The 230,686-nt window shown below is 43.3% G+C and carries 234 protein-coding genes, 5 tRNA genes, 1 pseudogene and 1 riboswitch (1 of these 241 cut by a window edge); of the genes and pseudogenes, 114 read left to right on the top strand and 126 right to left on the bottom strand.

Features of this window, described 5'->3' with window-relative positions; translation table 11 throughout:
• From ACN0W5_RS05085 to ACN0W5_RS05120, 8 genes are all read right to left on the bottom strand, one after another.
• Positions 1-527: TRAP transporter small permease subunit (locus tag ACN0W5_RS05085; protein ID WP_417453125.1), on the bottom strand; the 527-nt coding region annotated here is incomplete at its 3' end.
• A 196-nt stretch (positions 528-723) separates the two neighbouring features.
• A complete protein-coding gene (locus ACN0W5_RS05090; protein ID WP_417453126.1) occupies positions 724-1,818 on the bottom strand; it encodes a TRAP transporter substrate-binding protein in 1,095 nt (364 codons plus the stop codon).
• 252 nt (positions 1,819-2,070) lie between these two features.
• Positions 2,071-2,796 (bottom strand): arginyltransferase, encoded by a 726-nt coding sequence (locus ACN0W5_RS05095; RefSeq protein ID WP_417453127.1) that lies wholly within the window; start codon positions 2,794-2,796, stop codon positions 2,071-2,073.
• 110 nt (positions 2,797-2,906) lie between these two features.
• The gene (locus tag ACN0W5_RS05100) at positions 2,907-3,689 is read right to left on the bottom strand and encodes a phosphatase PAP2 family protein (protein WP_417453128.1); all 783 of its coding nucleotides are present in this window, start codon (positions 3,687-3,689) and stop codon (positions 2,907-2,909) included.
• Between the two features lie 172 nt (positions 3,690-3,861).
• Positions 3,862-4,368, bottom strand: coding sequence for an RDD family protein (locus ACN0W5_RS05105; protein ID WP_417453129.1), 507 nt, complete (start codon positions 4,366-4,368; stop codon positions 3,862-3,864).
• 46 nt (positions 4,369-4,414) lie between these two features.
• Positions 4,415-5,380, bottom strand: a complete 966-nt coding sequence (gene motB / locus ACN0W5_RS05110) for a flagellar motor protein MotB (protein ID WP_299379784.1) — start codon at positions 5,378-5,380, stop codon at positions 4,415-4,417.
• A 94-nt stretch (positions 5,381-5,474) separates the two neighbouring features.
• Positions 5,475-6,338 carry a flagellar motor stator protein MotA gene (motA, locus tag ACN0W5_RS05115; RefSeq protein WP_299379787.1) on the bottom strand — a complete coding sequence of 288 codons (864 nt, stop codon included), beginning with the start codon at positions 6,336-6,338 and terminating at the stop codon, positions 5,475-5,477.
• A gap of 124 nt (positions 6,339-6,462) precedes the next feature.
• Entirely contained in the window at positions 6,463-7,380 is a 918-nt protein-coding gene (locus ACN0W5_RS05120; protein WP_417453130.1) for a DMT family transporter, read from the bottom strand.
• A 273-nt stretch (positions 7,381-7,653) separates the two neighbouring features.
• On the opposite strand from ACN0W5_RS05120, the gene ACN0W5_RS05125 reads away from it, so the two are divergent.
• Positions 7,654-8,133 carry a flavin reductase family protein gene (locus tag ACN0W5_RS05125; protein ID WP_417453131.1) on the top strand — a complete coding sequence of 160 codons (480 nt, stop codon included), beginning with the start codon at positions 7,654-7,656 and terminating at the stop codon, positions 8,131-8,133.
• A 36-nt stretch (positions 8,134-8,169) separates the two neighbouring features.
• On the opposite strand, the gene ACN0W5_RS05130 is transcribed toward ACN0W5_RS05125, so the two are convergent.
• From ACN0W5_RS05130 to ACN0W5_RS05145, 4 genes are all read right to left on the bottom strand, one after another.
• Positions 8,170-9,342, bottom strand: coding sequence for a trans-sulfuration enzyme family protein (locus tag ACN0W5_RS05130; protein WP_417453132.1), 1,173 nt, complete (start codon positions 9,340-9,342; stop codon positions 8,170-8,172).
• Positions 9,343-9,356: 14 nt separating this feature from the next.
• Positions 9,357-9,656, bottom strand: a complete 300-nt coding sequence (locus ACN0W5_RS05135) for an HdeA/HdeB family chaperone (RefSeq protein WP_417453133.1) — start codon at positions 9,654-9,656, stop codon at positions 9,357-9,359.
• A gap of 104 nt (positions 9,657-9,760) precedes the next feature.
• Positions 9,761-10,981, bottom strand: coding sequence for a threonine ammonia-lyase (locus ACN0W5_RS05140; protein ID WP_417453134.1), 1,221 nt, complete (start codon positions 10,979-10,981; stop codon positions 9,761-9,763).
• 29 nt (positions 10,982-11,010) lie between these two features.
• Positions 11,011-13,290 (bottom strand): penicillin acylase family protein, encoded by a 2,280-nt coding sequence (locus ACN0W5_RS05145; protein ID WP_417453135.1) that lies wholly within the window; start codon positions 13,288-13,290, stop codon positions 11,011-11,013.
• A 282-nt stretch (positions 13,291-13,572) separates the two neighbouring features.
• Between ACN0W5_RS05145 and ACN0W5_RS05150 the strand changes: the two genes are divergently transcribed.
• Positions 13,573-14,508 (top strand): cation diffusion facilitator family transporter, encoded by a 936-nt coding sequence (locus tag ACN0W5_RS05150; protein ID WP_417453136.1) that lies wholly within the window; start codon positions 13,573-13,575, stop codon positions 14,506-14,508.
• Between the two features lie 192 nt (positions 14,509-14,700).
• Positions 14,701-16,167: a malonyl-CoA decarboxylase gene (locus ACN0W5_RS05155; RefSeq protein WP_417453137.1), complete on the top strand. Its 1,467-nt coding sequence runs from the start codon at positions 14,701-14,703 to the stop codon at positions 16,165-16,167.
• 86 nt (positions 16,168-16,253) lie between these two features.
• Here the strand turns inward: ACN0W5_RS05155 and ACN0W5_RS05160 are convergent, their stop codons facing one another.
• Both ACN0W5_RS05160 and ACN0W5_RS05165 read right to left on the bottom strand, forming a co-directional pair.
• Complete coding sequence (locus tag ACN0W5_RS05160) at positions 16,254-16,592, bottom strand: TfoX/Sxy family protein (RefSeq protein WP_417453138.1); 339 nt, start codon at positions 16,590-16,592, stop codon at positions 16,254-16,256.
• Entirely contained in the window at positions 16,592-17,182 is a 591-nt protein-coding gene (locus ACN0W5_RS05165; protein ID WP_417453139.1) for a TetR/AcrR family transcriptional regulator, read from the bottom strand. Before ACN0W5_RS05165 ends, ACN0W5_RS05160 begins: the two co-directional genes overlap by 1 nt.
• A 241-nt stretch (positions 17,183-17,423) precedes the next feature.
• Here ACN0W5_RS05165 and ACN0W5_RS05170 point away from each other — a divergent pair, with 241 nt between their 5' ends.
• Positions 17,424-17,897: a DUF805 domain-containing protein gene (locus ACN0W5_RS05170; protein WP_417453140.1), complete on the top strand. Its 474-nt coding sequence runs from the start codon at positions 17,424-17,426 to the stop codon at positions 17,895-17,897.
• 121 nt (positions 17,898-18,018) lie between these two features.
• On the opposite strand, the gene ACN0W5_RS05175 is transcribed toward ACN0W5_RS05170, so the two are convergent.
• Together ACN0W5_RS05175 and hemB are read right to left on the bottom strand one after the other, a co-directional pair.
• Positions 18,019-18,654: a peroxiredoxin gene (locus tag ACN0W5_RS05175; RefSeq protein WP_417453141.1), complete on the bottom strand. Its 636-nt coding sequence runs from the start codon at positions 18,652-18,654 to the stop codon at positions 18,019-18,021.
• A gap of 248 nt (positions 18,655-18,902) precedes the next feature.
• Complete coding sequence (gene hemB, locus ACN0W5_RS05180) at positions 18,903-19,895, bottom strand: porphobilinogen synthase (RefSeq protein WP_417453142.1); 993 nt, start codon at positions 19,893-19,895, stop codon at positions 18,903-18,905.
• A gap of 233 nt (positions 19,896-20,128) precedes the next feature.
• On the opposite strand from hemB, the gene ACN0W5_RS05185 reads away from it, so the two are divergent.
• Positions 20,129-20,482 carry a 5'-nucleotidase C-terminal domain-containing protein gene (locus tag ACN0W5_RS05185; RefSeq protein ID WP_417453581.1) on the top strand — a complete coding sequence of 118 codons (354 nt, stop codon included), beginning with the start codon at positions 20,129-20,131 and terminating at the stop codon, positions 20,480-20,482.
• A gap of 75 nt (positions 20,483-20,557) precedes the next feature.
• Here ACN0W5_RS05185 and ACN0W5_RS05190 read toward each other — a convergent pair whose 3' ends face one another.
• On the bottom strand, positions 20,558-21,856 hold the full coding sequence (locus ACN0W5_RS05190) for an O-acetylhomoserine aminocarboxypropyltransferase/cysteine synthase family protein (RefSeq protein ID WP_417453143.1): 1,299 nt from the start codon (positions 21,854-21,856) through the stop codon (positions 20,558-20,560).
• Positions 21,857-21,941: 85 nt separating this feature from the next.
• A riboswitch (SAM riboswitch) is annotated at positions 21,942-22,015 on the bottom strand.
• A 201-nt stretch (positions 22,016-22,216) separates the two neighbouring features.
• Between ACN0W5_RS05190 and ACN0W5_RS05195 the strand changes: the two genes are divergently transcribed.
• From ACN0W5_RS05195 to ACN0W5_RS05255, 13 genes are all read left to right on the top strand, one after another.
• Complete coding sequence (locus ACN0W5_RS05195; RefSeq protein ID WP_299377257.1) at positions 22,217-22,681, top strand: MarR family winged helix-turn-helix transcriptional regulator; 465 nt, start codon at positions 22,217-22,219, stop codon at positions 22,679-22,681.
• A gap of 108 nt (positions 22,682-22,789) precedes the next feature.
• On the top strand, positions 22,790-23,032 hold the full coding sequence (locus ACN0W5_RS05200) for a DUF6898 family protein (RefSeq protein ID WP_417453144.1): 243 nt from the start codon (positions 22,790-22,792) through the stop codon (positions 23,030-23,032).
• Between the two features lie 568 nt (positions 23,033-23,600).
• A complete protein-coding gene (rpiB, locus tag ACN0W5_RS05205) occupies positions 23,601-24,035 on the top strand; it encodes a ribose 5-phosphate isomerase B (RefSeq protein WP_417453145.1) in 435 nt (144 codons plus the stop codon).
• Positions 24,036-24,065: 30 nt separating this feature from the next.
• The gene (gene glyA, locus ACN0W5_RS05210; RefSeq protein ID WP_417453146.1) at positions 24,066-25,358 is read left to right on the top strand and encodes a serine hydroxymethyltransferase; all 1,293 of its coding nucleotides are present in this window, start codon (positions 24,066-24,068) and stop codon (positions 25,356-25,358) included.
• A 70-nt stretch (positions 25,359-25,428) separates the two neighbouring features.
• A complete protein-coding gene (nrdR, locus tag ACN0W5_RS05215) occupies positions 25,429-25,914 on the top strand; it encodes a transcriptional regulator NrdR (RefSeq protein WP_417453148.1) in 486 nt (161 codons plus the stop codon).
• Positions 25,915-25,971: 57 nt separating this feature from the next.
• Positions 25,972-27,087, top strand: coding sequence for a bifunctional diaminohydroxyphosphoribosylaminopyrimidine deaminase/5-amino-6-(5-phosphoribosylamino)uracil reductase RibD (ribD, locus tag ACN0W5_RS05220; protein ID WP_417453149.1), 1,116 nt, complete (start codon positions 25,972-25,974; stop codon positions 27,085-27,087).
• A 34-nt stretch (positions 27,088-27,121) separates the two neighbouring features.
• Positions 27,122-27,736 carry a riboflavin synthase gene (locus tag ACN0W5_RS05225; protein WP_417453150.1) on the top strand — a complete coding sequence of 205 codons (615 nt, stop codon included), beginning with the start codon at positions 27,122-27,124 and terminating at the stop codon, positions 27,734-27,736.
• Positions 27,729-28,871 carry a 3,4-dihydroxy-2-butanone-4-phosphate synthase gene (gene ribB / locus ACN0W5_RS05230; RefSeq protein WP_299377271.1) on the top strand — a complete coding sequence of 381 codons (1,143 nt, stop codon included), beginning with the start codon at positions 27,729-27,731 and terminating at the stop codon, positions 28,869-28,871. Before ACN0W5_RS05225 ends, ribB begins: the two co-directional genes overlap by 8 nt.
• A 53-nt stretch (positions 28,872-28,924) precedes the next feature.
• Positions 28,925-29,371, top strand: coding sequence for a 6,7-dimethyl-8-ribityllumazine synthase (gene ribH, locus ACN0W5_RS05235; RefSeq protein ID WP_417453151.1), 447 nt, complete (start codon positions 28,925-28,927; stop codon positions 29,369-29,371).
• A 12-nt stretch (positions 29,372-29,383) separates the two neighbouring features.
• Positions 29,384-29,860, top strand: a complete 477-nt coding sequence (nusB, locus tag ACN0W5_RS05240) for a transcription antitermination factor NusB (protein ID WP_417433757.1) — start codon at positions 29,384-29,386, stop codon at positions 29,858-29,860.
• Positions 29,861-29,884: 24 nt separating this feature from the next.
• Positions 29,885-30,871: a thiamine-phosphate kinase gene (gene thiL, locus ACN0W5_RS05245; RefSeq protein WP_417453152.1), complete on the top strand. Its 987-nt coding sequence runs from the start codon at positions 29,885-29,887 to the stop codon at positions 30,869-30,871.
• Positions 30,872-30,964: 93 nt separating this feature from the next.
• Positions 30,965-31,417, top strand: a complete 453-nt coding sequence (locus ACN0W5_RS05250) for a hypothetical protein (RefSeq protein ID WP_417453153.1) — start codon at positions 30,965-30,967, stop codon at positions 31,415-31,417.
• 93 nt (positions 31,418-31,510) lie between these two features.
• Positions 31,511-32,716, top strand: coding sequence for an MFS transporter (locus ACN0W5_RS05255; RefSeq protein WP_417453154.1), 1,206 nt, complete (start codon positions 31,511-31,513; stop codon positions 32,714-32,716).
• A 5-nt stretch (positions 32,717-32,721) separates the two neighbouring features.
• Here the strand turns inward: ACN0W5_RS05255 and ACN0W5_RS05260 are convergent, their stop codons facing one another.
• Positions 32,722-33,183, bottom strand: a complete 462-nt coding sequence (locus tag ACN0W5_RS05260) for an outer membrane protein assembly factor BamE (RefSeq protein ID WP_417453155.1) — start codon at positions 33,181-33,183, stop codon at positions 32,722-32,724.
• A gap of 157 nt (positions 33,184-33,340) precedes the next feature.
• Here ACN0W5_RS05260 and ACN0W5_RS05265 point away from each other — a divergent pair, with 157 nt between their 5' ends.
• From ACN0W5_RS05265 to ACN0W5_RS05310, 10 genes are all read left to right on the top strand, one after another.
• A complete protein-coding gene (locus ACN0W5_RS05265) occupies positions 33,341-33,865 on the top strand; it encodes a ubiquinol-cytochrome C chaperone family protein (RefSeq protein WP_417453156.1) in 525 nt (174 codons plus the stop codon).
• A gap of 160 nt (positions 33,866-34,025) precedes the next feature.
• Positions 34,026-34,583: a DUF177 domain-containing protein gene (locus tag ACN0W5_RS05270; protein ID WP_417453157.1), complete on the top strand. Its 558-nt coding sequence runs from the start codon at positions 34,026-34,028 to the stop codon at positions 34,581-34,583.
• A 94-nt stretch (positions 34,584-34,677) separates the two neighbouring features.
• Positions 34,678-34,857, top strand: a complete 180-nt coding sequence (gene rpmF, locus ACN0W5_RS05275) for a 50S ribosomal protein L32 (RefSeq protein ID WP_417429641.1) — start codon at positions 34,678-34,680, stop codon at positions 34,855-34,857.
• An 87-nt stretch (positions 34,858-34,944) separates the two neighbouring features.
• Positions 34,945-35,991: a phosphate acyltransferase PlsX gene (plsX, locus tag ACN0W5_RS05280; protein ID WP_299375491.1), complete on the top strand. Its 1,047-nt coding sequence runs from the start codon at positions 34,945-34,947 to the stop codon at positions 35,989-35,991.
• A complete protein-coding gene (locus tag ACN0W5_RS05285; RefSeq protein WP_417453158.1) occupies positions 35,988-36,962 on the top strand; it encodes a beta-ketoacyl-ACP synthase III in 975 nt (324 codons plus the stop codon). The genes plsX and ACN0W5_RS05285 overlap by 4 nt, the downstream gene beginning before the upstream one ends.
• A 154-nt stretch (positions 36,963-37,116) precedes the next feature.
• Positions 37,117-37,413, top strand: coding sequence for an integration host factor subunit alpha (locus ACN0W5_RS05290; RefSeq protein WP_046509138.1), 297 nt, complete (start codon positions 37,117-37,119; stop codon positions 37,411-37,413).
• 75 nt (positions 37,414-37,488) lie between these two features.
• Positions 37,489-37,938: a MerR family transcriptional regulator gene (locus ACN0W5_RS05295; RefSeq protein ID WP_417453159.1), complete on the top strand. Its 450-nt coding sequence runs from the start codon at positions 37,489-37,491 to the stop codon at positions 37,936-37,938.
• 98 nt (positions 37,939-38,036) lie between these two features.
• Positions 38,037-38,113 (top strand) — tRNA-Pro (locus ACN0W5_RS05300).
• An 87-nt stretch (positions 38,114-38,200) separates the two neighbouring features.
• Positions 38,201-39,040, top strand: a complete 840-nt coding sequence (locus tag ACN0W5_RS05305) for an ABC transporter ATP-binding protein (protein ID WP_417453160.1) — start codon at positions 38,201-38,203, stop codon at positions 39,038-39,040.
• Positions 39,040-39,603 (top strand): IMPACT family protein, encoded by a 564-nt coding sequence (locus tag ACN0W5_RS05310; RefSeq protein WP_417453161.1) that lies wholly within the window; start codon positions 39,040-39,042, stop codon positions 39,601-39,603. The genes ACN0W5_RS05305 and ACN0W5_RS05310 overlap by 1 nt, the downstream gene beginning before the upstream one ends.
• On the opposite strand, the gene ACN0W5_RS05315 is transcribed toward ACN0W5_RS05310, so the two are convergent.
• A complete protein-coding gene (locus ACN0W5_RS05315; RefSeq protein WP_417453162.1) occupies positions 39,600-39,860 on the bottom strand; it encodes a hypothetical protein in 261 nt (86 codons plus the stop codon). The two genes, ACN0W5_RS05310 and ACN0W5_RS05315, sit on opposite strands and share 4 nt — an antisense overlap.
• Before the next feature lie 178 nt (positions 39,861-40,038).
• Entirely contained in the window at positions 40,039-40,842 is an 804-nt protein-coding gene (gene phhA, locus ACN0W5_RS05320; protein WP_417453163.1) for a phenylalanine 4-monooxygenase, read from the bottom strand.
• 130 nt (positions 40,843-40,972) lie between these two features.
• Between phhA and ACN0W5_RS05325 the strand changes: the two genes are divergently transcribed.
• Positions 40,973-41,434 (top strand): Lrp/AsnC family transcriptional regulator, encoded by a 462-nt coding sequence (locus ACN0W5_RS05325; protein ID WP_417453164.1) that lies wholly within the window; start codon positions 40,973-40,975, stop codon positions 41,432-41,434.
• 10 nt (positions 41,435-41,444) lie between these two features.
• Entirely contained in the window at positions 41,445-41,948 is a 504-nt protein-coding gene (locus ACN0W5_RS05330) for a GNAT family N-acetyltransferase (protein ID WP_417453165.1), read from the top strand.
• 28 nt (positions 41,949-41,976) lie between these two features.
• Here ACN0W5_RS05330 and ccoS read toward each other — a convergent pair whose 3' ends face one another.
• The 9 genes from ccoS to ACN0W5_RS05375 all read right to left on the bottom strand — a co-directional run bounded on the left by ccoS (position 41,977) and on the right by ACN0W5_RS05375 (position 50,680).
• Complete coding sequence (gene ccoS / locus ACN0W5_RS05335; RefSeq protein WP_417453166.1) at positions 41,977-42,252, bottom strand: cbb3-type cytochrome oxidase assembly protein CcoS; 276 nt, start codon at positions 42,250-42,252, stop codon at positions 41,977-41,979.
• A gap of 1 nt (position 42,253) precedes the next feature.
• Complete coding sequence (locus tag ACN0W5_RS05340) at positions 42,254-44,494, bottom strand: cation-translocating P-type ATPase (protein ID WP_417453167.1); 2,241 nt, start codon at positions 44,492-44,494, stop codon at positions 42,254-42,256.
• A 7-nt stretch (positions 44,495-44,501) separates the two neighbouring features.
• Positions 44,502-45,005, bottom strand: a complete 504-nt coding sequence (locus ACN0W5_RS05345; protein ID WP_417453168.1) for a FixH family protein — start codon at positions 45,003-45,005, stop codon at positions 44,502-44,504.
• A 23-nt stretch (positions 45,006-45,028) separates the two neighbouring features.
• The gene (gene ccoG / locus ACN0W5_RS05350; protein ID WP_417453169.1) at positions 45,029-46,504 is read right to left on the bottom strand and encodes a cytochrome c oxidase accessory protein CcoG; all 1,476 of its coding nucleotides are present in this window, start codon (positions 46,502-46,504) and stop codon (positions 45,029-45,031) included.
• 84 nt (positions 46,505-46,588) lie between these two features.
• On the bottom strand, positions 46,589-47,458 hold the full coding sequence (gene ccoP, locus ACN0W5_RS05355; protein WP_417453170.1) for a cytochrome-c oxidase, cbb3-type subunit III: 870 nt from the start codon (positions 47,456-47,458) through the stop codon (positions 46,589-46,591).
• A 2-nt stretch (positions 47,459-47,460) separates the two neighbouring features.
• Positions 47,461-47,610, bottom strand: a complete 150-nt coding sequence (locus ACN0W5_RS05360; RefSeq protein ID WP_417453171.1) for a cbb3-type cytochrome oxidase subunit 3 — start codon at positions 47,608-47,610, stop codon at positions 47,461-47,463.
• Positions 47,611-47,620: 10 nt separating this feature from the next.
• A complete protein-coding gene (gene ccoO / locus ACN0W5_RS05365; RefSeq protein ID WP_417453172.1) occupies positions 47,621-48,346 on the bottom strand; it encodes a cytochrome-c oxidase, cbb3-type subunit II in 726 nt (241 codons plus the stop codon).
• 15 nt (positions 48,347-48,361) lie between these two features.
• Positions 48,362-50,032 carry a cytochrome-c oxidase, cbb3-type subunit I gene (ccoN, locus tag ACN0W5_RS05370; protein WP_417453173.1) on the bottom strand — a complete coding sequence of 557 codons (1,671 nt, stop codon included), beginning with the start codon at positions 50,030-50,032 and terminating at the stop codon, positions 48,362-48,364.
• Between the two features lie 162 nt (positions 50,033-50,194).
• On the bottom strand, positions 50,195-50,680 hold the full coding sequence (locus ACN0W5_RS05375; protein ID WP_417453174.1) for a hypothetical protein: 486 nt from the start codon (positions 50,678-50,680) through the stop codon (positions 50,195-50,197).
• 183 nt (positions 50,681-50,863) lie between these two features.
• Between ACN0W5_RS05375 and ACN0W5_RS05380 the strand changes: the two genes are divergently transcribed.
• Complete coding sequence (locus ACN0W5_RS05380) at positions 50,864-51,604, top strand: Crp/Fnr family transcriptional regulator (RefSeq protein ID WP_417453176.1); 741 nt, start codon at positions 50,864-50,866, stop codon at positions 51,602-51,604.
• 436 nt (positions 51,605-52,040) lie between these two features.
• Positions 52,041-52,817: an HpcH/HpaI aldolase family protein gene (locus tag ACN0W5_RS05385; RefSeq protein ID WP_417453177.1), complete on the top strand. Its 777-nt coding sequence runs from the start codon at positions 52,041-52,043 to the stop codon at positions 52,815-52,817.
• Positions 52,818-52,839: 22 nt separating this feature from the next.
• Here ACN0W5_RS05385 and ACN0W5_RS05390 read toward each other — a convergent pair whose 3' ends face one another.
• From ACN0W5_RS05390 to ACN0W5_RS05410, 5 genes are all read right to left on the bottom strand, one after another.
• Positions 52,840-53,355 carry an SPOR domain-containing protein gene (locus ACN0W5_RS05390; RefSeq protein WP_417453178.1) on the bottom strand — a complete coding sequence of 172 codons (516 nt, stop codon included), beginning with the start codon at positions 53,353-53,355 and terminating at the stop codon, positions 52,840-52,842.
• Between the two features lie 183 nt (positions 53,356-53,538).
• Positions 53,539-54,765 carry a polyhydroxyalkanoate depolymerase gene (locus ACN0W5_RS05395; protein WP_417453179.1) on the bottom strand — a complete coding sequence of 409 codons (1,227 nt, stop codon included), beginning with the start codon at positions 54,763-54,765 and terminating at the stop codon, positions 53,539-53,541.
• A gap of 289 nt (positions 54,766-55,054) precedes the next feature.
• Positions 55,055-55,336 (bottom strand): hypothetical protein, encoded by a 282-nt coding sequence (locus ACN0W5_RS05400; protein ID WP_417453180.1) that lies wholly within the window; start codon positions 55,334-55,336, stop codon positions 55,055-55,057.
• 54 nt (positions 55,337-55,390) lie between these two features.
• Positions 55,391-55,519, bottom strand: a complete 129-nt coding sequence (locus ACN0W5_RS05405; RefSeq protein WP_299380839.1) for a hypothetical protein — start codon at positions 55,517-55,519, stop codon at positions 55,391-55,393.
• 202 nt (positions 55,520-55,721) lie between these two features.
• A complete protein-coding gene (locus tag ACN0W5_RS05410) occupies positions 55,722-56,945 on the bottom strand; it encodes an NAD(P)/FAD-dependent oxidoreductase (protein ID WP_417453181.1) in 1,224 nt (407 codons plus the stop codon).
• Between the two features lie 274 nt (positions 56,946-57,219).
• On the opposite strand from ACN0W5_RS05410, the gene rplM reads away from it, so the two are divergent.
• Both rplM and rpsI read left to right on the top strand, forming a co-directional pair.
• Complete coding sequence (gene rplM, locus ACN0W5_RS05415) at positions 57,220-57,684, top strand: 50S ribosomal protein L13 (protein ID WP_047765626.1); 465 nt, start codon at positions 57,220-57,222, stop codon at positions 57,682-57,684.
• A gap of 2 nt (positions 57,685-57,686) precedes the next feature.
• Positions 57,687-58,172 carry a 30S ribosomal protein S9 gene (gene rpsI / locus ACN0W5_RS05420; RefSeq protein WP_047765627.1) on the top strand — a complete coding sequence of 162 codons (486 nt, stop codon included), beginning with the start codon at positions 57,687-57,689 and terminating at the stop codon, positions 58,170-58,172.
• An 87-nt stretch (positions 58,173-58,259) separates the two neighbouring features.
• Here rpsI and ACN0W5_RS05425 read toward each other — a convergent pair whose 3' ends face one another.
• The 3 genes from ACN0W5_RS05425 to ACN0W5_RS05435 form a co-directional block, all read right to left on the bottom strand.
• Positions 58,260-59,135 carry a DUF2971 domain-containing protein gene (locus ACN0W5_RS05425; protein WP_417453182.1) on the bottom strand — a complete coding sequence of 292 codons (876 nt, stop codon included), beginning with the start codon at positions 59,133-59,135 and terminating at the stop codon, positions 58,260-58,262.
• 168 nt (positions 59,136-59,303) lie between these two features.
• Positions 59,304-59,888: a LysE family translocator gene (locus ACN0W5_RS05430; protein WP_417453183.1), complete on the bottom strand. Its 585-nt coding sequence runs from the start codon at positions 59,886-59,888 to the stop codon at positions 59,304-59,306.
• 187 nt (positions 59,889-60,075) lie between these two features.
• Complete coding sequence (locus ACN0W5_RS05435) at positions 60,076-60,675, bottom strand: short chain dehydrogenase (protein WP_417453184.1); 600 nt, start codon at positions 60,673-60,675, stop codon at positions 60,076-60,078.
• A 142-nt stretch (positions 60,676-60,817) separates the two neighbouring features.
• Between ACN0W5_RS05435 and ACN0W5_RS05440 the strand changes: the two genes are divergently transcribed.
• On the top strand, positions 60,818-61,702 hold the full coding sequence (locus tag ACN0W5_RS05440) for a LysR family transcriptional regulator (protein WP_417453185.1): 885 nt from the start codon (positions 60,818-60,820) through the stop codon (positions 61,700-61,702).
• Positions 61,703-61,772: 70 nt separating this feature from the next.
• Here ACN0W5_RS05440 and ACN0W5_RS05445 read toward each other — a convergent pair whose 3' ends face one another.
• The gene (locus tag ACN0W5_RS05445) at positions 61,773-62,684 is read right to left on the bottom strand and encodes a DMT family transporter (RefSeq protein ID WP_417453186.1); all 912 of its coding nucleotides are present in this window, start codon (positions 62,682-62,684) and stop codon (positions 61,773-61,775) included.
• A gap of 147 nt (positions 62,685-62,831) precedes the next feature.
• On the opposite strand from ACN0W5_RS05445, the gene ACN0W5_RS05450 reads away from it, so the two are divergent.
• The 3 genes from ACN0W5_RS05450 (at position 62,832) to argC (ending at position 65,532) form a co-directional block, all read left to right on the top strand.
• Complete coding sequence (locus ACN0W5_RS05450) at positions 62,832-63,752, top strand: LysR substrate-binding domain-containing protein (RefSeq protein WP_417453187.1); 921 nt, start codon at positions 62,832-62,834, stop codon at positions 63,750-63,752.
• A gap of 103 nt (positions 63,753-63,855) precedes the next feature.
• A complete protein-coding gene (locus ACN0W5_RS05455) occupies positions 63,856-64,341 on the top strand; it encodes a hypothetical protein (RefSeq protein WP_417453188.1) in 486 nt (161 codons plus the stop codon).
• Between the two features lie 243 nt (positions 64,342-64,584).
• Positions 64,585-65,532 (top strand): N-acetyl-gamma-glutamyl-phosphate reductase, encoded by a 948-nt coding sequence (argC, locus tag ACN0W5_RS05460; protein ID WP_417453189.1) that lies wholly within the window; start codon positions 64,585-64,587, stop codon positions 65,530-65,532.
• Between the two features lie 107 nt (positions 65,533-65,639).
• Here argC and ACN0W5_RS05465 read toward each other — a convergent pair whose 3' ends face one another.
• The gene (locus ACN0W5_RS05465) at positions 65,640-65,987 is read right to left on the bottom strand and encodes a hypothetical protein (RefSeq protein WP_417453190.1); all 348 of its coding nucleotides are present in this window, start codon (positions 65,985-65,987) and stop codon (positions 65,640-65,642) included.
• 170 nt (positions 65,988-66,157) lie between these two features.
• On the opposite strand from ACN0W5_RS05465, the gene ACN0W5_RS05470 reads away from it, so the two are divergent.
• The gene (locus tag ACN0W5_RS05470) at positions 66,158-66,700 is read left to right on the top strand and encodes a gamma carbonic anhydrase family protein (RefSeq protein ID WP_417429571.1); all 543 of its coding nucleotides are present in this window, start codon (positions 66,158-66,160) and stop codon (positions 66,698-66,700) included.
• Between the two features lie 15 nt (positions 66,701-66,715).
• On the opposite strand, the gene ACN0W5_RS05475 is transcribed toward ACN0W5_RS05470, so the two are convergent.
• The 6 genes from ACN0W5_RS05475 to ACN0W5_RS05500 form a co-directional block, all read right to left on the bottom strand.
• A complete protein-coding gene (locus ACN0W5_RS05475) occupies positions 66,716-68,134 on the bottom strand; it encodes a sensor histidine kinase (protein WP_417453191.1) in 1,419 nt (472 codons plus the stop codon).
• Entirely contained in the window at positions 68,131-68,790 is a 660-nt protein-coding gene (locus tag ACN0W5_RS05480) for a response regulator (RefSeq protein WP_417453192.1), read from the bottom strand. The genes ACN0W5_RS05475 and ACN0W5_RS05480 overlap by 4 nt, the downstream gene beginning before the upstream one ends.
• The gene (locus tag ACN0W5_RS05485) at positions 68,787-71,987 is read right to left on the bottom strand and encodes an efflux RND transporter permease subunit (protein ID WP_417453193.1); all 3,201 of its coding nucleotides are present in this window, start codon (positions 71,985-71,987) and stop codon (positions 68,787-68,789) included. The genes ACN0W5_RS05480 and ACN0W5_RS05485 overlap by 4 nt, the downstream gene beginning before the upstream one ends.
• Positions 71,980-73,239 carry an efflux RND transporter periplasmic adaptor subunit gene (locus ACN0W5_RS05490; RefSeq protein ID WP_417453194.1) on the bottom strand — a complete coding sequence of 420 codons (1,260 nt, stop codon included), beginning with the start codon at positions 73,237-73,239 and terminating at the stop codon, positions 71,980-71,982. The genes ACN0W5_RS05485 and ACN0W5_RS05490 overlap by 8 nt, the downstream gene beginning before the upstream one ends.
• Positions 73,239-74,741: an efflux transporter outer membrane subunit gene (locus ACN0W5_RS05495; protein WP_417453195.1), complete on the bottom strand. Its 1,503-nt coding sequence runs from the start codon at positions 74,739-74,741 to the stop codon at positions 73,239-73,241. Before ACN0W5_RS05495 ends, ACN0W5_RS05490 begins: the two co-directional genes overlap by 1 nt.
• Before the next feature lie 110 nt (positions 74,742-74,851).
• Positions 74,852-76,693, bottom strand: a complete 1,842-nt coding sequence (locus ACN0W5_RS05500; RefSeq protein WP_417453196.1) for a PHA/PHB synthase family protein — start codon at positions 76,691-76,693, stop codon at positions 74,852-74,854.
• Positions 76,694-76,901: 208 nt separating this feature from the next.
• Here ACN0W5_RS05500 and ACN0W5_RS05505 point away from each other — a divergent pair, with 208 nt between their 5' ends.
• From ACN0W5_RS05505 to ACN0W5_RS05535, 7 genes are all read left to right on the top strand, one after another.
• On the top strand, positions 76,902-77,927 hold the full coding sequence (locus tag ACN0W5_RS05505) for an OmpA family protein (protein ID WP_417453197.1): 1,026 nt from the start codon (positions 76,902-76,904) through the stop codon (positions 77,925-77,927).
• A 190-nt stretch (positions 77,928-78,117) separates the two neighbouring features.
• On the top strand, positions 78,118-79,329 hold the full coding sequence (locus ACN0W5_RS05510; protein WP_417453198.1) for an LL-diaminopimelate aminotransferase: 1,212 nt from the start codon (positions 78,118-78,120) through the stop codon (positions 79,327-79,329).
• Between the two features lie 3 nt (positions 79,330-79,332).
• Entirely contained in the window at positions 79,333-80,622 is a 1,290-nt protein-coding gene (locus ACN0W5_RS05515; protein ID WP_417453199.1) for a homoserine dehydrogenase, read from the top strand.
• A gap of 63 nt (positions 80,623-80,685) precedes the next feature.
• Positions 80,686-81,654 (top strand): class II fructose-bisphosphatase, encoded by a 969-nt coding sequence (gene glpX, locus ACN0W5_RS05520; RefSeq protein ID WP_299373520.1) that lies wholly within the window; start codon positions 80,686-80,688, stop codon positions 81,652-81,654.
• A gap of 133 nt (positions 81,655-81,787) precedes the next feature.
• Positions 81,788-83,578 (top strand): single-stranded-DNA-specific exonuclease RecJ, encoded by a 1,791-nt coding sequence (gene recJ / locus ACN0W5_RS05525; RefSeq protein WP_417453200.1) that lies wholly within the window; start codon positions 81,788-81,790, stop codon positions 83,576-83,578.
• Between the two features lie 9 nt (positions 83,579-83,587).
• The gene (locus ACN0W5_RS05530) at positions 83,588-84,379 is read left to right on the top strand and encodes a DUF1194 domain-containing protein (protein WP_417453201.1); all 792 of its coding nucleotides are present in this window, start codon (positions 83,588-83,590) and stop codon (positions 84,377-84,379) included.
• Between the two features lie 91 nt (positions 84,380-84,470).
• Positions 84,471-84,546: transfer RNA gene (locus tag ACN0W5_RS05535), tRNA-Glu, on the top strand.
• A gap of 79 nt (positions 84,547-84,625) precedes the next feature.
• On the opposite strand, the gene ACN0W5_RS05540 is transcribed toward ACN0W5_RS05535, so the two are convergent.
• Positions 84,626-85,234, bottom strand: coding sequence for a YceI family protein (locus tag ACN0W5_RS05540; RefSeq protein ID WP_417453202.1), 609 nt, complete (start codon positions 85,232-85,234; stop codon positions 84,626-84,628).
• Positions 85,235-85,255: 21 nt separating this feature from the next.
• A complete protein-coding gene (locus ACN0W5_RS05545; protein WP_417453203.1) occupies positions 85,256-85,771 on the bottom strand; it encodes a YceI family protein in 516 nt (171 codons plus the stop codon).
• A 252-nt stretch (positions 85,772-86,023) separates the two neighbouring features.
• Between ACN0W5_RS05545 and ACN0W5_RS05550 the strand changes: the two genes are divergently transcribed.
• A complete protein-coding gene (locus ACN0W5_RS05550; protein WP_417453204.1) occupies positions 86,024-86,638 on the top strand; it encodes a YceI family protein in 615 nt (204 codons plus the stop codon).
• A 173-nt stretch (positions 86,639-86,811) separates the two neighbouring features.
• Here the strand turns inward: ACN0W5_RS05550 and ACN0W5_RS05555 are convergent, their stop codons facing one another.
• The 4 genes from ACN0W5_RS05555 to ACN0W5_RS05570 all read right to left on the bottom strand — a co-directional run bounded on the left by ACN0W5_RS05555 (position 86,812) and on the right by ACN0W5_RS05570 (position 90,175).
• A complete protein-coding gene (locus tag ACN0W5_RS05555; protein WP_417453205.1) occupies positions 86,812-87,540 on the bottom strand; it encodes a substrate-binding periplasmic protein in 729 nt (242 codons plus the stop codon).
• A gap of 181 nt (positions 87,541-87,721) precedes the next feature.
• Positions 87,722-88,006, bottom strand: a complete 285-nt coding sequence (locus ACN0W5_RS05560) for a hypothetical protein (protein ID WP_417453206.1) — start codon at positions 88,004-88,006, stop codon at positions 87,722-87,724.
• 103 nt (positions 88,007-88,109) lie between these two features.
• A complete protein-coding gene (gene fghA, locus ACN0W5_RS05565) occupies positions 88,110-88,973 on the bottom strand; it encodes an S-formylglutathione hydrolase (protein WP_417453207.1) in 864 nt (287 codons plus the stop codon).
• Between the two features lie 92 nt (positions 88,974-89,065).
• Positions 89,066-90,175, bottom strand: coding sequence for an S-(hydroxymethyl)glutathione dehydrogenase/class III alcohol dehydrogenase (locus ACN0W5_RS05570; RefSeq protein ID WP_299379886.1), 1,110 nt, complete (start codon positions 90,173-90,175; stop codon positions 89,066-89,068).
• A 237-nt stretch (positions 90,176-90,412) separates the two neighbouring features.
• On the opposite strand from ACN0W5_RS05570, the gene ACN0W5_RS05575 reads away from it, so the two are divergent.
• Positions 90,413-91,216 carry an alpha/beta hydrolase gene (locus ACN0W5_RS05575; RefSeq protein ID WP_417453208.1) on the top strand — a complete coding sequence of 268 codons (804 nt, stop codon included), beginning with the start codon at positions 90,413-90,415 and terminating at the stop codon, positions 91,214-91,216.
• A gap of 39 nt (positions 91,217-91,255) precedes the next feature.
• Here ACN0W5_RS05575 and ACN0W5_RS05580 read toward each other — a convergent pair whose 3' ends face one another.
• From ACN0W5_RS05580 to ACN0W5_RS05605, 6 genes are all read right to left on the bottom strand, one after another.
• Entirely contained in the window at positions 91,256-91,705 is a 450-nt protein-coding gene (locus ACN0W5_RS05580; RefSeq protein WP_417453209.1) for a CoxG family protein, read from the bottom strand.
• A 76-nt stretch (positions 91,706-91,781) separates the two neighbouring features.
• Positions 91,782-93,143: a TRAP transporter large permease gene (locus tag ACN0W5_RS05585; RefSeq protein ID WP_417453210.1), complete on the bottom strand. Its 1,362-nt coding sequence runs from the start codon at positions 93,141-93,143 to the stop codon at positions 91,782-91,784.
• Positions 93,143-93,685, bottom strand: a complete 543-nt coding sequence (locus ACN0W5_RS05590) for a TRAP transporter small permease (RefSeq protein ID WP_299379873.1) — start codon at positions 93,683-93,685, stop codon at positions 93,143-93,145. Before ACN0W5_RS05590 ends, ACN0W5_RS05585 begins: the two co-directional genes overlap by 1 nt.
• Before the next feature lie 92 nt (positions 93,686-93,777).
• Positions 93,778-94,758 (bottom strand): TRAP transporter substrate-binding protein, encoded by a 981-nt coding sequence (locus tag ACN0W5_RS05595; RefSeq protein ID WP_417453211.1) that lies wholly within the window; start codon positions 94,756-94,758, stop codon positions 93,778-93,780.
• 245 nt (positions 94,759-95,003) lie between these two features.
• Positions 95,004-96,401, bottom strand: a complete 1,398-nt coding sequence (locus ACN0W5_RS05600) for a sigma-54-dependent transcriptional regulator (protein WP_417453212.1) — start codon at positions 96,399-96,401, stop codon at positions 95,004-95,006.
• Positions 96,402-96,410: 9 nt separating this feature from the next.
• On the bottom strand, positions 96,411-98,141 hold the full coding sequence (locus ACN0W5_RS05605) for a sensor histidine kinase (protein ID WP_417453213.1): 1,731 nt from the start codon (positions 98,139-98,141) through the stop codon (positions 96,411-96,413).
• Positions 98,142-98,400: 259 nt separating this feature from the next.
• Between ACN0W5_RS05605 and ACN0W5_RS05610 the strand changes: the two genes are divergently transcribed.
• Positions 98,401-98,643 carry a hypothetical protein gene (locus ACN0W5_RS05610; RefSeq protein WP_417453214.1) on the top strand — a complete coding sequence of 81 codons (243 nt, stop codon included), beginning with the start codon at positions 98,401-98,403 and terminating at the stop codon, positions 98,641-98,643.
• A 465-nt stretch (positions 98,644-99,108) separates the two neighbouring features.
• Positions 99,109-100,422, top strand: coding sequence for an NAD(P)/FAD-dependent oxidoreductase (locus ACN0W5_RS05615; protein ID WP_417453215.1), 1,314 nt, complete (start codon positions 99,109-99,111; stop codon positions 100,420-100,422).
• A gap of 155 nt (positions 100,423-100,577) precedes the next feature.
• Here ACN0W5_RS05615 and ACN0W5_RS05620 read toward each other — a convergent pair whose 3' ends face one another.
• Complete coding sequence (locus ACN0W5_RS05620; protein WP_417453216.1) at positions 100,578-101,477, bottom strand: LysR family transcriptional regulator; 900 nt, start codon at positions 101,475-101,477, stop codon at positions 100,578-100,580.
• Positions 101,478-101,666: 189 nt separating this feature from the next.
• Here ACN0W5_RS05620 and ACN0W5_RS05625 point away from each other — a divergent pair, with 189 nt between their 5' ends.
• On the top strand, positions 101,667-102,206 hold the full coding sequence (locus ACN0W5_RS05625) for an NADPH-dependent FMN reductase (protein ID WP_417453217.1): 540 nt from the start codon (positions 101,667-101,669) through the stop codon (positions 102,204-102,206).
• 86 nt (positions 102,207-102,292) lie between these two features.
• Here the strand turns inward: ACN0W5_RS05625 and ACN0W5_RS05630 are convergent, their stop codons facing one another.
• Together ACN0W5_RS05630 and ACN0W5_RS05635 are read right to left on the bottom strand one after the other, a co-directional pair.
• Positions 102,293-102,889, bottom strand: coding sequence for a GNAT family N-acetyltransferase (locus ACN0W5_RS05630; RefSeq protein WP_417453218.1), 597 nt, complete (start codon positions 102,887-102,889; stop codon positions 102,293-102,295).
• A 200-nt stretch (positions 102,890-103,089) separates the two neighbouring features.
• Positions 103,090-104,484, bottom strand: coding sequence for a hypothetical protein (locus ACN0W5_RS05635; RefSeq protein WP_417453219.1), 1,395 nt, complete (start codon positions 104,482-104,484; stop codon positions 103,090-103,092).
• Positions 104,485-104,729: 245 nt separating this feature from the next.
• Here ACN0W5_RS05635 and ACN0W5_RS05640 point away from each other — a divergent pair, with 245 nt between their 5' ends.
• Entirely contained in the window at positions 104,730-105,746 is a 1,017-nt protein-coding gene (locus tag ACN0W5_RS05640; protein WP_417453220.1) for a GlxA family transcriptional regulator, read from the top strand.
• Between the two features lie 163 nt (positions 105,747-105,909).
• Here the strand turns inward: ACN0W5_RS05640 and ACN0W5_RS05645 are convergent.
• The 3 genes from ACN0W5_RS05645 to ACN0W5_RS05655 all read right to left on the bottom strand — a co-directional run bounded on the left by ACN0W5_RS05645 (position 105,910) and on the right by ACN0W5_RS05655 (position 106,925).
• A tRNA-Ser gene (locus ACN0W5_RS05645) sits at positions 105,910-105,999 on the bottom strand.
• Positions 106,000-106,186: 187 nt separating this feature from the next.
• Positions 106,187-106,531 carry a FliM/FliN family flagellar motor switch protein gene (locus ACN0W5_RS05650; RefSeq protein WP_417453221.1) on the bottom strand — a complete coding sequence of 115 codons (345 nt, stop codon included), beginning with the start codon at positions 106,529-106,531 and terminating at the stop codon, positions 106,187-106,189.
• A 55-nt stretch (positions 106,532-106,586) separates the two neighbouring features.
• Complete coding sequence (locus tag ACN0W5_RS05655) at positions 106,587-106,925, bottom strand: hypothetical protein (RefSeq protein WP_417453222.1); 339 nt, start codon at positions 106,923-106,925, stop codon at positions 106,587-106,589.
• A gap of 141 nt (positions 106,926-107,066) precedes the next feature.
• Here ACN0W5_RS05655 and ACN0W5_RS05660 point away from each other — a divergent pair, with 141 nt between their 5' ends.
• From ACN0W5_RS05660 to ACN0W5_RS05700, 9 genes are all read left to right on the top strand, one after another.
• Positions 107,067-107,507, top strand: a complete 441-nt coding sequence (locus ACN0W5_RS05660) for a hypothetical protein (RefSeq protein ID WP_417453223.1) — start codon at positions 107,067-107,069, stop codon at positions 107,505-107,507.
• Between the two features lie 140 nt (positions 107,508-107,647).
• Entirely contained in the window at positions 107,648-108,937 is a 1,290-nt protein-coding gene (locus tag ACN0W5_RS05665; RefSeq protein ID WP_417453224.1) for a lytic murein transglycosylase, read from the top strand.
• Positions 108,938-109,061: 124 nt separating this feature from the next.
• Positions 109,062-110,018 carry a septal ring lytic transglycosylase RlpA family protein gene (locus tag ACN0W5_RS05670; RefSeq protein WP_417453225.1) on the top strand — a complete coding sequence of 319 codons (957 nt, stop codon included), beginning with the start codon at positions 109,062-109,064 and terminating at the stop codon, positions 110,016-110,018.
• Between the two features lie 128 nt (positions 110,019-110,146).
• Complete coding sequence (locus tag ACN0W5_RS05675; RefSeq protein WP_417453226.1) at positions 110,147-111,292, top strand: D-alanyl-D-alanine carboxypeptidase family protein; 1,146 nt, start codon at positions 110,147-110,149, stop codon at positions 111,290-111,292.
• Between the two features lie 5 nt (positions 111,293-111,297).
• Positions 111,298-111,939, top strand: a complete 642-nt coding sequence (tmk, locus tag ACN0W5_RS05680) for a dTMP kinase (protein WP_417453227.1) — start codon at positions 111,298-111,300, stop codon at positions 111,937-111,939.
• A complete protein-coding gene (locus tag ACN0W5_RS05685; RefSeq protein ID WP_417453228.1) occupies positions 111,932-113,050 on the top strand; it encodes a DNA polymerase III subunit delta' in 1,119 nt (372 codons plus the stop codon). The genes tmk and ACN0W5_RS05685 overlap by 8 nt, the downstream gene beginning before the upstream one ends.
• A gap of 46 nt (positions 113,051-113,096) precedes the next feature.
• Positions 113,097-114,650 carry a methionine--tRNA ligase gene (metG, locus tag ACN0W5_RS05690; protein ID WP_417453229.1) on the top strand — a complete coding sequence of 518 codons (1,554 nt, stop codon included), beginning with the start codon at positions 113,097-113,099 and terminating at the stop codon, positions 114,648-114,650.
• Positions 114,650-115,438 carry a TatD family hydrolase gene (locus ACN0W5_RS05695; RefSeq protein WP_417453230.1) on the top strand — a complete coding sequence of 263 codons (789 nt, stop codon included), beginning with the start codon at positions 114,650-114,652 and terminating at the stop codon, positions 115,436-115,438. Before metG ends, ACN0W5_RS05695 begins: the two co-directional genes overlap by 1 nt.
• A gap of 2 nt (positions 115,439-115,440) precedes the next feature.
• Positions 115,441-116,220, top strand: coding sequence for an MBL fold metallo-hydrolase (locus ACN0W5_RS05700; RefSeq protein WP_417453231.1), 780 nt, complete (start codon positions 115,441-115,443; stop codon positions 116,218-116,220).
• 56 nt (positions 116,221-116,276) lie between these two features.
• On the opposite strand, the gene ACN0W5_RS05705 is transcribed toward ACN0W5_RS05700, so the two are convergent.
• Positions 116,277-118,232, bottom strand: a complete 1,956-nt coding sequence (locus ACN0W5_RS05705; RefSeq protein ID WP_417453232.1) for an ABC transporter substrate-binding protein — start codon at positions 118,230-118,232, stop codon at positions 116,277-116,279.
• A gap of 52 nt (positions 118,233-118,284) precedes the next feature.
• Positions 118,285-119,418, bottom strand: coding sequence for a M14-type cytosolic carboxypeptidase (locus tag ACN0W5_RS05710; protein ID WP_417453233.1), 1,134 nt, complete (start codon positions 119,416-119,418; stop codon positions 118,285-118,287).
• A 379-nt stretch (positions 119,419-119,797) separates the two neighbouring features.
• Here ACN0W5_RS05710 and ACN0W5_RS05715 point away from each other — a divergent pair, with 379 nt between their 5' ends.
• From ACN0W5_RS05715 to ACN0W5_RS05730, 4 genes are all read left to right on the top strand, one after another.
• The gene (locus ACN0W5_RS05715) at positions 119,798-120,067 is read left to right on the top strand and encodes a hypothetical protein (protein ID WP_299372771.1); all 270 of its coding nucleotides are present in this window, start codon (positions 119,798-119,800) and stop codon (positions 120,065-120,067) included.
• Positions 120,068-120,359: 292 nt separating this feature from the next.
• Positions 120,360-121,316: a TAXI family TRAP transporter solute-binding subunit gene (locus ACN0W5_RS05720; protein ID WP_417453234.1), complete on the top strand. Its 957-nt coding sequence runs from the start codon at positions 120,360-120,362 to the stop codon at positions 121,314-121,316.
• Between the two features lie 96 nt (positions 121,317-121,412).
• Positions 121,413-123,197: a TRAP transporter permease gene (locus ACN0W5_RS05725; protein ID WP_417453235.1), complete on the top strand. Its 1,785-nt coding sequence runs from the start codon at positions 121,413-121,415 to the stop codon at positions 123,195-123,197.
• Positions 123,198-123,966: 769 nt separating this feature from the next.
• Complete coding sequence (locus ACN0W5_RS05730; protein ID WP_417453236.1) at positions 123,967-125,175, top strand: PLP-dependent aminotransferase family protein; 1,209 nt, start codon at positions 123,967-123,969, stop codon at positions 125,173-125,175.
• Between the two features lie 133 nt (positions 125,176-125,308).
• On the opposite strand, the gene ACN0W5_RS05735 is transcribed toward ACN0W5_RS05730, so the two are convergent.
• Positions 125,309-125,707, bottom strand: coding sequence for a GFA family protein (locus tag ACN0W5_RS05735; RefSeq protein WP_299372756.1), 399 nt, complete (start codon positions 125,705-125,707; stop codon positions 125,309-125,311).
• 199 nt (positions 125,708-125,906) lie between these two features.
• On the opposite strand from ACN0W5_RS05735, the gene ACN0W5_RS05740 reads away from it, so the two are divergent.
• The 3 genes from ACN0W5_RS05740 (at position 125,907) to ACN0W5_RS05750 (ending at position 128,561) form a co-directional block, all read left to right on the top strand.
• Positions 125,907-127,352 carry a TrkH family potassium uptake protein gene (locus ACN0W5_RS05740; RefSeq protein ID WP_417453237.1) on the top strand — a complete coding sequence of 482 codons (1,446 nt, stop codon included), beginning with the start codon at positions 125,907-125,909 and terminating at the stop codon, positions 127,350-127,352.
• A 186-nt stretch (positions 127,353-127,538) separates the two neighbouring features.
• Positions 127,539-127,844 (top strand): hypothetical protein, encoded by a 306-nt coding sequence (locus ACN0W5_RS05745; protein ID WP_417453238.1) that lies wholly within the window; start codon positions 127,539-127,541, stop codon positions 127,842-127,844.
• A 141-nt stretch (positions 127,845-127,985) separates the two neighbouring features.
• Positions 127,986-128,561, top strand: coding sequence for a DUF2493 domain-containing protein (locus tag ACN0W5_RS05750; protein WP_417453239.1), 576 nt, complete (start codon positions 127,986-127,988; stop codon positions 128,559-128,561).
• A gap of 25 nt (positions 128,562-128,586) precedes the next feature.
• Here ACN0W5_RS05750 and ACN0W5_RS05755 read toward each other — a convergent pair whose 3' ends face one another.
• From ACN0W5_RS05755 to ACN0W5_RS05790, 8 genes are all read right to left on the bottom strand, one after another.
• Positions 128,587-129,360: a retropepsin-like aspartic protease family protein gene (locus ACN0W5_RS05755; RefSeq protein WP_417453240.1), complete on the bottom strand. Its 774-nt coding sequence runs from the start codon at positions 129,358-129,360 to the stop codon at positions 128,587-128,589.
• Between the two features lie 84 nt (positions 129,361-129,444).
• The gene (locus ACN0W5_RS05760) at positions 129,445-130,080 is read right to left on the bottom strand and encodes a LysE family translocator (protein WP_417453241.1); all 636 of its coding nucleotides are present in this window, start codon (positions 130,078-130,080) and stop codon (positions 129,445-129,447) included.
• A 162-nt stretch (positions 130,081-130,242) separates the two neighbouring features.
• Positions 130,243-130,986: an ABC transporter ATP-binding protein gene (locus tag ACN0W5_RS05765; protein WP_299372738.1), complete on the bottom strand. Its 744-nt coding sequence runs from the start codon at positions 130,984-130,986 to the stop codon at positions 130,243-130,245.
• Positions 130,983-131,738 carry an ABC transporter ATP-binding protein gene (locus ACN0W5_RS05770; protein WP_417429443.1) on the bottom strand — a complete coding sequence of 252 codons (756 nt, stop codon included), beginning with the start codon at positions 131,736-131,738 and terminating at the stop codon, positions 130,983-130,985. The genes ACN0W5_RS05765 and ACN0W5_RS05770 overlap by 4 nt, the downstream gene beginning before the upstream one ends.
• Positions 131,739-131,750: 12 nt before the next feature.
• Entirely contained in the window at positions 131,751-132,911 is a 1,161-nt protein-coding gene (locus ACN0W5_RS05775) for a branched-chain amino acid ABC transporter permease (protein WP_417453242.1), read from the bottom strand.
• A 4-nt stretch (positions 132,912-132,915) separates the two neighbouring features.
• Complete coding sequence (locus ACN0W5_RS05780; protein WP_417453243.1) at positions 132,916-133,932, bottom strand: branched-chain amino acid ABC transporter permease; 1,017 nt, start codon at positions 133,930-133,932, stop codon at positions 132,916-132,918.
• 141 nt (positions 133,933-134,073) lie between these two features.
• A complete protein-coding gene (locus tag ACN0W5_RS05785; RefSeq protein WP_417453244.1) occupies positions 134,074-135,438 on the bottom strand; it encodes a substrate-binding protein in 1,365 nt (454 codons plus the stop codon).
• A 285-nt stretch (positions 135,439-135,723) separates the two neighbouring features.
• Positions 135,724-137,703: a methyl-accepting chemotaxis protein gene (locus ACN0W5_RS05790; protein WP_417453245.1), complete on the bottom strand. Its 1,980-nt coding sequence runs from the start codon at positions 137,701-137,703 to the stop codon at positions 135,724-135,726.
• Positions 137,704-138,102: 399 nt separating this feature from the next.
• On the opposite strand from ACN0W5_RS05790, the gene mazG reads away from it, so the two are divergent.
• Positions 138,103-138,921, top strand: a complete 819-nt coding sequence (gene mazG / locus ACN0W5_RS05795) for a nucleoside triphosphate pyrophosphohydrolase (protein ID WP_417453246.1) — start codon at positions 138,103-138,105, stop codon at positions 138,919-138,921.
• Between the two features lie 35 nt (positions 138,922-138,956).
• On the opposite strand, the gene ACN0W5_RS05800 is transcribed toward mazG, so the two are convergent.
• The 6 genes from ACN0W5_RS05800 to ACN0W5_RS05825 form a co-directional block, all read right to left on the bottom strand.
• A complete protein-coding gene (locus ACN0W5_RS05800) occupies positions 138,957-139,517 on the bottom strand; it encodes a PAS domain-containing protein (RefSeq protein ID WP_417453247.1) in 561 nt (186 codons plus the stop codon).
• Entirely contained in the window at positions 139,510-140,391 is an 882-nt protein-coding gene (locus tag ACN0W5_RS05805; protein WP_417453248.1) for an AEC family transporter, read from the bottom strand. The genes ACN0W5_RS05800 and ACN0W5_RS05805 overlap by 8 nt, the downstream gene beginning before the upstream one ends.
• Positions 140,392-140,496: 105 nt before the next feature.
• Positions 140,497-140,841 (bottom strand): antibiotic biosynthesis monooxygenase family protein, encoded by a 345-nt coding sequence (locus tag ACN0W5_RS05810; RefSeq protein ID WP_417453249.1) that lies wholly within the window; start codon positions 140,839-140,841, stop codon positions 140,497-140,499.
• The gene (locus ACN0W5_RS05815) at positions 140,838-141,167 is read right to left on the bottom strand and encodes an NIPSNAP family protein (RefSeq protein ID WP_417453250.1); all 330 of its coding nucleotides are present in this window, start codon (positions 141,165-141,167) and stop codon (positions 140,838-140,840) included. The genes ACN0W5_RS05810 and ACN0W5_RS05815 overlap by 4 nt, the downstream gene beginning before the upstream one ends.
• Before the next feature lie 103 nt (positions 141,168-141,270).
• Positions 141,271-142,080: an inositol monophosphatase family protein gene (locus ACN0W5_RS05820; protein WP_417453251.1), complete on the bottom strand. Its 810-nt coding sequence runs from the start codon at positions 142,078-142,080 to the stop codon at positions 141,271-141,273.
• 42 nt (positions 142,081-142,122) lie between these two features.
• Positions 142,123-143,142: an adenosine deaminase gene (locus tag ACN0W5_RS05825; protein ID WP_417453252.1), complete on the bottom strand. Its 1,020-nt coding sequence runs from the start codon at positions 143,140-143,142 to the stop codon at positions 142,123-142,125.
• Between the two features lie 136 nt (positions 143,143-143,278).
• Here ACN0W5_RS05825 and ACN0W5_RS05830 point away from each other — a divergent pair, with 136 nt between their 5' ends.
• A complete protein-coding gene (locus ACN0W5_RS05830) occupies positions 143,279-143,572 on the top strand; it encodes a dATP/dGTP pyrophosphohydrolase domain-containing protein (protein WP_417453253.1) in 294 nt (97 codons plus the stop codon).
• A 122-nt stretch (positions 143,573-143,694) separates the two neighbouring features.
• Here ACN0W5_RS05830 and groL read toward each other — a convergent pair whose 3' ends face one another.
• From groL to ccsA, 12 genes are all read right to left on the bottom strand, one after another.
• Complete coding sequence (groL, locus tag ACN0W5_RS05835; RefSeq protein ID WP_417453254.1) at positions 143,695-145,344, bottom strand: chaperonin GroEL; 1,650 nt, start codon at positions 145,342-145,344, stop codon at positions 143,695-143,697.
• 59 nt (positions 145,345-145,403) lie between these two features.
• The gene (gene groES, locus ACN0W5_RS05840; protein WP_046509756.1) at positions 145,404-145,691 is read right to left on the bottom strand and encodes a co-chaperone GroES; all 288 of its coding nucleotides are present in this window, start codon (positions 145,689-145,691) and stop codon (positions 145,404-145,406) included.
• 162 nt (positions 145,692-145,853) lie between these two features.
• Positions 145,854-147,191 (bottom strand): GTPase HflX, encoded by a 1,338-nt coding sequence (gene hflX / locus ACN0W5_RS05845; RefSeq protein WP_417453255.1) that lies wholly within the window; start codon positions 147,189-147,191, stop codon positions 145,854-145,856.
• A gap of 24 nt (positions 147,192-147,215) precedes the next feature.
• Positions 147,216-147,476 carry an RNA chaperone Hfq gene (gene hfq, locus ACN0W5_RS05850; protein WP_417453256.1) on the bottom strand — a complete coding sequence of 87 codons (261 nt, stop codon included), beginning with the start codon at positions 147,474-147,476 and terminating at the stop codon, positions 147,216-147,218.
• Between the two features lie 160 nt (positions 147,477-147,636).
• A complete protein-coding gene (locus ACN0W5_RS05855) occupies positions 147,637-148,284 on the bottom strand; it encodes an HAD family hydrolase (RefSeq protein WP_417453257.1) in 648 nt (215 codons plus the stop codon).
• A gap of 67 nt (positions 148,285-148,351) precedes the next feature.
• Positions 148,352-149,728, bottom strand: a complete 1,377-nt coding sequence (trkA, locus tag ACN0W5_RS05860) for a Trk system potassium transporter TrkA (RefSeq protein WP_417453258.1) — start codon at positions 149,726-149,728, stop codon at positions 148,352-148,354.
• Positions 149,729-149,754: 26 nt separating this feature from the next.
• Positions 149,755-151,146 (bottom strand): sigma-54-dependent transcriptional regulator, encoded by a 1,392-nt coding sequence (locus ACN0W5_RS05865; RefSeq protein ID WP_417453259.1) that lies wholly within the window; start codon positions 151,144-151,146, stop codon positions 149,755-149,757.
• A gap of 32 nt (positions 151,147-151,178) precedes the next feature.
• Positions 151,179-153,446 (bottom strand): ATP-binding protein, encoded by a 2,268-nt coding sequence (locus tag ACN0W5_RS05870; protein WP_417453260.1) that lies wholly within the window; start codon positions 153,444-153,446, stop codon positions 151,179-151,181.
• On the bottom strand, positions 153,446-154,909 hold the full coding sequence (gene ntrC / locus ACN0W5_RS05875; protein WP_417453261.1) for a nitrogen regulation protein NR(I): 1,464 nt from the start codon (positions 154,907-154,909) through the stop codon (positions 153,446-153,448). Before ntrC ends, ACN0W5_RS05870 begins: the two co-directional genes overlap by 1 nt.
• Positions 154,906-156,105 carry a two-component system sensor histidine kinase NtrB gene (locus tag ACN0W5_RS05880; protein WP_417453262.1) on the bottom strand — a complete coding sequence of 400 codons (1,200 nt, stop codon included), beginning with the start codon at positions 156,103-156,105 and terminating at the stop codon, positions 154,906-154,908. The genes ntrC and ACN0W5_RS05880 overlap by 4 nt, the downstream gene beginning before the upstream one ends.
• The gene (gene dusB / locus ACN0W5_RS05885) at positions 156,102-157,085 is read right to left on the bottom strand and encodes a tRNA dihydrouridine synthase DusB (protein WP_417453263.1); all 984 of its coding nucleotides are present in this window, start codon (positions 157,083-157,085) and stop codon (positions 156,102-156,104) included. Before dusB ends, ACN0W5_RS05880 begins: the two co-directional genes overlap by 4 nt.
• Positions 157,086-157,205: 120 nt before the next feature.
• Positions 157,206-158,006 (bottom strand): cytochrome c biogenesis protein CcsA, encoded by an 801-nt coding sequence (gene ccsA / locus ACN0W5_RS05890; RefSeq protein WP_417453264.1) that lies wholly within the window; start codon positions 158,004-158,006, stop codon positions 157,206-157,208.
• Between the two features lie 107 nt (positions 158,007-158,113).
• On the opposite strand from ccsA, the gene ACN0W5_RS05895 reads away from it, so the two are divergent.
• Genes ACN0W5_RS05895 through ACN0W5_RS05910 form a run of 4 tightly spaced genes read left to right on the top strand, consistent with a single transcriptional unit; the run spans position 158,114 to position 161,098 of the window.
• Positions 158,114-159,295 (top strand): bifunctional 2-C-methyl-D-erythritol 4-phosphate cytidylyltransferase/2-C-methyl-D-erythritol 2,4-cyclodiphosphate synthase, encoded by a 1,182-nt coding sequence (locus ACN0W5_RS05895; RefSeq protein ID WP_417453265.1) that lies wholly within the window; start codon positions 158,114-158,116, stop codon positions 159,293-159,295.
• 37 nt (positions 159,296-159,332) lie between these two features.
• Positions 159,333-159,836: a phosphatidylglycerophosphatase A gene (locus ACN0W5_RS05900; RefSeq protein WP_417453266.1), complete on the top strand. Its 504-nt coding sequence runs from the start codon at positions 159,333-159,335 to the stop codon at positions 159,834-159,836.
• A 9-nt stretch (positions 159,837-159,845) separates the two neighbouring features.
• Positions 159,846-160,337, top strand: a complete 492-nt coding sequence (locus tag ACN0W5_RS05905; RefSeq protein WP_417453267.1) for a CinA family protein — start codon at positions 159,846-159,848, stop codon at positions 160,335-160,337.
• Positions 160,334-161,098 carry a CPBP family intramembrane glutamic endopeptidase gene (locus tag ACN0W5_RS05910; RefSeq protein ID WP_417453268.1) on the top strand — a complete coding sequence of 255 codons (765 nt, stop codon included), beginning with the start codon at positions 160,334-160,336 and terminating at the stop codon, positions 161,096-161,098. The genes ACN0W5_RS05905 and ACN0W5_RS05910 overlap by 4 nt, the downstream gene beginning before the upstream one ends.
• A gap of 70 nt (positions 161,099-161,168) precedes the next feature.
• On the opposite strand, the gene ACN0W5_RS05915 is transcribed toward ACN0W5_RS05910, so the two are convergent.
• The 7 genes from ACN0W5_RS05915 to ACN0W5_RS05945 form a co-directional block, all read right to left on the bottom strand.
• On the bottom strand, positions 161,169-161,630 hold the full coding sequence (locus tag ACN0W5_RS05915) for a type II toxin-antitoxin system RatA family toxin (RefSeq protein ID WP_417453269.1): 462 nt from the start codon (positions 161,628-161,630) through the stop codon (positions 161,169-161,171).
• Between the two features lie 15 nt (positions 161,631-161,645).
• Positions 161,646-162,665 carry a lipoyl synthase gene (gene lipA / locus ACN0W5_RS05920; RefSeq protein ID WP_417453270.1) on the bottom strand — a complete coding sequence of 340 codons (1,020 nt, stop codon included), beginning with the start codon at positions 162,663-162,665 and terminating at the stop codon, positions 161,646-161,648.
• Positions 162,666-162,825: 160 nt separating this feature from the next.
• Entirely contained in the window at positions 162,826-164,223 is a 1,398-nt protein-coding gene (gene lpdA / locus ACN0W5_RS05925; protein ID WP_417453271.1) for a dihydrolipoyl dehydrogenase, read from the bottom strand.
• 12 nt (positions 164,224-164,235) lie between these two features.
• Positions 164,236-165,564: a pyruvate dehydrogenase complex dihydrolipoamide acetyltransferase gene (locus ACN0W5_RS05930; protein WP_417453272.1), complete on the bottom strand. Its 1,329-nt coding sequence runs from the start codon at positions 165,562-165,564 to the stop codon at positions 164,236-164,238.
• A 21-nt stretch (positions 165,565-165,585) separates the two neighbouring features.
• The gene (locus ACN0W5_RS05935) at positions 165,586-166,968 is read right to left on the bottom strand and encodes a pyruvate dehydrogenase complex E1 component subunit beta (RefSeq protein WP_417453273.1); all 1,383 of its coding nucleotides are present in this window, start codon (positions 166,966-166,968) and stop codon (positions 165,586-165,588) included.
• Positions 166,969-166,995: 27 nt separating this feature from the next.
• The gene (gene pdhA / locus ACN0W5_RS05940; protein ID WP_047763434.1) at positions 166,996-168,033 is read right to left on the bottom strand and encodes a pyruvate dehydrogenase (acetyl-transferring) E1 component subunit alpha; all 1,038 of its coding nucleotides are present in this window, start codon (positions 168,031-168,033) and stop codon (positions 166,996-166,998) included.
• A gap of 186 nt (positions 168,034-168,219) precedes the next feature.
• Complete coding sequence (locus ACN0W5_RS05945) at positions 168,220-168,534, bottom strand: FtsB family cell division protein (RefSeq protein WP_417453274.1); 315 nt, start codon at positions 168,532-168,534, stop codon at positions 168,220-168,222.
• 168 nt (positions 168,535-168,702) lie between these two features.
• On the opposite strand from ACN0W5_RS05945, the gene ACN0W5_RS05950 reads away from it, so the two are divergent.
• Positions 168,703-169,902 carry a GTP-binding protein gene (locus ACN0W5_RS05950; RefSeq protein ID WP_417453275.1) on the top strand — a complete coding sequence of 400 codons (1,200 nt, stop codon included), beginning with the start codon at positions 168,703-168,705 and terminating at the stop codon, positions 169,900-169,902.
• 36 nt (positions 169,903-169,938) lie between these two features.
• Positions 169,939-170,655, top strand: a complete 717-nt coding sequence (locus ACN0W5_RS05955) for a DUF4198 domain-containing protein (RefSeq protein WP_417453276.1) — start codon at positions 169,939-169,941, stop codon at positions 170,653-170,655.
• Positions 170,656-170,798: 143 nt separating this feature from the next.
• Here the strand turns inward: ACN0W5_RS05955 and eno are convergent, their stop codons facing one another.
• From eno to tpiA, 5 genes are all read right to left on the bottom strand, one after another.
• Positions 170,799-172,076, bottom strand: a complete 1,278-nt coding sequence (gene eno, locus ACN0W5_RS05960; RefSeq protein ID WP_299371966.1) for a phosphopyruvate hydratase — start codon at positions 172,074-172,076, stop codon at positions 170,799-170,801.
• A 60-nt stretch (positions 172,077-172,136) separates the two neighbouring features.
• Positions 172,137-173,000 (bottom strand): 3-deoxy-8-phosphooctulonate synthase, encoded by an 864-nt coding sequence (gene kdsA, locus ACN0W5_RS05965; RefSeq protein ID WP_299371969.1) that lies wholly within the window; start codon positions 172,998-173,000, stop codon positions 172,137-172,139.
• Positions 173,001-173,074: 74 nt separating this feature from the next.
• Positions 173,075-174,703 carry a CTP synthase gene (locus ACN0W5_RS05970; RefSeq protein WP_417453277.1) on the bottom strand — a complete coding sequence of 543 codons (1,629 nt, stop codon included), beginning with the start codon at positions 174,701-174,703 and terminating at the stop codon, positions 173,075-173,077.
• Positions 174,704-174,793: 90 nt separating this feature from the next.
• Positions 174,794-175,129 (bottom strand): preprotein translocase subunit SecG, encoded by a 336-nt coding sequence (gene secG, locus ACN0W5_RS05975; protein WP_299371975.1) that lies wholly within the window; start codon positions 175,127-175,129, stop codon positions 174,794-174,796.
• Positions 175,130-175,277: 148 nt separating this feature from the next.
• On the bottom strand, positions 175,278-176,024 hold the full coding sequence (tpiA, locus tag ACN0W5_RS05980) for a triose-phosphate isomerase (RefSeq protein WP_417453278.1): 747 nt from the start codon (positions 176,022-176,024) through the stop codon (positions 175,278-175,280).
• Positions 176,025-176,279: 255 nt separating this feature from the next.
• Here tpiA and ACN0W5_RS05985 point away from each other — a divergent pair, with 255 nt between their 5' ends.
• Positions 176,280-178,172, top strand: coding sequence for a SurA N-terminal domain-containing protein (locus tag ACN0W5_RS05985; RefSeq protein WP_417453279.1), 1,893 nt, complete (start codon positions 176,280-176,282; stop codon positions 178,170-178,172).
• 8 nt (positions 178,173-178,180) lie between these two features.
• Positions 178,181-179,698, top strand: a complete 1,518-nt coding sequence (gene trpE, locus ACN0W5_RS05990) for an anthranilate synthase component I (protein ID WP_417453280.1) — start codon at positions 178,181-178,183, stop codon at positions 179,696-179,698.
• A 38-nt stretch (positions 179,699-179,736) separates the two neighbouring features.
• Here trpE and ACN0W5_RS05995 read toward each other — a convergent pair whose 3' ends face one another.
• The 3 genes from ACN0W5_RS05995 to ACN0W5_RS06005 form a co-directional block, all read right to left on the bottom strand.
• The gene (locus ACN0W5_RS05995; protein WP_417453281.1) at positions 179,737-180,993 is read right to left on the bottom strand and encodes a divergent polysaccharide deacetylase family protein; all 1,257 of its coding nucleotides are present in this window, start codon (positions 180,991-180,993) and stop codon (positions 179,737-179,739) included.
• Positions 180,994-181,100: 107 nt separating this feature from the next.
• Entirely contained in the window at positions 181,101-181,496 is a 396-nt protein-coding gene (cueR, locus tag ACN0W5_RS06000) for a Cu(I)-responsive transcriptional regulator (protein ID WP_417453582.1), read from the bottom strand.
• A gap of 2 nt (positions 181,497-181,498) precedes the next feature.
• Entirely contained in the window at positions 181,499-183,721 is a 2,223-nt protein-coding gene (locus tag ACN0W5_RS06005; protein ID WP_417453282.1) for a heavy metal translocating P-type ATPase, read from the bottom strand.
• Between the two features lie 200 nt (positions 183,722-183,921).
• Here ACN0W5_RS06005 and ACN0W5_RS06010 point away from each other — a divergent pair, with 200 nt between their 5' ends.
• The 6 genes from ACN0W5_RS06010 (at position 183,922) to lexA (ending at position 188,967) form a co-directional block, all read left to right on the top strand.
• Positions 183,922-184,485, top strand: coding sequence for an anthranilate synthase component II (locus tag ACN0W5_RS06010; RefSeq protein WP_299372003.1), 564 nt, complete (start codon positions 183,922-183,924; stop codon positions 184,483-184,485).
• Between the two features lie 68 nt (positions 184,486-184,553).
• Positions 184,554-185,588, top strand: coding sequence for an anthranilate phosphoribosyltransferase (trpD, locus tag ACN0W5_RS06015; protein ID WP_417453283.1), 1,035 nt, complete (start codon positions 184,554-184,556; stop codon positions 185,586-185,588).
• Positions 185,588-186,382 carry an indole-3-glycerol phosphate synthase TrpC gene (gene trpC / locus ACN0W5_RS06020; protein ID WP_417453284.1) on the top strand — a complete coding sequence of 265 codons (795 nt, stop codon included), beginning with the start codon at positions 185,588-185,590 and terminating at the stop codon, positions 186,380-186,382. Before trpD ends, trpC begins: the two co-directional genes overlap by 1 nt.
• A 91-nt stretch (positions 186,383-186,473) precedes the next feature.
• Positions 186,474-186,959, top strand: a complete 486-nt coding sequence (gene moaC, locus ACN0W5_RS06025; protein WP_417453285.1) for a cyclic pyranopterin monophosphate synthase MoaC — start codon at positions 186,474-186,476, stop codon at positions 186,957-186,959.
• Positions 186,959-188,152, top strand: a complete 1,194-nt coding sequence (gene glp, locus ACN0W5_RS06030; protein WP_417453286.1) for a gephyrin-like molybdotransferase Glp — start codon at positions 186,959-186,961, stop codon at positions 188,150-188,152. The genes moaC and glp overlap by 1 nt, the downstream gene beginning before the upstream one ends.
• A gap of 113 nt (positions 188,153-188,265) precedes the next feature.
• Complete coding sequence (gene lexA, locus ACN0W5_RS06035; protein WP_417453287.1) at positions 188,266-188,967, top strand: transcriptional repressor LexA; 702 nt, start codon at positions 188,266-188,268, stop codon at positions 188,965-188,967.
• 40 nt (positions 188,968-189,007) lie between these two features.
• On the opposite strand, the gene ACN0W5_RS06040 is transcribed toward lexA, so the two are convergent.
• Positions 189,008-191,119: a ComEC/Rec2 family competence protein gene (locus ACN0W5_RS06040; RefSeq protein WP_417453288.1), complete on the bottom strand. Its 2,112-nt coding sequence runs from the start codon at positions 191,117-191,119 to the stop codon at positions 189,008-189,010.
• A gap of 293 nt (positions 191,120-191,412) precedes the next feature.
• Here ACN0W5_RS06040 and gltX point away from each other — a divergent pair, with 293 nt between their 5' ends.
• On the top strand, positions 191,413-192,828 hold the full coding sequence (gene gltX / locus ACN0W5_RS06045) for a glutamate--tRNA ligase (protein WP_417453289.1): 1,416 nt from the start codon (positions 191,413-191,415) through the stop codon (positions 192,826-192,828).
• A 110-nt stretch (positions 192,829-192,938) separates the two neighbouring features.
• The gene (locus tag ACN0W5_RS06050) at positions 192,939-194,243 is read left to right on the top strand and encodes a citrate synthase (RefSeq protein WP_299372027.1); all 1,305 of its coding nucleotides are present in this window, start codon (positions 192,939-192,941) and stop codon (positions 194,241-194,243) included.
• A 262-nt stretch (positions 194,244-194,505) separates the two neighbouring features.
• Here the strand turns inward: ACN0W5_RS06050 and ACN0W5_RS06055 are convergent, their stop codons facing one another.
• The 4 genes from ACN0W5_RS06055 to ACN0W5_RS06070 all read right to left on the bottom strand — a co-directional run bounded on the left by ACN0W5_RS06055 (position 194,506) and on the right by ACN0W5_RS06070 (position 198,728).
• Positions 194,506-195,279 carry an amino acid ABC transporter ATP-binding protein gene (locus tag ACN0W5_RS06055; protein WP_299372030.1) on the bottom strand — a complete coding sequence of 258 codons (774 nt, stop codon included), beginning with the start codon at positions 195,277-195,279 and terminating at the stop codon, positions 194,506-194,508.
• 15 nt (positions 195,280-195,294) lie between these two features.
• Positions 195,295-196,404, bottom strand: a complete 1,110-nt coding sequence (locus ACN0W5_RS06060; protein WP_417453290.1) for an amino acid ABC transporter permease — start codon at positions 196,402-196,404, stop codon at positions 195,295-195,297.
• A 9-nt stretch (positions 196,405-196,413) separates the two neighbouring features.
• A complete protein-coding gene (locus ACN0W5_RS06065) occupies positions 196,414-197,610 on the bottom strand; it encodes an amino acid ABC transporter permease (protein WP_417453291.1) in 1,197 nt (398 codons plus the stop codon).
• Positions 197,611-197,720: 110 nt separating this feature from the next.
• On the bottom strand, positions 197,721-198,728 hold the full coding sequence (locus ACN0W5_RS06070; protein WP_417453292.1) for an amino acid ABC transporter substrate-binding protein: 1,008 nt from the start codon (positions 198,726-198,728) through the stop codon (positions 197,721-197,723).
• A 488-nt stretch (positions 198,729-199,216) separates the two neighbouring features.
• Here ACN0W5_RS06070 and metC point away from each other — a divergent pair, with 488 nt between their 5' ends.
• The 5 genes from metC to ACN0W5_RS06095 all read left to right on the top strand — a co-directional run bounded on the left by metC (position 199,217) and on the right by ACN0W5_RS06095 (position 202,596).
• On the top strand, positions 199,217-200,398 hold the full coding sequence (gene metC, locus ACN0W5_RS06075) for a cystathionine beta-lyase (protein WP_417453293.1): 1,182 nt from the start codon (positions 199,217-199,219) through the stop codon (positions 200,396-200,398).
• 11 nt (positions 200,399-200,409) lie between these two features.
• On the top strand, positions 200,410-200,820 hold the full coding sequence (gene hisI / locus ACN0W5_RS06080; protein WP_417453294.1) for a phosphoribosyl-AMP cyclohydrolase: 411 nt from the start codon (positions 200,410-200,412) through the stop codon (positions 200,818-200,820).
• Positions 200,821-201,016: 196 nt separating this feature from the next.
• Complete coding sequence (locus ACN0W5_RS06085; RefSeq protein WP_299372048.1) at positions 201,017-201,796, top strand: response regulator; 780 nt, start codon at positions 201,017-201,019, stop codon at positions 201,794-201,796.
• Between the two features lie 113 nt (positions 201,797-201,909).
• On the top strand, positions 201,910-202,230 hold the full coding sequence (locus ACN0W5_RS06090) for a peptidylprolyl isomerase (protein ID WP_417453295.1): 321 nt from the start codon (positions 201,910-201,912) through the stop codon (positions 202,228-202,230).
• Between the two features lie 69 nt (positions 202,231-202,299).
• The gene (locus ACN0W5_RS06095; protein ID WP_417453296.1) at positions 202,300-202,596 is read left to right on the top strand and encodes a PilZ domain-containing protein; all 297 of its coding nucleotides are present in this window, start codon (positions 202,300-202,302) and stop codon (positions 202,594-202,596) included.
• Between the two features lie 60 nt (positions 202,597-202,656).
• Here ACN0W5_RS06095 and ACN0W5_RS06100 read toward each other — a convergent pair whose 3' ends face one another.
• A complete protein-coding gene (locus ACN0W5_RS06100) occupies positions 202,657-203,385 on the bottom strand; it encodes a protein phosphatase CheZ (protein WP_417453297.1) in 729 nt (242 codons plus the stop codon).
• A gap of 254 nt (positions 203,386-203,639) precedes the next feature.
• Between ACN0W5_RS06100 and ACN0W5_RS06105 the strand changes: the two genes are divergently transcribed.
• The 12 genes from ACN0W5_RS06105 to ACN0W5_RS06160 all read left to right on the top strand — a co-directional run bounded on the left by ACN0W5_RS06105 (position 203,640) and on the right by ACN0W5_RS06160 (position 214,882).
• Positions 203,640-204,641 (top strand): BMP family lipoprotein, encoded by a 1,002-nt coding sequence (locus tag ACN0W5_RS06105; RefSeq protein WP_417453298.1) that lies wholly within the window; start codon positions 203,640-203,642, stop codon positions 204,639-204,641.
• Between the two features lie 50 nt (positions 204,642-204,691).
• Positions 204,692-206,341 (top strand): ABC transporter ATP-binding protein, encoded by a 1,650-nt coding sequence (locus ACN0W5_RS06110; protein WP_417453299.1) that lies wholly within the window; start codon positions 204,692-204,694, stop codon positions 206,339-206,341.
• The gene (locus tag ACN0W5_RS06115; RefSeq protein WP_417453300.1) at positions 206,338-207,471 is read left to right on the top strand and encodes an ABC transporter permease; all 1,134 of its coding nucleotides are present in this window, start codon (positions 206,338-206,340) and stop codon (positions 207,469-207,471) included. The genes ACN0W5_RS06110 and ACN0W5_RS06115 overlap by 4 nt, the downstream gene beginning before the upstream one ends.
• Positions 207,464-208,438: an ABC transporter permease gene (locus tag ACN0W5_RS06120; RefSeq protein ID WP_417453301.1), complete on the top strand. Its 975-nt coding sequence runs from the start codon at positions 207,464-207,466 to the stop codon at positions 208,436-208,438. The genes ACN0W5_RS06115 and ACN0W5_RS06120 overlap by 8 nt, the downstream gene beginning before the upstream one ends.
• A gap of 1 nt (position 208,439) precedes the next feature.
• On the top strand, positions 208,440-208,838 hold the full coding sequence (cdd, locus tag ACN0W5_RS06125; protein WP_417453302.1) for a cytidine deaminase: 399 nt from the start codon (positions 208,440-208,442) through the stop codon (positions 208,836-208,838).
• Positions 208,835-209,653, top strand: a complete 819-nt coding sequence (locus ACN0W5_RS06130) for a purine-nucleoside phosphorylase (protein ID WP_417453303.1) — start codon at positions 208,835-208,837, stop codon at positions 209,651-209,653. Before cdd ends, ACN0W5_RS06130 begins: the two co-directional genes overlap by 4 nt.
• A 4-nt stretch (positions 209,654-209,657) precedes the next feature.
• Positions 209,658-210,413, top strand: a complete 756-nt coding sequence (deoC, locus tag ACN0W5_RS06135) for a deoxyribose-phosphate aldolase (protein WP_417453304.1) — start codon at positions 209,658-209,660, stop codon at positions 210,411-210,413.
• A complete protein-coding gene (gene deoA, locus ACN0W5_RS06140; protein WP_417453305.1) occupies positions 210,413-211,735 on the top strand; it encodes a thymidine phosphorylase in 1,323 nt (440 codons plus the stop codon). The genes deoC and deoA overlap by 1 nt, the downstream gene beginning before the upstream one ends.
• A gap of 1 nt (position 211,736) precedes the next feature.
• Positions 211,737-212,957 (top strand): phosphopentomutase, encoded by a 1,221-nt coding sequence (locus ACN0W5_RS06145; RefSeq protein ID WP_417453306.1) that lies wholly within the window; start codon positions 211,737-211,739, stop codon positions 212,955-212,957.
• An 81-nt stretch (positions 212,958-213,038) separates the two neighbouring features.
• Entirely contained in the window at positions 213,039-214,004 is a 966-nt protein-coding gene (locus ACN0W5_RS06150) for an adenosine deaminase (RefSeq protein ID WP_417453307.1), read from the top strand.
• 39 nt (positions 214,005-214,043) lie between these two features.
• Positions 214,044-214,640 carry a thymidine kinase gene (locus ACN0W5_RS06155; protein WP_417429312.1) on the top strand — a complete coding sequence of 199 codons (597 nt, stop codon included), beginning with the start codon at positions 214,044-214,046 and terminating at the stop codon, positions 214,638-214,640.
• 110 nt (positions 214,641-214,750) lie between these two features.
• Positions 214,751-214,882, top strand: a complete 132-nt coding sequence (locus tag ACN0W5_RS06160) for an ATP-binding protein (RefSeq protein WP_417453308.1) — start codon at positions 214,751-214,753, stop codon at positions 214,880-214,882.
• 43 nt (positions 214,883-214,925) lie between these two features.
• Here ACN0W5_RS06160 and ACN0W5_RS06165 read toward each other — a convergent pair whose 3' ends face one another.
• Entirely contained in the window at positions 214,926-215,426 is a 501-nt protein-coding gene (locus ACN0W5_RS06165) for a GNAT family N-acetyltransferase (protein WP_417453309.1), read from the bottom strand.
• Between the two features lie 237 nt (positions 215,427-215,663).
• Between ACN0W5_RS06165 and ACN0W5_RS06170 the strand changes: the two genes are divergently transcribed.
• The 4 genes and pseudogenes from ACN0W5_RS06170 to ACN0W5_RS06185 all read left to right on the top strand — a co-directional run bounded on the left by ACN0W5_RS06170 (position 215,664) and on the right by ACN0W5_RS06185 (position 217,036).
• A complete protein-coding gene (locus ACN0W5_RS06170) occupies positions 215,664-216,113 on the top strand; it encodes a VOC family protein (protein ID WP_417453310.1) in 450 nt (149 codons plus the stop codon).
• A gap of 136 nt (positions 216,114-216,249) precedes the next feature.
• On the top strand, positions 216,250-216,654 hold the full coding sequence (locus ACN0W5_RS06175; RefSeq protein WP_417453311.1) for a DUF2059 domain-containing protein: 405 nt from the start codon (positions 216,250-216,252) through the stop codon (positions 216,652-216,654).
• Positions 216,644-216,727: pseudogene (locus ACN0W5_RS06180) on the top strand (NINE protein); the annotation flags it as partial. The gene ACN0W5_RS06175 and the pseudogene ACN0W5_RS06180, both read left to right, overlap by 11 nt.
• Before the next feature lie 18 nt (positions 216,728-216,745).
• Positions 216,746-217,036, top strand: a complete 291-nt coding sequence (locus tag ACN0W5_RS06185) for a hypothetical protein (RefSeq protein ID WP_417453589.1) — start codon at positions 216,746-216,748, stop codon at positions 217,034-217,036.
• A gap of 239 nt (positions 217,037-217,275) precedes the next feature.
• Here the strand turns inward: ACN0W5_RS06185 and ACN0W5_RS06190 are convergent.
• The 3 genes from ACN0W5_RS06190 to ACN0W5_RS06200 form a co-directional block, all read right to left on the bottom strand.
• Positions 217,276-217,352 (bottom strand) — tRNA-Arg (locus ACN0W5_RS06190).
• A gap of 22 nt (positions 217,353-217,374) precedes the next feature.
• Positions 217,375-217,680, bottom strand: coding sequence for an ETC complex I subunit (locus ACN0W5_RS06195; protein WP_085902768.1), 306 nt, complete (start codon positions 217,678-217,680; stop codon positions 217,375-217,377).
• A gap of 65 nt (positions 217,681-217,745) precedes the next feature.
• A tRNA-Pro gene (locus tag ACN0W5_RS06200) sits at positions 217,746-217,822 on the bottom strand.
• A 221-nt stretch (positions 217,823-218,043) separates the two neighbouring features.
• On the opposite strand from ACN0W5_RS06200, the gene ACN0W5_RS06205 reads away from it, so the two are divergent.
• On the top strand, positions 218,044-218,382 hold the full coding sequence (locus ACN0W5_RS06205) for a DUF1491 family protein (protein ID WP_417453312.1): 339 nt from the start codon (positions 218,044-218,046) through the stop codon (positions 218,380-218,382).
• A 113-nt stretch (positions 218,383-218,495) separates the two neighbouring features.
• On the opposite strand, the gene ACN0W5_RS06210 is transcribed toward ACN0W5_RS06205, so the two are convergent.
• Together ACN0W5_RS06210 and ACN0W5_RS06215 are read right to left on the bottom strand one after the other, a co-directional pair.
• Complete coding sequence (locus ACN0W5_RS06210; protein ID WP_417429298.1) at positions 218,496-220,073, bottom strand: peptide chain release factor 3; 1,578 nt, start codon at positions 220,071-220,073, stop codon at positions 218,496-218,498.
• Between the two features lie 153 nt (positions 220,074-220,226).
• Positions 220,227-220,550, bottom strand: coding sequence for an ArsR/SmtB family transcription factor (locus tag ACN0W5_RS06215; RefSeq protein ID WP_299380952.1), 324 nt, complete (start codon positions 220,548-220,550; stop codon positions 220,227-220,229).
• A gap of 86 nt (positions 220,551-220,636) precedes the next feature.
• On the opposite strand from ACN0W5_RS06215, the gene ACN0W5_RS06220 reads away from it, so the two are divergent.
• Both ACN0W5_RS06220 and ACN0W5_RS06225 read left to right on the top strand, forming a co-directional pair.
• Positions 220,637-220,990, top strand: a complete 354-nt coding sequence (locus tag ACN0W5_RS06220; protein ID WP_417453313.1) for a putative quinol monooxygenase — start codon at positions 220,637-220,639, stop codon at positions 220,988-220,990.
• Positions 220,991-221,234: 244 nt separating this feature from the next.
• Positions 221,235-221,537, top strand: a complete 303-nt coding sequence (locus ACN0W5_RS06225) for a hypothetical protein (RefSeq protein WP_299380950.1) — start codon at positions 221,235-221,237, stop codon at positions 221,535-221,537.
• Between the two features lie 37 nt (positions 221,538-221,574).
• Here the strand turns inward: ACN0W5_RS06225 and ACN0W5_RS06230 are convergent, their stop codons facing one another.
• Positions 221,575-222,048, bottom strand: coding sequence for a DUF192 domain-containing protein (locus tag ACN0W5_RS06230; protein ID WP_417453314.1), 474 nt, complete (start codon positions 222,046-222,048; stop codon positions 221,575-221,577).
• Between the two features lie 307 nt (positions 222,049-222,355).
• On the opposite strand from ACN0W5_RS06230, the gene ACN0W5_RS06235 reads away from it, so the two are divergent.
• Complete coding sequence (locus ACN0W5_RS06235) at positions 222,356-223,186, top strand: universal stress protein (RefSeq protein ID WP_417453315.1); 831 nt, start codon at positions 222,356-222,358, stop codon at positions 223,184-223,186.
• Between the two features lie 75 nt (positions 223,187-223,261).
• Here the strand turns inward: ACN0W5_RS06235 and ACN0W5_RS06240 are convergent, their stop codons facing one another.
• The 3 genes from ACN0W5_RS06240 to ACN0W5_RS06250 all read right to left on the bottom strand — a co-directional run bounded on the left by ACN0W5_RS06240 (position 223,262) and on the right by ACN0W5_RS06250 (position 226,315).
• The gene (locus ACN0W5_RS06240; protein WP_417453316.1) at positions 223,262-224,305 is read right to left on the bottom strand and encodes an alpha/beta hydrolase family protein; all 1,044 of its coding nucleotides are present in this window, start codon (positions 224,303-224,305) and stop codon (positions 223,262-223,264) included.
• Between the two features lie 47 nt (positions 224,306-224,352).
• Complete coding sequence (locus tag ACN0W5_RS06245; RefSeq protein WP_417453317.1) at positions 224,353-224,676, bottom strand: antibiotic biosynthesis monooxygenase family protein; 324 nt, start codon at positions 224,674-224,676, stop codon at positions 224,353-224,355.
• 181 nt (positions 224,677-224,857) lie between these two features.
• Positions 224,858-226,315, bottom strand: coding sequence for a sodium:proton antiporter (locus tag ACN0W5_RS06250; protein WP_417453318.1), 1,458 nt, complete (start codon positions 226,313-226,315; stop codon positions 224,858-224,860).
• Between the two features lie 357 nt (positions 226,316-226,672).
• Here ACN0W5_RS06250 and ACN0W5_RS06255 point away from each other — a divergent pair, with 357 nt between their 5' ends.
• The 3 genes from ACN0W5_RS06255 (at position 226,673) to ACN0W5_RS06265 (ending at position 229,851) form a co-directional block, all read left to right on the top strand.
• Positions 226,673-226,912, top strand: a complete 240-nt coding sequence (locus tag ACN0W5_RS06255) for a hypothetical protein (protein WP_417453319.1) — start codon at positions 226,673-226,675, stop codon at positions 226,910-226,912.
• A gap of 293 nt (positions 226,913-227,205) precedes the next feature.
• Positions 227,206-227,676 (top strand): helix-turn-helix domain-containing protein, encoded by a 471-nt coding sequence (locus ACN0W5_RS06260; RefSeq protein ID WP_417453320.1) that lies wholly within the window; start codon positions 227,206-227,208, stop codon positions 227,674-227,676.
• Between the two features lie 186 nt (positions 227,677-227,862).
• On the top strand, positions 227,863-229,851 hold the full coding sequence (locus tag ACN0W5_RS06265; RefSeq protein WP_417453321.1) for an MHYT domain-containing protein: 1,989 nt from the start codon (positions 227,863-227,865) through the stop codon (positions 229,849-229,851).
• Positions 229,852-229,987: 136 nt separating this feature from the next.
• Here ACN0W5_RS06265 and ACN0W5_RS06270 read toward each other — a convergent pair whose 3' ends face one another.
• From ACN0W5_RS06270 to ACN0W5_RS06280, 3 genes are all read right to left on the bottom strand, one after another.
• Complete coding sequence (locus ACN0W5_RS06270; protein WP_281174818.1) at positions 229,988-230,113, bottom strand: hypothetical protein; 126 nt, start codon at positions 230,111-230,113, stop codon at positions 229,988-229,990.
• 167 nt (positions 230,114-230,280) lie between these two features.
• Positions 230,281-230,604, bottom strand: coding sequence for a hypothetical protein (locus ACN0W5_RS06275; RefSeq protein ID WP_417453322.1), 324 nt, complete (start codon positions 230,602-230,604; stop codon positions 230,281-230,283).
• Positions 230,597-230,686, bottom strand: partial view of a phosphotransferase family protein gene (locus tag ACN0W5_RS06280; protein WP_417453323.1) — the 3' portion only. 963 nt of this gene lie beyond the right edge of the window; the window shows 90 of its 1,053 coding nt (coding positions 964-1,053); its start codon lies off the right edge, out of view; its stop codon occupies positions 230,597-230,599. Before ACN0W5_RS06280 ends, ACN0W5_RS06275 begins: the two co-directional genes overlap by 8 nt.

Here is a 230,686-nt window from a genome sequence, read left to right on the forward strand (position 1 = left end):
CCGTCTTCGGCAGCTTTGTGTTCAACGCCTTTTATAATGGCGAGGGAATGAATAGCCATGGAAATACCTTGTAGAGCCATCAGAATGCAAAAGGCAATGATGGAGCTTTTGAGAACATAGACAGCGGGGATACCACTTGTTTCTTTGGATGATTCAAGAATAGACCATGAATCAGCCACATAGGGCCAAGCGTAAATCATGATCAAGGTCAGCACGGGTAGCAAGAAGCCAATTACGCCGAAGAAATCTACAAAAGCTTGTTTGCGTTCGCTTGCAGCCCCGTAGAAGATATCGACCCGAACGTGCCCGCCATGTAATAGCGTATAGCCTGCACCGAGCATAAAGAGGAAGCCGTGCATATAGATAATTGATTCTTGCATGAAAATAGAACCAATCCCGAAAACATATCGCAGCAGAACCACGGCGAATTGAACGAGAACCATAATAAGTGCCAGCCAGGAAACCGTCCGGCCAATATTGTCGTTCAACTTATCAATGGTCTTAGCGAGGGAAAGAAGCCCTGCCACAGTAGTCTCCCTATCAATCTTTTGTATCGTCTTTTATGGCTTATGACTGCTCTTTTTATTTATTCTACTCAGATATGCGAAAAGCGGTGTCATCGTAGGAAGAAAGAGTTCAGCAAGCAGACGATATTCATTTATCTAAAAAGAGGCCAGCAGGGGCCGGCCTCTTTCATTTCGATTATCACTGATCAAACAATGATTAGATTTTCAGTGCTGCGCCACGTGCTGCTGTGTAGTCGGACTCAGATAGTGTCGTCCAACGGGCAACCTTGCGACGGAAATCAATGTAGCTGTCGTAGATTTCTTTGGAAATGTCATCGGTTTGACCGACTTCTTTAACAACTTCCTCAGATTTCGCGCCCAGTTCATCCATGATTTCTTGAGAGAACGAACGGAGCTCTACGTTATGTTTGTTCAACAGAACATCTAGTGAGTCACCATTTTTGGCGTTGTACTCGGCAAGCATAACGTTGTTTTCAGCCGCACATGCAGACTGGATCAAGGCTTGCTCATCCGGTGCAAAGCTTTCCCAGACGTCTTTGTTCATACCACAGGCAAGGCCTGAGCCTGGCTCGTGGAAACCTGGCTGGTAGTAGTATTTGGTTACTTTGTAGAAACCAAAGGCCAAATCGTTCCAAGGACCAACCCACTCAGTCGCATCAATGGCACCTGATTCTAGGGATGGGAAGATCTCACCACCTGGCAGGGTCACAGCCGCAGCACCAACACGACGCAGTACTTCGCCGCCGAGACCAGGCATACGGATTTTCAGACCCTTGAAATCTTCCAGTGTGTTGATTTCTTTGTTGAACCAACCACCCATCTGTACACCAGTGTTACCGGCCATAAAAGATTTCAGGTTGTACTGTGCGGATAGCTTGTCCCACAATTCCTGACCGCCGCCATAGTGAACCCAAGCGTCGAGTTCGTTGGCGGTAAAACCAAACGGAACAGCTGTGAAGAAGTTAAAAGCTTTGTGTTTGCCCTGCCAATAATACTCGGCACCGTGGTACATATCCGCTGTACCGTTTGAAACTGCATCAAAGGATTCAAACGGGGGAACCAGCTCACCTGCCGCATATAGCTTAACGTTCAGCTTTCCGCCGGATGCCGCTGTGATACGGTCTGCAACACGTTGCGCACCAGTACCCAGACCCGGGAAGTTCTTTGGCCATGTTGTGACCATCTTTAGATCACGCTTGCCTTGTGCAATCGCGGGGGCACTAAGTGTTGCTGCTGCTGCACCTGCTGCTACACCCGTAGCTGCGCCCGTTAGAAACTTTCTACGATTCATTAAAATTGTCTCCCTGCTGAGATGTTTCCATTTTTGGAATATTATAAATTAGTAACGAAGAAGTGTGGCACAGAATAAGCAAGTTAGTTCGCGAGTGCAATAAATCCTGACATTTTTAAGGAATATATTATTGCATAATGGTCCTTTAAATTATGCATAATCGTTTTATACCAATAAGATAACATGGTGTTTTAAAAGTGTTACATGAAAACTATTAGATGAGTATAATGTTATTATTCTTGTTATTGGGTGTTAGGCAGCTTCAAATAAAGACAATTCGGACCAAACACCGCCCTGAAAAGCTTCAAGAGGTGTGAATTTAGATTTATATGACATCTTCTGTGATTCTTTAATCCAAAAGCCGAGATAAAGGTACCGCAGTTTTCTACGTTGTGATTCCGCGATTAGCCATAAAATCATATAGCTTCCCAGGCCTTTATTCGAATACTCAATGTCAAAAAAGCTATAAACAGCAGAGACACCTCCGTGAACCCAGTCAACCAGACATGCCGAAAGCAGACGGTTGTCAGGCGCTCTGAATTCTATAATTTCTGTATCAATGGGGCTGGTTTCTATCATTTCTTTATAATCAGCCCATGACATATCGCTCATATCACCATCGCCATGACGTTGTTCGACATACGAACGGAAAAGTTCAAACTGTTCCTCTGTTGCCTTTGCCCGAAAAGCTTTGGTTTGAAGAGTTTGATTTTTGTTCCAAACCCGACGTTGCGATTTGGTCATGTTAAAATCATTGGTGCGAACACGAACTGAAAGACAATAATCAGAATTATTATAAAGGGGACGATAAAGGTAATTATGGCTGCGCCGGAAACCAGACTTTATAAGTAAGTCATATTGTTGAATGGGTTCATGATTTGAAAATTCGGTTACGAGTTTCCGTTCTTCTTCCCCTTCTTTGTAGGGGCAAGGTGAGGGAGGTGTTGTGAAGAACAATTGAGGTTTTGTGAACGTCATGCACCAAATACTTTGTTTTGTAACTTTGTTGCCCAAGAATAAACAGGGCCGTTGCACATGGTCAACGGCCCTGTTCTATTTGATACTACTGTATCTGTTACTTAAAAAACTTATGCCAGTTTATCTGCCAACTTCACAAATGGACGGGTTAGGACTTCTGGCAGGTTTAAGACCAAAACATCAGCTATAGTATTTAGCAGACTTTCGGCCCAACGAATTGCCGGAATCGTGAAGGATAAGGCCATAATAGGGAGAATATGAATTGCTCCGCCAACCACAAGGTCAGACAGCCAGTGAGCACCGGCAACAGCACGGGCAGTTCCTCCAAGTATAGCAATTGGAAGGGCGAGCCAGAAATATTTACGGCCAATTGCAAAATAAAAGAAGACACCATAAATTCCGGCAACGACAGCATGGTTGCCTGGGAAACTATCATCGGCACTTACTTTTGCTTCTAGCCACGGAACAAGTTCATTCAGGTTATTAAACGTATCACTGAAAATCAAAGATGGGCTAAGAGATTCATAGGATCGGAAAGCATGTTTGGCGAAATAAACACCTACAATAATACCAATCCCCATAACCAGCATATGCCCTAAGCGTAAGCTAAGGGGACGGCTTCGATCACCTATAACGTACCAAAGACAAGGAATTGCCATGATAAGGCCATTCATTTTGTCAAACACAGGGGTATTTGTTGCTGCCCAAAAGACTTGCCATGGCTCGCCCCAAGTCAGGGAACCGTTAACGGCCCAGAAAAAATCAACACTCGCTGCGTGCCAAAACTCACTTGTTGGTTCCCAGATATATGAAAGTCCGAAAAGAACGGCGATGGTAATTAAAATGGTGAAATTCTTTATTCGCCACTCGGTTCCAAGTAGTTCACGCTGCATTTTTATTTTTCTCAATAATAATCTGATAGGAATTATAGGTCTTTATTACCGAGAAAAAATCGATAAGACCAGACCAAAAGATGACAGATTTATTATGCTCGAATGCGGCTAAATTATGAAAGCCCGCGATTTTTCAAATTTTATAAGAGGAAACGGGTAAAAAAACTCGTCATCAATTTAAAATTTCATCAATCGTTGCGTTTGGGATTTCATCATTCACAACAACAGTATGGGTTAAGAGATCATGTAACGTTCTTTTTTCATCATTAAAAAAGGTAACAAGCAAAATCAGAAAGCTTGTAGCTGGTACAGTCAGGTAAAAAATAACTGTTGTTAGAAATGCATGAACCAAAGTAACCGGTTTGCCGTCCATCGTTATCATTTTAACACCCATGGCATTCATACCCGGCGTAGCACCTTGTTGAGACAAGAAATAACTATGATAGAGCAAAGGGATGAATGATAGAAGTGCCAATAACGGCGAGAGAATACCGAAAGAAAGTATCGTTAATACAAAGGCAATTAAACCTGCGATCAGGCCTAATACAGCCAATATAATAAAATCAATTATATACGCAAAACTTCGATCGAAAAGAACACCTCTTGTATCAGAAGGGCTAATCCCAAACCTTAATTTTTGCGCTACTTTATTAAATCCAACAGCTTGTGTATCAGTCATTTCAATCAGATAAGATCATAACGAGGGAATTTCAAGTACAGTGTTTTTATGTGGGATCCGATGTAATCGTATCTACATCGATTGACTTCCCTTGATCCATCTTCTTCTTCAAGACTTCATCGTCATCTTTGAGAAGAATAATTGAAATCCGTCGATTTATTTCAGCAGTTGGGTTTTCTTTGTCAAAAGGCTCTGTCGCTGCCAGACCTTCTACTGATGAAACCCGGTTATTGGCTAACCCAGCATCTATAAGGGCACGCCTGCTTGCGTTAGCCCTTTCAGAAGAAAGTTCCCAGTTTGTGTATCCGTTCTCTGTTTTATAGGGCGTCGCATCCGTGTGCCCTTTGATCGCTATCTGCTGATCAATATCTTTAATAGCGTCGGCAACAAGGCCCAAAAGTTCTTTGGTGTGATCAAGCATATTAGACGCACCACTTGGAAACATCGAGGTTCCATTCTGATCCACGAGTTGAATTCGAAGTCCGTCAGGTGTTCTGTCAATCAGCAAGTTTTCCTCTAAACCGGCAAGTGCTGGGTTATCAGCAATTGCAGTCTTTAGTGCAACAGCAGTTTCTTCGAATTGCTTTTGTTCTTGTTCTCGCCGAAACTCTTCCAATTGTTCTTCGTCTGCTTTGCCGTCACCTTTTAAGGGATCTTTTTCGGCATTTTGATCGATTTCTTCACTTTCCTCCTCCGGTGGCAATTGCATTTGAACGCCGATACTAGAGAATTGTGAAACGAGGGCACCGTCTTTGGAAATAGACTGCCCCCCGAGCAATCCATCAGAACCACTTGTTGCTTTGGAAATATTGGAAGAGGGCGCAAAATAGTCTGCAATACCCAACTTTTGTTCTTCTGTTGTTGCATTAAGCAACCAAAGCAAAAGGAAAAAGGCCATCATCGCAGTCACAAAGTCAGCATAAGCAACTTTCCAGGCCCCGCCGTGATGGCCGCCGTGGCCACCTTTCTTGACCTTCTTTATTATGACTACGCCTTGAGCTTCCTCAGCCATTCTTTTTTTCCGACTTAACTAACATCAATAGGATATCTAGAGATCTGGGTGAAATTATGTACACATACTAAATTATCAACAATACTGGGTAAGATTAACCCGGCGCAGGAAGCTCATTTGCAGCTTCTTCGACCTCATAAAAGCTTGGCCGAACATGAGACATAAGAGTTTTGCGTGCGTATTCGACCGAGACAGTAGGTGCATTGCCAGCCATATGTGCCAGCAAACCGGCCTTTAGGCATTCATAATATCTGGAATCTTCTTCAGCGACTTTTGTAAAGGCAGATGCCATTGGGGACACAAAGCCGTAAGCAGCAAGAATACCTGAGAACGTTCCAACAAGTGCAGCACCAATAAGTTTACCAAGAACTTCAGGTGGCTCACTAATAGAGCCCATGGTGTGAATAACACCGAGAACAGCAGCCACAATACCAAGAGCAGGAAGACCGTCTCCCAACCCGGCGAGGGCGCCACCAACGTTGGCATCTTCCAAATGATGCACTTCTAGTTCCTGATCCATTAAGCCTTCTATTTCATGAGGATTATCAGCACCTAAACTCATTAAACGGAGATAGTCACAAACAAAAGCAACTGCATGGTGGTCGCCATGGAATTTTGGAAATTGCGAAAAAAGAGCAGACTCTTCTGGGTTTTCAACATGTTGTTCAAGAGCCAGCATTCCTTTGGTCTTGGCCAGCTTGTAAACCTGATACTGCAAACAAAGCAGCTCTAAAAAGTCTTCTTTCTTGTATGCGGGGCCTTTAACCATACGACCAAAGGCAGAGCCGATGCCTTTTAGTGTTGCTTTGGAGTTGGCGCAAATTGTCGCTCCGACACCTGCGCCAAGAATAATAACAAATTCAAATGGTTGCCAAAGAACACCCATGTGTCCGCCACCGGCCATATATCCACCGACAACACATGCACATACAATAATGATACCTAAAATAACTGTCATGACAGAAGTTCGATTCCTGTTTAAAAGCCTCTATTTCGCATCATCACGGAATAAGGTTAACAAGTCGTAATTATCTGTAAAAACGAGTTAAATAATCTTCAAATTTTATATGAATATTTTGATCTTAGCTAAAACGTCTTCGTTTGCGGATTAGCTTGGGTAATAGCTCTACCATTAAAATGGCACTTAAAATTAAAGCACAGCCTATTATACCATTCGTTTCCAACCTTTCACCGAGAATAAGTGCCCCGGCAATAGCAGCAAAAACTGTTTCCATACTTAGAATTAAGGCAGCATCGGCAGGTTGGGTATGGGCTTGCCCCACAACTTGGAGGGTAAAGGCGATGCCAACAGATAAAATACCCGCATAAGCGATGAACCAAAATGCAGATTTGAGTATTTCCAGCGTTATAGTTTCCAAGGCAAGGGCAAAGAACGTTGCGATTATTGCCGAGACTGCAAATTGAACAGCAGCAAGTGTTAGTGGCATAGACGTACGAGAGGCAACCAGACCAACCAAAAGAACATGTAGGCCCCAAAAAATGGTCGATGTTAAGATAAGTGCATCCCCGTATCCCAGTTGCAGACTTGAATCAACGCCACTGATAAGGGTTGTTCCCGAAAAGGAGCAGGCGATAGCGACCCAGGTTATCCAGTGTGGTTTTTTGCGGAAAATTATAAGGCCAAGAAGGGGAACCATCGGTACATAAAGAGCCGTCAAAAAGCCGGCATTGGTAACCGTTGTATGAATGATACCATATTGTTGAATAATTGTTGCTGTGAAGAGTATGACCCCAATGATCCCCATGAGAACTAAATCTTTTGTTGTGATCGCAAGAAAAGGTTTTTCTTTGGTCAAAGCTTTTTTCTTTTTCCATTCTCTCAAGGCAAGAGGAAGGACAACGAGAAAACCAAGAAAAAAACGAGCCGCGGTAAAACTCATCGGACCAATAACATCCATAGACACATGCTGGACAACAAAAGTTGATCCCCAGATAGCTGCGGCCACTAACAGTATAAGGTTAGCTTGGATACGAGACATGACCTTTGAACTCACAACAATACATACAAAGACGTTCACATATCTGCTTTTATATACTGTTACAAGTGCGACATTCTCCATTGTATAATTTTGGCGAGAATTGGGAAAATGCTATGGTAAAAGAGGTCGCTTTCAGAATACTTTAGCGTTTTCGTGGGTAATATAACGTGATGCGTAAAAATTCAGTTGTTTTCTGTGTTACTTTATTTGTAGGGTGCCGTTGCGTCCATAAGGGCAAAGAATACAGACTTATTTGGAATAGAGTACTGGGGTATGGCATTTAACTCTAATGAATTTCGCAAGGTTTTGGGAAATTTTGCTACAGGTGTGACTGTTGTCACAACTCGTGACCAATCAGGCATTCCCCATGGTCTAACAGCGAATTCCTTTTCTTCTGTCTCTCTTGAACCACCTTTGGTTTTATTCTGTATTGATAAGCGATCAAACTGTCTGTCCGCATTCAATGAAGCAGATGCATTTGCCATCAATGTTTTAACCGATGAGCAAAAAGATATTTCCGACCGTTTTGCTTTTTCAGAAGAAAGATGGGAAGGGGTTAAAACCCGTACTCTGCAAACTGGTGTCCCAATTTTGGAAGATTGTCTGGCTAATCTGGACTGTTCAATGCACGCACAATACGATGCGGGCGATCATGTTATTGTCGTTGGTAAAGTAGAAGAGACACTAATCCAAAACGAAGGTGATCCTCTTTTATATTTCCGAGGAAAATATCGTGGCGTTCATATTGAGTGAATAGTTCAAAATGTACCTATAAAATATTGATTTTAATTATTTAAGTGCAAACTTTAAGTCACTAATTAAATCATTACTATCTTCAACTCCAACAGATAATCTTATCAAATTATCTGTTATACCAATTGCTTGTCTATGCTCTGGTGACACGGCTGCATGGGTCATGGATGCGGGGTGTTCAACCAGACTTTCTACGCCACCCAGGCTTACCGCGAGAGCAAAAAGGTCAACTCGCTCAAGGAAGCGTCTGCTTTCTTCTAATCCACCTTTGAGGGTGAACGTGACAATACCGCCGCCTGATTTCATTTGCTGCTTACACAGTTCATGTTGTGGGTGGCTCGGCAGTCCGGGGTACCAGACCCTTTCAACTTGATCTTGGTTTTCCAGAAACTGTGCGATTTCCAGTGCATTATGGCAATGACGTTCCATACGCAATGCCAACGTTTTTAATCCTCGAAGAGCTAGGAAAGAATCAAATGGCCCCTGAATTGCCCCCAAAGCATTTTGTAAATATTTAATTTTATCACATAGTTCAGGGTTTTCACCGACAACCAAGACACCCCCAATCATATCAGAGTGGCCATTTAGATATTTAGTTGCCGAATGCATAACCATATCAATCCCCAATTCTAGCGGGCGCTGAACCCACGGAGAACAAAAGGTATTATCACAAACCGTTATTATGCCGTGTTGTTTGGCAATAGAAGCTATAGCCTGTAGATCGACAAGTTGAAGAAGAGGGTTGGTTGGTGTCTCTATCCAGATCATTTTTGTTTCTGGTTTCAGAGCATCTTTCAAGGCATCAATTGAAGTTAAATCAACAAAATCGATATCTAAACCTGCCGAACGAGGACGTACATCACGGAACAGGCGATGTGTTCCCCCGTAAAGATCATGCATGGCAATGACATGGGAACCGCAATCCAACAAGTCTAATGCAGTACTGATCGCTGCAAGGCCCGAGGCAAAAGCTAACCCTAGCTTACCGCTCTCTAAATCAGCTATACAACGCTCATAAGCTTGGCGGGTCGGATTTTCTGTACGGCTATACATATAGCCTTTATTCACACCCAATCCGTCCTGTACATAAGTAGAGGTCGCATAAATTGGTTGCATGATAGCCCCTGTACTTGGGTCAGGACTTTGTCCTGCGTGAATTGTGCGAGTTGCAAAAGAAAGCCTGTTTGTTTTATGGGAGCTATCAGTCATTAAACTACTTTAAGTTAAGGTGATTTTAGGTCATGAATTATTTGAAACACTGCCTTTTTCGGATTGTTTTGGCAAGCGGCAAGCGTTTTTTCCAGAATAAACTCAATACCCTTTTCGTTTATGACTTGTTTCTTTAGGGCTCCAGAAAAATAGCCATCTAACCAAAAGGCAAAAGACATCAGTTCGTCAGTATTATCAAATGCAGAGCATGTAATATTTTTAAAATAAACCTCTTCTGCTACAAGTGGCGAGGTAAACGTAAATAGTGATGTAATGAACGAGAAAACGATAAGAATTTTATAACGGGACTTCATTGTTGTTATCCTTTCAAAAAATGAAAAGATAGTGCCCGCAACCTGACGACACGCTGATTAAAAGGGGCAAAAGCCCCTTTTAATAGAAAGACATCAAGGTAGAATTAATCTGTTGATCTAGAAGATAAAATTCGTGTTGAAATACCCATTTTTGATAAGCATTCTACAATTTCGTCAACATGCTCGCTATCCCGGGTCTCAATGATAAAATCTATTTCGACCATTTTCGCAGGCACATCATAAAAATGTCTTTGATGCATAACGTCGATAATATTGCCGCGGGCTTTCCCGATTTCACTCGATATTTTTGCTAACAAACCGGGTTGATCGACCATTTCGGTCCTAATGCGAACCAAACGACCGTCTCGCATCAGGCCGCGCATTAATAGGCCAGACAGCATTCGTGCATCGATATTACCGCCACAGATAACCGTCGCAATTTTTTTGCCTTTAAACTTTTCCGGATTGTTTAAAATAGCGGCAACGCCTGTTGCTCCTGCACCTTCTGAAACAACCTTCTGTTCTTCGACAAGGGTCAGGATAGCTGTTTCAATTTGACTTTCATCGACAAGAAAAATTTCTTCTACCAGTTGGTCAATGATCTCGCGGGTAATAATACCGGGTTCTTTTACGGCGATACCATCAGCCATTGTTGAGCCGCCGGAAGTCGCGGGCTGATGTTTTATCGCCTGTGACATAGAAGGAAATAGGTTCGCTTCGACGCCATAGAGCTTGATATCTGGATTGATTGCAGTTGCCGCCAGCGAAATACCAGACAAAATACCGCCGCCACCGATAGGAACGATAATTGCGTCCAGATCGGGTTGTTCTTCCAACATTTCCAAGCCAATTGTTCCTTGGCCAGCAATCACATGCTCGTCATCATAAGGATGAACAAAAGTCAGGCCGTCTTTTGCAACGATTTCATCAACAACCTTGCGAGAATCATCTAAAGTTTCACCTGACAGAATAACCTTGGCACCAAGAGAACGGGTTCGTTCAATCTTACTGAACGGGGCCGTTTCAGGCATAACAATTGTGGCCGGTATGCCCATACGATTAGCGTGCAGAGCAACGCCTTGTGCATGGTTACCCGCAGACATAGCTATTACACCTTTTTCTTTTTGCGCGTCTGTCAGGTTTTTAATGCGATAAAGAGCTCCACGGTCCTTAAATGATCCGCTAAATTGCTGGCTTTCCAATTTAAGGTAAAGCTCGCATCCAAGTATTTTAGAGAGCCGCTTAGCATGCACAAAGGGTGTTCTAACCACATCACCGCGTATTTCATCCGCCGCTTGTCGGATATCGTCTATTGTTACTGTCACCCTATCAATCCTAATTTTTAGTTTAGTTCTTATTTATTATTCAGCATTAAACGCTGATTTTGACCGCTTGTGTTTTTCCCATCCAGTTTCACATAATTCCCATCGCGCCAACGTAATAGGAAATTACCGTAAAACTTTGACAGTGGGTTCCCCGATTGTCCTGCTGCGATTAAGAACCTTGAATTATCAAGGTTATCCAGATCATAAACTGCCCGATAAGAGGGGCCGTGAACATTCGAAAAACGCCATAAATCACCACTTTTCATTGATGGGCTTGCACGATTAACCGTGTCATGCCCGCCCGGCGTGGCGATCTTTAGTTTTAATAGCTCACCTAAAATCGGAATTCTATCAAAAATTTGATGTTGAAACGTTGTTGAATGTAACTCTCCCCAAGTATTGTCTTTTTCCAGTTGAGTGTAATTAGAGGCAACTCTGCGCAGGCTTTCTGTCATCTGGGCGACACAGTTATCTTCATTGACGAGTTTTTCCCCATATACACACCAGGAATCAGGACTTTCAATTAACCGCCTTTGTAAACGTAAAATATTTGGTGTTTGAAAAGAACTTGCATCTGAAGGAAGGTTTCCAAAAGCGGCTCGGTTTAACCAATATATCCAGTGATAAAAAATGGCTGGTTCAGTTGCATTTAGAGTTAACTGCCCATCCCAACGTGAAAGTTTTTGTTTTATGGCTTCACTTTTCAGATCAGCCGCAGGTGTATCGGATAAAATGTCTAACATTTCCAATGCGGCAATAGATAGCGTGTCCATTTGAATAGCCAAATTATCATCTACGGACAGTTTAGCTTTTTTATCAAGCAGTTGATGTATTCGCCTTGCGCGATAGGAATTGGGCCAATCTTTTGCAATCAAGTAAGGATAATCATTGCCGATAAGCTTATTGTTTGCAGTAACGAGCTTCTGATCGCGGGGGTTTAAGCTTTGTGGCAGATCCTTGAACGGAACGATCCCGATCCAATCATTTGTGCCCGTCCAACCAACAACAGGGTAGCGGCCATCACCTTGATGTCGAACAGGAACTCGCCCCGGCGCCATTAATTGAATATTGCCCTGACGATCTGCCATGACCAATGTTTGCTGTGGAGAATGAAAATTTTTTACGGCTTGTGCAAAATCTTTGGCATCTGTTGCAAAGTTGATGTCATACAGTGCTTGAGCTGTCAGATCGTCTTCGCGCAATGCAGTCCACGCGAGCGAAAGAAGATGTCCATCTGACTTATTGTTTGGATTATTTAGAACAGGTGAGAGTATGGGGCCATGACGTGATTTACGTATAGAAAATTGCAGAGAGGGTTGATCCTTGATTAAAATAGTATTTGTCGTTTCCTCAAAATTTCGATAGCCCTCTGGTGTTAAATATTGGGCGGGATTATCTGGATTAACCTGTTCAATAAACAAATCCTGTGTATCACTGTGCGTCGTGGTAAAACCCCAAGCAATGTGACTGTTGTGTCCCAATACAAGAAACGGAACGCCTGGGGAGGTTGCCCCAGCCCAGGTGTAATCTGGCGTTTCTATTCGAACCAGATACCAAGGCCCCGGCGCATCCAATGCAAGGTGTGGGTCGTTGGCAAGAATTGGTTTTCCCGTTGCTGTTTTATCGCCAGAAACGACCCATGCGTTTGACGCATCTTTCGGGGCCATGGACCACGGCAAGAGATGCTCTCCGGCAGGGATATCGTGTTGCTGAGCTTTAGACAGATCAAACTGGGGAATAATTCCAGGGTCACCGCTATCTTGAGGCCAAAAACTATCAACTTCAGCTGCGGACAGGTGTTTTAAAAGCCTCTGACGCAAGAGTTCGCGGTTAAAATTATCGGAAAGTTGGAGAGCCATAAGTCGCCCCCATAAAAGGGAATCTGTTGGCTTCCATTCTTCTGGTTGATAGTTTAACAGTTGGAATTCTGGTGAGAGTGTTGATGAATGGTTGTCAATATACTCATTAACACCTGCGCTATAGGCAACGAATGCGTCCCGTGCATTAGGTGATAGCATTTCATAGTTTGCTTCCACGAGATCTTGAAAGCCCAAGGTCAGCATAAACTTGTCGATATTCAGCGTTGATTCACCAACGACTTCTGACAGTCTTCCCGAACCAGCTCTACGCATGAAATCCATTTGCCAAAGCCGATCCTGTGCGTGGACAAAGCCAAGTGCCTTGTATGCATCGCTTGCGTTTTGAGCCTTGATGGTTACCAGCCCGTCCGTATCGCGAATAACCTCGACCTTCTTTTGTAAGCTCTCCATTTGGATACTGCCTGTAAGCTGCGGCAGAGATTCACGCATCCAAAAGAATATTCCTGTCATAAACAGAAAGAAACAGAGGAATATTCCAGCAAGGCTCAAAAAGAGAATTTTAAGTTTACGAGGCATCATTAATCCGTACGGCATACAAATAAAATCAGAGAGTAAAAATTAGAATGTCTAAGAAGGTGATTGAACCTTGTCACATGTTCCTTATTATGTCGCTTCTTATTTGATTTCTATTTCAAGACACGAACCAAATCAGATCAATGGGCCGATTGTAATAACGGACTTTGAACTTGTTCGTGATAAAGGGGAACAGGCATGGCCGGAAATTCATCCAAAATGGTCATCTTCGCAGCAATGGCCGGAAACGGCTTGATTGCAATAACAAAGGCAATTGCGGCTGCGTACACAGGCAGCTCTGCTATGTTCAGCGAAGCTATCCATTCAGCGGTAGATACTGGGAACCAAGGGTTGTTGCTTTACGGTTTGCATCGTGCAAAACGCTCTCCGGATCAAAGACACCCCTATGGGTATGGTCGCGAATTATATTTCTGGGCTTTTGTTGTTGCCTTATTGGTTTTTGCGATTGGTTCAGGTGTTTCCATATACGAAGGTATCCATAAAATTATGGATCCAGAACCTATTCAAAACCCTATGGTTAACTTTGTTGTGCTCGGCGCCGCGCTCGTTTTTGAGGGTGCTGCCTGGTATATTGCCTTCAAAGAATTTAAAAACTCCGTAAAGGGAAGTAATTATTTTGCGGCTGTTGCAGCAAGTAAAGATCCGTCAATTTTTGCGGTCTTGTTAGAAGATTCTGCTGCTATGCTAGGGTTGATGGTAGCATTGATTGGACTTGGCCTAGGCTTGTGGTTGGATATTCCTGAACTCGATGGTGTTGCGTCAGTCGTTATTGGTATTTTACTTGCTACCATCGCGTGGGTTTTGGCCTACGAGACAAAAGGACTTTTAATCGGTGAAGGTGCTGACCCGGAAATTGAAAGATCAATCCGACGCATTATCGCCCATCATCCAGAAGTGCTTAGAACCAACGAAATCCTTTCACTACAAAATGGTCCCATGGATATTCTGGTTACTCTGTCGCTTGACTTTAAGGATGATATTTCATCGCAGGAAGTAGAAGCCGTTATTTCCAAAATGGAACGGCAAATCAGAACCACACATGCCGATGTCAGAAAGGTCTTCATCGAAGCACAGAGCTGGCGGGCACACAATCGAGCTGCGAACAGCAACTAACACAATAAAAAAGTTCCCGTTCCATACTTTCTTCGAGCTAATTTAAGGCAATCATAGTTTTGCTGCTATTAAGTTGTATTGCTCTAACAATGGGCTTTAAAAGTTGGTAGAAAGCTTTTGTATTGATCTTGAATATATCAGGATCATCATCAAGTGTGATTTAGCACATTCTGATCTTTAAGGGTATTAATGATGGCGAACGAAAATCTGGCAACTGTAAGTACTTTATCACAGCTATCCGGCGCATGGCGGGATATCGCCCAGACGGCCGCGCGCAGCGTTGGACTTTCTAGTTCTGATTCGTCCGTTAAGACAAAAAACATCAAAAAAATGATGGATGAATGCCTGAACGGACCAGGAGGCGATGTATCGGCCAGAATGCGAACAGCGGATCTTGGACGAACTTATCTGGACCTTGATCTTGATGGAAAACGTGTCTTTCTGAAAACGCTTGCTGAGGATTTTTGTGCCAATGATGATCTGATTAAATCAACCATTAATGAGTATCAAACAGCAAAAAACGAAGCTGAACGTATTATCGCAGCCTATCATCTAAGACAGGCTTCTGCCCCTGATCGATTAAAGCTATTAATGCAATTCAATGCCTTACCAAATGGCGTGAAGTTTCTGGTTGATATCCGTGATGATCTTTTAAAGATAAAAGGTAAAGACCCTTATCTCAACGCTTTGGATCGTGATCTACAACAACTTTTGAATTCTTGGTTCGATACAGGCTTTCTCGATCTGGTTGAAATGAACTGGCATACATCTGCCGCTCTTTTAGAGAAACTGATCGCGTATGAAGCAGTACATGAAATAGATTCCTGGGAAGACCTTCGAAATCGTCTGGATTCAGACCGTCGTTGTTACGCGCTTTTTCATCCCCGTATGCCCGATGAACCACTTGCTTTTGTCGAGGTTGCGTTGGTCAAGGGCTTGGCAAAAAATGTTCAAGCGCTATTAGACGTTGAAGCGCCACTTGGGAACCCACGAAATGCAGACACGGCTATTTTCTATTCCATAACCAATACACAAACGGGATTACGTGGTATATCCTTTGGTGAGCATCTGATCAAACAGGTTGTGCAGCACCTATCTCATGAAATGCCGTGGATAAAAACCTACGCGACCTTGTCTCCTGTTCCAGGGTTCAGGGCTTGGCTTGCCGATCTGGATGCAAGTTTCTACGAAGACGCCGTCACAAGCGATGAAATGGAGCGTTTAAAGGCAAAGACAGGGGCAGATGTAGCCAAGACCGCTGTTTTTCTCTGTTTTCAAGACCAAAACTGGTATGAAGATAAAGAACTCAGCGAGCTATTACGCGGTCCGCTCAGCCGTTTGTGCGTCGCTTATTTCCATGAAAAAGATCATAAAGGCCGCGCACTGGATCCTGTGGCACGATTCCACCTTAAAAACGGTGCGCAGCTAAACCAGATCAACTGGTTGGGTGATACATCTGAAAAAGGAATATCGCAAGCAAGCGGTATTATGGTCAACTACCGATATGATCTGGCTGATATCGAGAAGAACCACGAAAGGTTTATGAACGACGGCTCTGTTGTTATGAGCTCACAAGTACGGAGCTATCTAAAGCAACTCGGTGGTGAGTTAGGTACAGAAAGTACTTTTGCAAAGTTAAAGCGTACGATTGCCGGATAAAGTACGAGATCTAAATTTTAAGAAAAGGTGAGGGGCCGCTATTTAAAACCTGGCCCTTTAGAACCTAACGTCTTAATCGTAGCTCCTTATAACGTAGCTTTGATGGCGCATTTTGCCCACGTCCTTAATGCGTCAATATCATCCAGAATGTCGGCAGGGACTTCGTAATATTTTTTGACCTGTACCCGACCATTTTTTCTTAAATAGCTAAAAGGCTCTGATCTATAATTCAGGTATTCAGAAAGGCTGTCCGGACTGCCCCTGAAATACAGCCTGTTTTTTATGATCATACAGAACGGCTTGTTTTGGTATTTGATTGACTTGCCAACAAAGAACCGCGCTATTTTCAAGTTACCTAACGGTTCAAGTTGTTCCAGAATATACCGAGAGAAGTTATTCTTATGATCATCAGGCTCTTGCAGCATTAAGACGCTCTCCCCAAAATCATATCCACTTCATCATTGATGATCTGCTCTATTTCTTTGCGCCGTAGTCCCGCCCGAACCAAAACGAGAATACCCTGGTAAAAAATGAGCAGACGTGTAGCTGCTTGTTGAGGGGAAGGGTGTTTTGATATTTTCCCTTTTTCGGTACAACGAATAATCTGTCTTTTGAACGCAGCTTCTAAAAGGGAAAATCCAGTATCTAGTTCTTGCGTTATATGTCTGCGTCTGTTGTTAAATTCGACTGCCGTGTTGGTTAATAAACATCCATTTTCCTGACCACCAAGCTCATTAAGCAATGAATGGAAAAGATCTTTTAAACCCGCAAGCGGATCATCCGCCTGATCCAAAAATCTGCTGATCCTATTTCGCACAACGTTATTGTTGTAATAACCAATCGCTATGTCAAAAAGAGCTTCCTTGCCGCCAAAAGAATTATAAAGGCTTCCCGATGTTAAACCCGTTGCCTTTTCAAGGTCTTTAACCGTGGTTGCTTCATACCCTTTTTCACGAAAGATATTTGCCACTTTCGCAAGGGTCTCTTTTTCATTAAATGATAAATTTCGGCCCATTTAATTTCCATAAAATTTTAGATTGGTTGTTTTAAAATGAATATTCTAAAATAATAAGAATTTCAAGTTAAATATATTTTCTAATGATAACAGTGTACTAACTAAAATATGTCGCGTGACTTAAAAAATATTATGTAAAAAATAGACGCACCAAAAGGATACAATTTTAACTATTATTTGTTGATAATTAATCCCTGTTTAGTAGAGTTGTCGTAGGTGCCAACTAAATTGAGCTATGTTAATGCTAGGAATTTTTGCCATTATTTCCGTAATCATTTTACCGCCGACAATTCTTTATGTCAGCAGTGATGAAAAGGTTCTTGGACGAGTTACCTATATTTTTAGAATGCTATTTCTATCCCTTTTTCTTTGGGCATTCCTGATTATGAGTTTTACAAATATCATCCCCCTTGAAGATATTATTTCAGCACTTCAAGATCCTATCGAGGACATAGAAATTCAGGGTGGCTGGACTATTCTTTCGGTTATCCTTACCACTTTTTGTGCGCAAATGTGCTGGATGGCACATCGTTTAAATCATATTGGCTGGTCCAAATGGCTGGCATTATTAATTGCCGTACCCGGCGTGAATATCATCTTGGGTTTGTTGCTCGTGGCAATGCCGGGAAAAACAATACACAGTAAAATACAGGCCGACAGTTATTCCGACCTCATAGATAGATCAACAGAATCAGATTATGCTTCCCGCCTTTGAGGTAAAGGAACTATCAATATTCAAAAGAAAATTGTTACGTGTTTTTTATTAATTTGAAAAATCATAAAAAAGCCCGGCAAGATTACCGGGCTTTCTCATTATACATATAAAGCTATTATGCTTATTTATTTGGTTGTGGTGTTACACGCAGATAAGGTTTGTGTGCCACCCAACCTTTCGGGAAACGTTCTTTCGCATCTTCGTCGCTCAGGGCTGGAACGATGATCACATCATCACCGTCTTTCCAGTTAACTGGCGTTGCTACTTTGTAACCATCGGTCAACTGCAATGAGTCGATAACACGCAGGATTTCATCAAAGTTACGTCCGGTGCTAGCCGGGTAGGTAATGATCAAACGTACTTTTTTTGACGGATCAATGACGAAAACAGAACGAACAGTCAGCGTATCGTTCGCATTTGGGTGGATCATGTCGTAAAGATTAGACACTTTGCGATCCGCATCAGCCAAAAGCGGGAAGTTAAACTGATGACCCTGAGTTTCTTCGATATCGCCAACCCATTGTGTGTGATCAGAAAGCGGGTCAACACTCAGGCCAAGAACCTTTACGTTACGCTTGTCAAATTCTGGCTTGAGCTTTCCGACATAGCCAAGTTCTGTTGTACAAACAGGCGTAAAATCTTTTGGGTGAGAGAAAAGAACAGCCCAGCTATCGCCAACAAAGTCATAAAAATCAATTGTACCTTCGGTAGAATCTTGTGAGAAATCAGGTGCTGTATCGCCGAGACGTAAAGTCATTGCAGCCTCCATTGAGGTGTCATAAGGAACGGAAAGAAATCCGCTTTCGAGAAAAGTATGAAAACTTGAAAAAGTTCTCAGAAAAGAAAAGTGATCTTACCCTGAAAATATAGTGATTGGTAGTAAATATCCAACCCATTAAAAATCAATATTTTTATGTAATATTTCCATAAGAAACGTGCAGCACGTCAAAAGAAAAAGACCTGATCCAAAAATCAGGCCTTTGATCAAATTTATCGTGTACCCTGTTATTTAAGTAGCCGAGCGGCATCCAGTGCGAAATATGTCAGGACCGCATCGGTTCCGGCCCGTTTAAAGGCCATCAGGCTTTCCATCATAACTGCATCATGATCAAGCCAGCCGTTGGCAGATGCAGCCTTAATCATCGCATATTCGCCGCTGACCTGATAGGCCATGGTTGGCACACCAAAGGTATCTTTAATCCGCTGAATAATATCCAGATAGGCAATACCAGGCTTAACCATAACCATATCTGCCCCTTGTTGAAGGTCGTTTTCAACAAGTCGTAAGGCTTCTTCGCTGTTGGCCGGGTCCATTTGATAGGTCTTTTTATCGCCTTTTAAAGCACCCTTTGCGCCGACGGCATCCCGGAAGGGGCCATAAAAACCACTGGCATACTTGGCGCTGTAAGACATGATCTTTGTATAGGTATAGCCTGCGTCGTCCAATGTATCACGGATTGCCCCGATACGACCGTCCATCATATCTGACGGCCCAACATAGTCACATCCGGCTTCGGCCTGAACCAAAGCCTGGCGACACAGAATTTCAACGGACTCGTCATTTAGAATAACACCGTCCTTAACAATACCATCATGCCCCAATGAGTTATAGGGATCCAAGGCAACATCACCGATCAGAGCGATTTCCTGGTAATGCTTTCTGATTGATCTTGTTGCCTGACAGATCAGATTGTCCGGGTTATATGCCTCGCGACAATCTTCTGTTTTTGTCGCAGGGTTATTATAGGGGAAAAGCGCAATTGCTGGAATGCCCAGCTCGACAGCATCGGCAATGGCATCAATCAAACAATCAGGGCCGTATCTTTTAACGCCCGGCATTGATGGTACATCCGTGGTGCCGTTGTCTTCTTGAAGAAACACAGGCCAAATAAAGTCATCAACAGACAGGCGGTTTTCAGCAACCATACGGCGCGTCCAGTCATCCGTACGAATACGGCGCGGTCTAACGACAAGATCCTGCCTAAAGGTCTTATTCAATTGTTTTCTCCTGATGAGATTCGTTTTTTGCTACCTTCTACCGAAGCTCTCGAAATTGCAAGTATTCGGCTTGAAGATCGATAGGGCAGATCGTCGCAAACCCTTAAAAATCAAGAAACTAATTCTTAAAGATAAATCAAAATCCCCCTTAGCATTACCCTCGAAGACTCTTTGGTGCTGTAAATTTTGTTTCATCCAGCTGTCACTTTTATGTCCTTGGAAAAACCAATCGCATCATTGATATGACTTATCAGGGTAAACCATTGGATATGGATGCTCAGTTTGTTGTGGTAACCAATAACTATCGTGCTCATGGGGGCGGGTACTTCCCGGCACTGGATGGTTCAACAGTCATTATTCAAGCACCTGATGAGAATAGAACAGTTCTGGCAAACTACATATTTGACCAAAAGAAAATTGATCCGAGCGCTGATAAAAACTGGGGTTTTGCACCAATCAAAGAGGCGGTAAATGTCGTCTTTGAAACAACGCCTGCTGCAAAAGGTATTTTGAGTAGCAAAGACATCATCAGCTACGTCGGTGAAGGCAAAGATGGTTTTGGTAAATATCAGATTTCTTTTAAATAAAGACTGATATAGAAACAAAAAAAGGGAGCGTCTGTACTAGATGCTCCCTTTTTATAACGTAAAAATCTTAGCAAACTAGTTGCCAGAAGCCTCTAGCGCTTGGCTAAGGTCTGCGAGGATATCATCGATATGCTCAATCCCAATAGACAAGCGCACATAGCTTTCAGAAATACCGGTAAGGGCCTGTTCTTCGGCTGTGAGCTGTGAATGTGTTGTCGTCGCCGGATGGATCGCAAGGCTGCGGGCATCCCCAATATTAGCAACGTGGTAAAACATTTTCAGGCTATCAATAAACTTGCGGCCAGCTTCTTTACCGCCTTTAAGCTCGAAACCGAGGAGGGCACCATGACCGCCTTTCAGGTATTTATCTGCCCGATCACGTTCTGTACCGCTCGCCTGACTAGGATGAATAACCGTCTCAACAGATGAATGTTTGCTTAGGAATTCAGCAACAGCCCTTGCGTTTTTACAGTGTTCGCGCATACGCAGCGGAAGTGTTTCCATTCCTTGGATAAACTGGAAAGCGTTCATTGGTGACATAGCTGAACCAAGATCGCGAAGCAGAACAACACGAGCACGAATGATGTAGGCAATTGGACCGAGTGGTTTAACGGCTTCTGTCCAGACAGCCCCATGATAGCTGGGATCAGGTTGGGTCAAAAGCGGGAACCGATCTGCATTGGCTTCCCAATCGAAATTACCACCGTCAACAATCATGCCGCCAATAGACGTTCCGTGGCCACCAATGTATTTGGTCGTGGAGTAAACAACAACATGAGCACCATGTTCAATCGGGCGACAAAGAATTGGTGCTGCTGTATTATCCATAATCAGAGGCACACCAACCTCATTACCTATGTCAGCGACTTCTTTTATCGGGAAGACCCGTAGGCGAGGGTTGGGAAGTGTCTCTGCGTAATAGGCTTTGGTGTTTTCATCCGTTGCGCGGCGGAAATTTTCAGGATCAGTCGGATCAACAAACCGAACTTCAATGCCCATATTCGGTAGTGTATTTGCAAAAAGGTTATATGTGCCGCCATAGAGTTCAGTAGAGCTGACAATGTTATCGCCAGCTTTTGCAACGTTTTGAATAGCCAACGTACTTGCGGCCTGACCAGAACTGACGGCAAGTGATGCTGCACCACCTTCCAAGGCTGTAATACGTTCTTCTAGAACAGCAGTTGTCGGGTTCATAATCCGTGTATAGATGTTCCCAAACTCTTTCAGAGCAAAAAGATTGGCGGCATGTTCAGCGCTATCAAACTGATAGGATGTTGTTTGATAGATAGGCACGGCAACAGCACCTGTTTGCGGGTCACTTCTGTAACCCGAATGAAGAACCAGAGTTTCAGGATTTTTTGTGTCAATTGTCATAGCTTCACCCGTTTATAATTTTCCCATCAAGGGACTTTCGATTTGGAGGTACAATAAGCGGGTAAATGCGGTATCTTAAATTCTAACGGGTTTCCCCTCGATTTAGCTGCATTTTTTAAGCGCCCGCAAGCTGAGCTCCAAATCAGCGCTAATTAATGCTATGTATCCTACGTTTACAAGACAACCAGAGCAAGAAAGAATTACTCTTAATTACATAGTAAAAATGGAAAATACTCTTTTGGATCAATGATTTTATATCTATTTTCTTTATAAATTAGATTCCGGTTAATCCGCCGTTAACGCCTGTTGCATAAAATACCATCAAATTTCATTAAAGTTTATGGTTATTGTGAGGACATCGTGAAGGCTGCTTATCTGCAAACAATATCTTTGGTTGAACGCTTGCACCGCCAGTGTTTGGAGGTGGTGAAGGCTGAATTAGATCGCCGCGGCATTCGGGACCTGAATAATATTCAAGCTCTGATCCTCTATAACATAGGGGCAGAAGAACTTTCTGTCGGGGAACTGACCCATCGTGGATATTATTTAGGATCGAACGTTTCTTATAATGTAAAAAAAATGGTCGAAAACGGTTACCTCATTCAAGAGCGCTCGCCACATGACCGTAGATCATTTCATGTCAGGGCATCAGACACTGGGCTAGAGATTTTCAATTCTATTTCCACTCTTTTTGATGCCCATGCTGAACAAATAAGTGGCGGTGTCGTTACTGATGAAGATTTAAAAGTGACGACGGCCACTCTTCATCGTCTTCAGCTTTTCTGGTCTTCACCTATGCCAATGGGTGGCGGTGTTAATCCATAGGCATAATCGAATGACAAGTTACAAGTAGTATCTTTGAAAAGGATATTATTTCTGTTACTTTTAGGTCTCTGTATTAACAGAGACCTTTTTTATTGTTGGTTTGATTTGATGAGTACAGCTGATCAGGGAATTATAGTAGAGTTTTCAAGAATGGGTTCTTACGTAAAGGTAAGTGCCTTTCACGAAGCAACCATGACCGAAGTATCAATTGTTGGTGACCCCAAAGAAACAGAGCAAAAGCTAAAACAAATCGTCATAAAAAAGCTAAGCTATGTTTTGAATAAAAAAAAGACAGATAAATCTGTTCAGCAAAAAACGGTAAAAGACCATAGAGGTGGAATTATCGTTTAAAATTGAGAAACTAAGCTCTCTAAATCAAATTTTCATCGCACAACAAACAAGCAAAAATGAAATCAGAAGTATTCTGAGCTTTTGGTACCCCGCATTATTCTTCTTTTTGCCTGCGACATAATAGCGCATAATTTTTATCAGGTTTTAAAAGAATGAGACAATTCAAACACTTATTTTCTCTCAATATATTTTATACACATCTTGTATTCTGGTATAAGAGAGTAAATTCAAAGAGATAGCAGCCTAAGAACAAAAGCAAATCGCTTAATATCTTATGCCAATAAGTTGTCTTGGTACAATAATGCCGCAGATGTTCTATAAAATGTACGTAAATTGTCTAGCATGAGACAAAAGAATCACATTATAACCTTTAACCTGTTTAAAGGCCTGATAAAGCGAAAAAGATAAGCCTCAAATTCTGGGAACATATAAGAACTCATTACATAATGATTAAACAAAAAAATCAGTTCTGGATGAGGTCTTTAACCTGTCGTTGTCTTTCGAGAACACAACAGGTGTGCTATGTGATCAATTCGCTTTATCGGGAAAACAAAAAAAGTACGGACAAATGAGCAAAACTACCATTGCCTTGGCTGCTGACCATGCAGGTTATGAACTAAAGGACTTGTTAAAAAAGGACGTCGAAGCCCTGGGCTTTGACGTGCTTGATCTGGGCACAAACGGCCCGGATCGTGTTGACTATCCGGACTTTGGTTCTGCATTGGCACAAGCGATTATAAATGGTGAGGCACAAACAGGTATTCTTGTCTGCGGTTCAGGTATCGGCATTTCCATTGCCGCTAATCGACATGCAGGTATTCGTGCAGCTCTTTGTCACGACGAAACATTGGCTCGTCTATCGCGTGAGCATAACGATGCCAACGTTCTGGTTCTAGGGGCCAGAACAACCGGTATTGAGGTCGCAAAAGCTTGCCTTAAAACCTTTTTGAACACTGAGTTTGCCGGTGGGCGCCATCAAGGTCGCATCGAAAAACTTGGATAATAATCACCTTTACCAGAGAGTGAAGTTGTCATGAGCTTAGATACAACCACCTTCTTTAATGCACCTTTGGCGCAAACTGATCCTGAAATTGCTTCTGCAATTAACAAAGAATTGGCCCGCCAACAAAATCAGATCGAACTTATCGCATCTGAAAATATCGTTTCCCTGTCTACGATGCAGGCACTGGGAACTGTTCTAACAAACAAATATGCCGAAGGTTATCCAAATCGTCGTTATTACGGTGGTTGTGAATACGTTGACATTGTCGAAGAATTAGCAATCAACCGTGCCAAAGAACTTTTCGATTGTGCATATGTTAACGTACAGCCTCACTCTGGCGCACAGGCAAACCAGTGCGTAACTCTCGCGTTGATTAAGCCTGGCGATACAATCATGGGGCTGGATCTGGCTTCTGGTGGTCACCTGACCCACGGATCACGCCCGAACCTTTCCGGTAAATGGTTCAATGCTGTTAGTTACGGTGTGGATAAAGAAACACACCAGCTAAATTATGATGAAATTCGTGATCTGGCTGTTGAACACAAACCAAAGCTGATTATTGCTGGTGGCTCCGCATATCCGCGCGTACTTGATTTTGCAAAGTTCCGTGCAATTGCAGACGAAGTAGGGGCTTACCTACACGTTGATATGGCACACTTTGCAGGTTTGGTTGCCGCAGGCATTCACCCAAGTCCTATGGAACACGCACATGTTGTGACGACAACAACACATAAGACACTACGTGCTGGTCGTGGCGGTATGGTTCTTTCCAACGATCTAGATATCGGAAAGAAAATCAATTCCGCCGCATTCCCTGGTCTTCAGGGTGGCCCGTTGATGCATTGTATTGCCTCCAAAGCTGTTGCATTGAAAGAAGCGCTGGATCCTGATTTCAAAATTTATGCGAAACAGGTTGTCAGCAATGCAAAAACACTTGCAGCAACACTTGTTGAAAACGGTTTTGCAATTACAACGGGCGGTACAGATACCCACCTGATGCTGGTTGATCTACGACCAAAAGGCCTGACAGGTAACATTGCAGAAGAAAGCCTAGACCGTGCCGGTTTGACCTGTAATAAAAATGGCATTCCGTTCGATCCAGAAAAGCCAATGGTAACTTCCGGTATCCGTTTGGGGACGCCGGCAGGTACAACACGTGGCTTTAAAGACGCTGAATTCAAGAAAATTGGTGAACTTATCACTAAAGTTCTTGATGGACTTGCTGCAAACCGCGAAGATAACTCCAAAATCGAAGCGGAAGTTCGCAGCGAAGTCGAAGCACTTTGCCGTGAATTCCCAATCTACCAAGATTTGGAAATCTAAGGTTTTATCCGGGTTATGATTTCCAAATCGTCATAACTCGGATCCCCTTAGGGGGAAACTGTGAGGGAATATGCGCTGCCCGTTTTGCAGTAGTGAAGATACTCAAGTCAAAGACTCGAGACCAACAGAAGATCACACAGCGATCCGCAGGCGCCGTCAGTGTGCAAGCTGTGGCGCTCGGTTTACAACATTTGAACGTGTTCAGTTACGTGAGCTGATTGTTGTAAAAGGGAATGGACAGCGCGAACCCTTTGATCGGGAAAAAATCGCTCGGTCAATGAATATTGCACTCCAAAAACGTGATGTTGACAGAGACCGTGTTGAACGCGTTGTCAGTGGCATCGTCCGTCGTCTGGAATCCTCTGGTGAAAGCGAGATTGCGACAGATCTAATTGGCGAACTCGTCATGGATGCGTTGGCAACACTTGATCAAGTTGGTTATGTCAGATTTGCGTCTGTTTACAGAGATTTCAAAGAAGTAAGAGATTTTGAAGAGTTCGTTGGTAAACTAGGCGACGACCTCGATATTTTAGGCCGAGACCCGTCCGATCAATAGTTTTTTCATTTTATCTGAATTACAAAATATCGTCTCAAACAGTTATAGAAACGTGTGATGTCCGCAGAACAGCATGATGTTGACCTCCAACATATGGATGCCGCCTTGTCTTTGGCCGCGCGGGGATTAGGTACGACCAGTCCCAATCCATCCGTCGGGTGTGTCATTGTCAAGGATGGACGGGTTATTGGCAGAGGGCGAACACAACCCGGTGGGCGCCCGCACGCTGAACCCGTTGCTTTAGCCGAAGCGGGAACATCATCTCAAGGGGCAACAGCCTATGTGACCCTTGAACCTTGCTCTCATCACGGAAAAACACCACCTTGCTGTGATGCTTTAATCGCCGCGGGAATAAGCCGTTGTGTTGTTGCTATGGAAGATAACGATGCACGCGTTCAAGGCCGAGGCTTACAAGCTTTAAAAGATGCCGGGATTAAGGTTGACGTCGGCGTACGACAACACGAGGCAGAGGAATTAAACGCTGGATTTTTCACAAGAATTCGACACGGACGCCCGCTTGTTACTCTTAAGGTTGCAACCACATTGGATGGTCGTATCGCGACAAAGTCCGGGCAAAGTAAATGGGTTACTGGCGAAGCTGCTCGCCGAGCAGGACATATGCTCAGAGTAAGAAACGATGCCATTCTTGTCGGCAGTGGAACTGCGGTTATAGATAACCCTCGGCTGGATGTTAGGATACCAGGCCTGACACATCAGTCTCCTAAACGTGTTGTTATGGATGGCAGGCTCAGGTTGCCTTTGACGCATGATCTTGTCGCAAGGGCAAAAGAGCATGAAACGATACTGATGACTTTTCGGGAAAACGATACATCGCGTTTGAGTGCGTATAGAGATGCTGGTGTAAAAGTTTGCCTCATTGATAAAGATAAAGATGGATACATCAGCCCGATCGCAGTTTTGAAAGAGCTTGGAGCACAAGGCATTACAAGACTTCTGGTCGAAGGTGGAAGCCATATAATCGGATCACTTTTCAAAGCGGATCTTATTGATCGTATCATCTGGTTTCGCGCCTCAAAGATAATTGGGGGCGATGGTTTGGGGGTAACAACTGGTTTTGGGCTAGAGGAACTATCCTTGGCACCAAAGTTCACATTATCCAATGTTGCCAAGCTGGGTGATGATATGGTCGAAAGCTATCGACGTGATTTTTAATTTTGTTATCAAATGCATAAGAAAAGGCATTTAGATGTTTACGGGTATCATCACAGATCTTGGGTCTGTTCAATCAATTTTAAATAACGGCGACAAACGCTTCGTATTTAATACTGCCTTTGATATGGACACGGTCGATATCGGTGCTTCGATTGCTTGCTCGGGCGTTTGCCTGACCGTTGTTGAGAAGGGGCAGGGGTGGTTTAGCGCTGATGTTTCGGCTGAAACACTGTCAAAAACTACTTTAGGGATATGGACAAAGGGGACACCAGTTAACTTTGAACGGGCATTGCGTATGGGCGATGAGCTTGGTGGTCATTTGGTTTCTGGGCATGTTGATGGCGTTGCATCTGTTGTCAGCATTGTACCGGACGGAGATTCCAAACGGTTTACTTTTGAAGCGCCAGAAGAACTTGCTAAATTTATTGCGCCCAAAGGCTCAATCGTTCTGGATGGTGTATCCCTTACCGTCAACGAAGTTAACGGAAATCAGTTCGGCGTGAATATCATTCCACATACCGCAGAGATGACAACCCTTGGTCAATGGCAGGTCGGAAGTTTTAAAGTCGGGGGTTGTAAGGTTAATCTAGAGATTGATCTACTCGCCCGCTACGTTGGACAGCTACTGGAAAGGCAAAACAATGGCTAATTCGTCTTCTAATGGCGCAAAATCTTTTAGTGATATCCTGTCCCCACCAGAGGAGATCATCGAAGAAGCAAGAAATGGCCATATGTTTATTCTGGTTGATGATGAAAATCGCGAAAATGAGGGCGATCTGGTTATTCCTGCTCAGATGGCGACCCCCGAAGCCATTAATTTTATGGCAAAATATGGCAGAGGCCTTATATGTCTGGCGCTTTGTAAGGAACGTGTAGAAGAGCTTGGCCTGACGCTTATGGCGCAAAAAAACGGCACTAGGCATGAAACTGCTTTTACCGTGTCTATCGAAGCCAAAGAAGGCGTAACAACAGGTATTTCGGCCCCCGATAGAGCCCGGACGATTTCTGTTGCTACTGATCCGTCCGCTTCCCCTGATGACATTGTAACGCCAGGGCACGTTTTTCCCCTTGTTGCCAGGGATGGTGGCGTTCTCGTTAGAACGGGACATACCGAGGCTGCTGTTGATATTTCTCGTTTGGCCGGTTTAAACCCTTCTGGCGTAATTTGTGAAATTATGAACGACGACGGCACAATGGCACGTCGTGATGACCTCATAGAATTTGCACAAACACACAAGCTCAAAATCGCAACTATTGCAGATTTGATCGCATATCGACGGAAAAATGATCACTTAATAGAAAAAACACTCGAAGATAAATTGCATTCAAAAATTGCTGGCGAATTCAATTTGGCTGTCTATGTCAACAACACAACTTATGCCGAGCACATCGCCTTATGGAAAGGTGATATTTCAACAGATGCGCCCTTGCTTGTCAGAATGCATGCTTTAAATATACTTGATGATGTTCTAATAGATACCCAAAGCGGGAAAGCAGACGATCTTCATAATTCGATGAAGATGATCGATCAAGAAGGACGCGGCGTTATTGTCCTTATCAGAGAACCATCCCCAAGAAGTCTTTCTGACGCAATTAAAACAAGACTTGGAGAGCCCGTCGAAATCAACCATGATCTAAGAGATTATGGTGTCGGAGCTCAAATTTTACTTGATTTGGGTGTTCAAAAGATGATTCTTCTCACAAATGCAGAGAAAAACATCGTTGGGCTTGACGGATACGGGCTTTCTGTAGTTGAACAGCGTCCAATAGTTGAGACGACCTAATCTATCGAATTGGATTAGGCGCCAGACAGTATGGATTTATTAGGTAGCAAAGAATGACTGACAAACCCCACGTTCTGATTGTTGAAGCACGTTTCTATAGCGCTATTGCTGATGAGATGAAAAGTGCGGCTATTGCTGAACTTGAAAAAGACGGCTGCAGTTACGAAGTTGTTGCCGTTGCAGGTGCTTTTGAACTGCCTGCTGCAATTAAATTTGCATCTCAGCGCAAAGATGGTCGTCAATTTGACGGTTATGTAGCACTTGGTTGTGTTATCCGCGGTGAAACAAGCCATTACGATTATGTTTGTGTGGAAAGTGCAAGAAAGCTTCAGGATCTGGCCGTTGATAGCAATATGGCGATTGGCTATGGTGTATTGACAGTTGAAAACGAAGCACAGGCTTGGGCACGAGCAAGAGCTACTGAAAAAAACAAAGGTGGCGCAGTAACACGGGCTTGCCTTGATATGATCGCATTAAAACGCCAGTACGGTGTTGCATAAGGAATTATGACCGTGACTGAGGACAATTCTAAAGCGCCAACTGCAAGCCTGAAAAAAAGTATGGCTCGCCTTGCCTTGATACAAGCGCTTTTCCAGATAGAGTTCAACCAAGGTAGTTCCAAGACTGTATTGGATGAGTTCCTGAACATGCGTAGAGATGAAGAAGTCGACGGACTGAACATTGCTGCCATGGACCAGAAGTTATTTATTGAGCTATACAAAGGTATCTGTCAGGAACGGGAACTTCTTGATGATATGCTGGTCTCTGTTCTTGATAAGTCGTGGCCCATCCACAGGCTGGACCCATTGTTAAGATTGGTGATGGTTGCTGGCGCTTATGAAATTCAACAACGTGCAGAAACACCCGCAAAAGTGATTATTTCTGAATATGTTGATGTCGCTCATGCGTTTCTTGGTGATAAAGAAACAGCGATGGTAAATGGTGTCCTTGACCGTCTGGCTCATAGCTTGCGCAAAGACGAGTTTTAATACAATTCAGACAGGATTTTCTAAGTGGACAAAACAGAATTTGATCTAATCAAAAGCTATTTTGCGCCGCTTACTGCGGGTTATCCTGAAGCCTATAACCTTACAAATGATGCTGCACTGATTAGCGAAGATCCTGATCGATCTTCAGTTGTTACGATGGATACTCTTGTCGAGAGTGTTCATTTTTTATCAACTGACCCTGCTGAAGGTATCGCGCGCAAAGCGCTACGGGTAAACCTTTCTGACTTAGCTGCCATGGGCGCCAAACCAAAAGGTTACACACTTTCAATCTCTTACAGTGCATCACTTGCAAGTGATTGGGTGAGCTCGTTCACTCAGGGCCTGGCAGACGATCAGAAAAATTTTGGATGCCACCTGATTGGCGGCGACACGGTTTCAACGCCAGGGCCATTGACGATTTCTCTTACTTGTTTTGGTTCTGTCCCGCGCGGTAAATGCTTACACCGAACGACTGCTGAAGAGGGGGATGATATCTGGGTAAGTGGCACTATTGGAGATTCTGCTGCTGGTTTGAAGCTCCTTAAAGGGGAGATTAATACAAAAAACTCTGCGGCAAAATCTTTTTTAATAGACAGATATAGAGTTCCTCAACCAAGAATCCCTTTGGGCATTGCCTTGTTAGAACAAGACATCAGTAAAACTGCCCTTGATGTATCCGATGGACTTCTTGCCGATGTCAAACACATTGCAGATGGTTCACATCTTCAAGCTAGCATAACCGCCTCAAAAATACCTTTGTCTAATCCCTTTAGAGATATGTACCAAGGTATCACAGATCCTGAAATTCATCTGGCGGCTTCAGGCGGTGATGATTACGAACTATTGTTCACAGCATCACATAGCAACAAAGGAAAAGTTATTGAATTATCAGAAAATTTAAATATTCCAGTTACACGAATAGGCGTTTTGACTAAAGGACGAGGTGTCTTGTTATTAGATAGAGATAATAAGAGCATGCCTGTCAGCGAATATGGCTGGAAACATTTTTAGTATTTAATTCATTTGATTGAATATTCTTTGTTTAATTTAAACTAAACCTTATTATTACTATTACATCTGAAGACATTTCACTATGGTGGTTAAATGAAAAAAATTATCATACTCATTGCAATAATCTTGCTGCTTGGGGGCGGTGGGTTTGCCGGGTGGTGGTTTTTTTTGAAAGCACCAGATAGTGAAGAAGAAGTTGTCGAAGAAATTCCTGAAATCCCATCTGCTTTTCTCGAATTTTCGCCAACCGTAATTCACCTTATCAAAGAAGGTGTTGTGACGCATCATGTTACAGTAAAAATCACGTTAGAAGTCGCAGAAGGTCCTGACCTTATTAATGCTGAACGCTGGCAAATTCGGCTACAAAACGATTTTATGACAGAACTTCATTCCCTTTATTATTACAGATACTTCACTCAAGATGGGTATGTGAACGATAAAATTACCAAACGTCTGATCAATGTTGCCGATAAAGTTTTGGGCGAGGGAGCTGTACGTAATGTTGAGCTTCTCATCGAAGGTATCACAAAACCTTCAAACAGTTAGAGTTAACAATTCATTATGACAAAACTAATTCCCCTTGGAATTAGATACCAGTCCTGTGTATGGTTGCTTACAATCAAGTAGAGATACCCATACATGCCGAACGACCCCACTAAATCCAACGTCATTTTTCTTGCCATTTGCCAAGCTCTGGGAATGAGCTGTAGTTCTATGCTTATTTCCATGAGTGCTCTTGTTGGAACGACGCTTGCCGACGATAAGTCTTATGGCACACTGCCTTTATCACTCCAGTTTTTAAGCATGATGATATGTGCATTACCCATTTCATATTTTATGAAACATTACGGACGTCGGGCAGGCTTTAGTCTTGGGGCTATTTGTGGTGCTCTATCAGGTTTTTTCTCTGCTCAGGCCGTTCTGGAAAATAATTTTGAGCTTTTTTGTTTAAGCTCATTTCTTTTTGGGGCTTTCACATCAACGGTCGCTTATTATCGCTTCGCAGCTGCAGATACCGCTACAGAAGTTTTTAAAAACAAAGCTATTTCCCTCGTTATGGCAGGCGGTGTTATATCCGCATTTGCAGGTCCTGAATTGGCAAAGTGGTCAAAAGACCTAGAGTATTTTGGCCCAATATTATTTGTAGGAAGCTTTTATGCGATCACCGCCCTTTGTTTCGTAACATTATTGATCGTACAGTTTTTGAATATCCCCAAACTCGCAGTACATGAGCTAAAATCAAGTGGTAGGTCTATTTTAGAAATAGCTCGACAACCCGTTTTTTTTGTCGCGGTACTTAGCGGTATTGTTAGCTATGCATGTATGAATCTTATAATGAGCATAACACCGGCAGCGATGATTGCCTGTGCCCACCCCTTTGATGCAGCCGCCTTTGTTATCCAATGGCACGTATTTGGTATGTATGCGCCATCCTTCTTTACAGGGTCTATTATTAACCGGTTTGGTTTAGTCAAGGTCCAGATAGCAGGGGTTACTCTAATTGCGATGGCCGCAGCTATCAATTTGACTGGTGTAGAGGTTGAAAATTTCTGGTTTGGACTGGTTACGTTAGGTCTTGGTTGGAATTTTCTTTATGTCGGGGGCAGTGCCATGCTAACTGAATCATACAGGCCAGAGGAAAAAGCCAAAGTTCAAGCCTTTAACGAGCTTTTAGTTTTCGGGGTTGTCGCAACAACAGCCTTCAGCTCTGGTTTTGTTTTTGATAAATTCGGCTGGACAGCAGTTAACACGCTGGCATTCATTCCAGTGGGTATTTTTATTGCTGTCCATTTGATATATCGACACCCGTTAAGGCGCAGATTTTCTTCTCCGAAGGCTATCTAGCTAAATTAGTTATCGCCGCCACCTGGTGTGAATTTACCAAGGTTACCAAGAAGCTGCTGAATAATTGTCAAATCCTGTCCCTCTGTTGGTGTTATCCGTGTGACAGGGTCAATGATACGTCCGTCTTCCAGTGCAAACTGTTGTGATTCTTCTAATTTTCCATCCTCAGAAAATTTAACGACAAGTATGCTACGCTCAAGAACAACAGGGTCATAAAAGGCTGTTTTTTCAACTCTTTCGCCAACGTAGTACCAAACCTGATCTTTAAATGTCGAGAGGGTAGATGGTGAGCCTAATAATTCAGCAACATCACGACGACTGGATACACCGGTTTCAAGTTTGCTGACCTCTTCCGGGTCGGGATAGTTTCCTCTTACATTAACACGGCTTTCACAAGCACTTAGTGCAAAAGGGATAAGCATTGCAGCCAAAAGCATTTTGGCTTTAGAGGAAACTTTATGAGACATAATCGTATTCTGACCTTATTGATCTAAATATGAGCGAATGGCTATTTAACATAAAAGATGTTTTTGCTAAACCATACGCGTTACACAGGCACTATACTCGTCTATATACTTTTTTCGAGTCATAAATCCAAGCTGATTATATCAAGGGGTTCAGTTGTTGTTCAGGAAGCTTTTTCGTCGCGATCACGAATCTGATGCGGTGCATGATCTATATGCAAACCTCATGTCACAAGCGCGTAAGAAAGAATTTTACGAAAGCTATTCTGTACCGGATAGCCTAGATGGGCGCTTTGATATGATTACGTTACATATGTTTCTGGTGCTGCACCGATTAAAGGATGACAAAGAGGTAACAGAAACCTTTTCGCAAAAGCTTTTTGATTTAATGTTCTATGATATGGACCTCAGCCTGAGAGAAATGGGTGTTGGGGATGTCGGCGTTGGAAAGCGTGTAAAGGCTATGTTACAGGGATTTTACGGCCGTCTGGCAGCCTACGAAGAAGCATTACCTCTCGGGGAGGAAGTCCTGGAAAATGCGCTTGAACGTAACCTTTACGGCACGACAGATGCCGACAAAGAATCGCTGCAATACATTCGAAAGTATGTGATCCAACAAATCGAACATCTAAAAGGGCAAGAAATCGCAAAGTTGATGTCAGGCAAGATTACCTTTTGTCCCTAAAGTCTAGTATAGCAGCGTTGCAATAAAATAATTTGACCGATAATTTTACGGCCCTTATTGTGCGCAATCTTGAATTTAAGTGTAATATTAGCTTGTTATCTGCTTAAGAAAACACTTAATCATAGATAATATCGTTTGAAATATAATCAGGAGTTCAGCAATGGAAACGCCGTGCGAAAGTGAATTTTCGCGTCGCTATCCCGTTGATAAAGTTCAAGCACGCTCACAGGTTTTAAATATAAAAGCGAAACCAGAAGAGTGTGAGGCTGTGGCAAAGAGATTTGATTTAATTGAATTAAAATCACTTTCCGCAATACTCGAACTCAATCCCAAAGGGAAGGGATCATTGCTTGAGGTAAAAGGCCAATTGAAAGCGAACGTCACACAATCCTGCATTTTGTCTGCAGAACCTGTGATGGCGAAGATCAATGAACCTTTTGAGATTCTCTATAGTTTTGAAACTAACCGAGAGACAGCAGACGAAATTCTGATTGATATTGATGCGGAAGATCCGCCTGAAATGGCCGATCCAAAAGGAATTGATTTTGGAGAGGCTATTGTTCAGCAACTGGCTGTTATGTTAGACCCTTATCCGAAAGTACCTAATTCTACTTGGGATGGCGATTCTGTGGACGAAGCGCCAGATGAAGAAGAAATGCAGGAAGCAGCTAAAACGAGCCCGTTTTCTGTACTGAAAAACCTGCAAATTAAAAAGTAGGGTATATTTACCTTAGTTAGGGCTTGCCGTAAGCGAAGTTATTCGTTAATAAGCGGCGAGTTTTTTATTAAAGCTGAATGCGAGAGTTAGAGCAATGGCTGTTCCAAAGAGTAAGATTAGTAATTCCCGTCGTGGTCAACGTCGGTCACATGATGCGCTTCCTTCAAGCGTTTCACAAGAATGCCCAAACTGTGGTGAGCTAAAACGCCCACACCATGTTTGTGCTTCATGCGGCACTTATGATGGCCGTGATGTAGCAGAAGCTGAAGCCTAAGGCTTGTCAAAATAGTCTTTTGTGATAGGCCGATCATTATGATGGTCGGCCTTTCTTTTATGGATCAATTTGACAAGCGGGAAACCAGTGAGCGGTAGCATAACCATAGCCTTAGATGCAATGGGAGGTGATGACGCACCGGATATCGTAGTACATGGAGCTGAAATAGCTTCACAAAGATATCCTAACGTTAGATTTCTCATGTTCGGTCGAGAGCAAGAGGTTATGCCTCTGCTCGACAAAACGACCAAATTAAAAGACGTCGTTGAGTTTATTCATACAGAGGACAAAGTTCTCAGTGATGATAAACCTGCTGTGGCCTTACGCTCTGGGCGTAAGTCATCAATGCGTCTTGCCATAAATGCAGTACAGGATGGCCGTGCGGATGGTGTTGTTTCCGCCGGGAATACTGGCGCTCTAATGGCTATGTCAAAGTTTGTCCTCAAAACCCTTCCTGGTGTCGATCGTCCTGCGATTGCCTCTTTCTTTCCAACATTGCGCGGGGAATCCCTGATGTTGGATCTAGGGGCTAACCTTAGCTGTGATGCTGATAATCTTGTCGATTTTGCTGTTATGGGAAATGCCTTTGCCCGCTGTGTCCTGGGTGTACAGGAACCTTCGGTTGGTATTCTGAATGTCGGATCCGAAGATGTGAAAGGGCACGAATACCTGCAAGTTGCGAGCTCAATGCTTCGAAAAGCAGACCTGCCTGGTGATTTCATTGGCTTTGTAGAAGGCGATGATATCGGCAAAGGAACCGTGGATGTTATTGTCACAGATGGTTTCACCGGAAACGTTGCCTTGAAGACTGCTGAAGGCACCGCAAAACTTATCTCTGAATTCTTTAGACAGACCTTCAAAAGTAGTATGCTAGCCAGCCTAGGATATCTTTTGGCAAGTTCTGCGCTTACTAAATTAAAAAAACGTGTTGACCCTCGCCTGTATAATGGGGCTATCTTTCTTGGTCTTAACGGTATCGCCGTTAAAAGCCATGGTGGAACAGATGCTATCGGGTTTGCAAATGCAATAGGCGTTGCTGTTGATATGCGTGATCAGGATATTGTCACCAAAATTCGTGAAGATTTCGATTCGCTGACACGCGAACCGATAAATGAGCAGGCTGGGTTTGAATGATAGTACGTGCAAAGATCAAAGGCTGTGGCTCTTATTTACCAGAACGTATTCTGACAAATGATCAGTTAGCCGAACGTGTTGATACATCAGACGAATGGATTCAACAGCGCACAGGCATCAAACATAGGTATATTGCCGGAGAAAACGAATTAACTTCTGATTTGGCAACAAAGGCTGCTCTTGCAGCTTTAGAGCATGCAAATATTGATGTTTCAGAAGTTGACCTTATCGTTTGTGCGACCGCAACTCCAGATGAGACCTTCCCAGCTACAGCAACAGTTGTTCAAAAGAACCTAGGGATAACCAGAGGCGCTGCCTTTGATTTACAAGCCGTTTGCAGCGGTTTTGTCTATGGCCTATCGGTTGTTGATAGTTTAATCCAAACTGGACAAGCAAAGACAGCATTGCTAATTGGCGCAGAAACCTTTTCCCGTATTCTCGACTGGGAAGATCGTTCTACATGTGTTCTTTTTGGCGATGGGGCAGGTGCAATTGTGCTTCAGGCCGAAGAAGGTAATGGAGATACGAACGACAGTGGCATATTAAGTTCGCACATTTATGCTGATGGGCGTTGTCATGATGCTCTTTATGTAGATGGTGGACCATCTTCAACCGGAACAGCGGGCTTCCTTCGTATGGAGGGAAAAGAGGTGTTCCGACAAGCTGTCACAAGAATGCCAGAAGCAATTGATGCCGCGCTTAAAAAGTCAAATTTAGGTCCGGAAGATATTGATTGGCTCGTTCCACATCAAGCAAATATCCGTATTATTGAAGCCATGGGAAAAAAATTAAAACTTCCCAAGGAGCGAGTTGTCATAACTGTTGATAAACATGCAAACACCTCGGCTGCTTCTATTCCTTTGGCATTGACCGAAGCCGTTTATGACGGTCGAATTAAACGCGGTGATATGATCATGATGGCAGCAATGGGCGGTGGTTTTACGTGGGGATCTGCGCTGATACGTTGGTAACGTAAACGTATCTGAAAAGATGTCATGCAACACCGTTATGAGATAAAACTTGTAATTTCCTGAAAAGTTTAGCAAAATCGCTTTGTGTATCATCTGAATTACTGGTTTTTCCGGTAAATTCACATAACGATAACAAGGGGAGTGGAACTTCATTATGAGCACTACAGTCACTCGTGCTGATCTCAGTGAAGCCGTATATCAAGAAGTTGGCCTGTCCAGAAATGAGTCTGCAGATTTGGTAGAATCTGTTTTGAATGAAATTTCTGACACCTTAATCAAAGGTGATTCGGTTAAAATATCGTCTTTTGGTAGTTTCGCCGTTCGTGAGAAAGGTGAACGTATTGGACGTAACCCAAAAACCGGGGAAGAAGTTCCAATTTTACCACGCAGAGTTCTAGTATTTCGAGCTTCTCATGTTTTGAAAAATAAAATAAATACGTCTCTTTCTTAAAGTATCGTATTATTTTATCGGAACGTATCAGTAACAAACTGATAAAATCTAAAAAAGCAGGAGTTTAATCTGCAAATGTCTGCTGCGGAAACCTCTAATAAATCTGCGGCTGCGTTCCGGACGATTAGCGAAGTATCTGGTGACTTGAATGTACCACAGCATGTGCTGAGGTTCTGGGAAACAAAGTTCCCTCAGGTCAAACCTTTGAAACGCGCGGGACGCAGACGTTATTATCGCCCGGAAGACCTAAAAATACTTCGTCAGATAAGAGACCTTCTCTACAAAGACGGGTATACCATTAAGGGTGTTCAAAAACTTTTTAAAGAGGGTGCATTTAAACCCCAAAAAACGGTTGATGAACAAAAATCTGATCCAAAAAAAGAAATTACAGCAAAAGATTCCTCCCAAAACGTACAAAGCAAAGAAGAGCAAAAAAGCATAACAGAGCAGTTTGTTGGTCTCTCTCTGGATCATCAAAAAGAAATTCTGGATGAGCTAAAATCTATTCGGGCTTTGCTTGACTAAAATGTCACTTTTTTCTCTCAACAGCATTGCTTTGCACTTATAGCGAATGTATATAGTGCCCAGAAATATTTAAGTACGACACTTAAACTTTTTTCTATCGGAGTATAGCGCAGTCTGGTAGCGCACTTGGCTGGGGGCCAAGGGGTCGCAGGTTCGAATCCTGCTACTCCGACCAACCGAAACCTCTGCCCCTTTTAAGGGCCAGAGGTTTTTTAATTTGTATATCAGCATATAAATTCAACTACTTATCAGGCTGGTATTATTGTTCGCCTATGATAATCTTGGCGCAAGTAATCTGACGCTTGGGGGATTAGTCGGTATGAGTACCGAAGTCAACGAAACAAAAACAGCTCTTGAAGCAAAAGGCCTCAACAAAAGCTTTAATGGCCTTAAAGCGCTTGATGACCTAAGTTTTAAAATACAATTAGGGGAAACCCTTGTCATAATTGGTCCATCAGGCAGCGGAAAAACACTGCTACTTAAAACTTTGCTTGGTATTAGCCCTCAAGATACAGGGGAGATCTTTATTCAGGGCGCTCCAAAAGAAGAAGTTCAGGAGAATTCTCCAAACTTCCTTGACCGCTTTGGTATGCTTTTCCAACAATCAGCGCTATTTGATTCAATGACAGTTTGGGAGAACATTGGTTTTAAAGAGCTAAAAAAGCCAAATGCGAATAAAGTGATAATAAAAAACGATGTAATAAAGCTGTTAGATAGAGTTGGGTTAAGGCCTGAAGTTGCTGATCTATATCCAGCAGAGCTATCTGGCGGTATGCAGAAACGAGTCGGACTTGCCCGGGCCTTTGCAGGCGATCCTGAATTTTTATTATTGGATGAGCCAACAGCCGGTCTTGATCCAATTATGAGTAATTCAATTAGCCAACTTATAAAACAACAAACAAAAGAACATAATACAACATCAATTGTTATTAGCAGTGATCTAGATTCCGCTCGAAAAATATCCACTAACATAATGATGCTGCATCAAGGAAAAGTAGTTTGGTTTGGGCCGACTCATGAATTGGACAAGACAGATAATCCCTATGTCAAACAGTTCATTCATAAATCGGCAAAAGGTCCCATCGCAGTTCTCACTGAATAATGTTTTACGTTAATTGTGAAAATTTTACGGAAATTGACGAAAAGAAATCTCGTTTTATTTCGTACTTAATGCCAGTTTCTTTTTTTGATAAACGCCTAGCCGAATTACGTGACGAGTTTAAAAAAGCAAATCACTATGTTTGGGCGTACAGAAGGCTCAACCAATACGATCAAATAGAAGAGGGGTCTAGCGATGATGGTGAGCCTGCAGGAACATCGGGTCCCCCAACCCTCAAAGTCTTACAGGGGAATTCTCTGATTAATACGGCGGTTATTACAGTTCGTTTTTTTGGCGGTACAAAGCTTGGGACCGGCGGTTTGGTCCGGGCTTATAGCGAAAGTACGAAACAGGCTATTCAAAATGCAAACCTGTTGGCCTACGTTAAATTACACCAACAAGAATTATCTTTACCATTCAAATCCATATCGCACGCTGAATACCTCTGCGACCAGATTGGTGTTAAAGTTATCCAAAAAGATTTTGGCGCAACCGGGGCAATTTTTATTGTAGAGGGAATAGAAGAACAATTATCCGAGATACAAGATCAGCTTAATCTTCATTAACGGGTATTTTGAACGGCAGAGATGGCCTTTAATGACTTAGCTAACGCAAGAAGTTCATTACGTGCCAACATCAGAGCTTCTTTGTCCTGGGTAGAGAGATTATGTTGTGTTAAGCGATAATGATAAATGCGGTGAGCTTGTTTTGTAAGAATAGCCCATTTACTGTTTGGATCATGGACCAACGACAAATGATTGGGCTGATCACATTTAAGTGCCGCCTCAATATCTGTTGAGTTTTTTATAGCCCCCTGATGCATTAAACTCGCCCCCGTACCCGAAACTTTCTCACCCACTTAAATTTGGTTAACAGTCTATTACTACAATTTAACTAAAATTGCTACTATAAAGCCTTCTTGCCAGAATCTTGGATTATATTTACCCGTAAAATGGAAAACCTCCTCTAATAAGAGGAGGTTACCAAAGATATAAGCTATCTTAGTGTGGTTTCTGATCAGGGGCTAATGGTGCAGGATTAATATTTCCAAGCTGTTTTGCATGATCAATAACAGGAAGCAAATCTGACATTATAGTATCAAAAAGTTGTTCAAAGCTATTAATCACATAATAGATCGGCTGATAGATATCTATTCGATAGTTTGTTCTGAATATGCTTAACGGATCAAATTCCATAATTGTAGGTTCTCTGCTGTCCATACAATAAACAGCTTCGCCCGATGAAGATGCCAGACCAGCACCGTATATCCGGTTTCCCATATCCGTTTTGATCAGGCCAAATTCTACGGTAAACCAGAAAAGTCTTTGTAAAGGCCACATATATTGCTTTTCAACAGAGAGAGCGAGTTTACCGTACTCCTGCACATAATCGGCAAAAGATTGGTTAGTCAGCATTGGGCAATGACCATATATCTCATGAAAGATATCAGGCTCTTTTATATAATCAAAATCTTCCCGTAACCGGATAAAGGTTGCTGCAGGAAAGCGTCTGTTTGCCAGAATGGCGAAAAATTCTTTCGGGGGGATTACAGCGGGAACAGATTCAACACCAAACCCAGTCGCATCGAACAAACGATTGCTAATTTCCTTTAACTGAGGAACCCGATTACTATTTAATCCCAATATTTCTCTGCCTTGGATGAACTCATCACAGACCCGACCTTCAAGTATGTCATTTTGGCGGTTAATTAAATCCCCCCAAATCTCGTTCTCAGATCGGCTATAGTGATATAAACCATTTGAATCCGGTATTTTAGATTCATAGATAGACCCTTGGTATCCCATTTTTTACCTCATTATTTTACCCCTGCTTTATTTGTTTATTTTATCTTAAAATATGGGATATTATATTCTTATAAACCACACAAAATAGATTTAATAACAAATTCAATTCAACAAATAGCTATAAATTGAAATGATTGACCTTGACGTTCTAGATGTAAAAATACTTAGCCTGTTGCAAAAAGATGCCTCTCTTTCAACGGCAGAGATAGCTACGGCTGTTGGGCTTTCTCAATCACCTTGCTGGCGGCGGATAAAACGTTTTCGAGACGAGGGACTAATCCGCAAAGAAGTATGTTTACTGGATCCTAAAATTGCAGGTCTGAGCGTAACAGTCTTTACAACAGTCACATTGGTGCAACATAGCGAAGAACAGGTTCGACAGTTCGAAGATATCGTCAATCGACGCCCAGAAATTATGGAATGCTACACAATTACAGGTAACAGGGATTATCTGTTACGCATTATCGCAAAAGACATTGAATCTTATGATCGTATGCTGACAGAACAATTTTTGCATTTACCGATAATTAACTCAGTAAATTCACGCTTTGCCCTACGAAACGTAAAATACTCAACAGAACTACCGATTTAGAGGACCGGACATGAAAATTCGGAAAGAAGAGATCAAAGATCGTGCACAGGTTTTACAGGTTATTCACGATGCTTTTGGTCAGTGGGATGAATGCGATCTCGTCAAACAACTACACCTGGACGATGATGTACTTTTTGGACTTGTTGCTGAAGAAGAGGGGGAAATTATAGGACACATTCTTTTCAGCGCCATGGAAATTACATCCCCACACCTACACATTCAAACCGCAAGCCTCGCACCGCTATCTGTAATGCCTGCTTATCAAGGTCAAGGTATTGGAAGCCGACTTGTCGAGCTGGGAATTCAAGCTTGTAGAGATATCGAAGACTTATCCGGCATTATTGTCCTTGGCGATCCGGCTTATTATTCCAGATTTGGTTTTGCAAGCTCTTTAACAGAGCATCTGGATGCCCCTTTTAAAGGGGACGCATTTATGGGATTGGAATTCAGAAAAAACATCTTCCCTGAAAATGGGAAAGTTATCTATTCCCAAGCATTTGGATTGCAAACTTAACGCCAAAAACAAAAGATAGTTATTATGCTTAACAACATTTCGGGAATGACTTATTCAAGCCGTCTAGTCCCTTTTCTTTTGCATCGTAATCGACCTCATTAAGTACGGTATACGCTTTTTCTTCGCTGTCAGATTTGTGCTTGCTAAAGTCTTCATCTTCAATGGGATCATCATCAAATACAGCTCTGTAAGCCGCACCTTCCAGATCATCATACTGTCCAGTGCGCAAAGACCATAAAAAAGCAGCAAGCCCAAGCAAACCAAGTAAAAGAGCGATAGGAATAAGAAATGTAAGAGCGGTCATTTTATGCTCCTTTTTCTGAAAGTCTGAGCCGCAAGGCATTAAGAGTAACCACAATGGATGATCCTGACATCGCAAGTGATGCAATTAACGGCGTTACATATCCACTCATAGCCAGTGGTACAGCAATCATATTATAGACAATTGCCAACCCAAAATTCTGGAAGATTAAATGCTGTGCTTTTTTTGCAATCGTTATTGCCTCTACGATTGGTTTGAGTTTATTTCCTTGAAAAATAAAATCGGCCGTCGTCTGGCTAATATCTGAAGCTGTCGCCGGGGAAGCAGATACAAAGGCACTGGCCAATGCTGGGGCATCATTTAATCCATCCCCCACCATCAAAACCTTATGGTTTTGATCTGCTAATGAATCTAGATATGAAATTTTATCTTTTGGATTAGCCCCCGCAATCCACTTTTTAATAGACAACAATTCGGCAGCTTTTTTTACAGCTTTCTCCCTATCACCCGAAAGGATTTCAACAGATTTCAGATGCTTTTGTGCATAGTCAACAGCCGCAGATGCATCATCTTTCAATTGATCTTCAAAAGTAAACCGAACCTTTTTACCCGTACTATCTGAGAGCCATAGCTCACTAACCTCGTCATCAAGTGATTGATCGTCATCAACGATACCACACCAACTTCGATTACCAATACGAACTCTGTTATCATTCAAATAACATTCCAAACCTTGTCCCGGTTCTTCATGTACTTGATCTCGCTTGATAACGGGCACATTAGCCGCGGCGATCAATGCCTTTGAAAGAGGGTGTTTGCTTGAAAGTGCCAGTGAAGCCGCTAAAGATAAATCGCTTGGAGAAACGGTATCTTTATTGGTTAAAACAGGTCGCCCCTTGGTCAAGGTTCCCGTTTTATCGAAAACCACAACGTCTGCATCAGCCAACCGTTCTAAACCATCAGCTGCTTTCACCAGGATCCCCCTACGTAGTAGCAAGCCACTAGCAACAACCTGCACTGTCGGTACAGCAAGTCCCAAAGCGCAGGGGCACGTTATAATCAAAACGGCAATTGCGTTCATTAATGCGAAATGCCACCCGACATCACCTAGGACCCACCATCCAATAAAGGTAAGCGCCGAAAGTATATGAACAACAGGCGCATAAATTTGAGCGGCTCGATCAGCAAGACGTACATATTTTGCTCGCCCTTGTTCCGCTGTTTCCATCAATTTAACAATTTCAGAAAGCAGTGTTTGATCGTCTTGCGCTGTGACTTCGACCTCAATAGGTGTAGAAACGTTAAGTGTGCCAGCAAAGACGGCATCGCCGACCAATACCTTTTGTGGTAAAGATTCCCCTGTGATCAAAGAGCTATCAATTTCGCTGTTCCCGCTTATGACAGTACCGTCCACAGGAATTTTTTCTCCGACAGCAATGGCAACTTTCATACCCGGTTCAACAGCCTCTACAGGCAACGAAGCGTGCGTTCCATCATCTTTAATAATAGTCGCGGCGATGGCCCGAAGCGATAATAAGTTCTGTGCCGCAGACTGCGCCTTACTGCGCATCCGTCGATCAAGATATCGGCCAATCAGAAGAAAGAACAAAAGCATAACGGATGCATCAAAATAAGCATGCTGCGCGCTTTGAAGGGTTTCAGCAACACTCATCCCCACAGCGAGAAGAACAGCAAGCGATATCGGTACATCCATATTCAAGCTGCGCGCTTTCAGAGCTGCAATTGCTGATCGAAAAAAGGGCTGTCCTGAATAGGCAACGGTAGGCAAGGCAATAAGGCCAGACACCCAGTGCAATAAATCACGCGTTGCAGGACCCATATCGTCAACACCAGACCAAACTGCTACAGATAACAACATTACATTTGCAGAAGCAAAACCGGCGACGCCCATTGCCTTTAAAAGCGCTTTATCTTCTTTCTCACTCGCAGAGCTCATAAGAGCAGGGTTATAAGGGGTCGGAGGAAAATCCAGATCGTCAAGTTTACGTACAATTGCATTGGCTGATGTTTTTGTCTCGTCCCAAAGAACATACAACCGTTTTGTCGACAGGTTTACACGTGCTGTTTCAATCCCGTCCATTTTGTTGAGGTTGCCCTCAATAAGACGAATGCAGGATGGACAGTGAATGGTATCTACAATTAAGTGTAATTGCGAAAGCCCGGTCTCATTCTTATACACGTAAGCCGCTGGATCGATACTGGCAGGTATCTCTGGCTGAGTTTCAACGTTAGGGTTATTGAGATCAGAACAACACTTTGACATTATAAAGCTACTTCACGAAAAAACGTTTTTCCAACTGGAAGGGTGTCCCGTTCGGAGATGTTGCAGAGAGACTGGCATGCCATTGGCCCTTTAATGGAAGATCAATAACAGCCTCGTATTGTCCACGGCTGCTTTCCGCAAGTACAAGTGTTTGATCGTACCCTTGAAGAGTAGGGCGACCAATTTTTACGGTAACGTCAAACCCAGACAAATTAAGATTATTTTGATCCAGCAATGTAAAGGAAATCATTTTCTGTGACCCTTGCGAAACGAGTTCCAGAGAGCTTTGCCAATTCATTTCCTTTTGTTGCTTTGCAGCCTCAATCGTTTGATTATAATTCAGCCCATCGATATAAGCATTTTCCCTTGATAATCCCGTCCATGTATTTGTTGCAAAGTAAACAAACACGATATTCATACCAATGATGACACCAAAAAAAGATAAAATAGAAATCAGGAAATGCTTCCCGGTAAATTTCTTTTCTTTTTGTGGGGCAGGGGTTTTATTCATTAGAGATACGCTTTCTACAGTACTCATTTGTTTGGACCTATAAATACACTATCATTAGAAACGCTGTATCCGGTTTCTTTATTTGTGACAGTAATGGTAATCGGTTCAGATGATGTCTCTAGCTCTTGAGCTCCAACCGATAGGAACAGGTGGACACTTCGCAAATTGTCTGACTTGACGTCAACAATTGGTGTAGGTCCAACATTTTCAATATCGTTAATTTTGATTTCTTTAAAATCAAGCCCCGTTACGGTCACTAAGAATTGTTGAGGTGCTCGTTCTTTGTTCAGGATCTTCACAGTATACCCGTTGCGAATACTGCCGTCAGACAGCTTAACAAATAACGGATTACGATCTCTTAACACATTAAGATCCAAGGGTGATCTACTGGCAAGCAAATAGACCATAAAGGCGCAAACAGCAAAGATGGCGACGGCATAAAATACCGTCCTCATACGTAAAAGGCTGAACTTTTGCGGAACGCCCTTTAATCGTCGGGCCATATTGGCGTCGGTGTCATACCCAATCAATCCACGGGCCGTTCCCATTTTATCCATAATGCCGTCACAAGCATCAATACAAAGGGCACAGTTGATACATTCCAATTGAGCACCATCGCGAATATCAATGCCCATCGGGCAGACAACAACACACTGCTTACAATCGATACAATCGCCAAAGACCTTATCATCCTGTGTTTTCTTTGCGCGTCCTCTGGGTTCGCCACGATCTTTACGATAGGTAACTTGCAATGAATCTTCGTCCATCATTGCGGCCTGAATTCTGGGCCACGGACACATATAGATACAAACTTGCTCTCGGGACAATCCCCCAAGTGTATAGGTTGTAAAGGTCAATAGCGCGACAAAAGTATACGCCATCATGTCGGCTTGTAATGTGAAAAGTTCGACCAGAAGTGTCGGTGCATCAGCAAAATAAAAAACCCATGCCCCCCCCGTTGCCATACCAATTATCAACCAAACTGTATGTTTTAGCGTGTACTTCCAGATTTTTTCAAAATCCCATTTGTGACGATGTAATTTGATCCGGGCATTCCGGTCACCTTCGATCCAACGCTCTACGGCGATAAAGAGATCGGTCCAGACTGTTTGCGGGCAAGTATATCCGCACCACACACGGCCAAATAAGCTCGTGAAAAAGAAAAGAGCAAGTCCGGCAACAATAAGAATACCCGTAATGTAGTATACTTCCTGTGGCCAGAGTTCGATAAAGAAGAAATAAAAACGATTACCCGGAAAATCAATAAGAACGGCTTGATCCGGAGCACCGGGACCACGATCCCAGCGGATAAAAGGGACTAAATAATATATTGCGAGCGTAACGATCATAATCAGCCACTTTAAGCGACGGAACTGACCTTCTGCTCGTTTTGGGAAAATAGGCTCACGTTTTTTATAGAGAGGTCGGTTCTCTTTTTTGTTAACGGCCTCCACCTCAACAGTGGCTTCCTTAACGATCTGTTCCAGCTTGGTGCTCATTTCTACAGACGTTCTTTTCTGACGTTAAGTTATTTTTTTTATAGTACGGGAGAGGCAGAGCTCTCCCGTACATAGGCCTTTGTATTATTCGCCACCACCGAGGGAGTGGACATAAATGCTCAAGGCTTTAACTGTCACGGGATCCAAACGGGCTTCCCATGTTGGCATAACGCCTTTACGACCATAAGAAATGGACTGAACAACGGTTTCCTTATCACCGCCGAAGAGCCAAAGCTTATCGGACAGATTTGGAGCCCCCATCTCACGATTACCCAAACCACCCGTTTCATGACAGGCAGCACAGTTATCTTCGAAAATAGGTAAACCGCGTTGAGCAGCATCACTGTCGTTTGATGTACCAGACAGAGACAACACATATTCCGCAACGTCAGAAATTTCCCGTTTTTCCAAAATCTCATTAGTCAGGAACGCGGTCATATCGTTAAATCTGGTTTCATCATGCGTAGAACGAATACCATAATTAATGGTGTAGTGGATGTCTTCGAGAGATCCGCCCCATAACCAGTGGTCATCATTCAGGTTCGGGTAGCCTTTAGCCCCTTGAGCACCACTACCGTGGCACCCGGCACAGTTATCGCCAAAAGCCGCCTGGCCAGCAGCAAGCGCGTACTGGTTAAGATTCGGATCTTTTGCGATATCTTCTAAGCTGGATGCCACGATCTTTGCTTCAATCTCAGCACGTCCGGCTTTTACTTCTGCCAGTTCGTTCATAACCGTTTGGCGTTGGGAATACCCCAACATGCCTTTGGTATAGTCACTGATACCTGGCCAGGCCGGCATCGCGATCCAGTACCCGATGGACCAGATTACAGATGCGTACAGTACCCATAACCACCAACGGGGAAGAGGGTTGTTCAGTTCTTCAATGCCATCCCACTCATGACCGGTGGTGTCGACACCAGAGATATCGTCTTTTCTTGGATTTCCTGCCATGACTAGTCATCCTCTAATGGAATTTGAGCGGCGTGATCAAACTTGCTTTTGTTCTTAGGCCACAGCGCATAAATAACGCCGCCCAAGAACATCACAACCAGATACACAAGCCCCCAAGTTTGCGAAAAAGTAGAAATGTCGTTGTAATCCATAACAGTCTCCTTATCGCAGTTCCGGACCTTCAGCCTTATAGGCTGAAAAATCCACGAGGGTGCCAAGCATTTGCAGATAGGCAATCAAAGCATCCATCTCTGTAATTACTTTGGCGTTATCATCAAAGTTACGAACCTGTGCTTTCGGATAACGGGCAAGTAGCCCATCTGTATCACCGTCTGGATCAACCTGAGCACGCAAGTCCGCTTCGGCCAATTCAATCATCTCGTCACTATAGGGAACACCGACCATACGGTTTGCTTCCAAGTGCTGTTTGATATCATTGAAACGTAGTGGTGCATCCAAAAGAAAAGGATAGCCCGGCATCACAGATTCAGGAACAATTCCGCGTGGGTTAATCAAGTGTTCCTTATGCCATTCATCAGAATACTTGCCACCGACACGAGCTAAATCTGGTCCTGTACGTTTTGATCCCCATTGAAAGGGATGATCGTACATTGATTCAGCTGCAAGAGAGTAAGGTCCATAACGCTCTACTTCATCACGCAAAGAACGGATCATTTGCGAATGACAGTTATAACAGCCTTCACGAATGTAGATGTTACGACCAGCCAATTCCAATGGCGAATAAGGACGCATCCCCTTTACTTTCTCGATTGTACTTTCAAGAAAGAAGAGCGGCGCAATTTCGATCAGTCCACCAATTGAAACCACAATCAGAATACCGATCAGTAGAACGATTGAGTTTTTCTCAAAAACGTCATGCTTAATCATGATCTTATAGCCTCCTTATTCAGCAGCTATGGGGCTAGGAACAGCTTCGGGAGCGAGTGAACGGCTTTCCGTTCTCACATCTCCGCGGGCAGTCCGCCATAGGTTGTAAGCCATGATCAGAGAACCGACCACAAAGAAGGCACCACCGATTGCACGGATCCAATAGAAAGGATTCATTGCTTCGACAGTTTCCACGAAAGAGTATTCCAAGAAGCCAAGGTCATCATACGCACGCCACATCAGACCCTGTAGAATACCGGATACCCACATGGACGTGATGTATAGAAGGATACCGAACGTGGAGATCCAGAAGTGATAGCTCACCAACTTCAAGGAATAGAGCTGCGTTCTGTTCCAAAGCCATGGAACAAGACAATACAAGGCACCAAAGCTGACATAAGCAACCCAACCCAACGCACCTGAATGAACGTGTCCAACAGTCCAGTCTGTATAATGGCTAAGTGAATTTACAGCCTTGATAGACATAACAGGACCTTCGAAGGTACTCATGCCGTAGAAAGCGATTGACACAACCAGCATACGTAATACCGGATCAGTACGAAGCTTGTCCCATGCACCGGACAACGTCATAAGGCCGTTAATCATACCACCCCATGATGGCATCCAGAGCATAATAGAGAAGGTCATCCCCAATGTCTGTGCCCAATCAGGAAGCGCTGTATAGTGCAAATGGTGAGGTCCGGCCCAGATATACATAAAGATCAGGGACCAGAAGTGAACGATTGAAAGACGATAGGAATAAACCGGACGGTTTGCTCTTTTAGGGACGAAATAATACATAATCGCCAAAAAGCCAGCTGTCAGGAAGAAGCCAACAGCATTATGCCCATACCACCATTGCGTTAGGGCATCCTGTACCCCGGCAAAAAGAATATAGCTCTTAGAACTGGTCCAGGAAACCGGAACAGTCAGGTTGTTGACAATATGCAAGAGGGCAATCGTGACGATGAAAGCCAGATAGAACCAGTTAGCCACATATATATGCGGTTCACGTCGTTTCCAAAGTGTACCGAGGAAAACAAATAGATAAACAACCCAGACAATCGTCAGCCAAATATCCGTATACCACTCTGGTTCCGCATATTCTTTGCCTTGTGTTGCGCCCATTAAATAACCGGTTGCAGCAACAACAATAAAAAGTTGATATCCCCAAAATACAAACCATGAGGAGAAAACACCGGGTAGGCGGGCTTTACAGGTTCTTTGTACGACGTAAAAAGATGTCGCCAAAAGAACATTACCACCAAAAGCAAAAATTACCGCTGATGTATGAAGAGGGCGCAATCGACCAAAATTGAAATAAGAAGTATCAAAGTTTAAGTCTGGATACGCCAATTGAAAGGCAATTGTATCACCAGCTACAAAACCAGCAATTCCCCAGAAAACAGAGGCGATCACCCCAGCCTTAATGACCTTAAGATCATATTCAATTGGAGCATCTGCTGATTGGTTTGCAAGGCTTTCTGATTTGTCAAAATAAGCCTTAATTATACCAAAAATTCCAAGTAAGAATGCACCTGCAAAGATATATGCATGTACAGACATTACCGGATCTTCGGTTCGCGCGGCTGTTAGCGTGGCGTAAAACGTGCCAATCACCAATGCCGCAGCTATTACCCATCCGTCGAGGGGCATTTTCGCTTTTGCGGTAGTTTCCCGAGTCATTCCTGAAGTCGCCTTTTATCATAAAAAACGTGATAACACCGTGAGATAGAACATCCCACAGTACCCCGTAATCTACCAATCAAGTACAAAAGAGCATTGATCTAAGTCAATGATACGGGATGACGCACCCTCAAAGAATAATCATAAATTTTTCTTTGCCGACTAGTGTTGAGTGATTAAATTTTCATTTATTTTTTTACAAAGCCTGACTGCGTCACAAACATACCCTTTGTTGATTAATTGGTTCGGTATGGACTTAGTATAACCACTTTCTGGAATAATTTCATTCCTAATATCAATTGTTAGATGTATTGCCTGACATCCGCGTTCAGATGCTTGATCTTCCAACCATTCCAAAAGAGTTTCAGATATATCGTTGCGGCCAAGCATATCTGCAGTAACGTAGTTAGTAACATCCATAACGATTTGATGCGTAACGTCTTCGACTATTTTGTAGCAAAGAATCCCCATATAATATCCAGCGGTATTTTTCACCGTGATAATACCACATTCCCGGCTATCTCTACCGATAAAGCTATTTACATAATCCATCCATTGATCTGTTGTAATGTCACTTTTTAATGTTTGAATTAAGGGCAACACCTGAGCAGTGTTGGATTGACTCAATGGTTTAATGGCAAATTGCACGGCTTTACTACCCACATATGACTTTGTTAAGGTTATTGAAGTCACGATAGAAAAATAAGTCTTTGATGTAGGTCAATATGACGCACAGAAATAATCTACTGAATTAATTTGTTTCGTGTTTCTTTAGTACTCTTGTCGTAGTATCAATGTACTATAAAAAAATTAGTCAGGAATGATAAACGAATGAGAAGTGGTTCACACTTTGCCCAAACGGCCTCATCCAACCCTTTGGTGAACTCTCCATGTGAAAAATGCAACGTTGCTGGAATGAGCCTCTGCCATGCACTCTCCTGCGACGATCTCAAAAAACTATCATCCATTTCAACAGCAGTAGAAGTTGGAAAAGGTGTCACAATCATCAATGAAATGGACCCTGCTGATTTTTTGTTTAATGTAACGGGTGGTTCGATCAAGCTATATAAACTTCTTCCTGATGGTCGCCGTCAAATGACAGGATTCCTTTTTCCAGGCGACTTCCTTGGTATTGCGATGAACGATTGTTATGCCTATTCAGCTGAAGCGCTAGAAGATTGCAAACTCTGTAGATTTCCACGCGCTAAGCTTGAAGAGTTACTAAAACAAGTTCCTGATTTGGAAAATCGTCTGCTCAATATGGTGTCAAATGAGTTGGTTCTTGCTCAAGACCAAATGTTATTGCTCGGACGTAAAACAGCCATTGAAAAAGTCTCTAGCTTCCTTTTATCGCTTTCAAAGCGGACCAAAAGTAAAACAGGTACAGGCAATGTAGTATCCCTGCCAATGGGGCGCTCTGATATTGGTGATTATTTGGGCCTGACAACCGAAACAGTTAGTAGAACCCTGACCAATTTAAAGAAAAAAGGAATTATTTCTATTCCGACAAACGGTCAGCTCGAAATCAATGATATAGAAGAACTAACTGATCTGGCCGAAGGTATGGATTGAGTAGATTTTTACAATACTGATTAATGACATTTGTTAATGCTATTGGTGCGATAATAAATCTGGCATTCCCTATATCTATTACAGCCAACTTCCTGTATTACTCCGGTTGGCGTCAGTAATATTATCAAACTGGCTTTGGGAAAAGGAGTCTGTACGCTGCCTCGAGGCTTGATCTCGGGGCGCGATTGGACGCACTTCCCAAAGCGAGCCGCTTATCACGCAACATGTAAGTCGTGATCTGGAACCTTGAAAGAGTGTTCTAGGAGGATGCATTTCACTATGCATCCTCGGCTGGCTTGCTCGTTCTCTTTGCGGCCCTTCGTTCAATTAGACTTTTCATCTGTAACCACTTCGCTTAACGTATATTTATCAAACAGTCGATTTGATAAGCCCTCGGTTATACGCGCGAATTTTCTTCAAACAATGGATATACAAAATGGCAAGTCCACAGCTTAAAAATAAACTTGGCAATCATCACCCCGTTTTTGGATGCTGGATTGATATGTTTAGTCCAATTGCAACCGAGATTATTGCGCAGGCTGGGAACGACTGTTTAATGATCGATCTAGAGCATGGCCCCGGCTCAGTAATGGATGCTATTACCCAAATGCAAGCGGCCAAAGCTTATGGTCCTAAAGCTTATGTCAGGGTTTCAAGTAATTCCAGTGCGAAGATAAAACGTGTTCTTGATGCTGGGGCAGATGGTGTTATGGTGCCGTCTGTTTCAAATAAAGAAGAAGCTGAATACGCCGTCGCGGCAGCCCATTATGCCCCTCAAGGTAAACGAGGCGTTGCCTCAACAATCATCAGAGGAGCTGATTACGGGGTTAATTCTCAAAGTTATTTAAAAAATTTCAATGATCATATGCTCTTGATTTGCCAAATAGAAAGCGCAGAAGGCGTTGAAAATGCAGCAGAGATTGCGAATACAGACGGTGTCGATATGATCTTCATCGGCCCTTCCGATCTCTCTGCAGATTTAGGCTATCCAGGTGAAACAGATCACCCCGCAGTTCTGGAAGCAATCTATAAGGTCGAGCAAATTGTAAAAGACGCCGGAAAATTACTTGGCGCACTTCCAACCCCGAATAGAAATGCCGAAGCACTTTTTAAATCCGGATACGATATGGTACTGGATGGGAGTGATATTGGTTTTGTTGTCAAAGGAGCCAGAGAAAAAGTTGCACAACTTAAAGCAACCCTTGGCATTTAAGAAGTCTTAGACGACAAACTACCTATAACTTAATGGGCACGCAGTACTGTTTTTTACGCTTAAAAGCTTCACAAGCTTTATTCGCATCGGCCCGATCGCCGAAAGCGGCACCTAACACACGATAAAATGTGCCTTTTCCTGTGATTTTAATAGGCTTCAGCTGCAAGCTTAATCCGTTAGTTTCTTTGGGGAAGGCATTTTTCAATTCCGCCCATTCTTTTTCAGCGCTGGTTTTACTTTTATTCGAAGATAAATGAACGGCAAATTTGCCCGTAGCTTTGATAACGGGTGGCTGCGCTATTTTTTCTGCGTTTTTTAAAGGAGCAGGGGTAATTACCAGCCCCTTTTGATCTATTTCTTCGACATCATTCGTATCAAGAGCAGACGTTTCAATTTTGTCTTCTTTAACGGCCACTGCGCTGTCATCATCTTCAGAAAGAGAATCAAGGGCTTCTTTTGTTGAGTTCGCAGCTTGTTTAGAACCCTTCTTTATATCGTCCCACAGATCAACGCCCCAACCTTTGGTGTCATCATACACACTTTCACACCCACTCAGGATCAAAGAAGAGCATAGAACAAGAATAAGCAAATATGAATGACGTAAAAATGGCATGGGCGAGCACCAAGAAAGGTTAGATGTAAGTTACATTTAATCCTAAATAGTACATATTTATAAAAAGATAATTAATTCTATGACTTATTAACGATATTGTTATGTCATTTATGACTTGGAATGGTGCTTTTCAATAAAGTCATTAATCACGACAGAAACGCTTTCGCGCCATTTACGCCCATTAAAGATACCATAATGGCCAACTCCGGGTTCTATATGATTTTTATGTTTGCTTTTAGCGAGGGCCGAACACATATCGTGCGCAGCCTCGGTTTGTCCGGGCGCAGAAATATCGTCTAGTTCGCCTTCGACAGTAAGAAGTGCGGTCTTTTTTACTTTTGATGGGTCAACTGGCTGACCTTTCCAGGTCATAGTGCCCTTGGGAAGGCTTCTTTCCTGAAAGATATGTTGAATTGTATCCAGATAAAATTCAGCGGTAACATCCATCACAGAAAGGTATTCATCATAAAACTTATTGTGGCTTTCCGCGGAATCTCCGTCACCTTTGATAAGGTTGTTAAAATGCTGCATGTGCGCATCAACATGGCGCATGGAATTCATAGATATAAAAGCAGCTAACTGAAGGAAACCAGGGTAAACACGACGGCCAGATCCTTCGTATTGAAGCGGAACTGTTGCGGTCAGGTTATCCCTAAACCAAGAGAGAGACTTACTATCCGCAAGCTTCGTCACTTCGGTCTCAGCAGCACCCGGATCAACTGGCCCCCCCATTAGGGTCATGGTGCGAGGTTGTGCCGGATCATCATTTGCCGCCAAAATTGAAACAGCGGCAAGAACAAGCGGAGCTGGCTGACATACAGCAATGACATGTAGATCCGGGCCCAGAAGCCTAATGTAATCAACCAGATATTCGATATATTCATCAAGTCCAAACTCACCATCAGATGCAGGTACCTTACTGGCATCCGTCCAGTCCGTGACATAAACTTCATGGTGCTCAACAAGGGTCTTTACAGTTCCACGCAACAGGGTTGCAAAGTGTCCTGACATCGGCGAAACGAGCAATACTTTTTTCGGAGATTTTGCAAGATCACACTTAAACCGGATAAGATCCCCAAAAGGTCTGTGGTCAATTCTTGCAAGATCAATCGGATGAATGCCGTCTTCGCGATGAATGGCTTGAAATCCCCATTCCGGTTTCCCGCGATGGCGAATGACACCTTCGATCACATCGGCACCGGCGGCCATTATTTTCCCCATATAAGTTTGGGAAAGAGGGAACAGAGGGTTATTGAAGTAGGTTTTTGTGAGCTGCGTCATAGCGCGCATTGGACCCAAAGCAGCACTTTGCATATCGAAGTATGTATATAACACGTCATCTACCCCTAATTAATAAAGTAGCTTTATCAGTTGAAAAAACTACATAAAACCTTCTATTCACACGAAAATAAGGCCAAAAGATAAACCAGAAAGAATAACGATTTCCTTACCGTAATATCGTCCATCAAATCTAATTTACCCAAAAACATTTTATTGTGCACCGCACAATGAGCCTAAAACCTAAGCATCTTTGTCTAAACAGTCAATGATTGTCTGACTTTTCACAGAGGTTTAATGAAAGCGTCAACTAAGGAAATCAACGCAAAGAGAGGCTTAAAAAAGCTTATGTTCTTGTAGATGAAGGGGAGGATGAACGAGAGTCTGAGTGGCAAAAATCTCTACCTTTTGTCGTCAGCTTACAGACAATCCAGTCCGGTTTCAGGGCGTTCGAAAACCATGGTTCTGCCCACCCATGATCTATACAGGCCTGTATCATCCTGACATCATAGTGCTGACCATGCTCATCAAAAAGGGGAAGCTTGCCACCAGCTTGATCAAGGCCGCGTTTAAGCCATTTGAGTTGTTTGGAATTTGGTTTTGGAGATTGTTTTTTGTTCTTTGGCATAGTGGAAATTTTACCACAAACAAATAAAATTACCAAAGGTCTTACGAGTGGGGATTAAGCGCCTAATGAGATTGATGAATTGCCTTGTGGTTGTAAAAGCCGCTTGACGATTTCTCTGTACTCGACGTCCCAAACCAAACGATCGACATCAATATCTTCATTCATATCTTTATGTGATGACATAGACATTTTAGCCCGCATATCTGTGCGATTTATTCTTTTAAAGTTTCCCATGACTTCAATATAAGGAATAAAACAAAGCCGTGTTGGGGCAAAAAAGTGGTAAGAATGTGAACATAAGGGGTGAGAAAGTATTCCCACGGCAAGAAATTGTCACATAATTAAATAATAACAATATCTTACCATGGTTAATTAACGTTAATATCTATATCACATTCAGCTCTTTAACTGGGGTTTTATTGATAATTCTATCCATGCCAAAGATGGACAAATCCAGACTCCGGTATTTTCCGTAAATAATCAATTCTGACAACGCCCGCCCAACCGCGGGTGCCTGTTGCAAGCCATGCCCGCTAAAGCCGTTGGCAAAATAAAGATTGCCCACATCAGGGTGCGTTCCCAGCACGACGTTTTGATCCAACAGGTTGTATGCATAGTGTCCCGCCCATGCATTTATCTGTTTGATTGATTCAAAAGCCGTGACCCGATTGGCAAGTGTGGGCCAGATATGTTCATCAAAAAGACTGTAATCGACATGATAGTCAAAACACTCGGGATCATGGCCATCCAGCGGAGAGGTCCCACAGATAAAATGTTCGCCCTCTGGCCTGAAATATACCCCGTTGGTATCAACCACAAGCGGGCTGTTAGCTATTTCTTCGCGACAGTTAAAGACAAAGACACAGCGTTTACGGCTTTCAATGGGAATACTAATGCCAGCCATAGCGGCAATCTGTGATGCCATAGGCCCCGCAGCGTTAATAAAATGCTCGCCAAAGATTTTTTCACCCGAAACACTTTCGGGGGTTTTTAATTCAGCTGCAATAATTTTGCTACCACCATTTTCTCCGCCAGATTTCACAAACCCGGTAACTTCGCCGTCTTTATATATAACGCCCAGCTCTTTGTTTTTTGCCCTGAACAATTGCAACAGGCTATAGGCATCAAACCAGCCTTCACCAGACAGCCCCAAAGACCCTAGGGCAATATCATCACAGTTCATCCAGGGAAACAGCTCTTTTAAGAGGGCAGGGCTAAGAAGCGAGATATCAGCCCCGAGTTCATTTTGTATCTGATTGTTATAATGAAGTGTTTCCTGCCCCTTATCACTAGCAAGAAGTAAATACCCTTTTTCCTGTAGGCCGATATCCATTGCATTCGTTGGCTGTTGTTCACTTTCCAATGTCAGATGTTCTGAAAGATTACGCAGGAAATCTATACCAAAAAGGGATATATTGACGTTCTCAGGTGTAGAAAATTGCTGTCTAATAGACGCAGCGGACAAGGTTGTTGACGATCCTTGATAACTACTGTCCTTTTCTATGACGGTAATTTTCCCATTAAATGTCGTATCACTTGCCAGAAAGAAAGCTGCGGCACTTCCGATAATGCCTCCACCGACAATAACGACATCTGATGTCTTGGTCATACATACTCCACATTTAATATTATATACGAAACTGCATCTTTACGTGCAGTTCTCTCACAGACAATAGATTTGTTACTTCTGGGGATAAAAAAAGCTTAAACTTACGAGGTATTATATTACCGTAATTTTAACGTATTGTTTTTATTGATAAAATAAATTTGTAGCGGAATATTTTTGTTTGACAGCTGTTCTACACTGTATTAGAACCCACCAACGCAAGAGCACTAAGGTGTGTCTTGCCCCTTATGACAACAGTATGCAATGGCTCTGTTAAATGAAAACTTATTCTGCTAAACCCGCAGATATCGAGAAAAAGTGGTTCGTGATCGATGCTGAAGGCATCGTTCTCGGTCGCTTGGCTGTCGAAGTCGCAAATATCCTGCGCGGTAAAAACAAAGTAACATTCACACCACACATGGATTGTGGTGATAATGTTATCATCATCAATGCCGAGAAAGTCGCCCTTACAGGTAACAAATTGGCTGACAAAAAGTACTACTGGCATACTGGCCACCCTGGCGGTATCAAAGAACGTACAGCTGGTCAGATCCTGGACGGTCGCTTCCCTGAGCGTGTTGTTCAAAAAGCTATCGAACGTATGGTTCCTAAAGGTCCTCTCGGTCGTCAGCAAATGCGCAACCTTCGCGTTGTTGTTGGTCCTGACCACAATCATGAAGCTCAGCAGCCAGAAGTTCTGGATTTTGCTTCTAAAAACACCAAGAACAAGAGGAGCCAGTAACAATGGCTGAAGAAACCCTCAACTCTTTGAGTGATCTTGGCGGTGCAGCACCTGCAGTCGAAGATACAACCGCAGTTGTCGCCGAGCCAAAACTAGACGCACAAGGTCGTGCTTATGCTACTGGTAAGCGTAAAGACGCCATTGCTCGTGTATGGATCAAGCCAGGTACTGGTAAAATCACCGTAAATGGTCGCGAACAGGAAGTTTACTTCGCGCGTCCAGTTCTACGTATGATGATCGCACAGCCTTTCGAAACTGTTGAGCGCGCTGGTCAGTTCGACGTCGTTTGCACAGTTAAAGGCGGTGGTCTTTCTGGTCAAGCTGGTGCTGTTCGTCACGGTATCTCAAAAGCTCTTACTTACTTCGAGCCAGGCCTTCGTCCTGCGCTTAAAGCACGCGGCTTCCTTACACGTGATGCCCGTGTTGTTGAACGTAAGAAATACGGTAAGGCGAAAGCCCGTCGTAGCTTCCAGTTCTCCAAGCGTTAAGCTTCGAAGAACAGAAGTTCAAAAATTCGAAAAGGGCTGTCATTTTGGCAGCCCTTTTTGTTGGATTATTCTGTTTCGTTAAATAGATTAAAGTAAACGATAAGGGCAGGTCGAATATCTAATTGCCGAACATTTTATGTGATACTTACTTAAAAGATAAGAAAAACCATCCGATAATAATTTACTATTTGGATGAGGGCCTATAACAACATGCTCTATTGGCAATATAATATCTCCTCTATTATCCTTACCAAATATATCTAACTTCATTTTGTAGTAGGGGATCAACATCGTTTGTGTTGAACGAATATCCACGTTTTTGTGATTATTTGAAGTTGGTGCAGATATCATCCGCCATTCTTTTTCTTCCCTAAAAGCTTTGTGTTTAAAGAGTGCGGCCCACTTATAAAACTCCTCGTAAAACCCCGGAGAGAGATCATCCAAAATATCTGGGTTTGATACAAAAATTTCCCTATAGATATTTAGTATACGCCTTATTATTTGAATTTTTTCTGCATCATCATAAATGCATTTTCCAATTATAAATCCGTTCTCTGTAGCTACATCTTTCAGCTTGTCAAATTCAAAACCTAAAACGAACCCATGAGGTAGGCTATAAGCACGCCATTGGCTTAATAAATCATCTTCTTCTGAAAACGACAAAATATGGATATTTAAACCTTCTATATCTCTAGTCATTGTTTTTATTTTATCAAAAAGCTCTTTTGCGTCTGGATGAGCTCTTGCCTGTTCATTACATAGGCGATCTACAATCTCTATTGCATGTATAAACTCTTTATAGTCGTTCATGTATTGTATTTTTGAAGCCCAAAGCTCTTTGCCAGTAAGGATATTTTTGGTGTTATCTATCCCTGTATAATGAAATAAAAATCGTCGCGTTGCTGTATCGCCAAAATACAATTCAGGCCTTTTATCTAAATGCATTTCTAAAGGTGTGGACAATTTAAGCCTCAAAAAATTACAGTTAAATGGAAGTTTAAAAAAATGTAAATTCGCTATACTGTAAATGATTTAACCGTAATTGTGGTAAAATATTGAAAGGCGAATCAATAATTTCTGCATCATGCCAAAGCTGACTGTATTTTTTATAACCTTAGGGCTTTTTATTAACTACACAAAAAGTAAATAGAGGGCGACCGCTGCCAAGCCAGTTCCCATAAAGATATTAAACAGACGCAGATGTTTTTCTGTTTGAACCAGAACTTTGGCTTGTCTTCCAACAACGGCCCAGGTGCCAACGCCAATAAAGCAAATCACAAAATAAAGACCACAAAAAAGGAAAAGGCTCGAAGGATCACCTTTTGTCGTAAAAGCCGTGACCCCCGAGATAGAAGCAATCCAGGCTTTAGGATTTAAAATGTTGAGCAGCATGCCCTGATAAAACCTCGGCTCCTTGCTTTCCTCAAGAGAGACAGTACCTTTTGCAAACGCGATTTTATAGGCCATATAGAGCATAAATGCGGCACCGACATAGCCAATCGCCTTCATGAACTGGGGAAACAAGTTTGTTAGCTCTGCCGCGCCCAAACCAATGGCAAAAAGCAGCAGGGTAAAGCCAATTGTCGCCCCGGCAACGAACGGAACGGTTCGATAGACACCGTGGTTCAGCCCGGATGTCATGGTAATAACGTTCACCGGCCCCGGTGAAATGGACATTGTCAGGGCGTAGGTACACATAGCAATAATTATAGACATGATCTCAAAGTACTCCTTAATCAAGGTACTATAACCCTATTAACAACAGCACACTATGTGACGCAGTTGGATTTAACTGTTCGATATTTTTATGTAATGTGAAGCAGAAAATCTTTGCACAATCAAAGCCGCATTCATAAAAAAATGCTACACCCGACAATTAAGTTTCATCGATAAGAGACTAATTTCAATCAACAATATAGGTTTGACCTGTTTGCATGCCTTCGACAGACTTACTATAGGCAAGCGCAGCTTTGTCCGCATCAACAGGAACGTAGCCCCGGAAGTAAGGACCGTAGCTGTTCATCGCTTCTGTAATGACTGTTGGACTCACGGAATTAATGCGAACCTTGTTGGGCATTTCCATGGCGGCAGCTTTTACAAAGCTATCAATCGCACCGTTGACCATTGCCGCCGAACTTCCCAAACGTATGGGATCTCGGTTCAGTATACCGGTACTCAAGGTAAAAGATCCGTCCGGTGTAATGTAATCACGCCCGATCAAAACAAGATTGACTTGGCCCATCAATTTGTTTCTGATCCCGACCATATAGTCTTCTTCGTTCATTTCCATAAACTCACCAAAATGAACGGAACCTGTTGTAGAAACCAGCGCATCAAAGCTTCCGATAGAGGCAAAAGCGGTTTTGATGGTTTCTCTGTCTGTGATATCAATCTGTAGATCACCCGTGGAACGGCCAGCCGTTATAACTTCGTGACGAACAGACAGTTCTTTGTGTACGGCTTTACCAATTGTACCGCTGGCTCCGACGAGAACGATTTTCATAGTAGTTTCCTCATTTGATAATCATTTTAAGAAATAGATCACTCACTGCTGGTAAATATATTGTTTTTATTTAAGATGATAATACCAACAATTATGAACAAATTGTTTTTATATGAATACTAATTATCATCATTTAGAGGCTATGGCAGTTTTTGCCATTGTCGTGGAAGAGGGGAGCTTCACCCGCGCTGCTACGCGCCTTGGCTATTCGAAAGCCCATGTCAGCCAACTTGTTTCCCGGCTGGAAAAACACTTCAACGCGCAATTACTTTTCAGAACAACCCGTAAACTGGACCTGACCGAAGCCGGAAGCGTCTTTTACGATCACTGTAAAGAAATCTCAGGAAGCGTGAGGAAGGCCCAAAAGGATCTTGAAGCTATAAAGGGAACAGTCTCTGGCTCTATTCGTTTGTCTGCACCCATTTCATTCGGGGAAGCTTTTTTAAGCGACATTACGCTTGGGTTTAATGCGCTTTATCCTGATGTAAAGTTTGAACTGGAACTCGATAACAAAATCAGGGATTTGCAATCAGAAAACATCGACATTGCCTTTCGTGCAACAACAACGATGGAAGATAATCTGGTGCCGGTTAAACTGGGTAACTGGACAGAATATATCTGTGCATCACCTCAGTATCTGGAACACAAGCCCGCTATCACAAAACCGCAGGATTTGTTGGCACACCAGTTGTTGTTAAATGCGAAAAAGCTAGAACCAACATTATGGCATTTTCAAAATGAAACAGAATCTCATCGTGTTTCCATAGAAGCAAAGCTGTGTGTTCATCACTTTCCCATGCTCAAGAAAGCCATTTTATCCGGTGGTGGGATTGGTAAGTTACCATCTTATCTGGCAGAAGAAGAAATCGCCCAAGGAAACCTGATCCGGCTTTTGCCATCTTATGGAACCAAGCTTTATCCAATTTTTATTGTCTATCCTTATCAAACACATCTGCCAATCAAGGTCAGAAAGTTTATAGATTTTGTGAAAGACTGGTTTTCTGAACAGGACCACTTTTTGAAATAGCCCCGATAAACAAAAAAAGAAAGCAACAAGAGATGGGGATAACCACATCTCTTGTTACTGAATTCCTTGATCAGCTTTCTTTTACTTTTACCCGTGACGGAAAGACTTTCCAGCCCAGGTTCACCGCAGCGGCACTGAAAAGAATAAACACAATACCCGTGAACTGAAGGGTACTCAGTTTTTGGTCATAAAAGACATAATCAACGCCTAGAGCAACCACCGGATAGATAAAGGATAAAACAGCAATTACCGGTGTCTGAAGTTTCTGGAAAGCCGAATACAGAATGATGTACATGAAACAGGTATTAATCAGACCAAGAGCGAGCAGATAGCCCCAAACTTTGGTATCAGTTAGTGTGGGGGCCGTTGAGAAATCAACCAAAGGGCTCAACATCACAATACCCAGGGTGACCTGAATAAAAGCAATCAGGTGTGGGCGCATGCCAGTTAACCGCTTGGTGATGATTGTTGTAATTGTATAAAGAATGGCCGCACCCAAGGCAAAACCTGCGCCTTCGATCATTGAGGTGTCGCCCTGAAAACTATTGGCATCAAGTTCAATAACAAAAATCAAGCCGAGGAAAGCGAGAATAAGCCATACAAACTTGTGAAGGCTGAACGCTTCGCCCAGAAACAGCGCGCCAAAAAGAACAAGAAAGAAAGGCTGCGTATGATAAATAGCTGTATTAATAGAGATCGGAGACAGCTTGAAAGATGTAAAAAGCAGGATCCAGTTACAAACCAGTGCAAAACCGCTTAAAAGCGCAAGGGTAATATTCTTTTTGTTCAGGGCATCTGCGGTAAAGTAACCTTTCCACCAGCAAAACAAACCAAGTCCGATTGCCCCGAAGACACATCTGAAAAACACAACATTAAAAGGGGTCTGTCCGGATTCAAAAACGAACAAGCCGATAAAGCCGGAAAGGAACATCGCCAAAGACATTTGGGCGACGCCAATATTCAAACGAAAAGCCGAGGCCATTTTCTTAACTTTCATAAACGATAAATTAGAATTTTTCCCGCTTTAGCTCGCTATATCATAAAGAGCAGTTTGCGGCGTTGTTTTCAATATGGGTTGCTATATAATTTCTGTAAAACAAGAAGATATTAGGCTGAATAAGTTTTTCTAATGCTAAAGCAACGTAAATTACCGCCGTTAAATGCAGTCAAATCTTTCGAGGCCGCAGCCAGAACAGGAAGTGTCTCCCTTGCTGCCGTTGAACTGTCCGTTTCTGCGTCCGCTGTAAGTCAGCAAATCAAAGGATTAGAACAGTGGTTAGGCATCAAACTTCTTGATCGTGGCCCCAACAGCTTTGCCCTGACAGAAAAGGGGGAAGAGTATCTAAAACAGCTTACAGTTATTTTGGATAACCTTGACGATCTTACGACAAGTCTTACGGGACAGGATAAAAAGAAGCTCCGTATTTCAACACTACAATCCTTTGCTGCCGAATGGCTTTTCCCACGCATAAAAAAATTCAGAGATGCTTACCCGAATATTCAGCTTGAACTTTTAACCTCTGATTATCTGAGTGACCTCGCACGGGAAAATATTGATCTGGCTATTCGCTACGGACCGGGAAGCTACAAAGGCGTTGTTGAAGAAAAACTTATGGACGAAATGATAGGTCCTGCCTGTCATCCTGATTTAATGTCTGAAGATAAAAATCTTTCTGATTACACGCTTTTAAAAGATTCCGGCGGACCAGAAGGCATCAAACTTTCTCTCGAAAGGTGGCTGAACCATACAACCGGAAACATTGGCATAGAAGGTGATAGTATTGCCTTTAGCGATACGCACCTTTTGATTGGCGCAGCCCGACAAGGGCAGGGAATAATGCTGGGCCGATCCGTTCTTATTGCAGATGATTTTGTATCGGGAGATCTTGTTCCTGCAATGAGTGACTGGAAACAATCTCCTTTTAGTTACTATCTAGTACATTCAGAATTACGGGAACCCTCGCAATCAGCAAAAATTTTTCGTAGATGGTTACGTGCGGAAATCAAAGCCTTTGAGGCCGACCTTCCTTCTGTTCTAAAAGTAAGCTAAACAGGTTATTGGCTTAATATATGCATGTAAAAAACACAGCTTCTTTGCTCTTATCATAGAACATTAGGTCTAAAGACTATATGGGCCAATAAGGAATATGAAAATGAATTACAAAGCGATCTTGTTAATGCTTTCTTTTTCTTTAGCGAGTTGCGTCACAACGCCAGCTGTCGATGACACAAAAACCTACTACAGTGATCAAGAACTCATCGCCGCCGGAGCAACACAGCTAATGGGCTCTGATATTGTCGGGGCCTTTTCTGGAAATACCCTGTACGGCAAATATGTGGATCATACAAAATCTGAACAAGACCCCAACGCTAATCGTTGGGTAGAGTTTCTTTCTAGCGATGGCCGTGTCGCCTATTACGATTTCACACAACTTGTTCAGGGTACATGGCAGATACGAACGAACCTAATCTGTTTTAATTATCAGTTTGAAATTCCCCAACCAGAAAACTGTTTTGTAGTCTATGGTTTGGGTGACCGACATTTCTTTATCTCAACCCGACAACAAACAACAGGCGATGTTGTGACAATGGTTCTGGGGCGTAAAAACGGTAACGCTGCGGGATTAGAGCTGAAATAACAACTGATAAAATACACTAATAGAAGTGCTATTTAGCTTCCTCATATGCTTACAAGAAATCAGCTATAGCTATGACTTAATAAGCTCGCGCAAAATTAGCTGATCAATATTCTCAAACACCCCCATAGCTGTTGTGTTCGATCACTTACTTAGCATGCATACGAATATCTAAGTTTCTGTATTGAAATACAAAAAATAATGTGTAGTTATAAGGCACGTATTATTATTTTTGAGGTTAATCCAATGTCGATAGGCAAAAGAATTTTTATTGATGGCGAAGCTGGCACGACTGGCTTGCAGGTCCGTCAACGCCTGGAAAATCGGCAAGACCTTGAGATACTATCGATTGCACCTGAATTACGTAAAGACGCAACAGCAAGAAAAGAACTGTTAAACTCTGCAGATCTTGTCATTCTGTGCCTGCCGGATGCAGCGGCGATAGAAGCTGTGTCGTTGGTTGAAAATCCGGATGTCTGCATTATTGATGCCTCAACGGCTTATCGTGTAGATCCAGACTGGACTTACGGTTTTCCAGAAATGACCAAAGGTCATCGGGAAAAGATTGCTAGCTCTAAACGTGTGAGTAACCCGGGTTGTTACCCAACCGGTGCTATTGCGTTGCTGAGGCCTTTGATAGAACGAAACATTGTATCCAAGGATGCCTTGATTAATGTACAGGGTGTTTCCGGCTACAGTGGCGGCGGGAAAGCTCTCATCGAAATTCACGAAGACGGAAAAGCTGAACCATTTGGCACTTATGGTCTTTCCCTACAGCACAAGCATGTACCCGAAATGACGCAGCACAATGGCTTAACGCATAAGCCATTGTTCATGCCGTCTGTCGGTGACTACGCCCAAGGAATGCTGGTTTCAATTCCACTACACTATGCCCAGATGAAAAGTGGTGTAAGCGGCACCTTGTTACGGGAAAACCTCGCCGAACATTATCAAGACAGCCGCTTTGTGAAGGTTAAGGACCTGAACAATACTGATAATCTAGAACGTGCAGCGTTTTTACGACCTGATGCTTTAAATGGTAGTAACGAGCTTGAACTATTCGTTTTTGCAAATGATGCAACAGAGCAAGTGCTTCTGATCGCACGTCTTGATAATCTGGGTAAAGGCGCATCTGGGGCTGCTGTACAAAATCTCAACTTGATGCTGGGCTTGGCAGAAGACGCTGGCCTTTAGGGTGTATGAACATATAGAGGTCATTGACCTTTGAGTACCAACAAATTCAAGGCAATAAAAAAGGACGGGAAACCGTCCTTTTGTTTTTCCGAATTAATTCTTAGCTCTTATCCAACCGGATACCATTGTTGGCAAAGGCGAGGGCCGCGGGCCTCTTTGTTGCCATTGATACCAAACTGCAGCATTTTTAATGTTCTGTTCGCCAGTTCACGAATATGAGATTCTGGAACACCTGCGCGACTTAATTTAGAGCGGGATTTCTTTGCTCTTTCATTATGAGCCGCAGACTTTTGAAGCTGATTAACTTTGGTATAGGCCTTTGCAAGGCAAACTTGCTGTTGATACCATCTTGGTTCGTTGAACTGCGCATAGCTTGGTGTCGAAAACGCAAACGTACTAATGCCAATAGCGGCAACAAGTGCAAAAGTGGCGAAACATTTGGTGCCTTTAGGCATATTTTCTGCTCTCCAGCAAAGGTCAAAACTTAATCACATGGTCTTATATATGGTTTCCAGGTGATTTAAAAATGGTAAAGATAGGACAAAGTAATTTTTTATATCGCACTTTTTTAATTTTGTTAACAAAATATTTTGCCCAAAAACCTGAACAGAAAGCGAAACATAACGTGTCTGGTATCATAAAGTCTTATCGTGGAATAACCCCACGAATTTCAAAAGATGCATTTATCGCAGAAAACGCGGTTATCATTGGCGATGTTGAAATCGGGGCAGGGGCGTCCATTTGGTACAATTGCGTTTTGCGTGGTGATGTAAATTCCATAAACATAGGCGAGAACACCAATATACAAGATGGTACAATCATACACGTCAATCACGACCGTACAGGTGGTGATTACAGGGAAACAGGCGGCGGTATTCCAACCCGGATTGGCAACGGGGTTACTGTGGGCCACATGGCCCTCTTACACGCCTGTGAAGTTGAAGACGATGCCTTTATCGGCATGAGATCAGTAGTTATGGACAAAGCTATTGTCGAGACAAACGCCATGGTCGCAGCCGGGGCGTTGGTTACCCCAGGTAAAGTTGTCCCAACAGGAGAGCTCTGGTCTGGTTCACCCGCAAAAAAATTCCGCGATTTAAAACCTACAGAGCTGGATGAAATAAGATACTCCGCAGCGAATTATAAAAAATTGAGCGAAAGTTACTGAAAGTATAACAACCGCTTAGATAGGAAAAATAACGTCCACTTGTACGCCAGTCATATCTTCTGGGTCGCTTAAGAGCACTTCGGCACTATGGATTTCTGCAACACGTTTAACAATCGACATGCCAAGACCTGATCCGGTTTCTTCTTCCCCTGCACCACGTACAAATCGATCAAAGATATAATCCCGCATGTATTCAGGTATCGGGCGTCCAGTATTCTTAATTCTTAATGTATGTTGCGAATCATTAGAAAACACTTCGATAGAAACCACACCATTTTCAGGACAATATCTAACAGCATTATCTATCAAGTTACGGCACAAGATCCCAATTGCGGATGAAAGTCCTTTTAAATGACATTGATTGGGCATCGAAACCCTAAAATCGATTTCTTTCTTGCTGATTTTATTACCGAGCTCAGCAGACACATTTTGAATAATCTTACACAGATTAACGTCCTTCAATTTCTCTTGCGCTGTTTTGGGATCAAGTCGCGCAAGAGTTACAAGCTGTTCGACAGTATGTGTAGCCCGGTCAACCCTTAGAGAAATAGCCGCGAGGCCTTCTTTTTGGATTGGGTCGTTTGTTTGGCGCTCTCTTAGTTGTGCTTCTGATTTAATCGCCGCCAAAGGCGTAAGTAGCTCATGTGCAGCATTAGCGGTGAATTTTTTTTCACTTTCAAGCGATGTGATAAGTTCAGTTTCATTCCGCTGAATAACCTCATAACATAAGTTAATCTCATCAATCAGTGATTTGATTTCTATGGGATTTTCATCATATTTAATGATCGATCTATCTCTACCTTCTCTGGCTTCAATTTTACCCGATATATTAATAATCGGTGTAATACCTTTTTTTATTCCCCAAAAAATACAGACAAAACTCAGAGGGAGAACGACAAACACATAGGGAAAATATTCACTAATAAAAATAAAAATAACCAAGCCAAAAGGAAAAATCCCATCGAAGGCGAGCTCCATATCTTCCGTCGCAACAGCCCAGGCATTTTTCCCCTTAATTTTAGTCGCATGGGTCAACCAAACGATTTCATCATCCTGCTCTGGATCAAAAAAGGAACTCGGCCCTTCCTTGGTTGGTTCAGGCATCGTGGGGCTTATATAAGATTTGATAATAATTTCACCATTATACCAAATTTGATAGCTACTATCGGAAGCAATTCCAGCATCAATAAAGCTTGGTGGGTTTTGTGAAATTTGTTCTAACCAATTAGCCAAAGCCTGATCATTTTCATCAAAATAACTTAAGGGTAGCGCGCTGGCTAAAATTTTACTTCTGACTTCAAGCTCATCTTCGGTCAGAGTTACAACAAGTCCCTTCAAACCAACGATAACGGTTGCAAAAACCAACACCCAAGTAAGTAAAGTGATTGAAAGAGTGTAATAATAGAGCCGTGTTTTAACGGAAAAAAACGTCATACACTTTCAACCTTATACCCGACACCGCGAAGGGTAGAGATTATATCCGATCCAAGTCGCTTTCTTAATCTGGAAATCTGAGCTTCTATGGCATTGGGTGTCACACAATTATCCCAAGTGTAAGCGTATTCTTCTAGCTGGGATTTAGAAACATAACGCCCAGCATTTTCCATTAACTTTTTCAGGATAATAAACTCAGTCTTTGATAATTGAATTTCAATACTACCAAGTTTGACTTCGTGTCGATCTGCGCACAAGCTTAATTCACCTATTGTAATAATGCTCGACGCGCGAACTTCACGTCGCCGCCCCAAAGAACGAAGTCGAGCAAAAAGTTCATCCAGATCAAAGGGTTTTGTCAGGTAATCATCTGCACCGTTATCCAAGCCTTCTATTTTTTCCGATGTTGCAGTACGCGCAGTTAACATAAGCACAGGCAATGTAATACCTTTATTTCGTGCTTCTTTCAGGAAATCGATACCCTGTTGATCTGGCAACATCCAATCCAGCACGATAAGATCAAAAACACTGACCTCGAGAGCAAGAGAGGCATCCTCGGCTGACTTGACCCATTCACAAACACTTCCGTCATGATGTAATGCTCTTTCCAGTGTTGCCCCTAATTGCGGATCATCTTCGACAAGTAACACTTTCATGACTTAACTTTCTCACGCTGAATTTGACACACCTGAGTTTGGCACCCCTGAGTTTGGATGGGTGATCTTGGTTTATCACCTTTCACAGCATTCCTAAAGAATGAGATAATACGAGAGAGATCAAGACCTATTTCATAGAGTGAAGGGATTAATAACAAAGTAACAAAGGTTGCGAGTATAACGCCAAATGCCAGGGATATAGCCATAGGAATAACAAACTGAGCCTGATAACTTGTTTCGAACAAAATTGGCAACAACCCCAGAAATGTTGTCAACGATGTCAGAACGATTGGCCGAAACCTAGAAATACTACCATGTAAGATCGCAACTGAACTCTTCACGCCCCTTTGCTTCAGCTTATTAATCTGATCAATCAGAACCAGGTTATCGTTTATTACGACACCTACTGCGGCAAGCACCCCCATGACTGAAAAAGCATTAATCTCTAGACCAAAGACGTTATGCCCTAAAATAGCACCAACCAAGCCAAATGGAACTGCTGTCAAAATAATAAAAGGCAGCAGATAAGAATTACTCCCAATCGCCAAAATCGCATAGATGACAAAAAAGAAAATAACATACAGCTTGAATGATTCTGAAAGGAACTCATCTTCCTCTTCCGCGTCACCATCCAGTTTGTAGCTAAAATTTGGATATTCACTGCGTATATCTGCCAGATAGAGATCGTTAATTACACTCAATAGTTCAAAACGTGTCCACTGGTCTTCATCAAAGTTGACATTGATTGTTGCTATTTGCTGGCCGTTGATACGCTCAATATAGCCCGGTGTTTTCGCATCTCTAAGCTTTGCAATGCTTGTAAAAGGAACCAGAACATCCTGATCCGTAATTTTCACAGGGAAGTCTTCAATATTTTCGACATACAAACGTTCACTGTCCGGAAGACGTAGATTAACGTCCATGGTTTCCATAACCCCAGGGAGTCGATCCACACGTGTACCGTAAAAAGCATCAGAGAGTTGATTGCTGATACTACTTACATTTGTCCCAAACCGCATCCCCTCGGGTAAAAGATCAATGAGAAACTCTTTTTGTTCTGCTCCTTGCGTAACCGTAAAATTAAACACCCCGTTGGTTCCGAGTAGTTTTCGTTTCAGCGCCTTAACATGTAATGTTATTTGTTCAGAATTATTCCCGAAAACTTTCAACGAAATGCTATTGGCATCACCATCTTCACTTGAGGAAAAACTGATCTTTTTTGAATTTGCAATAACACCAAGTTCTTTTTGCCATCTAGCTTCGATCTCTTCGACAGGGATTGTTTTTAGGGTATCAGAATCAAGCTCTACCAACATATAAATATCATTATCCGCGATAAATGATGCTCTGTTTTTTATCAGTGCTGATAATGAAACATCATCTTCGTGCGTAGCATCAAAATCGGATATTATTGCAGGAAGTACAGCCTCAAAAGATTTTTCAAGGTGCAACATTGTGTCGTGCATTTCATCTGCTGTGGTTCCCCGATTCATAGAGATTGACGAGATAATCTGCCCTTCGACCATATTGGGGAAAAGCTGCATGGGAACTTTACCCGATATCACTAATCCTGCTGATAGAACCGCAACTGACAAGAAGATCGACAAGGTAAAATAACGCCAGACAACAGCTCTTTTAAGCAAAGGGCGATAAAATTTCAGGATAACTACGCGCAATCCCTTTTGAAACTTTCTGCGCGGCATTTTAATCAGGTGACTAAACCGACTGTCACTCCTGGGCTTAAATGTAACCAAATGACAGGGTAAGATCAGGAGTGATTCTATGAGTGAAAAACAAAGGACAGCAACAATGATAAAAGAGATATCAAAAAGAAAACTGCCGATAATACTCTTGAACATTAAACCGGGAACCGCGGCAGCAATCGTCGTGAGGACACCAAGAAAAACAGGCTTCCAAACATCTTTCACGCCTAGAAAGGCTGACTTTGCGCCGGGGCCATTTTTCTGCTGCCTATTGTAAATACTTTCACCAACAACAATTGCATCGTCGACAACAACCCCGAGGATCAACAAAAAAGCAAACGTCGACAGGTGATTGAGAGAAATATCAAACACGGGGAGGAGCCAGATGCCTCCAGTGAAAGAGATAACAATACCTGTGCAGACCCAAAATGCGAGCTTAAGATTAAGAAACAGGATCAGCACCACAAATACCAGGCACATACCAACCAGAGCATTGTCGAGTAACATGGTTAGACGCTGAGCTATGTCCTTGCTGTCATCTAGCCAAATAGCGACACCAACATTTTGCGGTAGCCTATTTTTGATCTCATTAATTTTACGCCCTATTTCACCCCTTACACCAAGAAGATCCTGTCCTTCAGAAATAAAAACCTCTAATCCAGACGCATTTTCTCCGTTAAAACGGCTAATAAAATTCACATCTTTACGGTCAAATTTTATTTCTGCTATTTCGCCCAAGAGAATTTTTTCACCTGTTTTTTTATTCACAACAGCAATGTATTCAAAATCATCCGGGTGATACGCTCGTTCATTACCTCGAATAGAAATCTGATTACTGCCGTGCCCTATAGAGCCAGCAGGTACATTTACCGAAGCAACAGAGATCGCATTGGCTATATCTTTTAGGCTAAGGCCCGTGCGCTTTAAATCATCAGATGATATTTCTATGGATATTTCACGTTTAGGCGCAGAAAAAAGTTTTACATCACTCGCGCTGGTTTCACTAATAAGTTTATTTTTTACCAACTCACCAATACGGGTCAGGGTTTCCAAATCAACGTTTCCATGGATAGCAATATCCAAAATACGATCTTTATCTTTGGTTTCTGTTATTTGGGGGCGTTCAATCCCTTTGGGTAACGTGCCAAGTGCATCAATTTTCCTTTTGATTTCAGAGACTTTTTCATCAATATCAACATCGGAATAAAAAAAGATTGTTGTTGTCCCAATTTCTTCAACAGCGAAAGAGTAAACGTTTTTTATACCCTCTATATTTTTGAGCGCATTTTCCACGGGAACAGATATATTTCGGGCAATAATTTCAGGCGTAGCACCGTTGTATTCGACTGTTATATCGACAGCGTTTAGTTTCGCAGGCGGAAATATTTGTGTTTTAAGGTCAAAACTGGCGACGATTCCTCCCAGCAATATAACTGCCATTAACAGATTGCTGGTAACAGGGTTTTTGACAAACCAATGAAGTATTTTATTCATTGATCAAAATCACCTGATTGTTATTACTGTCAAGGGCAGGATTATTGATAGCTAAACTTTTGATAGAATCTAATTTTCCAACCGCACCATTTGAATTAGTTCTGATTTTCATTCCTTCGACAAAAATTTCAGGTGGCTGGATTAAAATTTTTGTCGGTAATTTGATATCTGCCGTAAAATATATCTGTCCCGTATCTTTGTGATGGATATCGATTTTTCGTTGGCGAACAAAATCATCCTGATCAACTTCAAGAATACTATTTCTCATATAAAGGGCACTCGCGGGTATCCGATACATATTCGATATTGTTTCAGACTGTATTTCAGCAAAAACAAAGGTACCGGATAGTAATGGATCTAAAGAAAAGTTTTCCTCAGAGTTTACATTGGCAATCAACATATACTGATTGGTTTGTTTTTGAATTTCTTTTTCCATTCCAATAACTTGACCAGTCCAATGCTGATTATCTTTTCGCTGAGGATCTCTTATAACGATGGCTGTTGATTGAATACTCTCTTCAGAGAATGAAAGACTATCCAACTGACGACGGGTTACAGGCAGCCTGACTTCCAGCAAGCGATCAGAAAAGAATTTGGCAACATTCGTCCCTGAAGAAACATACTGTCCGACAGCAGCGAGCTTTTCTCTTATAGCTCCATCGTAGGGCGCAACAATTGTCGTCCGTGAAAGTGCTAATAATGCTTTTTTCTGCTCTGACTTTGCCGCCTCAAGATTGGCCTTTGCTTCGTTTAACTGTGGTATTCTCAAGGTTAGGGGTGAGGGAGATCCTTTACCGTATTTTTTCCACTCTAATTTTGCGAGCTTTGATTCTGCTTGTTCTTTGATCAGCTTCTGTTTTGCGCTGGCCACATTGGCCTTAGCTGTCGCCAGGGATAGTTCATAATCGCGCGGGTCAATTTGAAAGAGGAAATCTCCCTTCACAAAACGATCACCAACCTTAAGATCCGTTGCTGTTTTTGTAATAATGCCAGCAACCTGTGTAGTTAACGTCGTTTCAAACTGTGGATGCACAACACCTTGGGTTTTGATGTTAAAATTTGTATGCTTCTCAACAATATTGTAAGTCGATAATTTTGGTAATTCCGGCTGTTTTGATATCTCGGCTACGACCGGTTTTTCATCCTCAATGACAATCAAGGTCAAGAATATTGATACTGTCAGAATCAAAACTGGAAAAATTAATTTTAACAGTAAAATCGTTGTCTTCTTTAATGATAAATCGAAGGTCATCACAAATTCCAGTTATCTTCTGCCATCTCTGGGTCAGCCAGTTCAGGATCAGATAAAACACTTCTTTGCAACGGAGTGTTATGTCCACCAAGGGCCAGGTAAAGATTTACCCGAGACAGAAGCCTTTGTTTCTGAATATTAATAAGCCTGGATTTGCTTACAAAAAATCTCTGCTGTGCTTGCAACAAATCCAGGATAGGAATCAAACCGCTATAGTATTTTTCACGTGAAAGGTTTTGGCCTTGCTCTGCCATCAAAGCCGCATGGCTTAGCTCTTCTTCTTGTTTTTTGAGATTAATTTCATTTCCCAGATAGTTTTCAACCTCATCAAAAGCCTTCAAAGCAGTGTTCACGTACTCTGCAATAGATTCATCTTCTATCGCCTTGTTTTGTGCGATAACTGCACGACGTTGCCCTCCATCATAGATAGGCTGAATAATGTTACCTGCGATAGATGCAACAAGGCTGTAGGGATCAAAAATATCACTCAATTTTCTATTCTGATAACTCGTACTATGCGTAAGAGATAATCTCGGCAATCGATTGGCTTCCGACGCATTCAGATTGTGATGTGCTGCGATAATTTTCTGTTCAGCAACGAGTAGATCAGGACGATGAACCAATAAATCAGACGGAATACCAGCAGAGAAATCGGTTACAATTTTTGGAAATTCTTTCGCGCTTTTAATTTTTCCGGAAGGATATCTCCCCAGAATTAACTCTAATTTTCGAGTAGCTTGTAGTTGTTCATTAAGTTTTGATGTTAACGTTGCATCTGTATTTGCAAGATCTGTTTCCACAAGACGAAGATCTAGAATAGACCCAATTCCCTGCTGATATCTATCTTGAGTCCGTTCCACAACTTCTATCAAATTGCTCTTTTCTTGGCGAGAAATATCTAGCTGTTGCGCCAGAGCAATAAGCTCAATCCATTGCAACACAATACGTGTCGCAACTGACAATTCAGCGAACTCAACATCGCTTTGCCTTTGTAACAGGGCGCTATAAGAGGCTTGTGATTCGGACTCTAAACGACCCCAAACATCTATTTCCCAAGAAATTCTTGCTTCTGCTTTAAAAGAGTTCTCATAGCTTTTAATTCGTTCACCACTCAGACCTTTTGAAGAACTTTTTGTTCTACTGGCTTCACCGGATAGATCGATCGTTGGAAACAGGGCTGATTCGGCTGCGTGATACTGAGCAATTTGCTGTTCTAAACGTGCTCTGGTAAATTTTAGTTCCGGGTTATTCTTCAATCCCTCAACAATAAATTCACTAACTTTCTGATGGAAATCTGGCGTAAACCATGTTTGGGAAACTGCAAAAACAGTGTTCCTATCAACATTAGATGTTTCCAGAGAAGACCACTGATCTGCGACCTTAGGCAACGTCGCTTTATAATCAGGAAGATCTGTCGAAATGATACACCCCTGCACAGCAAGGAAGCTCATTGCGGCAACAACTCGGGGAAGGTGAATTTTAGATAATATAAACCAGCACATAGGCCTAAGATAAGACCCGAGCCTGACAAAACACTGACAATAGCAAACAACTATTAAATCAGCGTTTTGTTAGAAGCTTTAGTAATAGTTAGAAAAGATATTCACCTGCTTTATCGGGATTTTACATAACGCCCCGGAGCAGGTTCGATTATCTTTAAAGCATTATCTTTAGACATTCTCTCACCAGGAGTTCGGGCCGGGACAAGCTTTCCGCTTTTCTTCTGCGCCCATTTTGCCCAATGAGGCCACCATGATCCCGGATGTTCTTTTGCAGCCTCAAACCACTGATCAGGATCATCCGGGGTGTCCGAATTAATCCAGTGAGAATACTTTTCAGCAGCAGGGGGATTGATAATACCGGCAATATGCCCAGACGCGGCAAGCACAAACTCTTTTTCGCCAGAAAAATGTCGCGTATTGGCATAGGTGGATTTCCAGGGAGCAATGTGATCTTCTTTTGCAGAGATCATGAAACTTGGAACATCAATTTTACCCAAATCAATCGGTACACCGTCTAATATAATCCCACCGGGTTCGACCAGTTTATTATCCAAATACATATTCCGAAGATAAAAAGAATGCATCTTCGCTGGCATTCTTGTTGTGTCAGAGTTCCAATAGAGTAAATCAAAGGGGAAGGGGGTTTTACCGCGCAAATAATTGTTCACGACAAAAGACCAGATAAGATCATTGGCCCGTAACATATTAAAAGTCGTCCCCATTTCAGCCCCATCGAGATATCCTCGATCCGACATTTTCTTTTCAAGTACTTCCATCTGTTCTTCATCAATGAAAACTCTAAGCTCGCCCGCTTCCGCAAAGTCCGTCATTGTGACAAAGAATGTACCACTTTTGATACGCTTATCTTTCTTTTCCGCCATGTATGCGAGGGTAGAAGCTAGTAGTGTCCCTCCCAAACAATACCCAATGGCGTTTACTTCTTTCGTGCCCGTTGCTGTTTCAATGGCATCAAGTGCGGCAAGGGGGCCGCGGAGCATGTAATTTTCAAAAGAGTAATCGGCCAAACTCTCATCCGGGTTCACCCAGGAAATCATAAAAACCGTAAAGCCTTGTTCCACAGCCCATTTAACGAAAGAATTTTTAGCTTTGAGATCCAGAATGTAGAATTTATTGATCCAGGGAGGGATGATCATAAGGGGGCGAAAATAAACCTTCTCTGTCGTCGGGGCATATTGAATAAGCTGCATAAGCTCATTCTCATAGATAACGCTACCCTCTGATGTTGCGATGTTGTCACCCAAGACAAAAGCATCTTCATCCGTCATTTTAATGCGACCCTTTTCCAGATCGGAAATTAGGTTTTCTAAGCCTTGTAGTAAATTTTTGCCTCCTGATTCTGCCGTTTCCCGCAAAATTTGGGGGTTTGTCATCAAAAAATTACTAGGGGAAAGCGCATCCAGAAACTGTTTCGTATAAAAATCGACCTTGCGTGCATCTGTCTCGCTCAGGCCATCGACATCCTTAACAGAACTATGAATCGTATTTGCCGTTAAAAGATATGATTGCTTTATAAATTTAAAAAAGGGGTTTTCTTCCCACGCTTCATCTTGGAAGCGTCGGTCACCTTTTTTCTTTTTATGGACTTGATTTTCTGAAGACGATTCTTTCGCCGTTTTTGATTTATTTTCCTCGGATTGATTATCCGGGTTAAAGAAATTTTGCGAAGCTTCCAACCAAAGAGAATTATATCCCTGCCATAAATCAGTTTGTAGCTTTATCGCTTTTTCAGGATCCGACCAGAATTGTTGCGACAATTCCCAGAATGCTTTGCCAATCCGCATGGGATCAGGCTCATTATCTAGAGTTTTCACGCTTTGGTTCATTAAAAAGCGTTCAATCATTGCCTGAGATTTTTCAGAAATTGCTGTCATTGTTTCAGTAATTTCAGAGGGGTCAGGTAGCTTTATTCCCTCGGGGTGTTGATCGACCATCCAGCTTTCCCTATGATCTGTTTAGTCTTTTTATAGAATAGTATATCGCCTTGTAGCTCTTTCAATGTTATACACCCATTGTTACAGCTGGAAGCGCAAAGAACAACAAGTGAGGTCAATTTCGTTGCTAAATACATCTATTCAGTTGTAATTTTGATGTATGTGTATCGATTTATTTGACGTTTGCATGGGGGAACGGTCTTTAGTTATGGCCAAGGACAAATATATGCCAGAGTTGAGAAAACGTAGTGTATACCGCTTTGGGGGTAAAGGTCGCATTGTAGGAGCACTTGTGCTTCCATTGATGCTTGCAGCCTGTTCTTCAACACCGGATTGGGCGAACCCTATCGCTTGGTTTGATAGTGACGAACCGGAACAGCCCACACAAGTCACAAATGCCGAAAATGTCGTGCCAGCCGAAGGATTTCCGAATCTTTCAAGTGTACCCGGCGAATCACCTCAAACGACATCTGGCGATTATAGAACCCAAGTAGCTGAAGGTTTGGTCGCAGACCGTAATAATGCGGAATATAGTGATCAACCATTAACTGCTAGGTCAACACTTGTTCCTGCTGCACCTCCACCAGCTGTACCGCAAGCACCCTCTGTTGCACCAACGACACCACAGGCTGCAGCTCCGGTTGTACCAAACACAGTGCCAGCATCACCCCAAGCCGTTCCCGGTGCATCATCGCAAACAACTGTTATATCATCTCAGGGTGCCGCTTTGCCGCCCGCGTTTCCAAACGGCGCACCAGCATACGCACAAAATCAATACACTGGACCACAATACAACACGCCAAGCTGGGGCTCACCTTACGCACAACAGCAGGGTTACGCAGGTCAAGCCGCATACGGATCACCCTATGCCGCTCAAGCTGGCGGTCAGCTCGTCGCAGTGATTTACTTCTCGCACGGTTCTTCAAACCTGAACAATCAGGATATTCAAGTCATTCGTGATGTCGCTGCATTGTACGGACAACGCGGCGGAGCCATTACCGTTCTTGGGCATTCAAGTTCCAGAACACAGCTAACAGACGCATTACGTCATCAGCAGGTTAACTATGAAATCTCTGGACGTCGTGCCGAGGCTGTGACGCGCGCCTTGCAAAACTCTGGTGTTCCCGCGCGTCAGATCATTACAGATGCACGATCTGACAGTAATCCTGTTTTCCATGAGTTCATGCCAACGGGTGAGGCAGGGAACAGACGCGTAGAAATATATGTAAACTAGACACATTATTCAGAGAAATTTTTGATAAATTTCTCTGAATAAAAGCGCATAAAACATTGGTCACGGAGCTGGTATTCTGCTATCTGCTTCGTGGCCTTTTTTATAGAGGCCAATCACCTTGGTCAGAAGAGAAAAGAATATCTTTATTTCTTTGATCAAATAAAGACAACCCAGCAATTTCGAGTTGAGAATGGATCAGGAATTTCACCGTATAAAACGTTTGCCGCCTTATGTATTTGCAGAAGTTAATGCATTGAAAGCAGCGGCACGAGCGGCGAAAAGGGATATTATCGATTTTGGCATGGGAAATCCTGATCAGCCCCCACCACAACACGTTATCGACAAACTAACCGACGTTGTTCAAAATCCCAGAGTACACGGGTATTCTACATCTCGCGGTATTCCCGGTTTAAGAAAAGCAATATCAGCATATTATGATCGACGCTTTGGTGTTGATATTGATCCCGAAACAGAAACCATCGTAACACTGGGTTCGAAAGAAGGCCTCGCCAATCTGGCACAGGCGATCACCAGTCCGGGTGACATTATTCTGGCTCCAAACCCTAGTTACCCGATCCACGCTTTTGGATTTATCATTGCTGGCGCTGCCATCAGATCTATGCCGATGACGCAGAGCGGGAATATTATGGAGCAGTTGGAAATAGCTGTTCGACATTCCGTTCCCAAACCTTTGGCTATTATCCTGAACTATCCATCAAACCCAACAGCCGAAGTCAAGGATTTGGATTTTTATGCAGAGATCGTGGACTTCTGCCGTAAGCACGAAATCTATATCATTTCTGATCTGGCTTATGCCGAAGTTTATTTTAACGATACACCACCACCATCAATTCTTCAGGTTCCCGGCGCAAAAGATATTGCCGTAGAATTCCTGTCCATGAGCAAGACATACTCAATGGCAGGATGGCGCGTCGGATTCTGCTCTGGAAATAAAAAACTTGTTGCCGCACTGACCCGGGTTAAGTCCTATGTTGACTATGGTGCCTTTACGCCTGTTCAGGTCGCCGCAGTGTCTGCTCTCAATGGCCCACAGGAATGTATCGGTGAAATGCGCGACCGCTATCGTGGTCGCCGGGATGTCTTGATAAAAGGCCTCAGTGCAGCAGGGTGGGATATACCAAGCCCCCCCGCGACAATGTTTGCCTGGGCACCTTTACCAAAAGAGTTTGCTCACTTGGGATCAATGGAATTTTCCAAGTTATTATTGGAACATGCTAATGTAGCGGTTGCCCCCGGTGTCGGTTTTGGCGAGTATGGCGAAGGTTTTGTCAGGTTGGGACTCGTAGAAAACGAACAACGTACGCGTCAGGCTGTTAAAAACGTCAAAGCCATGATGCAGAAAAAAGACACTATTCTTGAACAAATTAGTAAGCGGAAATAAATCGTGAGTGAACCCCTTAAGATTGCGATCGCCGGATTAGGTACCGTTGGTACTGGAACCGTCAAACTTATTCAGGATAATCTAAACGTGCTTGCCCAACGTACGGGACGAGAAATGTCTATCGTTGCTGTATCAGCACGTAGCAGAAAAAATCGCGATTTTGATATGAGCGATATGACCTACTACGACGACGCAGTGGACATGGCCGAAAACTGTGACGCTGACGTTCTTATGGAACTGATTGGCGGTTCCGAGGGGATCGCAAAAGAAGTCGTGGAAGTATCAATCGCAAAGGGACGCCACGTTATTACCGCGAACAAGGCGCTACTAGCACACCACGGGACTGAACTTGCCAAATTGGCAGAAGAAGCTGGGGTTGCTTTGGCTTACGAAGCTGCCGTCGCTGGCGGAATCCCAGTTATCAAAGGGCTTCGCGAGGGTCTTGCTGCAAATTCTTTTGATCTTGTTTACGGTATCCTCAACGGTACGTGTAACTTTATCCTCACCAATATGCGTGAAACAGGTCGCGACTTCGAAGAAGTTCTTTTTGAAGCTCAGGAACTTGGTTATGCCGAAGCAGATCCTAGTTTTGATGTCGATGGTGTTGATGCTGCACATAAGCTATCACTCTTAAGTTCCGTATCTTTTGGCACCGAGGTTGATTTTGACGCTGTTTACATAGAGGGCATCAGAAATATCTCGGCACTTGATATTGTAAATGCAGAAGAGCTCGGATACCGCATTAAACTTCTTGGCATTGCCCGTAAGACAGAACATGGCATCGACCAACGTGTTCACCCTTGCATGGTTGCAAAAGATCAACCGATTTCTTCTGTAGAAGGCGTTTTGAATGCTATCGTCTGTAACGGAAATCACGTTGGGACAACAATGTTCGAGGGCGCAGGCGCAGGCGGAGGTCCAACAGCTTCAGCCGTTGTTGCTGATCTCGTAGATATTGCCCGCGGCACTATTTTGCCAACTTTCGGTGTTCCGGCCAACGCGCTTGAAAAACCAATAGCCCAGCCGGTAGAAAAACGCGAAGGTTCTTATTACCTGCGTTTACAGGTCGAAGATCGCCCCGGCGTAATCGCAGATATATCCAACATTCTCAAGGACGAAGATATTTCTGTTAAGTCACTCATTCAGCATGAATCTAACCCCGGAAAGTCAGTTCCGCTTGTGATTACAACACAAGCTACGGTGGAAACGGCAATGAGCCGATCTCTTGAAAAAATCTCGCAACTCGATTGCGTACTAGAAAAACCAAATATGATCCGGATCGTCTCTCTTTAACAGAACGATCTGAAAGCAATAACCGTTCACTATTGAACGGTACCAAAGTCAGAGGACAAAGATATGGAACGCAACCTGGCCCTAGAGACCGTAAGAGTCACAGAAGCTGCCGCACTGGCTTCTTCCCGCCTTATGGGGCGTGGAGACGAGAAAGCAGCTGATCAAGCCGCTGTAAATGCTATGCGAGACGCTTTAAACGGCTTAGCGATTGACGGAACCGTTGTTATCGGCGAAGGCGAACGTGATGAAGCGCCAATGCTTTATATCGGTGAAAAAGTCGGAAAGGGCGGTCCAGGCATTGATATTGCGTTGGATCCCTTGGAAGGTACAACACTGACAGCCAAAGGTGGCCCCAACGCGATGTGCGTTATTGCTATGGCTGAATCAGGAAACTTCTTGAACGCACCAGATACCTATATGGATAAGATTGCCGTTGGTGCCGGACTTCCAGAAGGCGTCGTTGATCTTGATGAGACTGTTGTAAACAACCTGTCCAATCTGGCAAAGGCAAAGAAAACGGACATTAGTGATCTGGTTGTCTGCATTATGGATCGCCCACGTCACGAAGAAAAAATCGCACAGGTTCGCGAATGCGGTGCCCGTATTGTTCTTATTGGTGACGGCGATGTCGCCGGTGCCTTGGCAACCAGTCGTTTTGATAGTGGCGTTGACCTGTTCATGGGGGCAGGCGGCGCACCAGAAGGCGTTCTAGCTGCTGCGGCTCTTCGTTGTACTGGCGGTCAGTTCCAAGGCCGTTTACTCTTTAGAAATGATGATGAAGTTGCCCGTGCACGTCGTTGGGGCATTGAAGATCTCGACCGTAAATACGAGATCAACGAACTTGCCAAAGGTGATGTTATGTTTGTTGCAACAGGCGTAACAGACGGTAGCTTGCTTCGCGGCGTACGTCGTTATCAAGGCGGTGCAACGACACAGTCTATCGTGATGCGTTCCAAAACGGGAACATCTCGCGTGGTTGATGCTACTCACAACTTCTACCGTAAAACATGGTATGACAATCTGGGTGTTTAAAACCTTTATCAGATAAGCAGAAATAAAAGAGGCGCCGCACTGGGCGCCTCTTGTTTTTTATGGGAAGCTCGGTAGGCTGAGTACGTAGGCAGTCTTTATTTCCTTAAACATTTTAATTGGTCGGTTCATTATTATGCAGGGCAAAGAACGTGATACTTTTCTGGGTATCGAAAGCTCTATCACAGGCAAGCGTTGGGAAGAGCGTTTAAAAGACCACCGTTCGGCTCTTGCTCTCAGTCAACGTCTAGGTTTACCCGAAATTATAGGCCGATTACTGTCCGCCCGTGGCGTCACTCTGGATACAGCCGAAGCCTTTTTGAAACCAACCCTTAAAGACTGGTTACCGGACCCATCTGTTTTAAAGGGAATGGACGACACAACAGCACGACTTCTCAAGGCTCTGGAACAAAAAGAAAAGATCGCTGTTTTTGGAGATTATGATGTAGATGGAGCAACTTCCTCTGCTCTTCTAATACGTTACTTTAATGCAATAGGCGTTGAAATTGCCGTACATATTCCAGATAGAGTAAGTGAAGGTTACGGCCCCAATCTTCCAGCATTGTTAAATTTGCAGAAGCAAGGATGCTCTCTCGTCATTACAGTGGACTGTGGTACATCGGCTTTTGAAGCTCTTGAAGGTGCAGAGCAAGCAGGTCTCGATGTCCTAATCATTGACCATCACGAGGCTGAAGCGTTGTTACCACCCGCGGTTGCCGTTGTGAACCCCAACCGACAGGATGAAACTCGCGAATACGGATCTCTTGCTGCGGTGGGTGTGGTTTTTCTGGTTCTTGTTGCTCTAAACCGACGCCTGAGAGAAACAGGGTGGCTCAGCGAACACAGTATAAGAGAGCCCAATCTTATGTCGCTTCTGGACCTCGTTGCTTTGGGAACAGTCTGTGATGTTGTTCCGCTATCAGGACTAAACAGAGCCTACGTCAGCCAAGGCGTCAAGGTTCTGGCCAAACGACACAACCCCGGTATTGTTGCACTATCAGATGTGGCCAAACTTTCTGAGAAACCTGACAGCGGACATCTAGGCTACACCCTAGGTCCTCGTGTCAATGCAGGTGGACGTGTTGGACAATCTTGGCTCGGCGCGAAATTACTTTCGACAGAAAATGCTGACGAAGCACTTAAAATAGCATCACGGCTGGAAGAATATAATTCAGAACGTAAAACAATTGAAACAGACGTCCTCGACCAAGCACTGGGTGCCGTTGGGAATGAAACGGAACTAAAAGGCATTGCCATTGCGTCCGGTGAAGGGTGGCACCCCGGTGTTATAGGTATTGTCGCTAGCCGACTTAAAGATCGTTATAATATGCCGTCCCTTGTCATCGCCTTTGATGAAAAGGGGATTGGCAAAGGATCAGGCCGTTCTGTCCCCGGCGTCGACCTTGGCGCTGCCGTCATTGCTGCACGTCAGGCAGGCTTGCTTGAAAATGGCGGGGGACATGCCATGGCAGCAGGTCTGACCGTTCACAAAGAAAACTATACAGAACTTTGTGCCTTCTTATCAGAACGCCTCTCTAAAGCGTTGTCTGAAGTTTCTTTTACACCTAGCATCGGTATAGATGGAGCACTTCAACCTGGCGGAGCCAGCACGGATCTTATCGATTTACTGGATTCATGCAGCCCCTTTGGCGTTGGCAACCCTCAGCCTAGGTTTGTGTTACCTTCCGTCCGTGTTTTACGCCCTGGTCTCGTTGGTGAAAGTCACGTCAGATGTATTCTAAGCGGTTCTGACGGGCGGACCATCAAGGGGATAGCCTTTCGATCCCTTGATAATGAATTGGGACAACTGCTTTTGAATACAGGGGGTATGCCCATCCATGTTTGCGGTAAACTAAAACGTGATACCTGGTCAGGACCAGATGGTGTACAATTAATTATAGAAGACGCCGCACCAATAAACGGGTAAGATAACTGAATGAAGCAATCGTTTCTTTCTAACAAACGCTATTCTTTTAATTGTTTTCATTCCTTAGGCAGAATAATTTCTGCCTTTTTTTTAACTGTTTTCCTTATATCAGCTCCTTTCCCAGAAAAGAAAGCCTTTGGGCAAGAAGCCGTTCAAGTTGATTTGGAACTCGTTCTGGCAGTTGATGCCTCTACAAGTGTTTCCGCCCAGGAATTTGATCTTCAGATGCGGGGAATTGCGCAGGCCTTTCGCGATCCCTCTGTCGTGCAAGCCATTGCCGTTGCCGGGGATCGTGGCGTAGCTGTTGCTGTTATCCAATGGGCAAATAACCTTCTGCAAAAAGTTGCTGTCGACTGGTTCTTGATCCGCGACGAACAAAGTGCCGCCGAATTTGCAGATATCGTTGACGAAACACCCAGATATATTTTTGGGGGAGGGACTTCTATTGGTGGGGCCATTACCTATTCGACCCGTCAAATGGAAATCAATCCCTTCATTGGTGCCCGCAAGGTTATCGATATTTCTGGTGACGGCCGATCCAATCAAGGGGCGCCACCTGAACTTGTTCGTAATCAATCCACCACACAGGGTATTGTGATTAACGGTTTGACCATCAACAATGAAGATCCCTTTATTGATCGGTATTACGAAAAATTTGTTATTGGGGGCACAGGAGCCTTTGTTCAAACGGCAACTACCTATGAAGATTTTGGCGCAGCGATGAAAGAAAAGCTGATCAAAGAAATCGGTGGCGTGCCCGTCGCGCAAAAAGCCAATGAAATCAAGCTAGCAAAACAATAATAGACAGCTAATTTAAAAAAAAATCACAGAATCGAAAATACCTACTTGCCAAGGGTCTCTGAAATCGGTAAATCCTTGCTCACCGAAAGATGACCCCTTCGTCTAGAGGCCTAGGACACCGCCCTTTCACGGCGGCAACACGGGTTCGAATCCCGTAGGGGTCGCCATTCGGTTCAAAGCCGCTTTATAGCGGCTTTTTTGATTCCTGAACAATTTAGCAAAACCTTTGTAGATATTAGATGCCCCCTAAGATGGATACGCTTGTATCTCTATATTTAGTGTAATTTTATCAGATATAAACGGCAGCCCCTTGGTAATACCAAAATCAGACCTGCTAATCTCTGTGTTCACACGATAGCGTTGCTGTTGTACTGATACCCCTTTAGAAGCCACTATCTTTGCCACCCATCTTATTTCTTTTGTAATTCCATGAAGAGTGAGGGGGCCAGTGATTATAATGTCATCCTGCGTGGTCCATTCAAAGCTGTTGCTTCGAAAGCTTATGGTGGGAAACCTCGCAACATTAAGGAAATCATCACTTTTCATTTTTGCTTCAATGTAAGTGCTATCGTTATGAACAGATTCCGATAGCACTGTAATATTGATAAAACTCAGATTTTGACTATCCCTACTTATGATTGCTTTACCATTAATCGTTCCAAAGTCACCCGTGATCCTTTTCAGACCTAAAACCTTCAAACCAAACCCAATTTTTGTATTAAAACTATCAAATACGTAAGAATTTTCAGTGGCCTTTGTTTGTTCTGGAATGACGGCTATCAACAAAAAAATCAATAAGCAAAACAGAGGTTTTTGTTTGAATAGCCTCAACTCCGTAACAGTAGTTACATACATAAAAACCTTTCCAAGGAGCCCTTACTGTTCCCCTATACCTTCTATCGAAAATATTATTCTGACTTCTTCACCAACAACATTTGTCGCTAACCACTGACCAGAACCAATATTGAAATCAAGCCGGGATACAGTAACAACACCAGACGCTAACAATTTATTCGAAACTATTTGTGCCTTGAAAGGCAGGATAATACCTTTTGTTACACCATGCAGGCTCAATGTTCCAACTGCTTGATAACCATCACTCGACTTGATTATTTCTGAAGTCTCGAAAAGAGCTTGAGGATATGAAATACCATCCAAAAAAGCAGCGGACTTAATAACCCTATCCCTATCAATTGATTGCGTTGAAAGAGATGCAATCTCAACCACAACACGGATATGACTTGTAGCAAGTTCGTCAGGATGAAAGTTGATAGAAGCCTGGTACTCTTCAAAGAGTCCTTCAACACCAAGACCAGATTGAACGGCGACAAAGGCTAGTTGGCTAGCCTTGCGGTCCAGTTGCCACGATGGAGCAGAAAAAACATCTGCCACATATGAAGAGGTACTTACAAACACAAAGAAAAACAGGCAAAACTGTTTAACAAAAGGATTTCTTGAAAATCGAAAACACAACATGATAATCCAATAATATAACTTTAAGTAAAAACACACAATGATATCCTACCTAAGAAATAAGAAGACAGTTTATCAAAAAAAAGCGTCATCAAGCCTTTGTGACGAGTAGTTATCTTCTTGGTGATATAGATTTATGAAGCTGTATTATACCTCTTTCAGGGAAACTTTATGCAAATCAAACATCTTCTAATATTACCTATAGTATTTTTCTTAATCTCTTGCGGCAGCCTTATTCCATCTAATCACCAGCAAACCCAAGTTTCAGAATGGAGAGAAGGGGCCTATCAATTAGATCCAGATCACGCCAGTTTGATTTTCTCTCTCAACCACTTAGGGTTTTCTGATTATTATGGAAGGTTTAATACTCTTGAAGCTTCTTTGGATTTTAATCCGCGCGAACCTGAAGCAACAAAGCTTTTTGCTAGAGTAGATATAAAAAGTCTGGATGTTAACAACGAAAGCTTTGAAACCGAGTTGAGAGGAAGTAATTGGTTTGATAGCAAAAACTATCCTTTCGCTTACCTCGAAAGCACAGAAATTACCCCAGTGAGTGATTCAGAAGCTGAAATGAGGGGAAACTTAACCCTGAAAGGCGTAACAGCACCAATTTCAATGACCATAAAATTTAATGGTGGTGCTATAAACTTTCTTACAGGCAAATATACTTTAGGTTTTTTCGCTACAGGTACAATTAAACGATCAAATTATGATATCTCTGATCTTGTCCCCGCGATAGGTGATGAAGTGACACTTCAGATTTCCGCGGAATTTTTACAAAAATAATCAATTAAAACAGATCGAAGAAAACCATTAAACATCCCGTATTTTGGGCGAAAACGATGCTAGAAGTAGAGGGGATAATATATTTGAGAAGCCATCCATAATTAAAAGAATCAGATGTGTCTTATAGATAAATGACATTAAATAATGTCGAAAAAGATTCAACAAAAAGTAAATTATAAGCCGTATTTAGCTGAAGATATTCCTTCAATATAACTTGCCCGTATTTTTGCAATGGTTCCATCTATTTGCATATTTTCCAAGGTTTTCGTCAATTTTAGGACCAAGGGTTTGTTTTTCTTATGCAGGTAATGAAACAACGGATAGGTTTGTATGACATGATAGTAGACGGGCCTTTCCATTTCCGTCTCAAAGTCTTGAGCGAGTTTTATGCTGGTAAGGCGAGCCAGAATAATGACATCACATCTATTCAAGCCCAAATTATAAAAAAGATGTTCATTTGAATTACTGACGTCAACCTTCATGTTTTTGGTGCCCGCTTCGGCAAACTTCACCCCATTTCGAATACAAACGCGGTATGGCGCTAAACTTTCCCATTCTTGCAACGATATTTCAGAATTTGTTGTTATAGCAACGCCTTCCATAATCCCAATGGGTACAGGAACCATAATGAGGTTCTTGTATTTCAAATGAATGTCTTTTATTCGATATAATTCCCCATCAACCCTACCTGAGTTAGCAACAGCTAAAGATCTCGCGGCAGGTAAGTCGGTAAACTTTACGTCTAAACCTAATCGCCTGTATGCTTCTTTCATTACCTGTTTACTAATCGTCGCATAGGAAGAGTTTTCTATACCGGTAAAGGCGAGAGGTTCTTGCGCCAGTATAGAAGTTGGCCAAAGTAAAAAGAGTAAGGGTACTAACTTATAAAGCTCTTTTTTCATTCCGATTGCTCACCCTCATTAATCAGATAAGTCCATAATAGTAACATACTTTACAGACATCAGAAAACTGTGACCCTTTATGCTTGGGCGAGTATTTTTTATTAATTAAAACTTTTAGGCACAAAAAACACTGTGCCTATAAAATAAACACAGTGTTTTTTTGTATATTTCTTAGCGCGCCTTAAGACAGCGAAAGATTTGAAATCAAATCACCCAATACTTGCGCTTTAGCCAATACATTAGAATGGGTATCGATTGCGCAATACCAATCAGAAACCTTTCCGAATGCACATATTAGATTAGTATTATCAGGGGTTAGCACAGCGACAACCTGTTCGCCATCTTGTGTTGCCAATGGTAAAACTTCACCAATGTGGCCACTTGCTATATTGTCTTTATAAAAAGACTGAATTAATTCAACATCTTGTGGTGACAAGCTATCACCATTTACGAGTACCTTGGACATACTTTGCCTCTTTCATCTAATACTACCTGTATTACGAACAAGATAATGGCACGAAATTTATGACCAAAATCTTTACAAGAGGCAAAGTTTGTTAATTTTTTTCTTATGACAGCCCAGCAACATGATGCTTCAAATGATCTTCGATAAAGGACGCCATAAAGAAATAACTATGGTCATAACCGTCTTGCATTCTCAATGTCAGTTTTTGACCTGATTTTTCACAAGATTCCTGTAAAAGTTCAGGCTTTAGCTGTTCCACTAAAAACGTATCCGCGCTTCCCTGATCAACAAGAAGAGTGGCATTCGATGATGATTCTTTTACCAGCTCTGTTGCGTCATATATGGACCATTTGGACTTATCTGCCCCCAAATACCCACCAAACGCTTTTTCCCCCCATGGGCAGCTCATCGGTGCACATATTGGTGCAAACGCAGAACAGGTTTTAAAAAGATCTGGATTTTTCAGATGAATTGTCAATGCACCATGCCCCCCCATGGAATGCCCGGTGATTCCCTGCCTATTCATATCTGCAGCAGCAAAATTATTCGAAATAACTTCTTGTAATTCCTGCGTTATATAGCTGTACATATTATAAGAACCGGACCAAGGATCTTCCGTTGCATCCAGATAAAACCCCGCACCAGAACCAAAGTCATAGCTGTCATCTTCACCTGGTATATTTTGATTACGTGGGGATGTATCAGGTGCAACAAAAATCAGACCCAACTCACTTGCCATTCGTTGTGCACCCGCTTTAACTGTTACATTATCTTCCGTACAGGTTAATCCCGAAAGATAAGTAACGACAGGAACTTTCTTTCCATTTAATGCTGCGGGCGGCAGGTAGATGGCAAAACGCATTGCCCCGTTACACACTTTTGAAGCGTGAGCGTAAACGCGCTGAAAGCCACCAAACATCTTGTTTTCGCTAATAAGTTCAAGATCGGTAATGTTGAGTTCTGTCATGGGAAAGAAACCTGATAACAATAGAAGAATACTTTAAGACAAAAGAGAAGAGGGACCCTTCATAAAGAAAGGTCCCTCAAGTGTGCATGTAATTAATACAGCACAACAGATCTAATTGATTCACCACTATGCATTAAATCAAATGCAGAGTTAATATCGTCCAACGGCATTGTATGGGTGATCAAATCATCGATATTGATTTTGCCGTCCATGTACCAGTCAACAATCTGTGGCACATCTGTGCGCCCACGAGCACCACCAAAGGCAGTTCCTTTCCAGACACGTCCTGTCACCAATTGGAACGGGCGGGTCGAGATTTCCTGTCCCGCACCGGCGACACCAACAATCACAGAAACACCCCAACCTTTGTGGCAACATTCGAGCGCTTGACGCATGGTGTTCACGTTACCGATACACTCAAAAGAATAGTCCGCGCCGCCGTTTGTCAGATCAACAAGCGCCTCGACAACATCACCGTCAATATCTTTTGGATTAACAAAATCTGTCATCCCAAATTTTTCGCCGAGTGCCTTGCGGTCATCGTTCAGATCAACACCGATAATCTTATTGGCACCAACCATCCGGGCCCCTTGGATAACGTTCAAGCCAATGCCACCAAGGCCAAAAACAACAACATTTGATCCTGGCTCAACCTTGGCCGTGTTGATAACCGCACCAACACCCGTAGTAACGCCACAACCGATATAGCAAACCTTGTCAAAAGGCGCATCTTCACGAATTTTTGCTAATGCAATTTCCGGAAGAACACTGTAATTCGCAAAGGTTGAACAGCCCATGTAATGGTGCAACATTTTTCCATCCATGGAGAAACGACTTGTTCCATCCGGCATAAGGCCCTGACCCTGTGTAGAACGTATCGCCTGACAAAGGTTGGTTTTTGGATTTAAACAATAATCACACTCGCGGCATTCCGGCGTATAAAGAGGGATAACATGATCGCCCTTTTTCAAGGAAGTTACGCCCGGGCCAACATCAACAACAACCCCGGCACCTTCGTGCCCCAGAATTGTAGGAAAAAGACCTTCAGGATCTGCCCCGGAGAGAGTGAAATAATCTGTATGACAAACACCCGTTGCTTTCATTTCAACAAGAACTTCCCCATGGCGAGGTCCTTCCAGTTGAACAGTTTCAATTGTCATAGGCTTGCCAGCACCCCAGGCGACCGCAGCACGAACATCCATAATCTTTCACTCCCTGATAACTTCGGTAAATTTATCTCTGTTTATTCATTAACACGACTGCCATGGATGGCAATAAGGAATTAATCAATATAAGGTATGACGACATAAACACGTTTTTTCATGTCATTTCCCGACAACATTTGTCGTTCAGATACTATATATAAATCGATCCATATGAAGTACAGATCTATAGGTATTTTATAACAAGGTATTGGTATGCGTTTCAGGAGCCAGTTAATGAACTTTCTAATTTTTGCAGCAACATTCTATACACTGGTACTGGTCGGAATGTATCTGTTGCAAACAAAGCTGGTTTACCCTGGTTCAGAAATACGCGCCAAGCCAGAACTATACGGCGGAGTAGGGGTTCAGGAAATTACCCTAACAACATCTGATGGGATAGAGCTGACCCATTGGTACCAGCCAGCCAGAAAGCCGGGCTATCCTGTAATTGTTGCCTTCCACGGTAACGCAGGACATACAGGTGACCGCCTGCAAAAACTGTCTTACTTAACGAAACTTGGATACGGCTTGTTTCAAGTCGAATACCGTGGATACGCTGGTCATGACGGAACACCTTCAGAACAAGCTTTTAAAAACGACGGCTTGGATGCAATGGAGTGGTTAAAAAGCCAAGGTTATACCGATGAACAATTGATAATGTACGGAGAATCTTTGGGCACTGGAATGGCGGTCTGGCTTGCTTCACGACATGCCGTCAAAGCAGTTGTACTCGAAGCGCCTTATAGCTCTATTGCTGATGTCGCCCAATCAAAATACTGGTTTTTACCTGCAAGGTTTCTATTGAAGGACAAATGGAAATCCCATGAAGCAATAAAAGACGTCAAAGCCCCTGTCTTTATTTTTCATGGCGAAAAAGACGGCGTTATTCCTGTTCAATTTTCTCGTAAATTATTAAATGCAGTCCAAGGTGAAAAGCAGGCAACTTTTTTTGAAAAGGGATTTCATATGGACCTTTATGACCATGGTGCTGAAAAAGACGTGACGGCTTTCCTAGAGAAATATGTAAGTCCTCAGTAAATAAAAATAGACGCACAGTTATACTTATGATCGGATACTCTAAGCTTCTTTGCTAATCACCTCATCAAATCGCGCAAAAAAATCATCTGCGAGTTTTTGTGCGGTTTTTGTTACCAGTTTAGAAGCCATCTCTGCGATTGTTCCCTGCATATCGCCGCTGGCATGAAATTCCAGTAGCGTTTTATTATTTTCTATAGGGTGTAGGGTTACATTTGCCCGCCCTTTGGCCATTCCAGCCAATTTTCCTTTACCTTCAGCGGACATCACATAAGAATTTGGCGCGTTAATATCTGACAAGGAAATCAAACTTTCTAATCGAGGCCTTATAAAACCTAATTTAAAAGAAAAAATCGCTGTAAATTCTGTATCCGAATGACGGATAGCTTCGTCACAACGGGGAATAGCCTGTCTTAAAATCTGCGGATCATTCATCCCGGCCCACACCCTGTCTCTTGGTGCGTTAATTATGTAGCGGCCATTCATTTCCATTAACTATTCATCCCAGAAAATATAATTAAGAAGATTCCATAAGAAAGGGGAGCAATTATGCTCCCCTTTCTAAATGCTATTTCTGTGCGCCGTATACAAGATCCGGCAAGAAAGTAGAGATGATAGGTACATAGGTAATCAATATCAGGAAGACCAGTAAAATCATCAGCCAAGGCAAGGCTGCTTTTACAACCTTTAGAATTGGCATTCCCGTTATACCAGCCGTCACAAAGAGGTTCAGGCCAACAGGGGGGGTAATCATACCGATTTCCATATTAACAACCATGATGATCCCCAGGTGAATAGGATCAATACCAAGCTGCATAGCGATAGGGAACAGAATGGGTGCCATAATCAACAGAATAGCTGATGGTTCCATAAAATTCCCGGCAATGAGCAAGAGAATATTCACAACAATTAGGAACATCCAAGGCTCAAGGCCTGCTTCAAGAATAGCATTGGTGATCGTTTGCGGAATACGCTCGGTCGTTAGCACATGGGCAAACAACATTGCATTCGCCACAATGAACAGCAACATGATTGTTACTTTGGAAGCTTCCAAAATGGTTTTGCGAACATCTGCATCAAACACGCTCTTTGGAATAGCAACCAAATAGTCGCTCACACCAAGATCCGAAGCCTCACGCCCTTTAAGCGGCCCCATATCACGGTAGACAAAAACAGCGATCACAAAGGCGTAGACAGAGGCAACAGCTGCAGCTTCCGTTGGGGTGAAGACACCACCATAAATACCGCCCATGATAATCACAATGAGCATCAGTCCCCAAATTGCATCACCAAAGGCAGCGAAGACTTCTGCACTCGTGGCTCTGGGGAGACGAGGGAGCTTCTTGACACGTGCGGCAACATAAATACCAATCATCAGCATCAAGCCCGCAATCAGCCCCGGAATAACGCCTGCCATAAACATACGACCAACAGACACATCCGTAGCAGCAGCATAAACAACCATCACAATTGATGGCGGGATAAGGATACCAAGCGTACCGGCATTACAGATTACACCAGCTGCAAACTCTTTTGAGTAGCCAGCCTTTTGCATACCCGCAATAACGATAGAACCAATAGCAACAACAGTAGCCGGCGATGAACCTGAAACAGCAGCAAACAGCATACAGGCCAAAACCGATGCCATTGCCATACCACCTTGCAAGTGCCCCACACAATCCATTGCAAAGCGGATTAATCGACGAGCAACTCCGCCCGTTGAAAGAAATGCGGATGAGAGGATAAAGAAAGGGATAGCCAACAGCGTATAGTGTTCCATTGTCTCAAAAAACTTGAGGGATATGGAACCAAGAGAATCATTCGAAAAGAAAATGATCGTTGTCAGACTTGCCAAACCAAGGGAAAACGCAATCGGCGTCCCCAACAACAACAAAAGGAACAATAGAGTAAAGAGAACAAGAATGGCCATTATTTCTGTTCCTCACTCATATCGTCTTCTTTAAACTGCTCAATAGCATCCTTACTTTCATCTCCAAGAATTGAAAAGTCGCCTTTGGCAGTAAGAATACTCAAAAAAGCCTGAAGTAACCGAAAAATTACAAGTCCCATACCGATGACAAGAATAGATAAAAATAGCCATTTTTGTATGGGCATATCATGGGTCTCAATGCCAATTTTTTTTAATTTACCGACATAGATCCAACCACCGTAAAACATGATGCCTGCATAAATGACCGAAGCTGTAACAGCTAACAAACCAAAAATCCGTTGAACCGGTGTTTTGAACAGCTTTACAAAGGCGTCGACACCAATATGTATATGTGTTTTCACACCATAAGAGATACCGAAAATAACAAGCCATGCGAATAGATAGGTCGTTAGCTCCAACGCCCACAAAGCCCCGCTGTTAAAAACATACCGAGCTACGACTTGCGAAAAGGTGACCAGGACCATCGCTGCCATTAGTAGGGAGATGAAGCTTTCCTCAATTTGCGTAATAAATTTGCTCATGGGACTTTGCTTCCAGATAATAAAAGGGGCTTAACTGCTGCCAGTAAGCCCCTATATTTGAGAAATCAAACGATTTTCAGATCAAACTTGGATTAGTTTGAAGCCAGGGCTGCATCGATCATATCCTGACCAATATCACCAGAGAACTCTTCCCAAACTGGTGCAAGTTTTTTACGCCATTCAGCTTTTTGTTCTGCAGTTAGAGAGCGAACAACACCACCAGCATCAATAACTTTTTGCTTGTTAGCCTGGTTAATTTCAGCAGAGATTGCATTACGCTCTTGAGAAACTTCTGCAAGAATACGTTCTAGATCAGCACGAATATCGTCTGGAAGACCATCCCAAAACTCAGATGATGTCACGATTAAGTAATCAAGGATACCGTGGTTACTTTCGGTAATTCCATCTTGAACTTCGTAGAATTTTTTGGTGTAGATGTTGGACCAAGTGTTTTCCTGACCATCAACGACACCTTGCTGCAAAGCACCATATACTTCACTAAACGCCATTTTTTGCGGGTTTGCGCCAAGTGTTTCAAAGTTAGCAACCAAAACATCAGATGTTTGAACACGGAATTTCAAGCCATCAGCATCTTCAGGCTTGATAAGAGGCTTGTTGGCTGAAATTTGCTTCATACCATTATGCCAATACCCAAGGGCACGAAGACCACGGTCTTCCATTGCGCCAAGTAATTCGTGACCTTTTTCACTGTTTTGAAAACGATCAACAGCCTCAATATTGTCAAATAGGAAAGGCAAGTCAAAAATGCGATATTTTTTAGTGTATTTTTCAAATTTTGAAAGTGACGGCGCTGCCATTTGAAGATCACCGAGCAACAATGCTTCCAACGCCTTATCATCATTATAGAGGGTAGAGTTAGGATATACCTGAACTTCAACCTTACCTGCTAATTCTTCATTAACGCGTTTTGCGAAAAGAGCAGCAGCTTCCCCTTTTGGATGGCCAGTTTCTTTTGTCACATGACTGAGTTTAATAATGATAGGTTCTGCCTGTGCAGCAAAAGCTGAAAGTGCAACACCTGCAGCTGCCATAAGAAGAGTAAGTTTACGCATGAGTATCCTCCCATAGGATAATTATTTTTTTTATAAACTGAAACTACAAAGAACTTTGTAGATAACGATCACTCATTACCAGTCAGTATAACAGCAAAGCTTATGCCAAGTTAACATTTCTGTAACCATTTGATATATATTAATTTCTCTTAACCCTCGCTAAAGGATTAGCAAGTATCTGCCGAATTCAACCCAGCACATCGGCAAAAATCCGCCGAAACATGTCAAAATACATAATTCAGCATTTACTCATGATCACTTCGTTTAAGACTATACTTGGCCATCTTTTCATTAAGTGTACGCCTTGGAATGGAAAGCTCTTCAATTACTGCTGATACATTTCCTTTATGCCGTCCCAAAGAAGCAAGTATAACATTTCGCTCAAATAGACGTACCTGTTCTATAAGAGGGAGGGATGTTCTTGCCTGACTTTCTTTTTCACTGTTTAAAATGATCGATAGTTTTTCCTCAGGAGGGCGTGTCGATAAAGCATAACGCTCTGCAGCATTTCGTAATTCGCGCACGTTTCCCGGCCAATTATGGGCCATAAGACTGGCTATACCTTCGGGGCCAGGCATTTCGATTTCCCTCCCGAAAGTCTCGGCTGCACGTTTTGCCAAAAGCTTGAATAAAATTGGCAAATCATCTTTACGTACCCGTAGGGGTGGGATTGCCATCACGAAAGTTGCAATACGGTAATAAAGATCTTCCCGTAATCTACCCGAGGCAATCGCATCTTCGGGCGGTTCCTGAAGGGCTGCTATTAATCTGAATTGAACAGGTCTGGCAACGTTTCCCCCCAAAGGCGTCACTTTGCGCTCTTCCAAAGCCCGCAAAAGCTTAGCCTGGAGATCCATTGGCATCGAGGACAATTCATCAAGGAATAAAGTACCACCATTTGCTGCCTCCAACTTTCCCATTCTTTTTGCTTGCGCCCCGGTAAAAGCTCCTTTTTCATGACCAAAGAACTCGCTTTCCGCCATTTGCTCAGGAATAGCAGCACAGTTAACGGCAACAAAATTTCCGCTGGGGTTTTCACCAAACTCGTGAAGACAACTGGCAACAACTTCCTTTCCGCTACCTGTTTCGCCTTGAATGAGAATGGAAGCATTGGTTGGGGCAATATCGATGATATCCCTTTTAAGTGCTCGCATAATCGGGTTTGCACCGACCAAACGTGCATCAAGCCCTTCGGCGGCAACAAGATCTCGTTTCAGTGCACGGTTATCTAGAACAAGAGCACGCTTTTCCAATGCTCTTCTAACGATATCCAAAAGATGTTCTGGCTCGAACGGTTTTTCGATAAAATCATAGGCTCCATTTCTCATGGCCTCGACAGCCATTGAAACATCCCCGTGTCCCGTTACAAGTACCACCGGAATATTGGCATCTATATTTTTTATCTCTCGTAACAAAGAAAGTCCGTCCATTCCCGGCATTTTGACATCTGAAATTACAATCCCCTGATAATGCCAATCCAGATTTTCAAGTGCTGATCGTGCATCTTGGAAGTCGTCAATTTCAGAGTGTCCAGCCAGCTCAAGCCATTGTTTTGTCGAAACCCTTATTGCTCTTTCATCATCAACAAGCATAACCGGACCATCAATGACGGCTTGATCATTTTGCTCTTCAACTTGTGCCATTTATAAAATCTACTTTTCTATATAACGGGGAAAAGACAGAACAAAACACGCTCCGCCATCTGAATTATTAGACGCCTGTATCTCACCTTTTAAGTCTTTTATAATGCCATAGGTAATCGACAGGCCAAGTCCCAGACTTTCATTATTCGATTTTGTCGTAAAAAAAGGGTCGTAAAGTTTACTAAGGACATGATCTTCGAAACCAGTTCCTGTATCAGAGACAACCACATTAACACGGTCCCCAATAATCGAAGCTTCAACATGCACAACTTTCGAACCTTTAATTCCATCCATTGCATCAATGGCGTTTCTATATAGATTAACAAAGACTTGTTCTAATCTTGTCTCATCACCTGCTATCAGCATCTTTTCCGCGGCCGTATTTATCAATACATCGATGCCGTGTGCTTTAAAAACCGGTTGCACCAGATGAGAAGCTTTATTTATTGCTTTTCCGACATCAGTTGGCCTTATTTTTAACGAAGACTTCCGAGCAAAATTTTTCAACTGCCCTGTAATCATTCCCATTTTTTCAGTTAAAGACGATATTTCAGTCAAAGATTGATCAAGGTCCCAGTCTTTGTCCTCTCTAAGAAAGGATCCACAATTTGAGACATTGTTCTGTATCGCTGCAATCGGTTGATTTATTTCATAGGCAATCGCGGCTGACATTTGCCCCAATGCTGCGAGCTTACCTGCTTGTACCAATCCGTCCTGTGCCGCTCTGAGTTCTTTTTCGGTTCTTCTTCTTTCTTCAATTTCTATTTCAAGCTGCCGATTCATATCTTCCATCTTTTCGGCCTCTAAAGCCCGGCGGGCTGAAATAACCTTCTGACGTCGCTCTCGTATAAACAAGGCAAGCACGAGTAACGTGATCATAACCCCAATACCTATCGCAACAATTGTCCGTTGGTTTTCGGTAACCGGACCGATAGAAACAAGATAATGAATTTTCCAATTTGTATTTTCTACGCTCTGAATAGTTTCCAGGTATTTTTCACCATCAACTTCCGTGGCAATGTCACCAGCGATACCCGTTTCATCCGTACTAAGTATTTCGAATGTGGAATCTCCGTACTGTTTAATACGTTTCAGTTTTTGTAATTGCGTATCAGAAATTTTCCGTAAACTCTTGTAAAGCCATTCTTTTTTACTTGCTAAAAAAATAATTCCGTTGTCGTCCGTAATCAATACATTCTCACCACCGTCATTCCACTGTTGCTGTAAGGGTGTCAGATTTACTTTAACAACCGTTGCGCCAATAATACTGTTATTTTCATAAACAGGATGAGACATAAAAAAGCCCGGGATGCCGGATATCGTGCCGATTGCAAAAAAACGACCTTCGCGGCCTTCTATCGCATCCTGAAAATAGGGCCGAAAAGAATAGTTGTGTCCGACAAAAGTCGTATCATCCTGCCAATTTGATGACGCCAGTGTATTTCCCTGCTTGTCCATAATGTAAAGGACATTGGCTTCGGCCTTATTATTCGTTTCTGCAAGATATCTACTAACCTTATTGGCAAAGAACGTATCATTTGGAAAGGTTGTAAGAAGATCTTTTACATCTTCATTTCCCGATAACACAAAGGGAAGATATCGATACTTGTCCAACTCACCAAGCAGGTTAGATTGGTAGAGACTTAACCGCTCTATGGACGTTTCTCTCAGCTCCAATGCTGTAGAAGCGCCTAACCAATAGCTTGCTAATCCAATCGCTAATCCACTGCTGGAAAACACAAAGATCCATCCCCATATAATTTGCCGAGAAAATTTATAAGCAAACGCAAACATGTAACGCATCAGACCTATGGAAAATTGATCACTAAACAAAGAGAAATGAGGAAAGCCCTAGTTAATCGTTAATCCACTAAAGCACGAATACACTAAACCCTGCGGGACACATTAATAACACATGAATTTACCAAAATAGATACAAGACGACTGTCCCCTCATAACTTTATAACCATGTCCATTAAACAACTTTCATGGGCTGGTCATGACAAAAACAAATAAACATCTCGCAATCATCTTAACAGCAACGCTTTTTCTCGGCGCCTGTAGTGGCCTATCCAACACACAGCAACGCGTTTTAAGCGGTGGTGCTATTGGTACTGGTGTTGGGGTGGTTGGAACCGCTGTCACAGGAGGTTGCGTGACTTGTGGTGCTGTTATTGGTGGTGCAGTAGGGGCAGGAGCAGGATATCTTGTTGACCAGCATGAAAAAGGGAAACTTCCTTAAAGAATAAACTTACTCCACTCATTTTTAAAAAAGTATTAAGCCAATCCCAGATGACAAGGACACTGCGGTTTTCCAGTACTTCACTATGGGCCACAAGCCAGTAATCACTTTGCTGGCATGTGATTTCCTCTGACACACGGACAAGTCCAACATAGTCTCTGGCATAACCGTTTGTCCACAAAATCAATCCTGCAACCGGTAAGCTCAACAATCAACACATTGCCTATTTCGAAAAGCAACATTTTAAAAGACATTTGTTTGAGTGAAGATCAGTTACCGGCCTCTTATGAACAAAAACTCGATAAATATGTTACTGAACGACGGAGGTTTTATCCTAGATCGTGGTATTAAACCGTGAAATTCAATCAAATTATATCCGAGAAAATCTATATTGACTTATTGACCATCAGCTCTTGTTATGCGACAGCCTTTAATTAGGATAAAAAGTATTTTCGGATATACTCCATGGCCTTGGCACCACTTACCTTTTCAACAGATAATCACGGTTGGGCAGAACTTCTTCCCCACAGACAACCAACCAAAACATTAACAGGTACTCATCGCGTGCCCTGGGTTGTAATCGGCGCTGGAGTTACCGGTTTATCCGCAGCGAGAAGGTTAGCTGAAAACAACCCTAACGATCAGGTTCTTCTGCTTGATGCAAGACAGTTGGGGCAGGGTGCTTCTGGCCGAAATTCTGGTTATGCTGTGGCCATAAGTCAATTTTCAGGAGCCTTCGACAAAGAGCAAGAAAAAAACTATCGTCGGATAGCGAGAATTAATGCCCAAGGACTTGATCTATTACGACAACAGGTAGGTGATCTGGGAATCAATTGTCAATGGCAAGAAGATGGTTACTATCACACGGCAGCTGATGCAGCATCTTTAAAAGAGTACGATAATTTCAAAGATCACCTGAACAGACTCGGTTACGAACACACTCTTTTAAATAAAGACGATTTGACAGACCGACTAGGCACATCTCTCTACCAAGCAGGCATTCATGTTCCCAAAGGTGTATTATTACAACCTGCCGCTCTTGTTCATGGCCTTGGTGATAACTTACCAGCAAACGTTACGCTCTATGAAAATAGCCCTGTATTAAAAATTAATCAGGGTGAACCTTGCCATTTAGAGTTAGAAAACGGGCAAATCACGGCAGATAAAGTCATCGTAGCAACCAATTACGAAGCCCCTAAACTAGGCTTTTTAAACCGCTATATCATGGGAAGCACATTATCTGGTAGTTTCACCCGTCAACTAACAAATGATGAACTTTCTAATCTGGGTTCCCTTAAAGAATGGGGTGTTCTTTCCCTTCATAGCGGCGGGGCAACAGTTCGGCTAACCCGGGATAAGCGTATTTCCCTTCGAAACACGGCCGAATATCATGGTGCTGTCCTAATGTCAGATACCTTCCTATCCAAGCGACAGGATATTCATCGCGCCGCTTTCGAGAAACGTTTTCCACAGCTCTCGCACGTACCTTTCGAATTTTCGTGGTCAGGCGTTGAAGGGATAAGCCAAAACTTTACAAATTTCTTTGGCAGACAAGCGCCCAATATCTATCTAGCAGGTGGATATAATGGATCTGGCGTTAGCAGAGGAACGGCTTTTGGTGCCGCCTTAGCTGACTACGCCTGTAATATTTCATCAGACCTTGTCGATGATTGTTTAGCTTCAGCACCAGCTACATGGATCCCGCCCCGGCCTTTTCTTGATATCGGCGCTTTTTTCAAAGTAAAGATGCGTTTCATAGGCGTCGGTTTAGATAGATAATCAAGTTTGTAAGAAGAATTAAAATTTTTTCACAAGACCAATCCCTTATGAATATTGATTCACAGGAACTGCTGTTATGAAAATTTGTTTTACTGGGCTGGCTTATAAATCCCTGACTGACCTATAAATCAAAGATAAAGTCTTCTCGTGGAAACTTAAGCTCGCGTGTTCATTTTAAATTTCTTTTCAAAAAAATCGATCCAAGCTCTGGCTTTTTTTGTTAGACCTTTTCGGCTTGGATACAGCACGTAATAGCTTATAATTTTACTCTGCCAATCGGGTAAAACCTGCACGAGCTTGCCCTTATCAATTGCGTCCTGAATAATGTATTCAGGCATGAGCGAAATCCCGCAACCATCCTCGACCATAGAACGTAATGCTGTGAAATCATTGATTGTATTGTTTGGCATCACATCCAACGAACGCAATTCACCGATTTGATTTTCAAAGATAAATTGCTTTAAATCATAGCTATCGCTCATCATTAACAGCTTGTGATCAGGCAACTGATTTAATGAAGTCGGAGAGCCGTAATTTTTTATATAATCAGGTGAAGCACATAGTTTTGCTCTCGCTTGACCTATGCGCTTTGTCATCAAGCTCGAATCCTTTTGTTCACCTACTCGGATCACTAGATCATAGCCTTCTGTAATCAAATCAACATGACGGTTACTTAGATCCAAGTTAATCTTAATATCAGGGTATAACTTTGCAAATTCTCCAAGGTATGGCGCAACCAGGTACTGTCCAATTGCAAAAGAAACACTTACCCTCAGATTTCCGCGGGGCGCTTCTCTCATATTATTTATACTCTCTATGGCACTCTCAGATTCCTCTACAACACGCCGACAGTGATGAAAGAAAATTGTTCCCATTTCAGTTAACTGAACCGCACGGGTTGTTCGTTCTATAAGGCGGACGCCCAAATCGCTTTCCAAGGCTGCGATACGGCGACTTACCCGTGATTTTGGAATATTCAAAACCCTTGCAGCTGCTGAAATGCCTTCAAGCTCTGCCACTTTGGCAAACAACACCATATCATTCAGATTTATCATAAAAGATCCTTTGTAACTTCGCCACCAATCGTTCCAATTACAGAACAGTATATCTTACTTTTAGATCTACAAGAAAAAAATCAGAACAATTATTTAAAACATAAGTTGTTGATCAAAGACACAACAACACACTTTGTTTTAGTTAGCGATCACCTAAAAAAGGTCCGAATAATGTCGAAGGACAATACAATGAAGATTCTTGCTTTTGCAGCCAGTAGCAGTACCAAATCTATCAACAAAGCACTCATCATCTATACAGGACAGATATTCGAGAAAAAGTATGAAAACGTAGAGGTAGAGGTTATTGATATTAATGATTATGAAATGCCTCTGTTCAGCACAGACAGAGAAGATGAACTTGGCCATCCCCAACAGGCTCATGACTTTATCAAAAAGATCAAAAATTCGGATGGGTTGATCATCTCTTTTGCAGAGCATAATGGCTCTTACACTGCCGCATACAAAAACCTATTTGACTGGGCTTCACGTATAGAGGTTAAAGTTTTTCAAAATAAACCGTCATTGTTCTTATCAACCTCGACCGGGCAGGGTGGCGCAAGCAGCGTTCTCAAAGCAGCTGAAAACTCAGCACCCTTCTTTGGCGCAGATTTGAAAGCGACACTTTCAATTCCAAGTTTTGAAGATAATTTCGACAGAACCAACAATCAGCTGACAAATGCTGAGCTAAAGAAAAAGTTAAATGATGCACTCTTTAAATTGTGTATGTAATCCAAGAGCCTTGATCTTTTCCTTGTAGAGATTTATCTCATTACCATAAGGAAAAGAGCAAGGTTTCACATTGAAATAAGAATGACTTAAGAACAAGAAATGTCTTTAAACATTAATACCCAGTTTTCACCTTCCAATGACACACCTGTTTTAACCATTGGTTCTTTTGCGACACTATAAAACCCGAATTCTTCATATAGCTTCCGAGCCGGATTGATATCCCGCACGATGACACTTAATCGTTGATACTTTGCTTTAATCGCACTTTCTTCTACAGCGCAAAGAAGTGCGAGAGCAGCTCCTTTTCGCCGAAAATCTGAATAAGTGGCAAGAATATGTACGTTCCAAGTACCAACGGCTTTTTGTTCCAATAATGCAAGGGGAACAAATAAAGGCGGGATTTCATCATCATTAACGATGACATCTTTATCTTCTATGGGGAAACTAAAGATAGCCGCAATGACTTGTCCTTTACTATAAGCAGCTTTCGCATGCTGATAAGAAAAAGAACCTTCATTTCTCTTTACGCGCCGTACGCCAACATCAAGGGCTGTTTCATTTTCTTCACGCATTTCCTGCCATGTAATTTGGGTGAGCCCATCACTTGCTATCGTTGCTAATTCAGCAAGATCTCTTGCGTCATTGTAAGTAGCTGGTTTTATTTGAAATTGTCTATTATTCATGTTCGAAGATTTCGTTTAGTTGGATGATAATTAGGGCTACGATAATTAGTTCACAGAGCGAATTTGATAAAGCTCAGCAAAAGGAATGACGATACGAGGATTCCTTTGAATTCTGGACCGTAAACATATCCGTAAGCCTAAAACGGTTACTGTCAGACTTACGGATAAATTATAGTTCAGAAAATTACTGACGAACCGAACTATCGCGCCCAATTTGTTTTGTTATCAGCATGTGTTCGCAAATAAGCACCCGCTTCAAAGTGCTTGTCATAAAAATCTGTATCTAGCTTATGAGCTTGAAGATACATCAAGGTAAAAATGGCTGGTACTGTTGCTGGAAAACGTCCGAATGTATTGTATATGTAATCAGCCATAGCCACGACACAATCAATCTGTTCTTGACTGAAACTCGCGGCACTTGATCTGATCGTTTCTGTTTTTTTGTACGGCCCTTTTGTATTAACATTAAAGGGTCCTCCCAATCCAAATTTACGCTCAACAACAGACATAACCGCGGCACGCATATCAGGAAAATGAGGTATTGTATGCCCCTCGAAATGTCCCTCTAAACCTGTAATATGAGGAAAGGCAGCTCCATCAAGCATATCATACCGAAACCCCAAACCAGGAACCTTTGGATCTCCGCTGGCACCTAAAATGCTGAAAGGGTTAATACCTTCATACATCCAGCCACCTAACCCAAGCGCCTGAAGCATTAAAGCTCCGGCATAGCATGACGTAGAAGTTTCGACGGTTACCTCAGTAAGTGCCAACTGTTCTACGTAAGAAAGGGGGAATGGGTTGTTGATATCCACAACCTGACGAAATTTATCCATACCCGGAATAGCTCTACCATTCACATCATCAATCAGACATGCACCATTTTGAACCAGATAACACAAAACCAAAATCATATGCTGGGCTAAATCAGCTACTGGTATAATCAATGTGCTCCCTGGTACATTGGCGCACCATTCATTGTGAACCTCCATATGCTGTGGTTCTTTGGGAATATTTAAACGCCCTTCGCCAAGCTTAACGATCCTAGCCTTGTGAGTATCGAGGTACGACTTAAGGTCAATGTCTCCGTTACTTTCTGGGATCATATCCCGGGTCGGCATCATATAGCTTCCGTTGTCATCCGTAAAAAATATCTCAGATGTGTGAAAACCAGCAGCAGAGGGAAATGTTCGCCCCCCGGCAGCGCCAGCATAATTAGGGATATTGGGGGAATAAAATCTATTGTGAGGTATCAAATTTGACCAACCTGTGTTCCCTGAAACAGTAGAAAGAAGGAGCATTTGTTCCATTTCACTCAAAGATTCAGGCTTTTCAGTTGACTGATGTGCAAGGGGGCCATCAGGTATTATAGCACCTTTTGCAAAGCGACGAGATCTTCGGCCATGGATTGCTTCAATCAAAGGAAAGTTAATGGCCTCTTCTAGTCCTTTCGGATAGTCCGAATAACTGTCCAACAAAATACGTCCTTTCTTTTTCATTTCTCTTGCAGCCGAAGAAAACCCGGTAAAATTCAAAGTGATGCCTGCACTTAAGAGTGAAGCGCCCAATAATTTTCGGCGTGTTGTCTCAAACATTATCCTTCTCCTTCTGAACGTTAGACCAACTGCCTATCCGGCATAAGGATCTATCGCTTATGAATGGTTATTTTATGGATGTTTTTCACACCAAACGATTCCCAGTAACTTTATCAAGAATAGTTCCTGTAACTTGTCAGGCCGCTTGAAGTGGTGTTTCTTTCCGGCAAATAATCTGCCACTGCTGAAACAATATCGTTAGAGCTAAAATTGACAATAACGTGTCATATGTGACAGAAAACTGAATGCCTATTTCAAAAACCACGCAAAAAGTAACAATCGGCTTGCTAGCAGTGCCTGAATCTTCGGCAGCTGTTATATATGGACTACACGAAGTCTTCTCATGTGTTGGAACCATATGGGAAGGTCTCACGGGACAGAAGACACAAAGCAGGGAGATGCGGCCCCTTATCATTGCCGAAACAACAGAAACAATAATTACCAAACTTAAAGTCCCTATAGCGCCAGATGCAACCTTTACAGATCAGGCCCGAATGGATGTGATAATTATTCCTGATCTTTTTATTGAGCCGGATAAACAAGCTAACTGGTACAGCGCGATAAACTGGCTTAACTCTCAACGAGAGAAGGGAGCTGTGATTTGTTCTGTCTGCACTGGTTCTCTATTGCTCGCACAAACTGGCTTATTAGATGGAAGGGAAGCAACAACACATTGGAGTGCCTCAAAAACCTTCAAAATCCACCACCCTAAAGTCGATTTAAAAATAGAGCGGGTACTGGTCCCATCAGGGCCTGAACACGGTATTATAACCAGTGGTGGATCAGCCTCTTGGACAGACTTGTCCCTTTATTTAATTGCACGGTTTTGCGGAGAAGAAGAGGCAAGAAGAATTGCCAAGATCTTTTTGTTTGGAGATCACAGTCAAGGACAGCTTCCATTTGCTGCTATGGTTCGCCCCAGACAACACACCGATGCAACAATTTCAAAATGTCAAACATGGATAGCTGATCACTATGATGTAACAAACCCTGTTGCCGAAATGACCACATTATCAGGACTAAATCCCCGAACATTTAAAAGGCGGTTTCATGCATCAACAGGATACAAACCAATAGACTACGTTCAGTCACTGCGGATTGAAGAGGCAAAACACGCACTGGAAACGACCATAGACACTATTGATGATATCTCAGAACAAGTCGGTTATGAGGACGGCAGTTCCTTTCGACGTTTATTCAAAAGATTAGTGGGAATTTCCCCAAATGAATACCGTCGTCGCTACAGATATACCAAAATATGATTGTAGCACCGGCTAACTGTTCCCAGGATTTCGCCTCAAGATACTCATTTGTACGAATATCGCTATCAAAAGGGCCAGTTTAAACTCTCTCTAGAAGTATCAGTAATTGAGACATAAAAAAATAGTGAGCCGGATTTACATCAACGGCTCACTATTTGAATAATGGCGGAAGGACAGGGATTCGAACCCTGGAAGGGCTTGCACCCTTGCTGGTTTTCAAGACCAGTGCATTCAACCGCTCTGCCATCCTTCCATATATCGCCCTGAGAGTTATATTTTACTATCATCTCTCGGACGGGCTCTGAAATATCTCCATTTGAACGTAGTGTCAAATGCTTAGATAAGAAAAAATGACATTTTTTGTTTTTTCTTCCAAAAAATAAAAAAGGAGCTGCCTAGCTCCTTAATCTTTCATTGGACGGAAGTGTATTCAAGTACGGTCAATCACCAGTTCTTTTTATCATCTCGATAATCTCTACACACAGCCGATCTTCTTTGATCATAACCTCACCACGTGCGATCATCTGGTCATTTATCGAGATATCAATCGTATCACCAATATATTTATCCAACTCGACAACCGCACCACGTCCCATTTTCAACAATTGACTTACGGGCATTTGCGCTGTTCCCAGTATCGCGGACACTTCCAACCCGACCCCGTGAACCGCGGGGACATTTTCATCATTTACGGGTAACGCGGCCGCCGGAGAAGCTGCTTCTTCGGGCGGAGAATCGAACATGTCATCAACGTCATCGTTATTCATAGCTTCTTCATCAGACATGAAGTGACCTTTATATATAATTTACCAGTGATTAGAATACGCTTGCTCGCGCATCTTAGCTATCAAAATAATTCGCAATAAGAATTCGGGTTTCAGGATTCATCTCAACAAAAACCCCTGCGAGTGTTTCTTTGTCAGGTTCAATCCTAACAATAATAGATTTACAATCAAATTCTAGGGTGCCGCCATCCAGCTTCAAACAAAAGTTGATCGTAATATGATCCCCACGCAATAGTGGTCCGTCATAACCAGTTATAGCAAATCCGCTAGAGCTCCAATTGTCCAATGGATAGGCAACGTCGTAAACGGTAACAGTACCAGAAGCTCCAAACTCGCGACCTTCACGGCGCACTTCTTTCTTTCCAAAAAGCTTATCTAACAAATTTTTGATCATGCCCAAGCGAGATCCTTAAATAAATTAACAATATAATAAGCAGTAAGGTCTCATAAAAATGAAAACAAGATATTAACTCTACGTTTTCTTTTAGCAGTTATATTTATTTTCATAAATTAAAAACACCAGAAAAGTAGTGTTATGCTGGAAAAAGCAAAGAAAGTATTAGCGACGGTAATTATCTCGACCGCTTTCGCTCTGCCTGCACACAATAGTGTCGCGCAGAACGGTTACTTAAGCCCTAATAACATTACGCGTAAGCCCTTGTTGAAACCGGGATTACCAAGCCAGCAGTTAAAAAAAGAACGCTATTTGGGAAGCCGTCTAATCTATAGTACAAAAGATCCGCTGTCAGAAATTTTCACAAAAGATCCTGGATTAAGCAAAGCCTGTCGACGAGGTCGATTTAAACAAGTAAAATCGATGCAATACATTGCCGTCGTTGATGGTAGAAAATACGGCGCGGCATTGTATCAAAGAAATATGCTCCATGACCCCAAAAAGCTTGCCAAAAAGGATCGAATTTACCTGTTTAAAGGGCAAGGAACGTCGAACTGTCGCGTGTTTCACAAAACAATATAAAACCCAGAGAAATTTAAGAAAAATATACCAGAGGGGTATAATAGAAATATAATTGTAAACAAGGTGGCCTTTACTGCCTGAATTCGGATAAAGTTCTCTCAAATTCCTTTGAGATCATCTTTCGCGATTCGGAGCTTACTTTGTTTTTTTCATTACGCAGAACCTGTAAATTACAGAAAACATGCAAAAGCAGTCCAAAACTTACGTTCTGCGGGTATCTTCTTTCTACGGTTATTTCTGTTTCATTCCTAATTCCAACGGCACACGCTCAAACAGTTGAAAGCACACCGGAACCAATTGAAGCACAAATATCATTTGAACAATGGCTTAACGAATTCAAAGTAGAAGCAAAAAATAAGGGGATCTCTGAGCAAACCCTTACCAGAAGTTTTACTGGCATCGAGCCGATCCCAAAGATTATTGAATACGACCGAAGGCAACCAGAATTTACGCGTACGTTCTGGACCTATCTGGATCGGGCTGTAAACACTCAACGCATTAATAAAGCGCAACAACTTCAGAAAACTCACAAAGAACTACTGGATAACATCAGCAAAAAATATGGGGTACAAAGCCGCTTCCTACTCGCGTTCTGGGGGCTGGAAAGTAACTTTGGTCAACATACAGGCGGATTTTCTGTCATCGCTGCCGATGCTACACTTGCATACGACACACGGCGTAGTGATTTTTTCAGAACCCAGCTACTTGAAGCTTTACGCATAATAGATGACGGCCATATTACACCAGAAAAAATGCAAGGATCATGGGCTGGTGCCATGGGCCACCTTCAATTTATTCCCTCGACATATAATCTCTACGCAGTAGACGAAAATGGCGACGGTCGTAAGGATATCTGGCACAGCCTGCCAGATGTTTTTGGATCCGCAGCTAATTACCTTGGCCAAATTGGTTGGGATGATGAATATACTTGGGGCAGGGAGGTTCAGCTCCCTAAAGATTTCAACTGGGATTTAGTTGGCCTTAATACCAAGAAAACCCTTTTGCAGTGGCAACAAGCCGGCGTTAGAAAAATAACAGGTAATAATTTGCCTACACTTGAATTAGAGGCATCTCTCATCCTTCCATCCGGTCATAAAGGCCCCGCCTTTCTTGTATATAATAATTTTCGCAAAATCCTGAACTGGAATAGATCTATTCTTTATGCCCTTGCTGTCGGCCATCTGTCAGATCGGATTGCAGGCAAGCCACCTCTTATTTCACCGAGACCTGTCGAAGAGCGCCCCTTACACAGAACAGAAATTGAAGAAATTCAAACGCTTCTCGGTAACCTTGGGTACGATGTGGGCAAAGCCGATGGTATCATTGGCAGGAAAACACGCGAAGGTATTCGTAATTTTCAAAAGAAAGTTGGTTTACCCGGTGATGGATACCCCGATGAAGCTCTTTTACTTAAACTCAGAAACTCCTGAAAACCTTAAAACTTAATGAGCACAGAAGCATTGAATAAATTAATCACAGGGATCACACTGGATAAGATTGATAAGACTTCGATAGAAGCATACAATCTTATCCAGTACATGTATGGGGGTCTCAATGAGCTTAAATAAATTACCGAAAATTGCAGCATGCCTGACGGCTATAGGTTTAGGCTTAAGCGGGTGTGCAGAAATTGAGCTTGCGTCTCATGCCACCAAAACGATTACAAGAAGTGATACCCCAAAAACTATTGGGCGCTATAAAGTCGGCTCACCCTATCAAGTCAAAAAGCTCTGGTACTATCCTGCCGTTGACTATAATTACAGTGAAACTGGTATAGCGTCATGGTACGGCCCTGGGTTTGATGGTAAAAAAACTGCCAATGGTGAAACCTATGATCAATATGCGCTTACCGCTGCCCATAGAACTTTACCCATGCCTTCGCTTGTACGTGTGACAAACCTTGGAAATGGACGCTCAATAAAGCTGCGCATTAATGATCGGGGACCATTCTCGAATAATCGTATTATTGATGTATCCCGTCGTTCAGCCCAACTTCTGGGCTTTGAACTTCAAGGTACAGCTAAAGTCAAAGTTGAAATACTGGAAGAAGAAAGCCGTCAATTAGCCGCCCAAGCTCAGGGAAAAGACTACACACCTCAAGTCGCGTCAAATGAGAATACAACACTCGCGGCACCAACTGAAACGGTAACAGCCGAACCTCTGGATGCTCCGGCGACGTCTTCCACAGTAACAAGTGAGACATCTTCACCGATTGAGACAGCAAGTATTGAGCCTACCGTAAATTTTACCGATGGCGTCGTGTCACAGACGCCTGTTGCACCAACTAGTATCTATGTTCAGGCGGGATCTTTTCTGCAGGTTCACAATGCAGATCGCCTTCGCGCTCGTTTATCTCCACTCGGGACTGCTCAGGTAGCTAATGCAGCTTTAGGGGAACGTACTTTTTATCGTGTTCGCCTTGGACCTTTGACGAACGTGCAAGAAGCCGACAATCTTTTGAAAATATTACACGACAATGGGTACAATGATGCCCGTGTAGTCGTTGATTAATAGTTCGGGATTAATATTCCAGCCAATTATTTTTGGCTGGAAGTCATATTTTCTCCACAAAAGATTCGTAACAAATTAACTACCAAAGAAACCCTCAAGACACTCAGGTCAGATCATTGCAAAACAAAATGAATTCAAATTTTAGATCTTCAATAAAATCTATATTATTCGGTGGCGCATGCCTCGTAGCGCTCTCTCAATCGGCCTTTGCTATTGAGACATCAGCGCGAGAAGCCTACCTGATTGATTACACCACCAAAACGGTTCTGATTAATAAAGACGCCGAAGTTTCTATGCCCCCGGCCTCTATGAGTAAAATCATGACCGCCTACATGGTCTTTGAACGCCTGAAGGATGGTCGCCTTTCTTTGGATGACAAGCTACCAGTGAGTGAAAAAGCCTGGCGAAAAGGCGGATCAAAGATGTTTGTCGAAGTCGGCAAAGAAATATCTATTCATGATCTTTTACGCGGTATTATTGTTCAGTCAGGAAATGATGCCTGTATCGTTGTCGCAGAAGGTCTTGCCGGGTCGGAAGAAAATTTCGCATTGGAAATGACGGCGAAAGCACGCGAAATTGGCATGGAAAACAGCACCTTTGCCAACGCAACAGGGTGGCCAGATCCAGGCCAAAGAATGACAGCAAAAGATCTTGCTATTCTAGCTGATCGTATCATTACTGATTTTCCTGAATTTTATGATGTCTATTCAGAAAAATCCTTTACCTGGTCAGGTATTACGCAAGGTAATAGAAATCCATTACTCTATAAAAATCTAGGGTCAGATGGCCTAAAAACCGGCCATACGGAAGAAGCAGGCTATGGTTTAACAGCTTCAGCCAAGCAAGGTGACCGCCGTATCATTATGGTTTTAAACGGCATGGGAAGTACAAAAGAACGGGCAGAAGAATCTGCGCGTTTGGTTTCTTGGGCCTTTAGAGAATTTGATAACTTTGAACTCTTTAAAGCTGGAGAGACAGTTGATACAGCTGATGTCTGGCTCGGAAAAGAAAAAACCATTGATCTGGTGCCAGAAGAAGATCTTCTCTTAACACTCCCTCGGAACGCAAAAAACAAAATGACTGCAACAGTTAATTATGTTGGGCCGATCCAGACCCCAATCGAAAAAGGGGAAAGGCTTGGAACCTTAACAATTACAGCACCAGAGATTGATACTGTAGAAATCCCCCTTGTTGCTGCAAATTCAGTAGAAAGAGAAGGCGGCTTTAGTCGTATTGTTTCTGCTCTAAACTATTTGATTTTCGGAAAATCATAACCCCGATGTCCAAAGGTTTTTTTATATCCCTAGAAGGTGGAGAAGGGGCGGGAAAAAGCACGCAAATCAAACGCTTATCCCAACGTCTTGAGAATCTTGGTTACAAAAACACTTGCACAAGAGAACCAGGCGGCACGCCCGGTGCCGAACTTATCCGAGACCTGTTAGTTCGGGGCGATGCTTCACGCTGGACGCCCAAGACAGAGGCCCTTTTGATGTTTGCGGCACGACAAGAGCACGTTGAAAAGGTCATAAAGCCCACTCTTGGAAAAGGAGAGTGGGTCATTTGCGATCGTTTTGCAGATTCTTCTGTAGCCTACCAGGGAATAGGACATGGATTAGGCGCAAAAAAAATTACCGATCTGCACGAATGGGTATTAGGTGATTTTCAACCTGACCTGACCTTAATTCTCGATTTACCCGTTTCCGTTGGACTAGGACGCACAAGAGGACATGACCTTGGTGAAAATCGTTTTGAAGGTATGGAAACATCCTTTCATGAACGTATGCGCGATGGCTTCTTATCAATCGCAAAAGAATCCCCAAGTCGCTGCATCGTCATTGATGCCACACAATCCCTCGATGACGTAGAAAATTCGATATGGAAAGCTGTCACCGATAAGTTCACGGGTTCTTTCAATGGCTAAAGCAACCCGAAAAAAAATACAACCAGAACCTGATCTCATTGATCATCCCAGATCGACACAAGATCTTATCGGGCACACTCAGGCAGAAGAAACCCTTCTTCGAGGGTTTAATTCAGGTAAACTTCCGCACGCATGGATGCTCACTGGCCCCAAAGGCATTGGCAAAGCAACGCTTGCGTATCGCTTTTCTCGCTTTCTTATGAATCAAATAAACGAAGACGAAAGCAATAGTCTATTTGGTGATAGTAGTGCCCTGCCGACAACATTGGATATTGGTGCTGATAACCCTGTCTCGAAAAGAATTGCAGCCAGCGCGCATGGCGATCTCGTCACCCTTGAATTAAGCCCGGATGAAAAGGGTAAAATGCGAACAACAATTCCCGTCGATGAAGTTCGCAAAATTGTTAACTTTTCCCACAAGACATCTATTGAAGGTGGCTGGCGCATTGTCATAGTTGATGCTGTTGAAGAAATGAATGCCAACGCAGCAAATGCGCTTCTCAAAGTTCTGGAAGAGCCTCCAGAAAAAACTGTATTACTACTAATATCCCATCTTCCCGGGCAAATTCTACAAACAATCCACTCCAGATGCTGTCATCTTCCGCTCGCACCACTGCAAGAAGATACCGTTATTTCGTTACTTAAAAATAAGGCGCCAGAGCTTTCAGATGAGGATGCTGTTCAGTTAGCCAAATTATCCGAAGGGTCAGTCGGAAAAGCGCTGGATCTCTGGAAAAGTGGAGGCCTTGACCTATATCGAGAGATGATATTTCTCCTTTCTACCCTGCCAAATCTGGATATGGTTAAGCTCTATGCCTTTGCAGATAAGCTTTCAAGTGCTGATCCACTTGCCTTTAAAACCGGGATGGAGTTGTACCTTTGGTGGCTGGCTCGCTTGACCAAGACAGTTGGGCAAGGCGCTATGCCTGATATGGTTATTCCTGAAGAGCAAGCATTAATCTCTGCATTAATTGAACGACATGGTCTTGCGCAATGGCTCGGCCTGTGGGAGAAGTGCTCGAAGAATTATGCCCGTGCTACTCGTGCTAATCTGGATAAAAAGCAGGTCGTTGTGACAACCTTAACGGAACTCCAAAACCTGACTGCCTGATTTAGCACGAGGTATCACGGCAAGTGCTGTTGATCAGGAGTTTCCTATGACTGGATCAGATAACGGATCCTATTATATCACAACGCCCATCTACTATGTGAATGATAAACCACATATTGGGCATGCCTACACCACACTCGCCTGCGATGTTCTTGCGCGTTTCAAAAGGCTAGATGGTTATGATGTAAAGTTTCTGACTGGGACCGACGAACATGGTCAGAAAGTCGAAACTTCTGCTGAAAAAGCAGGGATTGATCCACAAACATTTACGGATCAAGTATCCCAAAATTTCAGAGACCTGACAAAAGCCTGTAACTTTTCTAATGATGACTTCATCAGAACAACTGAAGATCGTCACAAGAACGCATGTCAAAAACTGTGGCAAGTACTCGAAGATAAAGGGTTTATTTATTTAGGCAGTTATGCCGGATGGTACGCCGTTCGAGATGAAGCTTTCTATACAGAGACAGAACTTACGAAAAACGCAGACGGGAAACGTATTGCGCCAACAGGCGCAGAAGTTGAGTGGGTGGAAGAACCATCTTATTTCTTCAAACTCTCTGCTTTCGAAGATAAACTGTTGGCTCTTTACGAAAATGATCCATCCTTCGTTGGCCCCGATAGTCGCCGTAACGAAGTGATCAGCTTCGTCAAAGGCGGCCTAAGAGACCTTTCTGTCAGTCGGACAACATTTAACTGGGGTGTTCAGGTTCCTGGTAATAATGATCACATCATGTATGTCTGGCTCGATGCCTTAACGAACTATCTTACGGCAGTTGGCTACCCGGATGAAACGGCGGCAGAATATCAAAAATTCTGGCCTGCTGATCTTCATATGGTCGGGAAAGATATCCTGCGTTTTCACGCAATCTATTGGCCTGCCTTCCTTATGGCAGCGGATCTGCCACTTCCAAAGCGTATCTTTGCGCACGGATGGTGGACCAATGAAGGTCAAAAAATTTCAAAGTCAGTTGGGAATGTGATTGATCCTAACGCCCTTATCGAAGAATACGGCCTTGATCAGGTTCGTTACTTCATGATGCGCGAAGTTCCCTTTGGGAAAGATGGTGACTATTCTAAACAAGCTATGATTTCCCGTATGAACGGAGATTTGGCAAACGACATCGGTAATCTGGCCCAGCGCGTTCTTTCGATGGTTTTCAAAAACTGCGAAGGAAAAATTCCCGAACACGGTGATTTTACCGATGCTGACAAAGAACTCCTTGATAGCGTTGCTGCGTTGCATGACAAACTGAGAAATGACTTTGACAAACAAAGCTTCCATCGTGGTTTGGAATCTGTTTGGAACGTTATATCAGCAGCGAATAAATATGTAGATGAACAAGCGCCTTGGGGATTGAAAAAAACGGATTTGGCTCGTATGGGAACTGTTTTATATGTTCTCACTGAGACTATTCGTCAAATAGCAATCCTTCTTCAGCCAGTGATGCCTGAATCAATGGAAAAGATGCTAAATCAGCTCAGTCTTCCTGCCGATGCGCGTACATTCTCAGATCTTAAAACAGCCCTTTCTACGGGTGTTGAAATAGACAAACCACAGGGCGTTTTCCCACGTTATGTAGAGGAAGAGGGGGCATAATGATTGTCGACTCTCATTGTCATCTTGATTATTTTTTAAAAGATGGTGATCTGGAAGATGCTTTAACACGGGCACGAGACGTTGGAATTGGCTGTATGGTTACCATTGGAACCAAGCTATCCACATTCGATACTGTTTTAGGCATAGCAAAAGCAAATAACGATATTTATTGCACCGTTGGCATCCACCCACATGAAGCAGGAACCGAAGGCCTTTCATCGCCGGATATCCTGATTGAAAAAGCCAAGGACCCCAAGGTAATTGGCCTGGGTGAAAGTGGCCTTGATTACTATTATGACCACGCCCCTAGAGACAGACAGCAAGAAAGTTTTCGGGCACATATCGAAGCTGCCAGAAAAACTGGCCTTCCCCTTGTTGTTCACACCCGCGATGCAGATGACGATACCATTGCAATTATGCGTGATGAATTCAACAAGGGTGCTTACCCCGCGTTAATTCATTGTTTTACAGCAGGACCTGAGTTGGCAAAAGCATCCTTGGAAATGGGCTTTTATATTTCTCTATCCGGCATTATTACCTATAAGTCCGCCGAAGATATTCGGACAACAGTTGCCGAAGCGCCACTGGACCGTTTATTGATTGAAACGGATAGCCCTTATTTGGCACCAGTCCCTATGCGTGGCAAAAAGAATGAGCCTTCTTTTGTTCGTCATACTGCAGAATCCTTGGCTAATATAAAAAAGGTAAGTGTATCGGAAATTCATTCAGCAACGACTGATAATTTCTATCGTCTCTTCACAAAAGCGCAAAGACCGACGGCAGCTTAATCATGAAAATTACAATGCTAGGATGCGGTGGTTCTGGTGGCGTTCCCATTTGTTCGGGTGCGTCCGGCGGCAATTGGGGAAATTGCGCCCCGGAAAACCCGAAAAACAGACGCCGCAGAGTTTCCATCCTTGTCGAGCATGAGGACACAACTATTCTGGTCGACACAGGCCCAGATCTGAGAATTCAACTCTTGGATGCCGGTGTAGAATATATTGATGCTGTCCTCTATACCCACGATCACGCTGATCATGTTCATGGGTTAGATGAACTGAGGTATCTGGCCTATAAAGCAGGCGGTCCGATCGAAGCCTTTATGGACGAATCAGATCGAGAAATAATCACCAATCGCTTTGCCTATGCGTTTACATCTTCATGTGATCCGGAAAGTACCTATACGCCTATGATGGATGACAAAACCATCGATGGTCCTTTCAAGATTGGCTCAATTGAAATTACACCTTTCTATCAAAATCATGGTAACACAAACTCTCTTGGGTTCCGTTTCGGTGATTTTGCTTACTCAACAGATGTTTTTGATCTTGATGGACGCGCCTTTGAAATATTAGCAGGTGTAAAATATTGGATTGTTGATTGCTTACGGTACGAGCCGCACCCATCACATGCCCATTTTGAAAAGACTCTTAGTTGGGTGGAACGTTTAAAACCTAAACGTACAATCCTAACTCATATGAATCAGCAAGTTGACTATGATGACCTCAAATCAAAATGCCCCGAAGGTGTTGAGCCAGGATATGACGGGCTGACGTTTGAAGTAAAATAGAGCATCATTCAAATACAGGCGATGACATTATTCATCGCCTGTATTTTATTTAATGACTATTCGTCAAACCAAAACCCGTCAGGCTTATAAACGCCTAGCAGAGCACCTGGCTCCCAGTTATAAAAACCATCTTCTGGGACATTCATTAGCTTATTGGATAGAGCTACGGGTTGAGGAATTCCAGCAACCAACCCAATTGTATAGGTTTCCTCACTATTTATTTCCAATATACGTTCCCATATTTCTTTCTTTTCAGCTGTTGTTTGCGCCCTGAACCAAAGTACATAAAGGTTGTTCAGTTCTTGGGCTTGAGTAATATCAACCTCTTCCCCAGCATTACCTTTTGTTTCTACATACTGTCCCCATTTAGGCCATTGAAATGATTGCTGTTGGCGCGGAACTAGCTCTGCAGGCGAAGAGTGAGGAGACAACAGTCCATTGAGGTTGCCGTACCAAAGAGACATGTTGGTTTCACCAGAAAAAATCCGGTTTCGCAAAACTTCCCTCTGAGAGGGTTTAGGGTAGAGTTTAACCCCGATCTTCAGCCAGGAATCAGCGATTAATTCAAGAATATCGGTTTCTTCGCTACTTTCACCGGCAGTTTCAATAATGATTTTCATCGGACGACCATCGCTTAATAAACGAAGGCCATCTTCATCTCTATCTGTCAGGCCGATTTCATCCAAAAGCATATTTGCTTTTTTCAGGTCAAATTCAGCCCATTTTTTGAAATGCTCTTCCTTATAAAGACTGCTGCTTGGCAACACTGTGTTATTACCTTCAAGCCCAAGCCCGTAATAAAGCACCTGATTAAGTTCGTAGCGGTTTGTTGCCAAAGAAAGGGCATGACGAAATCTTTTATCGCGGTTCAGTTTGCGCCACTCGGGGTCCTTGGCATTCAAATTTGGATAAAGCGCAAATTGTGAGCCACGAACGGTCTTCCAAAGGCGTACTGAATACCCATTTTGATCATCATTTCCTTTTAAGAAAGTATAGTCGGAAAAATTAAGCCCTCTGGATTGAAGATCAGAATCTCCGGAACCAACCTTTGCCGGAATTAATCCACCTCCGGCAACAGAAAGTATCAATTCATTTGCGTAGGGAAGCTGATGTCCCAGCTCATCAACTCTGTGATAGTAGGGGTTTCTTTTACCAACAAATCGCGTCGAAGGTGGTTTTACCGAATTAACCCAAGGCTGCAATGTCGGCAGTTTGGGGTTCGTAAACTTGTATTGCCTTGCTTTACGGTTATGCAACTGCACCCAATTACGCGCGCCAGCTTTGGTAACACGTTCTTGCAATACATCCGTATCCACATATTTTGCGTGAAACTGTTTCATGTAATGTGCGGGTTGGAAAAGATAAAGTGGGCGTGTCGCGGCCAAACTCGGAAGAAAGAAAGGATTAGGTACAGACCAGCTATAGCGAACTGTTATCTCGTCAATAATTTCTACTTTAGGCAATTCACCATCAACAAGTAGTTCCGCAGGCGGACCAAAAGGTCTTAAATTGCTATCATTGGCAACGTCTTCCCAAAAGTACTTGAAATCAGCTGAGGTAAAGGGACGACCATCAGACCATCTGTGCCCTTTTCGAAGTGTCATCGTAAAAATTCGACCTTCTTCGACATCAAGCTTATCTAAAATATCTGTGGTAAAATCCAAGTCTGGCGTGTAACCGATAAGTCGCGCGTAACCATAAACAGAAAACAGCCGGACGTCCTTTGATTTTGCAATCAGGCTTCTGATTGATCCGCCATATTTGCCAACTTCCCAATTTTGGTTTTGTTTTACAACATAGGGATTTTCAGGGACCCGTTTTGCAACAGGCGGCATTTCACCATTTATAACGCTGCTTTCAAAAATAGGGACTTCCCGAAGTAAATCGGAATTAAAATCAGACACCGGAGAAAGGTACGTTTCCGCAAGGCTTGGGGATATTCCAGCTACAAGTCCTAAAACTGCCAATGATCGTACTGAAGTTTTAAAAAATTTCCCTGCTATTACTTTCATTTTTCTCTCATCTTCACTAGAAACCGACTATTCTTCCTCTGATTTCCACATGTTATCTTAGGTCATCAATTATCCGATAGATAGGGTCCAAGCTACTTGCGCCAAGCTTCTCAGATCGATCCGGCGACCATCCTTCAAATTCATTTGGGGCATCAGCCGTATCCTTAAAGGGCATCTCTAGTGTCATAGACAAACAATCGTGCGTTTCTGCCGTGTTATTACTACAGATAGTTAGGTTAGCATTCCCAGGTTCATTCTGTGGATAACCATGAGTGGTCTGAAAGTCAGGGTTTGCTTCCATATAATAAGTTTGGAAACGGTTTAACAGATTTAACAGACGATCATCAAAAGAGGGAATACCGTGGGTTCCTGCAATGAAGTTATGAGGGATAGCTTCGTCACCATGAATATCGAACATAAGATCGACACCGGTTTCCATCATTTTTTCACGTACATAATAAACTTCGGGGCTTTTTTCTAACGAAGGTGCTTGCCATTCACGGTTCAGATTTGATCCAACTGCGTTAACACGAAGGTTACCCCGCCGACTTCCATCCGGGTTCATATTCGGGACGACATAAAAGACAGCCTTTTTTAACAACTCTCGAGCAATGGCATCATTTTCATCCAACAGCCGTCCCAGAAACCCTTCCATCCAGAACTCTGTCATACTTTCCCCAGGGTGTTGCCTTCCAATTACCCAGCAGGATTTTTTATTTTTGTCCGCTTCACCAATCGTTAAAAGGTCAATATCCTGACCATCAATAGTTTGCCCTAAAACATCGAGGTTAACACCTTGACCATGCTGAGCTTCAGCTATGAGATCGGCATGGCGTTCCATAGAGTAGGGGGCGAAATAAGCGAAATAGACTGAATTATACCCTGGTGTAAATTCAATCGTTAAAGTCTGCCCATCATACGACGTTGTGGGTACACGGAACCATGTCTCTCGGTCATATGAAGCAACAGCTTGATAGTTTTCCCATCCGCCGGGATAAGCCGCTCCACCTGCATTGAGAATTTTCAACGTACAATTTTGATCCAACCCACCACTCAGGCGAAAGTAAAACCACTGATAAAAATGAGAATTCGTATCTGATTCGATCTCTAACTGAATATCAGAAGGATTATCACAAGACAGGCAACGAATATTGCCTGCGTCGAAATTACTTGAAACACGGATCATTATGATATTTCTCGCTTAATTATACGCTTTTCTATTTGTGCTTCAGAATACCTGATAAGTAGCAAGCAGCAAGCTTTGTGTACCCCAGTTCATAAAATCTTTCCCTAAATGAAATTTGAATCAAACTTCGACGTAATAAAAAAATCATAATATTTTTTTTAAAATACTTCGCCAGTTTAAACACAACAAAAAACAATTCATTATATCTTTGATATCGAAACAAAATTTAAAATGTTTTAGCCTATTTTAATATATTTCCCCCCTTGAAAAACATTACCTACAATCCGATTTATCTGTGGCAAAATTGCGCACCCGATTGAAATTTGTTTCAACAACAGGTAGTGTATCGTTCTTAACTACAGAGAAAGGTAGTTGTATCATGCGTAAAAAGCCCACCTATTTACCAGTGATACTTAAGTCTTCTGGTTGGGTGTTAAGCCGAATTGGAACACTGCTGGCTACGATTTTTGCTGCTAGTGCATTTGCAACACTTCTTCCTATTCTTGGAAGAAATAGTCAGTTATTACTGGAACCACTAATGATGTCAGCCCTAGTTGCTGCAACAATAGCAATAAGCGGCTTTCTAATCGTCAAGTGGACTGAACACAAGTTTGGCGATCCCCTCAAGGATTTTCCAGCAACACTGTAGAATAAGTGTTTTCCGCAAATAATATTTCACTTTGGAAACAGGAAATAACCTATTGTTATTTCCTGTTTTTTTCATAAAAAATCATATCTATTAAATTGAATTTCAAACCTAGGCACAGATTTATGTCCTTTCATTACCTTCTGCATTATTCCCCACTAAACAATAACCTAAGATAATAGTTACCAGTGTTGACAATGCGCAGACAGGCAACCTACCATCGCCACCTAATAAAAGAACGAGTAAGCCTTTTATCTACGCACCTTCAAAAATATACATCTGATAGGAAGTTCTGATGAAACACCTAAAGAAAATCAGTCTTGCTGCCATAACCTCCATGGTCTTAGCCATGCCGACGATGGCAGAAACACGCATTACCTATAAATCAGCGAAAACAACGTCTTCCTACTATCAGATGGCTGTTCAAATTGCCGAGGCCATGAAATCCGGCTCATCTGGCAATATTGTGGTTACAGTTGAAGAAAGTCAGGGGTCCGTCCAAAATGTGATGGAAGTACGCGCCAGAGGTGAGGATTATGTTTTCACCACGCCACCCGCTCTCGTACGACTGGCCAAGGCCGGAAAAGCAATGTTCGAAGGCAAAGGCGACCCAAAATTTGGAGAGATCAGAGCTTTATTCCCTATTCCTTCACTCACAATGCACTTCGTCGTCTCCGAAAACAGTGGCATCAAAGATTTTGCAGGCTTGGAAGGGAAGAAAATCCTCTTAGGCAAAGGATCATTTGGGGCAAAAGAAGGCGCTAAATACCTCAAGCTTTTTGGTCTGGAAGGTAAAGTAGAACTCGCAAATGTCGAACTTTCCAATGCTGTTCCAGCCCTAAAAAATGGTCAAATTGATGGATTTGTAACCGCAGGCTCTTATCCTGCGCCAAACGTCATTGAGGCCGCAGCATCTACCGGCGTTAGCGTACTGTCCTTAACACCAGAACAAATAAAAGCTTCAAAGCGTAAAGAACTGACTATTCCTGCCGGAACCTATAGCGGGCAAGATAGTGATATAACGACAACCTCACTCCCTGTCGTAGCTTATACAACTACTGCCATGGATGACGAAACAGCCTATCAACTTACCAAAACCTATTGGGACCAAAAAGAAACTATGGGTCAGTCAGCGGCATGGTGGAATGGCGTTAGTAATGACTTACTGTCGAATATTGAGGGCAAAATCCATCCCGGCGCAGTTCGTTATTACACAGAAAAAGGTATAACGCTAAGCGCAGAACAACAATAACCAAATCACATTATAGATTTTCAAAAATCCCGATTGTATTGACCAGTCGGGATTTTTGTTATTTATACGCACAAATTCCTCTAACAGTGTAATCTCATGCCTGATCTTTCCTCCAAGTTCGCTCGCCTAGTCTGCTTTGGCTTCGCAGCCTCGCTCGTTATCTTTCATATTGGTTTGATTTTTTCAGGCTTGGTACCCAATCTCGTTAGCCGCCCTCTACATTTGGCATTTATTCTCCCGTGGGTTCTTATATTTGGTAATCAAGGGAGTTCGTTATCACGGGTCTTTGGAATTCTTTTTGCTGTGCTTGGTGTTGGTGCTGCTCTTTGGATCTCGATGAACCAAAGCATGCTTGGGGATCAATACGGATTTCTGGAAAATGACCTTCAGATTGCCATTGCGATTACCCTTCTTCTCGTCGTGCTCGAAGCTGCAAGACGGGCCATTGGCTGGCCCTTACCAATTGTCGCAGCGCTTGCGCTTTTTTACGGACTGCTGGGCCAATACATTCCCGGCGAATTTGGCCATGCTGGCACTCCTCTCAAAAGCTTTCTTGGCACCCTAACCATTGCCGAAGGCGGTATTTGGGGAAGTTTGACAGGGGTTTCCGTCAGCGTTGTTTCTATTTTTGTCATATTCGGTGCGGTCTTAAACGCAGGTGAAGCCGGACAAGGATTTATGAATGTCGCTGCCGCCGCAGCAGGTCGTTTAAAAGGCGGTGCGGCAAAGGTATCTGTGATCTCCTCTGCTTTATTTGGCTCTATTTCCGGTTCAGCTTCTGCAAACGTTGCTTCAACAGGTGCGATTACCTTGCCAGCCATGACGCGCCTCGGCTACCCCAAACGACTTGCCGCTGCCGTCGAGGCCGTTGCGTCTTCTGGTGGCCAGATTATGCCGCCATTAATGGGAGCAGGGGCCTTTGTTATGGTCGAGCTTACCGGTATTCCCTATACCAGTATTATGAGTGCAGCTATTTTACCCGCCATTCTGTTTTTTTTGGCCGTCTGGGTTGGGATTAACGCCTATGCACGTAATCAGAATCTCAAGGGAATAGAGGACAAGGACAGACCAAATACAAAAGACGTCTTTATTACATCTGCATTCTTTCTTGTTCCCTTTAGTGTCCTGCTTTTGGGTATGTTTTATTTTGGCTACACGCCTCAATACGCAGCATGTATGGCTATTATTGCAGGATTTTTGCTGCTCTTCATCACAAAAAAACTTATATTCGACCTAAAAGAAACTCTTTATCGATTTGAAAATGCTACCATTAATGCCGCCAAACAAGTATCCATGATCGCGGCGATCATACTCTGTGCCTCTATCATAATTGGCGTACTTTCAATTACTGGTTTGGGCGTTAAAATTACGTCATTGATCCTATCCGGGTCTGGTGGGTTGCTGTGGCCCTCGCTCTTTCTCACTGCTTTAGCCTGTCTTATTCTGGGTATGGAAGTTCCAACCACGGCAGCCTATGTGATATGTATATCAGTAGCAGGCCCAGCACTAACCCAACTAGGACTAGCGCCACTTCAGGCACATCTGTTTGTTTTCTGGTTTGCCTTGCTCTCCACAATTACACCGCCCGTATGCGGTGCAGTTTTTATTGCTGCAGGCATGATCGGGGAAAACTGGCTTAAAGTTGCTCTAACGGCGATGGCTTTGGGCGTCGGTCTTTATATAATCCCTTTGGGTATGATCGCAAACCCGGATATACTAAGTCTTTCTGACACACCGTTTAAGGCCTTACTCGCATTCCTACAAATTGGCCTTGGGTTAACCTGCATTTCTTATGGCCTAATTGCAGTAAAATCTGCTATCGGCAGGTTAAGCCTTATCTTGTCAGGCATAATAATTATCTTTGTTCCTAGCTTTGTCTAAACACTCACAGGAATCTCTTGGCATATTCCTCTCTATCAGAGCCGAATGACTTTCAAATCGTCTCGTAGAAAACTATCAAGTCGGATGCTGAAAGGGTGGTCAAAGAGCTACCGGATACGGTCATATATTCTTTGAATATGGGAAAATAAAGGTTCATTAACAAAGACACTATAGTAACCAATTTGGTTACAAAAGTATTGACTAAGTTAGAAGAGAAGAGGATTATCATGATGGATTGTTCCAAAATCGAACACATAATCCTCTTCGAGAGACCTTCCTTAGTTGCCGCTTTGGAAGGTTTTTCTATTTTACCAAATGATGTAAATAGAAATGAAAGATATAGTTAGTTGTAGAATTGCAACTAAAGCCATAATCTTTTGGTACTCATTCCAATCTGTAATTTTTAACCTCCTTTCTATTTCCTTTATATAATAAAATTATCATCCCGTTCGCTCAGAGCCAACGTCTAATAAAAGATCTATCATTTTTTTTAAAAGACTGATTTCTTTTCTGCAAGATGTTCGTACAATTTATAAAAATAATACTCTTACGTAACGCAACAACGACAAAACACTTGAGTTAATATCAAGATTAATTCAGGTGTTTAGCCACATAGATTTTTCTTTTGTTAACATATTAGGAAAAAATACATTTGGATGTTAAATGGCAACATGGTGGCTGATCTTGTCGCTTAAGTAACTTATCATTATTGACAGGATCAAGTTTCCTGAAGTACTGGTAACTTCTTATTCTACAGGAGTTACGGTTTATGGATTGGGAAAAAGTATTTGCCACGCGGTCTTCTCGTATGAAGGCGTCCGAAATTCGGGAGTTACTCAAGCTTCTGGACCAACCAGACATCATCTCATTTGCTGGCGGTATTCCTGATCCCGCGCTTTTCCCAACGGAAGAATTCCAGCAGGCCTTTGCCAATACATTGACAGGCGACAAACAGACCACGGCTTTGCAGTATTCAGTAAGTGAGGGTTACGTTCCCTTACGCCAGTGGATTGCCAAGCAGATGGAAGGGCTTGGTATCCCCTGTAGTATTGACAATATCCTAATTACATCGGGGTCTCAACAAGCACTGGATTATCTAGGGAAACTATTACTGTCGCCAAATGATACAGCACTCGTAACATGGCCAACCTATATGGGCGCACTTGGGGCCTTTAATGCTTATGAACCCCATTACGACCGCCTGATTGCGAACGGTAACCGTTCTGCAAAAGAATATCAGGAAGCCGCAGCGGAAAAGAATAGCGAAGTAAAATTCGCCTATATGTCCGTGGATTTTGCAAATCCAACTGGGGAAACGCTTGATCGTTCCGGCCGTGAAAAATTACTGGATCTTGCAGAAGAGCTTGATATCCCTGTTATCGAAGACGCGGCTTATCAATCCCTTCGATATGACGGTGAAGCAATTCCACCAATTCTGGCCCTTGATATTCAACGTAAGGGACATATCGACGAAACACGAACACTCTATTGCGGCAGCTTCTCTAAAACACTTGCGCCAGGTTTGAGGGTAGGGTGGGTCTGCGCCGCCCAAACAGTTATCAGTAAGCTCGTGTTAATGAAACAAGCCGCTGACCTCCATAGTTCTACAATTAACCAGATTGCCATTCACGAAGTCGCCTCCAAAGGTTTTGATAAACAGGTTGCCAAGATTTTCACAGCCTATTCGACCAGACGAGATTGCATGCTTGCAGCACTGGAAAAATACATGCCACAGGGCGTAAGCTGGACAAAACCCGAAGGTGGGATGTTTATTTGGCTAACTCTCCCCGAACATCTGGATGGTGCTGAGTTGTTGGCACAGTCAATCGAAACACAGCGTGTTGCCTTTGTTCCCGGACACGCGTTCTATGCAGATGGATCAAACCGCAATACAATACGTCTGAGTTTCTCTCAAGCAAACGAAGATACAATCAACGAAGGTATTCGCAGGCTTGGCTTATTGCTTAAACCCACTTGATTAAATAACGCCGTATAAAAAAATGAGGTGAGAACCAATAATCTCACCTCATCTTATCTATGGAATAACAATGCACTATAAATTACTTTTAAGGTATCGCTTACAAAAAATCTGTCTCTGATCTTAACAGAATTCAAGACACATAATCACCTTCAAACTTTTGTAGATTATCATCAATTTGATACCAATCAGGTTTTGATCCAGTATGAATATGTACTGTTGGACGTATACCGGGGTCATCATCCAATGCCGAGGCAGCAACGACATATATGTCACCGGTCGCCATATCGCCAAGTGAAGTACCGCATTTCTGACAAAAGCATCGTTCTAAATTCCATTCCGGATCAGTAGGGGCCTTAGCAATACTTTCTTGACCTGCCGTAACCCTTAGATCACCAGCTTTACCGATCAACACAGCAGAAAAAATGCCCGCCGCTTTTCGACACCTGGAACAGTGACAATAACTTAATGAAGATGGTTCTCCTGAAATTTCAAATTTCACAGTACCACACAGACAACTTCCATTAATCATCAGACTTTCTTCCTTACAATAGAGTCTAATAAATTTACCCCTACAAAGAACATACCATGAACATTTCGTTTGTAAAAGAAAAACCAAACCAGCTAAGAAAACATGCTTATGAAAGAGAAACCGTCGCGTGATAATATAAATTGACAGCATAGAGTAACGAGAGCAACGTCACCCGATTACCAAGATAATAAGATCGATTATGATGCTTGATTTCAGACCTATCCTGACCACATTGGGAATTTTATTATGCAGCCTTTCAATTCTGATGCTATTCCCGGCAGCAGTAGATATTTCAAAGCAAAACCCCGATTGGATCATTTTTTCTATTTGCGCAAGTTTAACAATGGCCTGTGGCGGCACACTCTACCTAAGCAACCGTACAAATAAAATTTATGAAATTAATATAAGACAAGCCTATTTGCTGACTCTTTTATGCTGGATTGTTGTACCCGGATTTTCTGCCATTCCATTAATTGGCCTCGATATAAGCTATACGGATGCTTTTTTTGAGACAATGTCAGCCATGACCACAACAGGATCGACTGTTTTAACTAACCTGGACAACTTACCTCCAGGTATTCTGATGTGGCGGTCTTTGCTACAGTGGATTGGCGGTATCGGCATCATTGCGATGGCAATTTTCATTTTACCATTTATCAGAAGCGGTGGTATGCAACTTTTTGCATTGGAAAGCTCTGACAATTCAGTCAAAGTTTTGCCAAGAGCATACCTTCTTGCTGTTTGGTTACTGAGCATTTACATCAGCTTGACCCTTATATGCATGGTTTTATTCTACTGGTCCGGGATGACAGTATTTGATGCAATTAACCATGCAATGACAACGATATCTACGGGGGGATTTTCTACTCACGATGCATCTTTTGGTTATTTTGAAAACGCATCGACACAATGGATATGCACGCTGTTTATGATTTTCGGGGCGCTACCTTTTACACTTTATATTCAATCAATTAAAAAAGATAAAACAACACTGCTTCGTGACCCCCAAGTAAAAGGATTTCTGCTCTTTCTAGCTGGAACATCAATTATATTGGCTCTATGGCTTACTTTTTCACAACATATTAATTTTTTTGATGCCTTAACTTTAAGCACATTTAATGTCGTATCAATCGTCACAACGACGGGTTATGCCAGCGATAACTATCTTGCGTGGGGAACAGCAGCAGGTAGTGTTTTTCTTGTCTTAACGTTAGTAGGGGGCTGTACAGGCTCGACGAGCGGCGCAATTAAAATTTATCGTTTTCAAATTTTATGGCTTATTGTCAAAAACCACACCCTAAGTTTAATGAGCCCAAACCGTGTTCTATCGCAAACTTATAACGGGCGAAATATAACAGAAGATCTTCAGCGATCTGTTCTTGCTTTTTTAGCCGTTTTTTTTACGACAACCTTTATCGCAACAGTAATTTTAGGGGTCGTTGGATTAGATCCATTAACATCCTTTACAGCCAGTGTCACAGCGATCACGAACGTTGGCCCGGGGTTGGGGACAATAATCGGGCCCGACGGAAACTTCGCCAGTCTTCCTGACATTGCCAAATGGGTTTTATCAATTGTAATGCTAATTGGACGCCTAGAGGTATTTACAGTGTTGGTCGTTCTAATGCCGTCGTTCTGGAGATGATCTTAGTACCTTGTAGGATTTGGAATCAAAACCTCCAATTCGCATAATGTATATTATGGAAAATATTATCAAGAAAGGTTTCCAGAAAACTTGGAATATTATTTCAGATGGCTTTAACCGATTGTTTCCACCTGTCATGGCAAAAGGATTCGCTCTCGCAGCTTAAAGTTCAGGTAGAGCAACAATATGGATAACTATTTTCGCCAAACATTTTTCAATCTAGACCCGGTATCTTGTCTCTCACTAGCCGATCACATGGAAACACATGCTAGAGTTTTAAGGCGTCATGCAGAGACGATTGACGCCAACAGAACAGCGGGTCTACGAAAAGAAATGAGGATTAAACGAGCCGCAAAACTGGCAATCGCTAAAGCAAAAACAGGCTCCACAGATCGTAGCTCGGTGTTCCGCGCTGCAATGACTTTTCGGCTTCCAATGGAAGTCGTTAAAGCCAATTTTGATCAACACGAATCCCTTCATTCCAAGCACTAAACTGATGAACGCCTTTGTATGAGAAAAGACAGATATCGCGAACCGTCCGCTTCTATTATCTGCGTCAAATTTCCACATTTATTCCGAAGTTTTAATGTATACAATGATCATTACCTAATCTGCTTTAACAAAGGTATTATTATGAAAGTAATTATTGCTGGCTCTCGTACAATTAATGATTACGACGCCCTTAAAAACTTTGTCGAGAGCGTAAGTTGGCCAATAGAGGAAGTGGTATCCGGTGGTTGCCGAGGCGTCGACATACTGGGCGAACAATGGGCAGAAAGTAATAATGTACCCAAAAAAGTGTTTCATGCTGATTGGGTAAAGTATGGTCGTGAAGCAGGTGAGCTCAGAAACCGGGAAATGGCAAATTATGCTGACGGATTAATTCTTCTATGGGATGGGAAGAGCCCTGGTGCGAGCTGTATGCTAAGGGAATCAGCCAAAGCAGGAGTAAGAATACACCATCAGATACATGGCTTCGATTGGCAAGAGATGGAGAAAACCGAGAAAGCTATCCTTGACTATTATTGGTCAGGCAAAGGACGTCTGGTCTTTCAACATAACCATTGGGAATGGGAAGCAGTCGATGAAAATGCCCCCATAATTCCGCAAGAAGCTATTAATGGTTTAATAGAACAAGGCTTTCTTGAAGAAGACACAATTACTGTCCTCAAGCCTGTTCGAGAAGACTATCACAGCAAATTTGCTTAGGATCAGTTGTTAATACGAGCCAATTTTAGTGCGATCGAAGAATAAGTTTATCCCCACGGAATTCAAAACTGGGGAAGCGCTCTAAAAATGCCATACCAAGCAACGATGTTGACATTGGTGCCTGATTTATAGAAACACGAACGTCTTGAAATTTTCGTTCCCCCAATGTCATGCGTTTAACCTGTGCTGAGGCCCCTCTTCCCTTGCCATTTGCAGTTTCAAAGATGCGGTTGAAAATCAGTTTATCAAAGTCAAATCCCAAACGTTGTGCATCCACAGGGCTTAAAACAATTGAACTCGCCCCCGTATCAACAAGAAACTTTACACGCTCGTCATCAACAAATATTTCTATGTAAAAATGCCCATCGCTGGCACGGGTAAATTCAAGATCACCAGCCTGATTTGTATAGGCTTGAGCAGGGACAAGATTGTTCGAAACCCGATCCACATTTCCAAAGACATCGCGATAGCTATAGCCAACAAAAAGAAGAATAAATATCGCTGCCCACAATCCGATATCACGCAAATATTTTGGAAGATCAGACTTTTGAAGCCGACCAACACCTAGAATTGACGACATAATCATGAGTAAAATCGCAAGACTTCGGACCAAATCTATTTGGTCATCATCTCTGCTAAGGGAGCCAGGAAAACGATCAGCAAGAAAAAACACCCCCAGACCAGTCAAAACAATGAGAATGATAAAAAGCCAAAAGGCTGAAATACCACCTCTCGAAGGTTTGCCCCTCTCCCCATTATCTGAGTTTTTCTGAAATGAGTTCGGTTTTCTCTCAACCATATTTCTTTTTGCCCTGCATAAATCAATATTTGAAACTTAGTACTTCACAAATAGGTATTTCTCTAAACGCTTTAAAGTAGCTCCTTAGGCACTTGATGTTAGAAGCTTTATTCCCAATACCCCCATCAAACCACCCGCAATTCGGTCAATTAAGCTCTTGGATTTTAAATACACTTGACGCGATGCCTTGGCTGAAAGAGCACAAGCCACAAGAACATACCACCCTGTTTCCACAAAAAGTAACGTCGGCAATAAAAGCGCCGGAAACCAGTTAGAGGTTTCTGCCGGCATAAAAACAGCAAAAACACCACTATAAATAATCGCGGCTTTGGGATTACTAATCTGAGTTATAAAAGCAGTATAGAAGGAACGCATAAGGCTTTGCCCAGCCTGAGGTTGTGATGCACCCTCTTCTTCCGAGACCAGTTTTTCCCTAGCTCCCCGCCAAATTTTTATTCCTAGGTAAAGTAAGTAAAAACCGCCAAAAATCTTAAACGAAAGGTACAACCAAACAACCTGCGTAAAGATAAGGTGTAATCCAAGCAAGGCCAAACCAGCAAAGACCAAAGCGCCAAGGCCCATGCCGACAGAAGCGGCTATTCCATGAGCACGTGAATTTACCAGAGAGATCCGAGCAACAACAAGAAAACTGGGTCCGGGCATCATCGCACCAATGATAACAACACCAACAATACTCGCAATAGCGAATAATTCACCCACAGCACTCTCCTATAGATCGTTTCTTTTCTAGAATTTTATTTCTACTTCTATCCTAAATATTCTCTTTAAAAGAACAAATATTTGTAATTTATAACATAAAGAAAGGGCAGCTAAAAAGCTGCCCTCTAGATAATACGTTACTCTACTTTTTTTAATCTTTATTTAGATTGCCAGATATTCGTGTCGAAGTTCCTCATTATCCAGTACTTCTTGTGCAGTACCGTCAAAAACGACCTGTCCCATATCCAGAATAATCGCTCTATCTGCAAGATGTAGGGCAGCAATCGCATTTTGCTCCACAATAATGGTCGTAATACCGTGCGTCTTGATCTCCTGCAGAATTGATTCAATTTCATGAACAATCACAGGAGCCAAACCTTCGTAGGGCTCATCAAGTAACAACAGCTTAACATCCCGGGCCAATGCACGGGCAACAGCAAGCATTTGCTGCTCTCCACCAGACATTGTTATTCCCTCTTGATCTCGACGTTCTGCCAAACGAGGAAAATGCTGATAGAGGCGTTCAATAGACCAGCCAACAGGCTCTGCAATCTGTGCAAGTTGAAGATTTTCTTCAACGGTAAGCCCCGGAATAATCCGACGATCTTCAGGCACCAAAGCAACACCGTTTTGAGCAGCTTCAAAATCTTTCATGCGGTGAAGAGGCTTATGATCCAGCCATACTTCCCCCTGGGTTAGAACAGGATCAACCGCCCGGGCGATTGCCCGAAGAGTTGATGTTTTACCCGCGCCATTGCGTCCAAGTAACGCAAGGATTTCCCCTTCACGAACGTCAAAGCTTACGCCCTGAACGATATAGCTTTCGCCGTAATAAGCATGAAGATCATGAGCGGAGAAATAGGCCGGGGCCGTACCTTCACTTTTAATTGGTTGCATGCGGCTCATAGATGCGCCCCCCCAAGATAAGCTTCTTGAACACGAGGATCACCCTTAATACCTTCAGGACTACCCTCAGCAATAACAGTTCCCTGTGCCATTACACTTACTTTATCAGCCAAAGAAAACACCACATGCATGTCGTGTTCAATAATCACTTTGGTAATCCCTCTCTCCCCAATACGCTTAAGAAGATCAATCGTGTTGTTTGTATCAGCACGTGACATTCCAGCTGTTGGCTCATCCAACAAAAGTAGTTTGGGGTTTTGTACCAAACACATTGCGAGTTCCAGTCGACGTTTATCACCACGTGAAAGGCTACCCGCATGCATGTTGCGCTTATCAATCAAACCAACATCTTCGAGCATGTGTTCAGCACGTCCAATGATTTCACTGTCCTGATCCGCACGTTTCCAGCCATTCAGTTTGAAAGCACCATCGCGTGAAGCCAAGGTCGGGATAACCACATTATCCAGAAGCGACAGATCACTAAAAATCTCTGGCGTCTGAAACACTCGTGACACACCGGCTTGATTAATTTCATGTGGTTTAATTCCCAGAAGAGAATTTCCGTTGAAATTTACGCTGCCACTATCAGGAATTAACAGCCCAACCAAACAGTTCAGGAAAGTAGATTTTCCGGCTCCATTTGGGCCAATAATGGCATGTACTGAACCCTCTTCCACATCAAGCTCAACTTTATTGAGGGCCTTAAGACCGCCAAAGCTCTTGTTCACATCGCGAACTTCAAGAATACCCATAATATTATCTCTCTATTCACCAGGTTGAACTTCGGCAGAGCCAACAGAATCAGCTTCGCCATTGTTTTTGTTGTTCTTGTTCCGAATACGGTTATATATCCGAGTAAAGCCTTCGACCATCCCACCGGGTAAAAAGACCACAATCAGCATGAACAACATACCAAGTGTCAGATGCCAGCCCTCACCAACAAAAAGACTTAATATCGCAACGGCACCATCCTGAAGGATCTCTGGAAGGAAATCAAAAATACCGTGTAGAACATTTTCATTAATCGCCGAGAAGATGTTCTCAAAGTATTTGATAACACCCGCACCGATCACAGGGCCAATCAAGGTACCAACACCACCAAGAATGGTCATCAGTACAACTTCCCCGGAAGCGGTCCATTGCATACGTTCAGCACCGGCAAGAGGGTCAGTGACGGCCATAAGGGAGCCAGCAAGACCCGCATACATGCCAGAGATAACAAACGCGGTCAGTGTATAGGGGCGCATGTTCAAACCTGTATAGCTCATGCGGTTTGAATTGGATTTCACTGCCCTTAACATCATGCCAAATGGGGAACGGAATATCCGCATCGAGATATAGAACCCGATAATCATGAGTATGGCACAGAAATAAAAGCCGGAATAACCGCTCATTTCAATGCCAAAAAAGTTGGTCGGTGGAATTCCACTTGTTGGCGTAACACCAACAAGGCTATCCAAAGAACGAGGATCGTTAAGGCTAAGCTGTAGTCCGGTTTCTCCATTCGTAATAGGAGTTAGAACGGAATAAGCCAGATTGTAGGACATCTGGGCAAACGCAAGCGTCAAGATCGAGAAATAAATCCCGGACCGACGCAGGCTGATATACCCGATAACAACAGCAAACAAACCAGATGTAATAACGCCGAAAATAACCGCGGGGACAACACTCATACTTAACAACTTGAATGACCAAACTGCTGTGTAAGAACCGACGCCCAAAAACGCGGCATGACCGAAGGATAGATACCCAGTCAAGCCAAAGAGGATATTAAAACCAATTGCAAATATACCAAATATTGCAAACCGTTGAAGCAAATCGGGGTAACTCGCACCAATTGGCGCTAACCAAATTGGCATTGTGAGAACTGCAAGGGTAAAAATACCCATAAGCAATAAATCTTTACGAGGCGTAGCAGTAATCATTGTATTAGGACTCCATCACGCCTTTGCGTCCCATCAGCCCTCTTGGACGAACAAGAAGAATGACAACCGCAACAAGGAAAATAATAATTTGATCGATACCGGGGAGAATTTCTTTCACTTCGTTCATTGACGCGAACGATTGTAAAATACCCAAAAGGAAGCCAGCAGTAACCGCACCACCAAGAGACCCCATCCCACCAACGACAACAACAACGAAGGAAAGAACCAGGAAGTCCATGCCCAAATGGTAATCCGGCGGAACAATTGGTGTGTACATGACACCAGCCAATCCAGACACAACTGCCGCGATCCCAAATACAATCGTAAACCGTCGCTCAATGTTGATCCCGAGTAAGCCAACCGTCTCGCGATCTTGCATACCTGCACGCACAACCATACCAAAGGTCGTAAACTGTAAGAAACAGAAGACAGCGGCGATAATAATGCCAGCAAAGAGAAGATAAGTCAGACGCCACCAAGGGTAGATCACGGAATCCCCAAGCCCTATGGCTGCACCGATATCTGCAGAACCCGTTAAAAGTTCAGGCGGTGGCATTGGAACAGGATTAGCACCAAAGAATGCCTTAACAATCTCTTGCAACACAATCGCTAGACCAAAAGTCACAAGGATCTGTTCAGCATGGGTGCGTTTATAGAAAAACCTGATCAACCCACGTTCCATCGCCAAACCAATAAGAAGCATGACGGGGATAGCAAGTAAAATTGACAACGGAACCGCATAATCAATAATAGCGGTACCTGTTTCGCCAAACCATAATTCAAGGTATGGCACTTCCTTAAAAGCATCGAAGAAAGTAATACTTTCATCTTTAACTTGTTTGGAAATGGTCAGAATTTTTTTCAGGGTAACGGCACAAAAAGCTCCGAGCATAAACAGTGCTCCATGAGCAAAGTTAACAACTCCGAGCGTACCGAAAATCAGTGTTAATCCTAAGGCAATAAGGGCGTAAGATCCGCCTTTATCCAAGCCATTCAGGACTTGCAATACAAATGCATCCATCGTTCTATTTTCGCTGCTGTTTATCTCTTAAGAAATTACACAAAGATCTTAAAGAGTTATGCATTCTGACACGCGGCCAGAACCTACATAAATTAAAGTTCTGGCCGCTCCGAAGAACGGCCAGATTTAAAGCGGGGCTTCTTAAACCTCGTATGGTCCGAGATCACCGCCAAAGATGGCTGGATCGTACTCGACCTGTGCACGCGGAACTTCTTTCACAATTTCAAGAAGATCAAACTGCGTTGACGGGTTAGCATTTCCGCGCACGACAAGAACATCTTTAAAGCACTGGTGATCAGCAGCACGATATTCAGTCGGGCCATTCCCCATACCGTCGAATTCAAAGCCTTCAAGAGCTTTAATAACCTCTGGTGGGTAGAATGTACCAGCCATTTCACAAGCATTCGCATAAAGCAGTGTCTGAACATAACAAGTATGAGCAGCCTGTGATGGCGGGAAGCCGTATTCCTGACCAAAGGATTTAACAAAGGCCTGTGAACCAGCATCTTGAAGTGCCCAGTTCCAGTTTGTTGTTCCCAAGATCCCTTTAATATTCTCACCAGCACCCTGCGCCATCAAACGAGAGAACAGAGGCACGATGATTTCAAAGTTTTTACCATTCACCTGTTTGTCACGAAGGCCAAACTGTACAGCCTGTGTCAGAGAATTGATCATATCCTTACCATAGTGGTTCAGGATCAACACATCTGCGCCAGAATTAAGGACCGGTGTGATATATTGAGAAAAATCACCTGCGCCCACAGGCGTCTTAACTGTATTTACAGTTTCCCAGCCTAAAGCTTCAGTTGTGTTCTTGATCGACTCTTCCTGTGTCCAACCCCAAGTATAATCAGCAGTCAGATGATAGGCTCGACGCGCTGTCCCCATTTCTTCCTTAAGAACAGGGCCAAGAGCAGCACCAGACATATAAGCATTAAAGAAATGGCGGAAGCCATAACGGCGTTTATCTTTACCAGTAGTGTCATTTGAGTGTGTTAAACCACACATAAAAATAACACCCATCTCTTGTGCAAGAGACTGAGTAGCAATAGCAACGCCAGATGAGGAACCACCAGAGAACATAGTTACGCCCTCTTTTTCGATCATACGCTTCGCAGAAGCACGGGCAGCGTCTGATTTTGTTTGGGTGTCACCTGTAACGTACTCAACTTTTTTACCAAGAATACCATTTCCTTTAAGGGAACTTGGTTTCATGGTTGTTAACATTCCCCCGTCACCTTCACCATTCAGGTGCTTGACAGCCAGCTGATAAGCGCGAAGCTCATCCGCGCCCTCATCCGCATATGGACCAGTTTGTGGTACGTTGAAACCAAGCTTGATAAAAGATTGGCTACTTGGATCATTTCGGAAATCAGCAGCATAAGCGCCTTTCACGAAAGAGTATGGCGCCCCACCACTAAAAACCGCAGCGCCCGCACCTGCAGCAGCTGCACTGGTTAATAACTTACGACGGGATAGTTTAAATTTATTTGTTGTATTCGTCATGACAGTATTCGTCTCCCAAGAAGTATACTCATGCTGTTCTTTTGTGCTGGATCGCACTAGTTGCTTTTATCGGCCAGTTAATTTTATTTCGCCGTTGTGAGCAAAATCATCCTCTTGTTTCGCATTAACAACAATAGGTCACCATAAAGTATCTCAAGTTTATGTTATTTATTTTACTTATTTCAAATCTTATTTGTAAATTTTGAAAACAAAAAGAAAAGCCTGTGGCTTAAAAGTATATACCACAGGCTTTTTGATGAGAAAGATCTTAACTTAAAGATACTTTTATTCGTTAACAGATCTTAAACGACCCAAGAATTCATGCACTTTATTTTCCAACTGTTCTGCTTCTTCGGCAAGACCGGAGGCAGAATTTTGCACCTCTTGAGCTGCTGTACCTGTTGTATTTGCAGCTTCACGGACCTGACTAATGTTAGAGGAAACCTGATCCGTACCATTGGCTGCCTGTTGAACAGACTTGGTGATCTCTGCTGTTGCAGCCCCTTGCTCTTCAACAGCGGATGCAATAGCGGTTGCAACTTCATGGATAGAATCAATTGTTTTTGAAATACCATGTATTGCGGCAACAGAATCACGTGTCTCACCCTGAATAGAGCTGATTTGACCAGAAATTTCTTCTGTCGCTTTTGCCGTCTGATTTGCGAGAGATTTAACCTCAGAAGCAACAACGGCAAAACCTTTACCAGCTTCACCAGCTCTGGCGGCCTCAATAGTCGCATTCAAAGCCAAGAGATTAGTCTGCTCTGCAATATCATTAATCAGCTTCACAACTTCGCCAATCTTATCAGCCGCATTTGCAAGACCTTCAATTTTCTGATTGGTTCTGGATGTTTCTTCAACTGCATTACTTGCGATATCAGCAGAACGTTGTACCTGACTGCTGATTTCATTGATAGATGCAGAAAGCTCCTCCGTCGCCGCAGCAACTGACTGTACATTTGCCGAAGCATCTTGCGCAGCGTCTGTGACAACGGCTGCCTGACTTGATGATTGTGCAGCTGCATTCGACATTGTTTCAGCCGAAGAACGCATTTCATGGGCTGAACCCGATACGGAAGAAATAATCTGACCAACAGATGACTCAAAGTCGTTAGCCATCTGCAACCGTGCCTCTTGACGCTCTTCCGATGCACGTTTTTCAGACTCTAGCTTTTCTGCTTCCATCTGACTAACACGCTCAGCATTGGCCTTAAACTGTTCCAGCGCACGATTAATATCACCAATCTCATCGCCACGATCCTGTCCTTGAACTTCTATATTATAATTCCCCTTCATGAGGGAGGTAATAACTACCATACTACCTTTCAAAGGATTACGTATCATAAAGCGGGAAATAAGAAGGAGCGCAACAATCAAAACCAAAAGGAGAACAACTCCGCCGATAACAGTATATTGTTGAACGGCTTGAGCCTGTTGAGTCAGTCGACTAATTGGAACATTGACAAGAACTGACCAAGGCGCTTTTGAATCCCTGATCTGTACCGGTACAAAAAGACGATACAAATCATTATCTTCCTTACCGTAGACATCACCCTTTCCAATTAAAGGTGACGCCTCACCAAAAACAGGGTTCTCTGCGTTTAAATCTTTTCCAAGTTCTTCCTGTTTTTCAAACGCAACCCATTTTGCCTGATTAGAAATCAGATTAACTGAACTTCCCTCACCAAAAGGCTGTATCTCATTAAAAGCTGCGGACATATCATTTAGGCTCATATCGACACCAACAACACCGATAAATTCGCCTGTGTCATTTAGAATAGGATAAACAAATGACGTCAAAAGAACGTCAACACCATCAATATCATAAACAATCGGCTCCATAATAATAGGCGCTTTCGTGTCTCTCGGAATAGTGTAGTACTCTGAAAAACTCGTCAGGAATGACTGTTTTATACCTTCTCCAAAATTGTAATAATAGGTTGCGTAGCGGCCATCTTCACCATTATAGCCTTCTTTAGAATCCTTATACTTATCATCATTGCCATCAAGCGCATTAGGCTCAAACCCCGCCCATGCACCTGCTAAGTTTGGATTACCTTCCAAAGACTGCCACAATACATTATGATAAGCTTGCCGATCATCAGGATTGGTCGCCTGAATAGCCTTAAAGGACTGCACAATCGTATGGGCGACAGTCATTGCCTGATCTAGTTGATTTTTAACTTTTTCAGCTTCAACCTCACCAATTTCTTGGGCTTGTTCCAGTGTAAGATCACGAACAGTTGTCTGCATTGTCCACGACATTAAGAAAATACTAATCGCGAGACATATAAAAACAATTAGTGCGCTTGTTATTGTTAACTTTGCGCTCAAAGATAATTTATTTAGCATATCGGTTGTTTCCATATTCCCCAAACAGCCAGACACGATAACGCTCTATGAAGCTATCGTGACACAGCAAGATAAATCTTATTACTGCTGAATTACTAAAAGGGAAGAATAACTTCTGGGTATTAAAAAGCGGTAAATTAAACCCGCAGATTCTCCTACACTTCTGCCGCTTTTAACTTAATTGTCTTCGCTCTCAGAACATCGGTACATAAAAAACTTCAACGTAGATGAAATTTGATTACTTTATTTTTTGCCCTATCCAAATCTGAGCATTAAATTATTGTCAGGTTTCTTAAATTCTTATGGTGCTTTATGAGTAAACAAATTCCTGATGAAACAAAAAATGGTATCTCTCGCCTCATAGAACTTATGAAAGATCTAAGAGATCCGGACGGTGGTTGCCCATGGGATATAGAACAAAATTTTCGTACAATTGCGCCCTACACCATCGAAGAAGCCTATGAAGTTGCCGAGGCAATAGAAAAAGATGACCCCGCTTCGATCAAAGATGAACTCGGCGACCTTTTATTACAGGTCGTTTATCATGCCCAAATAGCAAAAGATGAAAATCTATTTGATTTTGAAGATGTGGCTCAAGCGATTACAGAAAAGATGATAAGCCGACACCCGCACGTTTATGGCGATATCTCTCACGATAATGTTGAAGAACAAAAACTCGCGTGGGAAGAGCTGAAGATAAAAGAGCGCGAAGCAAAGCAAGGAAAAGTAGAAGAAAGTGTATTAGACGGCATCACAGTCGGCCTGCCAGCAGCCACGCGTGCAATAAAACTTCAAAACCGAGCTGCCAAAGTAGGATTTGATTGGCCAGACATAAACCCGGTTATAGATAAAATTCACGAAGAAATTGATGAATTAAAAGAAGTCATACTTTCTGGGAAAGAAATTGATCACGACAGGGCAGAAGATGAGCTTGGTGATGTTCTGTTTTCCGTCGTTAACTTGGCGCGACATCTAAAAATAGATCCGGAACAAGCCCTTAGACGTACAAACCAGAAGTTTGAAAACCGATTTCGCAATGTTGAAAAAACCATCAAAGATAACGGTTTAAATATCAATGATACATCATTGGAATACATGGAAAAGATATGGAAAAACAGTAAAAACCAGTAACAAATCAAAATGACAACAATAGAAACATTAATCTTTTATCTTAACTCTCTTCTTTTAGCAAAATCATCTGTCGATAATTCATGCTTACAATATTTTTTCTTCAAATATTTGTTGTGATAATAAGCTGCATCATAGTCATATACGGACAAGCTAAGGATTACTTTGCCGCGTCCTGTTGTGTTATATAGAGGCAATATAAACCTCCAAGAATAAAGCCTTTCAACGGGATGATCTAATTGTGCCGTAACACATAAAGCATTTTTAGATTCAAATACATGATCCCATTCAGATTTTATTTTATCTGCGAGATTTTGTTCATATACCTCTGATAACAAAGAGTTTTTTAAATTGGTCGGATGTGAGTTATTAACCATTTCCCCCGATAATCGGCAAACATAATCATCTTTTTCGCGATCATAAGCGAATACAGCCAAATGCGAGAGTGATCGGGGAAATTTAAACACATCAAGATCCTCCATCGAAGGAATTACTCCCTTCAATAAGCGATAATCACTCCACCAACTCAAAACACCATCACTGATTGGACATTTGAGAGCTTTTGAAAAAGCATCGTTATTTTTTAATGTATCAGACAAGCAAAACAAACCACATTAAAACTGGCAACGTAATTATTGACAACGTTGTGGAAATAACAACCAAACTAGCCACCTCCTCTGGCTCTCTTTCATACAACTGAGAAAAGAGATAGCAGAAAACTGCAACTGGCAACGCGCATTGTAAAATAACCACACCGGCAGCCACTCCTTCAAGCCCTAATAACCAAACGATACCTAAACCAACCAGAAAGCCACCTCCTAGTCGAAAAATTGCCAAGGCAACACTTCTCCCAAGATTAACCACCTTCAAACTGGCCAAAGAAACCCCCAAGGTAATGAGCATTAATGGTATGGTTAGGTCACCAATGAGTTCTGTCGTATTCAAGATCCACTCAGGAACGGTAAGATCAGAAACCAATACGATTGTCGCGATGATTGTTGCGGGAATAATCGGCATCCCAATAAGAGATTTCACCGAAAACTCGCCAGAAACAAAGGCAACACCAATTGTTAACTGTATAACAACATAAACAGCAAAGAACCCTATTGCTAATGCAAGCCCCTCTTCGCCAAAAGCGAGGAGACAAAGAGGCAACCCAATATTACCTACATTCGGCCAGGTCAAAGATTGCAAATAAGTACGCTGAGAAAGCCCCAGTATTGCGAGGAAAGCACTTCCTGCAACGGCAAAAATAATATTAGCCAAAGTTGCAGCACCACCAATCGCCACAAGAGCATCCATCGACAAATCAACGGTTGCGAGTGTATAAAACACCAATGCTGGCGTACTAAAATAGGTCACCAAAAAGGTTACCATAGGCGTATCAAACTTACGGCCAGCTTTGGCCCAAATAAAGCCTATTGATATACAAATTAAAACGGGAGAGATAATCCCTAGTATTTCAGCTATCATTTTTTGGAATCTTGTCTAGAAAGGGAGTTACACAATTCCAATTAAATTCAAGTATGTCAAAGAAAAGCCGGATAAAGCCCGGCTTCAATATTAATATTTGTCATATTATGAAAACAGGATTTTAGAATCTACAGGTGCTTCATCTCTTTTCTTTAGACCATAATCCCGAACGACAGTCGCAACGCGTAACCTGTAATCAGAAAAAACACCTTCTCGCCCCTTTGATTGTGTCTGGCGATGATCAAAGGAATTACGCCATGCCGTGACAGCAGCTTCATCACGCCAAAAAGATAATGAAAGAATTTTCTGATCATCCACAAGTGACTGAAAGCGCTCAATAGAAATGAACCCATCAACATTCACAAGCTTATCCTTCAGATCCGCAGCTAACGACAAGTAGTGATTTTTCTGTCCCTGCGCAGGGATTACTTCAAAGATTACAGCAATCATAATGCAACAAAATCTGCATGAGGTAAGGAAGCATTCTTCAGAAAAATACGGTCTTCTCTAACAATAAACCTCTCCTTTTGAGCAAATTCATAATTTGCTTTCCCAAGAGGATGTGCCATTAACCTCTGACGGTAAACCTCATATGCAGCCATACTCTCTATGTTGTAAATACCATAGGCCGTTGTTGTCGACCCTTCGTGCGGAGAGAAATAACCAACGAGATCTGCCCCACACTCAGGAATAGCCTGTCCCCAATTTTGAGCATAGATGTTAAACAGATCTTTTTTATAGGGATCGATTTCATAGGTAATAATACACGTAATCATTTTAACCTCTTATCATTTAGATAAAAGAGTATTACCATTATTAGATACTAAAATGTTTCGTCTCAGAACGAAGTATGAAAAATATTATTTTAGATCACTTAGCTTAAGTGCTGAACAATCTGTGATGTATTTCATCCCAAAGCTCTTCATTTGGCGCCAATAACAACCCCTGCTTATTGTAAGAGCTGAAACTATAAGCAGTACGGTCGAGACAAGCTCCGTGTCCTCCCGCCTCTCGATGAATAAGCTCACCTGGTAAATGATCCCAGGGCATTAACCGGGTAAAAAAAGCAAACTGGGTTTTAGACGTTGCCAGACGTTCATAGTCAGCTCCTGCACAGCGCAGGGTATTAACTGTGTTAAGTCTAAATCTGTTTTTATCCAATGATTTTCGAATAACAGGGTCCTGATCTTTTGATCCATGAAATGTCCCGACACTCTGATCTAAAGCCTTTATAGACCTCGTAATATCTAATCGCTGTCCATCCCAAAAGGCTCCTTCTCCCTTTCGGGCTTCCAACATGCTTTTATCGACGGGACTTAATATCCAACCAGCAACTGTCTCCCCCTGATAGAGCAAAGCCAACATGGTTTTAAAAATATCCCGACCTCGCGCAAAATTATTTGTGCCGTCAATCGGGTCAATTACCCATGTCAGCTCACGCTCATCTATTTTTTCGAGTATATTCGGGATGCTCGCGGCTTTTTCTTCACCAACAACCTGGCTGCCGGTAAATAAATCAATCAAACGTTTTTCAAGCAGGGCCTCGGCTTCAGTATCTGCAATTGTAACCGTTTCGCCGCCTTTTTTATATGAAACGTCACTTTCAGAAAGATTTCGAAATCTTGGAACAATTGTCTGTTCAGAAACTTCATTCAAAATCTCTGTAACCTTATCTAACTTAGAAAACATTACACAACCAACAGATTAGTTTTCAGATCAAGAAAGAGCATGTCATTTATGACTTGAGGCAATATTATCTATGCGATCCAAATGCTGTTGTTTTTCTTTGTCCGTAAGGAAAGACCCTTCAATAGAATTGCGACACAACACGGCAATATCGTCTTTTCTTAACGCCAAAGCTTCGGCAACTGAGAGAAAGTTTGCTGTCATGTAACCGCCAAAATAAGCCGGGTCATCAGAATTCACGGTTACCTTTAGACCTGCATCCATCATTTTTCTAAGCGGATGTTCTTTCATATCCGTTACGCCACAGAGCTTAAGGTTTGAAAGCGGACAAACAGTAAAAGAAATGCCTGACTTTGCCAGCTTTTGGGTTAAATCAGCATCCTCAATTGTTCTGTTACCGTGATCCAATCGATCAATCTTTAAAAGCTCGATAGCTTCCCGTACATATTCTGCTGGCCCCTCTTCCCCTGCATGTGCTACTAGCTTGAGGTCCAAATCGCGAGCAGCGTTAAAAACCCGCTCAAATTTTGACGGTGGGTGTCCCATCTCGCTGGAATCAAGCCCGACACCGATAATGCGCCCATCAAACCATGGCTTTGCCTCTTCAAGTGTTGTAAAAGCCTCTTCTTCACTTAAGTGGCGCAGGAATGACATAATAAGTTCTGAGCTCACGCCCAGCTTTTCCAGCCCATCATCTAGAGCACGTAGGATACCATTCGTAACAGTAGCGAATGCAACACCCCTGCTTGTATGCCCCTGAGGATCATAAAAAACTTCTACGTGAACCACACCCTCATCGGCGACTTTTTCCAGATAAGCAAAAGTCAGATCATAAAAATCCTGCTCCGTCTGAAGAACATTCATCCCCTGATAATAGATATCTAGAAAATCCTGTAAGTTTGAAAAATTATAAGCGTCTTTGATTTCATCAACGGATTGGTAGGGCAGTTCAATGTTATTTCTGGTCGCCAAATGCATCATCATTTCTGGCTCCAAAGAACCTTCAAGATGAAGGTGCAACTCAGCTTTTGGCAGTGCGTTGATAAAATTTCGGAGGTCACTCATATATTTTGTCCAATTAATTCTTTAATATTATGCACTAATTCTACCTCGTTATCCCTTTTATGAAAATAGACCGACAGGGATTTCTTTCTCTTATCACCGAACTCGCTTATCCCACTTTTGAAAAGGTAAACCTTTTATGGAAACACAAACAACTATCTGTGATTGGGCTGAAAAAACTTTTGGCCCCGTAAAAGACCCTGGCGACCTGTTAAAAAGAGCTTTACTAGAAACAACAGAATTATCTGAATCTATTGAGGAACATAATATCCAGGAGATAGGAAAAGAAACTGCAGACGTGGTAATCTTATTATACCGCTTACTTGATCAATATGGGCTGGACCTGAATAAAGCAATAAACGAAAAAATAGCGATAAACCGCGCCCGTAAGTGGGAAGCAAAAGATGACGGCACTGGAAGTCACGTTAAATAATTCAACGCCCCATTATAAGACTTATAATTGTAAAACCTATTTCAGGATAGGACAGACTTTACCATAAAAAAAGGGAGCCCAAAGGCTCCCTTTCTTGATAGATAAACGGTTGTTTGGCTGGCTTAGAAGCCCATGCCGCCCATACCGCCCATACCGCCCATGTCAGGCATTGCAGGAGCAGCAGACTTGTCTTCTGGCTGATCAGCAACCATTGCTTCGGTTGTGATCATCAGACCGGATACAGAACCTGCATCCTGAAGGGCTGTACGAACAACTTTAACTGGATCAATAATACCAGCAGCAAATAGATCTTTGTATTCGCCAGTCTGAGCATCGAAACCGAAGCCAGCTTCGTTTTTCTCAGTGATTTTACCAACAACGATGGAACCTTCGTAACCAGCGTTTTCAGCGATCTGACGAATAGGAGCTTCCAGTGCACGACGAACAACGTTGATACCAACGTTCTGATCGTTGTTGTCACCTTTAAGGTCCTTAAGAGCAGCAACTGCAGAAAGAAGTGCAGTACCACCACCGGATACGATACCTTCTTCAACAGCAGCACGTGTTGCGTTCATAGCATCTTCAACACGGTCTTTACGCTCTTTAACTTCGATTTCGGTAGAACCGCCAACGCGAAGAACAGCTACACCGCCTGCAAGTTTAGCAAGACGTTCTTGTAGTTTTTCGCGATCGTAGTCAGAAGAAGTTTCTTCAGCTTGTGCGCGGATCTGAGCACAACGGCCTTCGATCTGTTCGCGATCACCAGCACCGTCAACAACAACAGTCTCTTCTTTAGAGATGTTAACGCGTTTTGCAGTACCAAGCATATCAAGAGTAACGTTCTCAAGCTTGATGCCAAGATCTTCAGAAACAACTGTACCACCAGTTAAGATCGCGATGTCTTCAAGCATAGCTTTACGACGATCACCAAAACCAGGAGCTTTAACAGCTGCGATTTTCAGACCACCACGAAGTTTGTTCACAACAAGAGTTGCAAGCGCTTCGCCTTCAACGTCTTCAGCAATGATCAGTAGCGGACGACCGGATTGAACAGCAGCTTCAAGAAGTGGAAGCATTGGCTGAAGGTTTGTCAGTTTTGCTTCGTGAAGAAGAATGTATGGAGCTTCAAGATCAGCAACCATTTTCTCAGCGTTTGTTACGAAGTAAGGAGACAGGTAACCACGGTCAAACTGCATACCTTCAACAACGTCAAGTTCAGTTGCAAGAGATTTAGCTTCTTCAACAGTGATAACGCCTTCTTTACCAACGCGTTCCATAGCTTCAGCAATCATATTGCCGATTTCAGCTTCACCGTTCGCAGAGATTGTACCAACCTGAGCAACTTCTTCAGACGTTTTGATCTGTTTAGCAGAAGCTTTAAGAGCTTCAACAGCTGTAGAAACAGCTAGATCCATACCACGCTTAACGTCCATTGGGTTCATGCCAGCAGCAACAGCTTTTGCGCCTTCACGAACAAGACCCTGTGTCAGAACAGTCGCAGTTGTTGTACCGTCACCAGCTACATCGTTGGTTTTGGAAGCAACTTCGCGAACCATCTGTGCGCCCATGTTTTCAAACTTGTCTGCAAGTTCGATTTCTTTCGCAACAGAAACACCATCTTTGGTGATACGTGGCGCACCAAATGATTTATCGAGAACAACGTTACGACCTTTAGGGCCGAGAGTAACTTTTACAGCGTTTGCAAGTATGTCTACGCCACGCAGCATTTTATCGCGAGCGTCAGTACCAAATTTTACGTCTTTAGCAGCCATAATTCATAATTTCCTTTAATTTAGGGACCAGTAATATTCATGCTTATTTAAAGCCAATATTACTGAAGAATGCCCATAATGTCGGACTCACGCATGATCAGCAGAGTTTTGCCGTCAAGCTTCACTTCAGTGCCGGACCACTTACCATAAAGAACAGTGTCGCCTTCTTTAACGTCGAGAGGAACAACTTTGCCATCATCGGAACGAGCGCCACTGCCAACAGCAGTAACTTTACCCTGCATTGGTTTTTCTTTAGCAGTGTCGGGAATGATGATACCACCGGCAGTTTTTTCTTCCTGGTCAAGCGGCTCAATAACAACACGATCGTGAAGAGGTTTGAAGCTCATAGATCAACTCCATCAGAGTATATTAATACAAAAAATATCGGGCACTAAACGGTGAGAGATTTTTCCATTATTAGCACTCCCACCAATTGAGTGCTAAAAGCCATATAGATTGCAGGTAGTAGGATGTCAACCAATGGAGAAAAAAATAATTGAAATGACTTCTTATTCTTCCAGTTCATCTTCGATCGGATTTATACCGAACTTACTAATAAACTTATCTGCATCAGCCTGAAGAATAGACAGAGAAACCCAGACACCTTCTTCATGATGGTCTTGTTCCAGAACTTTGGCGTTATCATGTAACCACGATAACGCGGCACCATTCTCATAGGGAATTTCAAATTCATAAACAAGATTTTGCGCATCAAGTAGCTGCTCAACCATATGCAGGAATTCAGAACACCCCTCGCCCGTTATTGCAGAACAAAGAAGGGTCGTTTCCTGATGACCAGATTGGATCTCCAAAGAGGCTTTTATATCTTCAGAAAGCAAGTCCGATTTATTCCAGACCTCTATCATGTTACTTTGAATATCCGGATCTAATTCCAGATCATTCAAAACAGCCTTTACATCGTCTTTCTGAGCTTCAGAATCTTCGTGCGAAACATCTCTGACATGAACCAGTACATTTGCCTCTCTGACCTCTTCCAAAGTGGCACGAAACGATGCAATCAGGTCTGTTGGCAATTCAGAAATAAATCCAACAGTATCCGATAAAATAATCTCACGCCCGGATGGCAAATTAACCCGACGCATGGTTGGGTCCAGAGTGGCAAACAAAAGATTTTCAGCAAAAACCTTTGATTCAGTCAGTCGATTAAAGAGCGTCGATTTTCCTGCATTTGTATAGCCGACCAATGAAACAATCGGAAACGGTACTTTCCGACGCGCTGAACGATGTAGTTCGCGCGTTTTCTTTACCAATTCAAGATCGCTTTTCAAACGGACGATTTTCTCGTCAATCAAACGTCTGTCAATCTCAATCTGTCGCTCGCCCGGACCGCCCATAAAGCCTGCACCACCACGCTGACGTTCAAGGTGTGTCCAAGACCGCACCAACCTTGAACGTTGATAGCTTAGCTGGGCCAAATCGACTTGCAGCTTTCCTTCTTTGGTACGCGCGCGTTCTCCAAAAATCTCAAGAATAAGTCCGGTTCGATCAATAACCTTGGCTTCCCATCCCTTTTCAAGATTGCGCTGTTGCACAGGCGTCAAAGCTGTGTCCACGATAACGACTTCAACCTCATTAGCGTGAATGTAATCGTGGTACTTTTCAATAATACCAGAACCAAACAGAGTAGAAGGCTTTGGTCGCGCAACTGTAATGACTTCATGACGGATAATCTCTAGATCAATTGCCAATGCCAAGCCATAAGCTTCTTCCAACCGAGCTTCGGAAGAGCGTGTTGAATGAGAAGATTTTTTTAATTCCGGATGAAGTACAATGGCGCGGACCTGTTTTTTACGATCCACGCCATCATCAATAAATTTTGAGCCCATATATATCAGAAAAACCTATTACGGTTATGATTCTGCTCCGCCGTCGTCATCTTTGCCCGGATCAAATAATTGAACTGGTGACGCAGGCATAATTGTAGAAATTGCGTGTTTGTATACGAGTTGTGCATGTGCATCACGACGAAGCAATACAGAGAAATTATCAAACCAGGAGATAATACCTTGTAACTTTACGCCATTTACCAAAAAGACCGTTACCGGGACTTTATTTTTGCGAATCGTATTCAGGAATACATCCTGTACGTTCTGTGATTTTTCCGCGGCCATCGCGTTTAATCCCCTTATTAGTTTTTATTGCGTGTTTTTATTGGTTGGTATTGTTAGCTTTTGGGGTTGTGTCCAAAAATCAGACAAGTGAGATTCTTTATCATTATGCTGAGGAAATACAACCCCCCATCAACAAAGGACTTTAAAATATTCAAATTTTCTAAGATAAAAAGGTCTTCATTTCTCCGCAGGATTTAAAATGAAGTGCGGGTTTACACTCAATAAACTCTTCCGCTTTAGGAGGCTCTGGACGAACCAAGACCGGATAACAAGCACAATTACACGCACATTGAAGATCAATATCAGTATCTCCAACAAACCATACATGTTCATTCAAGGAAATATCACTACCCTTTAGCGCAAGATCCATTACTACAGGGTCTGGCTTATCTTTTTCTGCGTCATTAGCGCCGATAATGTTCTGAAAAAATTTGTCCCAGCCTAATTTCGATACTTCTTTACGCAGAATATATCCCTTTTTATTACTCACAATAGAAAGATAAATACCTTTGGACACCAAAAGCTCCAAGAGTTCCTTTGCATAAGGCAAAGGCGTTAAAACATCCAGGTGGCTCGCTTCGTATGTATCATAAAAAATTTTGGTGGCTGCATCGACTTTATCACCAAAAATCAAAGGGAAACTCTCACGTGCAGAAGCGCGAACCCTATCTTTAGCCTCTTCAAGTGTCCAGGGAACCATACCCATTTCTTCGAAAGTGACAGAAAGAGCGTGATGGATCGAAACCCAGCTATCAATTAATGTATTATCCCAATCAAAAACGACAGCTTTGGGGGAAGAAAATGTCATAAGTATTCTATATCTCTAATTTCATAAAAAAGAATATTGCATAAAAATGATTACTGGAGGCATCCTCCTAGAAAAACTCGAGCTTAACGGCAAACAGCTTTTCTATTTTTTTGACGGCTTCAGCAGCAGAGAAAATCACAACAAGATCATGTGATCTGACAATAGTGCCGCCTCGTGGGATGATTACCTCACCATCCCTAACAATGGCGCCAACAATAACACCCGGTGGTAGTTTTGCTTCTCGAATTGGCACACCCACTAAGCTTGATGTTTCGAGAGCTTCAGCCTCAATAACTTCACCAAGCCCATCAGCAATTGTATGTACTGAACGGATACGCCCCCTTCTAACGTGTTGTAATATGTTAGACACCGTAATATTACGCGGATTAACAACAGTATCAATACCCAGAGTGCTGATAAGTGGCGCATAGGACGTTGTGTTGATCAGTGTCACCGCACGTTTACAACCATGCCGTTTTGCCAATAGAGAGGTAAGGATATTCACCTCATCATCATTTGTAACAGCAACGATAGTTTCAGTCGTGGAGATATTAGCTTCGTTCAAAATTTCAGCATCAAGAGAATCACCATGAATAACAACAGTTCGCTTCAATGACTTGGCAACAAACTCAGCACGTTTTTTGTCCAACTCAATCAATTTTAGCTTCACTTGAGGGTGGTTTTCCTCCACAGATTTGGCAAGATATAGCCCAATATTGCCACCACCAATAATCACAACTCTTCTTGCTTCAGATTCAGCATGACCAAAGGCATCCATTGCCCTGTTGAGATGCCCATGATCAAGCACAAGATACACATCATCATCAGGACGCAATTCGTCATCAGGTGTAGGAACAAAGCCCTTGCCCTGGCGAAAAATGCCAACAACAACAACATTCAAAGTAGGGAAAAGCTCTGTTAATTGCCTAAGAGGGGTATGAATAATCGGTGTGTTTTCTGTACAGTGCACACCAATCAAGCTCACTTTGCCATCAGCTAACGGATAAACATCAAATGCGCCCGGTATTTGAAGACGCTTTTCAATGGCTGCAGCAACCTCAATTTCAGGTGAAATAATCACATCAATAGGCATGTGATCCCGTGTAAAAAGATCTGACCACATCGGATCTAGATAATTTTGCTCGCGGATACGGGCTATCTTTGTTGGCACGTCGAAGATCGAATGACAAATCTGACACGCGACCATGTTGACTTCGTCAGCATGGGTAACCGCAATAATCATATCCGCTTCAGAAGCACCAGCTTTTTCAAGGACATTTGGGTGCGAGGCAAAACCAACAACACCTTTTACATCCAGGGAGTCCGTAATCTTGTTTACCAAACCAGGATCACGATCAATCACAGTGATATCAGCATTCTCACTTGCAAGATAGCGGGCAATATTAAAACCCACCTGGCCAGCACCACAAATAACTACTTTCATAACAGGATCCTAAATCCGTAATTTATTCAGCTTCGGTCTGTCGAAATACCAAGAGTTCTTAACTTACGATGCAAAGCAGATCGTTCCATACCAATAAATGTAGACGTTTTCGAGATATTTCCACCAAAGCGCATAATTTGTGCCTCGAGATATCTCTTTTCAAAAAGCTCACGCGCATCTCTCAAGGACAACGACATAAGGTCTTCTTGCCCTGAACCACCAGATGAAACAGACGGAGATATTGAACCAATGTCAGGTGGCATCATCTCAGCTGAAATAACTTCATCTCCCTCACCCGGTGCCATTATCAACAACCAATCAATAACGTTCCTGAGCTGCCGAACATTACCTGGCCATTCATAAGCCTGAAGGGATGCCAGTGCATCCTGAGCCAAGGGACGCGCGGGTATACCATTCGTTTTCGCAGACAGGTCCATAAAGTATTCTATCAAGTCAGGTATATCATCCCGTCGATCGACTAAGGCAGGCACGACCAATGGCACAACATTCAAGCGATAATATAGGTCTTCTCTAAACTCACCCGCAGCGATCAAAGCCTGTAAGTCTTTGTTTGTAGAGGCGATAACTCTTACATCAACGTCAACTTCGACATCTCCACCGACCCTGGTAAAGGACTGTTCTTGTAAAACACGGACAATTTTCCCCTGTGTTTCAAGGGGCATGTCCGCGACTTCATCAAGCAAAAGAGTTCCCCCATGTGCCTGCTCAAAAGTACCAAACCTTATAGAGGTTTCCCCGTCTTCATCTTTGCTTTCTGTGCCGAATAATTCACTTTCCAACCTATCGGGATGCATTGTGGCACAATTCAAAGCCACAAAAGATCCGTTACTCCGCGCAGATTGTTGGTGTAATTGACGAGCAACAACCTCTTTACCTGCACCTGCAGGCCCGGTTATTAAAACACGGCTGCCTGTGGGGGCTACCTTATCCAACGCCTGCTGAAGCTGAACTACTGGGGCAGAAGAACCGATTAATGAGGACTGTACAGCCGCACTAACCTTCAAACGTTCATTCTCACGCCGCAATTCAGAAAGTTCTATTGCCCTATTGATTATTAAAAGCAATCGATCCGATTTAAATGGCTTCTCAACAAAATCAAATGCACCAATTTTTATGGCACTTACCGCAGTCTCAATTGTGCCGTGGCCAGACATCATAACAACAGGTAAATCACTGTAATCGTGTTTGATTGCTTCTAGGATGCCAATACCATCCAGTTCAGAATTATTAAGCCATATATCCAGTACAACCAAGCTAGGGCGACGGGCATGAATTGTCGCAAGAGCTTCCTGACTATTGGCAGCCTCTCTGACGACATAGCCTTCATCTTCCAGAATGCCACTTAGTGCCATTCTGATATCAGCTTCATCATCAACAATGAGAATTTCGCGGGTCATCTAATCAATCTACTTAAATTAGTTAAAGTATTTTATTTGCTGGTAATTGGGAAAACCAAGTGCACTTGCGCACCAATTATTTCCCCAGTTTGATCCAAATTATCTTCAAGGACAAGAGAGCCACCATGATCTTCCATAATTTTCTTAACAATCGCCAACCCCAAACCTGTCCCCTTCTCTCTATTCGTTACATATGGTTCAGTCAGCTTTTCACGATCTCCAGAAGGCAATCCCTTCCCTGTATCCTTAATAATGACAGAAATTTCAGTATCTGACTTTTCCAAAAATACTTTAATTGTTGCCTCTGTGCCCCTATTTCCTTCTTCCAGCTTCCCTTCGATAGACTCTCCTGCGTTCAACAATAAATTCGTTAAGACACGATTGATTTGCTCAGGATCACAGGAAAGAAGAATATTTTCGTCAGGAACAATCGTTTCAAAATCAATTCCTTGTTGCGCGGTATCCTGTAGAAAAACAGATTCTTTAATAAGCTTAGTCAAATCGGTTTCTTTCATTTTGGGGACAGGCATCCTCGCAAATGAAGAAAACTCGTTTACCATTGTGCCGATGTCAGTAACATGACGAATAATGGTATCAATACAAAGTTCAAAAGTCTTTGCGTCACTCTCTATCTCTTTGAGATATTTCCGCTTTAGCCGCTCAGCAGAAAGCTGAATTGGTGTAAGTGGATTTTTTATTTCATGGGCAATACGTCTGGCAACATCAGACCAAGCCGCTTTGCGTTGAGCAGAAACCAGTTCAGTAATATCATCAAAAGTAATTACAAAACCAATAATTTCAAAATCATCTCCAAGCTCTGCAACGGTACGCAACAACAAGGTACGTTGTACACCGTTTTCTTGGGTATAGGGAATGTGTTTTTCTACCGGACGCAAAGGTCTTGATTTTGCCTCTTCCACAAATTCAGCAACTTCCGGCATCACCACAGAAATGTGCTGCCCGCGAAGTTCGGCAAATTGATCAACAAAAAATGCTGACGCAGATCTATTAGGTAGAGTGATTTCTGCTTTTGCATTCAAACCAATCACACCAGCAGTAACCCCGCCGAGAACAGCTTCGATAAACCTTGTACGTTCATCCAATTGAGCGTTGGTGCTCATCAATTCCTGTTGTTGGCGCTGCAATTCCCCCGTCATCAAATTAAAGGTTCGAGACAAGCGTCCGATTTCGTCATCAGATTTATTCGAAATAACCCGTGTCTCGAGATTACCTTCGCGTACCTTTTCAGCCGCAGCAATCAAGTTTCCAATCGGTCCCGTCAGATTATTGGAAAAGGTTAGTCCAACCCACACAGAGGCCAAAAGGATCATCAACGCAACAATCGCAAAAATCATCGCAAAGGTAAGAACAAAGCCAGAGCGTTGTCCTTCAAGATCAGTATAGAGAGCAACAGCACTTTTTGCGCGATCAATATGTTTTAAAATGTTTGGATCAATCGGGCGACCAACGATCAGGAATGATCCATCAAATCCACCAAGATAAACAAGCGCACGAACGCGATCATTATTTTCGGCATTGAGAATAACAACCTCACCATTAATCGCATTATTTATAGCAAAATCAGGTATTTCTGGTGCAAAATTAAGTAAAAAACTAAATGCAGCTTTTCCCTGAACCTGACCCGACTGATCAAAAACAACCGCTTCGGTTAAATTAAGACGATTAGCTCGATCAGTTAAAAAGGCATCAAATTGATCTTCATTCTGTATCATCAGGTTTAAAGACTGCCCAAGGTCGAATGAAATGGACAAGGCATCAGCAACAATACCTTGTTGGTGCTCGTTGAGATAAGATTCAGCAACTGCGTATGACTCCTTTACTGCAGTGCTCACTTTCTCATTAAACCAGCCCTTTAACCCAAATTCAAAAAAACCAACAGAAACCACGGCAACAATGATGGTTGGCGTTACAGCGACCAGACTAAATAACCCAACCAGCCGAGAATGTAGCTTCGAACCAGCAAGTCCCCGTTTTCTCTCAAGCCACAAAAGAACAAGCCGCCTAACAACAATTGCTAACAAAGCCATCAACAGAATAAAATCCGTCGTCAGCAAAAGAAGAATGAATTGCGGGTCATTTGCCTGGGAAAGGTCACCAGAAAGAGCAGAAAAGGTTGTAATCCCACTAATACTGGTGGCGATAAACAAAATAATCGCAAGCTTTCTCTCCAGACCAACACGCTTTGCCCAAAGAGATGCGTTTAACCAAAAGCCATTATTTTCCACACCTGCATCACTTTCAGATACAGAAATCTGATCATCCTGTGTCTGATCAATCATTACTTAGCCCCCTTGATCACCGACACATCCAACTCTTTAATTTTTTTTCGCAAGGTATTTCTGTTTAATCCCAAAAGCTTAGAGGCTTGTATTTGATTACCGTTTGTCGAAGCCAGTGTAAGTTCAATCAAAGGCTTTTCAATTTCTTTCAAAATTCGATCATACAGTCCAGTTGCCGGTAGGTCAGGAAAGTGGGCAGCAAAATATTCACTGAGGTGCCGCTCTACAGCCTCACCAAGAGATTCATTTAATGCAGGCGCAACAGTAGGACTTGCATGATTTTCTTCAGTACTTGCCCCTTTGGAAATAAGACTAAGCTCATGCTCAACTATATCATGTGAAATAACATCCTGACTGTAGAGAACAGTTAAACGTCGAACGACATTTTCCAGTTCACGAATATTACCGGACCAATAATTGTTTCTTAAAGACGCCATAGCACCTTGGTCAATCACCTTACCAGGCAAACCTTCCTGCTCACACAACCGTAAAAAATGCGATACCAGCTCGGGTATGTCTTCAGCTCGCTCCCTTAGTGGCGGCAACCTCAACGGCACCACACTCAGCCGATAGTACAAGTCTTCCCTGAAGTTTCCCTGCTCGACCATTTGTGCAAGGTCTCTATGTGTAGCAGTGATAATACGGACATCTGCCTTTATAGGTACACGTCCGCCAACTGTCGTAAATTCATTTTCCTGTAAAACACGCAAAAGCCTTGTTTGAGCTTCCAGCGGCATATCACCGATTTCATCCAGAAACAAAGTCCCACCAGCGGCCTGCTCAAAACGCCCAGAATATCGCGCTGTTGCACCTGTAAAAGCCCCTTTTTCATGCCCAAAAAGCTCACTTTCAATCAACTCTTTAGGAATGGCTGCCATATTTACAGCCACAAAAGGTCCGGCTTTTCTTTTCCCATAATCATGAAGAGCCCGCGAAATCAACTCCTTACCGGTGCCTGATTCTCCTGTCACCATCACGGTCAGATCCGTCGCCATCAACCGGGCCATAACCCGATAGATTTCTTGCATAGCAACAGATCGCCCGATCAAAGGAAGCTGTTCTTCCGGGTTGTTATCAACTTCTGCAACGATTTCGGCAGGCTCTGAAAGTGCTCGTTTAACAGTTAAAGATAACTCTTTGAGATCAAAGGGTTTTGGCAGGTACTCAAATGCGCCACGTTCTGTTGCTTTTACGGCTGTTAATAGTGTGTTTTGCGCAGACATTACAATAATGCGTAACTCTGGTCTGATCTTTTTTATTCGCGGAATAAGATCCAGACCATTTTCATCCGGCATCACAACATCAGTGATTACCAGGTCGCCCTCACCTTTGGCTACCCATTGCCATAATGACGCCGCACTACTTGCTGCTTGTACACGATACCCCTCTCGCCCTAATGCGTGCGTCAGAACAGTTCTTATCGCCTGATCATCGTCAGCAATCAAGATAGTCGCATCACTCATGACAGGCCCCTTAAGTCACTATCAGTGTGGTTTATTTTTTTATTTCTTAAATCTTTAGGCACCAGCGGCAGGCTAACGGAGAATTTAGTGGACCTTGGTACACTTTGCAGTTCAATAACCCCACCGTGCTCTTCAACAACCTTGGAAACCAGCGCCAAACCAAGCCCTTTACCACCAGATTTTGTTGTAACGAAAGGATCAAAAAGATGCTCATGAAGATCAGCAGAAATACCCGGCCCATTATCTTCAACCGTCACCAACAAAGGAAGATCCATACGCTCATTCCCTCCCTGTAATCGCATCCTTACACCTTGCTGATAACTTGTTGTTAAAGTGACATCGCCACCCTCTTTACCAAGTGCTTCGACAGCATTTTTAATTAGATTGAGAAAAGCCTGTATCAGAAGATCCCTGTTCCCATATACCTCTGGAAGCGAAGGATCATATTTCTCGGTAAACTTGACGTTCTGCCCAAACCCAGTTTCAGCAAGAAGCCTTACATGGGCTAAAACCTCGTGAATGTTAACCGCCTCCCGCTGCATTGGGCGGGTATCTGAGAACATCTCAATACGGTCAACCAAGGTAACGATGCGGTCTGCCTCATCACATATCAGCTTGGTGAGTTGTCGATCATCCTCACCTGCACTTAACTCCAACAATTGAGCTGCGCCCCTAATGCCGGATAGCGGGTTTTTTACTTCGTGGGCAAGCATAGCCCCCATAGCCGTAATTGACCTTGCTGCATTACGATGTACAAGTTGATGGTCAATTTTTCGGGCGATAGACTGCTGTTGAAGCGTGACAACACTAAATCCCGGCCTGTCATGCATCGGTGATATAACAACGGCAACTAAATGTGTTCCAATTCTTGGTGTTTCAAGTCGCACGCCATATTCAGCAACAGAACTCTCTTCTCTTTGGGTCTGTTCAATCAAATGAACTATCTGAGAATCTTCCGAAAAGTGAGTACTTAAAAGGCTACCAACCAAAACCACCTTACTCGATTGCAAGAACTGTTCAGCAGACTGATTAACAAATACAATCGCCTTGTCCGGTCCAACAACAAACACCGGATCCGTTAAAGAATTCAATACGCTTAGAGATGCTGAATTTTCGTCAAGAGACAAAGGACCATATCTATCTGACGCTAACGCCACCTTTTGCCTCGAATCACCGCTTACAGAGCTTTTGGTCATGCTGCTTTATCAATGTGCGGTTGGAAATATTCTCCCAACATATTGATTACGACGTCTGGTTCATTAACTTTATTTATTTCAGCCCGAAAAGAAGCTGAGTCAGGAAGCCCCTTACAATACCAAGCCAAATGTTTTCGCGCGATAGCAACCCCCTTGCGTTCACCATAATGGGATAACATCGCGTCATAATGCTCACAAATAAGTTCGTATATTTCTTTTAAGTCCGGCTCATCAACATGCGTTCCATCGCGCAGATACTGACTGACTTCGCGCAAAAGCCATGGCTTGCCATAGCATCCCCGACCAATCATCACACCATCAGCACCAGAAGACTTCATTGCCTGTTTAGCATCTTCTGGGGTTAAAATATCACCGTTAATTACAACGGGGACTTTAACTGCATCTTTGACAGCACGCACAGCTTCCCAATCCGCTTCCCCTTTATACATCTGGTTTCTTGTGCGACCATGAACGGTAATCATTTGAATACCGACGTTCTCTGCACGCTTTGCCAGTTCAGGGGCGTTCCGGTTGGTGTCATCCCACCCCAACCGCATCTTAACAGTAACTGGCACATCAACTGCCTTTACTGTGGCGTCCATTATATCTTCGGCCAGCACCTCATCTTTCATAAGAGCTGATCCCGCATATTTGGAAACGATCTTTTTAACCGGGCAACCAAAGTTAATATCGATAATAGCTGCCCCACGATCGACGTTCATCTTTGCAGCTTCAGCCATTATGCTTGGGTCACACCCCGCCAATTGCACAGCCATAGGAAATTCCTCAGCACAATTCGTACTTAATTTGAGTGACTCTCGACTCTCTTGAAGCATCGCCTTGCTGGCTATCATTTCTGAAATCACGAGCCCTGCACCATAGCGTTTGACCAAACGTCGATAAGGCATGTCTGTTACACCAGACATCGGAGCGAGTAAAACTGGGTCCTCGATCGATATCGGACCAATTGAAATGCTCATTCGTTGTGCACCATCTACAATCGCCTAAGATTTAGGCATCTAAGAAAAGCTGGTTATACAGCCTTTCCACGCTTATGCGAAGGGGAATGTGTAAATAAAACCCGCTGAAAATTTGATTTATCAAGCCAGTAGAACGTCTGTTACAAACTTCACCCCCGGATAGGCAAGGGTCAACAATAGATAAACCGCCAGAACAAAACGAACAGCACTCTGCCCGCGTATACCAATAAATTTGTGCAATATTAAAAGAATGGCAATAACAACAAAAGCGATGAGCGCAAGCAGAGATTTATGATCCAACCCCAAAAAATGACCTGATGCTGAATACTGACGGGCAAATCCTGTCAATATCCCCAAGCCAAGAACAACCTCGGCCATCGTCAATAAACTTACCTGGAATCGATCAGCATCATACACCGAAGGTAACTTAATTAAAAACGGGCTTTCGACCTTCTTTAACTTCAAAGCACGTTCTCTTAACTGTACTGATACAGCAGAAATAGCGGCCAATGTACAAAGAGCGTACGTCAAGATAGATGCCAAAATGTGCAGCACCAGCCAGTTGTCCATACTTTCGATAGGATTTGCAGTTGCTGATTGCCCTTCCCAAACAACTGCGAATACACCAAGCACAAACAGATAGGGCGCAAGTAAGAGAGCGAGTTTTTCAAACTCTTTTACCAGTAGAGAGAAACACAAAAACAACAACAGGCTAAATGATATCGTAATCCAAAGGGATATACTCACACCGCCATCCCAATGCCCCATGAGATGAATCATAGTGGTAAAGCTAGATCCAACCAGAGCAATAAACAATGCGGCTCTCATCAGAAAGGCAGAACTGTCCGTCTTTGATATCCAGGGTATCAATATCGCTGGCAACATCAAAATAAGTGCAAGCATTCCCCAAAAAACGGTCATAATCGTACCTTCTTACTAGACATCTGATTAGCCTTTGTTACATATCATTTTGTTACTACTGTAAATTAGCCTAAATTGGCAAGAATCGAAATCAGGAGAATACGCCTATGTCCGGAACCTGGGCAATCATTGTCGCCGCAGGCAGGGGCCGCCGTGTAGGAACTGACCTTCCAAAGCAGTATCTCAAGTTAGGTGATACCAGTATTCTTGCCCTGACACTCGATAATTTTTTTAAACACCCAGACATTGATGGGGTTCTTGTTGTCATTCACCCTGATGATGAAGATCTTTTTAAGCACGAGTGCCTTGAGTTTATTAACAAGGTCCGTATTGCTTTTGGGGGGGCTACACGTCAAGAATCAGTATTGAATGGCTTACAAGCACTAGCAAAAACAAGTCCCAACGTTGTCCTTATCCATGATGCTGCTCGCCCTTTTACCAACCATAACGTCATCAGTAATCTCGTTCATGCAGGCACCTCTGGAAAAGCAGCCATTGCTGCCTCGCCCGTTGTGGATAGCCTTAAGCAGGTTACAAATAACACAATCCTTAAAAATGTTGCCAGAGACGAACTTTGGCATGCACAAACACCCCAAGCATTTCCCTTTGATTTAATACGTGATGCGCATATAGCCACCAACAATCTGGAAAATTACACAGATGATGCCGCTGTTGCAGAAGCATTCGGTCATCAGATATCAATTGTAAAATCTGGCAAAGAAAATTTTAAAATCACGACACCAGAAGATATGATTCAAGCAACCATGATCCACAAGAACATGCAAACTAAAGAGCTAAATATGGAAAGCAGAACTGGCTTTGGATACGACGTACACTGCTTTGAAGAAGGTGATCACGTCACACTTTGCGGTGTTGATATCCCGCATACAAAAAAACTCAAAGGCCATTCCGACGCTGATGTTGGTCTTCATGCACTGACTGATGCGATACTTGGTGCGTTGTGTGAAGGTGACATTGGGACCCATTTTCCACCTACCGATCCGCAATGGAAAGGTGCGTTGTCAGACCAATTTCTCATTTTTGCCCGTGACCGGGTCCTTACTAGACAAGGTAAAATCATACATGTCGATGTAACTATTATTTGCGAAAAACCTAAAATAGGTCCGAACAGAGAAATAATGGTCACAAAGATGGCCGAAATTTTGGGCATCGCCTCCAGCCGTGTCAGTATTAAAGCCACCACATCTGAAAAACTCGGTTTTACAGGCCGGGAAGAAGGTATTGCTGCTCAGGCAGTTGCAACAATTCAACTTCCCTCTGACGACTAAACCAAATCAAACAAATTAACATTGTAAAGACGCGCATATGTCTCAAAAACAACTCTCATCTTTTCACCCTGCCGCCTTGATTTCAACTTGGTTCGGCGCAGGTCTTATAAAGTTCGCTCCTGGCACATGGGGCTCGCTAGCGGCCCTCCCTTTTGCTTGGTTTATTTCATATTACACAGGCTCTGTCGGATTGATCATTGCCTCTCTCATAGCTTATGGCGTTGGAATTTGGGCAAGCGGCCAATATTCAACGGCTCTTGGCAAAGAAGACCCCGGCGCCGTTGTTATTGACGAAGTTGCAGGCCAATGGCTTGCGCTAGCTTTTGTTCCCCTGAACCCTATTCTTTTTCTCATCAGCTTTTTGATCTTCCGCTTTTTCGACATCGTCAAAGTTTTTCCGGCCAACTGGTTAGATCAAAATGTCAAAGGCGGCCTAGGCATTATGTCTGACGATATGGTCGCTGGATTATACGCCCTGATAACATTTTACCTTCTTTATGAATTTATCCCCTATACTCGTGAGCTTCTAGAACGCTTTTAGGAAGCCATCATGCCCCTAACGTCTGAGATTGATACACTTGCTACGGAAATACTTGAACTCTGTCGTGCTAAAGGCTTTCAAATTGCCACCGCAGAATCTTGCACCGGAGGGTTAATTGCAGGCGCATTGACCGAGATTGCAGGATCTTCGGATGTCGTGGACAGAGGTTTTGTTACCTACTCAAATGAAGCAAAACATGAAATGCTTGGTGTCCGTACAGAACAAATATCGATGCACGGCGCTGTCAGTTCACCAGTCGCATCGTCAATGGCCGAAGGCGCAATGAAACACTCTAATGCTCAGCTAACAGTGTCTGTAACAGGCGTTGCAGGTCCCGGCGGCGGAACGTCACAAAAACCTGTTGGTACTGTATTTATCGGAACTGCATTAGAAAATGATCGTACCCTCTATCAAAGCTATCGATTTGAAGGTGATCGGACATCTGTTCGACAGCAAACTGTTCATGCAGCCCTTTCTTTCTTAAAAAACAGACTTTTATGAACACACATATTGACGAACAAACATCTCCAAGGGATCGCATTGCATCTCTTGCGGATGTCCCTCTTAGCCAACTTATCCTCGCATTTATTTTATTCTTGGTTGCCATCAAAGGCATCGCCTATTTCCTACCTGCTTTTTTCTCAGAAACAGAAAACGGTTCATCCATTTCGTACCCACTAATCCTTTTGGTTCTGATACAGAATTTACTTATTCTAATTATAGTACGAAATGTCCTGCTAAAAAAATACGGTCTGAACTGGCAAAACCTCGGATTATTACCAACATCTGTAAATTGGTGTTATCGCGCGGTACTTTTAACCTTACCGCTCGTCGCTACAGTTGGCATTGTAAATGTCGCGGCGACACAATTAATCAACACTGAATTCGTCAATCCACAGCTTGAAATGCTGGCACCTCAAGGGTTTAAGTGGGATGCTTATATTATAACAATGATCGCAACAGGCATTATTGCCCCCTTTGGTGAAGAGGTGGTTTTTAGAGGCGTCATTCTTGGATGGCTTGACCAAAAATTTGGTAAATATATCGCAATTTTGATCAGCTCACTGCTCTTTGCCTCAACTCACGGCATCCCTGCTTTAATCCCAGCACTAATGGTCGCCGGGATAGCTTTTTCCTTGATCGTTTACAAAAGCCAATCTCTTTGGCCAGCAATCATTCTACATTCGGGATTTAATATGTTTATGACAACAGCGCTTTATTATGCGCTTTCTCAGGGTGCAAATCTTCCCGGAACACAATAAAAGTTTACCCGACGTCTTCACACCCCATCACGCTGATATACATAAAAGAGTCTTTAAAGCTATTGAGTTTTTAAGCTGATGTGCAGCCTTCGCCATCATACGGCACATACAAAGTCGCAGCTCTGGCTTCAAATGCATGAACCATACGTCTGACAGCTTCATGGAAAAATGGCTCCATGATCAATTGCAGCATTTTTGATTTAAATTCAAAATCTACATGGAAATCGACAAGACACCCTTCTGGGTGCTCTTCAAAGATCCATGTGTTGGTCAGGTACTTAAAGGGACCATCAACATAAGCAACATCAATACGTAACTGTTCGCGATGAAGATCAACGCGACTGGTAAACTTCTCTCTGACCATCTTAAAACCGATGATTAGATCAGCAAATATCCTTGTATCTTGCCGACTCTTTATCCTAGCCCCCACGCACCAGGGCAAGAAATCTGGATAGCGCTCAACATCTGCAACCATTTCGAAAACTTGCTCTGGTTTGAACTTCAGTACTTTTTTTTCAGCGTGAATAGGCATTTTTAGTGTCCAAAATCAAGAACGAGACAGCTTTTCTTCTCTGGCTTTTCTTAATTCCTGAAAATCTTCGTCAGCATGATAGGATGAGCGCGTCAAAGGTGTGGATGCAACATGCAAGAACCCTTTGTTATACGCCATCTTTTCATAAAACTTGAATTCTTCCGGGTCGACAAAACGATCAACAGGATGATGCTTCGGCGTTGGCTGTAGATACTGCCCAATCGTCAGAAAATCCACATCAGCAGAACGCATATCATCCATAACCTGTAGCACTTCATCTTTACTTTCACCCAGTCCAACCATCAGTCCAGATTTCGTAAAGAGTGTTGGGTCAAGTTCTTTAGCGCGATCCAGAATTTTCAAACTGTGGTAATAGCGGGCACCGGGACGCACTGTGGTATACAAACGCGGAACCGTTTCCAGATTGTGGTTAAACACATCTGGTTTTGCCTTTACGACGACTTCCAACGCACCATCTTTGTGCCTGAAATCAGGCGTCAGAATCTCGATTGTTGTATCCGGAGCATCTTTGCGTGTCGCCGCAATCACCTTTGAGAAGTGCTCGGCACCACCATCATCCAGATCGTCACGGTCCACCGACGTAATCACAACATGACGCAACTGTAACTTAGCAACAGCCGCTGCAACGCTATAAGGTTCAAGCGGACTTAACGGATTAGGTTTACCCGTCGCGATATTACAGAATGAACAAGCACGAGTACAAATCCCGCCCATGATCATCATTGTAGCATGTTTTTTTGACCAGCATTCGCCAATATTAGGGCATGCTGCTTCTTCGCACACAGTATGAAGATTGTTATCACGCATTAGCTTGCGTGTTTCCTGATACCCTTTGGATACCGGTGCTTTTACTCTTATCCAAGAAGGCTTTCGCTGGATAGGAGAGTCGGGACGTTTGGCCTTTTCAGGGTGCCGCATCTTCGCACGGTCATCCTTTGTGGAAATAATACGCTCTGCGCGTTCTTTTCCCTCTAGCTGGGATGTTGTTTGCTCTGAAACCATGGTTTCTGTCATCAACTAACTCCGACCATTTCGCGAACCAATCCTACAATGGAAGAGGTTTACACGCCGTTACTAACAGGAAGGCAGAAAGCGCCTTCCTGTTACATGCTGCAATACATATGGAATTACAGCAAAATCTCAAGCTTTAAGATTGCCTGCGGCAAAATCACACCTAGAAGTGAATCGCCCGACCATAGGCATCCAGCACAGATTCATGCATCATCTCTGACAAGGTTGGATGCGGGAAGACAGTGTGCATAAGCTCTTCTTCGGTTGTCTCAAGTCCCATCGCGACAACAAATCCCTGAATAAGTTCAGTGACTTCCGCGCCAATCATATGTGCCCCGAGTAGTTCACCCGTCTTGGCATCAAAGATCGTTTTGACCAGACCTTCGGCCTCACCAAGCGCAATAGCCTTTCCGTTACCCGCAAAAGGGAAGCGTCCAATTTTAACATCTCGACCTTCTGCTTTGGCCGTCTGTTCGTTCAGACCAACAGATGCAATCTGTGGATGGCAATAGGTACAACCAGGGATCTTTGACTTATCAATCGGATGCGCAGACAAACCCGCAATCTTTTCAATACAAACAACACCTTCGTGTTCAGCCTTGTGCGCCAACATTGGCGGACCAGCCACATCACCGATCGCAAAAACACCCGGTACATTGGTGCGCGAAAACTCATCCGTAACAATACAGCCACGATCAGTTTTGATACCAAGGGCTTCCAAACCAAGGTTTTCGATATTCCCAACAACACCAACAGCGGAAATCACACGATCAACGGTGATCTGCTCAGTCTTGCCATTTTTCTCAAGTGTCGCAGTGACCTGATTGGATTTTTTATCGAGCTTGCTGACCTTAGTTCCTGTGCGGAATTTCAAACCATGTTTACCCAACTGCTTTTGGGCTAGCTTTGAAATCTCATCATCTTCCACGGGCAAGATTTTATCAACAACCTCAACAACCGTTACCTCGGCACCGAGTGTGCTGTAGAAATCGGCAAATTCGATACCAATAGCACCAGACCCAACAACCAACATTGATTTGGGCATCGTATCAGGACGCAAAGCTTCACGATAGGTCCAAACAAGCTTGCCATCAGGCTCTAATCCCGGAAGAGTTCGGGCACGAGCACCTGTTGCAATGATAATATTTTTGGCTGTTAAAGCCGTTTTTTTCTTATCTTTGCCTTCAACCGTCATCTTGCCAGCAGCGGTTAAAGTACCCGTGCCGTCAAAAACCGTTACCTTGTTTTTCTTGAGAAGGTGGCCAACACCGCCGTTAAGCTGCTTTGAAACACCTTTGGAACGCTCAACGATTTTTTGCAAATCAAAGCTGACATTTGATGCGGATAAACCATAGTCTTCCGCATGTTTCATGTTACGGTAAATTTCTGCAGATCGCAGCAATGCCTTCGTCGGAATACATCCCCAGTTCAGGCAAATCCCGCCAAGGAGATCTTTTTCCACCACAGCAGTTTTCAGGCCCAGCTGTGCCGAACGGATCGCCGCCACATACCCCCCAGGGCCACCACCAAGAACAATAACGTCAAAGTTAGTATCACTCATAGTTTCATCCCCCTAAAGAAGCATGGAGAGAGGTTCTTGGATCAAGGCTTTAAATGCGGCCATGTACTCTGCACCAACCGCACCATCGACCACACGGTGATCAACAGATAGGGTACAGGTCATCACTGTCGCAATTGCCAAGGCACCATCTTTAACGACAGGACGCTGCTCACCAGCACCAACAGCAAGAATACACCCCTGTGGTGGATTGATAATGGCAGAGAAGTCTTTAATACCAAACATACCAAGGTTAGAGATCGAGAATGTTCCCCCCTGATATTCTTCGGGTTTCAGCTTCCCATCACGTGCACGCCCGGCCAGATCTTTCATCTCGCTAGAGATAACACCAAGACCTTTATTCTGAGCGGCTTTAATGATTGGCGTGATCAGACCTGATGGTGTTGCAACAGCCACAGATATATCAGCGTTTTTGTAGCTAAGAATGCCTTCATCACTAAATGAGGCGTTTGCCGCAGGTACTTTTTTCAACGCCAGAGCCGCCGCACGAATAACAAAGTCATTCACGGAAATCTTCACATCACCACTTGCATTCAATTCTTTACGGAATGCGAGTAGCTTATCCATTTCACAATCAACCGTGAGGTAGAAATGCGGAACGGTCTGTTTGGACTCACTCAGGCGGTTGGCAATCACACGACGCATAGAGCTCAACGGCTCCAAATCGTATTCCATACCAAGCATATCAGCGAGTTCGCGTGCGTTTGGTCCCGATGCATCAGGCGCAGTCTTGGCCGGAGCCGCAGCAGATGCTCCTGCAGGTGTACTCGCTTTACCAATCCCCTGTTCCAGAGCGGACAAGATATCAGCCTTTACAATACGACCATGAGGGCCAGACCCCTTAAGGGCAGAAAGATCAAGATTTTCCTGAGAAGCCATGCGTCTGGCAAGCGGACTTGCAAAAATACGCTCACCACTTGCAGAAACAGGTGCTGGCCCAGTTGGCGTTGACGGTGGTGTTGATGGTAGCGCTTTCTCTGCTGTTGACGCAGCGGAAGCAGATTCTTCTTGCTTCGGCTCAGCCTTAGCGGCAGATGCTTCAGTTTCAGATGAAAAATTCTCTAACGCACTGGCATCTTCGTCTTCTTCCAGCAAGACAGCAATCGTCTGATTAACTGCTACACCTTCAGTTCCGCCGGGAACAAGAATCTTGGCAATTGTACCTTCCTCAACCGCCTCTACTTCCATTGTCGCTTTATCAGTTTCAATTTCGGCAAGAACATCACCGGAATTAACAGTATCACCTTCATTCACCAGCCAACGGGATAATGTACCTTCTGTCATTGTAGGCGACAGGGCGGGCATAAGAATATTTATAGGCATCGTATTTCTCCCCTGCTCTACTTATGAGCGATAGCAGACTTCTTTGGCCGAAGTAACAATGTGAGAACTCTGTGGTAGCGCAAGCTGCTCAAGGTTCGCGGCATAAGGCAACGGAACGTCAACACCCGCAACACGTTGAACAGGAGCATCAAGGTAATCAAACGCCTGTTCCATAACCATTGCTGAAATTTCAGACCCAACACCAGAGAAAGCCCAGCCCTCTTCAACCGTCACAAGACGATTGGTCTTACGCACGGAATTAAGAATGGTCTCGGTATCCAGTGGACGAATTGTCCTTAAATCAATAACTTCTGCAGAAATGCCTTCTTTCGCAAGCTCTTCTGCCGCTTCCAAAGCTTTTCCAACCATAATAGAGAAAGTCACGATAGTAACGTCAGTACCCGGGCGAACAATCTTGGCTTTACCAATTGGCACGGTCCAATCATCCGTATCCGGCACGTCAAAACTCTGTCCGTAGAGAAGTTCATTCTCCAGGAAGATCACCGGGTTCGGATCACGAATGGCAGACTTAAGCAGTCCCTTGGCATCTGCCGCAGAATAAGGGGACACAACTTTAAGCCCCGGACAATGCGCATACCAACTTGCATAACATTGAGAATGCTGAGCACCAACACGGGATGCCGCACCGTTAGGTCCACGGAAAACAATCGGACTGCTAACCTGACCACCAGACATGTAACGTGTTTTTGCTGCTGAGTTAATAATGTGGTCAATCGCCTGCATCGCAAAGTTGAACGTCATAAATTCAACAATCGGGTTTAGACCATAAAACGCGGCACCAACACCCAACCCGGCAAAACCATGCTCTGTAATGGGTGTATCAATAACGCGCTTGGCACCAAACTCATCAAGCAGCCCTTGACTGATCTTGTAAGCCCCTTGGTATTGAGCGACTTCTTCACCCATGAGGAATACTTTTTCATTACGGCGCATTTCTTCTGCCATTGCATCACGCAACGCTTCGCGAACTGTCGTGCTGATAACAGGTCCGTCCCATTCGCTCTCTGGCGCAACAGATTCTGCTTTTGGTGCTTCTGGTGCAGCCACATTGGCAGACTCGGATGATACTGCGGCTGGCTGGGATTCAGTTTGAGCAGCAGGTGCCGCAGCTGAATAATTACTGAGGTCCGCATCACTTTCGCCCTCTTCAAGAAGAAGGGCGATTGGGGTATTTACAGCAACATTATCCGTATCACCATCAACAAGGATCTTACCAATAATCCCATCGTCAACGGCTTCTACTTCCATCGTCGCTTTATCTGTTTCAATTTCGGCCAGAATATCACCTGATGATACACTGTCGCCTTCGTTTTTCATCCAACGCGCAAGTTTCCCCTCTGTCATAGTGGGGGAAAGCGCAGGCATAAGAATTTCTATTGGCATATTTTCTTCTCCGGAATGACGGACAGCTTACGCGTCAGCGTACACATCGGTGTAAAGTTCAGAAGGATCTGGCTCGGGGCTAGACTGTGCAAATTCAGCAGATTTGGAAACAATCGCTTTAACATCCTTATCGATTTGCTTCATACCTGCTTCGTCTATCACATTCTTTTTATCCATGACCGCGCGGAGACGTTCAATTGGATCGCGTTCTTCACGCACTTTTTGAACTTCTTCTTTTGAACGGTATTTAGCTGGATCAGACATGGAATGCCCACGATAACGATAGGTCATCATCTCCATGATGTACGGGCCCTTGCCACTTCTGGCATGTTCCACAGCAATCTTAGCCGCTTCACGCACAGCAACAACGTCCATACCATCAACTTGCATACCGGGAATTCCATAGGCACTGCCACGATGATAAAGTTCAGTGCTATTCGCAGAAGAACGTTCAGTTGACGTTCCCATGCCATAACGGTTGTTTTCAATGACATAAACAACAGGCAGATCCCATAAGGAAGCCATGTTGAATGATTCATAAACCTGCCCCTGATTCAATGCGCCATCACCCAAATAGGCAACATTGACTGCATTTTCGTCCAGATACTTATGAGCAAAGGCAATGCCTGTTCCAATAGGAACCTGAGCACCAACAATACCATGCCCACCATAGAAGCCTTTTTCTTCGCTAAACATGTGCATAGAACCGCCCTTACCTTTGGAGTATCCGCCGATACGCCCGGTAAGTTCAGCCATCACACCATCAGGATCCATACCACAAGCAAGCATGTGTCCGTGGTCACGATAAGATGTCAGAATCGTATCACGATCTTCTAACACAGACTGGATGCCAACAACGACAGCTTCCTGCCCGATGTAAAGGTGACAAAATCCACCGATCAAGCCCATGCCATACAATTGTCCCGCTTTTTCTTCAAAGCGGCGGATCAAAAGCATTTCACGATAAAAATCAAGGATCATTTCATTGTTAACGTCGGATGGAAGCGCAGAAGAGGCTGTCCGTTTCTTAGGGGCCCGTTTGGTGGGCGTTTTTTTAGTCGCCATGCGAGGTTTCCCGTTCAAGTTAGTGTTACGCACTAAGGGGTTTATGTCTCGCACCTAAAATAAGGGAAAAGTAATTTTATTACAATAGATTTTATGATCTTGATTTATAAGGATTTTTTCTACATTAACTGAAAATAAGTTAACCCAAGAAAGAATGCTGCATTGCACAATATTTAGTTAATTATTTTAGCGCTGTTTTATAACCAGATATTCGTTTTCGCGACCGTAATTAAGAACATCCCGCGCCCGTTCTTCCAAAAGGTCAGGATCCAAGTTATCAGGACGCAAAAGGGCAACCCTTGATTCCAGTTCTTGGCGATCACTTTGAACACCAACCATTTCAATTTGTTTGGCTTGCAGATTTTGGGTGAGATGGATCCACGCCCAAACCCCGCGATCACCTTCAATTGTGTGATACGCGAAATAAGCAACCAGTGACGCGCCCAAGACCTGCGGGATCACGACACGGGATCGTTTATGAATCTCTCTAAATAAAGACATTTACTCTAAATCAATTTTATTTGCATGCAGCCTAACTAATCTAACAGATAAAATAGTTATTGGGAATAAACAAAGCATTAATGCTCAATACAGAACACAAAAACACAATTGACATGGGTTATGTTATAACATAACAATTGTTCAAACGTCTGATTTGAGGTGATAATTATGAACAAACTAAGTGTAACAGTCCTTTCTGGTTTTCTTGGGGCAGGCAAAACAACCCTTTTAAACCAAATTCTCAACAATACGGAACTCGAAAGAGTTGCTGTTATCGTAAACGACATGAGCGAAGTGAATATCGACGCTGATGTTCTTCAATACAAAAATTCATCTCTTTCTCAAACGGATGAAAACCTTGTTGAAATGACGAACGGTTGCATTTGTTGCACATTAAGAGAAGATTTACTTCAAGAAGTCAATAACTTGGCAGGCTCCAATAAATTCGACCACTTAATTATCGAATCATCTGGGATTTCAGAACCCCTTCCCGTTGCAAGTACTTTTGAATTCAGAGACGAAAATGGCTTTAGCCTCTCAGATGTGACCACCCTAGACAACATGGTTACGGTTATTGATGCGGGAAATTTATTAAATGACTTCTCCTCTTCTGACCTGCTATGTGACACCGAAGAATCACTCGGTCCAGATGACAAACGCTCCCTTGTTAACTTGCATGTCGATCAGATTGAATTCTCAAGTACTATTATTCTGAACAAAACTGACCTCGCATCAGAAGAAACATTAAAAGAAGTTAGAAAAGTAATTAAGGCTCTAAACCCTGATGCAACTGTTTTTGAAACACAACAAGCAAAAGTCCCCCTAACAGAACTTCTTGATACACATCGTTTTAGCTTTGAAAAAGCCCATGAACACCCTCTTTGGGCAAAAGAACTTTATGGATACGAAAATCATGTTCCTGAAACAGAAGAATATGACATCCACAGCTTTGTTTATAGGTCAAAAAAACCGTTCGTTCCTGAAAAAATTGCACACTTCTTTAGCCAAAAACAAAACGGTGTCCTCAGATCAAAGGGTCATTTCTGGCTATCAAATCGACCAGATCAAGTTGGCGAAATGTCCCAAGCAGGAAAATACACTACGACGGAATTGATTGGTAAATGGTGGTCTTCTGTCCCCAAAAACAGGTGGCCAGACGATCAAGAATTCATCACACAAATTAAAAAAAATTGGGATCCCGCATTTGGTGACCGTCGAAACGAAATCGTTTTCATTGGTTCTCAAATGAATAAAGAAGAAATAATTAACCGGCTTAATGACTGCTTAGTCAAAGAAGACGAATTTCTTCCTGAAACTTGGCAATCGCAACATAAAGATTGCTTCAATCACTGGACTCAACAGGCCTGACGACAATAACATTCAAAAACCAAAGATATTTTTACAATGAGAAAACTTCTCCCTGCCCTATTACTTACCCTCCTCCCCACAACCAGCTTTGCGCATGGCATATGGATTACTGATCGTTTTGGCGAGCCATCTATCGTCTATGGTCATGGTGCGTCAGATGACTCCTATCAGGATGAAAAGCTGAAATCAGTCCAAATACACATGCCAGACGGCACAGTGAACACAGGGAAAACGCGTAAGACTGAAAGTTATATCAACATTAAAATTCCAAAGAAAACACAAGCTGTCACAGCCGTTTTCGATAATGGATATTGGACAAAAGACACAAAAGGAAAATGGCATAACCTAAAAAAATCACAGGTAGAAAATCCAGTATCTGCAGGACATTATTTTAAATACACCACGCACATTCCTCTTGGTGCAAGTGCCTTAGAAAAACCTCTGGGCCTACCATTAGAAATTTTTCCCCTGCAAAACCCGCATGATCTAGAGCAAGGAGGCAAGCTGTCTCTTCGGGTTCTTTTGAATAAAAAACCTGTAGAAGGATTGAAGGTAATCGCTGATTACGTCAATGACGAAGCAGCTAAGAAATTGATCACTGACGAAAATGGTGAAGTAACAATTACAATAAGGAACCAGGAATTAAACGTAATTGCAGTCTCGACAACCAAAGAACTCGAAGACAAAACTGATGCAGATAAAGAGGGTTATTTCTCTACCCTTTCATTTGCCTTGGAACATAAACACCATTAAATCCATTGCTCTGGTAGTATTTATCGGATCAAACATCATACCATAATAAAACAGGGGCCTCGGTTCACTCCAAGGCCCCTGTCGATCTTTTATATGAAACGGTTCCGAATAAATTCCAGTACCGCTTTTAATATATATTTAAATTACTTACGCAGAACGCTACGTCCAGCGTAATGGGCCATTGACCCTAACTCTTCTTCGATACGGATAAGCTGGTTATATTTCGCGATCCGATCTGAACGGGAAAGAGAGCCAGTTTTAATCTGCCCACAGTTCGTGGCCACAGCCAAATCAGCAATTGTGCTATCTTCTGTCTCACCGGAACGATGCGACATAACGGCTGTATAGCCAGCTTTATGTGCCATATCGACAGCTTCAAGAGTTTCAGAAAGCGTACCAATCTGATTGACCTTAATCAGGATAGAGTTCGCAGTATCCGTTTCCAGACCACGCAGGAGACGTTTTGGGTTGGTCACGAAGAGATCATCACCAACCAGCTGTACTTTATTGCCAATTGCTTGTGTCAAAGACTTCCAACCATCCCAGTCATCTTCGGCCATGCCGTCTTCGATGGAAAGAATTGGATAGCGGTTAACAAGGTCTTCAAGGTAACGAACCATTTCGTCAGCGCCCAGTGATTTTCCTTCACCAGACAGTTCGTATTTGCCGTCTTTGAAGTACTCGGAAGAAGCACAATCAAGTGCCAACATCACGTCATCACCCAAGTTGTAACCTGCGTTACCAACAGCTTTTGTAATAAAGTTTAATGCTTCATCTGTAGAGGCAAGACTTGGCGCAAAACCACCCTCGTCCCCAACATTAGTGTTATGACCGGCATCGCTAAGTGATTTTTTTAGCGAGTGAAAAATCTCTGCGCCCATCCGGATTGCATCAGAACCAGAAGCTGCCCCAACAGGCATCACCATAAATTCTTGAATATCAATAGGATTGTCAGCATGCGCACCGCCATTGATGATATTCATCATCGGCACAGGAAGGGTTCTCGCAAAAGCACCGCCAACATAACGGTACAAAGGCAGACCAGCATCTTCTGCAGATGCTTTCGCAACAGCCAAACTTGCGCCCAGAATAGCATTCGCCCCTAAACGGGATTTATTTTCAGTGCCATCAAGATCAATCATAACCTGATCGATCAAAAGCTGGTCTTCTGCATCCAAACCGATAAGGGCTTCAAGAATTTCTTCGTTTACAGATTCAACAGCCTTAAGAACCCCTTTGCCAAGATAGCGTCCTTTATCCTGATCGCGAAGCTCAACAGCTTCATAAATTCCTGTTGAAGCACCAGAAGGCACTGCAGCACGCCCAAAGGCGCCACTTTCCAAAAGAACGTCAACTTCTACGGTAGGGTTGCCACGAGAATCGAGGATCTCACGACCTTGTATGTCGATGATCGCCGTCATTTTATTCTATCTCCGTTAAGAAAGTTGAGGCGCAGAGAGGGGCAGGCCTCGGTATCATAATTAAGCAATAGACACAGGATGTGCTTTTGCCAGTTTGTCGAGTTCAACCAGAAGCGAAAGAAGCTCTGGAAGCTCTTGCACCCGGATCATGTTTGGCCCATCACAAGGGGCATTATCAGGATCCTGATGAGTTTCCATAAAGAGGCCAGCAACACCGACAGACACGGCAGCGCGGGCCAATACAGAAATGAATTCTCTCTGACCGCCAGAGGTCGCACCCTGACCACCAGGCTGAGCCACAGAATGCGTTGCATCAAACACAACAGGACAACCAGTTCCCATCGCCATGATTGGCAAAGAACGCATATCCGATACCAACGTGTTATACCCAAACGATGCGCCGCGCTCACACACCATTACCTTGTCATTACCTGAGTCGATAATTTTCTGAGAGACGTTTGCCATATCCCAAGGGGCTAGAAACTGCCCTTTTTTGACATTGATTGCCCGACCTGTTTTAGCAGCAGCAACCAATAGATCAGTCTGACGGCACAGAAAGGCTGGAATTTGCAAGACATCAACGACCTGTGCAACAGGTTCACACTGATGTGCTGCATGTACATCGGTAATAACCGGACATCCAAACTTGGATTTGATTTCTTCAAAAATAGATAAAGCTTCATCCATCCCAATGCCCCGAGAAGAACTAAGGCTAGTACGGTTGGCTTTATCAAAAGAAGATTTGTAAATAAGGGGAACAGAAAGCTTTTCACAGGCTTTGGTTAAGACCTCTGCCATTTCCAGTGCATGCGCCCTGCCTTCCATTTGGCAAGGACCTGCAATCAATACGAATGGTAAGTCATTACCAAAAGTAACATTACCAACTTTAACGTGTCGCGATTGAAGGTCTGCATGCACTGCCATAAAAATTACTTCCTATTCTTCCCTATAAATTACACCACCTAGTTCATTGAACCCAAGTTTTATCAACCCGAGACTTAAACAAGGCGAGACTGTTCTATCGCGGCTTTCACAAAAGAAGTGAAAAGCGGATGCGGTTCGAAAGGCCTAGATTTCAGCTCTGGATGGAACTGAACGCCAATAAACCAAGGATGATCTTCCAACTCAACAATTTCAGGAAGTTTACCATCTGGTGACAATCCAGAGAATTTAAGCCCAGAAGCTTCGAGTTTTTCACGATAGTTAATGTTCACCTCATAACGGTGACGGTGACGCTCTTCAACAAGTTCTGTGCCATAGGCTTCACGGACCTTTGATCCTTCGGCAAGTGCGCAAGGATAACTACCCAGGCGCATTGTTCCACCCAGATCGCTACCATACGAACGTTGTTCCATCTCGTTGCCGCGCGCCCACTCTGTCATGATACCAACAAGGGGCTCATCACACGGTCCAAATTCGGAAGAACTAGCATCTTCTAGTCCCGCAAGGTTACGCGCAGCATCAAGAACCGCCATTTGCATACCAAAACAAATACCAAAGTAAGGCACATTTGTTTTACGTGCAAAACCAGCTGCAGCAATTTTACCTTCAGAGCCACGCTCGCCAAAACCACCTGGCACCAGAATACCATGAACATTTTCCAGGGCTTCAATCGCCCCTTCGCTTTCAAAGATCTGTGAATCCAGCCAGTTGATTTTAACTTTGACGTTATTGGCGATACCACCGTGAACCAACGCTTCAGCAAGTGATTTATAGGCATCTAATAAAGATGTATATTTACCCACAACCCCAATCGTCACTTCACCATCAGGTTCACGAATAGTATTCGTCACCTGATCCCAACGTGATAAGTCGAGTTCTTTTTTCGGCTCAATACCAAAATGACGGCAAACTTCTTCGTCCAGACCCCGTTCATGATATGCCCGAGGCACAGCATAAATCGTATCAACATCAAGAGCCGGAATAACGGCTGTTTCGCGCACGTTACAGAACTGGGCAATCTTGCGAAGAGACCCTTCAGGAATTTCCTGTTCACAACGACACAAAAGCATGTCTGGCTGAATACCTACGGATTGCAATTCTTTTACAGAGTGCTGTGTAGGCTTTGTTTTCAGCTCACCCGCCGCTTTCAAATAAGGAATAAGCGTCAAATGGATAAACAGGCTGCGTTCACGCCCAAGCTCATTCCCGAGTTGACGAATTGCTTCCAAGAACGGGAGCCCTTCAATATCCCCAACGGTTCCCCCAATCTCGCAAAGGATGAAGTCTTCATCCCCCAGATCAGACATTACAAATTCTTTAATCGCATTCGTAATGTGCGGGATAACCTGAATAGTTGCGCCCAGATAATCGCCACGGCGTTCTTTCGCCAAAACCTCGGAATAGATTTTCCCAGTTGTTACGTTGTCACTTTTACGGGCTGATACCCCCGTATAGCGCTCGTAGTGTCCAAGATCCAAATCTGTTTCTGCACCGTCGTCGGTCACAAAAACTTCACCATGTTGATAAGGGCTCATCGTGCCGGGATCGACGTTGAGATAGGGGTCAAGTTTACGTAGGCGGACCTTGTAGCCACGCGCTTGAAGCAGCGCACCAACAGCCGCGGAGGTCAACCCCTTCCCTAAAGAAGAAGTCACACCACCGGTAATAAATATAAAGCGCGTCATGAAACTCGTTGTCACTTAATTCAGTTTCAACAAAACCGGGACCTTACTGGTCCCGGTCAATGATAGTACGTAACGGAAATAATCCGAAACTTATTCTGAAACCGGAGGAGCAACTGGTTGCTCAGTCTCGGTTTGAATTGCAGGAACAGTAATATCATCCGTAATAGAACTTGTTGTACGTCCTGTATCTGCAAGGATTGTCAGCAACAAACTAGAAGCAATAAAAGCTGCCGCCAAGATTGCTGTTGTACGGGTTAGCAGGTTTGCAGTGCCTTGCCCGGTGAGAAAACCACCAAAGCCGCCTGAACCACCACCGGAACCGCTTCCTCCCATTCCAAGGGCACCGCCTTCGCTTTTCTGCACAAGGACGACGCCAATAAGGGACAAAGTAATCAACAAATGAATGACCAAAAGGACGTTGTTCATCGTTAGTAGTCTCTCAAACTTTCCGGGATATACTATCCCTATTCAACACTAAACCACACACTCTAAATCTACCCAGAGTGTGTAGTTATCATGCACCTATTCAAAACTTAACAGGCTATTTAGCCTTTTCAGATCGATATGACCAGTGTCATCTAACACCAATCGCCCAAAAATCTTCTACTTTTAAGCTCGCGCCACCAACCAAAGCACCGTCAACATTAGACACAGCAAGCAGTTCAGCCGCATTTTCTGGCTTCACGGATCCACCATAAAGTATTCGAATTTTTTTTGCGGCATCTTCACCAAAACGATCATTTAGCAGACTGCGAATAAAATTATGTACGTCAGCAACATCTTCCGGCGTTGCTGTTTTTCCTGTACCAATGGCCCATACAGGCTCATATGCGAGCACAATATTATCCGGATCACAATCATCAGGCAGTGATTCTGTTACCTGCGCTTTGATCACGCTCAAAGTCTCACCTGATACACGCTCTTCTTCGGTTTCGCCAATGCAGATTATTGGGGTCAGACCTGCTTTGAGGGCAGCAGCGCTCTTAGCGTTTACATCTGCATTGGTCTCGCCGTGATCCGTACGTCTTTCAGAGTGTCCTGTTATGACATATCCGCAGCCAATATCTTTGAGTAATTCGGCAGATGTATCCCCCGTATGGGCCCCAGATACATTGGCATGACAATCCTGACCACCTACAGCAAGATCAGTGTCTTTTGTCAACGAGAGAACAGTACCAAGCAAAGCCGCTGGGGGACACACAACAAAATCAGACGATACAGAACCCTGGTTCAATTTCCCCAAAAGCCCTTCTACCAACTCGGTAGCAAAGGTTACAGATCCGTTCATCTTCCAATTACCAGCAATAAATTTGCCTGCCATATTCGATTCTCTCTGATTAGTAATGTGTAAATTATGGGCACATCTATACAGTGTCATTCGCAACAATCCAAGACTGCAGGATTTTTTAATATGAACAAGCCGCCTGATCACGACAAAGAGGTCAAAAACTTTGCAACATTGTAATATGGTGCATATTCTTGAAAAACCCTGTTGCCCAGCCTTTGCTCCATCCCTAAGATGCCCGGCACGATTATGTATACGAAATTAACTTTATAAAAATTTCACGGGTAAGTTATGGCTCATAAAAAACCAGGCCTTTTTAAACGTATTGTTGTTTTGGCTTTATTCTGTCTGTTAATCCTGAGTTTTGCGGCTTGGGGTATCCAGGATATTTTCCTAAACCTCGGCAACAATCAAACAGTTGCAAAAGTTGGTGACATTGAAATCGCCCAAGACGAGTTCGCAAGCGATTTTTCCCGTGAGACCAATGCTCTTTCGCAACAGTTGGGGCGCGCCCTTGATGCACAGGAAGCTCAGCAACTCGGCCTCGACAATCGCGTGATTTCACGATTGGTTGCCAGAGCGCTTTCACAAGTGCAATCGGACGAGATGGGACTAACTGTTTCGCGTGAACAACAGCAAAAAGAGATCCAGAAGATTGATGCCTTTAAAAATGAGGCCGGGCTTTTTGATGCAGCACGCTTTCAATCCACGCTCTATCAGGCTGGTCTTTCAGAAACAGCTTTTCTTGCTGATCTCAGCAAAGATATACAAAGACAGCAAATCAACAATGCCATCACAGGGGCAATTCCTGTACCGCAGAAAATGGCCGAACGTCTTTACAGCTATCAAACTGAAAAACGTATCGTTGACTATATCGAAATTCCCTACAGCAGATTTTCTCAGCTCGCGGACCCGACAGATGCAGAACTTGCATCGTACTATGAAGAAGAAAAGCAAAACTATCTGGCACCGGAATATAAATCAGTCAGCTACATCTTTCTTGATCCATCAAAAGCGGCCCAGAATGTTGTTCTGACAGATGATCAAATTCAAGAAGAATTCTTAGCACAAAAAGACAGTCTTTCTCTTCCCGATCGTCGTAAACTTGTTCAAATGCTGCTCAGTGACGAGACCAAAGCAAATGAAGCTTACGAAAAGATCCTCAATGGTGCTGACTTTGATGAAATAGCTACAGAAGTAACGGGCTCTGCAGGTATTGATCTTGGAGTGATGGAACAAGCAGATCTATTACCAGAACTACAAGACTCTGTTTTTGGCATGGAAAACGCAGGTGTTGTTGCTCCGGTTAAATCCCCCTTGGGCTGGCATATTGTTTCGGTTCTTGAAATTTCCCCAGCACGGGAAGCTCTGTTCGAAGAAGTAGAAGAGCAAATCAAAAAAGATGCCGCATTACGCATCGCAACAGATGAAATCATTTCCATAGCCAACCAGCTTGATGATGAAATTGCATCAGGCGCGACACTAGAAGAATCTGCGAACAAGCTTGGACAAGAAATACTAAGTTACGACGCAATTGACGCAGAAGGACTTGATCGCAGCGGCTTGCCACAACTTGGCTTAGCAGAAAATGTCCGATTCCGCGACGTTATTGCGCAGACTGAATCTGGTTCAGATAGCTTGCTCACTGAACTCGAAAATGGTGGCTATTTCCTTCTCAAAGTAAATTCAATTACACCTCCAGCACCGCGCCCCTTGGCAGAGGTAAAATCTCAACTGGTGAGTTCTTGGCTTGAAAACAAACGAAACGAAGAAGCAAAGGCTGTCGCAGAAAATCTTGCTGAAGAAGCTAAAAATGGCTCACCTTTGCAAGCTGTGACAGATGAAGCAGCTGAGTTAATCAAATTTGGTGTTGAGATGAACCGCTTCTCAGCAAGTATCGGTGAAGCACTAGCCCCTGCATTGGTAAGGGATATCTACAAGGCAGAAAAAGGTGACGTTATTACTGGTCAAGCCGACAAAGGGTATCTGGTTGTAAGGCTAACAGAAATTGAACAACCAGATTTATCAGCTGTTGCTGAGGAAATTGAGAGCACAAAGGGAGCAATCGAAAACTCCTACAAAAACGATATTTACGCACAGTATATATCTGCTCTTGAAAAAGACTTTGTTGTGGAGATCAATCAAAACTCAATCAATCAAGTTATCAACCCTTATAGCAATTAAAACTAACAATGAAGAATCCAGTTACATTCGAGGCGTTTTTAGAAACCTACAATCAACAGAAACCACAAGTCGTGTGGACGACCTTGATTGCGGATCTGGAAACGCCCGTTTCTGCCTTTTTGAAACTGGCAGAACGACGCGCCAATAGTTTCCTTTTCGAATCAGTCGAAGGTGGCAACACAATTGGACGCTATTCCTTTATCGGGTTTGATCCCGATTTGGTATGGCGATGTAACGGATCAAAAGCTGAAATTAATCGTCAATACCAAACTTCGCCAGATGCTTTTGTTGATGAGAATGACAAAGCTTTGGAAAGTTTGCGCAAACTGGTTGCAGAATGTAGGTTTGACTTACCCGAAGATTTCCCACCAATGGCAGCCGGTATTGTTGGCTACATGGGGTATGAAACGGTTCGTCAAATGGAACACCTACCAACGGATAACCCCGATAACTTGGGGCTGCCCGAAGGAATGTACCTACGCCCGACCGTAACAGCCATCTTTGATCGCGTAGAAGATCAGATTTTGGTCACAACTACTGTCTGGCCAAACGATACCATCAGTGCCCGCGATGCTTTTGAAGCGGCGCATAATCGATTGTCCGCCGTAACCGCTGATTTCAACGCGCCTTTGCAGCACAAACCAGAGGCATTTGAAGGCGATTTGGTGCTACCAGAAACAGCATCCAATCTTACTCGCGAAGAATTTCATGGAATTGTTGAGCGCGCGAAAGAGTACATTCTTGCCGGAGATATTTTCCAGGTTGTTCTATCACAGCGTTTCTCTGTACCCTTTACCCTTCCACCCTTTGCGCTCTATCGGGCCTTACGGAGATTGAACCCCTCTCCTTTCCTGTTCTTTCTGAACTTTGGTGATTTTTCTGTTGTTGGGTCCAGTCCTGAAATCCTTGTTCGTGTCAGGGATGGTAAAGTCACGATCCGCCCAATTGCCGGTACGCGTAAACGCGGCGCCAACTCAGCCGAAGACAAAGAGCTTGCTGCTGACCTGCTTTCTGATCCCAAAGAACTTGCTGAACATTTAATGTTACTTGATTTGGGCCGTAACGATGTCGGGCGCGTTGCAGAGGTCGGTAGTATCGAAGTGACCGAGCGCATGATTATTGAGCTCTACAGCCACGTTATGCATATCGTCTCTAACGTCGAGGGTACGCTCGATACAAAACGCGCTGATATGATTGATGCTCTCGCCGCAGGTTTCCCTGCTGGTACCGTGTCCGGTGCGCCCAAGGTACGTGCGATGGAAATAATCGACGAACTGGAACCGGAACGTCGTGGTATCTATGGCGGTGCTGTTGGGTATTTCGGTGCTGGTGGTGGTATGGATACCTGTATTGCTTTGCGTACGGCGATCGTCAAAGACCAAACAATGTATATTCAAGCTGGTGCTGGCGTGGTTGCGGACTCTGTACCTGAATCAGAATATCAGGAATGTCATAACAAAGCCCGCGCCCTTATCCGTTCGGCCGAAGAAGCCGTTCGTTTTGCAGCCCAAAAAAACAATATCTAAAAAGTTAAAAACACACATTCTAAAGCCATTTGAGACCTTTACTCTTTTGGCTTTTTTAATGCCATAATCCGAGAGATCGGTACAATATCAAACCCGCGGTCTTCGGCTTCCTTGATCCACTTATGTAAAACTTCAACCGTTGATTTATGCGGGTGACCGATTGCAATTGCATGACCATTCTTTATTGCGATGCGTTCGGCTTGTTTTAGCTGTTTTAAAATTTCCAGTGTATTTTTATAGTCATTATCAATGAAAACATCGCGTCTAAGAACAGGAACGCCCATAGAGACAGCAACAGAAGCAGCGACACTACTTGGAGAAGTCCTTGAATCCATAAAGAAATAATCTGTCCGCTCTATTCTGGACAACACAACTTCCATTCCACGTCTCCATCCTGTGAATTTGCTGCCCATATGGTTATTGATACCGATATAACCATCGAACTGAGACATACCCCATTCCAGACGAGCGAGGATTTCCTCATCACTTAATCCGGTCAACAGTGCTTTCGGACCAGGATCTGCAGAACCAAGTGGTTCCATAGGAACGTGTAACATTAACTCGTGCCCTCGCCGACTTGCCTCCGCAGCCATCGCTTTGACATCAGGAGCATAGGTCATAAAAGCCAAGGTGATTGCTCCGGGTAACTCTATGGCGAGTTCAGCCCCTCTTTTATTTACCCCCACATCATCCAGTACAATAGCAATCATGGGGCGGTCTGGCTTTATCCATTCTGTTTGAACATCAGGATCAACCAAAGGCTTTTTCTGTGGAGGCAAGGCAGCGACTTGATCATCCCCCACCTTAGATTGATCTCCCGATGCCGTTACAGATACATTATTTGTTTTCTTAGACGATTTTACAGGCTCTTTAGCCTCATTGACTGCATAGTTTTGAGTTATTGATTTTTGGACTAACACTTTTTCTGTCGACGCAGGATCCTTATCTTCAGAAACTGTAACGTTTGGGGGAAGATTAGACTGTTCATTGGTGCGCCCATCTTCCAAAACAGTATCACCAATAGAAATATCGCCAAGATTAATAGGGTGCGGCTTGTTTGAAGGTGCTGCGGCCAGAGCTTCCTGCTTGGCCTGTTCTTCTGTTAACTGAGGTCGAGGCTCAGGTGATACAGAGCTAACGTTGTCCTTTTGGAGAATAAGGACGGAAGAAACAGCCAAAGCAATAAAGAAAAGAAACCCAGCAGCAATAAACAAACTTCCACGATGGGAACGTCTGCTTTTATTCGACTTCTTTGGCAAAGGGCCTGTTTTTTTTGTCTTACGTTTTAAAGCCATGAATCCACTCTGTTCAGAGGGATTATATGTATATCAGCCTTACAGGAGTGAACAGTATAAACTCATAAAACTTGTCATCCGCCCTGATCTTGGTATATCGGCAGAATTCAACGATCAGTTTGGGCGAAATCGTTCAAAATAGGACAATCAGGCCGATGATCCCCCTGACATTTTTCGATCAAGTTGCTCAAGGTATCTTTCATACTTTGCAGTTCTGCGATTTTACGATCCATGTCCGCAACATGCTGCTTCGCCAGTTTTTTCACCTGTGCACTTGCTCTGTTGCGATCATTCCAAAGCATAAGAAGGGCAGAAACCTCATTTATGGAAAAACCTAAACTTCTGGCGCGCTGGATAAACTTAAGGGTTTCAATATCCTTTTCCTGATAGGCACGATAGCCAGAAGATGTTCTTCCAGCAGGTTCGATCAAACCAATGGATTCATAATATCTGATCGTTTTTGCCGGTAATCCGGAAACTTCAGCAACTTGACCAATTTTCATCATCAATCAATCCGTTTTAAAGAAGAATAAAGCGATAAAGAGCTAACCATGACAGTAACTGAACTCAATGCCATAGCCAGTCCCGCCAGCAAAGGACTTAATAAACCGGATGCAGCCAGCGGCAGGCCAATAACATTATAGACAAAAGCACCAATAAGATTATGCGCTATTTTGTTGTGTATAATCTGCCCTGCCCTAATCGTTTTATACACCAGATAGGGATTGCTCTGAATAAGCGATGCATCTGCAGTATTAATAGCAACATCACTACCATCGCCCATAGCTAGGCCAACATCCGCCCCCGCCAACGCAGGGGCATCGTTAATACCATCTCCAACCATAACAACGACTTCATTCTGTTGATGTAATTTTTTCAAGTAAGCCAACTTATCTTCTGGGAGAAGATTTCCCTCTACCTTTTCAATAGACAATTTCTCGGCAACCTTTTGAGCTGCCAGTTGCTGATCACCACTGAGCATAACAACAGAAATCCCCTTATATTTCAGGGCTTGAACAGTTTTAAGGGATTCAGACTTTATTTTATCCTGTAATGCAAAGCCGCCAATAACCGTCATAACATCATCGACTTCTTTCCTCGCAACCCAAACCATCGATGCTCCACGTGCATTATTGTCTTCGATAAAATCATAACAACGATCAAGCGCCACTCCGGCTTGTTGCATATAGCGCTCACTTCCCAGTAAATAGGTGGTACCAGAAAGCACTCCGGAAAGGCCGAGCCCTAGAACAGCTGTTATTTCCTCAAATTCCTTCGGTTTAATTTCATCATCAATGTACTCAACAATTGCCTTCGATAATGGATGCGCACTATCTTTCGTAAGCCCAAGAACCACAGATAAGGTTTCTGCATTATCTTTATCAACCGGATAGGTAGTTGCAATAACTTCCGGGCGTCCTTCGGTCAGGGTCCCCGTTTTATCAAAAACCACTGTGGTTGCTTTTGATAATTTCTCAATCACATCGGCATTTTTAACCAGAATCCCCATACGTGCGGCCTGACCACTCCCGACCATGATTGCCGTAGGTGTTGCAAGCCCCAACGCGCAAGGACAGGCTATAACAAGAACAGTAACTGCGTTGATAATCGCGATTTCTATACCAACATCACCAAAGGTCCACCACCCCAGAAAAGTCAGCAATGAGAGTAACAATACCCCGGGAACAAAGACGGCGCTTACCTTGTCGACCAGTTTCTGTATTCTGGGTTTGGTACTACGTGCTGTTTTAACCTGCTCAATAATCTGAGACAGACGAGAGCTTGTTCCAAGAGTTGTCGGAACTAGATGCAACACGCCTTCGCCATTCACCGTCCCACCAATAACCGAGTCACCTATGTTTTTGGCAACGGGCATTGCTTCACCTGTGATCATAGCCTCGTCAATCTGACTTGTTCCCTTGCGTATTTTGCCATCGACAGGAACAACATCACCCGGCCTGACAATAACAATATCATTGGCCAAAACCTTTACAGCGGGTACGGTCAATTGTTCTTCATCACGAAGCACTGTTGCATTCAACGGCTGAAGTCGAATGAGAGCGTCCAAGGCTTTATTGGTTTTACCTTTAGCTTTTTCTTCAAGAACTTTTCCCAAAAGAACGAGGGTAATGACCGCAGCCGATGCTTCGAAATATAGTTTATGCGCCAGATGTGATGACCAGGACATCCATTCAGAATAATCGCCCAGCATAATAAAAACAGATAATCCAAAAGCAGCAGATGTACCAATAGCGACAAGAGTATCCATATTGCTCTGTCCATACCTTACGGCCTGCCAAATTCCTTTATAAAAACGCGCACCTGCAAAAATTTGCACTGGTAGAGCCAAGAGAAACTGTATCAAAGGCGGAATGGAAAAGTTAATGCCAAATGGCAAGAAAGCCATTTGCCCCACCAATGGAAATGTTAAAAGCAACGCCAAGAGGAATAAGCGCATATCTGAAGTTTCAGGATCAATCGCTTCGCCACCAACTTCATTATATGGGTTTACTTCTGGCACAAGAGAAGCTTGATAGCCTTTATCGGCTAAGCTTTTTAACAATAAATTTTGATCAACATTGCCCGCCAAGGTCACGGTTGCTGTGTTACTCATCAAATCCGGGGACGCACTAATTACCCCCTCAACTGCGGTTAGCGCCTTTTCAACAGAACGAACGCACCCAGCACAGGACATTCCCTTAACAGTTAACTCAATGGATTTTGACATAAGAATACACGCTTCTGGTTTGCTAATAAGGTAAATATGGGGCTTACAGTTACAGGAAGGTCAAGCCATGAGTTATAAAAGAGTTATAAAAAAATCAAATCTTAAAATAAATCAGGCTTTTCCTTATTTCTTCGGCATAATCTTGCTGCTATAACTTTTGCAATCTAACTTTAGAAATCAGCGAAAGCCCGTGTACCGAAATGTTATTACTGATCGATAATTACGACAGCTTCACTTATAATCTCTACCATTTCCTTGGGGAGTTAGGCGCGACGATCTCTGTCGAACGCAACGATCAGATTTCTGTTGATCAGGTATTGGAGCTTAACCCGGAACGTATTGTCATCTCTCCCGGTCCCTGTGATCCCTCTTCAGCGGGTATATGCCTTGAGCTTATTGAAAGGGTAGCGGGCAAAATTCCTGTATTGGGTGTTTGTCTAGGACATCAATCAATTGGTCAGGCCTTCGGGGCAAATGTTGTTCGCGCCCCAAGCCCAATGCACGGTAAAACCAGCCCTATTAAGCACAACGGAAAAAGTGTTTTTAAAGGCTTGCCAGATCCGCTAACGGTCACGCGCTATCACTCATTGACAATTGAACCAGCCAGCATGCCTGATTGCCTGGAAGTTACGGCTTGGACCGAAGATGGCGTCATTATGGGACTTCAGCACAAAGAACTCCCGCTACATGGTGTTCAATTTCACCCCGAAAGCATTGCCTCTGAAAAAGGCCATGATCTCTTGAAAAATTTTCTGACGGTTTAACAAAGCCAAGCTTTGATTAAGTCTCATCGACTTGAACCATTAGAATAAACAATAAGGAGGCTTGTTCCATGTCAGGGGAACTAAGCAACATAAAATCATTTATCGCCTACGTGGCTGACGGCAACAATCTAACTGCCGAGCAATCTGAAAATGCCTTTGATCTGTTAATGACAGGTGAAGCCACTTCTGCACAGGTTGCCGGCTTTTTGATGAGCTTGCGAGTCAAAGGTGAGACTGTTGATGAAATAACGGGCGCGGCGCGCTCTATGCGCAGTAAGATGCTGACCATAAAAGCACCAAAAGGTGCCATTGATGTTTGTGGAACAGGTGGCGATGCAAAAGGAACACTTAACGTTTCGACTGCCACGGCTTTTGTCGTAGCAGGCGCTGGGGCTATCGTTGCCAAACATGGGAACAGAGCCGCTTCTTCTAAAAGTGGTGCTTCCGATGTTTTGGGTGCGTTGGGTATTGGTCTTGAAGCAAGTGTTGATGCCGTTGAAAAAGCTTTGGCAGAAAATGGCACCTCTTTTCTCGCGGCCCCTTTATACCACTCAGCCATGCGCCACGTTGGCCCAACACGGGCAGAACTTGGCACTCGGACAATCTTTAATCTTCTAGGCCCCCTCTCCAACCCCGGAAAGGTAACTCGCCAAATCACAGGAGTTTTCGGACGAGAATGGGTAGAACCGCTCGCAAAGGTATTACAGGCCATAGGACATGAAAAGGCTTGGGTTGTGCATGGTGCCGAAGGACTTGATGAACTATCGATTTCGGGCCTGAGCTATATTTCTGAGCTGGATCAAGGACAAATCAAAAACTTTGAAATAATTCCTGAAATGGCTGGGCTGGAAAGATCCCCCATAGAAGAGATTATTGGTGGCGATGCGGCCTTTAATGCCGCTGCAATGCGAGAAATGCTTGGCGGAACAAAGAATGCTTATCGTGATGCTGTAGTCTTGAATTCAGCCGGGGCATTAATCGTTGCAGGACTGACCAATGACCTCAAAGAAGGCGCTGCAATGGCAGCAAAATCAATTGATAGCGGTGCCGCCCTCGCAAAGCTTGACGGTTTGGCTTCATATACAAACAAGGAAACGACTTAGTGAGTGATGTTCTAAAACGCATTTGTGAAGATAAACTCGAATTTGTACGAGACAGAAAACAAAAAACCTCTCTTTCTGAGTTGGAAGCTAAAGCCGCATCCCAAGGCACTCCGCGCGGATTTTACCAAGCTCTGAAAACCAAATACGAGCAAGGCAAGTATGGCCTGATCAGTGAAATCAAAAAAGCATCGCCAAGCAAAGGCCTCATTCGAGCAGACTTTGACCCCGCATCATTGGCTAAAGCATACAAAGCTGGTGGTGCAACATGCCTTTCAGTCTTAACGGATGAACCTTACTTTCAAGGTGCCGATCAATATTTGCTCGACGCACGTGCCGCTGTCGACCTTCCGGCTCTGCGCAAGGATTTCATGCTTGAACCATACCAAATTGTTGAATCCCGCGCACTTGGCGCAGACTGCATTCTTTTGATTATGGCCGCATTAGAGGATCAACAGGCGAGCGAACTTGAAAACCTTGCTTTTGACCTTGGAATGGACGTGCTGGTAGAGGTTCATAATGCAGAGGAAATGACCAGAGCACTCGATACGCTTAAGTCTCCTCTTCTTGGCGTTAATAACAGAAACCTGAAAACACTTGAGGTTGATATTGCGACAACAGAAGAGCTGTCCAAGATGGTTCCACAGGACAAACTTCTTGTTGCTGAAAGCGGTTTATATAACCCAACAGATTTAAAACGGATGCAAGCAATTGGCGCGACGACCTTTTTAATTGGGGAATCATTAATGCGTCAGGAAGATGTTACGGCAGCCACCATTAACCTTCTAAAGCAATAGGCTCCGCTAATTCCCCGGAAACTGTTATGCGATCAATAAATTAGCAAAACTATAGAATGACTGAAATCGCAGACTAAAGTTGGATAAAGAGATGTCATCAGGAAACGAACTCACTCACTTCGATCAAGAGGGTAAAGCTGTCATGGTTGATGTTTCGGATAAAACCGAGACCACGAGAACAGCAACAGCCAAAGGGCGGGTATTGGTTCAACCTGAAACGATGCAACTTATCCAACAAGGCGGCTTCAAAAAGGGTGACGTTCTCGCCATCGCACGTCTTGCCGGTATCATGGGGGCAAAGAAAACACCTGATCTGATCCCTCTATGCCACCCTCTGATGCTAACATCTGTGAAAGTTGATTTCACTCTGGATCCGGATAATAACGCCATTGATGTTATTGGAACATGCAAACTTACAGGTCAAACAGGCGTCGAGATGGAAGCCTTGACCGCGGTATCAATCGCTTCATTAACTATCTATGATATGTGCAAAGCAGTTGATAAGAGCATACAGATCACCGACATAAGGCTTATCAAAAAAACTGGTGGCAAATCAGGAACTTACGAGGCTAGTTAATGATACAAGTTGAAGAAGCTTTAAAACGAGTTCTCGCGAGCTTTACCGAACTATCCCCCGAAACGGTTTCCCTTCACGATGGCTTAGGACGGGTTCTCGCAAAAGATATCAAGGCCAGATTAACACAACCTCCGACAGATGTTTCTGCCATGGATGGCTTTGCCGTTAAATCCTCTGACATTCAATCAGTTCCTGTAACACTTAAAATCAGGGGCGAAGCCCCGGCTGGTGGAAGCTACGAGGCTCAACTCCAAAACGGTGAAGCAGTTCGTATCTTTACTGGTGGCCCCGTCCCACTTGGGGCTGATTGTATTGTTATTCAGGAAAACACCGATCATGACGATAAAAGGGTCACTGTTAAACAAAGCGAAGAACCTGGTCGCTTCATTCGCCCCGCAGGGCTGGACTTTCGCAAAGGTCAAATCGGCTTAGAGCAAGGTACGCTACTTTCGGCACGAGACCTAGCACTTGCAGCAGCCATGAACCACCCCTGGTTAGAGGTATATCGGAAACCTAAAGTTGCCATATTGGCCACAGGAAACGAAGTTGTACTGCCCGGCGTAACACCCGGCCCAAATCAAATCATCAGCTCGAACACAACCGCTCTTATGTCATTTGTTAGAGAATGCGGTGGTGAACCTATATCGCTTGGCATTGCACCTGATGACAAAGAAGCTCTTTCAGCCATGGCCAAGGGAGCAGAAGGCGCTGATCTTTTGTTAACAACAGGTGGGGCCTCTGTTGGCGATCACGATCTTGTTCGTTCCGTACTTGGTGAACAAGGTTTGGAAATTGACTTTTGGCGAATAGCCATGCGCCCGGGAAAGCCGCTTATCTTTGGTAAGCTCGGGAAAACACCGATGATAGGTCTTCCCGGAAACCCGGTTTCAACACTTGTATGCGCCTACATTTTTGCCCGCCCCGCCCTGTGGAAAATGACTGGTAGAGATCCTGATAACTTACAGGTAGAAAAAGCTATACTCACTAAAGGTTTGGGTGAAAATGATAAGCGCCAGGATTATTTAAGAGCAAAGTTATCAACAAACTCATCAGGACAACTACAAGCGACGCCTTTTGAGCGGCAGGACAGCGCGATGTTAAATCTGCTCCGTAAAGCAGATTGTCTCGTTATCCGGGCTCCCTTTGCCTCACCCGCAGCCAAAGGAACAGAAGTAGAGATAATTCGGCTTTAGGCACAAGAAAAGACGCAAAACCTCTTGACCCGAAACGAGAACCAAAGTAGAACAAAAGATATGTTTTTGTTTTGTTCTACAGAAATCAAGTTCTGTATTTCGGGGGAATTTTAATGCTGACCAAGAAACAACGAGAGCTATTGCTTTACATTCGGGATCACTTGTCTCGAACAGGTGTTTCGCCTTCATTCGATGAAATGAAGGACGCATTGGCATTAAAATCAAAATCAGGTATTCACCGCCTAATAACAGCCTTGGAAGAACGAGGTTTTATTCGACGGCTTGCGCACAGAGCGCGAGCAGTTGAAATTTTGAGGCTACCAGAAGACTTAGGGCCTGTACCGCAAGCTCAGGAATTCAACGCCTTAAAACAGCAAAACAATCGCCTGCTTAATGAAAACATCGAAGCGGCCAATCAATCATCCGAAGACACCGTACAGCTCCCTCTTTATGGTAAAATTGCAGCAGGTACACCGATTGAAGCACTAAATGATCCTGATAATTACGTTGACGTTCCTTTGAACCTTCTAAACGGCGGTGATCACTATGCCCTGACTGTTGAGGGGGATTCAATGATCGAAGCAGGCATCCTTGATGGTGATACAGTTTTGATCAAAAGATGCGACACCATTGAAAATGGTCAGATCGGTGTGGCTTTTGTTGATAATGCAGAGGCTACTCTTAAGCATGTCAGACGCCAAAGTGGCAAAATAGAACTAGAACCAGCTAATGCTGCCTATGAAACTAAAATCTACGAAGCAGGCAGAGTTCAAGTTCAAGGCAAGCTTGTCGGCCTCCTAAGAACATATCATTAACAGTATCTTATTAGGCAATTTTAACGTTTTAAATTAAAAATTACTCACGCCTACTCCAAGGACGATCACCAGTAAACCCATTAACAGTTTGTATTTTCGGGGTACCCTGCATAATTGATATGCTATGCACCCCACCCTTCCTCAAGCCCCATTTATCCAAAGAAAGGGAACTATGGTCTGCGCCATTTTCCCGACACCATCGTGGAATTTTCAGCCCAGGCACCACAAGTAGTTGCCCCTGATTACACTCCTCTAAAAAAGCTGTACCGTTCTTTACAAAAGAGATTTTCACACCTTTTAATCTTATGCGGCAAGCTTCTTCGTCACATTTCAAATAGGTACGAGGTAACTCTTCCCAAGACTTAACGCTTTTTAGGGCAAGGTCCTGTTTCCAGATCCGAGCGACAAACCTCGACCGTCTCGTGTTGTTGAGATAAAGCGTATCATTAATAGCAATACCTATGAATTGCCCTTTGGGGTCAACTAAGATATCAGGATCAGAAGAAAACATATTGATAAAAATAACAAAAAACACGACAGGAATAATCCCGAACCACCTAAGTCTAGTTTTAAAAAGACAAAGCCAAATGCCACCTAATGTTACAATAACCAATGCAAGGACTGGAAAAGCACTTAACCTCCATTCTCCATAAGGAATTTGAGAAATGGCACGGGAAATCCATAATAAAAATTCAAAAGCATGCCCTAGTAATTGAATTGCCCATCCTTCAAATCCAAAAGGAAACGACACATAACATATCAAAACCAATGGCATGAGGATGAAAGCCGTGAAGGGAACGGCCACCAAATTAGCAAGGATTCCGTATAAAGGCAGGCTATGAAAGTGATAGAGAACAAAAGGTGCCGTCGCGATCGAGGCCACAAGGGAACAATAACAAGTAAGCTTTATCCCGTTTAGCATTTTTCCCACGAAATGCTGTTCAACATTTTTATAAGAATACCATTCAAAAAAAGCGACAAGCGCCAGAACCGCAGAAAACGACATCTGAAAACTGGCTGAGATCAAAACTTCAGGGTAGATCAGAAGCAAGAACAACGCCGCGACGGAAACCGTTCTGATGGAAAGGGCTTTACGATCGAACACCACAGCGCCCAAACTTACTGCTATCATAATAAAAGCACGTTGGGCTGACAGAGGATGATTAATGAGTAACAAATAAAAGAAACAGAAAACGATTGCAGCGACTGCCGCGATCTTTTTGATGGGATAATTTAATGCAAGACTTGGAAATAAAGCTAAGACAAAGCGAATGACAAAGAAAACAATCCCGGCCATCAACCCCATATGTAATCCGGAAATTGCCAATAAGTGGGCTAGCCCCGCATTACGAATTTCTTCTTTTGTTTCCTTAGAGAGTCCTCCTTTTTGTCCCGTTAAAAAAGTTACGACAAGATCCCTTTGATCACCTTCTATATATTTCCCCACATCTCGGACTATTGAATTACGAGTTTCTGCTATCATCATACTTAGGTATTCAAGGAGATGCGGACTTTCCTTCACGCTTCGCTCTTCGAGTATCTCTGCCTTGCCAAGAATATAACCAACGGCACCGATCTGTTGATAATAAGCATGTCTTGCATAATTAAAACCACCGGGAATACTCGGTCGTGCCGGAGGCTGGATAACGGCCAGAACCCTCACACGCATTCCGATATGGATGTCTTCCTGAAGAAGATTTGACTTTAATCGTATGGTATGAGGCGTACTAAGCCATTTGAAAGCTTTTCCCGATAGATTATCCAACAAGTACCTCTGCCCTGGGGAGCTTGGCTCTATCTGAACAACCCGCCCTTCGAAGTAACTGGGACCGAATTGCCGCTCAACTATCGGCGCAGCTATTCGATCAGTCCGATAGGTTGCAGCAACACCCCCCAATGAAACAAGAGAGGCAGCAATTAAAATATATCTAGTCAGTAAATAAGTTGCACCTTTGCCATTATTCCTATCGGGAGTAGGAAAAATATAAAACAGGGCAGCTATCGCGCTCAACAAAATCAAAAAAATAATGAGAGATAACAGTAAACTTGGCTCAAAAGGAAGCGAGAAATAAAGACCAATTCCTGTCCCAATAAAAACAGGTAACCAATTGGCAAACGCCCCCTGCTCTTTGGCAATCAACTCTGACAGCACGAAAAATATCCCCCCTCTCCCCAGTGTATTACAATAAAAGGGAAAAACATCATATTTCTTCAACTCAAACCAATTATGATATGACTTTATTTTTGTGCACGAATAACTCATCAGTGGTATGCTAAAGTTATACAAATTAAACCTGCCTATTTGCGAGATAGGCAACAATGTGTTAAACCTCGGCGAAACCCAGTCTTTGTTATCCAGGTCGAGAGTTTAGCAATACTTCGCAAACACCGGATAACCCTCACTAAGACTAGCACCCAAAACCTCTGGATTATCGGAAGATCTTCATGAGCCATCCCACGAAACAGGTCGTGACCCGTTTTGCACCTTCACCTACTGGATTTCTTCATATTGGTGGCGCACGCACAGCCCTATTTAACTGGCTCTTCGCCAAACATCATGGCGGAAAATATTTGTTGCGTATCGAAGATACTGATCGCAAGCGTTCAACACCGGAAGCTATCGAGGCCATAATAGACGGTCTGAATTGGCTGGGGCTTAACCATGACGATGAGATTACATACCAATTTTCTCGCGCTGAACGACACCAGAAAGTCGCTCAACAACTATTGTCAGAAGGCAAAGCCTATCATTGTTACTGCAGTCCTGAAGAGCTGACTGAAATGCGTGAGACCGCACGTGCCGAAGGTCGTCCAATGAAGTATGATGGCCGCTGGCGTGATCGCCCTGCATCTGAAGCACCTGAAGGTGTTAAACCAGTCGTACGCCTAAAAATGCCACAAGAAGGCGAAACTCTTATCAAGGATCTAGTCCAAGGTGACGTTACAGTTGCCAATAGCCAACTTGATGATATGGTATTGTTAAGAGCAGATGGCACACCAACTTACATGCTATCTGTCGTCGTTGATGATTACGATATGGGGATCACGCACATTATCCGTGGCGATGATCACCTGACAAATGCTTTCAGACAGACACAGCTGTTTAAAGCAATGGGGTGGGAACTTCCATATTTTGCACACATACCTCTTATCCACGGCGCAGATGGCGCTAAACTATCAAAGCGTCATGGTGCATTGGGTGTTGAGGCCTATCGCGATGAAATGGGGTATCTGCCCGAAGCCCTGCGCAACTACTTATTGCGTTTAGGCTGGGGACACGGAGACGAAGAAGTCATTTCTACCGAACAAGCAATTAAATGGTTTGATATTGATGGCGTAGGTAAATCACCATCTCGCTTTGACTTTGCGAAACTTGAAAATCTGAATGGCATTTATATACGTAATGCAGATGACAGTTATCTGGCTGATATTATCTCTCCTCTCATTTCCGCAAAAGAAGAGATTGCAATTTCTGCTGAAAAAAAAGATGTGCTGATCAAAGGAATGTCTGGCCTGAAAGAACGGGCAAAAACCATTATCGATCTCGCTGAAAGTGCTGCCTTCTACGTTAAAAGTCGCCCCTTGCAACTAAACGATAAGGCCAAGAAACTTCTATCCGACGAAGGCAAAGAGAACTTGAAGACGCTGTTACCTGTCCTTCAAAGCCTTTCTGCCTGGGAAGAAGACCTGCTGGAAAATTCAGTCAAGAGCTTTGCCGAAGAGAACGAACTCAAACTTGGCAAGGTTGCCCAGCCATTACGCGCCGCACTAAGCGGTTCTAATGTTTCGCCAGGGATCTTTGAAGTCATGGCAATCTTGGGCAAAGACGAATCAATCAACAGAATTACAGATCAAATTTAAGGTTATAAATAATTAAAAATATTGCAGCGCACAATTTGATCTTAAGTAGTAAAAGTATTATGCTGCCGCGCAACAAACCAGAATAATAACAAAGAGCAGAGGTTCCAAATATGTCAGATACCGACAACAAAAATAGCGTTACCGTTACGGACAACCGCACCGGACACAGTTGGGATATGCCGATCCTTCAGGGAACTTGTGGACCAAATGTTATCGATGTTAGGAAACTTTACAGTGAATCTGGTTGTTTTACATATGATCCAGGGTTCACTTCAACGGGTAGTTGTGATTCCTCTATTACCTACATTGACGGTGACAAGGGGATATTGCGCCACAGAGGATATTCTATTGAAGATTTAGCCTCTGGAAGTGACTACATGGAAACATGTTACCTTCTGCTGAACGGTGAACTGCCAACGAAAGCAGAATCTGACGAGTTCAAAAATCAAATCACCTATCACACAATGCTTCATGAACAGATGCTGAATTTCTACCGCGGCTTCCGCCGTGATTCGCATCCGATGTCAATCATGGTTGGTGTTGTAGGGGCTCTTTCAGCGTTTTATCATGACTCAACTGATATTCGCGACCCACAACAGCGTTTGATTGCATCACATCGTCTTATTGCGAAGATGCCAACAATTGCTGCTTATGCCTATAAATATTCTATCGGTCAGCCCTTCGTCTATCCAAAGAACGATCTTAGCTATGCCGAAAACTTCCTTCACATGACTTTTTCTGTTCCATGTGAGGAATACAAGGCAAGCCCCGCACTTGTTCGTGCGATGGATCGCATTTTCATTCTACATGCAGATCACGAACAAAATGCGTCAACCTCCACAGTACGTATCGCAGGCTCAAGTGGTGCAAATCCATTCGCTTGTATTGCGGCTGGCATTGCATCTCTTTGGGGGCCTGCTCACGGCGGGGCAAACGAAGCTGTTCTCAACATGCTTCAACAAATTGGACATAAAGACAATATTCCAAAATTCATCGAACGGGCAAAAGACAAGAATGACCCATTCCGTCTGATGGGCTTTGGGCACCGTGTTTATAAAAATTACGATCCACGCGCATCTGTGATGCGTGAATCCTGTCATGAAGTCCTTGAAGAGCTAGGTATCAACGATCCGCTTCTTGAACTTGCTATGGAACTTGAAAAAGTTGCGGTTTCTGATCCCTATTTCGCCGAGAAAAAACTATTCCCGAATGTTGATTTCTATTCAGGCATCATTCTCCGAGCGATGAACTTCCCAACATCTATGTTTACAGTTCTCTTTGCCTTGGCAAGAACCGTTGGATGGGTCGCGCAGTGGAAAGAAATGATCGAAGATCCAAGCCATAAAATCAGCAGACCTCGTCAGCTTTATCTTGGTTCTGATGAACGTGATTTTATCCCTGTAGAAAAGCGTTAAGTTTCATAACGCGACATTACAACTGTCAAATCATCTAGATAGTTAAAATTAAAAAAGCCAGCTGCGTATTCTACAGCTGGCTTTTTTAATCTCTCTTTTTAGGGCCTTATTTATTGATCTATTGCCAGAAAAGAAAAACCAAGATCAAGCCTCGCCAATCCCAATCACATTGCATAAGAAAATAACGGCGCATAAGAATAATAACGGCATAAAAAAAGCGGCCCCAAATCTGAGGCCGCTTTTCGTGAGAAAACAGAAATTATTAATGCGCCAAAATTTGGCTCAAGAATTTCTGTGTTCTCTCTGATTGAGGATTATTAAAGAACTCTTCTGGTTCATTTTGCTCAATAATCTCACCGCCATCCATAAAGATAACTCTATCCGCAACTTTACGTGCAAATCCCATTTCGTGGGTTACGCAAAGCATTGTCATGCCTGTTTCAGCAAGCTCAATCATTGTATCCAGAACCTCAGCAATCATCTCTGGATCAAGAGCCGATGTTGGCTCATCAAACAACATGATACGTGGGTTCATACAAAGAGAACGTGCAATAGCAACACGTTGCTGCTGACCACCAGAAAGTTGTCCGGGGAATTTACTTGCCTGATCTGGAATTTTAACACGTTCCAGATAGTGCATCGCAATTTCTTCGGCTTCTTTCTTCGGCATCTTGCGGACCCAAATAGGTGCAAGAGTACAGTTTTCAAGAACACTTAGATGCGGAAAGAGGTTAAAGTGCTGGAAGCACATACCAACTTCACGACGGATCGCATCAATGTTTTTGAGATTTCCTGTCAGTTCAATATTATCAACGATAATATCGCCCTGCTGATGCTCTTCCAAACGGTTGATACATCGGATCAATGTGGATTTACCTGAACCGGAAGGACCACAGATAACAATCCGCTCCCCCCGTTGTACGTTCAGATTGATATCTTTCAACACATGAAACTGGCCATACCATTTATGAACACCGTTCAGCTGGATAGCCACCTCATCTGTTTTTTTCGAGGTATTGGTACTTGCATTACTCATAATACCACGGGCTCCTTATCTTTTATGACCAGTGTGAAGTTTATTTTCAAGCCATAGGCTGTAACGCGACATTGCAAAACAGGATATGAAGAACAACAGCGCAATAAAGGCGTACGTTTCCGGTGCCAAACCACGCCACTTAACATCTGCAACAGCCACCAGACCAATACCGATCAAATCAAACAAACCGATAATTGAAACAAGTGTTGTATCTTTGTACAGACCTATAAATGTGTTCACAATTCCTGGAATAACAATGCGAAGTGCCTGAGGAAGAATGATCAAACGCATGGATTGCCAATAGCTTAGCCCCATAGCATCTGCACCTTCATACTGACCCTTCGGAATAGCCTGAAGACCGCCACGAATGACCTCTGCCATATAAGCGGAAGAGAACAAGGCAACACCGATCAAAGCACGAAGCAACTTGTCAAAGTTCACACCCTCAGGCAGGAACAATGGCAACATATTCGACGCCATGAAAAGAATGGTGATCAAAGGCACACCGCGAATAAACTCGATAAAGCAAACACATAGTGTTCTAACAATCGGCATATTGGATCGACGCCCAAGCGCCAACACAATACCAATCGGCAAAGAGGCAACAATACCAGTAACCCCCAAGACAAGGGTTAGTAACAACCCACCCCATTCATCAGTATCAACAGTTTCCAGTCCCCAACCACCGCTTAGGAGGTAAAAAGCAACAAAAGGAAATATTGCAGAGAACAGAAGAAACTTTCCACGGTGCGGTATATTGTCAAACAATACCGGAACTATGGCAACAACCATCAAGATAAAGGTTAGATTTGGTCGCCAGTATTGATCTGTTGGATAAAGCCCATACATAAACTGATGGAAACGATCTCCGATCACAAGCCAGCAGGCACCACCTAAATCACAATCTGCTTTCGTTTCCCCAGTAAAGGTTGCCCCCGTTAAGGTCCAGAAAATTATTGCAGATAAAACATGATAAAGGAAAAAGACAGCAACCAGTGTCAGAATTGTATTACCAACACTTGAAAATAGTCTTTTCTTAAACCATGCAATTAATCCGGCTTCGCCCAGAGGCGGAGGAAGATCAGGATGCTCACCAGGAGCATATTGTTGTTCAGTTACACTCATCTGCCCCTCCTACCTTTCTACCAAACTAACGCGGTTATTATACCAGTTCATAAACGCTGAAATCAGCAAGCTAATTGTCAGATATACGAGCATGGTAATAAAAATCACTTCGATCGCCTGCCCTGTCTGGTTCAATGTCACACCGCCAAAAGACTGCACAATATCCGGGTACCCAATGGCAACCGCAAGTGATGAGTTTTTGGTCAAGTTAAGATATTGACTGGTCATCGGAGGAATAATCACCCGAAGAGCCTGAGGCAAAATAATCAGGCGCATTGTCCAACTTGGACGTAAGCCCAATGCCTCTGATGCCTCCGTTTGTCCGTGAGAAACAGATTGAATTCCCGCACGAACGGTTTCAGAGATAAAGGCTGCTGTATAAAGACTTAGCGCGAACCAAAGAGCAGTGAATTCAGGCTTGATAACCACACCACCTTTGAAGTTAAAGCCTTTTAATTCAGCATATGCAAAATCGAGAGGAAACCCCGTTACAGCAAAAGCAAGAAGTGGCAAACCGATAATCATCGCTGTATTTGTCATAAATACAGGATATATCTTACCAGTAGCAGCCTGAGTTTTCTTTGCCCAACGCGCAAAAAAGATACTTGCAAAAAGAGCAAGAACCAATGCGATGGGCACAAGCATAAACCCATCACCAGGTAGCGGTTCAGGAACAATAAGCCCACGTTTGTTCAAGATGATAATATCATTAAACATCGTGATACTTTGTTTTACCGCAGGCAAAGCAAGGAAAATTGCATACCAAAGAAGAATTTGCAGCAACAGAGGAACGTTACGTGTGAATTCTACATAACAATAAACAATTCTACTCACCAACCAGTTCGGTGATAGACGCAAAACACCTAGGAAAACACCTAAAAATGTTGCTGCAATAATTCCCAAGAAGGAAACCAGAAGTGTATTGAACAACCCAACAAGGAATACCCGTCCATGTGTGTGTGTTGCTGTATATTCCATAAAGGGAGAAATGGCGATATCGTATCCAGCGGCAGCATCAAGAAAAGCAAAACCGGTTTGAATACCGCGTTTTTCAATATTATGAGCTGTGTTATAAACGATGAATACGAGGAATGCGCCTAGCAGGCCAATAACAAGAGCCTGAAAGAAAAGCGATCTAAACCGCTGATCCGAAAAGAGCGATGCTCCACCCGACCCACGGGCATTTTGTGCAGTTTCAGCCGACATACTGCCTCCTAAATGCTTATTTTTATTAAAATTAAAGCCTGTTTAGCTAAGGTAGGGCCACCAATTCTGGCAGCCCCACGCAAAGTTAAATCAGGCTTTAATGTCTCGACTTAGCGCATTGGAGGAGCGTAAAGAAGACCACCATCTTTCCATTGAGCGTTGATACCGCGCTCGATGTTTAGAGTATCAGTAAGGTTTCTTTTGAAAGACTCACCATAGTTACCAACGTGTTTAACTACGTTGTATGCCCATTTAGCGTCCAGACCAAGCTGCTCGCCCATGTTGCCTTCAGCACCGATAAGACGAAGAACAGATGGGTTTGTAGAAGAAGCCATCTCGTCAATGTTCTCAGAAGTCACACCAAGTTCTTCAGCAATAATCATCGCGTTAAGAGTCCAACGGGCAATATCGCCCCACTGTTGGTCGCCATGACGAACGAGAGGACCAAGTGGCTCTTTGGAAATGATTTCAGGAAGAACAATCTGCTCATCAGGAGCTGTTAGCGTAGAGCGAAGTGAGTACAGACCAGAAGCATCAGTCGTGTAAACATCACAACGACCTTCGTCATATACTTTCCCGCCTTCTTCAGCAGTTGCAACTGGAACTGTTTCGTATTGCATGCCCTGGGCACGGAAATAGTCAGCTAAGTTAAGCTCGGTAGTTGTACCAGTCTGAACACAAACAGAAGCACCGTCTAGCTCAGTCGCGCTGGAAACACCAAGTGATTTGTTTACGAGGAAACCTTGACCATCGTAGTAGTTAACGCCTACAAACTCGAAACCAAGGTTAACATCACGGGAAAGTGTCCACGTGGTGTTACGCGCAAGCAGATCAATCTCACCAGACTGAAGAACGGTGAAACGTTCTTTAGAAGTCGTAGGAGTGATTTTCACTTTCATTGGGTCGCCCAATACAGCTGCTGCAACTGCGCGACATACATCAACGTCAAGACCTTCCCAAACGTTTTCTGCGTTAGGAGCAGCAAAACCAGGTAGAGGTGTTGCGACACCACAATTAAGCTCGCCGCGAGCTTTAATGTCGTCAAGAGTACCAGCCTGAGCTGCTGTTGTCATTGCTGTGGCCGCTGCGGCCGCAAACAGGACTTTTCCGAATTTCATTTTTTGTGTCTTCCCTGCTGTTTAACACGTTTATTGTTTGTTTAAGACGCCGCAAACAGGACATCCCGATTAATTTTTCATCGGCATACAAATTGTTCACCAACGCAATAAACATGTATAACCAGTAACCTATCTAAGCCTCTCAGAAAACAGCATTTTTTACTTTGTTAGGGGACAATTCCCCTTGCTATTGAAAAAATTCTTATAAATCAATGAATTAGATACACATTACTTTTTCAAACTTTCTTCGTTTTCTGTAAAAAATTTGTACATACAGATTTCAAATATGGTTAATTTGTCTTTTTTTTTTGATTTTTTATCCTTAAAACGGCGTATAACCTCTTAAAAAAGAATCCTTCTGAATAGCTACACATCAAAAACCTCACCTTTCCGGCCTTCACAGAATTACTTGCAATCGTCTGCTTCTATCGTGATGCTGCCATTCACAAAATAACGTCCACCATAAATATCGTAATAGAGAATTCCTAATGTCGAACAATAAATATACCGCAGAAACTAAAGTTACCCAACTCGGGCGGGATCCTATGGCAAACTTTGGGGTCGTTAACCCGCCTGTGTATCATGCCTCTACCATTCTCTTTAAAGATACAGCAGAGATGGAACAAAGGGCTGCAACAAAGTTCGACAAAGGAACAATGAATTATGGGCGTCAGGGCACACCGACAATCTTTGCCTTAGAGAATGCGATTGCTGAATTAGAAGGTGGGTATGGTGCGTTTTCTGTCTCTTCCGGCCTTGCTGCCATTACGACAGCAATTTTGAGTGTTGTAGAATCCGGCGACCACATTCTGGTAACAGATTCAGTTTACGCCCCCACTCGTTTTTTCTGCAAAGACGTTCTTAAACGCATGGGTGTAGAAACAACCTATTACGACCCACTCATTGGTAAAGATATTGAACAGCTAATTCGCCCGAACACACGCCTTGTTTTCACAGAATCACCCGGTTCGCACACATTTGAGATGCAGGATATCCCTGCGATCACCAAAGCTGCGCACAATAAAGGCGTCTTGGTGATCATGGATAATACCTGGGCTACCCCCCTACTCTGCAAATCTTTTGAACTTGGTGTAGATATTTCTGTGCACGCTGGTACGAAGTATATCGTCGGGCATTCAGACGCTATGTTAGGGTTGATTATTACAACAGAAGAGCTCTATCAAAAAGTCAAAGAAACCACTTTCCACTTAGGACAATGCTCTGGCCCTGATGATGTTTACCTTGCCCAGCGCGGCTTAAGAACAATGGCCGTTCGCTTGAAACAGCATTATGAAAGCGGATTAACTGTCGCTAACTGGCTCTCAAAGCGTCCAGAAGTCTCTTCTGTTCTACACCCTGCCCTTGAAAGCGACCCTGGCCACCAGATCTGGAAACGTGACATGTCAGGAGCAAGCGGCCTGTTTGGCTTTATCCTTAAGCCAACGTCAAAAACAGCCGTCAACGCTATGATTGACAGCTTGAACCTGTATGGCATTGGTTACAGTTGGGGTGGGTATGAAAGCCTTATTCTCCCATGTGACCCCAGCTCTATTCGTACGGCAACAAAATGGTCCGCAGCTGGTCCGTTAATAAGGCTTCACATCGGCCTCGAAAACCCCGATGACCTTATTATGGATCTAGAGGGCGGCTTTAATAAATTATCATCCTAGGAATTTCATTCATGAGTAACACCAAATTGGATGCTCTTCTGTCGAGCCTCAAATTCAATAACCAAGGACTTATACCGGCCATTGCACAGGATAGTGAAAAAGACGACGTCCTTATGATGGCCTGGATGAGCAAAGAATCTATCAAAGAAACATTCGCCAGTGGCCGGGTTTGCTACTGGTCAAGGTCTCGCCAAGCCTTATGGAAAAAGGGCGAAACATCTGGGCAACACCAAGAACTCGTTGATTTCCTTATCGACTGTGATCGAGACACCGTATTGGTAAAAGTTAAACAACACGGTGTCGCGTGCCATACAGGTCGCCGTAGTTGTTTTTATTTTTCAGTTACTGAAAATGGCGAATGCATAGAAAACTCGGATATCGAGATCGACCCTAAAGATCTTTACAAAGGTAATCCGTCATAAAAGATCATCAATAATACAAACAAAATAAAAGCTGCCAGACCAATTCTGAGCAGCTTTTATTTTGTTTATTTCAGGAAATACGAGACTGCTAAAAAATCAAAAAAACCAGCGAGCTATCCAAAATATTAGCAGAGCATTAACTCATTCACTCTATCTTTGGCACCATATATTAATTAAAGATGTTAGGTGTGTGAAAATGAATTCGGGTTCTGTTATCAGCGAAGAAGAAGCAGATAAACTCGCTGAAGGCGAAATGTTGGACGAAGCAAGAGACGTGGCATCCAGCCTGGAAGTCAACCTTCAGCAAGTTCGAACAGGCGGACTGGATGGGAAAACTGCGGCTGAACGCTTAGCACAAGATTCGTCTAACCTAAGATTTAAGGCAAAATCAGTTAATATACCGGGCTTAGCGGCCATAACGCATAGGCTGGATGAATATCTTTCCGGCCTAACAGATCTTGAACCAAAACACATTCAAGACCTTCAAACCTATAGTGACAAGATTTCCGCGTTGCTTGATGGCGAAGCTTTACCAGCAGAAAACATTGCCGAAGTTGTGCGCTCTATGCCGCACCAGATTACTTTTAATGTCGAAGACATTGAAATTACAAACACAGAAGTTTTGCTTGTAATTCCGCAAAAAACTGCCGGTAAGGTTGTTGCTCGTGAACTCGCAGCATGTGGATATCGCGTTACGTCACTGACGGAACCTTTGGAAGCAATCACAATGATTCTAGAAACCAAGCCGGATCTCGTCATAACCTCAATGGTTATGCCACGACTTGGCGGGGCTGATCTTGCTTGCGCCTTGAAGGCAATGCCATCAACCAAAAAATCCCACGTCGCTGTGTTGACAAGTTTGCCATCTGATCACCCAGATATGCAGGAATTACCAATGAATGTCGGTGTGATTCGTCGAGGGACAACCTTCGGTGATGACCTTGCTGACGTCCTGCAAAAATTTAATATTACATAAAAAATAAAATCAGACATTGCTCATTTAGAACCGCACGTTATGTATAAGGGGAAATTACCCCGCACAATGTGCGGTTTTTTTTATGGATAAACACTTTTTGAAGGAGAAACACCATGTCTGACCAAGTACGTGCATCACACATTCTGCTAATGTACGAAGGATCTATGCGTTCTACAGCGACACGTTCACAGGAAGAAGCTCAAACTCTTATCCAAGACCTGAAAACTCAGGTCGAAGCCGGTACTGCATTTGCTGATTTGGCAAAAGAACATTCTGACTGCCCATCAGGCAATGAAGGCGGCGATCTCGGCCACTTTGGCAAAGGAATGATGGTTCCAGAATTTGAAGAATCCGCGTTCTCAATGGAAATAGGTGAAACCAGCGGTGTCGTTGAAACTTCTTTTGGTTACCACCTTATTCAACGCACTGAATAAGACAAAATTAACGAGATTCTGCACAAATTTATACTGACATAACTTGTATAGATGACAAAGGGGCAGACTTTGGATACGGATAAGACGGATCGTCGTCGCCATAAGAGATATCAAAAATCAATCCAGGCATTGTTAAAAATCAATGAGCATTGGGAAAAAATTGAATGTTTTGATATATCTGGTGGTGGAGTATGTTTAGATTCTCCAGTCCGTCCCGAACTCGGCAAAACCCTCGAGCTTCATATTGAAGGGTTTGGACGCTTTGAAGGGAAAACCATCCGGCATCTGGCAAATGGTTTCGTCATTCAATTCAGCTCCTCAGAACATATCCTGAACCAGCTCGCGACAGATCTCGACAACACATAAAAAAGCGGGGAAAATAACATTCCCCGCTTTTTTGTTTCACCAACGATGATACGTAATTATTTAATCAAATAACGCATCAATATCATCTTGCGTGATGCCTTCGTTTTCAGCCGAAGGACCGTTCATAAGCTGATCATCACCTTCGCGCCCATCTTCCGTCCCAACCGGCAAATCCATAAATGCTTCTGCCCCCCAAATATTAATCATCGATACAATACGATCTTCGATAAATCGAAGTGTATTGATAATCTTGGTCATTCTCTGGCCAGTAATGTCCTGAAAGTTAGATGCTTCTAGAATAGTTATGACGTTATTTGCTATTTTGTCACAAGCCGTTTGCACATCAGTATCATCGTGCATCAAAGCAGAAAGTTCATTTACCGTTGCCTCGATCTGCTCATTCGCATCCAAAATGCTATTTGTGGCTGTTTCCGTCGCCATAACAATTGCATCAAGCTCATTCGTTGACTGCGCAAAGGGATCATCAACATCATCAGGGTGTTTGATTTGGGCGATCTCTTTCTTCGTCTTCCCAATCATCCGAACCATTTGTGCAATTTCGACACGAACGTCTTCCGCATCGTTAAAACTTTTCTCTGCATCGGTTTGCTGAGTTGATGTATGCCGAACAGCTGCATTTGATTGTTTCAAAGCAACGATTTCGGACCTCAACTCATTAATAGATTCAAACAACTGCATGTTTGAAACATTCGCATTCGGTGACAATCCCCTACGAAGTCGAACTCCTCGTTCAGCAGCGTATTCTTTTCTTGGATCGTTATTAGTCATCTCTTACTCCCAAAAATCCCCCGTATTTGATGATGAAGATACCCGAACAAAATTAATGAAAATTGAATATGTTGTTATTTTAGCGTTTAAATTTCAGTTTTTTTTGACCAGTTGAACAAATTTTTGATCTTTGACAATAAGGATTAGTTGAACATATTAGCTTTTTGCCTCACCATAAGTACCCGAGTCCGAATAGATATCGGATTAAGGCAAAAAAGATTTTTATAACTGATAAACAGGGATTGGGCTCTCAAATGAAGAAGCTATTCCAGACGGCTGCTGCGTCAATTATTGCATTAACGGCTGCAGCCTCGCACGCAGAAGATATCAAACCAGCCGTAGTTTTTGATATGGGTGGTAAATTCGACAAATCCTTCAACGAAGGCGTTTATAACGGCGTTGAGAAATTCTCAAAAGAAACCGGCATTAAATATCGCGAGTTTGAAGTTACGAATCCTTCACAACGTGAACAGGCTATTCGTAAAATGGCACAACGTGGCGCGGACCCAATCGTTGGTGTTGGCTTTGCTCAAGGCCCTGCTATTGAAAAAGTTGCCAAAGAATATCCAGATATTCGTTTCACAATAATCGATTCAGTTGTTGACCTGCCAAATGTACAGTCCGTTGTCTTTAAAGAACATGAAGGATCTTTCCTTGTTGGTGTTCTTGCTGCAATGGCATCTGAAAACCAAAAAGTTGGCTTTATTGGCGGCATGGATATTCCACTTATTCGTAAATTTGCCTGTGGTTATGCTCAAGGTGCTAAATACGCGGTTAATTCTGCCGAGGTTTATAGCAACATGACGGGTACAACACCATCAGCTTGGAACGACCCAAGTAAAGGTAGTGAGCTTGCGAAAAGCCAGTTTGATAAAGGTGCTGATGTGATCTTTGCCGCTGCTGGCGGAACAGGTATCGGTGTTTACCAAGCAGCTAAAGATGCAGGTAAATACGCAATTGGTGTGGATTCAAACCAAAACCATATACAGCCAGGAACAATGCTGACTTCCATGACCAAAGGTGTAGATGTTGCTGCCTATAACGCATTCAAGGATGCAATGGAAGGCACCTGGAAACCAGGTCTTCATGCGCTAGGTCTTGCTGAGAACGGTGTAGACTGGGCCCTTGATGATAATAACAAATCACTTATTACCGACGCAATGAAAGCCAAGGTAAAAGAAGCACGTGATGGCATCGTATCCGGTTCCATTTCTGTTCATGATTTCACATCCGATAACAGTTGCCCTGCGCTGTAATTGGGTAACTGATTTGAAATCAGAATAATAATCAAGTACTAGGTTTTTCTATGAGCGTAGAACGCATCAAGGCCCAAGGGTCTGACGCGGTGGGGGGGCAATCAGCCCCCCCACCATCTATTGAACTGCCCGCTATTGAACTGAAGGCAATCAGTAAAAGCTTTGGCCCAGTAAAGGCGAACCAAAACGTAGATTTGAAAGTTCTTCCGGGAACTATACACGGCATCATTGGTGAAAATGGTGCTGGAAAATCAACGTTGATGAGTATTCTTTACGGATTTTACGAAGCAGATAGCGGCGAAATCCTTATTAATGGTCAAACGAAAAAAATCCACTCTTCCAGAGATGCGATATCCTTTGGCATTGGTATGGTCCATCAGCATTTTATGCTCGTAGAAACCTTTACTGTACTTGAAAATGTAATGTTGGGCGCCGAAGGTGCCCCTCTTTTGAACAAAAGTAGTCAGACAGCAAGGGAAGAGCTTCTCAAGCTTTCGAGAGAATACAGCTTGGCAGTTGACCCCGATGCCATGACAGGCGACCTCCCCGTTGGTCTTCAGCAACGGGTTGAGATTTTAAAAGCCCTCTATCGTGGTGCTGAAATTCTTATCCTTGACGAGCCAACTGGCGTCCTGACACCACAGGAAACAGATCAGCTTTTCAAAATTCTTGATATCCTGCGCAGTCGCGGTGTGAGTATTATTTTGATCACCCACAAGCTTCAGGAAATTATGGCAATTACAGATCGTGTTTCTGTTATGCGTGCAGGAACCATGGTTTCTGAACGCGAAACATCAGCCACATCCAAAAATGAACTCGCCGAATTAATGGTTGGGCGGAAAGTTCTTTTGGAAGTGGATAAAACTGACGCTAATCCTGGTGAAATCTTACTGGACGCAAAAAACCTCTCCTATAGAGAAGATGGCATCACTAAGCTGGATGATGTTTCTCTCACCCTTCGCGCCGGGGAAATTGTCGGTATCGCAGGTGTATCCGGCAATGGTCAAACGGAATTACTTGCGGCCCTTAGCGGTATTTGCCCCCTTCAGACCGGATCAATTGATATTGGTTCCGTCCAAATCACACCACATGCCCTCAAAAACCCAAAAGAATTTAGAGAGTTAAGTGTAGGCCACGTTCCTGAAGACAGACATCGTATGGGAATGGTAACCGCTTTTAATGCCCAAGAAACGGCGATTATGGGTTTCCATGAAGATCCTGCCTATAACGGTAAGATCCTCATGGACAATAAAGCTGTCCAAGAACATTGTACTCGGCTGATGCAGGACTATGATGTCCGCCCGGAAGATCCCAAGTTAAAATCAGCAAATTTCTCTGGTGGCAATCAACAAAAACTCGTTCTTGCCCGCGAAATGGACAGACGCCCCGAAGTCCTTCTTGTTGGGCAGCCAACGCGCGGTGTTGATATTGGGGCCATTGAATTTATTCATAAAAATCTGATCGCCATGCGCGATGCGGGATCTGCAATTCTTGTGGTCTCTGTAGAACTTGAAGAAATCATGTCACTCAGTGACCGCATACTCGTTATGTTCGAAGGCCGTATCGTTGGTGAAGTCGCTGGTAAAGATGCTGATGCACGCCAACTCGGCCTTCTAATGGGGAATGCAGGCACACAATCCAAAAGCTCTGAGCAGCAAAACAACAATAACACGACACACTCAGAGGAGATTTCGGCATGAGCAGTCCAAGTAAAGCGCTTCCCGCGTGGATTGACGTTGGTGTCATCCCTCTGATTAATATTTTACTCGCATTTTTTGTTTCAGGAATTGTTATTTTAATTATTGGTGAAGACCCAATAGAAGCAGTAAAAATTATAATCTACGGAGCTTTTGGGAATGACTATAATATAGGATATACACTCCATTATACTACGAACTTTATTTTTACTGGGCTAGCTGTTGCTGTCGCTTTTCACGCAAGCCTTTTTAACATCGGTGGCGAAGGGCAAGCTTATATAGGTGGGTTAGGTGTCGGCTTACTTTGCCTGGCTTTGGACCAGTACGTTCCTTTCTGGATTATTCTACCGCTCGCGATTGCGACTTCCGGCCTTTTTGGTGCAGCCTGGGCTTATATTCCTGCTTACCTACAAGCCTATAGAGGCAGCCATATTGTTATTACAACGATCATGTTTAACTTCATCGCATTTAGTTTGATGAACTACATTTTGGTAAATGTGCTTATTGAACCGGGACAAATGTCGCCAGAAAGTCGTGACTTTCTGGCATCGGCTCAAATGCCAACAATGCAAGAAGCCCTTGGATGGTTTGGAATAGAGATACAAAAATCGCCGCTTAACCTTTCAATTCTTCTCGCTCTATTTAGCTGCCTTTTTGTCTGGCTGTTCATTTGGCATACACGCTGGGGTTATGCCATTCGGATGTTCGGATTTAATGAAAACGCCGCAAATTATAGCGGCATAAACACTCGACGTTTAGTCGTTGGCACAATGTGTCTTTCTGGTGTTTTAGCTGGCTTTGTCGGTATCAACGAAATTATGGGGAACCATAACAGGGTGATGCTTGATTTTGTCGCAGGCGCGGGTTTCACAGGTATTGCTGTTGCACTGATGGGACGTAATCATCCCGTCGGCATTATTATTGCCAGCCTTTTATTTGGTACCCTATATCAGGGTGGCGCAGAACTATCCTTTGAAATACCGACCATACAAGGAGAGATGGTTAAGGCTATTCAGGGGCTGGTTATTCTTTTCTGCGGTGCATTGGCATACATGGCTCGGCCAACGATTGAACGCCTTTTCACAGCTATTGTTGCGAGCAACGGAACAGCAAAGGAGCAAACTAATGGATGATTTGCTCTTACTGCTTCTATCTACGCTCGACTCAACTCTGCGTGTATCTGCGCCGCTGGTGCTTTGTGCTATGGCGGGCATTTTCTCTGAAAGATCCGGTATCATCGATATCAGTTTGGAAGGTAAGCTTCTTGGTAGCGCTTTTGCCGCAGCAGCGGTGGCAGCAATTAGTGGGTCCGCATTTGTTGGTTTGGGTGCTGCAATCATTACCTCTATCCTTATGGCGCTTTTACATGGTTTCGCTTGTATTACGCATCGTGGCAATCAGGTTGTCAGTGGTCTTGCTATCAATATTCTCGCTTCCGGACTTACGGTTACCCTTGGCGGCGCATGGTTCCATAAAGGTGGTCTGACACCAACACTAAGCGGTGATGCACGCTTTTCACCAATAACGTTGCCCGGTGCAGATTTCCTGTCAGAGATCCCAATTTTAGGCTCCATATATGTTGAGTTAATTAGTGGCCATAACTTACTGGTTTATACTGCGTTCTTAGCAGTTCCTATTACTTGGTGGGTGCTTTACAAAACCCGGTTTGGCCTACGCTTGCGTGCTGTCGGAGAAAACCCACAGGCTGTTGATACTGCGGGTATTTCAGTTACGTTCCTAAGATATCGCTCGGTTATTATCGCTGGTATTCTATGTGGCATTGCCGGGGCTTACCTCTCCACTGGGCAAAATGCGGCATTTGGTAAAGAGATGTCTGCGGGACAAGGCTATATCGCCCTTGCCGCGATGATTTTTGGTAAATGGAAACCCGTACCGGGTCTTCTTGCTTGTATGCTTTTTGGCTTCCTTGATGCAATGGCTGTCAGATTACAGGGTGTCGCAATTCCAGGGATCGGCGAGATACCCGTTCAGTTTATGCAGGCACTACCTTATGTTCTTACCGTGATCCTGCTTGCTGGATTTATCGGTAAAGCTGTTGCGCCAAAAGCCATTGGTCGCCCGTATGTGAAGGAGCGCTAAGATGGAACGATCCGAAATAATAGCTCAACTTAGAGAGAACATGTCGCGGGCATACGCCCCCTACTCGAAATTTCATGTTGGATCTGTTATACGATCAACAGACGGACAGTATTACAATGGATGTAATGTTGAAAATGCAGCCTATCCGTTAGGTGTATGTGCCGAAGGCGGCGCAATCTCGGCCATGGTACAAAACGGTAGCCGGGAAATAGCTGAAATCTACGTCATGGGTGATGGCGATGCACTCGTTACCCCCTGTGGTGGATGTCGGCAAAAAATTCGTGAATTTGCAAATGCAGAAACTGAAATTCACATTTGCGGTCCCGAAGGACTGCGGAAAACCTTTACAATCGAAGATCTTCTTCCCCTTTCATTTGGACCTGATAATCTGAATAAATGACAAACCCAACTCAATCCTCGAACAGTGCTTTAGACATTATTCGGGGCCGCCTTAATGGCGTTATCCCAGAAGTAGCTATCATCCTGGGGTCAGGACTTGGCCCCCTTGTTGAAGCTGTAAAAGACCCAACGACAATTTCATTTAACGATCTCCCTGGCTTTCCGCGCCCCTCTGTAGAGGGACATGCCGGATCTTTGATCCTTGGGCAAATTAACGGAATAGAAGTTCTCATTTTACAGGGCAGAAGCCATTATTATGAAAATGGTGACGCCACTGGTATGCTGACAGCAATTGAGACAATCAAGGCCGTTGGCTGTCAGCAGTTGCTTCTGACCAATGCAGCTGGAAGCCTACGCGACGAAGCTGGCCCCGGAAGCTTGATGTTACTTACAGATCACATCAATTATTCCGGCATGTCACCCCTGATTGGTGCCCGTGGCAATGATCGTTTTGTTGATCTGACCGATGCTTACGATCCGGCGATACGGCAAGCCTTGAAAGCTGTTGCGGATCAAAATGAAATCAAGCTACATGAAGGTGTTTATATGTGGTTCTCAGGACCAAACTTTGAAACACCAGCAGAAATAAGAGCCGCAAAGATCCTCGGTGCGGATGCCGTTGGTATGTCCACTGTACCCGAAGTTATTCTGGCAAGGCGTGCAGGTATACCCACAGCAGCAATGTCCATTATTACGAACTACGGTGCAGGCATGGGCGATACGGCCCTCACCCATGAACAAACCATGCGCAATGCCAAGGTTGCCGCTGAAAGTTTAATTAAACTGGTAAGTAATTACCTAAAGAGTTTAGGATAAGATCATGACAAAAAATGCAAAATTAGCTTTAAGTCTGTTAGATCTCACAAGCCTTTCTGATGATGATACAAACGAAAGTATCCAAGCTCTCTGTTCAAAAGCAGTAACGCCTTTTACCTCTGTCGCAGCTGTCTGTGTTTACCCACCTTTTCTGTCCGTCTGCCAAGATGAGCTTAAGGGACAAGGTGTCAATTTTGCAGCCGTCGCCAATTTTCCATCGGGCGATGAAGGGTTGGAAGCGGCAATTTCACAGACAAAAAACATCATCGCACTTGGTGGTAACGAAGTTGATCTGGTGATCCCTTACAAAGAATGGATTTCTGGAAATAAAAATTCTGCACCAGAAATGATCCACGCGTGCAAAGATATTTGCGGGGATCAAGTTGCGCTCAAGGTAATCCTTGAAAGTGGTGCATTCGAAGACATGAATTGTCTTTACGACTTGAGTGTTGCGGCTATTAACGCTGGAGCTGATTTTATAAAAACCTCAACAGGTAAAACAGACGTGTCAGCGACAATCGATGCCGCAAAGTCCATGTTAAAAGCCATTAAGGATAGCGGTAAAAATTGCGGTTTCAAGGCGTCAGGCGGTATTCGAACGCATGCTCAAGCTGTTGAATACATAGAACTTGCACAAAGTATCATGGGCGAAAACTGGGTCTGTGCAGATAATTTTCGATTTGGCGCAAGTGGCCTTTTAACTGATCTATTAAGCGTCTTAGGTCAAACCACTGATTCTGAGCAAAAAAGCACCTACTAATGTTTCTACCCCAAGAAGTAATCCGAAAAAAACGCGAGGGGCACGAACTTAGCAGTGAAGAAATCGCTTACTTTGTCAAAGGAATCACGTCAGGCGATATGAGCGACAGCCAAATCGCCGCTTTGGCAATGGCTGTGTTCTTTCAGGGAATGAGTAATGCTGAAACCGTCAGTTTAACCCAATCCATGACTCAATCTGGCAATACTATCGACTGGTCTGAATTACGTGATTTGGGTCCGGTACTGGATAAACATTCAACTGGTGGGGTCGGTGATAAGTTAAGTTTGATGCTCGCCCCGATCATTTCCGCCTGTGGCGGTTATGTCCCTATGATCTCTGGTCGCGGCCTAGGTCACACAGGCGGTACACTGGATAAGCTGGATGCAATACCCGGTTACCAAACGTCGATTGATATTAACCGTCTAAAATCCATCACGAAAGCTGCCGGCTGTGCCATTGTCGGACAAACAGGTGATTTAGCCCCCGCGGACAAGCGTTTTTATGCGATCAGGGATATTACGGCAACTGTCGAAGCCATTCCCCTGATCACCGCATCCATCCTTTCCAAAAAACTATCAGCTGGCTTGGATCGTTTGGTGATGGATATCAAGGTTGGCAGTGGTGCCTTTTCCGGTACCTTGTCTATGGCTGAAGAATTAGCAGAAACTATTGTAAGCGTTGCCAACGGTGCTGGTTTACCCACAAGGGCCCTCATCACCGATATGGATCAAGTCCTAGGCTCATCAGCAGGGAATGCGCTGGAAGTAAAAGAGGCCTGGTCCTACCTATCAGGTGAGATGAAAGAAGAGCGTACCGATATTATAACCATGTCACTTTGCTCTGAGCTCTTGATCTTGGGCGAGTTGGCAACGACATACGATGATGCCCATCATAAAATCATGACTGTTCTATCCAATGGAAAAGCTCTTGAACAGTTCCAGAAAATGATTTCAGGCCTGGGTGGCCCTGTAGATTTTTGTGAAAAGCCTGATCATTATCTGAAATCAGCAACCTACTGTGAGGATATCTATCTGGATACATCGGGGTATATTGCCTCTATGGATACACGAGAGATCGGTATGGCCGTTGTTGCCCTTGGTGGCGGACGTTCCAAGCCGGGACAGGAAATTGATCATGCAGTAGGCTTTGATCACATAGCTCCTATTGGAACCCGGATTGATTCAAGCCGTCCTGTGGCACGTATTCACGCAAACTCAAAAGACCAGTTAGCGCGGGCAAAAGCTCAATATCTAAACGGTCTTACTGTGGCAGAAAAAATGCCTAATCAACAACACCCAATCTTAAAGTCATTAGTGAGCTAATATGGCTAGAGCCTTTATATTATTAATGGATTCATTTGGCATTGGCGGAGCACCGGATGCTGATAGTTTTGGAGATACCGGTTCAAATACCCTAGGGCACATCGCGGAACAATGTGACCTAGGGAATGCAGATAAAGAAGGCACCAGACAAGGTCCTCTTCATTTACCGAACATGGAAAGGCTTGGTTTAGGGCATGCTGCTTTTCAAAGTACAGGTAATTACCCCCAAGGTTTTAATCCTCAAACCAAGGCTATCGGGTTACATGGTGCTGCCAGCGAAATAAGTCAGGGCAAAGATACACCGAGCGGGCATTGGGAAATAGCAGGCGTCCCTGTGACATTTGACTGGGGATACTTTCCGAACAAAACGCCTTGTTTTGAAAGCTCGCTTCTGGACGACATTATCAAAGTCGGAGAGCTCCCCGGGGCCTTAGGCCTCTGTCATGCATCTGGTACTGACATTATTGCAAGGTACGGCCTAGAGCATATGAAAAGCGGAAAGCCGATTATCTACACCTCGGCTGATAGCGTTATCCAGATTGCAGCACATGAGCAAACCTTTGGCCTGAATAGGCTTATTGATCTTTGCGAAAAAATACGCGTTCTTGTCGATCCCTATAACATTGGTCGTGTTATTGCCCGACCTTTTGTTGGCGATACGCCTGATACTTTTATGCGCACAGGAAACAGGCGTGATTTCAGCGTCTTACCGCCTGCTTCAACCTTATTAGATAAAGTTAAAGAAGCTGGACGAGAAATGATCGCTATTGGTAAAATTGCTGATATCTATGCCCACCAGGGGCCAACACAAGTGATTAAAGCTTCGGGGCACGACGATCTTTTCCAACGCACGTTAGAACAGGTCGAAAAAGCGCCTGAGGGGGCCTTAACCTTCACAAATTTTGTTGATTTTGACAGCCTCTACGGCCACAGGAGAGACGTTATTGGCTATGCCGCAGCGCTGGAACAATTCGACAGAAAACTTCCCGACCTCATATCAATACTGAAAGACGACGATCTGGTCGTTATCACTGCGGATCACGGATGTGATCCAACGTGGCCTGGAACAGACCATACCCGAGAGAACGTTCCTATTTTGGCTTTTGGCCCGAAAATCACAGCACAAAACATTGGTACCCGGGAATGCTTTGCAGATATTGGACAGAGTATCGCCTCTTTCTTGGCAGTCGGTACTTTAGAAACAGGAAAGTCATTTCTATAACTTCTGGTTAATCACTTTTGGCTTTTCTTTCTGAGGAGCCAAAGGTCAAAGAAACAAATACAAAAACAAGCGAGAGATATAATGGTTCTAAAAGCTGAGTTACACGTACATCTGGAAGGAACGGCTTCTCCGGATCTTGTCAAACGTTTGGCACAGCGTAATTCAATGGACCTACCTGATGGCCTTTTTGATGCCGAAGGAAATTACCGCTGGACGACATTTTTAGAGTTTTTAAAAGCTTATGATCTTGCAAGTGCCGTGATCAAAACACCTTTGGATTACAGAGATGTAACCTACGAATATCTCAAACAATGCGCATCAGAAGGTGCCATCTATGTCGAAGTCATGTCTTCCCCTGATCACGCAGCTATGGCTGGTATGGGATACCAAGATCATCTGGATGGTATTATTGCAGGCATAACCGACGCCAAAAGAGATTTCGGTATCGTTGGACGTATTATTGTTACCTGTGTGCGCCACCTTGGGCCAGAACAGGCCGTTGAGGTCGCGAAGCAGACGGTTGCGGCCCTACATCCCCTTGTTGTCGGTTTCGGTATGGGGGGCGATGAAAATGCCCATCACCCATCTGATTTCTCCAAAGCTTTTCATATCGTCCATGATGCAGGGCTATCGTGCAATGTGCACGCGGGTGAAATGGCGGGGCCAGAAAGCATTATTGCCGCCCTTGATCATTTACCCATTAAACGTATTGGCCACTGCGTAAGATCTATAGGAGATCCCAATCTTGTCTCTCGCCTTATTGACGAAAATATAACTCTCGAAGTATGCCCCGGCAGCAACATCGCCTTGGGCGTATACCCTGAGTTTAGCGATCATCCCTTCCTAAAATTACGTGACGCGGGTTGCAAAGTAACCCTGAGTTCTGATGATCCACCCTTTTTCCACACATCAATTGGAAATGAATACGCCATTGCATCCAAAGAATTTAACCTAACTGATCAGGAGCTAACCGACATTACCAAATGTTCCATAGAAAATGCCTTCGCCGACCAAGTGACCATAGACAAATTACTGGCACGCCTATAGGTATGTCGCACACTCTCAACTTCTGTATCTGACGCATTTATGGCCAAACTTTATTTTTACTATTCATCAATGAACGCAGGGAAATCCACCGTTCTCTTGCAATCCAGCTATAATTATCAAGAACGTGGCATGGGAACGCTTTTGTTCACCGCCGCTTTGGATGACCGCTATGGCAAGGGAAAGATTTCGTCACGGATCGGATTGCAGGCCGAAGCATTGATCTATGGCAAAGAAGACGATCTGCTACAGATGACTAGGGATGAAATAAAGCAACGGGAAATCAATTGCGTTTTTGTTGACGAATCTCAGTTTCTGTCAAAAGCTCAAGTTTACCAAATCAGCGAAATCGTGGACGAGTTAAATATTCCTGTATTGGCCTATGGTTTAAGGACAGATTTCCAAGGCAACCTGTTCGAAGGCAGCCAACAGCTTTTGGCTTGGGCAGATGTGCTTAATGAACTCAAGACGATTTGCCACTGTGGAAGCAAAGCAACGATGGTCATGCGTGTGGACGAGAACGGCACACCGATTCAGGAAGGTTCGCAAGTTGAAATTGGAGGGAACGACCGTTATGTCCCCGTTTGCCGCAAGCACTTCAAATTAGAGGTTCTTGAACGGAATAAACCATACGAATGAGCTTCTTTCACTTGATATAGCCATCGAGTATTCTGGTATCGGCATGGATTAAACGGACCGCCCTCGTATTTTAGAACCCTTTGTTCAAATAGGAACATCCCAAACCACAGATGCATCCGGGCCTCTCGCTCACTAAAAAGCTCATCGAATTCCATCAGGGAACACTTAAGGTCGAAAGTATCTTGGGCAAAGGTACCAAAGTAACGATTACCCTGCCCAACGAACGGATCATTCAATCTTAAATCTCTGATACCTTCTTCCGATCTGAGTTAGTTTGCACCTTTATTATTTGGCATTGTTCAATTCATAAGATTTAGAAAAGCGATCGACTAAAGTACCATCTTTTAACGGAACTGCTTTTGCCGTCTGATAGGTCGTAAAGCCCACCTTTTCATAGTACTGAAGACCGCTGGTGTTATCGGCCCGAATGGTGGCGTTAATCGTAGAAAAACCTTTATGGATCAAATATGCGCAGCTTACGGGAAACAAAGCTTTACCGACGCCGTAAACACGAGGATGTACTCTGGCAAAGGTTCCGATGTCAGCCCAATCCTCTGGTAATTCCGGGTGCCGCCCCAGAACCTGAAATCCCGTAATTGAGCCATCTTCACCTTCGCTGACATGACAACAAATACAATGATCCCCGGTTAGAAAGTATTGCTTGAACTGATCAACGCTCAGACTTTCTTCCATTGCTGTCGTGCCACCGATTTCAATAATTTCGTTCAAAATAACACAGAGCTCTTCAGCATCTTCTTCACTTGCCAGCCTGACTTTAATGCTCACCCCACTCCCCCATTAAAATGATTATTCACATACAAGCGCTATGCTATAAGGAACATTCCCCGATTTACACCTTAATTTTCACAAAGCTTCTTACGGAAAATACGATTAAAGATACTGACGAAACAGCCCAGAATTTTCTAAACCTTTATCAAGCACATCAAAGCTGGAGTGAAGCAACCTTCGGCACAGAAAAAGGCCCCACTGGCCCTTTCCGTCACCTGATTGATGAGGCCGATTATGAAAGATAGAGACTTTAAAGTACGGGCATTAGGTGAAATTGCGATCCGGTGTCGCGACAAGAAAGCGATGACAAAGTTTTACGATGAAGTCATTGGCTTAGAACACCTCGCCGGAGACGTAGATGACCGGGTGACATTTTTCAAGATTGCAGAAGGGTTTGGCGGTCACACCAGTGTACTCGCCCTATTTCATCCCGACGAAATCACCGGAACAGACACCAGTGAGCACCAATTACCCCAAACCGGCGCAGGGTCATCGCTGCACCATATTGCCCTGTCATTACCGTATGAAGAGCAACAGGCCGTAATGGACTGGTACGAACAGATCGGCCAAGATTACAGAGTTCAATTATTCGACTGGATTGGATGGCGTGGAATTTTCACCCGCGACCCAGATGGAAACACAGTGGAACTGGTGGCCTACGATCCTGAATGGACAGCGACATGATCAACAATTTATATGGATAAACAACGTTCTGCGGCATTGCACCGAAAGGTAATAATTTTCATTACAAAACGCCGTTTAATAATGATTAACTCTCTCCCTCTTCTTTCCTATTTGAAACTTCCCAGTAGAGATATTTATGGAAAAACTAATTTTATTGACTATGCTTATTATTGGAATCACGTCACCTTCTTTCGCTCAGGATACGCAAGAAACAAGGATCGAAGCCGCAAATAGGTATGCAGACACAGTTGATTTATCAAAAATGATGAATGATTTGTCTATCGAAACGTCAAAAGCTTTACCTGCCGAAATTAGAGAACAATTCTTAACAAAAACTCATTTTTCTGAAGCTGACATTAATGAGATTCGAGAAATGATGCTGGAGCAAATGATCATTCATTTTACAACAAAAGAACTTGATGCTCTTGCCAAATTTTATGGTAGCCCTGAAGGTAAAAGCATTATCGTGAAAATGCCTGTATATTTTGGAGGAGTTTATCCTAAAATGCAGAAATTTATATTAAAAAAATATGCCCAATAAATCCCTTCTCATAACGTACTTACTCTGGCTGTTCACTGGTGTCTTCGGTGGGCATCGGTGGTATTTGGGCAAGCGATGGAGTGCTTTGACTATGAGTGTAGTTGGCACATACACTACATTCATCTCTTTGATTTTTTTAAGCAGAGAAAATGATCCTGCTGAGATCTATTATAAATTACCTGTAAAACTCGTAAACAAACCAGTTGATGCATGGGATTACATAGTTAATAGCAACCCGATTATTGGCTCATTGGTAATGCTTTTTGCACTCTTGGCTTGGTTAATTCCTCTTATTATGGCTTTCGACCTCTTCTGGATTTACTTCAAGGTCAAAAAGCATAACGCCACCCTCACGCAACAACAGATTAAGGCGTTCGATTAGCTCTCTCTCCTAGTCACATAATCCGGGATACCCATCTCTATATCGCCATGTGCATCCTATGACCTATTCTTGCACTACTTCCAAGCCTAGGAATGGTGTGATAGCAATCTTGAACGCTTTCTCAACCAATAGCAAAAAGGGCTAGAACCGAAATAGTTAAGTTTTGTTGGAACATTGTTTGACAAAGATCAGGGCCTTGTTGGAACAAACCGACAAGACCCTGTTTTCTTTACTTATTTTGGTGCGCCCGGCAGGATTCGAACCTGCGACCTACTGATTAGAAGTCAGTTGCTCTATCCAGCTGAGCTACGGGCGCTTTATTCTTTATTTTAAGGTGATTAGTGTGTCCAACGACCGAGGCGGGTGGTACTGAAATTATCGCCATATCCTTTGGGCTTTAATTTCCGTTCCTTAGGCTCTTCAACGCTGTACATAACACCTTGACGTTGTGCATATGCGATCGCTTCTTCTTTACTATCGAACCACATACGAAGTTGTCCGCGCGTATCCCGAGAAGATGTCCAGCCCATAAGCGGTTCAATCTCGCGTGCTGCGTCAGGTTCATATTCAACAAGCCAGCGTTTGGTGTTTGCACGACCAGACTGCATTGCATTTTTCGGCGGCTGATAAATACGAACTTGCATGTTTACCTCTAGTATCAGGTCTTCAGAAAACCAGCGATATAATTTTGCCAACGATATAATTTTGGTGGTCGGGGAGAGAGGATTCGAACCTCCGACCCTCTGGTCCCAAACCAGATGCGCTACCAGGCTGCGCTACTCCCCGTTTCCACGAACATCGTATAAGACAGAGTAACACGCAAGGCAACAATCTTTTTTTAAATCATTGTAATTTTCGCCTTAAAAGAGACAATGCGCTGAATAACTTAAGAAAGTCTTTAACCCCAACAGCTAAAAAAGTGGTGAAACAAAGTCACTTAACAAGCATCGAAGGTTCAGAGGTTCCCCTTAAGATCGTGTAGAGATAACAAGGTTTAATAAGCAGTTATGACAGAAAACGCCCTCGGATCTGATCTCTGGATCATGGCACAGGTCCGACAATCCAATCAAAATGGAATCCCGGCCATGATTATCCACAAAGGTGATCCCGATCGTGGGAGTTTGTTGCTGAAGATCAACCTTCTGGGACCGGGCTGTCAGGTATTAAGCCAAACACGAGATATAGACGGTAATCTGGCATGGCTTGCGGCTAATAAGGGAGACTTGATGGATGATTATGCCGCCCATGAATACGTCGAGCGCGCCGTAAGCCGCGACCCTGATCTTTGGGTTGTCGAGTTCGAAGATAGAAACGGCGTAAATCCCTTTGGCGGAGAAATTCTCTAACACCTTTTCTAACACAGGAGATTTACGCCATCTTGATTAGATCAATAATGATCTGGTCAATATTTGCACCATAGAGGAACTGACTCCTAATCAGTAGGTCGCAGGTTCAGCCCTTACCGTTCTCTGGTCGCCGTAAAGTTGAGCTTGGGGTTATCTTCCTGAATACGGCCCATGTCCCAGTGGTTACGGGCCATGTAAACTGGGCATCCATCTCTATCGTCTGCCAACGAGCCTTTGTTGCGATCAAGGAAGTGTTTCATCGCTGCGGCATCATCTGATGTCACCCAACGGGCGGTGACAAATGGTGCGGCCTCGAAACCAACATTAATGCCGTATTCCTGCTCTATTCGAGCCAAAAGGACTTCCAGCTGTAGTTGCCCGACAACACCAACAATATAGCTGGCGCCAATGATCGGGCGGAAGACCTGTGTGACCCCCTCTTCCGCCAAACTCTCCAAAGCCTTGGAAAGATGTTTGGCTTTGAGCGGATCATCAAGACGCACCCGTTGCAGGATTTCCGGCGCAAAGCTTGGAATACCAGAGAAGCGGATGTTTTCACCCTCTGTCAAACTGTCACCAACCCGAAGCGTTCCGTGGTTGGGTATGCCGATAATATCCCCCGGCCACGCCTCTTCTGCCAGCTCTCTGTTCTGGGCAAAGAACATGATCGGGTTATGGATACTCATGGATTTACCCGTACCCATCTGATGCAGCTTCATGCCGCGCTTAAACCTGCCGGAACAGATACGCATAAAGGCAATACGGTCCCGATGTTTCGGGTCCATGTTTGCCTGCACCTTAAAGACAAAGCCGGTAACCTTGCTATCGGAAGGTTCAACTTCTTTTGGTTCGGCAGGCTGCGTCGTTGGTGCCGGGGCAAACTGCAACACAGCATCCAAGAGCTGCTTTACACCAAAGCTTTTCAAAGCCGATCCAAAATACACAGGCGTCAGGTGCCCTTCGCGGTAGCTCTCCAGATCAAAAGCAGGATAACCATCCATAGCCAGATCTGCTTCTTCCAGCAGTGTATCGTATTGATCGCTTGGAATAAGATTTGGCAGTTCATCGCCGAGAAGCTCTGCCTTTACGGGCGTACCATAACTATCTTCCCCGGTAAAAGGGATCATTTCTTCACGGACAAGATCGTAACAGCCCTTGAACGTACCGCCACCACCGACGGGCCAAACCATCGGTACAGTATCAAGCGCTAAAGCTTCGGCAACTTCATCCAGAATTTCGAAAACCTCACGACCTTCACGGTCCATCTTGTTCACAAAGGTGATAATGGGAATATCGCGCAGACGACAAACTTCGAAAAGTTTGCGGGTTTGAGCCTCAATACCTTTGGCTGCGTCAATCACCATGATCGCAGAATCAACCGCAGTTAGCGTACGATAGGTATCTTCACTGAAATCTTCGTGGCCCGGTGTATCCAACAGGTTGAAAGTAGCCCCTTCGTATTCAAAGGTCATCACCGAGGTCGTAACCGAAATACCACGGGCCTGTTCGATCTTCATCCAGTCAGAATGCGCCCGTCTGTTCTCACCCTTGGCCTTCACCTGTCCAGCCATACGAATAGCACCACCCAACAACAGTAGTTTCTCTGTCAGTGTTGTCTTACCCGCATCCGGGTGAGAGATGATAGCAAAGGTGCGGCGAGCTTCGGCCTGTTTGGCAATTTCAGAAGACATGATTTTGTTTTTCTACCAATGTGTACACAAATATGTACACATTCCTGTAAACTTTAATATGCACATATATTATTCTGCCGGGACAATCTCTTTTATTCGCGTTGAGGTCAAGACCGAACAGGTTAAAGCGTCAGAAGAGAAATACTCTTATACCTATTTTGTCATGCCTTGCTCTGACCGGATCATATCCAATAACCCGGGAAATCGATTCTCGATATCGTCTATTCTCAATTGAGCAGCACGACTATTCCCACGATTAACCTGCCTGATAAGTCCAGACTCGCGCATTACCTTAAAATGATGCGTCGTTGTGGCTTTTGACACAGGCAATTCAAAAGAAGCGCACGTTCGCTCACATCCAACAGGTGCAAGTGATAACTCTCTGATCACTCTTCTGCGCAAAGGATCAGAAAGCGCTGATAACACATTACCAAGTTGCATCTCATCAACACTTGGGTGTCCTTCATCATCTGGCATTTTATCTCCGCAGGTATGATTTGACTCGTACCTTAAACACAATTAAGCATATAGGTATGAAATAAATCATACCAAAGGTTAAACCAATGTCCACGAATATTGTAATTGAACTCCCGGAAATTCTTCCCAACGAAAAGGTCCCCTATGCATTAGTGGGGCGTGTCCATGCCAAGCCCGAAATGAGTGATTTATTGGAAAAAAGACTATTAGAACTAGTTGAACCGACCCGCCGTGAAGAAGGCGCAATGCAGTATCATGTTCATAGAGATCGACATGATTTAAACCTATTTGTCTTCTACGAAGTTTGGCGCAGTAAGAAAGATTTAGAGGATCACCTGAACAAACCCTATGTACAATCTTTTTTAAAAGACAGGCTGTCTTACATAGAGGGTGATATGGAAATTACATGGCTCACAATGGCCAGTTCACACCCTTCCTAAAATTAAAAACGATAAAGGGGAACGTAAACGTCCTTCACGGCAACATCACAAATTTGTGTCCCCCTTTTGCCCACGGGGTAACTATCTACTTGTTTTAAAATAAATAATGGGCCCACCTAAAAAAAAGCCCGCATTCATCCAAAAGTTGAACGAACTTGGTTTAATTGAAATTTAAGATACCTAGCGCAATATATTAAGCAGAGCAGGTGCTCGCTCTAAATGGCACCCTTGAAAGGAGGCCCCTATGCTAAAGTATATCACTCTTGCTGTGATCGCTTTTACGGGTTTCGTTACAACAATACCAGCTTATGCACAAAATCAGTGCGATAAGCGCGATAGCATACTGGAAATGCTTTCTGATCGGTATAGTGAAAAAACTCAAGCTGTTGGCGTTACGAATAAAGGCGGTTTAATTGAGGTTCTTACCAACAAAGATGGTGGAACATGGACCATTATTGTGACAACACCGCATGGTATTAGCTGTCTGGTTGCCGCTGGTGAAGGCTGGAAGCAGCTAGAAAAAGCAGCTCTAGAGCCAGAAGTTTAGTCCAAGGATTAAGAAATAACCACTTCTGATTATTGCGCTATCTTTGTAACAATCGATGCTGTGCGATGTCGCCAACTTTGATGCCGAGCTGGAATGTCGTTCCCGCGTTAAGCTCTAACACTCCGATTACATCCTGATCAGAAGCGATAGTCTTTGTCGAATGAGGGGTCGTATTCTCTTTTATATAAACAACTTTACCTTCAGAGTTAAAAAACAACATATCTAACGGGATATAGGTATTTTTCATCCACATCGTGACATTGTTCGGCTTATTATAAACAAATAACATGCCCGCATTTTTGGCCATATTCTTCCGATACATAAGCCCTTGAGAACGCTCTTCATTAGTAGAAGCAATCTCGACGTTAAATTTATGGGCTTTCCCGGTTGCAGAAAAAATAGTCAGAGTATCTTTTTCAAATACAATTTGTGCGACACTGATACTGGTCGCAATAAAGATCATCCCGCACAAAAGAGTTATCTTGTATATATGTGTCCAAGTATAAGACATTGAGGTTACAATATTCCTATTAACTTCAGGATTCCTGTTATTAAGGGGCCTATTTTACAAATCTCTCATCATACAACATCAAAACCAAATACATTTGGTTGCAAATTCATTTGATTGACGGCACCTAATTTTTAAAACGCTAATGCCGGTATGAATTACAAATAAGCAATAAATACACCAATTACATTACCTTTAACGTTGCTATGACTTTAAAGCAGAAAGATCTTGTCTTTACCATAACATCTTATGTTAATATTAATTGAAATATCAATCTGTTGTCCCAAAGACACCGATGAGGAAGAAACCGATGAGTCACAAGAGCATCCTTGTTCACCTAGCCAATGACGATGAACACCAGACACGACTGGATGTCGCCCTACGCCTTGCCAAACAAAACAACGCTCATATATCGGCCCTCTTTATCACGACACCAATCGGTATGCCTGTAGAGGTTTATGGTCGCGGGGCGTCGGTTCAATACCTTCTGGATGCGACAAAATCAGCAGAGAACAGAGCTGATGAGCTGGAAAAAGAGTTTAAAGATATCTGTCATCGTGAAAACATTTCTCATAACTGGATCGTCGAAGAAGGCGACCACATCAGCCTTTTGGCTGACCATGCTCATGCTGCAGATATTATCATTGTTAGCCAACCAACATTTGAGCACTTCGAAGATCGTTTTAGAACGCGCCTTGTCGAAGAGGTCACCCTTCTCAGTGGCTTGCCTTGCCTTATGATTCCTCGGGGGTTTGACGCTTCAAAAGATATTGGTAAGCGTATGATGATCGCATGGAAAGGAACCAGAGAAGCTCTTCGTGCTGTGCGTGATAACTTAAGTGAGTTAAAAAAGGCCGAAAAGGTTTTCCTTTTGACAATTCAACCAGAAACAGAGGACGCCTTGTCTCTAAGCGAAGTTAGAAACTACCTCAAGCGACACAATATAGAGGCAGAAACTGTTAAGATTGCCCAAACAGAAAACTCTATCGGACAAACCATTCAAGATGCCGCATTGGCGCAATCTTGTGACGTTATTGTTTGTGGAGCTTATGGACATAGCCGCCTTCGGGAAATGCTTCTTGGTGGTGTCACAAAGCACCTGGTTAAAGAAGCAAAAATCCCTGTCATCATGTCTCATTAAAAACGCAACTAGGCGATTTCCAAAGGTTTCCTGGTATCAATCAGACATAAAAATTCGCAGAAAATGAGTATCTGACTATTTTTTCAGATACTTATTTAAAGCGCCCGTTACCGTGTCAGCAATTTGATTGTGTAGATTTTCACGTCCAACCTTTACATCAGATACACAAATTTCATCCCCTGCCCCCTCTTCTTTTAAGATAAAGGCACCCTTTGGCTTACAAACACTGAATGCACTAAAATGAGTGGCGTTTTCTATTCTTGTATAGCTTGAGTTTGGTATCTTTCTCGCAAGGCCAGATGCATTAAGGGCCCTTGGGATGGTTTCTTCTGATCCTAAATTTATAATGCGAACAGGAACAGTTATCTCTTCCAAACCTTGCTCAGAAAAGCTCGTCGTTAGTTCTGGATCAATAATAACAGCAGCTTGAATACGTTTATCCAAGTGTTTTTTGCCCAGCCCAGTTAAATCGATTGCGCGCAAATTCACATCAAACTTTTCAAACCACTTACAATCCATTCCCTCCTCAATTTCATCACATGATTGAACAAATCTATCCTTATCAATACGCGCACCAACAAGAGATAATACAGATGTCCCCCCCAGAAAGAAGCCTACTGCACCTATTCTTTGGCGATCAATCCGCGTACGCCAGTCAGGATTTTTTTCAATCTCGGTCAGAACGGTTGAAATATCGTTGGGACGTTTCCATAACTCTTGATTTGCAATTAATGCATCATCATACCCAAGAGCAGGCGCTTTTACATCAACAACGATAAACCCGTTTTTGACAAGTTTAGAAGCAAGCCAAGAGCTCTGGTTCGGTGCAGACCTCATCCCACCATGTGAGAGAAGCACAACAGGAAAAGTTCCTGAAATAATAGAAGCATTTTCTTGTGCTACAGTTCCTTCGAATACTGCATTTTGACCAACAGAAACAACTTCGCCACTTTCTCTTGCCGGGTACCACATCATCACCTTTAACGGTACCGTCCGTCCCGGAGATTCAATCGCTAACTCTTTGATCCCAACAACGGTTTCATCTGCCTTTGCCGCAAAACTCAAAAAAAATGACGAAACAGAAAAATAAACCAATATAACGAAAGAAATACGCAGCAACTTGAACCTCCATCAGAGCTTCTCAAAAAAAGAATCGTGGGTTTACCTTACCCAATTATTTCAAAAACACCGGGGTGAACCTTAATAGGCGCGGGAAAACCTTTGCCCAGGACCTTCATTCCATCAGAGTTTAATCCATCCTGGTTTTTATAGCCCTTGTTGACAACGGCATCATAAGCTTCTTTATCTTCCCAAACGACGATATTGATATAATTAATTTTATCATTTTGAACCGACGCCCGATAAAAAGTCGAGGAAACAAAACCTGGCTGCTTTTTAAAATAATCTATATACAGTTCACGTGTCTCAATTGCGATTTCCTCGTACCCTCCGGGTACTTCAATACAATTTATTGCACTGATTTGCGACATTACTGGATTAGCTTTCTTTTTTGAAATTCTTCCATTCGAAATAAGCCTTTATAAAGAAGGCAATAGCTCATCATATTAAATATTTTAGTTCAATAAAAGTTACCATTTTCATATAGATCCGACTGACGTAAAAAGCGCCCCAAAAAGGAGCGCTTTTTACAAAATCTACCTTAATTTCAAACTAGATAAAGAAGATAAAGGTCAGCACGACAAAGCACGGGATAAGAATTGCCCCAGACCATAACATGTACCCAAAGAAACTTGGCATTGGGACACCACTTTCTTCTGCGATGGACCGAACCATAAAGTTAGGTGCATTCCCGACATAGGTATTAGCCCCCATGAACACTGCCCCCGCTGAAATTGCCAGCAACGTATTTGAAAGCTCTCCGGTAAGTGTTGCAACATCACTCCCTGTCGTATTAAAAAACACGAGATAGGTCGGTGCGTTATCAAGGAAGCTTGAAAGAATACCTGTGGCCCAAAAATACATATAGTTTACAGGCTGTCCATCAGATGTACTGACAGATTCAACAATCATTCCCAAAGCACCAGAAGTACCGGCCTTCAAGATCGCAATTGCCGGTATAATGGTAATGAAAATACCAATAAACAATTTGCCGACTTCAAGAATTGGAAACCAATTAAACCCATTTTCTTTCCGGCTCTGATCGTTGGTAAGCCGAAGGGATAGATATGCCAAAAACAGCAGTATCGCATCGCGAACGAGGTTCTGGATCTCAACATGTACATGATAGATATTAAAAGAAATGCCCGGCTTCCATACGCCCGACATCAAAACAGCCGCCACAACACCGACTAAAAGCAAGAGGTTGATTTTACCATCCAGGGCAAAAGAAGCCTCATCAGCAGGCTCTACCGTTGCTGGATCAACGATGATAGGGCCTTCTTTGCTGTATAAAAAACTATCAAGCGCAAAATACACCAATAGAAGTACGATAGATAAGAATAACATCGGCAAGAACATATGCACTGTCGGCCAAAAGAAATCTACGCCCTTGAGAAACCCCAAAAAGAGAGGCGGATCGCCCAGAGGCGTCAAAGAGCCACCAATATTTGCAACAAGGAAAATAAAGAACACAACAGTGTGCGTTTTATGCTTTCGATGCTCCATCGCCCGAATTAAAGGGCGGATCAAAAGCATCGCCGCCCCCGTGGTGCCCATAAAACTGGCCAAGGTCGTCCCTATTAACAAGATAATGGTATTGAGTGCTGGTGTTCCCGTTAATTTTCCACGGACCCGGACACCACCCGCCACTGTAAACAAGCTAAATAACAAGATAATGAATGGAAAATATTCCAATAACCCAACGTGAAGAGTTTCATAGAGTGCGAGTTCGTAGCCAAAGAAAATAGTAAAAGGTACTAAGAAACAAACAGCCCAAAACCCGGATACTTTTCCAAAATTCTTATGCCAAAAACGTGGTGCGATTAACGGGAAAATCGCAATGGAAAGTAGCATACAAGCAAAAGGAACTACCCAAATCAGGCCAAGATCTTTTCCTTCAAGATGGGGTGCCCCAACACTTGCGGCAACAGATATACTGGGAATTATACCCACAAGAATCATTACGAAGCCAGATACGACGGCTCTGCTGAACCAAGGTTTAATTCCCATATTATCCCTTACCTGTGTTTATCTCGTTTACTAACGTAGAACCCGATATTTTATATTTTGTCTTATATTTACCAGCGTATTGAATTTTACAGTGTCCATTTTTTTAAAGACATTACACTATAAAAACAAGGTTTTGGTGTTACTTTAATTTGTACTCTGGATAAACAAATCAAGGGATTATCTCATTTTTTATTTTGTTAAAGAGAATGCACCTATAGCTCCTCAATTGATTTGTGATTACCTACCTATGAAGCAGAAATTCACGACATGCAGTCATTGATTGATAAAAAGTTGTTGCGGCGATCCTCTGTCATATGATTAATCCTGTAAATTAATCATATGTATGAAGGCAACATAATGACAAAACCAACAACCCTACCTGACATTCAAAAACGTCTGGAAGTATTGAGCCAAGAACTGATAACCCTTATTCAGCAATACCGACTAGATGCACAAGACCCACTGGATGTAATTCCCGTTGCACGACAAAAGGTATCAAAGAAAGAAGATTACATCCGGTTTCTGGAACTATCCTTGGAAGGCCGTCTTCTTGGGGAGGCAGCTCAACATCTTGAAACATCATCAGAAAAAACATAAATGGCACAAAAAACAAATAACGCTAACACCATTACTCACAACTATAGGAAATGATTCCTCTTTAAAACATTCTTTTATTAGCAATTTATTAAAACAAGAAAGATAAAAATATTAACACGTGACTGATTTATTGATATATTAAATTAACAGTCACTCATAAATACACCCTGCTATTAACTATATGCCGAATTATATTTTATTTTAATAGCATGTTATTCGACACTCACAGGCGAACACTTTGAATCAAGAGGGCGGTAAAGTATAAATTATTATCGCAACCATCAAGGGTAAGCATGAGAAATAAAAAAACACTTCCAAAAAGAATTACTGGTGTCCCCAACGCTGTTGATGTCCACGTTGGTCAAAGGTTACGGTTACGGCGTACCTTACTTGGCTTAAGCCAAGAAAAACTAGGCGAAGCACTTGGCCTGACATTTCAACAGATTCAAAAGTATGAACGCGGAACCAACCGTATCGGCGCAAGTCGGTTGTATGACTTAGCCCGAGTTCTAGATATTGATATCGGTTACTTCTTTGATGAAATGACAGATGAAGTATCCCATCGCTCCCCAGGTCAGATAAGAGGCATGGAAGCAGAAGGCGAAGAGCTCCCCTTTCAAAAGGATCCGATGGCCAGACGAGAAACCCTAGAATTGGTCAGGGCATATTACAAAATCGAAGAAAAAACGGTTAGGAAGCGCTTGTTAGACATGGCAAAAACACTTGGAAAAGTGGCAAGCGACCCATCTGAATCTGAAGATTAGCTCATGGGTTTATCCATCTACACTAGCCTCGGTAACATTATCAAGTACGGTCGATTAATATTCATATAACCTTATCAATAAAGCCTCTCAAGATGCCATTTTGGTGGTTTTATCAGATACAGAAAATTGCAACATCTAGTAATTTTTTGAAAGATTTTAGTAAGTTTTCGTTGCTAGAATTCTCACATGTATATTGACACGTACTTTTCATCTTTTGTCGACTTTCCCGGCAATTCTGCACCATACATTGGGACTTTTCGTCCTGATCTTGTTGCACTTTCAGTCGCCATAGCCATATTTGGCGGATGGGCGGGAATGATGTGTTTGGCGCGCGCCGAAAAACTTGTCATAAATAACGAAGGAACCGGGGCGCTTTGGAAAGTAGCTGGTGCGCTAGCCTTTGGCGGTGCAATCTGGGGCATGCATTTCATAGGGATGTTGGCTTTTTCACTTCCTTGCGGGATCACTTATGATTTCCTGACGACGTCCATTTCGATTATTCCAGCAATTCTTGCCAGTTTGACCGCGCTTTTTGTGGTCAGCCAGCAACGTTACAACCTTCATCTCCGTCTAGTGATTGGTGCTGTCTTAATGGGATCGGGCATCGGAACAATGCATTATGTCGGCATGGCAGCAATGCGCATGCCTGCCATTATCTTCTACGATCCACAATATGTGATTTTGTCCGTCATAGCTGCCGTCGTCTTGTCTTATATTTCTCTGGCTGTTGTCGAGTATGGACAACGCCAAACTTCTTATCGCTTCGCACGACAATTAATCGCCGCGACGACACTCGGGCTCGCAGTTGCGTCAATGCACTATATTGCCATGCAAGCAGCGATTTTCTATCCAATCTTAGAGGATATCGGTCCAACGGGCAGACTGGCCGATGTTGTTCTCGCAATCTTTGTTGGTCTTGGCACGTTGGTCCTTGCCGGGGGAGTTGCCACGGCAGCCTTTGCCGCTCGCTTGAAAGAAAGTGTCAAAAATCTGGCCAATGAAGCTCGTCGACGTACGGTGGCGGAAAAAGAGGCACGTGCAGATCAAGCACGATTACAAGCAATTTTCGATACAGCCGTAGAGGCCATTATCGTCATCGACAAACAGGGTACCATTCGCAATTGGAGTGAAGGTGGATATCGTATTTTTGGATATACCGCACAAGAAGCTCTAGGGCAAAATATTGCCATGATAACCAATGGAATCAGCCCCCAAGAACATCAAAAATATATTGAACGGTTCGAAGAATCACGTGAAGCCCGCGTTATTGGTATTGGTCGTGAGGTTTCCGGGTTACATAAAGATAAGACGGTTATCCCTTTGGAGCTGTCCGTTGGCGAAACCAAAATTGACAACGAGGTTTTCTATACAGGTATATTACGAGATATTTCAGTACGTAAAAAAATTGAACGTGAGTTAAGAGAAACAACCCGCGCCAAAGAAGCCAATGAAATGAAATCAAATTTTCTGGCCCATATGAGCCACGAAATGCGAACACCTCTAAATGCCATTCTCGGTTTTTCTGATATTATGCGGGCACAGACATTCGGACCAATTAGCGAAACGTACGTTGGATATTCAGAGGATATTTTTTCATCAGGGAACCATCTTCTTAGTCTTGTAGATTCTCTACTCGAACTGTCAAAAGTAGAACAGAATACTCAAGATTTGGAGCTGACAGATATCACGTTGCCCACGTTAATCTCGGATGCCATCAACATGCTCCAAAAACGTGCCAAGGAAAAGAGCGTAACGCTATCCGTACTGTTGGACAATGATTTACCAGAAACCGTAAATTCAGATCGAGGCAAACTATATCAGGTCCTGATCAATCTTATTACAAATTCGGTACAATACACACCAGCACAAGGTCGGGTCACAATTCGCGCGTGGCCATGTGATGAGCTCATCAAAATTGTTATTGAAGACAACGGGATTGGCATGACCGAAGAAGAAGTTGAGTTCGCAATTAAACCGTTTGGACAGGTCAAAAATGCCTTTACTTCTGACTTGTCAGGAACCGGGCTTGGTTTGCCTATCGTTCACGCATTTGTAGATTTGCTCAGCGGCAAGCTTGAGATCACGAGCAAAAAAGGCGACGGCACAAAAGTGGAAGTTATGCTGCCAATATCTTTAGAAAAGCAGCTTGCTGAAAGGCAAGCCGCCGTTGGATAAATTATCCGCATAGCAAGCTCTCCCCTAAACAATGTACATCCCAGATGAAAGTATCATTAATCTAAAAATCACTGGCAAAGCAGATACTACTGGTCAAAGTGCAACAGTTCTTCTCAAAATTTACTGTGCAATAAATTTACTGCGCAATAACTTGAAAGGCAGTTAACCAACCATAAGAAAGCACGAATAGGAAGAACCCAAAACTACCAAACGCCACCAAGCTGCTTAGTAAAAAATCCAACATTTTTGTTTCATCTTGCATATCAGGCTCCTCAGTTCAAACTCAATAAGAACAATATGTGAACATTTATGCACCAGCACATCAATTTCGTCAAGAACAAAAAGAGAACAAAATATATAAATTTACATCAAAAACATATAAAAGTATTATTTTTCAATAAGCTAAAAGAGATAAAAATATTTAGAAAACTAATCAGGCGTCTCTAGCAAAGGAACATAACGCTGAAGGCTGCAAGGACTAATCTTTAGCAAGGAATTTTCATTCTCACTGACAAGCTTGTCATAGAGGTTTTTGTCCGCATCAAGTTTTTTATTTCTTATTTTTTCACTCAAGCCTTCATCCCATGTCGGAAATGGATTGTGTTCAGGCTCAGCTTCCAAAACTGAAGAGGCAATCCATTCGATACGTTTAATTGCCTTGCGTAAATCTGAAGGTATCGGCGTATTATTTCTCTCATACTCAGAAGCGAGTTGATAAACCTGCTTGCTTAACGCTTCGACATATTTACGCACAGGTACTCTCCGCATTTTCAGAGAATGACCAGCTTTCAGGTGGTGTTAACTCTAATAACATTCGTTCAATTTCCAAAGGGCG

Source organism: Kiloniella sp. (genome assembly GCF_048270245.1).
Taxonomy (GTDB): domain Bacteria; phylum Pseudomonadota; class Alphaproteobacteria; order Kiloniellales; family Kiloniellaceae; genus Kiloniella.

Excerpts from the sequence above, each read along its gene's own strand:
- ACN0W5_RS06195 (WP_085902768.1), bottom strand. The coding sequence starts at position 217,680 with ATGCAAGTTCGTATTTATCAGCCGCCGAAAAATGCAATGCAGTCTGGT.
- motB (WP_299379784.1), bottom strand. The coding sequence starts at position 5,380 with ATGGCTGAGGAAGCTCAAGGCGTAGTCATAATAAAGAAGGTCAAGAAA.
- ACN0W5_RS05475 (WP_417453191.1), bottom strand. The coding sequence starts at position 68,134 with ATGACGTTTTTTTCCGTTAAAACACGGCTCTATTATTACACTCTTTCA.
- ACN0W5_RS06130 (WP_417453303.1), top strand. The coding sequence starts at position 208,835 with ATGACAAACCCAACTCAATCCTCGAACAGTGCTTTAGACATTATTCGG.
- ccoP (WP_417453170.1), bottom strand. The coding sequence starts at position 47,458 with ATGGCAGGAAATCCAAGAAAAGACGATATCTCTGGTGTCGACACCACC.
- cdd (WP_417453302.1), top strand. The coding sequence starts at position 208,440 with ATGGAACGATCCGAAATAATAGCTCAACTTAGAGAGAACATGTCGCGG.
- glyA (WP_417453146.1), top strand. The coding sequence starts at position 24,066 with ATGAGCTTAGATACAACCACCTTCTTTAATGCACCTTTGGCGCAAACT.
- ACN0W5_RS05170 (WP_417453140.1), top strand. The coding sequence starts at position 17,424 with ATGCTAGGAATTTTTGCCATTATTTCCGTAATCATTTTACCGCCGACA.
- lexA (WP_417453287.1), top strand. The coding sequence starts at position 188,266 with ATGCTGACCAAGAAACAACGAGAGCTATTGCTTTACATTCGGGATCAC.
- ACN0W5_RS05530 (WP_417453201.1), top strand. The coding sequence starts at position 83,588 with ATGAAGCAATCGTTTCTTTCTAACAAACGCTATTCTTTTAATTGTTTT.
- ACN0W5_RS05735 (WP_299372756.1), bottom strand. The coding sequence starts at position 125,707 with ATGATTAATGGAAGTTGTCTGTGTGGTACTGTGAAATTTGAAATTTCA.
- gltX (WP_417453289.1), top strand. The coding sequence starts at position 191,413 with ATGAGCCATCCCACGAAACAGGTCGTGACCCGTTTTGCACCTTCACCT.
- hisI (WP_417453294.1), top strand. The coding sequence starts at position 200,410 with ATGAGTAACACCAAATTGGATGCTCTTCTGTCGAGCCTCAAATTCAAT.
- groL (WP_417453254.1), bottom strand. The coding sequence starts at position 145,344 with ATGGCTGCTAAAGACGTAAAATTTGGTACTGACGCTCGCGATAAAATG.
- rpiB (WP_417453145.1), top strand. The coding sequence starts at position 23,601 with ATGAGCAAAACTACCATTGCCTTGGCTGCTGACCATGCAGGTTATGAA.
- ACN0W5_RS05495 (WP_417453195.1), bottom strand. The coding sequence starts at position 74,741 with ATGTGCTGGTTTATATTATCTAAAATTCACCTTCCCCGAGTTGTTGCC.
- ACN0W5_RS06070 (WP_417453292.1), bottom strand. The coding sequence starts at position 198,728 with ATGAAATTCGGAAAAGTCCTGTTTGCGGCCGCAGCGGCCACAGCAATG.
- ACN0W5_RS06120 (WP_417453301.1), top strand. The coding sequence starts at position 207,464 with ATGGATGATTTGCTCTTACTGCTTCTATCTACGCTCGACTCAACTCTG.
- ribH (WP_417453151.1), top strand. The coding sequence starts at position 28,925 with ATGACTGACAAACCCCACGTTCTGATTGTTGAAGCACGTTTCTATAGC.
- ACN0W5_RS05675 (WP_417453226.1), top strand. The coding sequence starts at position 110,147 with ATGAATTCAAATTTTAGATCTTCAATAAAATCTATATTATTCGGTGGC.
- ACN0W5_RS05315 (WP_417453162.1), bottom strand. The coding sequence starts at position 39,860 with ATGCATCAGGGGGCTATAAAAAACTCAACAGATATTGAGGCGGCACTT.
- ACN0W5_RS05125 (WP_417453131.1), top strand. The coding sequence starts at position 7,654 with ATGGCATTTAACTCTAATGAATTTCGCAAGGTTTTGGGAAATTTTGCT.
- ACN0W5_RS05575 (WP_417453208.1), top strand. The coding sequence starts at position 90,413 with ATGAACTTTCTAATTTTTGCAGCAACATTCTATACACTGGTACTGGTC.
- ACN0W5_RS05595 (WP_417453211.1), bottom strand. The coding sequence starts at position 94,758 with ATGCGTAAACTTACTCTTCTTATGGCAGCTGCAGGTGTTGCACTTTCA.
- ACN0W5_RS06185 (WP_417453589.1), top strand. The coding sequence starts at position 216,746 with ATGAGTGTAGTTGGCACATACACTACATTCATCTCTTTGATTTTTTTA.
- argC (WP_417453189.1), top strand. The coding sequence starts at position 64,585 with ATGTCGATAGGCAAAAGAATTTTTATTGATGGCGAAGCTGGCACGACT.
- ACN0W5_RS05260 (WP_417453155.1), bottom strand. The coding sequence starts at position 33,183 with ATGTCTCATAAAGTTTCCTCTAAAGCCAAAATGCTTTTGGCTGCAATG.
- glp (WP_417453286.1), top strand. The coding sequence starts at position 186,959 with ATGATACAAGTTGAAGAAGCTTTAAAACGAGTTCTCGCGAGCTTTACC.
- ACN0W5_RS05505 (WP_417453197.1), top strand. The coding sequence starts at position 76,902 with ATGGCCAAGGACAAATATATGCCAGAGTTGAGAAAACGTAGTGTATAC.
- mazG (WP_417453246.1), top strand. The coding sequence starts at position 138,103 with ATGAGTAAACAAATTCCTGATGAAACAAAAAATGGTATCTCTCGCCTC.
- ACN0W5_RS05825 (WP_417453252.1), bottom strand. The coding sequence starts at position 143,142 with ATGAGTGACCTCCGAAATTTTATCAACGCACTGCCAAAAGCTGAGTTG.
- ACN0W5_RS05805 (WP_417453248.1), bottom strand. The coding sequence starts at position 140,391 with ATGATAGCTGAAATACTAGGGATTATCTCTCCCGTTTTAATTTGTATA.
- ACN0W5_RS05330 (WP_417453165.1), top strand. The coding sequence starts at position 41,445 with ATGAAAATTCGGAAAGAAGAGATCAAAGATCGTGCACAGGTTTTACAG.
- ACN0W5_RS05950 (WP_417453275.1), top strand. The coding sequence starts at position 168,703 with ATGAACAAACTAAGTGTAACAGTCCTTTCTGGTTTTCTTGGGGCAGGC.
- deoC (WP_417453304.1), top strand. The coding sequence starts at position 209,658 with ATGACAAAAAATGCAAAATTAGCTTTAAGTCTGTTAGATCTCACAAGC.
- ACN0W5_RS05255 (WP_417453154.1), top strand. The coding sequence starts at position 31,511 with ATGCCGAACGACCCCACTAAATCCAACGTCATTTTTCTTGCCATTTGC.
- ACN0W5_RS05465 (WP_417453190.1), bottom strand. The coding sequence starts at position 65,987 with ATGCCTAAAGGCACCAAATGTTTCGCCACTTTTGCACTTGTTGCCGCT.
- ACN0W5_RS05715 (WP_299372771.1), top strand. The coding sequence starts at position 119,798 with ATGCGTAAAAAGCCCACCTATTTACCAGTGATACTTAAGTCTTCTGGT.
- ACN0W5_RS05700 (WP_417453231.1), top strand. The coding sequence starts at position 115,441 with ATGAAAATTACAATGCTAGGATGCGGTGGTTCTGGTGGCGTTCCCATT.
- ACN0W5_RS06225 (WP_299380950.1), top strand. The coding sequence starts at position 221,235 with ATGCTAAAGTATATCACTCTTGCTGTGATCGCTTTTACGGGTTTCGTT.
- ACN0W5_RS06265 (WP_417453321.1), top strand. The coding sequence starts at position 227,863 with ATGTATATTGACACGTACTTTTCATCTTTTGTCGACTTTCCCGGCAAT.
- ACN0W5_RS06100 (WP_417453297.1), bottom strand. The coding sequence starts at position 203,385 with ATGACTAATAACGATCCAAGAAAAGAATACGCTGCTGAACGAGGAGTT.
- ACN0W5_RS05615 (WP_417453215.1), top strand. The coding sequence starts at position 99,109 with ATGGCCTTGGCACCACTTACCTTTTCAACAGATAATCACGGTTGGGCA.
- ACN0W5_RS06050 (WP_299372027.1), top strand. The coding sequence starts at position 192,939 with ATGTCAGATACCGACAACAAAAATAGCGTTACCGTTACGGACAACCGC.
- dusB (WP_417453263.1), bottom strand. The coding sequence starts at position 157,085 with ATGAGCATTTCAATTGGTCCGATATCGATCGAGGACCCAGTTTTACTC.
- ACN0W5_RS05855 (WP_417453257.1), bottom strand. The coding sequence starts at position 148,284 with ATGACATTTTCTTCCCCCAAAGCTGTCGTTTTTGATTGGGATAATACA.
- ACN0W5_RS06160 (WP_417453308.1), top strand. The coding sequence starts at position 214,751 with ATGCATCCGGGCCTCTCGCTCACTAAAAAGCTCATCGAATTCCATCAG.
- hfq (WP_417453256.1), bottom strand. The coding sequence starts at position 147,476 with ATGGCCGCGGAAAAATCACAGAACGTACAGGATGTATTCCTGAATACG.
- ACN0W5_RS05625 (WP_417453217.1), top strand. The coding sequence starts at position 101,667 with ATGAAGATTCTTGCTTTTGCAGCCAGTAGCAGTACCAAATCTATCAAC.
- ACN0W5_RS05590 (WP_299379873.1), bottom strand. The coding sequence starts at position 93,685 with ATGAGCAAATTTATTACGCAAATTGAGGAAAGCTTCATCTCCCTACTA.
- ACN0W5_RS05995 (WP_417453281.1), bottom strand. The coding sequence starts at position 180,993 with ATGGCTTTAAAACGTAAGACAAAAAAAACAGGCCCTTTGCCAAAGAAG.
- ACN0W5_RS05160 (WP_417453138.1), bottom strand. The coding sequence starts at position 16,592 with ATGCTGCAAGAGCCTGATGATCATAAGAATAACTTCTCTCGGTATATT.
- ACN0W5_RS05630 (WP_417453218.1), bottom strand. The coding sequence starts at position 102,889 with ATGAATAATAGACAATTTCAAATAAAACCAGCTACTTACAATGACGCA.
- ACN0W5_RS05405 (WP_299380839.1), bottom strand. The coding sequence starts at position 55,519 with ATGTCATCACATAAAGATATGAATGAAGATATTGATGTCGATCGTTTG.
- ACN0W5_RS05120 (WP_417453130.1), bottom strand. The coding sequence starts at position 7,380 with ATGTCTCGTATCCAAGCTAACCTTATACTGTTAGTGGCCGCAGCTATC.
- ACN0W5_RS05310 (WP_417453161.1), top strand. The coding sequence starts at position 39,040 with ATGTTTTACGTTAATTGTGAAAATTTTACGGAAATTGACGAAAAGAAA.
- ACN0W5_RS05540 (WP_417453202.1), bottom strand. The coding sequence starts at position 85,234 with ATGTATGTAACTACTGTTACGGAGTTGAGGCTATTCAAACAAAAACCT.
- ACN0W5_RS05150 (WP_417453136.1), top strand. The coding sequence starts at position 13,573 with ATGGCCGGAAATTCATCCAAAATGGTCATCTTCGCAGCAATGGCCGGA.
- nrdR (WP_417453148.1), top strand. The coding sequence starts at position 25,429 with ATGCGCTGCCCGTTTTGCAGTAGTGAAGATACTCAAGTCAAAGACTCG.
- ACN0W5_RS05915 (WP_417453269.1), bottom strand. The coding sequence starts at position 161,630 with ATGCCTATTCACGCTGAAAAAAAAGTACTGAAGTTCAAACCAGAGCAA.
- ACN0W5_RS05730 (WP_417453236.1), top strand. The coding sequence starts at position 123,967 with ATGGATTGGGAAAAAGTATTTGCCACGCGGTCTTCTCGTATGAAGGCG.
- ACN0W5_RS05190 (WP_417453143.1), bottom strand. The coding sequence starts at position 21,856 with ATGACAATTGACACAAAAAATCCTGAAACTCTGGTTCTTCATTCGGGT.
- ACN0W5_RS05620 (WP_417453216.1), bottom strand. The coding sequence starts at position 101,477 with ATGATAAATCTGAATGATATGGTGTTGTTTGCCAAAGTGGCAGAGCTT.
- ACN0W5_RS05790 (WP_417453245.1), bottom strand. The coding sequence starts at position 137,703 with ATGTCGTGGACAATGCAGACAACTGTTCGTGATCTTACACTGGAACAA.
- ACN0W5_RS05775 (WP_417453242.1), bottom strand. The coding sequence starts at position 132,911 with ATGATTACTGCTACGCCTCGTAAAGATTTATTGCTTATGGGTATTTTT.
- ACN0W5_RS05810 (WP_417453249.1), bottom strand. The coding sequence starts at position 140,841 with ATGATTGCTGTAATCTTTGAAGTAATCCCTGCGCAGGGACAGAAAAAT.
- ACN0W5_RS05635 (WP_417453219.1), bottom strand. The coding sequence starts at position 104,484 with ATGTTTGAGACAACACGCCGAAAATTATTGGGCGCTTCACTCTTAAGT.
- pdhA (WP_047763434.1), bottom strand. The coding sequence starts at position 168,033 with ATGGCGACTAAAAAAACGCCCACCAAACGGGCCCCTAAGAAACGGACA.
- ACN0W5_RS06145 (WP_417453306.1), top strand. The coding sequence starts at position 211,737 with ATGGCTAGAGCCTTTATATTATTAATGGATTCATTTGGCATTGGCGGA.
- ACN0W5_RS05175 (WP_417453141.1), bottom strand. The coding sequence starts at position 18,654 with ATGACTTTACGTCTCGGCGATACAGCACCTGATTTCTCACAAGATTCT.
- ACN0W5_RS05455 (WP_417453188.1), top strand. The coding sequence starts at position 63,856 with ATGAATTACAAAGCGATCTTGTTAATGCTTTCTTTTTCTTTAGCGAGT.
- ccoS (WP_417453166.1), bottom strand. The coding sequence starts at position 42,252 with ATGACCGCTCTTACATTTCTTATTCCTATCGCTCTTTTACTTGGTTTG.
- fghA (WP_417453207.1), bottom strand. The coding sequence starts at position 88,973 with ATGACAGAACTCAACATTACCGATCTTGAACTTATTAGCGAAAACAAG.
- ACN0W5_RS05155 (WP_417453137.1), top strand. The coding sequence starts at position 14,701 with ATGGCGAACGAAAATCTGGCAACTGTAAGTACTTTATCACAGCTATCC.
- groES (WP_046509756.1), bottom strand. The coding sequence starts at position 145,691 with ATGAGCTTCAAACCTCTTCACGATCGTGTTGTTATTGAGCCGCTTGAC.
- ACN0W5_RS06110 (WP_417453299.1), top strand. The coding sequence starts at position 204,692 with ATGAGCGTAGAACGCATCAAGGCCCAAGGGTCTGACGCGGTGGGGGGG.
- ACN0W5_RS06055 (WP_299372030.1), bottom strand. The coding sequence starts at position 195,279 with ATGAGTAATGCAAGTACCAATACCTCGAAAAAAACAGATGAGGTGGCT.
- ACN0W5_RS05445 (WP_417453186.1), bottom strand. The coding sequence starts at position 62,684 with ATGGCCTCGGCTTTTCGTTTGAATATTGGCGTCGCCCAAATGTCTTTG.
- ACN0W5_RS05430 (WP_417453183.1), bottom strand. The coding sequence starts at position 59,888 with ATGTCTATAATTATTGCTATGTGTACCTACGCCCTGACAATGTCCATT.
- ACN0W5_RS06150 (WP_417453307.1), top strand. The coding sequence starts at position 213,039 with ATGGTTCTAAAAGCTGAGTTACACGTACATCTGGAAGGAACGGCTTCT.
- ACN0W5_RS05100 (WP_417453128.1), bottom strand. The coding sequence starts at position 3,689 with ATGCAGCGTGAACTACTTGGAACCGAGTGGCGAATAAAGAATTTCACC.
- ACN0W5_RS05385 (WP_417453177.1), top strand. The coding sequence starts at position 52,041 with ATGGCAAGTCCACAGCTTAAAAATAAACTTGGCAATCATCACCCCGTT.
- ACN0W5_RS05095 (WP_417453127.1), bottom strand. The coding sequence starts at position 2,796 with ATGACGTTCACAAAACCTCAATTGTTCTTCACAACACCTCCCTCACCT.
- ACN0W5_RS05600 (WP_417453212.1), bottom strand. The coding sequence starts at position 96,401 with ATGGCACAAGTTGAAGAGCAAAATGATCAAGCCGTCATTGATGGTCCG.
- ACN0W5_RS05830 (WP_417453253.1), top strand. The coding sequence starts at position 143,279 with ATGGAAACACAAACAACTATCTGTGATTGGGCTGAAAAAACTTTTGGC.
- ACN0W5_RS05785 (WP_417453244.1), bottom strand. The coding sequence starts at position 135,438 with ATGACGAATACAACAAATAAATTTAAACTATCCCGTCGTAAGTTATTA.
- ACN0W5_RS05360 (WP_417453171.1), bottom strand. The coding sequence starts at position 47,610 with ATGGATTACAACGACATTTCTACTTTTTCGCAAACTTGGGGGCTTGTG.
- ACN0W5_RS05815 (WP_417453250.1), bottom strand. The coding sequence starts at position 141,167 with ATGATTACGTGTATTATTACCTATGAAATCGATCCCTATAAAAAAGAT.
- ACN0W5_RS05610 (WP_417453214.1), top strand. The coding sequence starts at position 98,401 with ATGACAAAAACAAATAAACATCTCGCAATCATCTTAACAGCAACGCTT.
- ACN0W5_RS05480 (WP_417453192.1), bottom strand. The coding sequence starts at position 68,790 with ATGAAAGTGTTACTTGTCGAAGATGATCCGCAATTAGGGGCAACACTG.
- ACN0W5_RS05910 (WP_417453268.1), top strand. The coding sequence starts at position 160,334 with ATGAACACACATATTGACGAACAAACATCTCCAAGGGATCGCATTGCA.
- ACN0W5_RS06260 (WP_417453320.1), top strand. The coding sequence starts at position 227,206 with ATGAGAAATAAAAAAACACTTCCAAAAAGAATTACTGGTGTCCCCAAC.
- ACN0W5_RS05135 (WP_417453133.1), bottom strand. The coding sequence starts at position 9,656 with ATGAAGTCCCGTTATAAAATTCTTATCGTTTTCTCGTTCATTACATCA.
- ACN0W5_RS05165 (WP_417453139.1), bottom strand. The coding sequence starts at position 17,182 with ATGGGCCGAAATTTATCATTTAATGAAAAAGAGACCCTTGCGAAAGTG.
- ACN0W5_RS05905 (WP_417453267.1), top strand. The coding sequence starts at position 159,846 with ATGCCCCTAACGTCTGAGATTGATACACTTGCTACGGAAATACTTGAA.
- ACN0W5_RS05200 (WP_417453144.1), top strand. The coding sequence starts at position 22,790 with ATGAGTACAGCTGATCAGGGAATTATAGTAGAGTTTTCAAGAATGGGT.
- ACN0W5_RS05660 (WP_417453223.1), top strand. The coding sequence starts at position 107,067 with ATGCTGGAAAAAGCAAAGAAAGTATTAGCGACGGTAATTATCTCGACC.
- ACN0W5_RS05880 (WP_417453262.1), bottom strand. The coding sequence starts at position 156,105 with ATGACCAAAAGCTCTGTAAGCGGTGATTCGAGGCAAAAGGTGGCGTTA.
- ACN0W5_RS05580 (WP_417453209.1), bottom strand. The coding sequence starts at position 91,705 with ATGGAAATGAATGGCCGCTACATAATTAACGCACCAAGAGACAGGGTG.
- ACN0W5_RS06205 (WP_417453312.1), top strand. The coding sequence starts at position 218,044 with ATGACAGAAAACGCCCTCGGATCTGATCTCTGGATCATGGCACAGGTC.
- ACN0W5_RS05555 (WP_417453205.1), bottom strand. The coding sequence starts at position 87,540 with ATGAAAAAAGAGCTTTATAAGTTAGTACCCTTACTCTTTTTACTTTGG.
- ACN0W5_RS05670 (WP_417453225.1), top strand. The coding sequence starts at position 109,062 with ATGAGCTTAAATAAATTACCGAAAATTGCAGCATGCCTGACGGCTATA.
- lpdA (WP_417453271.1), bottom strand. The coding sequence starts at position 164,223 with ATGAGTGATACTAACTTTGACGTTATTGTTCTTGGTGGTGGCCCTGGG.
- ACN0W5_RS05090 (WP_417453126.1), bottom strand. The coding sequence starts at position 1,818 with ATGAATCGTAGAAAGTTTCTAACGGGCGCAGCTACGGGTGTAGCAGCA.
- ACN0W5_RS05295 (WP_417453159.1), top strand. The coding sequence starts at position 37,489 with ATGTCTGCTGCGGAAACCTCTAATAAATCTGCGGCTGCGTTCCGGACG.
- ccoG (WP_417453169.1), bottom strand. The coding sequence starts at position 46,504 with ATGAGCACCAAGCTGGAACAGATCGTTAAGGAAGCCACTGTTGAGGTG.
- ACN0W5_RS06005 (WP_417453282.1), bottom strand. The coding sequence starts at position 183,721 with ATGTCAAAATCCATTGAGTTAACTGTTAAGGGAATGTCCTGTGCTGGG.
- ACN0W5_RS05560 (WP_417453206.1), bottom strand. The coding sequence starts at position 88,006 with ATGTCCAAGGTACTCGTAAATGGTGATAGCTTGTCACCACAAGATGTT.
- ACN0W5_RS06155 (WP_417429312.1), top strand. The coding sequence starts at position 214,044 with ATGGCCAAACTTTATTTTTACTATTCATCAATGAACGCAGGGAAATCC.
- ACN0W5_RS05570 (WP_299379886.1), bottom strand. The coding sequence starts at position 90,175 with ATGGATGTTCGTGCTGCGGTCGCCTGGGGTGCTGGCAAGCCTATGACA.
- tpiA (WP_417453278.1), bottom strand. The coding sequence starts at position 176,024 with ATGGCAGGCAAATTTATTGCTGGTAATTGGAAGATGAACGGATCTGTA.
- ACN0W5_RS05970 (WP_417453277.1), bottom strand. The coding sequence starts at position 174,703 with ATGACGCGCTTTATATTTATTACCGGTGGTGTGACTTCTTCTTTAGGG.
- ACN0W5_RS05500 (WP_417453196.1), bottom strand. The coding sequence starts at position 76,693 with ATGGTCGATCAACACCCCGAGGGAATAAAGCTACCTGACCCCTCTGAA.
- ACN0W5_RS05770 (WP_417429443.1), bottom strand. The coding sequence starts at position 131,738 with ATGGGTATTCTTGAAGTTCGCGATGTGAACAAGAGCTTTGGCGGTCTT.
- ACN0W5_RS06255 (WP_417453319.1), top strand. The coding sequence starts at position 226,673 with ATGACAAAACCAACAACCCTACCTGACATTCAAAAACGTCTGGAAGTA.
- ACN0W5_RS05585 (WP_417453210.1), bottom strand. The coding sequence starts at position 93,143 with ATGGCCATTCTTGTTCTCTTTACTCTATTGTTCCTTTTGTTGTTGTTG.
- ACN0W5_RS05655 (WP_417453222.1), bottom strand. The coding sequence starts at position 106,925 with ATGATCAAAAATTTGTTAGATAAGCTTTTTGGAAAGAAAGAAGTGCGC.
- ACN0W5_RS05685 (WP_417453228.1), top strand. The coding sequence starts at position 111,932 with ATGGCTAAAGCAACCCGAAAAAAAATACAACCAGAACCTGATCTCATT.
- ACN0W5_RS05895 (WP_417453265.1), top strand. The coding sequence starts at position 158,114 with ATGTCCGGAACCTGGGCAATCATTGTCGCCGCAGGCAGGGGCCGCCGT.
- ACN0W5_RS05740 (WP_417453237.1), top strand. The coding sequence starts at position 125,907 with ATGATGCTTGATTTCAGACCTATCCTGACCACATTGGGAATTTTATTA.
- ACN0W5_RS05450 (WP_417453187.1), top strand. The coding sequence starts at position 62,832 with ATGCTAAAGCAACGTAAATTACCGCCGTTAAATGCAGTCAAATCTTTC.
- kdsA (WP_299371969.1), bottom strand. The coding sequence starts at position 173,000 with ATGGCAGTGCATGCAGACCTTCAATCGCGACACGTTAAAGTTGGTAAT.
- ntrC (WP_417453261.1), bottom strand. The coding sequence starts at position 154,909 with ATGAGTGATGCGACTATCTTGATTGCTGACGATGATCAGGCGATAAGA.
- hflX (WP_417453255.1), bottom strand. The coding sequence starts at position 147,191 with ATGGGCTCAAAATTTATTGATGATGGCGTGGATCGTAAAAAACAGGTC.
- ACN0W5_RS05985 (WP_417453279.1), top strand. The coding sequence starts at position 176,280 with ATGGCTCATAAAAAACCAGGCCTTTTTAAACGTATTGTTGTTTTGGCT.
- ACN0W5_RS05640 (WP_417453220.1), top strand. The coding sequence starts at position 104,730 with ATGCCTATTTCAAAAACCACGCAAAAAGTAACAATCGGCTTGCTAGCA.
- ACN0W5_RS05765 (WP_299372738.1), bottom strand. The coding sequence starts at position 130,986 with ATGAGCCGCATGCAACCAATTAAAAGTGAAGGTACGGCCCCGGCCTAT.
- motA (WP_299379787.1), bottom strand. The coding sequence starts at position 6,338 with ATGACAGTTATTTTAGGTATCATTATTGTATGTGCATGTGTTGTCGGT.
- recJ (WP_417453200.1), top strand. The coding sequence starts at position 81,788 with ATGCAGGGCAAAGAACGTGATACTTTTCTGGGTATCGAAAGCTCTATC.
- ACN0W5_RS05410 (WP_417453181.1), bottom strand. The coding sequence starts at position 56,945 with ATGACCAAGACATCAGATGTCGTTATTGTCGGTGGAGGCATTATCGGA.
- ACN0W5_RS05900 (WP_417453266.1), top strand. The coding sequence starts at position 159,333 with ATGTCTCAAAAACAACTCTCATCTTTTCACCCTGCCGCCTTGATTTCA.
- ACN0W5_RS05695 (WP_417453230.1), top strand. The coding sequence starts at position 114,650 with ATGATTGTCGACTCTCATTGTCATCTTGATTATTTTTTAAAAGATGGT.
- ACN0W5_RS06090 (WP_417453295.1), top strand. The coding sequence starts at position 201,910 with ATGTCTGACCAAGTACGTGCATCACACATTCTGCTAATGTACGAAGGA.
- deoA (WP_417453305.1), top strand. The coding sequence starts at position 210,413 with ATGTTTCTACCCCAAGAAGTAATCCGAAAAAAACGCGAGGGGCACGAA.
- trkA (WP_417453258.1), bottom strand. The coding sequence starts at position 149,728 with ATGAAAGTAGTTATTTGTGGTGCTGGCCAGGTGGGTTTTAATATTGCC.
- ribB (WP_299377271.1), top strand. The coding sequence starts at position 27,729 with ATGGCTAATTCGTCTTCTAATGGCGCAAAATCTTTTAGTGATATCCTG.
- ACN0W5_RS06245 (WP_417453317.1), bottom strand. The coding sequence starts at position 224,676 with ATGTCGCAAATCAGTGCAATAAATTGTATTGAAGTACCCGGAGGGTAC.
- ACN0W5_RS05130 (WP_417453132.1), bottom strand. The coding sequence starts at position 9,342 with ATGACTGATAGCTCCCATAAAACAAACAGGCTTTCTTTTGCAACTCGC.
- ACN0W5_RS05345 (WP_417453168.1), bottom strand. The coding sequence starts at position 45,005 with ATGAATAAAACCCCTGCCCCACAAAAAGAAAAGAAATTTACCGGGAAG.
- ACN0W5_RS05955 (WP_417453276.1), top strand. The coding sequence starts at position 169,939 with ATGAGAAAACTTCTCCCTGCCCTATTACTTACCCTCCTCCCCACAACC.
- glpX (WP_299373520.1), top strand. The coding sequence starts at position 80,686 with ATGGAACGCAACCTGGCCCTAGAGACCGTAAGAGTCACAGAAGCTGCC.
- ACN0W5_RS05485 (WP_417453193.1), bottom strand. The coding sequence starts at position 71,987 with ATGAATAAAATACTTCATTGGTTTGTCAAAAACCCTGTTACCAGCAAT.
- ccoO (WP_417453172.1), bottom strand. The coding sequence starts at position 48,346 with ATGATTAAGCATGACGTTTTTGAGAAAAACTCAATCGTTCTACTGATC.
- ACN0W5_RS06010 (WP_299372003.1), top strand. The coding sequence starts at position 183,922 with ATGTTATTACTGATCGATAATTACGACAGCTTCACTTATAATCTCTAC.
- ACN0W5_RS05745 (WP_417453238.1), top strand. The coding sequence starts at position 127,539 with ATGGATAACTATTTTCGCCAAACATTTTTCAATCTAGACCCGGTATCT.
- ACN0W5_RS06270 (WP_281174818.1), bottom strand. The coding sequence starts at position 230,113 with ATGCAAGATGAAACAAAAATGTTGGATTTTTTACTAAGCAGCTTGGTG.
- ACN0W5_RS05145 (WP_417453135.1), bottom strand. The coding sequence starts at position 13,290 with ATGCGTGAATCTCTGCCGCAGCTTACAGGCAGTATCCAAATGGAGAGC.
- ACN0W5_RS05710 (WP_417453233.1), bottom strand. The coding sequence starts at position 119,418 with ATGATCCGTGTTTCAAGTAATTTCGACGCAGGCAATATTCGTTGCCTG.
- ACN0W5_RS05930 (WP_417453272.1), bottom strand. The coding sequence starts at position 165,564 with ATGCCTATAAATATTCTTATGCCCGCCCTGTCGCCTACAATGACAGAA.
- ACN0W5_RS05725 (WP_417453235.1), top strand. The coding sequence starts at position 121,413 with ATGCCTGATCTTTCCTCCAAGTTCGCTCGCCTAGTCTGCTTTGGCTTC.
- ACN0W5_RS05225 (WP_417453150.1), top strand. The coding sequence starts at position 27,122 with ATGTTTACGGGTATCATCACAGATCTTGGGTCTGTTCAATCAATTTTA.
- moaC (WP_417453285.1), top strand. The coding sequence starts at position 186,474 with ATGTCATCAGGAAACGAACTCACTCACTTCGATCAAGAGGGTAAAGCT.
- ACN0W5_RS05945 (WP_417453274.1), bottom strand. The coding sequence starts at position 168,534 with ATGTCTTTATTTAGAGAGATTCATAAACGATCCCGTGTCGTGATCCCG.
- ACN0W5_RS05820 (WP_417453251.1), bottom strand. The coding sequence starts at position 142,080 with ATGTTTTCTAAGTTAGATAAGGTTACAGAGATTTTGAATGAAGTTTCT.
- ACN0W5_RS06250 (WP_417453318.1), bottom strand. The coding sequence starts at position 226,315 with ATGGGAATTAAACCTTGGTTCAGCAGAGCCGTCGTATCTGGCTTCGTA.
- ACN0W5_RS05105 (WP_417453129.1), bottom strand. The coding sequence starts at position 4,368 with ATGACTGATACACAAGCTGTTGGATTTAATAAAGTAGCGCAAAAATTA.
- ACN0W5_RS05380 (WP_417453176.1), top strand. The coding sequence starts at position 50,864 with ATGAGAAGTGGTTCACACTTTGCCCAAACGGCCTCATCCAACCCTTTG.
- metC (WP_417453293.1), top strand. The coding sequence starts at position 199,217 with ATGTCGAACAATAAATATACCGCAGAAACTAAAGTTACCCAACTCGGG.
- trpE (WP_417453280.1), top strand. The coding sequence starts at position 178,181 with ATGAAGAATCCAGTTACATTCGAGGCGTTTTTAGAAACCTACAATCAA.
- ribD (WP_417453149.1), top strand. The coding sequence starts at position 25,972 with ATGTCCGCAGAACAGCATGATGTTGACCTCCAACATATGGATGCCGCC.
- ACN0W5_RS05870 (WP_417453260.1), bottom strand. The coding sequence starts at position 153,446 with ATGATTGATCAGACACAGGATGATCAGATTTCTGTATCTGAAAGTGAT.
- ACN0W5_RS06085 (WP_299372048.1), top strand. The coding sequence starts at position 201,017 with ATGAATTCGGGTTCTGTTATCAGCGAAGAAGAAGCAGATAAACTCGCT.
- eno (WP_299371966.1), bottom strand. The coding sequence starts at position 172,076 with ATGACGGCGATCATCGACATACAAGGTCGTGAGATCCTCGATTCTCGT.
- ACN0W5_RS05705 (WP_417453232.1), bottom strand. The coding sequence starts at position 118,232 with ATGAAAGTAATAGCAGGGAAATTTTTTAAAACTTCAGTACGATCATTG.
- ACN0W5_RS05325 (WP_417453164.1), top strand. The coding sequence starts at position 40,973 with ATGATTGACCTTGACGTTCTAGATGTAAAAATACTTAGCCTGTTGCAA.
- ACN0W5_RS06065 (WP_417453291.1), bottom strand. The coding sequence starts at position 197,610 with ATGTCGGCTGAAACTGCACAAAATGCCCGTGGGTCGGGTGGAGCATCG.
- ACN0W5_RS06210 (WP_417429298.1), bottom strand. The coding sequence starts at position 220,073 with ATGTCTTCTGAAATTGCCAAACAGGCCGAAGCTCGCCGCACCTTTGCT.
- cueR (WP_417453582.1), bottom strand. The coding sequence starts at position 181,496 with ATGAAAATTGGTCAAGTTGCTGAAGTTTCCGGATTACCGGCAAAAACG.
- metG (WP_417453229.1), top strand. The coding sequence starts at position 113,097 with ATGACTGGATCAGATAACGGATCCTATTATATCACAACGCCCATCTAC.
- ACN0W5_RS05650 (WP_417453221.1), bottom strand. The coding sequence starts at position 106,531 with ATGTCTGATGAAGAAGCTATGAATAACGATGACGTTGATGACATGTTC.
- ACN0W5_RS05340 (WP_417453167.1), bottom strand. The coding sequence starts at position 44,494 with ATGTCAAAGTGTTGTTCTGATCTCAATAACCCTAACGTTGAAACTCAG.
- ACN0W5_RS05400 (WP_417453180.1), bottom strand. The coding sequence starts at position 55,336 with ATGCCAAAGAACAAAAAACAATCTCCAAAACCAAATTCCAAACAACTC.
- ccsA (WP_417453264.1), bottom strand. The coding sequence starts at position 158,006 with ATGACCGTTTTTTGGGGAATGCTTGCACTTATTTTGATGTTGCCAGCG.
- ACN0W5_RS06060 (WP_417453290.1), bottom strand. The coding sequence starts at position 196,404 with ATGAGTGTAACTGAACAACAATATGCTCCTGGTGAGCATCCTGATCTT.
- phhA (WP_417453163.1), bottom strand. The coding sequence starts at position 40,842 with ATGGGATACCAAGGGTCTATCTATGAATCTAAAATACCGGATTCAAAT.
- ACN0W5_RS05750 (WP_417453239.1), top strand. The coding sequence starts at position 127,986 with ATGAAAGTAATTATTGCTGGCTCTCGTACAATTAATGATTACGACGCC.
- ACN0W5_RS05490 (WP_417453194.1), bottom strand. The coding sequence starts at position 73,239 with ATGACCTTCGATTTATCATTAAAGAAGACAACGATTTTACTGTTAAAA.
- ACN0W5_RS05510 (WP_417453198.1), top strand. The coding sequence starts at position 78,118 with ATGGATCAGGAATTTCACCGTATAAAACGTTTGCCGCCTTATGTATTT.
- ACN0W5_RS05550 (WP_417453204.1), top strand. The coding sequence starts at position 86,024 with ATGCAAATCAAACATCTTCTAATATTACCTATAGTATTTTTCTTAATC.
- ACN0W5_RS06220 (WP_417453313.1), top strand. The coding sequence starts at position 220,637 with ATGTCCACGAATATTGTAATTGAACTCCCGGAAATTCTTCCCAACGAA.
- ACN0W5_RS05780 (WP_417453243.1), bottom strand. The coding sequence starts at position 133,932 with ATGGATGCATTTGTATTGCAAGTCCTGAATGGCTTGGATAAAGGCGGA.
- ACN0W5_RS06105 (WP_417453298.1), top strand. The coding sequence starts at position 203,640 with ATGAAGAAGCTATTCCAGACGGCTGCTGCGTCAATTATTGCATTAACG.
- ACN0W5_RS06215 (WP_299380952.1), bottom strand. The coding sequence starts at position 220,550 with ATGCCAGATGATGAAGGACACCCAAGTGTTGATGAGATGCAACTTGGT.
- tmk (WP_417453227.1), top strand. The coding sequence starts at position 111,298 with ATGTCCAAAGGTTTTTTTATATCCCTAGAAGGTGGAGAAGGGGCGGGA.
- ACN0W5_RS06175 (WP_417453311.1), top strand. The coding sequence starts at position 216,250 with ATGGAAAAACTAATTTTATTGACTATGCTTATTATTGGAATCACGTCA.
- ACN0W5_RS06230 (WP_417453314.1), bottom strand. The coding sequence starts at position 222,048 with ATGTCTTATACTTGGACACATATATACAAGATAACTCTTTTGTGCGGG.
- ACN0W5_RS05285 (WP_417453158.1), top strand. The coding sequence starts at position 35,988 with ATGATAGTACGTGCAAAGATCAAAGGCTGTGGCTCTTATTTACCAGAA.
- ACN0W5_RS05250 (WP_417453153.1), top strand. The coding sequence starts at position 30,965 with ATGAAAAAAATTATCATACTCATTGCAATAATCTTGCTGCTTGGGGGC.
- trpD (WP_417453283.1), top strand. The coding sequence starts at position 184,554 with ATGTCAGGGGAACTAAGCAACATAAAATCATTTATCGCCTACGTGGCT.
- rplM (WP_047765626.1), top strand. The coding sequence starts at position 57,220 with ATGAAAACTTATTCTGCTAAACCCGCAGATATCGAGAAAAAGTGGTTC.
- ACN0W5_RS06170 (WP_417453310.1), top strand. The coding sequence starts at position 215,664 with ATGAAAGATAGAGACTTTAAAGTACGGGCATTAGGTGAAATTGCGATC.
- ACN0W5_RS05435 (WP_417453184.1), bottom strand. The coding sequence starts at position 60,675 with ATGAAAATCGTTCTCGTCGGAGCCAGCGGTACAATTGGTAAAGCCGTA.
- ACN0W5_RS05290 (WP_046509138.1), top strand. The coding sequence starts at position 37,117 with ATGAGCACTACAGTCACTCGTGCTGATCTCAGTGAAGCCGTATATCAA.
- rpmF (WP_417429641.1), top strand. The coding sequence starts at position 34,678 with ATGGCTGTTCCAAAGAGTAAGATTAGTAATTCCCGTCGTGGTCAACGT.
- ACN0W5_RS06115 (WP_417453300.1), top strand. The coding sequence starts at position 206,338 with ATGAGCAGTCCAAGTAAAGCGCTTCCCGCGTGGATTGACGTTGGTGTC.
- secG (WP_299371975.1), bottom strand. The coding sequence starts at position 175,129 with ATGAACAACGTCCTTTTGGTCATTCATTTGTTGATTACTTTGTCCCTT.
- rpsI (WP_047765627.1), top strand. The coding sequence starts at position 57,687 with ATGGCTGAAGAAACCCTCAACTCTTTGAGTGATCTTGGCGGTGCAGCA.
- lipA (WP_417453270.1), bottom strand. The coding sequence starts at position 162,665 with ATGACAGAAACCATGGTTTCAGAGCAAACAACATCCCAGCTAGAGGGA.
- ACN0W5_RS05865 (WP_417453259.1), bottom strand. The coding sequence starts at position 151,146 with ATGACCCGCGAAATTCTCATTGTTGATGATGAAGCTGATATCAGAATG.
- ACN0W5_RS05270 (WP_417453157.1), top strand. The coding sequence starts at position 34,026 with ATGGAAACGCCGTGCGAAAGTGAATTTTCGCGTCGCTATCCCGTTGAT.
- ACN0W5_RS06235 (WP_417453315.1), top strand. The coding sequence starts at position 222,356 with ATGAGTCACAAGAGCATCCTTGTTCACCTAGCCAATGACGATGAACAC.
- ccoN (WP_417453173.1), bottom strand. The coding sequence starts at position 50,032 with ATGACTCGGGAAACTACCGCAAAAGCGAAAATGCCCCTCGACGGATGG.
- ACN0W5_RS05935 (WP_417453273.1), bottom strand. The coding sequence starts at position 166,968 with ATGCCAATAGAAATTCTTATGCCTGCGCTTTCCCCCACTATGACAGAG.
- ACN0W5_RS05755 (WP_417453240.1), bottom strand. The coding sequence starts at position 129,360 with ATGGTTGAGAGAAAACCGAACTCATTTCAGAAAAACTCAGATAATGGG.
- ACN0W5_RS05720 (WP_417453234.1), top strand. The coding sequence starts at position 120,360 with ATGAAACACCTAAAGAAAATCAGTCTTGCTGCCATAACCTCCATGGTC.
- ACN0W5_RS05440 (WP_417453185.1), top strand. The coding sequence starts at position 60,818 with ATGGCAGTTTTTGCCATTGTCGTGGAAGAGGGGAGCTTCACCCGCGCT.